Genomic DNA, 230,686 nt, shown 5'->3' with positions numbered 1-230,686 from the left:
ACCGGGATGGTTATAGCCATAATGGCGATAACATCAACATTAACGTCAATAATTTCAACCACATCACGGGGCAGAATTTGAATGGGCAAACCCTGCGCTGGCAGCATAACCCGGCGTACCGTAATCAGGTGCCCTACCCCAATAACAGCGTGGCAAATCAGTTTCACCCAACCAACGTATCGGGCGGCCTGAGCGCAACCCAGACGCCGGTAACCCGCGACAGCCAACGCCAGGCAGCGATGAATAAACTGGCGGAAGGCGGTATTAAAACGCCGTCTCAGCCGATCGCCGCTGTGCAAAAAGATGCGCAGCGTCAGGCGGCATCGAAACAGCTACAGCACATTGCCCAACGCGATAACTACCGTGGTTACGACACGCCGCGCACGTCCACACAGCGTGAAGCATCAAAAGCGCAAATACAGCAGCGGCTCAATAGTCGTACGCCAGAACAGCGCCAGCAACGGCAGGAAGCGGTGCAGCAACGGCGTAGCGCTACCACACCGGAACAGCGCCAGCAACGTCAGGAAAACGTCCGTCAGCATGTGAATACACGACATGACAATGTTTTTAGCGGCAACGAAAGTCGCGGGCCCTCCTGGCAGCAACAGGCGCAGCGCGGGCAGCAAAGCCGTAACATTGTGCGTAGCAGCAACCACGAAGCCCTTCGTGAACGGGCTGCTGAACACCGTGAATTTCACCGTCGATAAGAGAGCACATCATGAAAAAGATCTTTCTCAGCTCGCTGCTGTTCTCGCTTCCCCTGGTGAGTTTTGCCCAGCAGCAGTTTGCTCATCCCCTCGACGCCGCAACAGCTTTTGCCGATGCGGTCACCACGCGCAATGAACCACAGCTTACCGCGCTGTTGGGCGATGACTGGCGGCAATTTTTACCGCCGGATGGCGCAGACCCAGAAGCCGTCGCCCGTTTTGAACGTGACTGGAAAATCAGCCATCGCATCGATCAACAAGGCGATACGGCGCATATCAATGTCGGTGCCGATAACTGGCAGCTCCCCTTGCCGATCGTCAAAACCGAGGCAGGCTGGCATTTTGATATGCAGGCGGCGCAGGATGAAATCATTACCCGCACCATCGGGCGCAACGAACTTTCGGCGATTGGTGCAATGCACGCCTACGTTGATGCGCAGGAAGATTACCATCTGAGAAAACAGCGTTACGCCAGCAAGCTTATCAGTAGCGCCGGTCAGCAGGACGGACTTTACTGGCCGATACAGCCCGACGAAGCGCCGAGCCCGCTGGGGCCAGCGTTCAGCCCGGTGATGCCGGGAGAAGGTTATCACGGCTACCGTTTTCGCATTATCGACAGTAATCAATCCGACGGCTTTGCCCTGATAGCCTGGCCGGTGGAGTATGGCGAAACTGGAGTAATGAGCTTTATTGTCAGCCAGGACGATCGGGTCTATCAGGCAGACTTCGGTGAGGAAACGGCGAAGAACGTAGCGGCAATAACCCGTTTTGACACGCAGGCACCGTGGCAACCGGAAGAGTAACAGGTGTAAAAAAAGCGGCTGATTAGCCGCTTTTTATTTGCCGGATGACGGCTGACGCCTTATTCGGCCTCCCTAATCGTAGGCCGGATAAGCGAGGCGCCATCAGGCGTCGTCGCGCAGAAACTTACTTCTTCTTCGCTTTCGGGTTTGGCAGGTCGGTGATGCTACCTTCGTACACTTCTGCGGCCAGGCCAACAGATTCGTGCAGCGTCGGGTGAGCATGGATGGTCAGCGCGATATCTTCCGCGTCACAACCCATCTCGATAGCCAGGCCGATTTCGCCCAGCAGCTCGCCGCCGTTGGTGCCGACAATCGCGCCACCGATAACACGGTGAGATTCTTTGTCGAAAATCAGTTTGGTCATACCGTCTGCGCAGTCAGAAGCGATAGCACGGCCAGAAGCTGCCCACGGGAAGGTGGCGGTTTCGTAGCTGATGCCTTTCTCTTTCGCTTCTTTCTCAGTCAGGCCAACCCATGCCACTTCTGGTTCAGTGTAGGCAATGGATGGGATAACTTTCGGGTCGAAGTAGTGTTTCTTACCTGCGATAACTTCAGCGGCAACGTGGCCTTCATGAACACCTTTGTGCGCCAGCATCGGCTGACCGACGATATCGCCGATAGCAAAGATGTGCGGCACGTTAGTGCGCAGCTGTTTGTCAACGCGGATGAAGCCACGGTCGTCCACTTCCACGCCTGCTTTGCCTGCGTCGAGGTTTTTACCGTTCGGTACACGGCCGATTGCCACCAGCACGGCATCGTAACGCTGTGCTTCAGAAGGTGCTTTTTTGCCTTCCATGGAAACGTAAATACCGTCTTCTTTCGCTTCAACGGCAGTTACTTTGGTTTCCAGCATCAGGTTGAATTTCTTGCTGATGCGTTTAGTGAAGACTTTCACCACGTCTTTGTCGGCAGCCGGGATAACCTGGTCGAACATTTCAACCACGTCAATCTCTGAACCCAGCGCGTGGTACACGGTACCCATTTCCAGACCGATGATACCGCCGCCCATAACCAGCAGACGTTTCGGTACTTCTTTCAGTTCCAGCGCATCGGTGGAATCCCACACGCGCGGATCTTCATGAGGAATAAACGGCAGTTCAATTGGACGGGAACCCGCCGCGATGATTGCATTGTCGAAGTTGATGACGGTTTTGCCGTTTTCGCCTTCCACTTCCAGGGTGTTCGCCCCGGTAAATTTACCCAGACCGTTAACCACTTTCACTTTACGGCCTTTGGCCATACCGGCCAGACCGCCAGTTAGTTGGGTGATAACTTTTTCTTTCCAGGTACGAATCTTGTCGATATCGGTTTTCGGCTCGCCGAAGACGATACCGTGTTCAGCCAGTGCTTTGGCTTCTTCGATAACTTTTGCTACGTGCAGCAGTGCTTTAGAAGGGATGCAGCCGACGTTCAGACAAACACCGCCGAGGGTGCTGTAACGTTCTACGATGACGGTCTCCAGACCTAAATCCGCGCAACGGAAAGCAGCAGAGTAGCCTGCCGGGCCCGCCCCAAGTACCACGACCTGAGTTTTAATTTCAGTACTCATCATGACCTCTTAATTATTTCCGGCGGTCCTGGGTACTCTTGTCGCCCATATCCACCGGGACGTTCTATCCGCGTTTATATTACAAAATTGTTAACAATTTTGAAACAACAAACGGCAAACGATTTTGTCCTTTGTTGCTAATAACCCCAAAACGACAACGAGATTATCAGAAAAAAGCCGGCCGTCAGGCCGGCTTTTTCGATTACATCACCAGGCGACGAATGTCAGACAGTGTGTTGTTGATGATGGTGATAAAGCGCGCACCATCAGCACCGTCGATCACGCGGTGGTCGAAGGAGAGAGAGATAGGCATCATCAGACGCGGTACAAACTCTTTCCCGTTCCAGACCGGCTCCATTGCCGATTTGGAGACACCAAGGATAGCCACTTCCGGCGCGTTAACAATCGGTGCGAAGTGGGTCGTCCCCAGGCCGCCGATGCTGGAGATAGTGAAGCAACCGCCCTGCATTTCGCCAGCCGTCAGCTTACCATCACGCGCTTTTTTGGAGATGGTGGTCAATTCGCGAGACAGCTCGGTGATGCTCTTCTTGTTCACGTCTTTAAAGACCGGAACCACCAGGCCGTTCGGGGTATCAACCGCCACACCAATGTTGATGTATTTCTTCAGCGTCAGTTTCTGGCCATCTTCGGACAGAGAGCTGTTGAAGCGAGGCATCTGTTCCAGAGCCGCGGCAACCGCTTTCATGATGAACACAACCGGGGTGAATTTCACATCCAGTTTGCGCTTCTCAGCTTCAGCGTTCTGCTGTTTACGGAACGCTTCCAGATCGGTGATATCGGTTTTGTCGAAGTGCGTAACGTGCGGGATCATCACCCAGTTACGGCTCAGGTTAGCACCAGAGATTTTCTGGATACGGCCCAGTTCAACTTCTTCGATTTCACCAAACTTGCTGAAGTCCACTTTCGGCCAAGGCAGCATGCCCGGGATACCGCCGCCAGTGGCAGCAGCCGGTGCAGATTCAGCACGTTTCACCGCGTCTTTCACGTAAGCCTGAACGTCTTCGCGCAGGATACGGCCTTTACGACCCGTACCTTTCACTTTCGCCAGGTTCACGCCGAATTCGCGTGCCAGGCGACGAATCACCGGCGTTGCGTGGACGTAAGCGTCATTTTCTGCGAAGTCAGACTTGCCTTCAGCTTTCGCCGCCGGAGCCGGAGCGGCCGCAGGTGCCGGAGCAGCAGCCTGAGCCGGTGCAGCAGCCGGAGCCGCGGCAGGCGCAGCGCCTTCCACTTCGAAGACCATAATCAGGGAGCCGGTTTTCACTTTATCGCCGGTGCTGATTTTGATCTCTTTTACGGTGCCCGCGAACGGAGCCGGCACTTCCATAGAGGCTTTGTCGCCTTCTACGGTGATCAGAGACTGTTCAGCTTCGATTTTGTCGCCAACTTTAACCATCACTTCGGTAACTTCAACTTCGTCGCCACCGATATCTGGTACGTTAACATCTTTCGCGCCGGATGCAGCCGGAGCAGCCGCCGCCGGTGCAGCTTCCGCTTTCGCCGGAGCCGCAGCGCCTGCTTCACCCGCCACTTCGAAGACCATGATCAGCGAGCCAGTAGACACTTTATCGCCGGTGTTGATTTTGATCTCTTTAACCACGCCCGCGAACGGAGCCGGAACTTCCATAGAGGCTTTGTCGCCTTCTACGGTGATCAGAGACTGTTCAGCCGCGATGGTGTCGCCCACTTTAACCATGATCTCAGTGACTTCAACTTCGTCGCCGCCGATATCCGGTACGTGAACGTCTTTCGCCGCTGCCGCAGCAGGTGCTGCTGCCGGAGCCGCTTCTTTCTTCTCTTCTGCCTTGGCAGGTGCAGCGTCAGCTGCACCATCGGCGGAATCGAAAATCATGATCAGTTTACCGGTCTCGGTTTTGTCGCCGACAGAGACTTTAATCTCTTTAACCACGCCAGCCTGCGGAGACGGAACTTCCATAGAGGCTTTATCGCCTTCTACGGTGATCAGCGACTGTTCAGCTTCAACTTTGTCGCCCACTTTGACCAGGATCTCGGTGATTTCAACTTCATCAGACCCGATATCCGGTACTTTGATTTCGATAGCCATTATTCTTTTACCTCTTACGCCAGACGCGGGTTAACTTTTTCTGCATCGATGTTGAATTTGGTAATTGCGTCAGCAACCACTTTCTTATCGATTTCGCCACGTTTAGCCAGTTCGCCCAGCGCCGCTACAACCACATAGGAAGCATCAACTTCGAAGTGGTGACGCAGGTTTTCACGGCTGTCGGAACGACCGAAGCCATCAGTACCCAGTACACGGTAGTCATCAGCCGGTACATAAGTACGAACCTGCTCGGCGAACAGTTTCATATAGTCGGTGGAAGCCACAGCCGGAGCATCGTTCATCACCTGAGCGATGTACGGAACGCGCGGGGTTTCCATCGGGTGCAGCATGTTCCAGCGCTCACAATCCTGACCATCACGCGCCAGTTCAGTGAAGGACGTTACGCTATAAACGTCAGAACCTACGCCGTAATCTTTCGCCAGGATCTGTGCTGCTTCACGAACGTGACGCAGGATAGAACCGGAGCCCAGCAGCTGAACTTTACCTTTGCTACCTTCAACGGTTTCGAGTTTGTAGATACCCTTACGGATACCTTCCTCAGCACCTTCCGGCATTGCCGGCATGTGGTAGTTTTCGTTCAGCGTGGTGATGTAGTAGTAAACGTTCTCTTGTTTCTCACCGTACATACGTTCCAGACCATCATGCATGATGACCGCAACTTCGTACGCGTAAGACGGATCGTAAGAGATACAGTTCGGGATAGTCAGAGACTGAATATGGCTGTGACCATCTTCGTGCTGCAGACCTTCACCGTTCAGGGTCGTACGACCAGAAGTACCACCGATCAGGAAGCCGCGAGCCTGCTGGTCGCCTGCCTGCCAGCACAGGTCACCGATACGCTGGAACCCGAACATGGAGTAGTAAATATAGAACGGGATCATCGGCAGGTTGTTGGTGCTGTAAGAGGTCGCAGCAGCCAGCCAGGATGCGCCAGCACCCAGTTCGTTGATACCTTCCTGCAGGATCTGACCTTTCTCGTCTTCTTTGTAGTAAGCAACCTGCTCACGGTCCTGCGGGGTGTACTGCTGGCCGTTCGGGCTGTAAATACCAATCTGACGGAACAGACCTTCCATACCGAAAGTACGCGCTTCATCAGCAATGATTGGAACCAGACGATCTTTAATCGACTTGTTCTTCAGCATCACGTTCAGGGCACGAACGAAAGCGATAGTGGTAGAGATCTCTTTGTTCTGCTCTTCCAGCAGCGGCGCGAAATCTTCCAGAGTCGGCAGTTCCAGCTTCTCAGAGAAGTGGGTCTGACGGCTCGGCAGGTAACCGTGCAGTTTCTGACGCTGTGCATGCAGATAAGTATGCTCTGGAGAACCTTCCGGGAAGGTCAGGTAAGAGAGGTTTTCAACCTGCTCGTCGGTCACCGGCACATTGAAACGGTCGCGAATGTAACGCACGCCGTCCATGTTCATTTTCTTAACCTGGTGAGCGATGTTTTTACCTTCAGCGGTATCACCCATGCCGTAACCTTTAATGGTATGGGCCAGGATAACCGTTGCTTTGCCTTTAGTTTCCTGCGCTTTTTTCAGTGCAGCGTAGACTTTCTTCGGATCGTGACCACCACGGTTCAGTGCCCAGATCTGCTCATCAGTCCAGTCTGCAACCAGGGCTGCGGTTTCCGGATATTTACCGAAGAAGTGCTCACGCACGTAAGCGCCATCTTTGGATTTGAAGGTCTGATAATCGCCGTCGACGGTTTCTTCCATCAACTGGATCAGTTTACCGCTGGTGTCTTTACGCAGCAGCTCATCCCAACGGCTACCCCAGATAACCTTGATAACGTTCCAGCCAGCACCACCGAAGATGCCTTCCAGTTCGTTGATGATCTTGCCGTTACCGGTGACCGGGCCATCCAGACGTTGCAGGTTACAGTTGATCACGAAGACCAGGTTATCCAGTTTTTCACGGGTGGCGATAGTGATCGCACCTTTGGATTCCGGTTCGTCCATCTCGCCATCGCCGAGGAACGCGTAAACGGTTTGTTTAGAGGTATCTTTCAGGCCACGGTGTTCCAGATATTTCAGGAATTTAGCCTGGTAGATCGCACCGATTGGGCCCAGACCCATTGATACGGTCGGGAACTGCCAGAATTCCGGCATCAGTTTCGGGTGCGGGTAAGAGGACAAGCCCTTACCGTGAACTTCCTGACGGAAGTTGTTCATTTGTTCTTCGGTCAGGCGACCTTCAAGGAACGCACGTGCGTAAACGCCCGGAGAGATGTGGCCCTGGAAGTAAACCAGATCGCCGCCATCCTGCTCGTTGCGTGCACGGAAGAAGTGGTTAAAGCACACTTCGTAGAAGGTTGCGGAAGACTGGAAGGATGCCATGTGGCCACCCAGTTCCAGATCTTTTTTGGATGCGCGCAGAACGGTCATGATCGCGTTCCAGCGGATAGCAGAGCGAATACGACGTTCCAGATCCAGATCGCCCGGGTATTCCGGTTCGTCTTCAACGGCAATAGTGTTTACATAACCGCTAGCACCTGCACCAGCAGCTACCTGAACGCCGCCTTTACGGGCTTCAGACAGCACCTGGTCGATCAGATACTGAGCGCGCTCAACACCTTCTTCACGGATAACCGATTCGATCGCCTGTAACCAGTCGCGAGTTTCGATCGGATCCACGTCATTTGGGAAACGTTCTGACATGGGGTTTTCCTTATCTATCTAGTACGTTGATTTATCTGGAACCTGTCCCATTGTGCTTTCACGGGAAAACACAATAAGACAGGTTCTGTGTTTAGTTGCCGTGCGCCTGATGGCGCTTTTCTCATCTTCTGGTAAAACCGCTGCCAGAAAAAACTCAATCCTTGCGCTGTTGCAGGCGACGTAACGAGCGTTCACGGCGGCTCTGTTCACGACTCCTGTCCAGCAAAATCTCTTCAATAAAGGCCAGGTGACGGTGCGACGCTTCACGCGCCTGCTCCGGCTCACCGGCGACAATCGCCTCGAAAATTCGGGTGCGATGATTGCTGACCTGCGGAAGCATCTCCCGACGGGCATACAGCAACTCGAAGTTCTGCCGAACGTTTTGTGCCAACATCGGCTCCATACACCTTAGCAAATGGAGCAGCACCACATTGTGGGCGGCTTCGGTCACGGCGATTTGATACTGGACGACGGCGCTCGACTCCGCGTCGAGGTCGCCCGATTGTTGAGCCCGTTCGATGGCCTGATGTAATTCACGAATACGTTCGCGATCTTCATCAGTGCTGCGCAGTGCCGCGTAATAGGCCGCGATACCTTCAAGCGCGTGACGGGTTTCAAGCAGATCAAACTGGGATTCAGGGTGGTCGGACAGAAGCTCAACCAGCGGATCGCTGAAGCTCTGCCATAGGCTGCTTTGTACAAAAGTCCCGCCGCCCTGGCGACGAAGCAGTAACCCTTTCGCTTCGAGACGTTGAATCGCCTCACGCAGCGAGGGACGGGATACGTCGAACTGTTTCGCCAGTTCGCGTTCAGGTGGAAGTTTTTCGCCGGGGCGTAACGTCCCCTCAAGAATCAAAAACTCCAACTGCTGCTCAATCACATCAGAAAGTTTTGGTTGGCGGATTTTGCTGTAGGCCATAGTTCCCTGTACCTGCCATTAGCCCGGAGTCAATTGGTCTTACCAATTTCAAGTTCGTAGCGGTAAAGTAACAAAGTATTCACCTTCTGTCCATACAGGTTTTGATTGAAATCAGTAAACCACGCACTTTTTAACAACATTACAGAAATGATGTTTCAGAATTGTAACCTTGCACAAAAAATGTCTTTACCACGTTGGAAGTACAATTAACGAAAAATATACGAAAACTACGCAAACTGAAGCGTTTCACTTCACCAACCATTGAATATTTATGCATTTATTGTTGATTAAACGTACATGCTTACCCACTTCTGGGGCAGGCTGCTACACTTACAACTGGTTTCTTTTTATTCAATCCGTCATCAACCATTCATAAAGCAGGTGCATTTCTGCGCGCTTACCACTATTCTTCCCAGGACGAAAGAGTTCCTCTCATTTTTATTAGTTCTCTTTCGTAAACATAAAAATACAGGAAACGGAATCCCTTGATTACACACGTACAAATAACAACCACACACGAGGTTTCATGATGGAAGGTCAACAGCACAGCGACCAGCTGAAGCGCGGCCTCAAAAACCGCCATATCCAGCTGATTGCGCTGGGTGGAGCTATCGGTACCGGCCTGTTTCTCGGCAGTGCCTCCGTTATCCAGTCAGCCGGTCCGGGCATTATTCTGGGTTATGCCATTGCAGGCTTTATAGCCTTCCTGATCATGCGCCAGTTGGGTGAAATGGTCGTCGAAGAGCCGGTAGCCGGGTCATTCAGCCACTTCGCTTATAAATACTGGGGCAGCTTCGCCGGCTTCGCGTCAGGCTGGAACTACTGGGTACTGTACGTACTGGTTGCCATGGCGGAACTCACCGCGGTCGGTAAATACATCCAGTTCTGGTATCCGGAAATCCCGACCTGGGCTTCCGCTGCGGCCTTCTTTATTCTGATCAACGCCATCAACCTCACCAATGTAAAAGTGTTTGGTGAAATGGAGTTCTGGTTCGCCATCATTAAAGTGGTTGCCGTTGTCGGGATGATCCTGTTCGGCGGCTGGTTGCTTTTCAGCGGTAACGCGGGCCCTCAGGCGACGGTTCGCAACCTGTGGGAACAGGGCGGATTCCTGCCGCACGGCATGCAAGGCCTGGTAATGATGATGGCTATCATCATGTTCTCCTTCGGTGGGCTTGAGCTGGTGGGTATCACCGCCGCAGAAGCCGATAACCCGGAGCAAAGCATTCCAAAAGCCACCAACCAGGTGATTTACCGTATTCTGATTTTCTATGTGGGTTCACTGGCGGTTCTGCTTTCTCTGCTGCCGTGGACGCGCGTCACCGCTGATGTCAGCCCGTTTGTTCTGATCTTCCACGAACTGGGCGATACCCTGGTGGCTAACGCACTGAACGTTGTGGTTCTGACTGCCGCGCTTTCCGTTTACAACAGTTGCGTCTACTGCAACAGCCGTATGCTGTTCGGCCTGGCCCAGCAGGGAAATGCGCCAAAAGCGCTGCTCTCCGTTGATAAACGCGGCGTACCGGTCAATACCATTCTGGTTTCCGCCGTGGTGACCGCGCTGTGTGTGCTGATCAACTACCTGGCACCGGAATCCGCGTTCGGCCTGCTGATGGCGCTGGTGGTCTCCGCGCTGGTAATCAACTGGGCGATGATTAGCCTTGCACACATGAAATTCCGCAAAGCGAAACAGCAACAGGGCGTTACACCGCGCTTCCCGGCGCTGTTCTACCCGCTTGGCAACTGGGTTTGCCTGCTGTTCATGGTCGCAGTGCTGGTTATCATGCTGATGACGCCGGGCATGGCGATTTCCGTATACCTGATCCCGGTATGGATCTGCATTCTGGGCGTCGGCTTTATGGTGAAACAGAAGGGTGCGAAAACGGCCGTGAAGGCACATTAATCACTTCTCAGGCCCCTTCCCTGTGGAAGGGGCCGACTCTGTTACCCGCTTCACACTTTCCTCTGCTCAGCTATTTAGTCCATATCCTCGCCGTTATACTGCAACGCATTTCGCGGGCCACCAGCCAATAATTCTCTCCATACCGTCAGAGGGAGTTTCGGCAATGAATAACAATAAGTTATCAATCAAAGAGAAAATTGGTTATGGCATGGGAGATGCCGGATGTAACATCATCTTCGGCGCTATCATGCTGTTCGTTAACTATTTTTATACTGATATTTTTGGACTCGCCCCGGCGCTGGTCGGCGTTCTGCTGCTTTCCGTTCGCGTCATTGATGCCGTCACCGATCCCATTATGGGGGCGCTCGCCGACCGTACCCGCAGTAAATATGGGCGATTTCGTCCATGGTTACTGTGGATGGCGTTCCCCTACGCATTATTCAGCGTACTGATGTTTACCACGCCGGAATGGACTTATAGCAGCAAAGTTATCTATGCCTTTGTGACCTACTTCCTGCTGTCGATTACCTATACCGCCATCAATATTCCTTACTGCTCGTTGGGTAGCGTCATCACCAATGACCCAAAAGAGCGCGTTGCCTGCCAGTCCTATCGCTTCGTGCTGGTCGGTATCGCCACGTTGCTGCTGTCATTGACCCTGCTTCCAATGGTGGACTGGTTTGGCGGTGGTGATAAAGCTAAAGGCTACCAGATGGCGATGACCGTACTGGCGTTTATCGGCATGTGTATGTTCCTGTTCTGCTTTGCCACGGTGCGCGAGCGCGTTAAACCCGCTGTGCAGACCAACGATGAGCTGAAACAAGACCTGAAAGATGTGTGGAAAAATGACCAGTGGGTGCGCATCCTGCTGCTGACACTGTGTAACGTTTGCCCGGGCTTTATCCGTATGGCGGCGACCATGTATTACGTCACCTGGGTGATGGGCCAGAGCACGCATTTCGCCACGCTGTTTATCAGCCTCGGCGTCGTCGGGATGATGTTCGGCAGTATGCTGGCGAAGGTGCTCACCGACCGCTGGTGTAAGCTCAAGGTCTTCTTCTGGACCAACATTGCGCTGGCTATCTTCTCAATCGCCTTCTACTTCTTCGACCCGCACGCGACGGTCATGATCGTGGTGCTCTACTTCCTGCTCAATATCCTGCACCAGATCCCTTCCCCGCTGCACTGGTCGCTGATGGCGGACGTCGATGACTACGGCGAGTGGAAAACCGGTAAACGTATTACCGGGATCAGCTTCTCCGGTAACCTCTTCTTCCTTAAGGTCGGGCTGGCGATTGCAGGCGCAATGGTGGGCTTCCTGCTCTCCTGGTATGGCTACGATGCAGGCGCGAAGCAGCAAAGCGAAACTACGCTCAACGGTATCATGCTGTTGTTTACCGTCATTCCAGGCGTCGGGTATCTGATTACCGCCGGAATTGTGCGGATGCTGAAAGTTGACCGTGAACTGATGAAACAGATTCAGTCCGATCTGGAAAAACGTCGCGAAAACTATCGTGAACTGAATGAATACCAGGCAGAAAAAATCACCGAGCACGTAAGGAAAGCATAATGAATCACTGGCCCAATCCTTTTATTGAACAACGCGCCGATCCCTTCATTTTGCAGCATCAGGGAGCGTATTACTTTATCGCCTCGGTGCCGGAGTACGACCGGCTGGAAATCCGCCGCGCCGCCAGCCTTGACGGGCTGCGCAGTGCCGAACCGGTTGTTGTCTGGCGTAAACCCGAAAGCGGCCCGATGTGCGAGCTTATCTGGGCGCCGGAACTGCATAAGATTGGCGGTCAATGGGTGATTTACTTCGCCGCCGCACCTACGCAGGCGCTGGACTCTCTGGGCATGTTCCAGCACCGGATGTATGCGCTGACCTGCGATGATGCGGATCCACTCAGCGGAGAATGGGTTGAGCGGGGCCAGGTAAAAACCCCGTTCGATACCTTCAGCCTGGACGCTACCACATTCCATCATCAGGGAAAACAGTGGTATCTGTGGGCGCAAAAATCGCCGGAGATTGCCGGAAACTCCAACATCTATCTGGCTGAACTGGAAAACCCGTGGACGATAAAAGGTGAACCGGTGATGCTCAGTAAACCAGAGTTCGAGTGGGAGTGTCGGGGTTTTCTGGTCAACGAAGGGCCCGCGGTGCTGGTGCATGGCGATAAGCTCTTTGTCAGCTACTCAGCCAGCGCTACGGATGAAAACTACTGCATGGGTCTGCTGTGGATTGATTTTAACGCCGATATGACGACGCCGGAAAACTGGCATAAATCACCGCAGCCGGTGTTCACCACCAGTTATGAAAACCGCCAGTACGGGCCCGGGCATAATAGCTTTACCCAAACGCCTGATGGCGAGGATGTGTTGGTGTATCACGCGAGGAATTACACGGAGATTGAAGGCGACCCGTTATATGATCCGAATCGCCATACGCGGTTGAAACTGGTGCGCTGGCAGGAAGATGGCATGCCGGATTTCGGCGTGCCGCCTGCGGATACGATCTAAGCCGTTGCCCGGGAGCGCTCGCGCATACCGGGCAGACAAATCCCCCCGTAGGCCGGATAAGCGTCAGCGCATCCGGCACTACCCGCACCACTCCATGAATCCTTACACCAGCGTCCCATAAATGGTCAGCAGCGCCATAATCACCACCACCACAAACGAGGTTTTCTTCGCCATTGATACCGCCGCTTTTGGCGTCTCAACGCGGTCAACGTGCGGCTCACGCGCCAGCGAATACTGTGCCAGTTGCGTCAGCACCTGGTATTGCGAAGTATGGCGATCGCCCAGCGAAGCAAACCACGCAGGCAGCGCCTTCTCACCATGACCAAGCAGCGCGTAAACCACGCCCACCAGCCGCACCGGGATCCAGTCCACAATATGCAAAATGGCATCGATACCTGACTGCAAACGATGATGTGGCGTCTGATAACGCGCAAGCCAGGACTGCCACGCGCGCAGGAACGAATAGCCCATCAGCAGCACCGGCCCCCACGGGCCGCCAACAACAAACCAGAACAGCGGGGCAAGGTAGAAGCGGTAGTTAATCCACATCAGCGCATTTTGCAGCTCGCGCAGAAACTCGCGCTCATCGCATCCCGATGGCACGCCGTGGATCATCGTCAACTCGCAGGCCATCGCATCACGCGCGTGGCTATCATTGAGCGATGCCGCCTTCAGGTATGCGTGATAGTGCAGCCGCACGCGCCCTGCGCCAATGCACAGCAGGCCGAGTAAAATCCAGAACACCAGCAGCGGGACGTTAAACAGCAGCCCGTCGAGCGCGCGCTGAATTAAAAACACCACCACCATCGCTACCGCCGTCATCAGCAGTGTGGCAGCAAAGGAAAAGCGTTTGATGCGGCGGAACAACACTTCCAGCCGATGGTCGAGCTGCCAGTGCTCGCCGAGCTTGAATAAACGCTCGGCAATCAGTACCAGCAACGTGGTAAACAGCGTCATGTCATCTCCTTATCTGACGAAGGGGCGACCAGTGCGCGAAAACGAGCCCAGTCAAACGCCGGGCCCGGATCGGTTTTGCGCACGGGTGCGATATCACAGTGTCCTGCCATATTATCGGCGATAGCCGGATAAATCGTTATCAGCGCCTGGGTTAACGCCGCCAGTTGCTGATACTGCACATCGGTGTAGGCCAGCGTATCGGTGCCTTCCAGCTCAATGCCAATCGAAAAATCATTACAGCGCTCGCGGCCCTGGTATTCGGACACCCCCGCATGCCAGGCGCGCTTATCGAAAGGAACATACTGCACAATTTCCCCGTCACGGCGAATCAGACAATGGGCAGAAACGCGCAGATGGGAAATCTCGGCGAAAAAAGGATGGGCGTCAGGGTCGAGCGTGCCGGTAAACAGCGCATCTATCCATGGGCCGCCAAATTCGCCAGGGGGTAAACTGATATTGTGAACAACCAGCAATGACGGGGTTTCATCGTCCGGGCGGCAGTCAAAGTGTGGCGACGGTACATGACGCGCGCCCACCAGCCATCCCTCATCTAACAACATGCTGGATCTCCTTATGTGTGGTGCTGATTCTCGGTTCAGAGTAGCATGTTTAAACCTTTCGAATCGTTACCAATTTGGAGTTTTATCATGCCGCCTCGCCGCTACAACCCAGACCACCGACGTGACGCGCTTCTGGAACGTATCAATCTCGACATTCCCAACGCCGTGGCACAGGCGCTCCGTGAAGATCTGGGCGGAGAAGTGGATGCCAATAACGACATTACCGCACAACTTCTGCCAGCAGAAACGCGCTCTCACGCGGTAGTGATCACCCGTGAAGACGGCGTCTTCTGCGGAAAGCGCTGGGTTGAAGAGGTATTTATTCAACTGGCGGGCGACGATGTCACGCTGACGTGGCACGTAGACGATGGCGACCTGCTGAAAGCCAACCAGCCGCTGTTTGAAATCGATGGCCCTTCCCGCGTCCTGCTGACCGGTGAACGCACCGCGCTCAATTTCGTGCAAACCCTCTCGGGCGTTGCCAGTGAAGTGCGTCGCTATGTCGATTTACTGGAAGGCACTAAAACGCAATTACTCGATACCCGCAAAACGCTGCCAGGCCTCCGTACCGCGCTAAAATACGCCGTGCTGTGCGGCGGCGGCGCGAATCACCGTCTGGGTCTTTCCGATGCGTTCCTGATTAAAGAAAACCATATCATCGCTTCTGGCTCCGTGCGTCAGGCGGTGGAAAAAGCCTTCTGGCTGCACCCGGATGTGCCGGTGGAAGTGGAAGTGGAAAACCTGGAAGAGCTGGAAGACGCGCTGAAAGCCGGCGCCGATATCATCATGCTCGATAACTTTGACACCGAACTGATGCGTCAGGCTGTCGCCATCACTAATGGCCGGGCTCGACTGGAAGTCTCCGGCAACGTAACCTTTGACACCATTCGCGAATTCGCCGAAACCGGCGTGGATTATATCTCCGTTGGCGCACTGACCAAGCACGTCCGCGCGTTAGACCTCTCCATGCGTTTCCGTTAGTTCCCACAATCCGGCCTGCTCTCTGTGCAGGCCGGACAAGCACATCCCCTCCAGTCATTTTCCGCCCCCCCTTCCATTTTTCATGTCGTCTTCTGCAACGCATGAAAACGCTCTGGAACGCGCTTTCCTGAAATGATTTTTGCCCCTCGCACCCGCTTCACGGCTCTGACACACTCCCGCCATCTCAACCAGGAGTGCATTATGGAAAAGCAAAAAGGATTTACCCTTATCGAGCTGATGGTGGTGATCGGCATCATCGCCATCTTAAGCGCCATCGGGATCCCGGCGTACCAAAACTACCTGCGCAAAGCCGCGCTCACCGACATGTTGCAAACCTTCGTCCCCTATCGCACGGCCATTGAACTGTGCGCCCTCGACCATGGCGGGCTGAACAGTTGCGATGGCGGCAGTAACGGCATTCCCTCGCCCACCACCACGCGTTATGTCTCTGGCATGAGTATCGCCAAAGGCGTGGTTGTTCTCACCGGCCAGGAGAGCCTGAACGGCCTGTCGGTCACCATGACGCCGGGCTGGGATAACGCCAACGGCGTGACCGGCTGGACGCGCGTTTGCAACATTCAGAGCGACAGCGCCCTTCAGAAGGCCTGCGAAGATGTTTTCCGCTTCGATGCGCAGTAAACCGGAGGCGACGATGAAACAGGATCAGCTTCTCGCGCTGTGTAAAAAACATCACGCCCAGTTAATTAGCAACGATCAGAGCGTGTTAAGTATTGCCGTTGTCGGTGCGCCATCGGATGAACTGATGGATGCCCTGCGTTTTGCGACACAAAAACGCGTCGATATCGAGTGCTGGAGTCAGGAGAGGATGGATAAGCACTTACAGCTTACAGCAACCGCCAGCCAGCCGCCAATGATGATTCTCGCAGCGCGGTCGATCTGCTGAACCGCACGCTGGAACAGGCATTGCTGCAGCGCGCATCAGATATCCATTTTGAACCGGGTGAACATCACCTGCGTCTCAGGTTACGCGTTGATGGCGTGCTGCATGTGTTTTCTACGCTACCGCTTTCGCTGGCGGCAACGCTCACTGCACGCCTGAAAGTGTTAGGCAATCTTGATATAGCCGAACGTCGCATACCCCAGGACGGGCAATTTACCGTGGAGCTCGCCGGTCAGTCCGTCTCTTTTCGTATCGCCACGCTGCCGTGTCGTTACGGTGAAAAGGTGGTACTGCGCCTGCTGCACAATGTTGAACAGGCGCTGGATATCCATCAGCTCGGTATGAGCGGCGATCAACTGGCACTGTTTGCTGATGCGCTCAATCAACCCCAGGGGCTTCTCCTGGTGACCGGGCCGACGGGCAGCGGTAAAACTGTGACACTGTATAGTGCCCTGCAACAACGTAATCGCAGCGACATCAATATTTGCAGCGTGGAAGACCCCGTTGAAATCCCCATCGAAGGGCTGAATCAAACGCAAATTAATCCTCGCGCCGGTCTGACCTTTCAGAGCGTACTGCGCGCCCTGTTACGCCAGGATCCGGATATTGTGATGGTGGGCGAGATTCGCGACGGTGAAACGGCAGAAATTGCCATCAAAGCCGCGCAAACCGGGCACCTGGTGCTTTCTACCTTGCACACCAATTCCACCGTTGAAACGCTGGTGCGCCTGGAACAAATGGGCGTGGCGCGCTGGATGATCTCATCAGCGCTCCAGCTTGTGGTAGCCCAACGGTTGGTACGTAAGCTGTGCCCGCACTGCCGGGAGAAAAACGGTGTAGAAGCACCGCTACCCCGCGCGCTCTGGCCCCGCGCATTGCCGCACTGGCAGGCGGCTGGTTGCCAGCATTGTTATCACGGTTATCTGGGGCGTGCGGCGATCTTCGAGATCCTACCGCTTAACAACGATCTGCGCCACGCCATTGCCGCAGGTCGCGGAACCGAAGAACTGGTGCAGAAAGCGCGTTTGGCGGGCATGACAACGCTGTTTGAGAACGGTTGTATGGCCGTAGAGCGCGGGCTTACAACCCAGGAAGAGTTACTGCGCGTGATGGGGCTTCCGCATGGTGGCTAATCAATTCTGGCGCTGGCGCGGCCTGTCGCATCACGGTGAAGAAAGGAATGGAACGCTGTGGGCACCTAATCGCCCGGAGGCACTGGTTTTATTGCAGAAGCAGGGTATTACCACGCTGGCGCTACGCCGCTCTACCCTCAGGACGTCGTACTGGCGCACAAACTGGCGCTGCGAAATTATCGAGCAGCTGGCGACACTGCTGCAAGCCGGGCTCACGCTCTCGGATGGGCTGGAAATGCTGGCTCGTCAGCATCCTGTACCACAGTGGCAGGCCTTGCTCGGCACGCTCTCTCAACGGTTGGCGGAAGGGGTTTCGCTTTCCGACGGATTGCGGCAGTGGCCGGAAGCTTTTCCCCCGCTCTATCTGGCGATGATCCGCACCGGGGAGGTAACGGGCAAGCTGGATATCTGCTGTCGCGCACTGGCGCAGCAGCAAAAAGCGCAACAGGCTATTACGCAGAAGGTGAAAAAAGCGCTGCGCTATCCGTGCATCATATTGCTGCTGGCCATCGCTGTGGTAGTGGCGATGTTGGGATTTGTACTGCCGGAATTTACGGCGATTTATCGCACCTTTAATACGCCGCTGCCCATGCTCACGCAAGTCGTTATGAACATGGCGGATGCCGTTAAACTGCACTACGGGTGGATTGCGCTGTTCCTGACGCTGCCTTTTCTTCCCGGCAGAATACTGAAAACCAATCCCCGCTGGCAGCGGTTTCAGGCGCAGGTCGCGCTTTCTCTGCCGGTGATGGGCAATCTGGTGCGCGGGCAGATGCTGAGCCACATTTTTACCGTACTTTCACTGACGCAAAGTGCGGGCATCGCCTTCTTACAGGGGCTGGATACCGTCGGGGAAACGGTCACTCAACCGCTCTGGCGGGACGTCATTAGCAGACTTCATCATGACATATCGCAGGGAAGCCCCATCTGGCAGGCGATGGAAAACGTTCATGTTTTCACGCCACTGTGTATTCAACTGGTAAGAACCGGGGAAGCGTCCGGCGCGCTGGATCAGATGCTGAAAAATCTGGCGGACTATCACAGTGAGAAAACGCATCAACTAGCGGAAGATCTGACATCACTGCTGGAACCCATGCTACTGGTGGTGACCGGCGCCATTATTGGCACGCTGGTGGTGGCGATGTATCTGCCGATATTTCATTTGGGAGAGGCAATTAGCGGCGCGGGATAAGCGCTGGCGCGGGATAAGCGCTGGCGCGGGAAGCGCCAGCGCAAAGCATTACAGGCTGTTGAACACGCGGTTCTCTTGTTCCTGCACGCGGATAAAGGTCGTGCGTTTGGTCAGCTCTTTCAGGCGAGAAGCCCCAACGTAGGTGCACGCTGAACGCAGGCCGCCAAGAATATCGCGCGCGGTATTATCTACCGGGCCACGCAGAGGCAACTTAACGGTTTTCCCTTCCGCAGCGCGATACTGCGCAACGCCGCCAACGTGACGTTTCATTGCAGATTCAGAGCTCATGCCGTAGAAGAGCATGAATTTTTCACCATTCTCTTCTACCACGGTGCCGCCGCTCTCATCGTGGCCTGCCAGCATACCGCCGAGCATCACGAAGTCAGCGCCGCCGCCAAACGCTTTCGCCACGTCGCCCGGAACCGTACAACCGCCATCGCTGACGATTTGACCGCCAAGGCCATGCGCTGCATCTGCGCACTCAATGACTGCGGAAAGCTGCGGATAACCGACGCCGGTTTTTACACGCGTGGTGCAAACAGAACCCGGGCCAATGCCCACTTTGACGATATCCGCACCGGACAGAATCAGCTCTTCGCACATCTCGCCGGTGACCACGTTACCCGCGCAAATAGTTTTGGTTGGCCAGGCCTGACGCGCTTTCGCAACGAACTGAACGAAGTGCTCGGAGTAGCCGTTTGCGACATCGATGCACACGAAATTCAGCATCGGGTGCAGCGCCAGAATCTGTTTGGTTTTTTCGAAATCGGCGTCAGACGTGCCGGTGGACACCATCACATGTTTCAGCACATCTTCGGATTCGTTCTGAGCGAAAACTTTCCAGTCTTCCACGCTGTAATGCTTATGTACTGCGGTCAGAATATCGAAAGACGCCAGCGCTTTTGCCATTGCAAAGGTACCCACGGAATCCATATTCGCGGCAATAACCGGCACACCTGACCAGCGTTGACCAGAATGTTTAAAGGTGAATTCGCGTTCCAGTTCAACATCGGAACGGCTTTTAAGAGTAGAGCGTTTAGGGCGGATAAGAACGTCTTTGAAACCTAACTTCAGATCTTCTTCGATACGCATGTGCGGATTCCTGGGGTTAATGGCATTAATTATAAGAGCACAACTCCAGTAACGTTATCATACGCACTAATCAGGGCTTCGCAAGACTGCGATTTTCACTTTTTTTACGCTACAATCCTATAAATTTACCATCAGTTCGGTGAACATGAGCGCACACCAAAAGGCGCTGAAGTGTTTTGTTTTTAACCAATTGATTTTTCAAATCAATTCTCATCAGGATTCACAGGAATGGCGTATACCGTAGCGTTAACCGGTGGCATTGGCAGTGGCAAAAGTACCGTCGCTGATGCATTTTCTCACCTGGGAATTAACGTTATTGATGCCGATATCCTCGCCCGTCAGGTTGTCGAACCCGGAACCCCGGCGTTAGATGCCATTGTGGAGCACTTTGGCCCTCAAACCCTGACACCGGATGGCGCACTTAATCGCCGCGTCTTACGCGAGCGAATCTTCGCTAACCCTGATGAAAAAGCCTGGCTTAACGCCCTGCTTCACCCGCTTATTCAGCGAGAAACCCAGCAGCAAATGGCGCAGGCCACCTCCCCGTACGTATTGTGGGTGGTTCCCCTGCTGGTGGAAAACAATCTCGCTTCCCGCGCCGATCGCGTGCTGGTGGTGGATGTTACACGCGATACGCAAATTCTTCGTACCATGCAGCGCGACCAGGTGTCGCGGGAGCATGCTGAGCATATACTTGCCGCCCAGGCGACGCGCGAACAGCGGCTTGCGGTGGCTGATGACGTCATTGATAACAACGGCACACCAGAAGCCATCGCTTCGGATGTTGCCCGCCTTCACGCACGCTATCTTGAGCTCGCGGCACAGGCTGTATCACAGGAAAAACCTTAATGCACACCCACATCCTTTTTGAGCACCCCCTGAACGAAAAAATGCGTACCTGGCTGCGTATTGAATTTCTTAACCAGCAGCTTCGTACTCAACTCCCCATCACGGATCACGCCAGCGCATTACATTTTTTTCGTAATTTAGGGGACTTGTTGGATGTGTTTGAACGCGGTGACGTTCGCACAGAGATGCTTAAAGAGCTGGAACGCCAGCAACGTAAATTGCAGGCCTGGAGTGAAGTGCCGGGCGTTGACCAGAACCGCATTGATGCAGTGCGTCAGCAATTGAAAAACAGCGGCAGCATCCTGATGGCCGCCCCGCGTATCGGCCAATTCCTGCGTGAAGATCGCCTCATTGCCCTTGTGCGTCAGCGTTTAAGCATTCCTGGCGGCTGTTGCAGTTTCGATCTGCCGACGCTACACATGTGGCTCCATGCGCCACAGCAGCAGCGCGACGCACAGGTAGAACTCTGGCTTAACAGCCTTGAACCGCTGAATCAGGCGCTGGATCTGATCCTCGATCTGATTCGTAATTCCGCACCTTTTCGCAAGCAGACCAGCCTTAATGGCTTCTACCAGGATAACGGTGAAGATGCCGATCTGCTGCGCTTACAGTTGGATCTCTCCTCACAGCTTTATCCGCAAATTTCCGGGCATAAGAGCCGCTTTGCCATCCGCTTTGTGCCGCTGGATAGCGAGAATGGCGTTATTCCTGAACGTCTGGATTTCGAACTGGCTTGTTGCTAAGGAGACACTATGTCTGAAGAAACTATCGTTAACTGCCCCACCTGCCAGAAATCTGTAGTCTGGGGTGAGCAGAGCCCGTACCGTCCGTTTTGCTCTAAGCGCTGCCAGCTGATTGATTTAGGAGAATGGGCGGCAGAAGAGAAACGCATTCCAAGCGCAGGTGATTTATCCGATAGCGACGACTGGAGTGAAAACCCGCAGTAACTCTGCGCGCATAACTGTAGGTCGGATAAGGCGAAGCCGTATCCGACAATTAACATTCACAATGTCAGATGCGCTGCGCTTATCAGGCCTGCGGGGTTTGTACTAATTTTTCGATAACCGGTGCATTCGCCGGGGGGAATTCATCGGCAATCAGCGCATTCTGCGCGATCCATCGTCCCGGTTGCCCCTCTTTTCCCCACGGCTCACCCTGCCAGTTTTCCACCAGCCAGAACCACAATGTAATATGGCGATCGGGGAACGCGTACTCCAGCTTATCAAACAGCTGCGGTTCGCTGGCGGTAATGCCAACTTCTTCCTCAAGCTCGCGGATCATCGCCTCTTCGGCTGTTTCACCCGCTTCAATTTTACCACCCGGAAATTCCCATTTATTTGCCATGTGAGCATCAGCGGCGCGTTGGGTAATGTAAATCTCTCCCGCGTCGTTGCGAATAATGCCGACGGCGATTTGCAGTATTTTCATATTGTCTCATCCAAAAAAAAGGCGCAGATCTCTGCGCCTTTTACTTTTTTATCAGACCTTAGCTCAGACGGCCATGGCACTGTTTGTATTTTTTACCGGAACCGCACGGGCACGGATCGTTACGGCCAATTTTACGCTCGCCCGTTTGCGCTGCCAGTTCCTGTGCAGCCACAGTGTTTTCGTCCTGGTGGCTAAGCTGCTGCATCTGTGCCAGGCGCTCGGCCTCTTCACGACGCTGCTGTTCCATCTCTTCCACTTCTTCCGGCATGCGAACCTGTACTTTGCTGAGCGTGCTGATCACTTCATATTTCAAAGATTCCAGCATCGCCGCGAACATGGAGAAGGATTCGCGTTTGTACTCCTGCTTTGGATCTTTCTGCGCATAACCACGCAGGTGAATACCCTGACGCAGGTAGTCCATCGCCGCCAGGTGCTCTTTCCACAGGGAGTCGAGGGTTTGCAGCATCACGCCTTTTTCGAAGTGACGCATCATTTCAGCACCAACCACTTCTTCTTTACGCTGATAAACTTCAATAGCGTTCTGCAGAATACGCTCACGCAGCGTTTCTTCGTGCAGTTCCGGCTCTTTATCCAGCCATTCAGAGATCGGCAGGTCGAGGTCAAAGTCATTTTTCAGACGTTCCTGCAGCCCAGGCACGTCCCACATCTCTTCCAGCGACTGCGGCGGAATATGCGCGTCGATGGTTGCTTTAAACACGTCTTCGCGGATGCTGTTGATGGTTTCACTAACATCGCTCACATCCAACAGTTCATTACGCTGGGTGTAGATGGCGCGACGCTGGTCGTTGGCGACGTCATCGTATTCCAGCAGCTGTTTACGAATATCGAAGTTGCGGCTTTCCACTTTACGCTGTGCGTTGGCAATCGCTTTGGTCACCCATGGGTGCTCAATGGCTTCGCCTTCTTTCATACCCAGTTTACGCATCATGCCGGACACACGGTCGGAGGCAAAAATACGCATCAGCGCATCTTCCATCGACAGGTAGAAGCGAGAGGAACCGGCGTCGCCCTGACGGCCCGAACGACCACGCAACTGGTTATCGATACGGCGAGATTCATGACGCTCGGTACCAATAATGTGCAGACCACCTGCCGCCAGCACCGCGTCGTGGCGTACCTGCCAGTCAGCTTTAATCTGCGCAATTTGCTCTTCGGTTGGGTTTTCCAGCGCGGCAACTTCAGCCTGCCAGCTACCGCCGAGCATAATATCGGTACCACGACCCGCCATGTTGGTGGCGATAGTCACTGCCGCCGGATAACCTGCCTGAGCAACAATCGCCGCTTCGTTGGCGTGGAATTTGGCGTTCAGAACGTTATGTTTGATGCCCGCCTTCACCAGCTCGTTAGACACCACTTCGGATTTCTCGATGGAGATTGTCCCGACCAGGACGGGCTGACCATTAGCCGTACGCTCTTTAATGTCTGCAATGATCGCCTGAATTTTTTCCGCTTCGGTCATGTAGACCAGGTCCGGCATGTCTTTACGAATCATCGGACGGTTGGTCGGCACCACCACGGTATCCAGCTTGTAGATTGAGCTGAATTCGAAGGCTTCCGTATCGGCGGTACCGGTCATACCGGCCAGTTTTTCATACAGACGGAAGTAGTTCTGGAAGGTGATGGAGGCCAGCGTCTGGTTCTCGTTCTGGATCTCCACGCCTTCTTTGGCTTCCACAGCCTGATGCAGGCCATCAGACCAACGACGTCCCTGCATAGTACGGCCAGTGTGTTCATCGACGATGATGACTTCGCCATCTTTGACGATGTAGTCAACGTCACGGGTGAACAGCACATGCGCGCGCAGCGCGGCAGTCACGTGGTGCATCAGCATGATGTTGCCCGGAGAGTACAGCGACTCGCCTTCGTCCATGATACCTTCTTTCACCAGCAGTTCTTCAATCAGTACCAGGCCGCGCTCGGTCAGGTTGACCTGACGCGCTTTCTCATCGACAGAGAAGTGGCCTTCGCCCTGGAAGGTGTCGGAGTCTTCTTTGTCCTGACGTACCAGATGCGGGATAATTTTGTTCATTTTCTTATACATTTCCGAGCTGTCTTCAGCCGGGCCGGAAATGATAAGCGGGGTACGCGCTTCATCGATCAGGATGGAGTCGACCTCATCCACCAGCGCATAGTGCAGTTTACGCTGTACGCGCTCTTCAGGGCTGAACGCCATGTTGTCGCGCAGGTAGTCAAACCCGTATTCGTTGTTAGTACCGTAAGTAATATCTGCCGCATACGCTTCACGTTTTGCGGGCGCAGGCAGGCCAGACATGTTGATCCCCACGGTCATGCCGAGGAATTCGAACAGCGGACGGTTGTTTTCGGCGTCACGTTGCGCCAGATAGTCGTTGACGGTTACTACGTGAACCCCTTTACCGGTCAGCGCATTCAGATACGCCGGCAGGGTCGCGGTAAGAGTTTTACCTTCACCGGTACGCATTTCTGCGATGCAACGATCGTTAAGCACCATACCACCCAGCAGCTGTACGTCGAAGTGACGCATGCCGAAGACGCGTTTACTGGCTTCACGGACAACGGCAAATGCTTCCGGAAGCAGGCTTTCCAGGCTGGCACCTTTTTCCAGGCGTGCGCGGAATTCCGCGGTTTTGCCTTTCAGCTCGTCATCGGAGAGTTTTTCCATCTCCGGTTCCATCGCGTTAATTGCAGTGACCGCTTTGCGCATACGGCGCAGGGTACGATCGTTACGACTACCAAATACTTTCGTTAATAAATTGATTAGCATAATAAAATCTCAAACGCCCCGCCTTGCGGAGTCAGGAAAATAAAAGAAAGACGACTATTTTCAGACGAGGCGTTGCGGCCCAGCGCGGATGCCCTGAACCTGGCTTACCCATGCGGGGATGCTAAAAGCAGCGGGCGCGACTGACGGCGCAGCAGCGGCCTGACGCACAATGGCCGGCGGCTTGCTTTCAACCGTGAGTAACGCATTAAGGGTGTCCAGCAAAGCAAGATGCTGGGCGGCCTGCAATGGCGTGGTGGACGTGGCTTCGGCAACGGGCAGCGCTTGAGGCGCCATGGCAAACGAGAGATGGCGAATGACCGTGCGAATGGCATGCTGATGCCAGTAATCAACGCTAAACGATGGGCGACGGTTCGCTTCCAGCAGGGCTAACTGCGTGAAATTGACTTTCGTGGCAGGGTTATGATTGCTGGTGGTCTCGCGGGCAGGCGAAGCAGGCTCGGCGTTATTTGCGAGCGCAGGCAGGCCGAAACTGGCAGCAACCATCCCCAACAGGAGATGCGGCCAGAAATAGCGTCTACCTAACTGTCGCCAACGCGTCAGTAACCCACTCACGTAATGTCTACCCCAGAGATTATTATTTTCCGCGCACAGAATTGCACAAAATCATTCAAGTTGCATCAAGGCGACAAGCGAGTGAATCCCGTGGAGCGTACATAAGTACGTGACATGGGTGAACAAGCGCAGTCAACGCGGAGGCCGCATGAATGATGCCGTGCATATTACCATTAATGCCTGATTACAGCAGCATCAATGACGATAAGAGCAGCGGAAAAGTGCGCAAGAAAACAGCGATCGCACAAGAAAGGGAAATGAAAAGGCAGAAATAAAAAACGACTGGTTCCCTGACCGGAGAGAGTGCCAGGTTGCCAGTCGAATTTATGAAATGGTCAGGCTTATGCCAGAACCATTGTCGGTGCTTTGAACGCCAGCGGCAATTCAGCGTCGTCTTCGAAGGTCACATATTCCCAGGCTTCCTGTTTGGCCAGGACTGCCTGCAGAAGTTTATTATTCAGCGCATGACCGGATTTAAACGCGGTAAATGCACCAATAATGTTGTGACCACACATGAACAAGTCACCGATCGCATCCAGCATTTTGTGACGAACGAATTCGTCCTCAAAACGCAGACCGTCTTCGTTCAGTACGCGATAATCGTCAACAACGATGGCACAATCGAAGCTGCCGCCCAGGCACAGGCCACGGGACTGCAGATATTCGATATCACGCATGAAACCGAAGGTACGTGCACGACTAATCTGGCGCATAAAGGCGTCGGCAGAGAAGTTCATTGCATAGCGCTGGGTACTGGCATCAATCGCCGGATGGTTAAAGTCGATGGTAAAATCCAACGAAAAACCATTGTAAGGTTTGAATTCAGCCCATTTGTCGCCATCTTCGACACGTACAGTCTCTTTGATGCGAACAAATTTCTTCGCACAGTTCAATTCATCGATGCCGGCATCCAGCAGCAGATAAACGAACGGTGCAGCACTGCCGTCCATAATTGGGATTTCTGGCGCATCGACTTCAACAATGATGTTGTCGATACCCAGCCCCGCCAATGCGGCGTTGAGGTGCTCAACGGTAGAAATCCGCACGTCATGCTCATTCACCAGACAAGTACAGAGCATTGTATCACGCACAGATTTGGCATCGGCCGGAAAATCTACCGGTGGATTCAAGTCGGTGCGACGATAGATGACCCCGGTATTGGCCGGCGCAGGGCGTAACGTCAGTGTGACTTTCTTGCCGGTGTGTAAACCGACGCCAGTCGCCTGAACGATACGTTTAAGTGTCCTTTGTTTGATCATCGTATAATCTCGCCAAATTAACTATCCAACCGAAGTGTACTATACATTCGGACGGCCAGTTTAGCACAAAGAGCGGGGATTCCCAACTTTGAGCTAATTCTTAATCAGCCTGCTTACGTAAAAACGCCGGAATATCCAGGTAATCCGGTTCTTTCGTGGTCTGCGGCGTATTGTCGTTAACCACTTTCGCGGCTGGTTTCTGCTCCTGCGTCAGCGGGGTCATACCGTGCTGCTGGTAGCGATCCATAACCGGCTGCTGAGTCTGCTTGTTGGTCACCAGGGTAATTTCCGGACGTTTGTCCATACCAATACCGGTTGCAACAACAGTCACGCGCAGTTCGTCGTTCATATCCGGGTCAAGGGAAGTACCGATAACCACGGTCGCATTATCCGAGGCAAATGCACGGATAGTGTTACCGACAGTCTCGAACTCATCCAGACGCAGATCGAAGCCAGCAGTGATGTTGACCAGCACGCCGCGCGCGCCAGACAGGTCGATATCTTCCAGAAGCGGGGAAGAGATCGCCATTTCAGCCGCTTCTTCAGCACGATCTTCACCGCTTGCCAGACCAGAGCCCATCATTGCATAGCCCATTTCTGACATTACGGTACGTACGTCAGCGAAGTCGACGTTCATCAGGCCCGGACGGGTAATCAGCTCGGCGATACCCTGCACTGCGCCTTTCAGTACGTCGTTTGCCGCGCCGAAAGCGTCAAGCAGAGAAATACCGCGACCCAGCACTTTCAGCAGCTTGTCGTTCGGGATGGTGATCAGGGAGTCCACGTGTTTGGACAGTTCAGTGATACCCTGCTCCGCGAAGGCCATACGCTTCTTGCCTTCAAAATTGAAAGGCTTGGTCACGACAGCAACAGTCAGGATACCCAAATCTTTAGCCACTTCAGCCACAACCGGCGCGGCGCCCGTACCGGTGCCGCCGCCCATACCTGCGGCAATAAAGACCATGTCCGCGCCATCTAATGCGGCGCGCAGTGCTTCACGGTCTTCATCAGCAGCGTTACGGCCCACTTCCGGGTTTGCACCCGCACCCAGACCTTTGGTAATACCGCTACCAATCTGGATAGTCTGGCCAACCGCAGTTTTACGTAACGCCTGAGCGTCGGTATTCACTGCGAAGAATTCAACACCTTCGATGCGCTCACGCACCATGTGCTCTACGGCATTACCGCCGCCGCCACCGACGCCGATGACTTTAATCACCGCGTCGTTGGTCAGTTCCATAGGTTCAAACATAGTCTCTCTCCGTTTTATACACTTTCTCAATCAGACCGCTCTACCACAGCCAGAAGGAAATCGTGTATGTGCCTGTCGCCTGAAAGCGCTAATTTTCTGCGCTCTCTTAAAAAAATTAAAACTCTTTTCGCAGCCAGCTGTTCAATCGCTTAATCCATGAACCAACTGATGCGGTTACGCGCTTGTCTACTTCTGCTTCACCACTCAAGTGGGACTCTTTCCCGTAGTGCAGCAGGCCCACTGCCGTTGAGTAATACGGCTCTTGGGCGTAATCCGTCAACCCCGTGATGTTCAGCGGTGCGCCGATACGTACCTGCGTATGGAACACGCGCTGCGCGCAGGCCGCCAGGCCTTCAATTTGCGCTGCGCCACCGGTGAGTACAATCCCCGCCGCGAGGTGATGTTTGACACCCTGCTGGCGAAGCTGTTCCTGTAACTGCAAAATTTCTTCGTTGACCAGATTGAGCAGCTCGGTGTAGCGCGGCTCAATCACCTCTGCCAACGTCTGGCGCTGCAGGCTGCGCGGAGGACGCCCCCCCACGCTCGGCACTTCAACGCTCTCATCTTTGCCCACAATGGAGCCCAGTGCACAACCGTGGCGCACTTTAATCGCTTCGGCATCGCTCGGCGGCGTACCGAAGGCGTAAGCGATATCGCTGGTGACCACGTTCCCGGCGTAGGGGATCACTTTGGTGTGGCGCAGCGCCCCGCCAGTATATACGGCGATGTCCATTGTACCACCACCGATATCCACCACGCAGACGCCCAGCTCACGTTCATCTTCCGTCAGAACCGAATAACTGGCTGCCAGCCCGGCAAATATCAACTGGTCAACTTTCAGGCCACAACGCTCTACGGCTTTGACGATGTTTTTCGCCATGTCGTTGTGGCAGGTAATCAGATGTACCTTGGCCTGCATACGCACGCCAGACAAGCCAACCGGATTTTTGATCCCTTCCTGGTAATCAATCGCGTATTCCTGCGGAATAACGTGCAAAACGCGGTGCTCATCGCGGACGCGAACGGATTTCGCCGTATGCACCACATTTTCGACATCTTCCTGCGTCACTTCTTCTTCTGAGATAGGCACCATGCCAATCTCATTTTGACAGCTTATGTGCTTGCCGGAAAGCGCCAGATATACAGAGGAGATCTGGCAATCCGCCATCAATTCTGCCTGGTCGATAGCGCGCTGAACGCATTTCACTACCGACTCGAGGTCATTTACCCCGCCTTTGTCCATACCTCGCGATGGGCAACTGCCCACGCCGATGATATTGACCATGCCGTCGGGCAGAACTTCCCCTACTAAAGCGGCGACCTTCGCGGTGCCAATCTCCAGTCCAACTACCAGTTTTCTGTCCGTCGCCTTGATCATTGTTGTTCTGCCTGTGCCTGATTCTGTTGTTGACTGGTTTCTTCGACAGGGGCAGGCTCCCAACCTACTGACGCCCCTGAGTCATAGCGCAAATCAACGTAGCTAATCCGATTACCTTCTGTTTGCGCCTGCTGCTGAAGAACCGGATACAGTTCTAAAAAGCGCTCAAGCCGCTTCATGGTGTCGCCCCGTCCCAGATTGAGCTTAATACCATCGCCCAACGTCAACTGCCAGGAACGGCGCGCCGTCATTGCCGCCACTTTTAATGTGAACTTCCCTTTCGCCAGCACGGCTCCCATGTCGCGGTATCCCTGCAAGACTTCGCTTTCGCTGCCTTCAGGGCCATACAGCATGGGCAAACTCTGCTTGTTGGCGCGATCGGCGGGTACGCTGAAGGAGTTGCCTTCGGCATCCACCATATGCTGATCATTCCAACGTGCAATCGGCACATATTCAACCAGATGAATCTTCAATTCGTCTGGCCACTGCTTTCTTACGCTCGCCTGCTTAATCCACGGCAGACGTTCAATTTGCCCCTGAACGATGTTCACGTCCTGGGTCATAAAGGTTCCTGGCGACCCGAGCGCCAGAATAGACTGGCGGATGTCGTCGTTACGCGTGTAGTGCCGCTCGCCGGTGACCACCAGTTTCGAGATAGGCAACCGTTGTGCATCTTCCATCCAGCCCAGCACGACCCAGCCGCTAATCAACACGGTCAACAACACCGTCAGCAGGAAGATAATTCCTGCAAGACGCGTTCCATTATTGCGCCGCGAAGAATTGTACTCTTCTTCTTCACGGTTCCGCGTATTCAGCGCAGCCTGCGACATATCACCCCGCCAGGTCCAGAATTCGTACTACCAGTTGCGAGAAGCTCATTCCCACCTGACGCGCCGCCATCGGCACCAGACTATGGCTGGTCATCCCCGGCGAGGTATTTGCCTCAAGGAGATAAAGCTGCCCGTCACTGTCCTGCATTACGTCAATTCGCCCCCAGCCATGGCAGCCAAGAACAGTCCATGCTTTTGACACCAAAGACTGCATTGCCGCTTCCTGAGCGTTATCTTCACAACCAGGACAGAAATACTTCGTCTCATCAGAGAGATACTTCGCATCATAATCATAGAAGGTTCCGGCAGGTTGGATGCGAATTGACGGTAAAATTTCTTCTCCGAGCACCGCAACGGTGAATTCGGGGCCACTGAGCCATTTCTCCACCAGAACTTCTTCATCATGTTGAAACGCCAGCGTTAACGCCTGGGTCAAATCACCACTCTCGTTAACTTTTGACATCCCAACGCTTGAGCCTTCACGGCTCGGCTTAACGATGAGCGGCAATCCAAGCGCTGTAAGTTGCTGTTTTACCTGGTCATTAAGCCCTAATTCAAATTCTTTTCGCGTGATCGCCACCCATGGCGCGACCGGTAAACCCGCGCCCTGCCACAGCAGTTTGCTGCGCAGTTTGTCCATAGAAATGGCCGATGCCATCACGCCGCTGCCGGTATAGGGTAGCTTTAACAGTTCCAGTAAACCCTGTAGCGTGCCATCTTCCCCGCCTCGGCCATGAAGTGCAATAAACGCTTTCTGAAAACCCATGTTTTTCAGCTGGGTAACATCAACCTCTTTCGGGTCGACAGGATGCGCATCGACACCCGCCTCACGCAGGCCAGCCAGCACGGCAGCCCCGGAGTTCAGCGAAACCTCACGCTCTGCGGAGGTGCCGCCCAGAAGGACAGCGATTTTATCAGCCATGACGCTCTTCCTCCTGTGTTTGCGGCTTGAGTTTGATTTCAGCTAAGTTACGCGCGATTTTGCCGATATTTCCAGCGCCCTGAATCAGCACTAAGTCGTTACCCGTCAACACCGGTGCCAGCATTTCAGCGACCTGAGCCGGGTCGGAGACCAGAATCGGATCAACTTTACCGCGACCGCGAATCGTACGGCACAGGGAGCGGCTGTCCGCGCCCGGAATGGGTGCTTCGCCAGCCGGATACACATCCAGCATCAGCAGCGCATCAACCTGCGTCAGCACGTTGGCAAAATCATCGTACAGGTCGCGCGTACGGGTATAACGGTGCGGCTGGAATACCATCACCAGATTTTTATCCGGCCAGCCCGCGCGCGCGGCTTTAATGGTGGCATCCACTTCCGTCGGGTGATGGCCGTAGTCATCTACCAGCATCGCAGTACCCGCTTTGCCGTTCACCTCGTCCAGCGGATATTCGCCGAGGAAATCGAAGCGGCGGCCTGTGCCCTGGAAACTTTCCAGCGCGCGCAGAATGGCATCGTCATCAATGCCCTCTTCTGTAGCAACCGCAACGGCGGCGGCGGCGTTCAGCGCATTGTGGCGACCCGGCGCATTCAGCGTGACGTGCAGGTTTTCTTTATCCTGACGCACCAGCGTGAAGTGCCCTTGCGGCCCCACCTGCTGATAATCCTCAACGCGCACATCTGCATCATCGCTAAAACCGTAAGTGGTGGTTTGACGGCCTACACGCGGCAGCAGCTCGCGGATCACCGGATCATCCACACACATCACTGCACGGCCGTAAAACGGCAGGTTGTGCAGGAAGTTGATAAACGTCTGCTTCAAATTCTCGAAGTCGCCCTGGTAAGTATCCATGTGGTCGGCTTCAATGTTGGTGACAATCGCCACCATCGGTTGCAGATGCAGGAACGACGCATCGCTCTCATCCGCTTCCGCAATCAGGTAACGGCTGTGGCCCAGACGTGCATGCACGCCTGCGGCTTTTACCAGACCGCCGTTCACGAAAGTCGGGTCCAGCCCGGCTTCCGCATAAATACTGGAGACCATCGCGGTGGTGGTCGTTTTACCGTGTGTCCCGGCAATGGCGATACCGTGACGAAAACGCATCAGTTCGGCCAGCATTTCAGCGCGGCGAATCACCGGAATACGCGCTTCATGGGCAGCAACAATTTCCGGGTTATCAGCAGAAATTGCCGTGGAGACCACGACCACGCTCGCATCGCGGACGTTTTCCGGGCGGTGGTTAAAGTAGATTGTGGCGCCCAGCTGCGACAACTGCTGCGTGACCGGGTTCGGCGCCAAATCGGAACCGCTGATCTGATAACCTTCGTTGGCCAGAACTTCGGCGATACCGCCCATACCGGCACCGCCGATACCCACAAAGTGAATGTGCCGGACGCGACGCATCTCGGGCACTATGGAACGCAGTTTCGCCAGTTGTTGTGTATTCATTCTCTCAACGCCATCGACTTCTAAAATTCGTGCAGCGCAACGCGCGCCGCGAGGGTTAAGCCTGAGCTGCCAGGCTTACTGCTTTTGCTACTCGCTCGGTTGCATCCGGGATAGCCGCCGCGCGTGCGCGTTCTGCCATTTCCAGCAGCGTTTTGCGGTCCCATCGTTCAAGCGTGGTGGCAACCGCTTCAGCGGTAAACTGCGGTTGCTCATAAATCTTCGCCGCACCGGCTTGTTCAAGCGGCAGCGCATTCCAGTACTGCTGTCTGTCTTTATGCTGGAACGGCACAAAGATAGCTGGCAGGCCTGCCGCCGCGATTTCGCTGACGGTCAGCGCGCCGGAACGGCACACCACCACATCAGCCCAGGCATATGCAGCAGCCATATCATCGATAAACTCGGTAACTTTATGCTGCGGCTCACCCGCTTCTTCATATGCCTGCTCGACGGTTTGCTGCGCGCCTTTACCGCTCTGATGCCAGATGGTTATGGTTTCGCCCAGCTTCGACGCCACCTGTGGCATGGTCTGATTCAGGATGCGCGCGCCCTGAGAGCCGCCAACCACCAGAACACGTACCGGGCCTTCGCGCCCCGCCAGACGCTGCTCCGGCAGCGGCAGCGCCAGCACATCGACGCGAACCGGGTTTCCCACCACTTCCGCATCAGGAAATGCGCCGGGAAACGCCTGCATCACGGTTTTCGCGATCTTCGCCAGCCATTTGTTGGTCAGGCCAGCAATGCCATTCTGTTCATGCAGCACGACGGGAATCCCCAGCGACCACGCCGCCAGACCACCAGGGCCAGAAACATAGCCCCCCATGCCCAACACGACATCTGGCTTAAAGCGCTTCATGATGGCGCGCGCCTGACGCCAGGCATTAAAGATGCGCAGCGGCGCGAGCAGTAACGCTTTTACACCTTTGCCACGCAAGCCAGAAATACGAATAAAGTCGATTTCGATACCGTGTTTCGGCACGAGATCCGCTTCCATACGATCAGCGGTACCCAGCCAGCGTACTTGCCAGCCCTGGTCCATCAAATGGTGCGCAACCGCCAGCCCGGGGAACACATGCCCGCCGGTACCGCCTGCCATCACCATTAACCGCTTCGTTTCACCGCTCATCTGGAACCTCGGGTAAACGCCTGGGCTTTTTCCAGACGTGTTTCATAATCTATACGTAACAAGAACATAATTGCCGTCGACATAATCAGCAGACTGGAACCGCCATAACTGATAAGCGGCAGTGTCAGACCTTTAGTCGGCAGCATACCGGCTGCCGCGCCGACGTTAACCAGCGCCTGGAAGCTAAACCACACGCCAATGGCGCAGGCCAGAAAACCGGCGAATCGCTGATTGAGTTCCAGCGCTTTACGCCCAATGGACATCGCGCGGAAAGCGACGAAGAATACCATTAAAAGCGCCAGTACCACACCGATATAACCGAGTTCCTCGCCGATAATGGCGAAGATGAAGTCGGTATGCGCTTCCGGCAGATACTCCAGTTTTTGCACCGAGTTACCCAGCCCTTGTCCCCACATTTCACCGCGACCAAAAGCCATCAGCGATTGGGTAAGCTGGTAACCACTACCAAACGGATCTTCCCACGGGTTCCAGAACGAGGTCACACGACGAATACGGTATGGCTCGGCGAGGATCAGCAGAACCACTGCCGAAATCCCCATCCCAATAATGGCGATGAACTGCCACAGCTTCGCGCCAGCCAGGAACAGCATCGCAAGGGTTGTGACGAACAGTACAACGACCGTACCGAGATCCGGCTGTGCCAGCAGTAAAATCGCCAGCACGAAAATGACACCCATCGGCTTTAAAAAGCCGCGCAGATTGTTACGTACTTCGTCGGCTTTACGCACCAGGTAGTTGGCGATGTAGCAGAACAGCGACAACTTGGTGAACTCCGCCGGCTGAATACGCAGCGGGCCGAAGGCAATCCAGCGCGATGCCCCGTTAACCGAGCTACCGACGACCAGAACAATCAACAGCATGACGATAGACGCAATCAGCATCGAGGTGCTGTAGCGCTGCCAGAACTCCATCGGCAGGCGTAACGTGATCATGGCCAGCGCAAACGCCAGAACGATGTAGAGACCATCACGTTTGGCGAACAGGAAAGGATCGTTCGCCAGACGCTGACCAACCGGCATGGATGCCGAGGTCACCATAATGAAACCGATCGCCGCCAGGCCGAAGGTTAGCCACAGCAGGGTGCGATCGTACATCACCAGACTGTCGTTATCCTGTGCCCGGGAGCCCATCACCCAGCCTTTCAGCGCGGCAAATACCCACGCCAGGATGAACAATCCTGGCAGGCGAGGCATTTTCAGGCGCGGGAGGGATAAACGCATCAACCTAACTCCTTCGCCAGTCGTGCAAACACGTCGCCGCGTTGCTCAAAGCTTTTAAACTGATCGAGGCTGGCGCAAGCCGGTGACAGCAGCACCATATCCCCCGCTTTCAGTTGCGGCGCAATGGCGCGCATGGCCTGTTCCATCGTCTCCGTTTCGGTGGCGATCTCCGGGCGCAATGCGGCAAGCTCGCTACCGTCGCGGCCAAAGCAGTAAAGACGAATATTATCCCCGGTCAGGTAGCGAGCCAGCGGGCTGAAATCAGCGGATTTCCCGTCGCCCCCCAGCAGCAGCCAGAGCGTGCCGTCAACGTGTAAGCCGTTAAGCGCGGCTTCCGTACTGCCGACATTGGTCGCTTTTGAGTCGTTGATCCAGCGAACGCCATTGTGATTCAGCACCACCTGGAAACGATGTGCCAGCCCAGCGAAGGTGGTCAACGCCTTCAGGCTACTGGCTCGCGGCAGGCCGACGGCATCCGCCAGCGCCAGCGCCGCCAGCGCATTACTGTAATTATGCTGGCCGGTGAGGGTCATCTCTTTGACGTTGAGAACTTTTTCACCTTTTACACGCAGCCAGGTTTCACCCTGCTGGCGATTCAGGTGGTAATCCCCGACATCAACGCCAAAGCTCACGCAGCGCTCATCCGCGCCGCGAATCGGCATGGTCAACGCATCATCAGCGTTCACCACGCAGATTTTGGCATTTTCATAGACGCGCAGTTTGGCAGCACGGTATTGCTGCAGGCCAAACGGATAGCGGTCCATATGATCTTCAGTGACGTTAAGAATGGTTGCCGCCGCAGCCTGCAGGCTGGACGTGGTTTCCAGTTGGAAGCTTGAAAGCTCCAGAACATAAAGTTCACGCGCCGGGTCAAGCAGCATCAGTGCGGGCAAACCAATATTGCCGCCAACACCGACGTTTACGCCCGCCGCTTTCGCCATTTCGCCGACCAGCGTGGTAACGGTACTTTTGCCGTTTGAACCGGTAATGGCCACAATCGGCGCTTGCGCTTCACGGCAGAAGAGTTCGATATCACCTACTATCTCGACGCCAGCGTCAGCCGCTGCGCTCAAAGACGGGTGCGCCAGCGCGATGCCGGGGCTGGCGACAATCAAATCCGCAGCCAGTAACCAGTCATCATTCAGACTACCAACGTAACGCTCAACCTCTTCCGGCAGTTTATCCAGCCCAGGGGGAGTGGCTCGCGTATCCATCACGCGCGGCGTTACGCCACGCGCCATGAAGAAATCGACGCAGGAGAGCCCGGTCAAACCAAGACCGATAATGACAACATTTTTACCCTGGTAATCTGCCATGATTAACGCACCTTCAGCGTAGCCAGGCCAATCAGGACCAGCATCAGCGAAATAATCCAGAAACGCACAATAACGCGCGGTTCCGGCCAACCTTTCAGTTCATAGTGGTGATGAATCGGTGCCATACGGAAGATGCGCTGACCGCGCAGCTTGAAGGAACCGACCTGCAAAATTACCGACAGCGTTTCAACCACAAACACGCCGCCCATAATCACCAGCAGGAATTCCTGACGCAACAGCACGGCGATAATGCCCAGCGCGCCGCCCAGCGCCAGCGAACCGACGTCGCCCATAAAGACCTGCGCCGGATAGGTGTTAAACCACAGGAAGCCCAACCCCGCCCCGACAATCGCAGTGCAGACGATAACCAGCTCCCCCGCATGCCGCAGATAAGGAATATGCAGATAGTTAGCGAAGTTCATGTTACCGGTCGCCCAGGCCACCAGCGCGAAACCACCGGCAACAAAGACGGTTGGCATAATCGCTAAGCCATCCAGACCATCCGTCAGGTTAACCGCGTTACCGGTGCCAACCACGACGAAATAGGCCAGCAAAATGTAGAACAGCCCCAACTGAGGCATCACATCTTTAAAGAACGGCACCACCAGTTGGGTGGCGGGAGTATCTTTGCCGGCCAGATACAGCGCGAACGCTACGCCCAGCGCAATCACCGACATCCAGAAATATTTCCAGCGCGCAATCAGGCCTTTAGTGTCTTTACGGACAACTTTGCGATAGTCATCGACAAAACCAATAATGCCGTAGCCCACCAGCACCACCAGCACACACCAGACGTACGGGTTGGACGGATAAGCCCACAGCAGCACGGAAACCACAATCGCGGTGAGGATCATGATCCCACCCATTGTCGGCGTGCCGCGTTTACTGAAGTGCGATTCCGGGCCGTCGTTACGCACGACCTGGCCGAAGGAGAGTTTCTGCAAATGGGCGATCATGCGCGGGCCCATCCACAATGAGATGAACAGCGCGGTCAGCAGGCTGACAATGGCGCGAAACGTCAGATAGGAAAAGACGTTAAAGCCGGAATAATATTTGACCAAATGTTCGGCCAGCCAAACTAACATGTCCCGTTCTCCTGTAATGCGCGTACTACCTCTTCCATGGCGGCACTACGTGATCCTTTCACCAGAATGGTGAGGGTTTGCTGTTCATTAATGAGCGTTTTAAGACGCGCAACGACTGCTGCTTTGTCGGTGAAATGCTCGCCGACGCTGCTGGCAGAACTGATTGCCTGACTTAATTGACCAACGCTTAAGACTTTATCGATGCCCGCCGTTTTCGCGGCTTCGCCAACCTGTATGTGGCACGCTTCACTTTCCGCACCCAGTTCGGCCATATCGCCAACCACCAGCACGCGATAACCCGGCATCTCTTCGAGCACCTGCACCGCGGCGGTCATCGAACCGACGTTGGCGTTGTAGGAGTCGTCGAGCAGCAGTTGGGTGTCACTCAGGTGAATGGGGAACAGACGCCCCGGAACGGAAGTCAGCTTCGCCAGCCCGGCTTTCACCGCGTTTAAGTCTGCACCTACCGCCATCGCCAGTGCCGTGGCGGCCAGCGCGTTGGCGATGTTGTGGCGACCCGGCAGCGGCAGCAGTACGTCGACATCACCGGTAGGCGTTTGCAGCGTAAATTCTGTGCCATGGCTGGTGACGTGGATATTGGTGGCCGTGAAATCGCTGTTCGCCGCATTCGGCGAAAAGCGCCACACTTTGCGCGAGCCAATAATCGACTGCCAGTTCAGCCAGTCGTTGTTGTCGGCATTCAGAATCGCGATGCCGTTAACCGGCAGGCCGGTGAAAATCTCACCCTTGGCTTTCGCCACACCTGCCAGCGAACCGAATCCTTCTAAATGTGCTGCCGCGAGGTTGTTCACCAGCGCCGCTTCCGGGCGAGTCAGGCTCACCGTCCAGGCGATTTCACCCTGATGGTTGGCTCCCAGTTCAATCACCGCGTATTCATGTTCTTTCGTCAGGCGCAGCAATGTCATCGGCACACCGATGTCATTATTGAGGTTGCCCGCGGTATACAGCGTGTTGCCGCACTGGCTGAGAATGGCGGCGGTCATCTCTTTTACCGACGTTTTGCCGGAGGAGCCGGTCAGCGCGACAACGCGCGTTGGTACCTGCTGGCGAACCCATGCCGCCAGTTCACCAAACGCCAGACGGGTATCTTTCACCACCAGTTGCGGCAGGTCGATATCCAGTTTACGGCTGACTAACAGCGCGCCCGCCCCACCCTCTTTCGCTTTTTCAACGAAATCGTGGGCATCGAAACGCTCGCCCTTCAGCGCCACAAACAGGCAGCCTGGTGTTAATTTACGCGTATCGGTGGTGACATCGTCGATACGCAGGTCAGAACCGTTCAGTTCGCCGTGCAGGATGCCTGCCAGTTCGCTAAGCGTTACGCTAATCATGCGATCACTCCCAGCAGACGCGCTGCGGTTACACGGTCGGAATAGTCGAGACGTTGAGTGCCGACAATTTGATAATCTTCATGGCCTTTACCGGCCAGCAACACCAGATCATCAGGCTTCGCCTGCATGATGGCGTTAGTGACCGCTTGCGCACGTCCTTCCACCACTTTGGCGTGGCCGGCATCAAGCATGCCCGCCAGAATGTCGTTGATGATGGCTCGCGGCTCTTCGGTACGCGGATTGTCATCGGTAACGACCGCGATATCCGCAAACTGCTCGGCAATCGCGCCCATCAGCGGACGCTTGCCTTTATCACGATCGCCACCGCAGCCAAAGACGCACCAAAGCTTGCCAGCGCAGTGCAGACGCGCCGCTTCGAGCGCTTTTTCCAGTGCATCCGGCGTGTGAGCGTAATCAACGACGACTGTCGGTTTACCCGGCGCGCTAAACACTTCCATACGCCCGCAAACCGGTTGCAGGCTGGACGCGGTTTTCAGCAGATCCGCCAGCGGATAACCCAGTGCCAGCAGTGTAGCCAGCGCCAGTAACAGGTTGCTGACGTTGAATGCGCCCATCAGACGGCTTTCGATTTCACCGTTACCCCAACTTGAGCTGAAACGGATGGTTGCGCCGCTGTCGTGATAGTTCACCTCGGTCGCTTTTAACCAGCGCCCGTGGCAATTCGGGTTGATGTGGTCTTCCATCGACACCGCAACCGCGTCCGGCAGTTTTGCCAGCCAGCGACGGCCCACTTCGTCGTCGGCGTTAACAATCGCCTGACCGCAGTGGTGCGTGGAGTAGAGCAGCCATTTCGCCGCTTCGTAATGTTCCATATCACCGTGATAATCAAGGTGATCGCGGCTCAGGTTGGTAAATACAGAAGCCGCAAATTTCAACGCCGCCACGCGGTGCTGAACCAGACCGTGGGAAGAGACTTCCATTGCCGCAAGCGTCGCGCCCTGGTCTGCCAGGCCGGAGAGTACATGCTGAACATCAACCGCTGAACCGGTGGTATTTTCTGTTGGGATCACTTTACCCAGCAGGCCGTTACCGACCGTGCCCATCACCGCACTGGTTTCGCCCAGCAATTGCCCCCACTGCGCCAGCAGTTGGGTGGTGGTGGTTTTACCGTTGGTTCCGGTCACGCCCACAAGGCGCAAACGGTCAGAGGGTTCATGGTAAAAGCGCCCGGCCAGAGCCGATAAACGCTCCGTTAACTGGCTGAGGTAGATAACCGGGACGCCGTGCATTTCACGGATTTCGCCATCGGTCGCTTCATCTTTTGCCTCGGCTATAATGGCAGCTACACCTTGCGCAATTGCCTGCGGGATATAACGACGCCCGTCCGCCTGATGACCAACCACCGCTACGAAGAGATCGCCCGATGCAGCCACACGGCTGTCGAGTGTCATCTCTCGCAGTGCTCGCTCCGGCGCATTTGGCACCCATGGAGCGAGAAGGTCGCGCAAATTACGATCTGCCACCTGTTCCCTCGCCTTGATTAATCACAAATTCACTTTTTTCGCCCGTTGCCAGCGCATCCGGCTCGATGTTCATGGTGCGCAGAACGCCGCCCATGATGGCACCGAAGACCGGCGCGGAAACGGCGCCGCCGTAGTATTTACCTGCCTGCGGGTCGTTGATGACCACCACCAGCGCGAAACGCGGCTGGCTGGCTGGCGCAACGCCCGCGGTGTAAGCAATATATTTGTTGATGTAACGCCCGTCTGGCCCCACTTTTTTCGCCGTACCGGTTTTGATGGCGATGCGATAGCCTTTGATCGCTGCTTTCACGCCGCCGCCGCCAGGCAGCGCCACGCTTTCCATCATGTGAACCACGGTACGTACAATGGATTCCGGGAAGATACGTTCGCCAGGAACCGGGGGGTCAACTTTGGTTATCGACAGCGGACGGTAAATCCCGTAGCTGCCTATCGTTGCGTAGACTCGCGCTAACTGTAACGGCGTTACCATTAGCCCATAGCCGAAAGAGAAGGTGGCCCTCTCTATGTCAGACCACCGTTGTTTTTGAGGATATAAGCCACTGCGTTCTCCGACCAACCCCAAATTGGTCGCTTTTCCCAATCCAAAACGTGAGTAAGTCTCTACTAACGCTGAGGACGGCATCGCTAACGCCAGCTTGGAAACACCGACGTTACTCGACTTCTGTAGTACCCCGGTCAGGGTCAATTCGCTGTAGCGCGCCACGTCTTTAATTTCGTGGCCGTTAATCCGGTAAGGAATGGTATTCAGCACGGTGTTTTCGCGCACCACGCCACGCTGTAAGGCGGTCATCACCACCATCGGTTTAACCGTTGACCCCGGTTCAAACACGTCGGTAATGGCGCGGTTACGCATGGTGTCTTTAGCCGTGCCGGAGAAGTTGTTCGGGTTATAGGATGGGCTGTTCGCCATCGCCAGCACTTCGCCCGTGTTTACATCCACCAGCACTGCACTGCCCGATTCCGCTTTGTTAAACGCCACGGCGTTGTTCAGTTCGCGGTACACCAGCGCCTGTAAGCGTTCATCGATACTCAACGCAAGGTTGTGCGCCGCCTGGCTATCCGTTGAGGAGATATCCTCGATAACGCGCCCGTAGCGGTCTTTACGCACGATACGTTCGCCCGGTTGCCCGGTCAGCCATTTATCAAAGCTCTTTTCGACGCCTTCGATCCCCTGGCTATCGACGTTAGTGAAGCCAATGAGATGAGAGGTAACTTCGCCTGACGGATAGTAACGGCGCGACTCTTCGCGCAGATGAATGCCCGGCAGTTTGAGTTTTTTGATGTAGTCCGCCATGTCAGGGTTAACCTGGCGAGCAAGGTAGATAAAGCGCCCTTTCGGGTTAGCATTGATACGGCTCGCCAGTTGATCCAGCGGCAGATTCAGCGCGGTGGAGAGCGCATTCCAGCGATCGCCCACGCTCACGCCACCCGCATCATGCACTTCTTTCGGGTCGGCCCAAATCGCTTTTACCGGTACGCTCACCGCCAGCGGACGGCCAGAACGATCGGTGATCATGCCGCGAGAAGTTGACACTTCCTGAACGCGCAGGGAGCGCATATCGCCCTGGCGCACCAGCATATCCGGGTTGATTATCTGCAACCAGGCAACACGTCCCAGCAGGAAGCCGAGAGCCACCAGAATACAGCCGCACAGCAACGCAAAACGCCAACTGATAAAGTTGGCCTGTTCTTCCTGACGTTTTGGTTTAAGCGTCTTTCCCGCTGCTTTCATGCGTTGCGATAATCCTTATTTCTGTACAACTATGTTTTCTTTTGACGGATCAACATGTTGCATTTGCAACTTTTCCGTGGCGATACGCTCAACCCGGCTATGATCGCCGAGGGCGTTCTCTTCTAAAATCAGGTTGCGCCATTCGATATCCAGCGCATCACGTTCCAGCACCAGCTGCTCACGCTGCGCGGTTAACAAACGGGTATGGTGCGCCGTCGTCACCACGGTGACAGCCGTAACAATGATGCAAATGAACAGGCAGAGTGGCAGCTTCCCAAACCGCAAAAGATCGTCTCCGATAACGCCAGGCAAGGCATGGCGCTCGTTACTTCCAATCGATCCCTTAACTTTGCTTAGGGCTTCTGTCACTCTGCTGATCATGCGTTCGTCCTTTCTGCGATACGCAGTACTGAACTACGGGCACGTGGATTTTCAGCCACTTCTTCTTCGCCCGGCATCAACTTGCCTAATGCTCGCAAATGACGGCCACCCAGTTTCCTGAGTTGCTCTTCGGTCATCGGTAACCCTGCCGGAACCTGCGGACCGCGGCTTTGTTCGCGCATAAAGCGCTTCACAATACGGTCTTCCAGCGAGTGGAAACTGATAATCGACAGCCGCCCACCCGGGGCCAGCACGTCGAGCGAGCCTTTTAGCGCCTGCTCTATCTCCTCCAGTTCACTGTTTACCCAGATGCGCACCGCCTGGAAGGTACGGGTCGCGGGATGTTTAAATTTGTCTTTCACCGGCATCGCCGCCGCCACTACTTCCGCCAGTTCTTTGGTGCGGGTCATGGGTTCAATGCGGTTACGTTCAACGATGGCGCGAGCAATACGCTTGCCGAAACGTTCTTCGCCGTAGGTTTTAATCACCCAGGCGATATCCGCTTCGTCCGCTGTTTGCAGCCACTCGGCGGCAGACTGGCCACGCGTTGGATCCATGCGCATATCCAGCGGCCCGTCGCGCATGAAAGAGAAGCCGCGCTCAGCATCGTCAAGCTGCGGTGATGAGACACCAAGATCGAGCAGAATACCGTCGATCTTGCCTGTAAGTTCGCGCTCACTAACATAATCAGCCAACGCGGAGAAAGGCCCATGAATGATGGAGAAGCGAGGATCATCAATGGTGTTTGCGACGGCAATAGCCTGCGGGTCGCGATCGATAGCCAGCAGTCGCCCCTGCTCGCCAAGCTGCGAGAGGATAAGACGCGAATGGCCACCGCGACCAAAAGTACCATCAATGTAGATACCATCCGGACGAATATTCAGGCCGTTGACGGCGTCGTCCAGCAGTACCGTTTTATGTTTAAAAGTTTCCATCATTTTATAAGGACAAATCCTGCAACCGTTCCGAAAGCGCGTCTGAAGCGGTTTGCTCAGCGTCGATATCTTCCCTGACCCGTTGATACCAGGTCGTTTCATCCCACAGTTCAAACTTATTGAACTGCCCGACCAGCATCACTTCTTTTGTCAATCCGGCATGTTGCCGTAAAACCGGTGCGATCAAGAGCCGCCCCGCGTTATCCATTTGGCATTCGCTGGCATGCCCTAACAACAACCGCTGTACGCGGCGCTCTGCGGGATTCATGCTCGACAAACGCGAGAGTTTTTGCTCGATGATTTCCCATTCGGGCAGGGGGTAAAGCAACAGGCATGGGTGATGGATGTCAATGGTGCACACCATTTGACCGGTAGCGTTCTCAATCAGCGTATCCCGATACCGGGTAGGGACGGCTAAACGCCCTTTGCTGTCGAGATTAACTAACGTTGCCCCCCGGAACATGCCAGCTTCACCCCTTCTCGCCACTTTAACCCACAAATTCCCACCTGAAGGAGTTTACGGAGCAGAGGAAAAGCTTGTCAAGCCAGCATCTATGCCAACGGAGCTTAAAAACCCACTGTTTGCGGCCATTAATAGCCCCGATTAAATTCCGTACTACTGTCGAGGCAAATTAACGTCATGAATATGTGTAAGAAAAAAACTCAACAGATTCGTAACATTTTAAGGTCACTAAATATCGTCAATAGAATATATAAAGTGTCAGTTTGCGACGCGGACGGCATTTTAGGACATTCTGATGCCCGTTAACAGTCCTTGTTATGTCCGTTATCGGTATTTAAAAGGCTTGTGTGGCGCGGCGCGGAGCACGGTCTGAAGAAGTGGCTGTTATTTCAGCATTCACTGATGTGAATGTAACAAAATAATTCATAATCGAGTTAATTTTACTTTCTATTTACTTAATCGACGGCGTATCAAACGGATAATGCGGTAAATGAAATAAGAACCTTAAAAAAATGAGGATTATTCTGAATAATATAAGGCAGCTAATGATCTGGCGATAAAGACATATTAAGGCTCTATCGCCAGCAGGATTAACGACGGCTCAGGCTACCCCGACGGTAGAGGTTACGACGGATACGGCTCAGACCTGGCTTCGGTTTACGCGGTTCATCAAGGCTTGCCAGAACAATCTCCAGCACGCGTTCGGCGACATCGCGATGACGCTGCGCCACAGCAAGCACCGGGCATTGCAGGAAATCGAGCAGTTCATTATCGCCAAAGGTCGCAATCGCCAGTTCCGAAGGCAGCTTCCCTTCGCGACGCAGCGTCACATCCATCACGCCCTGCAACAAGGCAAATGACGTTGTGAACAGCGCATCCGGCATGGGATGGGTTTCCAGCCACTTTTCAAACAGCGCCGCCGCGGCTTCGCGTTCATAACTATTGGCATAAAGATAGTGCACTTCGCGAGGGTCATCTTTCCACGCGGTACGGAAGCCCTGCTCACGCAGGAAGCTGACAGAGAGTTCCGGTAATGCGCCTAAATAGAGAACCGTTTCTGCCGGGAATTTGCGCAGCTCTTCCGCCAGCATTTCAGCATCGTCCTGATCGGCTCCGACAACGCTGGTGAAATGTTCGCGATCCAGCGCGCGATCCAGTGCGACGATGGGGAATGAGTCATTCGCCCAACGCTGATAGAAAGGATGTTCCGGCGGCAGAGAAGTGGAAACGATAATGGCATCGACCTGACGTTGCAGCAGATGCTCAATACAGCGCATCTCGTTGTCGGGCTGGTCTTCAGAGCAGGCGATCAACAACTGATACCCGCGCTGGCGCGCCTGGCGTTCAAGATAGTTCGCAATGCGGGTGTAGCTGGTGTTTTCCAGGTCGGGAATAACCAGCCCGATGGAACGCGTGCGTCCCGCACGTAATCCGGCAGCGACGGCGTTAGGATGGTAGTTATGCTCGCGCACGACTGCCATCACTTTTTCGACTGTTTTATCACTGACGCGATACTGCTTGGCCTTTCCGTTAATCACATAGCTGGCGGTGGTTCGTGACACACCGGCAAGCCGGGCGATTTCATCCAGTTTCACAATTGCCCCTTGCTTAACTTGTACAATCCATAACCATTGTTAAATTATGGAATAAAATTTATAACATCTAACCGCAGAATCCTGGCAGCGGCAATAGCTTTTGTTCGCAGTTACTGCCCGTTTCGCAAAAAAAAGCCCAACACGACGCTGGGCTACGTAAAACGGATGAGTTCTGCACTAACGCATGATCTTATCGCCGCGCGACAGCCCCACGACACCGGAACGCGCCACTTCAACGATTCTGGCGACATCGCGCAGCGACGCGAGGAAGGCATCCAGCTTGTCGCTGGTGCCCGCCAGTTGAACGGTATAAATAGAGGGCGTGACGTCAATAATCTGCCCGCGGAAGATTTCCGTATTGCGTTTCACTTCGTCGCGCCCGTATCCGCTGGCCTGCACTTTAACCAGCATAATTTCACGCTCAACGTACGCGCCCTGGCCGATTTCATTCACCCGTAACACATCCACAAGCTTGTGCAGTTGCTTTTCAATCTGCTCAATGGCTTTGTCATCGCCGACCGTTTGAATGGTCATGCGTGAAAGCGTTGGATCATCGGTTGGCGCAACGGTCAGGCTCTCAATGTTGTAGCCACGCTGAGAGAAAAGGCCAATCACGCGCGACAACGCGCCCGATTCGTTTTCCAGTAATACAGATAATATCCGGCGCATAATCAGGTTCTCTCCGTTTTACTCAACCACATCTCGTCCATTCCGCCACCGCGAATATGCATCGGATAGACATGCTCACTGCCATCAACCGCCACATCGACAAACACCAGACGGTTACTGCGCACCTGCTCCAGCGCCTGCGCGAGTTTGCTTTCCAGCTCATCAGGCGTCGTAATGCGGATCCCCACGTGCCCATAGGCTTCCGCCAGACGCACGAAATCCGGCAACGATTGCATATAGGATTGTGAGTGGCGACCGGAATAGATCATGTCCTGCCACTGCTTCACCATGCCGAGGTAACCGTTATTCAGGTTCAGCACCAGCACCGGCAAGTTGTACTGCAAGGCGGTGGAGAGTTCCTGAATATTCATCTGAATACTGCCATCACCGGTCACGCAGATGACCGTTTCGTCCGGCAGCGCCATTTTCACTCCCAGCGCGGCGGGCAGGCCAAAGCCCATCGTGCCGAGACCGCCGGAGTTGATCCAACGGCGCGGTTTGGCAAAGGGATAATAGAGTGCGGCGAACATCTGATGCTGCCCCACGTCAGAGGTGACGTAAGCCTCACCTTCTGTCAAACGCCAGATCGTTTCGATGACCGCCTGTGGTTTGATTTGATCGCTGTTTTTGTCGTAGCTCAGGCAGTGACGCGCGCGCCACTGTTCGATCTGTTGCCACCAGTCGCGGATCTCATCCAGCGGCTGCTGCGCATCTTCTTGATCCAACAGTTCCAGCATCTGCTCCAGCACCAGCCGCGCATCGCCAACGATCGGAATATCCGCTGCGACGGTTTTCGAGATCGACGTCGGATCGATATCAATGTGCAGCACGGTGGCATCCGGGCAGTACTTCGCCAGATTGTTGGTGGTGCGATCGTCAAAGCGCACGCCAACGGCGAAGATGACATCGGAGTTGTGCATCGTCATGTTGGCTTCGTACGTGCCGTGCATGCCCAGCATCCCCAGCGCCTGCTGATGCGTGGCGGGAAATGCGCCGAGCCCCATCAGCGATGACGCCACCGGCAGATTCAGTTTTTCAATAAGCGTGCGTAACTGTTCATGACACCCGGCGTTGACCGCCCCGCCGCCAACGTAAACCACCGGTTTTTTGGCCGCGACCAGCGTTTGCAGCGCGCGCTTGATTTGCCCTTTATGCCCGGTGGTCGTCGGGTTATAGGAGCGCATGCTGACCGAATCAGGATAGTGATATGGCAGCTTATTCGCCGGGTTGAGAATATCTTTTGGCAGATCCACGACGACCGGGCCAGGGCGGCCGCTGGCTGCCAGCCAGAAGGCTTTTTTCAGCACACCCGGAATATCTTCCGTCTGCTTCACCAGGAAGCTGTGTTTCACCACCGGGCGGGAGATCCCCACCATGTCGCACTCCTGAAAAGCGTCATAGCCAATCAGCGAGGTCGCCACCTGACCGGAAAGCACCACCAGCGGGATAGAGTCCATATATGCGGTGGCAATACCGGTAATCGCGTTGGTTGCGCCTGGCCCGGATGTCACCAGCACCACACCCACTTCGCCGGTCGCGCGCGCAAGACCATCCGCCATATGTACCGCCGCCTGCTCATGGCGCACCAGCACATGATCGATTCCGCCAACAGTATGTAGCGCATCGTAGATATCGAGGACCGCGCCCCCAGGATAGCCAAAGACCTGCTTCACGCCCTGATCGATTAACGACCGGACGACCATCTCGGCGCCAGACAACATCTCCATGGTTTGCCTCCAGGCTGATATTTTGATGATGGCAGAACTCATTTCCGCGCAATCATGCCGCACGGTCAGCCAACTGACCGCGCAGACTTATGTCATTACCCTAATCCAACAACATAACCGCTCATCATCAGGCAGGCAATCGGCGTAACTACGGAGTCTTAAAGGGGAAAAAGCAGAAAAGAGAGCAAATAACAATAAAGGCGGTGGAATCATTCAACGATAAGAAAAGCGTTTGGCAGATACTCGGAGGAATACGCGTTTCGTAGCAAAACCTCCATTTTTTTACGCTCGCAGACAAATCGCCGCGAATAACAACAGAATAAAATTCTTTATTTTATATCCAATACAAAACAAACCGGATGCTTTCGCATCCGGTGATTGTTCATGATTACTGATGACGACAAACATTAATCAGTAACTCTTCCATCCACTGATGACCGCGGTCTCTGCCAGCAGCCTCATGCCAGGAAAGGAAGCACGTACGGCTATTTACCTTCATTGGCAGCGGCAGAACCTGCAGCGCCAGTTTCTCGGAAAACTCTTCAGCCAGCCAGCGCGGTGCAATGGCGACAAGATGTGTTTGCGACACCACATTTAATACGCTGATCAACGCCATCCCCTGATAGGCAATACGGCTTTGTTTATCCGGCGTGTCATACCACGGCTGGCTAAAGGACGCGTAGCGATCCAGCGCTACCACGGCATGCTCTTCCTGGTAAACCAGATTTTCAGTCAACGGCCCATTAATGCGCGGATGTTTTTTACTGACCACCAGCACCATCTCATCATTAAATAACGGTACACAGGCAAATTCCGGGCGACGGAACTCTTCATATCCCAGAACGAATTCAATTTCCTGGTAGCGTAGCTGATGTTCGGTATTCTGGTTTAAGGATGACTTAAATACTAAATGAATATTCGGCGCTATTTCTGCAACGCGGTTAAAAATAATCGACGTTAAATAATTATCCAGTGGGCTACATACGCAAAGATTAAAGACGCGTTCGCTGCTAACAGGTTCAAAACCCGATCCTGGCAGTTCGTTTTGCACCAGTTGTAAGGCCTGGCGAACAGAACCGAAAAGCTGGAATGCACGAGCGGTCGGTTGAATACCACGACCATAGCGCACAAATAGCTCATCATTAAACATTACCTTCAAACGCGCCACTGCGTTACTGACTGCGGGCTGCGACATTCCCAGCATATGCGCGGCACGAGTAATGTTTTGTTCCTGCATGACGGCGTCAAACACGGTCAGCAAATTGAGGTCAACCATTCTAAGTTGAGGTTTGCTGCTTTCATGAAGATTACCGCTATGCTGTTCCGGTTTCATTACTACACTTTCTGACTCCACTGTCATGCTAAACTCCCTTTGCAAAATCGCAGAAATATATTATGACAATATGATTTACCATGCATATAAGATCCAAAAAAGAGAAATTGATAAAATTAGGAATTCATAAAGGCCAGAGAGGCACCGATTGCTCCGGTCAATAATGGCATTCACATCAAAGAAACTAATTGCAAATAGTTTACCCATAGATTTGGTAAATAAACAACAGCACGAATAATTAACGATACTTTAAGTTTTATTAAACTGTTATATTTCGCATTGAAAATCATTAACGTTTTCTTAGCAATTTCCCTTCTGATACATTCACAATAAAAATGTTTAAGAACAAGAAATGCCATTGAATCAGAGCGATAAGTTAGCCCCCTGACGGTGACAATATCGTAAGCAATTAGCAGCAAATATTTTTATTTGCGACAAAATATAAAAATGATTACCCGTCCAAAAAAGGATCCTCTGGAATTTGTGACATTCGTCAGCACAATAAGCTAATTTAACCCCCAACCAAAAAGGTCATTGGCAGAGGCTTTTAACCACCGGGTATTGACATCAATCATCATATCCAGTACCACTAAAAGCATATCGAATTCATCTGGAGCATGACGACAATGATCCGCACTACTCGTTTCAACGGTCTACTACTACTAAACGCCTCTTTTGTGCGCGGTAGACTGCTGGACGACGTTAAGCGTTAAGTCATCATCCAGTAAGCATCAGAACCCGCGCCGTTGCGCGGGTTTTTTTTCGCTCGTAGCAAGGCGCCCCAAGTGAACTAAGGACCTCAAACATGAGCCAACAAGTCATTATCTTCGATACCACCTTACGTGACGGCGAACAGGCGTTACAGGCAAGCCTGAGTGTAAAAGAAAAACTGCAGATTGCCTTCGCCCTTGAGCGTATGGGCGTCGACGTGATGGAAGTCGGGTTTCCGGTCTCTTCACCGGGCGACTTCGAATCGGTACAGACCATCGCGCGTAGCATCAAAAACAGCCGCGTCTGCGCATTAGCCCGCTGTGTTGAGCACGACATTGACGTGGCAGCCGAATCCCTGAAAGTGGCGGAAGCATTCCGTATTCATACCTTTATCGCCACCTCGCCAATGCACATCGCCACCAAGCTGCGCAGCACGCTGGATGAGGTGATTGAACGCGCGGTCTATATGGTTAAACGTGCGCGTAACTACACCGACGACGTCGAGTTCTCTTGTGAAGATGCGGGCCGTACCCCGATTGACCAGTTAGCGTGCGTAGTCGAAGCGGCAATTAACGCTGGGGCCACCACCATCAATATCCCGGACACCGTGGGCTACACCATGCCGTTCGAGTTCGGCAACATTATTACCGGCCTGTATGAGCGTGTACCGAACATTGATAAAGCGATTATCTCCGTTCACACCCATGACGATTTAGGTCTGGCCGTTGGCAACGCTATCGCCGCAGTCCACGCCGGCGCGCGTCAGGTCGAAGGCGCGATGAACGGTATCGGCGAACGTGCCGGTAACTGCTCGCTGGAAGAGGTCATCATGGCGATTAAGGTGCGCAAAGACATCATGAATCTGCACACCAACATCAACCACCACGAAATCTGGCGTACCAGCCAGACCGTCAGCCAGATCTGCAATATGCCGATTCCGGCGAACAAAGCGATCATCGGCAGCGGCGCCTTCGCCCACTCCTCCGGTATTCACCAGGACGGCGTGCTGAAAAACCGCGAAAACTACGAAATCATGACCCCGGAATCCATCGGCCTGAATCAGGTGCAACTGAATCTGACCTCACGCTCAGGACGTGCGGCAGTGAAACACCGCATGGACGAGATGGGCTACAAAGAGTCCGACTACAGCATGGATCAGCTGTACGACGCCTTCCTGAAGCTGGCAGACAAAAAAGGCCAGGTCTTTGATTACGACCTGGAAGCGCTGGCGTTCATCAACAAGCAGCAGGAAGAGCCAGAACATTTCCGCCTGGACTACTTCAGCGTGCAGTCAGGCTCCAGCGATATCGCCACCGCCTCGGTCAAGCTGGCGTGCGGTGATGAAGTGAAAGCCGAAGCCGCCAACGGCAACGGCCCGGTCGACGCCATTTACCACGCGATTAACCGTATCACGCAATACGACATCGAACTGGTGAAATACGGCTTGAGCGCCAAAGGCCACGGCAAAGATGCGCTGGGCCAGGTGGATATCGTCGTCACCCACAATGGTCGTCGCTTCCACGGTGTCGGCCTGGCGACGGATATCGTTGAGTCCTCCGCGAAAGCAATGGTTCACGTGCTGAATAACATCTGGCGCGCCGCTGAAGTCGAAAAAGAGTTACAACGCAAAGCTCAGAATAAAGAGAACAAAAAGGAAACCGTGTAATGTCGAAGAATTACCATATTGCTGTGTTACCAGGTGACGGTATTGGCCCGGAAGTGATGACACAGGCTTTGAAAGTACTGGAAGCGATTCGTCAGCGTTTCGATATGCGCATCACCACCAGCCACTACGACGTGGGCGGTATCGCGATTGATAATCACGGTACACCGCTGCCGAAAGCCACCGTGGAAGGTTGCGAGCAGGCTGACGCCGTGCTGTTTGGCTCCGTAGGCGGCCCGAAATGGGAACACCTGCCGCCAAACGATCAACCTGAGCGCGGGGCACTGTTGCCGCTGCGTAAGCATTTCAAACTGTTCAGCAACCTGCGTCCGGCAAAACTGTATCAGGGGCTGGAAGAGTTTTGCCCGCTGCGCGCCGATATTGCCGCCAACGGTTTCGACATTCTGTGCGTGCGTGAACTGACCGGCGGTATCTACTTCGGTCAGCCGAAAGGCCGCGAAGGCAGCGGTCAGTATGAAAAAGCGTTTGATACCGAGGTGTATCACCGTTTCGAAATCGAGCGTATCGCGCGCATCGCGTTTGAATCAGCGCGTAAACGCCGTCACAAAGTGACTTCAATTGATAAGTCCAACGTGTTGCAGTCCTCCATTCTGTGGCGTGAGATCGTTACCGAAATTGGCCGTGAATATGCGGATGTGGAACTGAACCACATGTATATCGACAACGCCACCATGCAGATGATTAAAGATCCGTCGCAGTTTGACGTGGTGCTGTGCTCCAACCTGTTCGGCGACATTCTCTCTGACGAATGCGCGATGATCACCGGCTCAATGGGCATGCTGCCGTCCGCCAGCCTGAATGAGCAAGGTTTTGGCCTGTATGAACCTGCGGGCGGTTCTGCGCCGGATATCGCCGGGAAAAATATCGCCAACCCGATTGCCCAGATCCTGTCGCTGGCGCTGCTGCTGCGCTACAGCCTGGATGCTAACGACGCGGCGGATGCCATTGAAAACGCGATTAACCGCGCGCTGGAAGAAGGTATCCGTACCGGCGATTTAGCACGCGGCGGCGCGGCAGTCAGTACTGATGAAATGGGCGATATCGTGGCCCGCTATATCGCTGAAGGGGTGTAATCATGGCAAAGACGCTGTATGAAAAATTGTTCGATGCCCATGTGGTTTATGAAGCGCCCAGCGAAACACCACTGCTGTACATCGACCGTCATCTGGTGCACGAAGTGACGTCTCCTCAGGCGTTTGACGGCCTGCGTGCGCACAATCGCCCGGTGCGTCAGCCGGGTAAAACCTTCGCCACTATGGATCATAACGTTTCGACGCAAACCAAAGATATCAATGCCTCCGGCGAGATGGCCCGCATCCAGATGCAGGAGCTGATTAAAAACTGTAAAGCGTTCGGCGTTGAGCTGTACGACCTGAATCATCCCTATCAGGGCATCGTGCACGTGATGGGGCCGGAACAGGGGATCACCCTGCCGGGCATGACCATCGTCTGTGGCGACTCCCACACGGCCACCCACGGCGCGTTTGGCGCGCTGGCGTTTGGTATTGGCACCTCCGAAGTGGAACACGTGCTGGCGACGCAAACCCTGAAACAGGGCCGCGCCAAAACCATGAAGATTGAAGTGAAAGGCACCGCCGCACCGGGCATCACCGCAAAAGATATCGTGCTGGCGATTATCGGCAAAACCGGCAGCGCCGGTGGTACCGGATATGTGGTTGAATTCTGTGGTGACGCCATCCGTGCGCTGAGCATGGAAGGCCGTATGACCCTGTGTAATATGGCGATTGAAATGGGCGCTAAAGCGGGTCTGGTCGCCCCGGATGAGACCACCTTCAACTACGTGAAAGATCGCCTGCACGCGCCGAAAGAGAAAGATTTCGACGATGCTGTCGCGTACTGGAAAACCCTGCATACGGATGAAGGTGCGAAATTTGACGCCACCGTCACCTTGCAGGCAGAAGAGATCGCTCCGCAGGTCACCTGGGGCACCAACCCTGGTCAGGTGATCTCGGTAAATGACAATATCCCTGATCCGGCGTCGTTTGCCGATCCGGTTGAACGCGCATCAGCGGAAAAAGCGCTGGCCTATATGGGTCTGAAATCTGGCGTGCCGCTGACGGAAGTGGCGATCGATAAAGTGTTTATTGGTTCCTGTACCAACTCGCGTATTGAAGATTTGCGTGCGGCGGCAGAAATTGCCAAAGGGCGTAAAGTCGCACCCGGCGTACAGGCACTGGTGGTGCCAGGCTCCGGCCCGGTGAAAGCGCAGGCGGAAGCGGAAGGTCTGGATAAGATCTTTATCGAAGCAGGCTTTGAGTGGCGCTTACCGGGCTGCTCCATGTGTCTGGCGATGAACAACGACCGCCTGAATCCGGGCGAGCGCTGCGCATCCACCAGCAACCGTAACTTTGAAGGCCGTCAGGGCCGTGGTGGCCGCACGCATCTGGTCAGCCCGGCAATGGCAGCGGCAGCCGCCGTTAGCGGTCACTTCGCCGATATTCGCAGTCTGAAATAAGGAAACCATCATGGCAGAGAAATTTACCCAACATACCGGGCTGGTGGTTCCGCTGGACGCGGCGAACGTCGATACTGACGCCATCATTCCGAAGCAGTTTTTGCAGAAAGTGACGCGCACCGGCTTTGGCGCGCATCTGTTCAACGACTGGCGCTTCCTGGACGATAAAGGCGAGCAGCCAAACCCGGAATTCGTGCTGAACTTCCCGGTTTATAAAGGCGCGTCTATCCTGCTGGCGCGGGAAAACTTTGGCTGTGGCTCCTCGCGCGAGCATGCACCGTGGGCGTTAACCGATTATGGCTTTAAAGTGGTCATTGCCCCAAGCTTCGCTGATATCTTCTACGGCAACAGCTTTAACAACCAGCTGCTGCCAGTGACGCTTAGCGATGCGGAAGTTGATGAACTGTTCGCGCTGGTACAGGCGAATCCGGGCATCACCTTTGAGGTGGATCTGGAAGCGCAGGTGGTGAAAGCGGGCGACAAATCTTACAGCTTTAAGATTGATGACTTCCGCCGCCACTGCATGCTGAATGGTCTGGACAGCATCGGCCTGACGCTGCAACACGAAGACGCTATTTCGGCGTATGAGAATAAGCAGCCGGCGTTTATGCGCTAGTGCTGCTACGCCTTATCCGGCCTACAAAGGATTCACGTCCGTAGGCCGGATAAGCGCAGCGCATCCGGCAACCAAAGAGCGCAACGCCTTTAAACGTCCTTCACCCGGCTGGTCATAAACAGCGTGACCAGTGAAATTCCGGCAATCACCCAATACACCATCGCATGACCAAAACTCTGTGCAATGGCCCCCTGGATAACCCCGGCCAGAATCACGCCCGTGGAAATACTGTTGGTAAAGAGCGTCGTTGCCGAGCCCGCACGCCCCGGCATCAGATCCTGGAACCACAGCATGCCAATCCCGGCGACAATCCCGATAAACACCGCGTTGAACAGTTGCAAAATCAGCAGTGCCGTTTCGCTGTGGAACAGTATCAACCCGACATAAAACAGCACGCCAAAGGCCACCGATGTCACCATCATACGACGCTTGCCAAAGCGTTTGACGTAATACCCCGCGAGGATCATCGCCGGAATTTCCAGCCCGGCGGCCGTGCCCATCAGGATCCCCGCCAGCTTGTCCGGCAGACCGAGATCGCTACTGATCCACAGCGGCATATCGATGATATACATGGTATTACAGGTCCACATCAGCGTAGACGCGATAAACAGCATCCGTACGTTAGGATCGTTCCAGCCGCTCACCTGGGTGATTTCAACGTCCGCCGCCTGTTCAATACGCGCCACCGAGGGCAGCATCAGCGCAATCATCGCCAGGCTGATGGCAAAAATCCCGGCGGCAATGGCGAACATCATCGTAAAGCCATAATTCAGCGCCAGCATAAACGCCAGCGGCGGGCCAATGACCCATGCCAGCGAAAGCTGCGCACGCATCACCGAGCTGAACATGACCACTTCCCGCGCTGAACTGTCGGCATATTCACGCGCCAGCGCAAACAGCTGCGGCATCGCGGCGTTAGCGATTGAAGCCAGCAATACACCGCAGGTGATCAGCGTTAAATAGTGGCGATTAAAAGCAAACAGCAGCGCGTTCCCCACCGCCATCAGGCAGCAGAACATAATAAGCTTGCGACGATCGCCCTGGCTGTCGGAGCGTTTCGCCAGCCACAGGCTAACCAGAATCCCGGCGATGGCGTTGACTGTGTAAAACAGCCCCACCCAAAATGGCTGAGCGCCGACTTCCCGGCTAAGAAACAGGCTCAGCGTCGGCGCCTGAAGCGCCCCCGCGACACCCATCATAAACGCCACCAGCATAAAGGCCGCGTAGACACCGTTGAGACGTCGTCCCATCGTCATAATCCAGAGCATGAGAAATCCTTTAGCGCGCGAGAAATAAAAAAAGCCAGCAGATAATACCTGCTGGCAAATACTCAGTCACACATGATTTGGCGATTTAGTGTTCAGAGGTCGAGCGCGTAACCTCCCACTGCATCAGATCATCAAGCATTATGAATCGCATCCCTGCCATCTGGCGGGCCAGCCAGGAAACATGACGTGTTGCGTAAAAATAGTGTTGATAAAACTGACCTGTGGTTGACCTCTTCATATTCACCTCCCCGCTTCATCGAGATTGATTATTGGCTTAATATAGGGATTAATAAATTGCTGAGTTTTTATCAGGAGTTCCTCTTTTATGCCTTCTGGTCGACTGCAACAACAATTCATCCGTCTGTGGCAATGCTGCGACGGCAAAGCGCAGGAAACGACGCTAAACGAACTGGCGGAGCTACTGAGTTGCTCGCGTCGCCATATGCGAACCCTGTTAAACACCATGGAAGCGCGCGGCTGGCTGACCTGGGAAGCCGAGGCCGGGCGGGGTAAACGTTCGCGTTTAACCTTCCTTTATACTGGTCTGGCGCTTCAGCAGCAGCGGGCGGAAGACCTGCTGGAGCAGGATCGTATCGACCAACTGGTGCAACTGGTTGGCGACAAGTCAACGGTGCGACAGATGCTGGTTTCCCACCTGGGCCGCAGCTTCCGGCAGGGGCGGCACATTCTGCGTGTGCTCTACTATCGCCCGATGCAAAATTTGTTGCCCGGCACGGCGTTGCGCCGCTCTGAAACCCATATCGCGCGACAAATTTTCAGTGCCCTGACCCGCATAAATGAGGAAAACGGGGAACTGGAAGCCGATATTGCGCACCACTGGAAGGAAATTTCCCCCGTGCACTGGCGCTTTTATTTGCGTCCCGGCATTCATTTCCATCATGGGCGCGAACTGGAAATGGAAGACATCATCCATTCGCTGGAACGCATTAACGGACAGCCGCTCTATTCTCATATCACTCAAATAGTGTCACCCACCGCATGGACGCTGGATATCCATCTCTCCCACGCAGACCGCTGGCTGCCGTGGCTGCTCGGCCATACTCCGGCAATGATCCTGCCGCACGAGTGGTCATCCATGCCGCATTTCTCCCGCCAGCCCGTGGGCACCGGCCCTTACGCGGTGGTGCGCAATAACCAGAATCAGCTAAAAATCCACGCCTTCGAAGACTATTTCGGTTTTCGCGCATTAATAGATGAAGTGAATGTTTGGGTATTACCTGACGTTGCGGAAGATCTCAGTTGCGGCCTGACGTTACAGGGCACGACCCAGAGCGAAGAAGCCGTCGAAAGCCGCCTTGAAGAGGGCTGCTACTATCTGCTGTTTGACGCCCGCTCATCGCGCGGAGCCAATCAACACGTGCGTCAGTGGTTAAGCCACGTGCTGGCCCCGGCGAATCTGCTCTATCACGCCAGCGAACAGTACCAACAGTACTGGTTCCCGGCCTACGGCCTGCTGCCGCGCTGGCACCACGCACACAGTAAAACCCACGAAAAACCCGCCGGGCTGGAGCGCATCACCATCGGTTTCTATCGCGACCACGTCGAACATAAAGTCATTGCCCGCATCATGGCGCAGTTGCTGGCTGAACATCAGGTCACACTTGAAGTTAACGAAGTGGACTATGAACAGTGGCATAGCGGCGAAATGGTCAGCGATGTGTGGCTGAACAGCGCTAACTTTACCCTGCCGCTCGATTTTTCGCTGTTTGCGCATCTCTGCGAAGTGCCGCTGCTTCAGCGCTGCATCGCGCGCGACTGGCAGGCAGATATTCGACAGTGGCATGCAGGCGAACTGGATCTCCCCACCTGGTGCAAGCAGTTGCTGGAGCAGCAGGCGATTGTGCCGCTTATCCACCACTGGTTGCGCATTCAGGGGCAACGCAGTATGCGCGGCGTGCGCATGAACACCCTGGGCTGGTTCGACTTTAAATCCGCGTGGTTCGCCCCGCCGGATCCATAGCGCTTTTGATTTATTCACGTAATCATTACAATAGCGAGCTACTCAACGGGGTGCATAAAAACAGACACTAAATCATGTGAGTGGCATCAAGGCGGCAAGCGAGTGAATCCCCAGGAGCATAGATAACTATGTGACTGGGGTGAAGGAGCGCAGCCAACGCCGAGGCCACTCGCAGGATGACGTGTCTGAGCTGAGATTAAACCCGTCGAACCTGATCCGGATAACGCCGGCGGAGGGATTTGAGGCCAACTCAAAATCCTTTGCCACCTGCTTACTGAGGTGCAAAGTGTTAAAAAAATGTCTGCCGCTGCTGGCGCTTCTCGCCATGCCAGCTTTCGCCAAACCGGTGCTCACGGTTTACACCTATGACTCCTTCGCCGCCGACTGGGGCCCTGGCCCGGTGGTGAAAAAAGCCTTTGAAGCCGACTGTGACTGCGAGCTGAAATTCGTGGCACTGGAAGATGGCGTCTCGCTGCTTAACCGCCTGCGCATGGAAGGGAAAAAGAGCAAAGCCGACGTGGTGCTGGGGCTCGATAACAATCTGCTGCAAGCCGCCAGCCAGACAAACCTGTTCGCCAAAAGTGGCGTTCCGGCAAGCGCCGTCACCGTGCCCGGCGGCTGGGAAGATGACACCTTTGTTCCCTTCGACTACGGCTATTTCGCCTTCGTTTACGATAAAAACAAACTGAAGAACCCGCCGAAAAGCCTGAAAGAGCTGGTTGAAAGCGACCAGAAATGGCGCGTGATATACCAGGACCCACGCACCAGCACCCCGGGCCTTGGCCTGCTGTTGTGGATGCAAAAAGTGTATGGCGATAAAACAGCCGAAGCCTGGCAAAAACTGGCGGCGAAAACCGTCACCGTCACCAAAGGGTGGAGCGAAGCCTATGGTTTGTTCCTGAAAGGCGAAAGTGACCTGGTGCTGAGCTACACCACCTCTCCGGCGTATCACATTATCGAAGAGAAAAAAGATAACTACGCCGCGGCTGCATTCGCCGAGGGGCATTATTTGCAGGTAGAAGTGGCGGCGCGCACCGCCGCCAGCAAACAGCCTGAATTAGCCGAGAAGTTCCTGAAATTTATGGTCTCTCCGGCATTCCAGCAGGCTATCCCAACGGGCAACTGGATGTATCCGGTGGCTGACGTGACGCTGCCCGCAGGCTTTGAGTCGCTCGCTAAACCAGAAACGGCTCTGGAATTTACCCCGCAGGAGGTCGCCGCGCAGCGTCAGAACTGGATCGCGACATGGCAACGCGCCGTCAGCCGCTAATTCCCGGCTGGATTTGGCCAGGCGTGACGGCGGCGACGCTTATCGTCGCCGTGGCGCTGGCCGCCTTTCTCGCTCTCTGGTTAAGCGCACCGGATGCCAGCTGGCGCACGTTGCTGGCGGACAGTTATCTCTGGCATGTCGTGCGTTTCTCCTTCTGGCAGGCGTTTCTTTCTGCGCTACTGTCGGTTGTGCCCGGGATTTTCCTCGCCCGCGCGCTCTATCGCCGTCGCTTCCCAGGCCGCGAAACCTTGCTGCGCCTGTGCGCCATGACGCTGATTTTGCCCGTTCTGGTCGCGGTATTCGGCATTCTTAGCGTTTACGGGCGTCAGGGCTGGCTGGCGCAGCTTTTTGCATCACTCGGGCTGGAGTGGCATTTCTCGCCTTATGGATTGCAGGGCATACTGCTGGCGCATGTGTTCTTCAATATGCCGATGGCGACCCGCCTGCTGCTTCAGGCGCTTGAGCAAATCCCCGGTGAACAACGTCAGCTTGCCGCCCAGCTTGGGATGCGCGGTTTTAACTTCTTCCGTTTCGTTGAATGGCCGTGGCTGCGCCGGCAAATTCTGCCCATCAGCGCGCTCATTTTTATGCTCTGCTTCGCAAGCTTCGCCACCGTGCTTTCACTGGGCGGCGGGCCGAAAGCCACCACCATTGAACTCGCCATCTATCAGGCGCTCAATTTTGATTACGATCCGGCGCGAGCCGCGATGCTGGCGCTAATCCAGATGGCATGCTGCCTGACGCTGGTGCTGGTTAGCCAGCGCCTGAGCAAGGCGATTGCCGTCGGTACTACGCAAATGCAGGGCTGGCGCGACCCGGACGATCGTCTGCACAGCCGCCTTAGCGATGGCCTGCTGATTACGCTGGCCCTGTTATTGATGCTGCCGCCGCTGCTGGCGGTACTGGTCGATGGCGTCAACCCGGCGATGCTCAACGCCCTGTTACAACCACCGCTCTGGCAGGCCCTGTGGACTTCGCTGCGCATCGCCCTCGCCGCTGGCGTACTCAGCGTAGTGCTGACCATGATGCTGCTGTGGAGCAGCCGCGAACTGCGTGCGCGTAACGCGCCGCTTGCCGGGCAGACGCTCGAACTGAGCGGCATGTTGATTCTTGCCATGCCGGGGATTGTGCTGGCGACCGGCTTTTTCCTGCTGCTGAATAACACTATTGGGCTGCCCGATTCCGCCGACGGCATCGTGATTTTCGCCAATGCGCTGATGGCCATCCCCTACGCGCTAAAAGTGCTGGAAACGCCGATGCGCGATATCACCGCACGTTATACACCGCTGTGTGAGTCGCTGGGGCTGACCGGATTGAATCGCCTGAAGGTGGTGGAACTGCGCGCGCTAAAACGCCCTTTGGCTCAGGCGCTGGCTTTCGCCTGCGTCCTGTCGATTGGCGATTTCGGCGTGGTGGCGCTGTTTGGCAATGACGATTTCCGCACGCTACCGTTTTATCTTTATCAGCAAATTGGCTCTTATCGCAGCCAGGATGGCGCGGTGACCGCCCTGCTGCTGTTGCTGCTCTGTTTCCTGCTTTTTACCGTGATTGAAAAACTACCGGGGCGCCATGCTAAAACTCAATGATGTGACCTGGCTTTATCAGCATTTGCCGATGCGCTTTAGTCTCTCCGTGGCGCAGGGCGAGCTCATCGCCATACTGGGGCCAAGCGGGGCGGGGAAAAGTACGCTGCTGAATCTGGTTGCCGGTTTTCTGACACCTGCCAGCGGTGAAATTGTGATTAACGGCGAGATGCATTCCCACACGCCGCCCGCGCGTCGCCCGGTATCGATGTTATTTCAGGAAAATAACCTGTTCAGCCACCTGAGCGTGCAGCAAAACATCGGGCTGGGGATGTCGCCCTCGCTGAAACTGAACGATGCGCAAAAGCAGAAATTGCAGGCTATCGCTCAGCAGATGGGGCTTGAGTCGATGCTGGCGCGCCTGCCTGGTGAACTCTCTGGCGGCCAGCGTCAGCGTGTCGCACTGGCGCGTTGTCTGGTGCGTGAGCAGCCGATTTTGCTGCTGGATGAACCTTTTTCCGCGCTCGACCCGGCGCTGCGCCAGGAGATGCTGCAACGGGTGAAAACGGTATGCGAACGCGAGCAAATCACGCTGCTAATGGTGTCGCACAGTGTGGAAGATGCGGCGCGAATTGCCCCGCGTGCGATTGTGGTTGCCGACGGGCGCATTGCCTGGGATGGCGAGACCGCAGAGTTATTAAGCGGTCATGCCAGCGCATCGCATTTACTCGGCATCGCTGCGCCATCCGGCAAACTGCGCTAAAGGCCAACCACCTTACGCAAAATATCGATGTAAACGGGCATCAACGGATGACGTATAGCCGCCACCAGCGCCACGACGCCCACCCCGAGCATCAGCGGGGCTACCCACAATAAACGCTGGCGCGGCAGGTAAACGGTCAGACGATCTTTTGCTGCTTTACCACTGCGCCATAGGCGCCAGCACAACCACGCGGCAATCCACAGTAGCAGCGCCGTACCAAGCAGCAGCCACTTAAAGCCGCCGCTCTGCATATCCGCAGGAATATCAATCGCGGCCCCCGCCAGAATTCCTGGCAGGAAGTAAATTGGCGGCCAGAGCAGGCAACCAATAATATTCGGCGGAATAAACTTCGATACCGGCAGGTCAAGCATCCCGGCAACCATCGGTACAACCGGGCGCGTTGGCCCGACAAAGCGCCCGACCAGAATGGTGAACATGCTGTGCTGATGCAATGCGTGCTCGGTTTTATCGAGCAACGCCTTGTTCTTTTTCATAAACGACCAGCGATGCAGCGGCTTCTTAAAGCGCCAGCCGAGCCAGAAGGAGATCCAGTCCCCCAGCAAACAACCGACGATACCGACCAGCCACGCCTGCCAGAAATTAACCTCGCCGCTGCCAATCAGTGCGCCCAGGCCCGCCATCATCACCGTTCCCGGTAAAATCAGACCGACCAGCGCTAATGATTCCAGAAAAGCCACCAGCCCCACCGCAATCAGCGAGTAAGTGGTTGACTGGGTAATAAAATGTTCCAGCAGTTCTTGCATAGTGTGCCCGGTTTGAAAACGAATCGGGGATTCTCAGGATCCCGCCCGCATTCGTCAAGCCATCAATTGTCTGAATAGTTTACTGGCAATGACGCTTTCCGACACACCGCCTTTCCTTTTCTTTACTTTTTATTCACAACCCGCACGGAATTCACTCGGGCTGGCGCCAGTGCATTTCTTAAAGACGCGAGAAAAATAGAGCTGATCTTCAAAACCAACGTTGCGCCCCACGGTAGCAATCGGCATACGCGTAGTGCTGAGCAGTAACTTCGCCTGGCTGATGCGTTGATCTTCGCGCCAGCTCAGTACGCTCACACCAAGCTGCTGACGGAACAGATGTGACAGGCGCGACGGCGACAAACACACATGCTGGGCGACGCTCGCGATATCAAAATGGCTATCGGCCAGGTGATCGCTAATGTACTGGCAGGCATCGCGTACCCGGTTATCCATCGGCGGATGCAGCGATTCATTAATGGCCTCCATCCGTCGCAGCAGAAGCTGTTCCAGCAGGTTGATCGCCAGCAATTCTGAATAGCGTCCGACGCCCTGCCCGGCATCAATAATTTGCCCAAACAGCGCGGAGATTGATGCCTGATGCGTTTCATCCGGACGGAAAAAACCGGTTTGCGCAAATATGGTCGGCCAGTTCAGCCATTCATGCCAGTAAGCGCGGGGGCGGAAATAAACCCACTGGTGATACCATTCACTGGCGTCAGGATGACGACCGTAGTGATGAATTTCACCTGGCGGAAAGAGCAGCATATCGCCTTCGCGACAAATAAACTGTTGCCCCTGATTTTCAATCACCCCTTCCCCTTTCACCGTCAGGTTAAGGATAAATCCCTTCATGCCCAGCGGCCGGTCGATAAAGAAATCGAGATAGCCGCCGGCATCAATCGGCGTCAGCCCGGCGACCAGGTGCGCGTTAAAGGAGTAACCCGGCAGCAGGGGATCGTTTTGCAATTCAGGCATTTTTAGTTCGCCCTCCGCATGTTGTGAAGAAACCAATTATCCATATTCATGTTTTCACCCCTCCCGGCGACCTGTGCAAACCATCACCGCTCACGATAAACATTTAACCCCGCGACAAGCCGCGATTTTGATAACAATTCCGCGAACCGTACGGTTTCTGGCGTGTAACAGAAGTGTCTATAAAGACGGCAGAAAAGTCCACATTGAATATTTGCACAGCGTCACACTTTGGGATGTGACAGCAAAATTATCCATAAGATTAGCGGTTCCTGCCTGACGATTTTTCCGGGCGATCGCTAGTGTTAACCCATCCTGTTTTATTACGATGGAGTGACACGATGGCAATCGCAATTGGCCTCGATTTTGGCAGCGACTCAGTGCGAGCCCTGGCAGTGGAGTGCGCGAATGGCGAAGAGATCGCCACCAGCGTTGAATGGTATCCGCGCTGGCAGGAGGGCCGCTTCTGCGACGCCCCGAATAACCGTTTTCGCCACCACCCGCGCGACTACATGGAGTCGATGGAAGCCGCGCTGAAAAGCGTGCTGGCACAGCTCACCGACGCCCAACGGGCCGACGTGGTCGGAATTGGCGTTGACAGCACCGGTTCAACCCCTGCGCCAATTGACGCCGACGGCAACGTACTGGCGCTGCGCGACGAATTCGCCGAAAACCCGAACGCCATGTTCGTGCTGTGGAAAGACCACACCGCCGTGGAAGAAGCCGAAGCCATCACTCGCCTGTGTCATCAGCCGGGCAAAGAAGACTACTCGCGCTACATTGGCGGCATCTACTCCAGCGAATGGTTCTGGGCGAAAATCCTGCACGTCACTCGCGAAGACCGCGCAGTCGCGCAGGCTGCCGCGTCGTGGATTGAGCTGTGCGACTGGGTTCCGGGGCTGCTTTCCGGCACTACGCGCCCGCAGGATATTCGCCGTGGCCGCTGTAGCGCCGGGCATAAATCCCTGTGGCATGAGAGCTGGGGCGGCCTGCCACCGGCATCATTCTTTGATGAACTCGACCCCATCCTCAACCAGCATCTTCCCTGCCCGCTCTTTACCGATACCCTGACCGCCGACGTTCCGGTGGGTACGCTGACCGCTGAATGGGCACAGCGTCTGGGGCTGTCTGAAAAAGTGGTGATTTCCGGTGGCGCATTTGACTGCCATATGGGCGCTGTCGGCGCGGGCGCACAGCCTAACGCGCTGGTAAAAGTTATCGGTACCTCCACCTGCGACATTCTTGTCGCAGAGAAAGAGAGCGTGGGCGATCGCACAGTGAAAGGCATTTGCGGTCAGGTTGACGGCAGCGTGGTGCCTGATTTTATTGGCATGGAAGCGGGCCAGTCGGCGTTTGGCGATATCTATGCGTGGTTTGGCCGTGTACTGGGCTGGCCGCTGGAGCAACTTGCCGCTCAGCATCCTGAACTGAAAACCCAGATTAAAGAGAGCCAGAAACAGTTGCTGCCTGCGCTGACCGAAGCCTGGGCCAACAATCCGTCTCTCGATCATTTACCCGTCGTGCTGGACTGGTTTAACGGTCGCCGTACGCCAAACGCTAACCAGCGTCTGAAGGGGGTGATCACCGACCTGAACCTGGCCACCGACGCACCGGCGCTGTTTGGCGGGCTAATTGCCGCCACCGCCTTTGGCGCGCGCGCCATTATGGAGTGCTTCACCCGCCAGGGTATCCCGGTAAATAACGTGATGGCGCTGGGCGGCATCGCGCGTAAAAACCGCGTCATCATGCAGGCCTGCTGCGACGTCCTCAACCGTCCGTTGCAGATTGTCGCTTCTGACCAGTGCTGCGCGCTGGGCGCCGCCATCTTCGCCGCCGTCGCCGCAGGTGTTTACCGCGATATCCCTGCCGCTCAGGCGTTGATGGCCAGCCGTGTCGAAAGCACCCTCCAGCCACGCCCACAGCAGGCGCAGCGCTTTGAAGAGCTTTATCAGCGCTACCAGCAATGGGCGCTGAGCGCCGAACAACACTATCTCCCTGTCGCTGCGCCATCGGCTACCGCGCCGTCCGCCACAGCAGCGCTGACTCATTAAGGATACGACGATGACCATTTTTAATAATTATGAAGTCTGGTTTGTGATTGGCAGCCAGCACCTTTACGGGCCGGAAGCACTGCGCCAGGTAACACAGCACGCGGAACAGGTGGTTAATGCCCTGAATGCGGAAGCGAAACTGCTGTGCAAACTGGTGCTGAAACCGCTGGGTACGCGCCCAGATGAGATCACCGCGATTTGCCGTGATGCCAACTACGACGACAAATGTGCGGGCATGGTGGTGTGGCTGCACACCTTCTCGCCGGCGAAAATGTGGATCAACGGCCTGACTATCCTCAATAAACCGCTGCTGCAATTTCATACCCAGTTCAATGCCTCCCTGCCGTGGGACAGCATCGATATGGACTTTATGAACCTGAACCAGACCGCGCACGGCGGCCGCGAATTCGGCTTTATCGGCGCGCGTATGCGTCAGCAGCACAGCGTGGTAACCGGTCACTGGCAGGATAAAAACGCGCACGAACGTATCGGTTCGTGGATGCGTCAGGCGGTTTCTAAGCAAGATACCCGTCACCTGAAAGTGTGCCGCTTTGGCGACAACATGCGTGAAGTGGCCGTCACCGACGGCGATAAAGTAGCGGCACAAATTAAGTTTGGTTTCTCCGTCAATACCTGGGCGGTGGGCGACCTGGTGCAGGTGGTCAACGCGGTGAGCGATGGCGATATCAACGCACTGGTCGACGAATACGAAAGCAGCTACCGCCTGACACCTGCCGCGCAAATCAACGGCGACAAACGCCAGAATGTGCTGGACGCCGCGCGTATTGAGCTTGGGATGAAGCGCTTCCTCGAAGAGGGAGGGTTCCATGCTTTCACAACCACATTTGAAGATCTCCACGGCCTGAAACAGCTTCCGGGCCTGGCGGTACAACGTCTGATGCAGCAGGGCTATGGCTTTGCGGGCGAAGGCGACTGGAAAACCGCCGCTCTGCTTCGCATCATGAAGGTGATGTCAACCGGTCTGCAGGGCGGCACCTCCTTTATGGAGGATTACACCTACCACTTCGACAACGGCAACGACCTGGTGCTCGGCTCGCACATGCTGGAAGTGTGCCCGTCGATCGCCGTGGAAGAGAAACCGATCCTCGATGTGCAGCCGCTGGGTATCGGTGGCAAAGCCGATCCGGCTCGTTTGATCTTCAACACCCAAACCGGCCCGGCGATTGTCGCAAGCCTGGTGGATCTGGGCGATCGTTTCCGTCTGCTGGTCAACACCATCGAAACGGTAGCAACCCCGCACGATCTGCCGAAATTGCCGGTCGCTAACGCCCTGTGGAAAGCGCAGCCGGATCTGCAAACTGCTTCCGAAGCGTGGATCATCGGCGGCGGCGCGCACCATACCGTGTTCAGCCACGCCCTGACGCTGGACGATATGCGCCAGTTCGCTGAGCTGCACGGTATCGAGATTACGGTTATCGACAACGACACCCGCCTGCCCGCGTTTAAAGACGCGCTGCGCTGGAACGAGGTTTATTACGGATTACGTCGTTAACACTCTCACCCCGGCCCTCTCCCCACACCCGCACAGTCTGTCCCCTCTCCCTCAAGGAGAGGGTTAGGGTGAGGGTAAAAGGCACTATCAGGAGCCAACATGTTAGAAGATCTCAAACGCCAGGTGCTCGACGCTAACCTGGCGCTGCCAAAACATAACCTGGTCACCCTCACCTGGGGCAACGTCAGCGCCGTCGATCGGGAGAAAGGTGTTTTTGTGATTAAACCTTCCGGCGTCGATTACAGCGTAATGACCGCCGACGATATGGTGGTGGTCAGCATCGCCACCGGCGAGGTGGTGGAAGGCAACAAAAAACCGTCTTCCGACACCCCAACGCATCGCCTGCTCTACCAGGCATTTCCCACCATCGGCGGCATTGTGCACACCCACTCCCGTCACGCCACCATCTGGGCGCAGGCGGGGCAAGCCATACCTGCGACCGGCACCACTCACGCAGACTATTTCTATGGCACCATTCCCTGCACACGCAAAATGACCGATGCGGAAATCAATGGCGAGTACGAATGGGAAACCGGTAACGTGATTGTCGAAACCTTTGAAAAACAGGGCATCGACGCCGCGCAAATGCCGGGCGTGCTGGTACATTCCCACGGCCCGTTCGCGTGGGGGAAAAACGCGGAAGACGCAGTACATAACGCCATCGTGCTGGAAGAAGTGGCCTATATGGGGATCTTCTGCCGCCAGCTTGCCCCGCAATTGCCGGACATGCAGCAAACGCTGCTGGATAAGCACTATCTGCGTAAGCATGGCGCGAAGGCGTATTACGGGCAATAACAAGAAGAGGGTCTGGAAACAGACCTTCTTTTATTTTTACTCTGCTTAAAACCGCTCTTTAACTTTATTTAAAGGCACGCTATTTTATCCATCCTTAAAAATAAGCATTCATTCATATTAAGAATGAATCAGGATAAATAACGTGCCCCCTGAAATTAAATATTCTCTGAATAAAAAATTAATCTTTCGTATTGTGCTAGAAGACAACTTTTTTATTGTGGCAACCATCCCTGTCAGCCTGCTGATTCTACTGATTTTTTCAATGTTTATCGGCGTACCGTTTCTCTCCATGGCCTTAGGCGCGCTTGGCGTGACGTTGGTGGCAGAGTTGCTGTTAGCCCTGGCAATATTTCTTTATTCTCACTGGATAAAATCAAGAACGCCGTCACAGATTGTGCTCAATGCAGATGCCATCACCCTTGATAATAAAACCTGGCAGTGGGCAAGCATTGAAAGCATAAAACTCACACCTAATATTTACCCGATGAATAAAAAATACCATCTGGCGATCACGGACCACGCAGGGAAGAAAACCACCTGGTTTCTGGGATATGGGCACGGTACAAAGTGGGTGATTTTTTCCGAATACCAGTCGCTGTGTGAGCAGGTGGCGTTTTTCTGCGAAAGCGAGCCGGGCAAATTTCAGTCCTATTGAAAACGCACCTGTACAAAAAACCAGTTAAAAGCAATAAAACCAGGTTATAATCAGCGCTTATTCATCAGGTGAGAAACACGTGTGGCGCAGGCGCAAGCTGGCTTTATCTTAACCCGCCACTGGCGGGACACTCCCCAGGGGACAGAAGTCACCTTCTGGCTGGCGACGGATGCCGGCCCGCTCGCCGTGACGCTGCCACCGCAGGAGTCGGTCGCCTTTATTCCGGAAGCGCAACGCGCGCAGGCGGAGCGCCTGTTACAGGGTGAGCGCGATGCCCGCCTTGCTCCTCTGACCTTAAAAGATTTTCACCGCCAGCCGGTATTCGGCCTCTACTGCCGCTCTCATCGCCAGTTGATGCGCCTCGATAAACTGCTGCGCGAAAACGGCATCACCGTTTATGAAGCCGACATTCGCCCGCCGGAACGCTATCTCATGGAACGCTTTATCACCGCACCGGTGTGGTTCGATGGCGACGCGCGCGGTCATGGTCTGGTGAATGCACGGCTAAAACCTCATGACACCTATCGCCCGACGCTGAAGTGGGCCTCTATCGATATCGAAACGACCCGCCACGGCGAGCTGTATTGCATCGGCATTGAAGGTTGCGGTCAGCGCGTGGTCTACATGCTCGGCCCGGCCAACGGTGAAGCCTCGGAAATAGATTTTGAACTGGAGTATGTCGCCAGCCGCCCGCAACTTTTAGAAAAACTCAATGCCTGGTTCGCTCAGCACGACCCGGATGTGATCATCGGCTGGAACGTGGTGCAGTTCGATTTACGCGTGCTGCAAAAACACGCCGAGCGCTACCGTATTCCGCTGATGCTGGGCCGTGGCAATAGCGAGCTGGAGTGGCGCGAACACGGGTTTAAGAATGGCATATTCTTCGCTCAAGCCAACGGGCGATTGATTCTCGATGGCATTGAAGCACTGAAGTCTGCGTTCTGGAACTTTTCTTCATTTTCACTGGAAGCGGTAGCGCAGGAGCTGTTAGGTGAAGGTAAGGCGATTGATAATCCGTGGGATCGTATGGACGAAATTGACCGCCGTTTCGCCGAAGATAAGCCCGCACTGGCAAAATATAACCTCAAAGACTGCGAACTGGTGACACAAATCTTCCACAAAACGGAGATCATGCCGTTCCTGCTGGAACGCGCTACCGTCAACGGTCTGGCGGTCGACCGCCACGGTGGTTCTGTCGCCGCCTTCTGCCACCTCTATTTTCCGCGTATGCATCGTCTGGGATACGTCGCGCCCAATTTAGGCGAAGTACCGCCACAGGCGAGCCCCGGCGGCTACGTGATGGACTCGCGCCCCGGTTTGTACGATTCGGTGCTGGTGCTCGATTATAAAAGCCTGTATCCGTCGATTATCCGTTCATTTTTGATTGACCCGGTTGGGCTGGTTGAAGGTATGAATCAGCCGGATACAAAACACAGCACCGAAGGTTTTCTCGGTGCCTGGTTCTCGCGTGAAAAACACTGCTTGCCGGGGATCGTCGGCCAAATCTGGCACGCTCGCGATGACGCCAAACAGCATAAAAACAAACCGCTCTCGCAGGCGCTGAAGATCATCATGAACGCGTTTTACGGCGTGCTCGGCACCAGCGCCTGTCGCTTTTTCGATCCGCGCCTGGCGTCGTCGATCACCATGCGCGGGCACGCGATCATGCGCCAGACCAAAGCGCTAATTGAATCCAAAGGTTACGACGTGATCTACGGCGATACGGACTCGACCTTTGTGTGGCTTAAAAAAGCACATGATGAAAACGCCGCGGCGAAAATTGGCCGCGATCTCGTTGAGTTTGTAAACCAGTGGTGGGCCGATGAGCTCCAAAAATCGGGCTTAACCAGCGCGCTGGAGCTGGAGTTTGAAACTCACTTTTGTCGCTTCCTGATGCCAACCATTCGCGGCGCCGACACGGGCAGTAAAAAACGCTACGCAGGTATGATTCAGGCAGGCAATGAACAAAGAATGCTTTATAAGGGCCTTGAAACAGTGCGCACCGACTGGACGCCGCTGGCACAACAGTTCCAGCAGGAGCTCTATCTGCGTATCTTCCGCAACGAGCCTTACCGCGACTACATTCTTGAAACCATCGATAACCTGATGTCGGGCAAACTCGACAGTAAACTGGTCTATCGCAAGCGCCTGCGCCGTCCGCTGGCTGACTATCAGCGCAACGTGCCGCCGCATGTGCGCGCCGCGCGTCTGGCGGACGAACACAACGCGCGTTTGGGCCGCCCGCTGCAGTATCAGCAGCGCGGCAGCATCAAATATGTCTGGACCACCAGCGGCCCGGAACCGCTGGATTATCAACAGTCGCCGCTCGATTACGAGCACTATCTGACGAAACAATTAGCGCCTGTCGCCGAAGGAATTCTCCCCTTTGTCGACGACGATTTTGCTACAATAGTGACGGGGCAACTGGGGCTATTTTGACAGGTGACTAACGCCGCGCCATCCAGTACCATAGCGCCCTTTCCATTCCTGGACCTCATTCATTCGCCGCCTCTCCTTCAGGCGGTGGATGGGTATTGCCTGCAATTTACAAAGAGATAGAGCCGAACACTTATGCCTTTTACACTTGGTCAACGCTGGATCAGCGATACAGAAAGCGAACTGGGACTTGGTACTGTAGTTGCAATGGATGCACGCACCGTCACCCTGCTCTTTCCGGCGACCGGAGAGAACCGTCTGTATGCTCGTAGCGACTCCCCCGTGACCCGCGTGATGTTCAATCCTGGCGACACGATCACAAGCCATGATGGCTGGCAGTTGCACGTTGATGAAGTTATTGAAGAAAAAGGCCTGCTGGCCTACGTCGGCACCCGTCTGGATACCGAAGAAGCCAATGTGGTGCTGCGTGAAGTACTGCTCGACAGCAAACTGGTTTTCAGTAAACCACAAGACCGCCTGTTTGCCGGGCAAATCGACCGTATGGATCGCTTTGCCCTGCGCTACCGTGCGCGTAAATATCAGAGCGAGCAGTACCGCATGCCTTACAGCGGCCTGCGTGGGCAGCGTACCAGCCTGATCCCTCACCAGCTCAACATCGCCCACGATGTGGGCCGTCGCCACGCACCGCGCGTGCTGTTGGCCGATGAAGTGGGTTTGGGGAAAACCATCGAAGCCGGGATGATCCTGCATCAACAGTTGCTTTCAGGCGCCGCTCAGCGCGTGCTGATCATCGTGCCGGAAACCCTCCAGCACCAGTGGCTGGTTGAGATGCTGCGCCGCTTCAACCTGCGCTTTGCGCTGTTTGACGATGAGCGCTATGCCGAAGCGCAGCACGACGCCTATAACCCGTTTGAAACCGAACAACTGGTCATTTGCTCGCTGGACTTCGTGCGCCGCAACAAGCAACGCCTGGAGCACCTGTGCGACGCCGAGTGGGACATCATGGTGGTCGATGAAGCGCATCACCTGGTGTGGAGCGAAGACGCGCCAAGCCGTGAATATCAGTGCATTGAACAACTGGCGGAACGCGTGCCGGGCGTTCTGCTGCTGACCGCAACGCCGGAACAGCTGGGGATGGAGAGCCACTTTGCCCGACTGCGCCTGCTCGACCCGAACCGCTTCCACGATTTTGAGCAGTTTGTCGAAGAACAGAAAAACTATCGCCCGGTGGCCGACGCGGTCGCGCTACTGCTGGCGGGCAACAAACTCAGCAACGACGAGTTGAACACGCTGGGCGAACTGATTGGCGAGCAGGATATCGAAGCCCTGCTGCAAACGGCGAACAGCGACCGCGACGGTGCAGAAGCCGCGCGCCAGGAACTGATCAGCATGCTGATGGATCGCCACGGCACCAGCCGCGTGCTGTTCCGTAACACCCGTAACGGCGTGAAGGGCTTCCCAAAACGCGAGCTGCACACCATTAAACTGCCGTTGCCGACACAGTATCAAACCGCGATTAAAGTCTCCGGCATTATGGGCGCGCGCAAAAGTGCGGAAGAACGCGCTCGCGATATGCTTTATCCGGAGCAGATTTATCAGGAATTTGAAGGGGATACTGGCACCTGGTGGAACTTCGATCCGCGTGTGGAATGGCTGATGGGTTACCTGACCAGCCACCGCTCACAGAAGGTGCTGGTAATTTGCGCCAAAGCCGCCACCGCGCTGCAACTGGAACAGGTTCTGCGCGAGCGCGAAGGCATTCGCGCCGCCGTGTTCCACGAAGGGATGTCGATTATCGAACGCGATCGCGCAGCGGCCTGGTTTGCTGAAGAAGACAGCGGCGCGCAGGTGCTGCTGTGCTCTGAAATCGGTTCAGAAGGCCGTAACTTTCAGTTTGCCAGCAATCTGGTGATGTTCGACCTGCCGTTCAACCCGGATCTGCTGGAGCAGCGTATTGGTCGTCTGGACCGTATTGGTCAGGCGCACGATATTCAGATCCACGTGCCATATCTGGAACGCACCGCGCAGTCCGTGCTGGTGCGCTGGTTCCATGAAGGTCTGGACGCGTTCGAGCATACCTGCCCGACGGGCCGCACCATCTATGACAGCGTGCACGATCAGTTGATCAACTACTTAGCCGCGCCGGAAAACACTGACGGCTTTGACGAGCTGATTAAAACCTGTCGCGAACAGCATGACGCGCTGAAAGCGCAGCTGGAACAGGGCCGCGACCGTCTGCTGGAAATCCATTCTAACGGCGGCGAGAAAGCGCAGGCGCTGGCCGAGAGCATTGAAGAGCAGGATGACGATACCAATCTGATCGCCTTTGCCATGAACCTGTTTGATATCGTGGGCATCAACCAGGACGATCGCGGGGAAAACCTGATTGTCCTGACCCCATCCGACCACATGCTGGTACCGGATTTCCCGGGCCTGCCGGAAGATGGCTGCACCGTCACCTTCGAGCGTGACATTGCACTTTCTCGTGAAGACGCGCAGTTCCTCACCTGGGAGCACCCGATTATCCACAACGGCCTGGATCTGATCCTCTCCGGCGATACGGGCAGCAGCACCATTTCCCTGCTGAAAAACAAAGCGTTGCCGGTTGGAACGCTGCTGGTTGAACTGATTTACGTCGTGGAAGCCAATGCGCCGAAAGAACTGCAGCTCAATCGCTTCCTGCCGCCAACGCCGGTGCGCATGCTGCTGGATAAAAACGGCAACAATCTGGCGGCTCAGGTCGAGTTTGAAACCTTTAACCGTCAGCTTAGCGCGGTAAACCGCCACACGGGCAGCAAGCTGGTCAATGCCGTACAGCAGGACGTTCACGCGATTCTGCAACTGGGCGAAGGCCAGATTGCCAAAGCCGCGCAGGCGCTGATTGATTCGGCGCGCAGTGAAGCAGATGAAAAACTGAGTGCCGAACTATCGCGTCTTGAAGCCCTGAAAGCGGTCAACCCGAACATTCGTGATGACGAGCTTTCCGCTATCGAAAGCAACCGCCAGCAGGTGATGGAAAGCCTGTCACAGGCTGCCTGGCGTCTGGATGCGCTGCGCCTGATCGTCGTGACGCACCAGTAACAGGAGCCCGCTATGGGAATGGAAAACTACAATCCGCCGCAGGATCCGTGGCTGGTTATTCTCTATCAGGACGAGCACATTATGGTGGTCAACAAGCCGAGCGGCTTGTTGTCCGTGCCGGGTCGTCAGGAAGAGCATAAAGACAGCGTGATGCTGCGTGTGCAGCGCGACTATCCGCAGGCCGAATCCGTCCATCGACTGGATATGGCAACCAGCGGCGTCATTGTGGTGGCCCTGACCAAAGCGGCTGAGCGTGAGCTTAAACGTCAGTTCCGCGAACGCGAGCCGAAAAAGCAGTACGTGGCGCGCGTTTGGGGACATCCGAAGCCGGAAGAGGGTCTGGTGGATTTACCGCTGATTTGCGACTGGCCGAATCGGCCTAAGCAGAAGGTGTGTTATGAAACCGGCAAAGCGGCGCAGACCGAGTATGAAGTGCTGGAGTACGCGGACGACAATACCGCTCGCGTGTTGCTAAAGCCGATTACCGGGCGCTCGCACCAGTTGCGCGTGCATATGCTGGCGTTAGGGCATCCCATTCTGGGCGACCGCTTTTACGCAACACCCGAAGCACTGGCGATGGCTCCGCGTCTGTTGCTACATGCGCAGACGCTGACGATTACGCATCCGGCGTTTGGCAACAGTATGACGTTTAAAGCGCCGGTGGATTTTTGAGGCCTCTGCGGGCTGAGGCCCTCTCCCACAGGGAGAGGGAGAAAACCGCACCGTCTGTTCCCTCTCCCTGTGGGAGAGGGTTAGGGTGAGGGGCTCCCACCACACAATCTTACTTAAACCCTTTCTGTTCCTTAATCAGCTCGTACGCACTCTGAATTTCCTGCGCTTTTTGCTTCGCCATCTCCATCATTTCCGGCGGTAAACCTTTCGCCACCAGTTTATCCGGATGATGTTCGCTCATCAGCTTGCGGTACGCACGTTTAATGGTCGTCGCATCGTCAGTGCTTTTCACGCCGAGCACATTGCAGGCATCTTCCAGCGTCGGGCCGCGCTGCGCCTGTTGCCAGCCGCCTGCGCCCTGAGATTGCTGCTGATAACCGCCGCCAAACTGCGCCCCGCCCTGCATCATGCGCAGGAACTGATCGAACTGCGCGCGTGAAATCCCGAGTTCTTCGGCAATCACATACAGCACATCACGTTCATTCGGATGCAATGAACCGTCGGCAAATGCCGCCTGAATCTGAATTTCAAGAAACATCCTAATCAGATCGAAACGACCAAAGCAGACGCTACGGAACTGACGCATTTTTTCGCGCAGCGGGTAGTTATCTGATTTGCCCACACGAAACGCTTGCTGCGCTGCGGTACGCGATGCACCGTGCAGATTCATTCTGTCCATCAACAGGCTGGCGATATGAATATCCGCCTCCGTAACACGCCCTTTCGATTTGGTCAGGTGGCCCATGACTTCAAAGGTGGTGGAAAAGAAGAGGGACTGACGCTCCTGTTGATTCGCAAACCAGTTCATCCGGCGGCTACGCGCCTTATCAAACATGTGTCCCACGAGTAAACCGAGGACGACGCCCCAGAACCCGCCACCCATCATTAAGGCGATGGCCACACCAATCACTTTACCCCAATACTGCATATACTCCCCAAATCGTCATGCCAGCGGCTAAAATATGCATTATCATACCCGTCATTCAATGCCGTGCCTAACACCTCTGGCCGGGACGGGCAGGATAAGTACTAGCGTCAAGCCGTTGAGTACGTTAGTCTCTGACCGTTTGCAAGCCGCAATGCTATAGATGACGGAACAACAAATACAACGTATGAAAAAACGTATTCCCACCCTCCTGGCGACGATGATTGCCAGTGCCTTGTACAGCCAGCAGGGCATGGCTGCCGATCTCGCTTCGCAATGTATGCTAGGCGTGCCGAGCTACGACCGTCCATTAGTGAAAGGCGAGACCAACGATCTGCCTGTCACCATTAACGCCGATCACGCAAAAGGGAATTACCCTGATAACGCGGTGTTTACGGGCAATGTCGATATCAACCAGGGAAATAGCCGCTTGCAGGCAGATGAAGTTCAGCTTCATCAAAAACAGCCTGAAGGCCAGACTGCGCCCGTGCGCACGGTTGATGCCCTCGGTAATGTACACTATGACGATAACCAGGTGATCCTGAAAGGTCCGAAAGCCTGGTCGAATCTCAATACCAAAGATACCAACGTCTGGGAAGGTGATTACCAGATGGTGGGTCGCCAGGGCCGCGGAACAGCGGATCTGATGAAACAGCGCGGCGAAAACCGTTATACCATTCTCGAAAACGGTACCTTCACGTCATGTCTGCCGGGTTCTAATACCTGGAGCGTTGTTGGTTCTGAAGTTATTCAGGACCGTGAAGAAGAAGTTGCGGAAATCTGGAACGCCCGTTTTAAAGTGGGCCCGGTTCCGATTTTTTATAGCCCTTATTTACAGTTACCGATCGGCGATAAGCGTCGTTCCGGCTTCCTGATCCCCAATGCACGGTACAGCACCAAGAACTACTTTGAGTTCTACTTGCCGTACTACTGGAACATCGCGCCGAACATGGATGCGACCATCACGCCGCACTATATGCACCGACGTGGCGGTATCATGTGGGAAAACGAGTTCCGCTATCTGACCAAGGCGGGCGCGGGTTTGATGGAATTCGACTATCTGCCGTCGGATAAAGTCTACAGCGATGAGCACCCGGATGACGATAACAGCCGTCGCTGGATGTTCTACTGGCGTCATGCCGGCGTGCTGGATCAGGTGTGGCGCTTTAACGTCGACTACACCAAAGTCAGCGACCCGAACTATTTCAACGACTTTGATTCCAAGTACGGCTCCAGTACCGACGGCTACGCGACGCAAAAATTCAGCGTTGGCTATGCGGTGCAGAACTTCGACGCCACCGTGTCGACGAAACAGTTCCAGGTCTTCGACCGAAACAGCAGTAACTCTTACTCTGCCGAGCCGCAGCTGGATGTAAACTTCTATCAAAACGATGTGGGGCCGTTCGATACGCATATCTACGGTCAGGCGGTGAATTTTGTAAACACCAATAGCAACAATCCTGAAGCGACGCGTCTGCACCTTGAGCCGACGATAAACCTGCCGCTGTCTAACGGTTGGGGTAGCCTGAATACCGAAGCGAAGCTGTTAGCTACCCATTATCAACAAAAGAATGTTGAAAACACCCGGTACGATGACTCGGTTAACCGTGTGATGCCGCAGTTTAAAGTCGACGGCAAAATGGTGTTTGAGCGCGATATGGACTGGTCTGCGGGTTATACCCAGACGCTGGAACCGCGCGCACAGTACCTCTACGTGCCATATCGCGATCAAAGCAACATCTACAACTACGACTCATCGCTGCTGCAATCCGACTACAGCGGGCTGTTCCGTGACCGTACCTACGGCGGCCTTGACCGCATTGCGTCAGCCAACCAGGTGACGACCGGTCTCACATCTCGCGTTTATGATGAGTCTGCGGTTGAACGTTTTAACGTTTCTATTGGTCAAATCTACTATTTCACCGAGTCTCGTACCGGTGATGATGATGAAACGACCTGGCAAAATGATAACAACACCGGTTCACTGGTGTGGGCGGGAGACACCTATTTACGTCTGACCGACCGTTGGGGCCTGCGTGGCGGCATCCAGTACGATAAACGTCTGGATAACATCTCCACCAGCAGTACTACCCTTGAGTATCGCCGTGACCAGGATCGTTTAGTCCAGCTGAGCTACCGTTATGCCAGCCCGGAATATATCCAGGCGACATTACCGCCTAACTACTCGACGTCAGAGCAGTTTAAGAACGGGATTTCTCAGGTGGGCGGTATAGCCAGTTGGCCGATCGCCGATCGCTGGTCTGTTGTTGGCGCGTACTACTTCGACACCAACAGCCACAAACCGGCCGATCAAATGCTGGGTGTGCAGTATAACTCCTGCTGCTATGCCATCCGTGTTGGCTACGAACGTAAGCTGAACGGCTGGGATAACGAAGGGGCGAAAGATCACGCCGTATACGATAACGTAATCGGCTTTAATATTGAGCTTCGTGGATTGAGTTCGAACTATGGTCTGGGTACCCAGCAAATGCTGCGTTCGAATATTCTGCCGTACCAGAACTCGCTGTAACGACACTGACAGAAACTTAAGCCGCCGAGCGGTTTGTTAATTGAAATGGAAAAAGTATGAAGAACTGGAAAACGCTGCTTCTTGGTATCGCGTTAGTCGCGAATACCAGTTTCGCCGCCCCGCAGGTTGTCGATAAAGTAGCAGCCGTCGTAAACAATGGTGTCGTACTTGAGAGCGACGTCAACGGTCTGATGCAATCCGTCAAACTCAACGCCGGCCAGGCAGGACAACAACTGCCGGACGACGCGACTCTGCGCCACCAGATTCTGGAACGTCTGATCATGGATCAGATCATGTTGCAGATGGGTCAGAAAATGGGCATCAAAATTTCTGACGATCAGTTGGATCAAGCTATCGCCAATATCGCAAAGCAGAACAACATGACAACGGATCAGATGCGCAGCCGTCTGGCTTACGATGGGCTGAACTACAGCACCTATCGTGATCAGATCCGCAAAGAGATGATCATCTCTGAAGTGCGTAACAACGAAGTGCGTCGTCGCGTTTCCGTCCTGCCGCAGGAAGTGGACGCGCTGGCAAGCCAGATTGGCGACCAGAACGATGCCAGCACTGAACTGAATCTGAGTCACATCCTGATCCCGCTGCCGGAAAACCCCTCTTCTGACCAGGTGAACGAAGCACAAAGCCAGGCGGAATCCATCGTTGAGCAGGCGCGCGGCGGTGCGGATTTTGGCAAACTCGCTATCTCCTACTCTGCTGACCAGCAGGCGCTGAAAGGCGGCCAAATGGGTTGGGGGCGTATTCAGGAGCTGCCGGGCATCTTTGCTCAGGCGCTGACTACCGCCAAAAAAGGCGATATCGTTGGCCCGATTCGTTCCGGCGTTGGCTTCCATATCCTGAAAATCAACGATATGCGCGGCGGCTCTCAAAGCATCTCCGTGACCGAAGTGCACTCTCGCCACATTCTGCTGAAACCGTCGCCCATCATGACCGACGAACAGGCACGCGTGAAGCTTGAGCAGGTTGCCGCCGATATTCGTAGCGGTAAAACTACCTTCGATAAAGCGGCAAAAGAGCTGTCTCAGGATCCCGGTTCTGCCAACCAGGGCGGCGATTTAGGTTGGGCAACGCCGGATATGTACGATCCTGCATTCCGCGATGCGCTGATGAAACTGAATAAAGGCCAGATGAGCGCTCCGGTTCACTCCTCTTTCGGCTGGCACTTAATCGAATTGCTGGACACCCGTAAGGTTGACCGCACCGATGCCGCGCAGAAAGACAAAGCCTACCGCATGCTGATGAACCGTAAGTTCTCTGAAGAAGCGGCAACCTGGATGCAGGAACAGCGCGCCAGCGCCTATGTCAAAATTCTGAGCAACTAATGACGACAACCCATCGTGTGGTGATCACGCCCGGCGAACCCGCCGGGATTGGTCCGGATCTGGTTATCCAGCTCGCCCAGCGCGATTGGCCCGTTGAACTGGTGGTGTGCGCCGATGGCGCACTCCTCAGTGAGCGAGCCACGCTTCTCGGCCTTCCGCTTTCTCTTCTGCCTTACTCCCCTAACGAATCCGCCCAACCGCAACGCGCCGGTACGCTCACCCTGTTCTCTGTGCCGCTACGCGCGCCAGTGACGCCTGGCGAGCTTAACGTGCAGAATGGTCACTATGTGGTGGATACGCTGGCACGCGCCTGTGACGGCTGCCTGAGTGGTGAATTTGCCGCTTTGATTACCGGGCCGGTACATAAGGGCATCATTAACGACGCGGGCGTGCCTTTTACCGGGCATACGGAGTTCTTTGAAGAGCGCTCGCACGCGGCGAAAGTGGTGATGATGCTGGCGACGGAAGAACTGCGTGTGGCGCTGGCGACAACACACCTGCCATTAAAGGACGTGAGCGATGCAATCACGGTCGACTTGCTCGACGAAGTGATCACCATTTTGCATCACGACCTGCAAACCAAATTTGGCATCGCCCATCCGCATATTCTGGTGTGCGGCCTCAACCCGCATGCGGGAGAAGGCGGTCATATGGGGACGGAAGAGATAGACACCATTATCCCGGTGCTGAATACGCTGCGCGCGAAAGGCATGAATCTGAGCGGGCCGCTGCCTGCCGATACCCTTTTCCAGCCCAAGTATCTTGATAATGCCGACGCGGTGCTCGCAATGTACCACGATCAGGGCCTACCCGTGCTAAAATACCAGGGCTTTGGCCGTGGCGTGAATATCACCCTCGGTTTACCCTTTATTCGAACCTCTGTTGACCACGGCACAGCCCTTGAACTGGCAGGCCACGGAAAAGCAGAGGTCGGCAGTTTTATTACGGCGCTTAATCTCGCCATCAAAATGATTGTTAACTCTAAATGAATAATCGAGTCCACCAGGGCCACTTAGCCCGTAAACGCTTCGGGCAAAACTTCCTTAACGATCAGTTCGTTATCGACAGCATCGTTTCGGCGATCAATCCGCAAAAAGGCCAGGCGATGGTTGAAATCGGCCCGGGTCTTGCCGCATTGACTGAGCCGGTTGGCGAACGCCTTGACGAACTGACCGTCATCGAACTTGACCGTGACCTTGCCGCACGTCTGAAAACCCACCCGTTCCTGGGGCCAAAGCTGACCATTTATCAGCAGGATGCCATGACCATGAATTTCGGTGAGCTTTCACAAACACTGGGTCAGCCACTGCGCGTCTTCGGCAACCTGCCGTATAACATCTCGACGCCGCTGATGTTCCATCTGTTTAGCTATACTAATGCGATCGCCGACATGCACTTCATGTTGCAAAAAGAGGTGGTTAACCGTCTGGTTGCAGGCCCGAACAGCAAGGCGTATGGTCGTTTAACGGTGATGGCGCAGTATTACTGCCAGGTTATCCCGGTACTCGAAGTGCCGCCGAGCGCCTTTACGCCACCGCCTAAAGTCGATTCCGCCGTCGTGCGTCTGGTGCCGCACAGCACCATGCCGTATCCGGTGAAAGACGTTCGCGTGCTGAGCCGCATCACCACAGAGGCGTTTAACCAGCGTCGTAAAACGATCCGCAACAGTCTCGGCAACCTGTTCAGCGTTGAAGTTCTGACAGAACTGGGCGTCGATCCGACCATGCGGGCAGAAAATATCTCTGTTGCGCAGTACTGCAAGATGGCCAACTATCTGGCAGAGAACGCGCCGCCGAAGGAGAGCTAGACCATGATTGATTCGCCTCGAGTTTGCGTCCAGGTTCAAAGTGTTTACATTGAATCGCAGTCTCGACCGGAAGAAGAGCGTTATGTCTTCGCTTACACGGTAACCATCCGCAACCTCGGGCGAACTCAGGTTCAGCTACTGAGTCGTTACTGGCTTATTACCAACGGTCATGGCCGTGAAACCGAAGTACAAGGCGAGGGCGTCGTTGGCGTCCAGCCGCATATCGCCCCCGGTGACGAATATCAGTACACCAGCGGCGCGGTACTGGAAACCCCGCTTGGCACCATGCAGGGCCACTATGAAATGGTCGATATCGACGGTAATCCGTTCTCTATCGACATTCCCGTATTCCGTCTCTTTGTCCCGACACTAATCCATTAAAAACACATGGCTACATACATTATTGGCGACATTCATGGTTGCTTTGATGAGTTGATCGCATTGCTCGATCAGGTGGAGTTTACTCCAGGGACAGACACGCTGTGGCTGACCGGCGATCTGGTCGCGCGCGGCCCCGGCTCTCTGGACGTGCTGCGCTATGTCAAATCGATGGGCGATAACGTACGTATTGTTCTCGGCAACCATGACCTGCATCTGCTGGCGGTGTTTGCGGGGATCAGCCGCAATAAGCCCAAAGACCGTCTTAACGCGCTGCTGGAAGCGCCGGACGCTGACGACCTGCTCAACTGGCTACGTCGTCAGCCATTGATGCAGGTGGATGAAGAGAAAAAACTGGTGATGGCCCACGCCGGGATCACGCCGCAATGGGACATGGAAACTGCAAAACAGTGCGCTCGCGACGTTGAAGCGGTGCTGTCGAGCGACTCCTATCCCTTCTTCCTCGATGCGATGTATGGCGATATGCCGAATAACTGGTCGCCGCAGTTAACCGGCCTGGCGCGTCTGCGTTTTATCACCAATGCCTTCACCCGGATGCGTTACTGTTTCCCGAACGGGCAACTCGATATGTATACCAAAGAAGCGCCGGAAAACGCCCCTGCCCCCCTGAAACCGTGGTTTGCGATTCCGGGCCCGGTAACGGATGAGTACAGTGTGGTGTTTGGCCACTGGGCGTCTCTGGAAGGTCGCGGTACGCCGGAAGGGGTGTACGCGCTGGATACGGGCTGCTGCTGGGGTGGCGATTTAACCTGCCTGCGCTGGGAAGATAAGCAGTACTTTACTCAGGCGTCGAATCGACATATCGATCCCGGAATGGGCGAGGCAGTGGCGTCCTGACCCTCTCCCACAAGGAGAGGGAAACGTCTCTGCTCAATATTGAACCCGGCACCGATTTTCTCCCTCTCCCTGTGGGAGAGGGCCGGGGTGAGGGCCCCTATCGACGCTCTAAAATCTCAAAGCAGTAACTATGCGAATTCTGCTCGTCCGCGTCGTGGAATTCGCTGAACACAGATTCCCACTGGTCCGGATCGTAATCCGGGAAGTGCGTATCGCCTTCCACTTCCGCATCAATATGCGTCAGATACAGCTTGTGCGCTTTCGGCAGGAACTGCTCGTAAATACGACCGCCGCCAATCACCATAATTTCTTCGACATCGCCGCAGGCGGCAATGGCTTCATCCACCGATTTCACCCACTGGACGCGATCGTCAGTGCCCGGCTGGCTGCTGATAACGATGTTTTTACGGCCCGGCAGCGGGCGACCGATCGATTCCCAGGTCAGGCGACCCATCACGACAGGTTTGTTAAGCGTGTTGCGTTTAAACCACGCCAGATCGGCGGGGAGATTCCAGGGCATGGCGTTTTCCATGCCGATGACGCGATCTACCGCTAGCGCAGCAATCAGACTGATCATTGAGTGTTTCCCGGATACAAAAAAATTGTCGCCACTATACGGAAAGCATAATCTTTCGTCGACTGGGCGCAGAGTAAAGAATACGAAAATTTTCAGAATTGCTGGCGAGCCCACGGGAGTGAAGTGGACCGCCAGCATTACAGGTAAGTAGAAACAGCGAGTTAGCCGTAAACCCTGCGTAACATCACATTTTGGACTATCAGGCGGACGGCTTCACTTCAGGCTCATCCGCGGGGTTGCCGCTGTGTTTGCCCTCTTCCGTTCCCTGCCAGCCGTGACGCTGAATAACCGACAGATGATTGCGATCTTCATTGATGATTTCCGTCAGCATCGCGCTGGTGCGTTTGAACACCGCCGCACGCGTCGACGCATCGCTCTCAGCCATTTCCACCATCTCTTCCACCATACGCGTGTTAAAGCGGCGGAACAGATCAGCGCGTTCACGCGCCTCATAAGCGCCCAACCCCAGCGACTCCAGCGCCATGCGGCCCGATTTCAACGCGCCTTCGAAGGTTTCACGTTCCGGCGATTCCACCCCGGACTGACGCAGTTGAATGTAATGCTCGACGTCGCGTGCGCGGGCGATAATCGTCAGGTTCGGGAAGTGCTCTTTCACCAGTTCAGTCAGCTGTAAGCTGGTTTGCGGATCGTCGATAGCGTTAATCAGGACTTCCGCTTTCGCGGCCCCGGCGGATTCCAGCATATCGACGCGCGTCGCATCGCCGTAAAAGACCTTCATGTCGAATTTACGCAGGGTATCAACGTGATCAGGGTCGTGATCGAGGATCACCATTTTCACGCCGCTGGAGAGCAGCAGACGACCGGTAATCTGACCATAACGACCAAAGCCCGCAATAATCACGCGCGGCTGCTCTTCATCAATCTGATCCGCTTCACGCTGCTCACCGCCGCTTTTACGTGCTTCCATACGGGTCAGCAGTACCAGCAGAATCGGCGTCGCCGCCATCGACAAGGCAACCGCCAGCGTCAGAGCTTTCGCCCAGTCAGCATCCAGCACGTTCGCCATCTGCGCCGCACCAAAGACCACGAACGCGAATTCACTCCCCTGCCCCAGCAGCACCGCAAACCAGGCACGCTGCGAGCGCGGCACCTGCAAGGGTTTAGCGATAAGCCACAACATTACCGATTTGATAATCAGGAAGCCAAACAACAGCGTAATGATGCGCAGCGGATGATCGATAAGCGTACCAAAGTCGATAGACATGCCGACGCCAATGAAGAACAGCCCCAGCAGCAAGCCTTTGAACGGTTCAATATCGCTTTCCAGCGCGTGTCGATACTCGGAACTCGCCAGCAGTACACCCGCCAGAAACGCGCCCATCGCCATCGACAAACCGACTTCTTCCAGCAGTAAACCGAAGCCGAAGACCAGGAACAGCGCCACGGCGCTGAACACTTCCCGCAGGCCGGAACGCGCCACAAAACGCAGTACGGGCCGCGTGACGTAGCGTCCCAGCAGGACAACCAGAACCAGTGCCCCTGCAACCTTAAGCGCAGAAAACGCAAATGCGCCCAACGTGGTGGATGCGCCGCTGGTTGCCAGCAGCGGGATCATCGCCACCAGCGGGATAGCCGCGATATCCTGGAACAGCAGCACCGCAAACGCGCTACGCCCGACCTGGGAGACGGTCAGGTTACGCTCGTTCATCGCCTGCATGGCAATCGCCGTTGATGAGAGCGCCAGCGTCATGCCGATCAGTTCCGCCACCTGCCAGCGCAGGCCAAGGAACATACAGAACAGGCCAATCAACGCGCCGCACACCACCATTTGCAGCAGGCCGCCGCCGAAGACCGAGGCGCGAAGTTTCCACAACCGTTTCGGGTCGAGTTCAAGGCCGATGACAAACAGCATCAGCACCACGCCGATTTCCGCAAAGTGCAGAATAGATTCGGCATCCGTCACCAGGCGGAATCCCCATGGGCCGATAATACAACCGGCAATCAGGTAGCCCAGCACCGAGCCCAGGCCGAGACGAACCGCAATCGGCACAATCAGCGCCGCGGAGCCCAGATAAATCAGCGCCTGAATCAGAGTATGGTTATCCACGATTATCCTCCTGCCAGGCCAGCAAACGCTGTTTGTAGTGACGCGCCTTCGCCTGCAGCGTTTCTTCGTCACAGATAAAGGTGCTATGAAGCGTAAACGGCGGCAACCATTTCAGGCCACAGTAAATCGCCGTCGCTTCCAGCGGCTGCGCCAGCACATCGAACCCAGGGTGGGAGCCAATCTCAAAATGGCTTTCCGCCCCACCCGTGGTGACCGCCCAGAGCATACTTTTGCCGTGCAGCGCGGTTCCGCCATGACCATATGCCCAGCCGTGCGACAGCACTTTGTCCATCCACAGCTTAAGGAGTGGCGGCATGCTGTACCACTGCATGGGGTGTTGAAGGATGATGAGGTCGGCGCGACTCAGTGCATCCTGCTCCGCGGCGATATCGATATTGAAATCTGGATAGAGGCTGTAGAGCGAGCGAATCTCTACGTCGTCCAGCGTCCTTACCTGATCAAGCATCCGCTTATTCGCATGCGAGTGCTGCGGATAAGGATGCGCATAAATAATGAGAATCATGTTTAGCCTGTTATCACTGCATTATTGTTATGTAACAGCAACAGTGTAGACCGCCAGGAGCCTGGCTAACAGAACAATTAGGGGGGAGTTGTGCGGTGGGCACGTGGGTGGCCGCAGCCACCCATCGTCAAATCAAAATCAGTTGTTGAGCTCGTTCATGGATTTAACCTGGTCACGGTTAATCTGCTCAGTTTTGCCGGTTTCAGCATTTTCATAGGAGACCAGTCCGGTGTCATCATCCACCTGCGGCTTGCCGTCAGTTACGATCGTGCGGCCATCGGTAGTTTTCACAGACTGATTCGATGAACAGCCCGCGACGGTGAACAGTGCTGCGGCAGTTAAAATAGAGGTGATTACGATACGTTTTTGCATGATGTTCTCCCTGTTCTCAGACGTCTTATGTCAATTAATTGTTAACTATAGACTAACGTGCTGAAGTACATAACAGAACCAGAACACTCCTAAGGTCTCTTTCAGGAAACAGACTTCCCGCGAATCGTCATGTTCGCCGTCTGCGTCAGCGACATTCCCCGCGTTTCAGGTGCGAACATCACGGAAATGGTCAGCCCAACGAAGGAAATTCCCGCGCCAATCAGCATCACATTATTAATCCCGTAGCGGGCAATAAATACCGGCAGCGCCCAGGTCGAGATAATCGTCCCCACGCGACTCAGCGACATAATCACCCCCACGGCAGACGCGCGAATGTCCGTTGGGAAAAGCTCATTAGGATAGAGCCATTGCAAAATACCCGGCCCGCCGGAGAAAAACGCGTACACCGCAAACGCGAACACCACCAGCCCAATCCCCAGATTAGACACCACGCCGAGTAAGGCCAGCGCCAGCGTCATCATTAAAAAACTGCCGATAAGCAGCATTCGCCGCCCGACGCTGTTAAGCCAGAACATCGCCGGCACGCAGCCCAGCATAAAGAAGAGACTAATTACCACGTTGCCGAGTGCGGCACTTCTGCCCTGCTCCCAGCCTAACAGGCCAACGATTTGCGGCCCGAAGGTGTAGATAGCGAACATGGGGATCACCTGGCACGTCCAGATGGCGGCGACAAACAGTACAAACGGGAAGTGACGGCGATTGAAGAGTTGCAGGAAGCGCGTCTCTTTCGGCGGTTCATCATCGAATGTCACGGGTTCGCCAAACAGTTTGATCATCATCTGCTGGCACTCTTCCACCCTTCCCTTGCGCAGCAGCCAACGCGGCGATTCCGGCAGGTCAAAACGGCCAATCAGAATGATCAGGCAAGGGATAAACGCGCTGCCAAGCATCCAGCGCCAGCCGCCTTCGACCTCATACAAACAGTATCCCACCAGGTTGGCGCAGGTCGCGCCGACATACCACATCGCGGCGATAAAACCGATGGAGAACGCACGCTGACGGGTGTTGGAAAACTCGGTGATCATGGAGGTAGCGATGGGGTAATCCGCGCCAATCACAATGCCAATCAGTACGCGCATTACCAGCAACTCAACGGGCGAGGAGACAAACATGGTGGCAACCGATATCAACCCAATAGCGATGATATCGATCAGGAACATTTTACGCCGTCCGACCTTATCGGAAATGTAGCCAAACAGCGTGGTACCGACGAATAACCCTGCCAGCGTCGCCGCGCCCAGCAAGCCAATCCATTCTGCGTCCAGTTTCAGGAATGGCGTGAGCTGCTCGAGCGCAACGCCGATTATCACCAGCACGTACCCATCAAGAAACGGCCCGCCGCTTCCCCACAGCATAATTCTGCGGTGAATAGAGGAGAATTTGATGTCATCAAAGTTTCTGGGCTGCGGCATGGTGGTGTCCTGTGGGTTACCTTGCCGGATGGCGGCTACGCCTTATCCGGCCTGGAAAAATACGTGATTTTCATACATCCGGCACAAACCTCACCCATAGCGAAATTCCACGCCAAATGTGCCGCGCGGGTATTCCCATTTTTCCAGCGCCGTATCCAGGCCAAGAATGCGGCAGGTTCCACACTCCAGACACCCGGCGTAATCAAACCGCACGCTGCCGTCATCCTGCTTTTTATACAGCCCGGCGGGGCAGGCTTTTACCAGCACGTCCAGCGCCGCTTTATCGGGGTCTGCTTTCAAAATGATGTGCGGGTTCTCTTCATCAACATTGAATTTATTGACGCCCAGTTTGACGTCGACGTTCACAGGGGAAGTCATAGTACGGTCACTCCTTTAATGCCGTCCTTCATCAGATTGATAAAGCCCACTTTCTTCGCATGCTGAAGGATTTTCTTGCGCATCGGTACCGGCGCGCTGCCATCAATGGTGAACAGATCGCGTGCCACACCCACCACCATTTCCGGGTAACGGGTAAACATACGTGGGTTATCAAGGAACGCGGGCAGGCGCTGATACATGCGCATGTCGCGCATCGGGCCGTTGTCCAGATGCTGGCGATAAGAAGCCAGGCCATTGCGGCTGAAGTCATTATTGTGTTTCGCGGATAACACCGCTTTCGCCGCCGCTTCCCCCGCCGCCACCGCCAGATCCATGCCACGAATGGTAAAGCCAAGGTTCATGCACATCCCGGCAGCATCACCGGCAATTAATACGCCGTCACCGATCAGTTCCGGCTGCATATTCATGCCCGCTTCCGGTACCACGTGCGCTGAATACTCCACCATTTTTCCGCCCGCGATCAGCGGTGCGACCGCCGGGTGCTGTTTAAAATCTTCCAGCATCTGCGGTACCGATTTCTTTGCATCTTTCAGATGGTGCAAGCCACAGACCAGACCCAGCGAAAGCGTGTCTTCATTGGTATAGAGGAACCCGCCGCCCATCAGGCCATCGGTCGGCGATCCGGCAAACAGACAGGCCGCGCCTTCATTGCCCTGAAGCTGGAAGCGATCTTCAATCACCGATTTCGGCAGTTCGATCAGTTCTTTCACCCCGACGGCCACGTTGGCGGCATCCACGCGCTTCGCCATACCGAGTTTTTCCGCCAGCAGCGAATTCACGCCATCGGCAAGGATCACCACGTTCGCTTCGAGAATATCGCCATCAGCTTCCACACCCACCACTTTACCGTCGCGCTGCACAACGTTATCGACGCGGATCCCGGTGATCAGCTGCGCGCCCGCCTCTTCCGCCTGCGCCATCAGCCAGGCATCAAATTTACTGCGCAGTACCGAATAAGAGACCTGCAACGCACTCGCCTCGTCGGCATTGAGATAGTCCATGGTCATCGCCCCTTTTTCGGTCATAAAGGCGAGTTTTTCATGGGTGATGCGCCGTTCAACGGGCGCAGTTTTAGCAAAGCCGGGAATGATGCGCTCCAGACTGTGGGCATAAATACGCCCACCGGTGACATTTTTCGCGCCCGCAGCGTTACCGCGTTCGATAACCAGCACATCCGCGCCTTCACGGGCCAGCACCAGCGCCGCCACCGAACCCGCAAGCCCGGCGCCGACGATAATGGCATCAAAGATATCTTCAGACATAACCACTCCAGAAGTCAGAAGACAGGGCGCGAAACGCCCTGTACAAAGGCGCTAGCGCGCTAACGCGCGGGTTAGCTCAGGCAGGATCTTCATCAGATCGCCCACGATGCCGTAGTCGGCATACTGGAAGATCGGCGCGTTTTTATCTTTGTTGATCGCACAGATCGTCTGCGCGCCGTTCGCGCCAACCATATGCTGGATCTGCCCGGAAATACCGACCGCCAGATAAAGCTCCGGTTTCAGCATCAGGTTGGAGATGCCGACATAGCGCTCGTGCTCCATCCATTTTTCGTTTTCTGCCACCGGGCGAGAACAGGCAAGCTCAGCGCCTATCGCCTGACACAGCGCCTCGGCAAGCGGGATATTCTCTTTGCTACCGATACCGCGACCCACGCTGACCACCAGACGCGCTTTGTCCAGGTCGACGTTGCTGCTCTGACGCGGCTTCGTCGCCGTGCGGGTAATGGCCACCGCAGGCGCTTGCCATTCGACTTTTTGCGCCTCGCCGCTAAGAGACGGATTCGGCTGTACGGCATCAAACGTTCCGCTACTGAGCGTCATCACCGCAAACGGCGAGCGGATGGTCTCTTCGCCAATGGCCAGGCCGCCATACACCATGTGTTTAACCGCAACGCCACCCTCTTGCGCCACCACCGCGCTGGCATCGTTAGAGACCGCCGCCGACAAGCGGAAACCGAGTTTCGCCGCCAGCAACTTGCCACGACGGCTGTTTGGCAACAGCACGAGACCATTGGCGCCCTGCTGGCGGATGGTGTCGGCCATCACGCCCGCATAATCTTCCATCATGCGATCGTCCGGCTTGCCACACAGTTGCCATACCTGATTCGCACCCAACTGGAACGCCAGCGCGCTGTCCGCGTCGCTGAGGGTGAACGTATGGATTTTTTCGCCTAATACCTGTGCACCACTCATCAGTTCCGGCAGGCGAGAAGGGGTATCGCTGAATACCCAGACACTGGAAAACTTGCTCATAACATCCCCTATTAGTTAATGATTTTGCGCAGATGATCGACAAAGTTGGCGATCTGCTCTTCGCCATCGCCTTCAATGATGATGCGCTGACGTTCACGCTGTTTCGGTGCGGCAACCTGCTGCGAAGAGGTGCTTTCCTGCGCGGTGAAGCCAATATCCGCCGGCGACCACACCTGAACCGGTTTTTTCGCCGCGCCCAGAATGGCTTTCATTGAAGGAATCTGTGGGGTATTGATATCGGTTGAGACGGCCACGACCGCCGGCAGCGGGATAGCCAGCGTTTCGGTTTCATCTTCCAGCTCGCGCTCAACGGTGAGCGTGTTGTCGGTCAGTGACAGGATCTTGCTTACACCGTTCACTGCCGGGATACCCAGGGTTTCGCCCACCAGCAGGCTCACCTGCTGCGCATAAAGGTCAGAAGATCCGTCACCGCACAGCATCAGATCAAAGCCGGACTTCTGTGCCGCGGCGGCCAGCGCGGCGGCGGTGTGTTGCGGCAGCGCGTGTTCGAATTGATCGTCAATCACCACAACCAGTTCATCCGGCCCGCGTGAGAGCACATCTTTGCGGCCTTTGACGTTACTCAGCGCTTTGCCGCCCACGCTCATGGCAATCACCTGAGCGTCTGTGGCTTGTTGTTTTAACTGGCAAGCGGCTTCGATGGCGTTGAGATCGTACTGGCTAATCTTCGCATCCGCTTTGCTGAAATCTAATGAACCATCAGCGTTATTGATCGCAATATCCTGTTCATCAGGCACGCACTTGTAGCAAGTAATTATCTTCATTGCATCTCCAGAAATCATGAAGGGATCATCGTCCATATCGGCGGTGGTAAATATAGATATCACGCACTTTAATTCAGAAATAAAACAATAATCACCAATATTGAAAATGTCACACGCTGAAAAATACAACTTTCAATAATGTTATCTATCTCAACAATATTGAACGGTAAGTCTTTATTGATAAAAATTTCAATAGTGTTTAATGGATCACCAATATTGAAAGTTAACACCCTAAAATCGTCAGGAACACACAATCAAGACATTGAAAATTAACAACTAAATACAGAACAGGTGACAAAAAAGCCCATCCAACAAAGCGTGACACTCATCACAGAACGCACGAATTTGAATACCCATTATGAATTACTTTCTAACGCCACTTTGAGGTTAAATAGTTATTAATAAATTATTAACAATAATAGACAAAAAATGGAACAACCGGGAACGCTAAATAATTTTAGTCTTCACAGTGGAATTCACTCATGAAAAATGAAAAGAGAAAGTCAGGAATAGAGCCGAAGGTTTTTTTCCCGCCGTTAATTATTGTTGGAATACTTTGTTGGCTAACCGTTCGCGATCTTGACGCGGCCAACGTCGTTATTAATGCCGTATTTAGCTATGTCACCAATGTCTGGGGTTGGGCATTTGAATGGTATATGGTGGTGATGCTGTTTGGTTGGTTCTGGCTGGTGTTTGGCCCGTACGCCAAAAAGAAACTCGGTAACGAACCGCCGGAATTCAGCACCGCGAGCTGGATCTTTATGATGTTCGCCTCCTGTACGTCAGCTGCCGTGCTTTTCTGGGGCTCCATCGAAATCTACTACTACATCTCCACGCCGCCGTTCGCACTTGCGCCTAACTCGACCGGGGCGAAAGAGATTGGCCTGGCGTATAGCTTGTTCCACTGGGGCCCGCTGCCGTGGGCAACATACAGCTTCCTCTCCGTGGCGTTTGCTTACTTCTTCTTTGTTCGCAAGATGGACGTGATTCGTCCCAGCTCCACGCTGGTGCCGCTGGTTGGCGAAAAACACGCGAAAGGTCTGTTCGGTACCGTCGTCGATAACTTCTACCTGGTAGCGTTAATCTTCGCGATGGGTACCAGTCTGGGTCTGGCGACACCGCTGGTCACCGAGTGTATGCAGTGGCTGTTTGGCATTCCGCATACGCTGCAACTCGACGCCATCATCATCACCTGCTGGATTATCCTGAACGCCATTTGCGTCGCCTGCGGCCTGCAAAAAGGGGTCAGAATCGCCAGTGACGTGCGTAGCTACTTAAGCTTTCTGATGCTGGGCTGGGTGTTTATCGTTAGCGGTGCCAGCTTCATCATGAACTACTTCACCGACTCCGTCGGGATGCTGCTGATGTATCTGCCGCGCATGCTGTTCTATACCGATGCGATCGGTAAAGGCGGCTTCCCGCAGGGCTGGACAGTGTTCTACTGGGCGTGGTGGGTGATTTACGCCATCCAGATGAGTATCTTCCTCGCGCGTATTTCCCGTGGTCGCACTGTACGCGAACTCTGCTTCGGTATGGTACTGGGCCTGACCGCATCGACCTGGATTTTGTGGACCGTCCTTGGCAGCAACACCCTGCTGCTGATGGATAAAAACATCCTCAACATTCCGCAACTGATTGAGCAGCACGGCGTGGCGCGCGCCATCATCGAAACCTGGGCCGCGTTACCGCTCAGCACCGCCACCATGTGGGGATTCTTCATCCTCTGCTTTATTGCCACCGTCACGCTGATCAATGCCTGTTCCTACACCCTGGCGATGTCCACCTGTCGCGAAGTGCGCGATGGCGAAGAGCCACCGCTGCTGGTGCGTATCGGCTGGTCAATCCTGGTTGGCATTATCGGTATTGTCCTGCTGGCGCTCGGCGGCCTCAAACCGATACAAACGGCGATTATCGCCGGCGGCTGCCCGCTGTTCTTCGTCAACATCATGGTGACGCTCTCCTTTATCAAAGACGCGAAGCAACACTGGAAAGACTAATTAAACCCAACACGATTAAGAGGTTAGAAGATGGATTTCAATTTGAATGATGAGCAGGAATTGTTTGTCGCCGGTATTCGTGAACTGATGGCCAGTGAAAACTGGGAAGCCTATTTCGCCGAGTGCGATCGCGACAGCGTCTACCCGGAACGTTTTGTCAAAGCGCTGGCCGATATGGGTATCGACAGCCTGCTGCTGCCGGAAGAACACGGTGGACTGGACGCTGGGTTCGTCACCGTCGCGGCGGTATGGATGGAACTGGGCCGCCTCGGCGCGCCAACCTACGTGCTCTATCAATTGCCGGGCGGCTTCAACACCTTCCTGCGCGAAGGCACCCAGGAGCAGATCGACAAGATCATGGCCTTCCAGGGCACCGGGAAACAGATGTGGAACTCGGCGATTACCGAACCGGGCGCGGGCTCTGACGTCGGCAGCCTGAAAACCACCTACACCCGCAAAAACGGCAAGGTCTACCTCAACGGCAGCAAATGTTTTATCACCAGTAGCGCGTATACCCCGTACGTGGTGGTGATGGCGCGCGATGGGGCGTCGCCGGACAAAGCGATTTACACCGAATGGTGTGTCGACATGAGCAAACCGGGTATCAAGATCAACAAGCTGGAAAAACTCGGCCTGCGTATGGATAGCTGCTGCGAGCTGACCTTCGACGACGTTGAGCTGGAAGAAAAAGACATGTTTGGCCGCGAAGGCAACGGCTTCAATCGTGTGAAAGAGGAGTTTGACCACGAACGCTTCCTGGTGGCGCTGACCAACTACGGCACCGCGATGTGCGCCTTTGAAGACGCCGCTCGTTACGCTAACCAGCGCGTGCAGTTTGGCGAAACCATTGGCCGCTTCCAGTTGATTCAGGAGAAGTTCGCGCACATGGCGATCAAACTTAACTCCATGAAAAACATGTTGTTTGAAGCAGCCTGGAAAGCGGATAACGGCACGATCACCTCTGGTGATGCTGCGATGTGCAAATACTTCTGCGCCAACGCCGCGTTTGAGGTCGTCGATACGGCTATGCAGGTGCTGGGCGGCGTAGGTATCGCGGGTAATCACCGCATCACCCGTTTCTGGCGTGACCTGCGCGTAGACCGCGTTTCCGGCGGCTCTGATGAAATGCAGATCCTGACGCTGGGCCGTGCCGTGCTGAAACAATATCGTTGATAAGGCACGTTTCGTAGGCCGGATACGGTGTTTACACCGCATCCGGCAATCGTGCACCGATGCCTGATGCGCTTCGCTTATCAGGCCTACAAAATCTGTCAGGAGCTATGTTATGAACCACCTACCTATGCCGACATTCGGGCCTCTGGCCGGATTACGGGTTGTCTTCTCGGGGATCGAAATTGCCGGGCCGTTCGCCGGGCAGATGTTTGCCGAATGGGGTGCAGAAGTTATCTGGATTGAAAACGTCGCCTGGGCCGACACCATTCGCGTGCAACCGAACTACCCGCAGCTTTCACGCCGCAACCTGCGCGCGCTGTCGCTCAATATTTTCAAAGACGAAGGCCGCGAAGCGTTTCTGAAATTAATGGAAACCACCGATATCTTTATCGAAGCCAGCAAAGGCCCGGCCTTTGCCCGTCGCGGCATCACCGACGAAGTTCTGTGGCAGCACAACCCTAAACTGGTTATCGCCCACCTCTCCGGCTTCGGCCAGTACGGAACAGAGGAGTACACCAACCTTCCGGCCTATAACACCATCGCCCAGGCCTTTAGCGGCTACCTGATTCAGAACGGCGATGTTGACCAGCCCATGCCCGCGTTCCCCTACACCGCAGACTATTTCTCGGGGTTGACCGCCACCACCTCCGCCCTCGCGGCGCTGCATAAAGTGCGCGAAACGGGCAAAGGCGAAAGCATCGATATCGCAATGTACGAAGTCATGCTGCGTATGGGTCAGTACTTCATGATGGACTATTTCAACGGTGGTGAAATCTGCCCGCGCATGACCAAAGGGAAAGACCCCTATTACGCCGGCTGCGGGCTTTACAAATGCGCCGATGGCTACATCGTAATGGAGTTAGTAGGCATCACTCAAATCAATGAATGTTTTAAAGATATTGGTCTCGCGCACATTCTGGGTACGCCAGAAGTACCAGAAGGCACACAGTTGATCCATCGCATTGAGTGTCCCTATGGTCCACTGGTAGAAGAGAAGCTTGATGAATGGTTGGCGGCGCACACCATCGCCGAGGTCCAGGCTCGCTTTGCCGAACTGCATATTGCCTGCGCCAAAGTGCTGACCATCCCTGAACTGGAAGGCAACCCACAGTACGTCGCTCGAGAATCCATCACCGAATGGCAAACCATGGACGGTCGCACCTGCAAAGGCCCGAACGTAATGCCCAAATTTAAAAACAACCCAGGGAAAATCTGGCGTGGAATGCCGTCGCACGGCATGGACACCGCCGCCATTCTGAAAAATATCGGCTACAGCGAGAGCGATATTCAGGCGCTGGTCGGCAAAGGGCTGGCCAAAGTTGAGGATTAACAGGATGCGTTAGCCGGGCCCCCGGCTAACCACCAGGACTATTTTGTGGGTGAATGCGCAATGGATATGGTTGGCGGGCAACACGTGCGGCAGATGTGGGATTGTCTGGCGGAAGTTTACGGTGAGAAAACGGCGCTGATAGTGGAATCCTGCGCGGGCGATGTGCAGCAATTCAGTTATGCAGCGCTCAATGCGGAAATCACGCGCACGGCAAACCTGTTTCACGCCCTGGGCGTGCGTAAAGGCGACAAGGTTGCCCTGCATCTCGATAACTGCCCGGAGTTTATTTTCTGCTGGTTTGGGCTGGCCAAAATCGGCGCGATTATGGTGCCGATTAACGCTCGGCTGTTACAGGAAGAGAGCGCATGGATTCTGCATCACTGTCAGGCACGCCTGCTGGTGACCTCCACGCGTTTTTACCCGATGTACCGCCAGATTCGCGCGGCGCATTCCACCCAACTGGAAACGATCTGCCTGATAGATGGTGAAGACGAAGAGTTTGATTTTCAGCGCCTTAAGGCAGAGCAGCCAGCCACACTACGCTATGCGCCGCCGTTAAGCCCCGAAGATACCGCCGAAATTCTGTTTACCTCGGGCACCACGTCGCGCCCTAAAGGTGTGGTGATCACCCACTACAACCTGCGTTTTGCGGGTTATTACTCCTCTTGGCAGTGTGCGTTACGCGCAGATGATGTTTATCTGACGGTGATGCCCGCGTTCCACATCGACTGCCAGTGTACCGCGGCGATGGCGGCCTTTTCCGCCGGGGCGACGTTTGTGCTGATTGAAAAATACAGCGCCCGCGCCTTCTGGAGACAGGTTCGTCACTACGGCGCTACGGTCACGGAATGCATTCCAATGATGATCCGCACGCTGATGGTACAGCCGCCTGCGCCGACCGACCGTCAGCATCGGCTACGTGAAGTGATGTATTACCTGAATCTATCGGTCACGGAGAAAGACGCGTTTATCGAGCGGTTTGGCGTACGGCTGCTCACCTCATATGGCATGACGGAAACCATCGTCGGCATTATTGGCGACAGGCCCGGTGACAAACGTCGCTGGCCGTCGATTGGCCGCCCCGGTTTCTGCTACCAGGCGGAAATTCGCGATGACCAGAACCGGCCATTGCCGCCGGGCGAAATCGGTGAAATTTGCATAAAAGGCGAGCCGGGGAAGACGCTCTTTAAAGAGTACTATCTGCGCCCGGATGCTACCGCCAGCACATTGCAGGCGGATGGCTGGCTACATACCGGCGATTCCGGCTACTACGACGAGGAAGGCTTTTTCTATTTTATTGACCGCCGCTGCAACATGATTAAACGCGGGGGTGAAAACGTCTCCTGCGTCGAGCTGGAAAATATTATCGCTGCGCATCCCAAAATTCAGGACATCGTGGTGATTGGTATTAAAGACGATATTCGCGACGAAGCCATAAAAGCCTTTGTCGTACTCAATGAAGGTGAAACCTTAAGTCAGGAAGAGTTTTTCCGCTTCTGCGAAACGCATATGGCGAAATTTAAAGTGCCGTCTTATATGGAGATCAGAACCGACCTGCCCCGTAACTGCTCAGGGAAAATAATTAAGAAGAACCTGAAGTAACGACGCTGGCGGCAGTCATGCCGCTGAATATTCTCTGAAAACAAAAACGCACCTGTTTTTGTGGGGCCGCTATTGCCCGCAGAAAACAGAAAAAGGAGTGGAACATGAGTGATTCATTACATCTGACCCGTAACGGCGCGATTCTGGAAATAACCCTGGATCGCCCAAAAGCCAATGCCATCGATGCGAAAACCAGTTTCGAAATGGGCGAAGTTTTCCTTAATTTTCGCGATGACCCGACACTGCGCGTCGCCATTATTACCGGCGCAGGCGAGAAATTTTTCTCTGCGGGATGGGATCTGAAAGCCGCCGCTGAGGGGGAAGCGCCAGACGCCGATTTCGGCCCAGGCGGGTTCGCCGGGTTAACCGAAATTTTTGACCTTGATAAACCGGTTATTGCCGCCGTGAACGGCTACGCCTTTGGCGGTGGCTTCGAACTGGCGCTGGCCGCTGATTTTATCCTGTGTGCGGAAAACGCCAGTTTTGCCCTTCCGGAAGCCAAACTCGGTATCGTTCCGGACAGCGGCGGCGTGTTGCGTCTGCCGAAATATCTGCCTCCGGCAATCCTCAACGAAATGGTCATGACCGGGCGTCGCATGACGGCGGAAGAAGCTCAACGTTGGGGCATCGTGAACCGCGTGGTAGCGCAACCGGAACTGATGGCAAGCGCCCGCGAACTGGCTCAGCAACTGGTGCAAAGCGCCCCGCTGGCACTGGCGGCGTTGAAAGAGATTTACCGCACCACCAGCGAAATGCCCGTTGAAGAGGGTTACCGTTTCATGCGTAGCGGTGCGTTAAAACATTACCCGGCGGTGCTGCATTCCGAAGATGCTATTGAAGGGCCATTAGCGTTCGCCGAAAAACGCGAACCGGTGTGGAAGGGGCGTTAATCCGGCAATACCCTCGCAGGCCGGATAAGGCGTTCACGCCGCCATCCGGCAATTCCCGGCACAGGAGTCACCATGAGCATATACGCCTTTGAAGGCCTGATCCCCGTCGTTCACCCGCAGGCTTACGTCCACCCCAGCGCGGTACTGATTGGCGATGTCATTATCGGCGCGGGCGTCTACGTCGGCCCGCACGCCGCGCTGCGCGGCGATTACGGGCGGTTAATTCTTGAGGCCGGATCAAACCTCCAGGATGGCTGCATCATGCATGGCTATTGCGACACGGATACCATCGTGCGCGAAAACGGCCATATCGGCCACGGCGCGATTCTTCACGGCTGCGTGATTGGCCGCGATGCTTTAGTCGGTATGAACAGCGTCATCATGGACGGCGCAGTGATTGGCGATGAGAGCATTGTCGCCGCCATGAGCTTTGTGAAAGCGGGTTATATCGGTACGCCCCGGCAAATGCTGGTCGGCTCTCCGGCACGCTTTTTGCGAGAAGTCACTGACGAAGAGATGCAGTGGAAACGCCTCAACACGCAGGAATATCAGGATCTGGCGGCGCGCTGCATAGCAGGATTACGCTTAACCGAACCGTTAACCGAAAAGCAAGAAAATCGACCGCGCCTGAAAGGCACGACGGAGGTACAACCGAAACGCTGATGTTGCCGGATGGCACAGAACCATCCGGCGATGCGGTCTTATCGACGCATACTCTTAGACAACATCATTTGCCATTTTTGCTCACGATTAAGCCCGGCTGGCGGTACCGCAGATATATGCGGCGTTTTCCTCACGCCAGCCATTTTTTCCCGCACATGATGATTGACTCGGTCATAAAGCTGAGAATCAATAGCCACCACTTTTACCAACCGCTGGCACTGACACCCTCGCCCCTCCAGCTTATTGGGGATCATTTTGACTTCACAGCTAATTTCTCCCACCTCAGAGAGAATATAGGAAAGTGTATTAATCGCTTTGCTGTGTTCAATATCGAAATGAATGGAGATCTCTCTTGCGGTTACCCAACGATCTTCTGCCATGATCCATTCGGCAATTAACAAGTAGAGTGGCTTACCAACACATTGTTCACTCATATTCACACCATTTTTACGAATTAAAAATCTGTTATGGCCTGCTAACATTAAGCCACACTAAAACCAGGGTTATGTGAAATGGTATGCGACTTAAATGTTGAGGGATGTGATCTAAATCGTGGTTGTTACATTGAAAAGAGATTAAGGCACCAGGAATGATCTGAAGGCGAAAAAAAACGGTTCCTTTTCAGGAACCGTTTAAACCGTCACGAGAAATGCGCTTACTTCGTAATTTGCGCGTGCATTTCCTGCACCGAAATCACTTTCTCTTTCGCATCCGCATTCAGCGCCATGGAGGTTGCAAAACCGCCGTTCAGGGTGGTGTCGTAATGTACCTTGTACTGCAACGCGCTGCGGCGAATCAACTTGGAGTCTTCAATCGCCTGACGACCCGCAGTAGTGTTGATGATGTAGGTGTATTCGCCATTCTTGATACGGTCCTGAATGTGCGGACGACCTTCATGCACCTTGTTCACCAGACGTGGGTTGATCCCCGCTTCGCCCAGCACAATCGCCGTGCCGTGCGTCGCGTCCAGCTCAAAACCATGCTTCAGCAGTTTCGCCGCCAGGTCGACAACACGTTCTTTGTCGCCTTCGCGCACGGAGAGCAGTGCGCGGCCCTGTTTCTTCATGGTGGAGTTACTGCCCAGTTGCGCTTTCGCAAAAGCTTCTGCGAACGTGCGGCCCACGCCCATCACTTCCCCGGTAGAGCGCATCTCTGGCCCTAACAGCGGGTCAACGCCCGGGAATTTGTTGAACGGCAGCACCACTTCTTTCACGGAGTAGTACGGCGGGATGATTTCTTTGGTTACGCCCTGTTCGGCCAGCGTTTTGCCTGCCATTACGCGTGCCGCCACTTTCGCCAGCGGAACACCGGTCGCTTTGGAGACGAACGGTACAGTACGCGCTGCACGCGGGTTAACTTCAATCAGGTAGACTTCGTTGTCTTTCACCGCAAACTGGACGTTCATCAGACCGCGAACCTGCAGTTCAAAGGCCAGTTTCTGCACCTGCTGGCGCATCACATCCTGAATTTCCTGGCTCAGCGTGTACGCTGGCAGAGAACAGGCGGAGTCACCAGAGTGCACGCCCGCCTGCTCGATGTGCTCCATGATGCCGCCAATCAGCACCATTTCGCCGTCGCAGATGGCGTCCACATCCACTTCTACCGCATCGTCCAGGAAGCGGTCGAGCAGTACCGGCGCGTCGTTAGATACGCTGACAGCGGTCTGGAAGTAGCGCTTCAGGTCGGCTTCGTCGTAAACGATTTCCATTGCGCGCCCACCGAGAACGTAGGACGGGCGCACCACCAGCGGGTAACCAATCTCTTTCGCTTTCTCCACCGCCATTTCGATCGCGGTAACGGTGGCGTTTGCCGGTTGTTTCAGTTTCAGACGGTCAACCGCATGCTGGAAGCGTTCACGGTCTTCCGCACGGTCGATAGCATCCGGGCTGGTACCGATAACCGGTACACCAGCCGCTTCAAGCGCGCGCGCCAGTTTCAGCGGGGTCTGACCGCCGTACTGCACGATAACGCCCTTCGGCTTCTCGATACGCACGATTTCCAGCACGTCTTCCAGGGTTACCGGCTCGAAGTAGAGACGGTCGGAAGTGTCGTAGTCGGTAGAAACAGTTTCCGGGTTACAGTTAACCATGATGGTCTCGTAACCGTCTTCACGCAGCGCCAGCGAGGCGTGTACGCAGCAGTAGTCGAATTCGATACCCTGACCGATACGGTTCGGGCCGCCGCCGAGAACCATGATTTTGTCACGGGTGGACGGGTTGGATTCGCACTCTTCTTCATAGGTGGAATACATGTATGCGGTGTCGGTGGCAAATTCTGCCGCGCAGGTATCCACACGCTTGTAGACCGGGTGCAGATTGTACTGGTCACGCAGCTTGCGGATTTCCGCTTCGCGCACGCCCGCCAGTTTAGCCAGACGCGCGTCGGCAAAGCCTTTGCGTTTCAGCTGACGCAGGAAGTCCGCGTCGAGGCCGTTGATGCCGACTTCCGCCACTTTTTCTTCCAGGCGCACCAGCTCTTCAATTTGCACCAGGAACCAGCGGTCGATGTTGGTCAGATTGAAGACACCGTCTACAGACAGGCCCGCACGGAACGCATCGGCGATATACCAGATACGCTCTGCGCCAGCGTCTTTCAGCTCGCGGCGAATTTTGGTCAGCGCTTCCGGATCATCGAGGCTGACTTTCGGGTCAAAACCTGTTGCGCCCACTTCCAGGCCGCGCAAGGCTTTTTGCAGCGATTCCTGCTGCGTGCGACCAATCGCCATGACTTCACCAACCGATTTCATCTGAGTGGTCAGACGGTCGTTAGCACCGGCGAATTTCTCAAAGTTGAAGCGAGGAATTTTGGTGACCACGTAGTCGATGGACGGTTCGAAGGAAGCCGGAGTACGGCCACCGGTGATGTCGTTCATCAGCTCGTCGAGGGTATAACCTACCGCCAGTTTCGCCGCCACTTTAGCAATCGGGAAACCCGTGGCTTTTGAAGCCAGCGCGGAGGAGCGAGACACACGCGGGTTCATTTCGATAACTATCAGACGACCGTTTTTCGGGTTCACCGCAAACTGAACGTTGGAGCCGCCAGTTTCCACGCCGATTTCACGCAGTACCGCCATCGAGGCGTTACGCATGATTTGGTATTCTTTATCGGTCAGCGTCTGGGCTGGTGCTACGGTGATGGAGTCACCGGTGTGGATACCCATCGCATCAAAGTTTTCGATGGAGCAGACGATGATGCAGTTGTCGTTTTTATCACGCACCACTTCCATCTCGTACTCTTTCCAGCCGATCAGCGATTCATCAATCAGCAGCTCGTTAGTCGGGGAGAGATCCAGACCGCGTTCGCAGATTTCTTCGAACTCTTCGCGGTTATAAGCGATGCCGCCACCGGTGCCACCCATCGTGAAGCTAGGGCGAATAATGCACGGGAAGCCAACGTCAGCGGCAACCGCCAGCGCTTCTTCCATGGTGTGCGCGATACCTGAACGTGCGGTATCAAGGCCGATTTTCTTCATCGCCACGTCGAAACGGCGGCGGTCTTCTGCTTTATCAATCGCATCGGCGGTCGCACCAATCATGGTAACGCCGAACTCTTCCAGCACGCCCTGACGCTCCAGTTCCAGCGCGCAGTTCAGCGCCGTCTGGCCGCCCATGGTCGGCAGCACCGCATCCGGGCGCTCCTTTTCAATAATCTTGCGCACCACTTCCCAGTGAATCGGCTCGATGTAGGTCGCATCCGCCATTTCCGGGTCGGTCATGATAGTTGCCGGGTTGGAGTTCACCAGAATGACGCGGTAACCCTCTTCACGCAGCGCTTTACAGGCTTGCGCGCCAGAGTAGTCAAACTCACACGCCTGGCCGATAACAATCGGGCCCGCACCCAGAATCAGGATACTTTTTATGTCTGTACGTTTTGGCATGGCTCTTATAACTCCTGATTATTTCGCGGACTGACGGTATTGCTCGATAAGCTCGATAAAGTGGTCGAACAGCGGTGCAGCATCGTGCGGGCCTGGGCTCGCTTCCGGGTGTCCCTGGAAACTGAACGCGGGCTTATCGGTACGATGAATCCCCTGCAGGGTGCCGTCGAACAGGGATTTATGCGTCACGCGCAGATTTTCAGGCAGCGTCGCTTCATCCACCGCAAAACCGTGGTTCTGTGCGGTGATCATCACCACATTCTTATCGATATCTTTCACCGGATGGTTGCCGCCGTGGTGGCCGAACTTCATCTTGATGGTCTTCGCACCGCTCGCCAGCGCCAGTAACTGATGGCCGAGGCAGATGCCGAATACCGGAATGTCGGTTTCGAGGAATTTCTGAATCGCGGTAATCGCGTAATCGCACGGAGCCGGGTCGCCCGGGCCGTTAGAAAGGAACACGCCGTCCGGGTTCATCTTCAGCACCTCTTCCGCAGAAGTTTGCGCCGGCACGATGGTCAGGCGGCAGCCACGGTCAACCAGCATGCGCAGAATATTGCGTTTCGCGCCAAAATCGTAGGCAACGACGTGGAATGGCAGATCTTCTTCTTTTTTCGCTTCCGGCAATTCTTCTGCCAGCGTCCAGCTCCCCTGCGTCCAGCTGTAGGATTCGCGGGTGGTAACTTCTTTCGCCAGGTCCATTCCGTTCAGGCCCGGGAACGCACGCGCTTTTTCCAGCGCCAGCGCCGCATCGAGGTTATCCCCAGCGATGATGCAACCGTTCTGCGCACCCTTCTCGCGCAGCAGACGCGTCAGCTTACGGGTATCGATATCGGCAATCGCCACGATGTTATGACGTTTCAGGTAGGAAGAGAGGTCTTCAGTATTGCGGTAGTTGCTGGCAATCAGCGGCAGGTCGCGGATAACCAGACCCTGCGCATGAACCTGAGAAGACTCTTCGTCAGCAGCATTGGTGCCGACATTGCCGATATGAGGATAAGTAAGAGTAACGATTTGGCGGGAATAGGAAGGATCAGTGAGGATTTCTTGATAACCGGTCATTGAAGTATTGAAAACGACTTCCCCAACCGCCGAACCTGTTGCCCCTATGGCCCGACCGTGAAACTGGGTTCCGTCTTCCAGAACCAATAGCGCTGACTTAATCAAAACACCCTCCAGAGAATATTCACTCACTTTATTTGCATATTAATTCACAACAGTGACATAAATCAATGCAAATCTGCTTACCTTTGAATTTCTGGCAAACGGCGGCATTCTAGAGAGAGCCCAGACAAAAGTCTACCTTAAAGGGCATTTTTTATTATTATTTTGCGCCACTGGCATTAACTGGCGCTTTTAACAGGCAAAAAGATCACCTAACTCACATCAGAAAACGCTTGCGGGGCTGAAAGAATGTTAAAAACAGGTCAGGGTAGGGAAAAAGTAGACCAGATGGTCAAAATTTACATTTAAATAACCATTACCGCAGAGATAAGTGATTATTTTTAGCCATTCACCATTTAATTCACATGAGATGGATAAAATAAAGGGCGATAAAATATCGCCCTATGCAATCAATAACTTACTGACTGCAATACCACATCACGATGGGTAATAAATACTATAATTCATTAAGATTAAGCACATCACGCATATCAAAAAGACCACTTTGCTTCGATTTAAGCCACAAAGCCGAACGCACCGCCCCGTTAGCAAAGGTCATGCGGCTGGATGCTTTATGTGTAATCTCAACGCGCTCGCCAATATCGGCGAACATCGCCGTATGTTCGCCGACGATATCGCCCGCACGCACGGTCGCAAAACCGATCGTGCCAGGCACACGTTCGCCCGTATAGCCTTCGCGGCTGTATACGGCACACTCTTTCAGATCTTTATCCAGCGCTGAGGCAATTGCCTCACCCATTGCCAGCGCCGTGCCTGATGGCGCGTCCACTTTATGGCGATGGTGCGCTTCAATGATTTCGATGTCGGTATAGTCGCCCATCACTTTGGCGGCTTTCTCCAGCAGCTTCAGCATGACGTTCACGCCAACGCTGAAGTTAGCGGCAAAGACAATCGCAATATCCTGAGAGGCATCGCGAATCGCCTGCTTGCCGGCATCATCAAAACCGGTGGTTCCGATTACCATGCCTTTCCCGTGTTCACGGCAGAACGCCAAATGCGTCAGCGTGCCTTCCGGGCGGGTAAAATCGATAAAGACATCAAAATCATCTTTAACCGCGTCCAGGCTGCTCTGAACGGTCACACCGGTTTTCCCCGCACCCGCCAGCTCACCCGCATCACTACCCAGCAGGCTGGAACCTTCGCGCTCCAGCGCCGCGCCCAACTGAACGCCGTCCATTGCCATCGCCGCCTGAATTAACTGGCGCCCCATACGTCCCCCGGCCCCGGCAATGGCGACACGGATTTGTGCTTCATGCATAGCTATTCTCTTTTGTTAATTTTGCGTAAACCGTTCTCAGAGTAACCAGCCCGCCCGGAGGCCGCCAGCCGAAAACGCCCATAATTAGAATTAAATGATAAACAGAGGGGAATATCAGTAAAAGCCATGATTCATCGGGAAGGACGAATCATGGGTAAAGCTGAAAGGTTAAAGCGTAAACCTGACACTTTTCCACCGTTCAAATGGAAAGTGTCTAAATTATCTTCGTTTCCCAACAGAATTATTCATAGCATAAGAAGACGATTAAGGTGCCAGCCGCACCACCTCCGCTACCCACTCACGGAACCCTTCCACATCCAGCCCCAGCGCAACCTGCACATTCGCAGGTTGCCCAAGTCGTCCCTCAATATCCACCACAGTGGTTCCGGCTGTGTAGGTTCCCTGAGTCTCGACGGCGACAAAACAGGGTTTCAGAGTGAACAGTTTCGGCCGTACCAGCCAGGCGATAGCACAGAGATCGTGCATGCGCAGGCCGCTTTGCATACTGCCGCTGCGGTAGTGGCTGAAGAGCGAATGCAGCATTTTTCCGGTTTTGTTGAGCGCCGGAAGGGTTGCCAGATATTCCGGCGTTAGCACCGCCTGGTTAGTCACATCCAGACCGCACATCACAATTTCCAGCCCACTCTGGAAAACTTGCGCAGCGGCTTCCGGGTCGATGGCGATATTAAATTCGGCGTTTGGCGTGAAGTTACCGCGCCCCGCCGAGCCGCCCATAATCACCAGGCGACGGATATTGAATTTGCACTCCGGGAATTGAGAAAGCAGCAGCGCGATATTGGTGAGTGGGCCGATGGCAACCAGTGTGACAGGTTCCGGTGAGTGCATCAGCGCATCACGAATGGCGATAAAAGCGGGTTTCTCCAGCGGTTGACGCTGATGTTCGGTAAAGTCGTAACCTTCCATACCGGACTGCCCGTGCACATAGGCCGCATCGCGTAGCGGGCGCACCAGCGGCGTTGCCGCCCCCTGAGCCAGCGGAACGTTCGCCTCCCAGAAATGAAGCAACTGAAGGGCATTACGCGTGGTTTTTTCGACGGAAACGTTGCCCGCCACGGTCGTCATTAGCTGGAGATCCAGTTCTGGGGCAAACAAAGCAGCCGCAATGGCGGCGGCATCGTCGATGCCGGGGTCGGTATCGAGAATAATCGGCAGGCGCATATTTCCTCCATAAAAAAATGCCAGACATTAAGTCTGGCATCTTGTCATATTTATGAAGGGAATAACTTACTCGACTTCACGAACATCCACACGCAGTTCCCGCGGCACTTCGAAAACAATGTTCTCTTCGCGCCCTTCCAGCGGGATGGCTTCGCCGCCGCCGAGGGTTTGCAGGCGCGCAATCACATTCTGCACCAGGATATCCGGCGCAGACGCGCCAGCGGTCACGCCGACACAGGCGGCGCCTTTCACCCACTCTTCCTGAATATCCGTCGCATCATCAATAAGGTAGGCTGCTTTGCCCATCCGCTGCGCCAGTTCCGCCAGGCGGTTGGAGTTGGAGGAGTTTTTCGACCCCACGACCAGCACCACGTCAGCCTGTTCCGCCAGCGAGCGTACGGCTTCCTGACGGTTAGTGGTAGCGTAGCAGATATCATCTTTGCGCGGGCCAACGATTTTCGGGAAGCGTTTACGCAGCGCGTCGATAACGTCAGAGGTATCGTCGACAGAGAGCGTCGTCTGGGTCATAAACGACAGTTTGGCGTCGTTTTTAACCTCCAGTGTCCAGACATCTTCCGGCGATTCGACCAGGTACATTCCCCCTTCCGGGTTGCTGTACTGGCCCATCGTGCCTTCGACTTCCGGATGACCGGCGTGGCCAATCAGAATCGACTCTTCACCACGACGGCTGGCGCGAGCCACTTCCATATGCACTTTAGTCACCAGCGGGCAGGTCGCGTCGAAAACGGTCAGATCACGACTTTTCGCTTCGTTGCGCACAGCCTGAGAAACGCCGTGAGCGGAGAAAATCAGAATCGCGCCGTCGGGTACTTCGCTGATCTGTTCGATGAAAATCGCCCCGCGCTCGCGCAGGCTGTCGACCACATAACGGTTGTGTACCACTTCATGACGCACGTAGATTGGCGCGCCATAAATCGCCAGCGCGTTTTCAACAATGCTGATAGCGCGGTCTACACCCGCGCAAAAACCGCGCGGATTAGCCAACAGGATCTGCATTTCAGGCCTCCAGTACCGGATCGATCTCCAGTACTTCAATATCAAAATGAACGGTATGGTCGGCCAGCGGATGGTTGAAATCAACGGTGATAGAGTCGCCGTTGATTTCGCGGATCACGCCTGGCATCTCGCTGCCATCCATAGCGGTAAAGAGCATGATTGCACCGATTTCAGGTTCGCCCGCATCCATAAACTCACGGCGGGAGAAGTACTGAATCAGGTCTGGCGACGAGACGCCAAACGCGGCATCCGGCTCCAGAGAAAATTCTTTTTTGTCACCCGCTTTCAGGCCCAGCAGATGTTGTTCCAGCCCTTCAGAGAGCGAGCCATCGCCCAGGCGGAACAGCGCCGGTTTGCCGTTGTTGCGGGTCGATTCGGCGGTAGAACCGTCATCGAGTTTCAGTGAGAAATGCACCAGAACGGCGCTGTTGCTCTGTACAGATTCAGACATGCAGGTTTGCTCTTTAAAATGGCGCCGCCTGTCTGCCCGGTAGCGCTACGCTTACCGGGCCTACAAGGTTCGCAATATATTGTAGGCCGGATAAGCGCCAGCGCCATCCGGCATTTTTTTATGCGGCTTTTTTCTCTTTGGAAGGTAAGAAACCTTCCAGCACGATCAACGCTGCACCGACGCAGATTGCGCTATCGGCCAGGTTGAAGGTGGCAAAGTGCCAGTCGCCGACGTAGAAGTCGATCATATCGACCACGAAGCCGTGCCACAGGCGGTCAAACAGGTTACCCAGCGCGCCGCCAATAATCAGCGCATAGGCGATGTTATTGAGCTTCTGGGTCGCCTTTGAGCGGTACATCAGCACCGTCAGCGCCACGCAGATACCGATAGCGATACCAGCAAAGAACCAACGCTGCCAGCCACCGCTGTCAGCGAGGAAGCTAAATGCCGCGCCATAGTTACGCGCATAATGCAGATTAAGCGACGGGAACAGCGGTACCGTATCCCCCAGAGCAAAGTTCTGGAGGATCAGGAATTTGCTGCCCAGATCGATAATCAGCACGACTACCACCAGCCACAGCCAGCGTAGCCCTGTTGAACACATCGATTTACTCATCAGGCAAACTTACGTTTTTCGCCATCACCGGCGATGTTGCTGACACAGCGTCCACAGATATCTGCGTGTTCCGCCACCTTGCCGACGTCCTGGGTGTAATGCCAGCAGCGCGGGCATTTCTCACCTTCGGCTTTGCTCAGGGACACTTTCAGCCCTTTGAGCAATTCGCTCTGCTGAGCATCAGCAGGTGCTGCGTTATATTCCGCAACGTTCGCACCGGAGGTCAACAGGACAAATCGCAGTTCTTCGCCCAGCGCAGTCAGTTTCGCCGCCAGTTCAGGTTCCGCGTACAGGGTCACTGCCGCTTCCAGAGAACCGCCGACTTTCTTATCCGCACGTGCCTGTTCAATGACTTTGTTCACTTCGCCACGCACCTGCAGCAGCACGTCCCAGAAGCCGTCGTTCATGGCTTCGGTTTCGCCCAGGCCAAACAGGCCTTCATACCATTCACCGGTGAACACGTATTTCTCGCGATCGCCCGGCAGGTAGCCCCAGATTTCATCTGCGGTGAAGGACATGATCGGTGCCATCCAGCGCACCAGCGCTTCGGCGATGTGATACAGCGCAGTCTGGCAGCTACGACGCGCCACGCTGTCTGCTTTCGCGGTGTACTGGCGGTCTTTGATGATGTCGAGATAGAACGAGCCCATTTCAACGGAGCAGAAACGCATCAGACGCTGTACCACTTCGTGGAAGTCGTAGGATTCGTACGCTTTCAGGATGTCTTCCTGCGCTTCTTTCGCGCAGCCTACTGCCCAGCGATCCAGTACCACCATCTCTTCCGGTTTCACCATGTCTTTCGCCGGATCGAAACCATTCAGGTTCGCCAGCAGGAAGCGCGCGGTGTTGCGGATACGACGATAGCTATCGGCAGCACGTTTCAGGATTTCGTCAGAAACGGCCATTTCGCCGGTGTAGTCAGTCGATGCCACCCACAGACGCAGGATATCCGCGCCCAGCTTGTTCATCACGTCCTGCGGAGAAACGGTGTTACCGATGGATTTAGACATCTTACGCCCCTGACCATCGACGGTGAAGCCGTGGGTCAGTACCTGACGGTAAGGCGCTTTGCCTTTCATCGCCGTGGAGATCATCAGGGAAGACATGAACCAGCCGCGATGCTGGTCAGAACCTTCCAGATACATATCCGGCGTATGGCCGCCAAATTCCGGACGCGCGTCAACCACGGAGTAGCTGGTTGACCCGGAGTCAAACCACACGTCCAGGGTATCCGGCACTTTCACGTAGTTATCTGCGTCATCGCCGAGGATGTCACGCGGGTCGAGATCCCACCACGCCTGAATACCGTCTTTCTCAACGTATTTCGCCACTTCTTCGATAAGTTCAGTGGTACGCGGGTGCAGCTCTTCCGTGTCTTTATGCACGAACAGCGACATCGGTACGCCCCAGGTACGCTGACGGGAGATACACCAGTCAGGGCGATTCGCAACCATCGATTCGATGCGCGCTTTACCCCAGGCCGGGATCCAACCGCTCAGATTTTCTTTCGCCAGACCATCCTGCTCGATGCGGTCGATCTCTTTGAGCGACTGAATACGCAGGCCTTTCTGATCCATGCTGATGAACCACTGCGGGGTCGCACGGAAGATGATCGGCGTTTTGTGACGCCAGCAGCAAGGGTAGCTGTGCTGCATTTTTTCAACGTGCAGCAGTGCGCCTTTCTCTTGCAGCAGTTCAACGATTTTATCGTTCGCTTTAAAGACGTTAACACCATCCAGACCTGGGTACGTACCCGCCAGGTAGGCGCCATCCGGGCCAACCGGGTTAGCGATTTCCAGACCATATTTCTGGCTGATGGTGTAGTCGTCCGGGCCGTGACCACCGGCGGTATGCACCGCACCGGTACCCGCGTCCAGTGTAACGTGGTCACCCAGAATCGCCGGTACGTCGAAGCCCATGAACGGATGCTGGAAGCGCATCAGTTCAAGCTCAGCGCCGTTTACGGTGCCCAGCACGGTGTAATCCGCCGCGCCAATACGTTTCATCACGCCATCAAGCAGATCTTTCGCCACAATGACGGCCTGACCTTCAACCTGCACCAGCGCATAGTCGAACTCTTTAGAAAGCGAGATTGCGCGGTTCGCTGGCAGCGTCCACGGGGTGGTGGTCCAGATAACCAGTGAAACCGGGCCATTGACGTTGGCAACACCGAATTTTGCTTTTACCGCATCCGCATCAACCGCGTGGAACGCCACGTCGATGGATGGAGAGGTTTTGTCATAGTATTCCACTTCCGCTTCAGCCAGCGCGGAACGACAGTCGACGCACCAGTGAACCGGTTTCGCGCCTTTCAGCATGTGGCCGTTGTGGATGATTTTACCGAGCGCACGAATAATGTTGGCTTCGGTTTTGAAATCCATGGTCAGGTACGGATGCTGCCAGTCGCCCAGCACGCCCAAACGGATAAAGTCTTTACGTTGACCATCCACCTGGCCTGCAGCGTATTCACGGCATTTCGCGCGGAACTCAGCGGCGGTGAACTTCTCGCCCGGTTTACCGAACTCTTGTTCGACTTTCAGTTCAATTGGCAGGCCATGGCAGTCCCAGCCCGGTACGTACGGAGAGTCGTAACCCGCCAGACCTTTGGACTTAATAATAATGTCTTTGAGAATCTTGTTTACAGAGTGACCAATATGAATGCTGCCATTCGCATAAGGAGGGCCATCATGCAGAATGAAGGTTTTTTTGCCCTTTTTCGCGGCACGAATGATGCCGTACAGGTCATCTTCGGTCCAACGCGCCAGCATTCCCGGTTCGCGCTTGGCGAGATCGCCGCGCATCGGGAACCCTGTTTCCGGCAAATTCAGGGTAGATTTATAGTCACTCATTAGATTCTCGATTCCGTATTTAAACGTATTCAGGCATTAAGCCGGTTTTGAAAGCCCAAAAAATTCGCGGGCCGTTAATTCGTCACGCGCGATTTGCGCTTTTAGCTCATCCAGCGATGCAAATCGCTGCTCATTGCGTATTTTTTTACGCAGGATAACGTCTATATGGCGACCGTAGAGGTCCATTACAACGTCCAACAGATGCACTTCCAGTTGCTGACGCACGCCCGCAACCGTTGGGCGGGTACCGATATTGGCGACACCTGTATAAGATTTGTCGCCAAGCCCCGTCACTTCTACCGCATAGACCCCTTTAACCGGGGAGACCTGACGGCGCAGCGGTAAATTCGCCGTCGGGAAACCAATGGTGCGCCCCAACTCATCGCCGTGCACCACGCGCCCGGAGATAGTAAAAGGATGCCCCAATAAATTTTCAGCCAGTTCGAGCTGGTCATCCGCCAGCGCCTGGCGCACGGCGGTGCTGCTGATACGTACGCCACCTTCACAGAAGGTTTGTGTACTGGTGACATCAAAGCCGAACTCAGCGCCCGCCTTCTGTAATAACAAGAAATCACCCTGCCGACCAGCGCCAAAGCGGAAATCATCACCCACAGCTAAAAACTGGACACCTAAACGCTTCACCAACAGGTCGCGGATAAAGTCCTGTGCGCTCAGCGCGGCAAAGCGACGATCAAAACGCAGACAGACGACATAATCGACGCCGCTCTCGGCCAGATAGCGCAGCTTTTCACGCAGACGCGTCAGACGTGCGGGGGACTTATCGCCCGCAAACAGCTCCAGCGGCTGCGGTTCGAAAATCATCACCACGACAGGCAGATTACGCGCACGCCCTTCGGCACGCAGACCCTGTAGCAACGCCTGGTGGCCACGATGCACACCGTCGAAATTTCCAATGGTCAGCACACACCCGTGTGGGGCCTGACTGAGATTATGTATGCCGCGTATCAGCTTCATGTCTGGCTCAAAAGAGTGAAAATCGCCAAAGTATACCTTGTACAGCAGTCGACGTTAACCGGCGATTGCACCTTGTACAGGGAAAGAGACAATGATTTCATCAGCATCACGATAAAAGGCAAGAAAATCTGTGCCGGTCGTGCGAATTTTATGCCGGAAAGGCTGTATTCATCGACCACAAGCTGGTAGAATCCTGCGCCATCAATACGTAATGAAGCGTTGATACATTAACGGCGCTTATTTGCACAAATCCATTGACAAAAGAAGGCTAAACGGGCATATTCCTCGGCCTTTGAATTGTCCATATAGAACACATTTGGGAGTTGGACCTTGGCTAATATCAAATCAGCTAAGAAGCGCGCCGTTCAGTCTGAAAAGGCTCGCAAGCACAACGCAAGCCGTCGCTCTATGATGCGTACTTTCATCAAGAAAGTATACGCAGCAATCGAAGCTGGCGACAAAGCTGCTGCAGTTAAAGCATTTAACGAAATGCAACCGATCGTGGACCGTCAGGCTGCTAAAGGTCTGATCCACAAAAACAAAGCTGCGCGTCATAAAGCAAACCTGACCGCTCAGATCAACAAACTGGCTTAATCGCCCGCTTGTTATCGCTTTGTTGAAAAAACCCGCCTCGTGCGGGTTTTTTTACGTCTGTGTTTTATTGTGCAAGCGCAAACAGCGCGGAATAGTCCCGGTTACAAATACGTTGCACCGCCGGATGCTGAATCATTCGCTCAGCAAATATGGCATGGTACTCCTCCATTACGCTTTCCATCCTGCCAATCTCAATAATGCTCTCATCAGCAAAGAAATCGTGCCCGTAAAGCGTCGGTGCCACGAAAATCGCGTTGTGCGCTGAGCCAAACGCTTTCATTAATGCGGCATCGTCAAACTCACCGAGAATTTCAACTTTCAGGCCCTGAGTGTTGAACCAGTTCAACAGTTTGCGCCCGAGCATTGAGCGGCGGCCTGGTATTAACAAACGACGCTCTTCCAGGCAGGCAGGAAACGGTTTCTCCGGCGGCGGGTTCATGCACCAGAAACTGACGCCACATTCGCCAATCTTCACCGAAAACAGCCCTTCCTGCTGGGTGGAGTCGATTGGACAATCGGAAATAATCATATCCAGCTTGTGCTGGCTGAGCTGTTCCAGCAGCATCTCATGCGTCGATTCAAAGCAACGCAGGTGAATTTGTTCATCTTCCACAACGGCCGCGTCCAGCACCCCACTCACCAGCCGTTTAGACAACGCATCCGCCACGCCCACATCGAACAGCAGGTTTGACTCTTTGCGGTAGTTGATGATATCGAGCATCTCCTGGCTCAGGGTGAACATCTTGTCGGCGTAGCGAAACACCAGTTCCCCCAGTTCACTGGGCTCAATGCCGCGCCCTTTGCGTTTGAAAAGCTTGCCCTGTAAACGTTCTTCGAGCGCTTTGATCTGCCCGGTGATAGTCTGCGGTGTCAGATACAGCGCCTCTGCCGCGCCGACGACCGAGCCCTCTTTATAGACGTGCCAGAAGTAATAGAGATGGTTGTAGTTAATGTGCGACACCTGTGGTTTCCTCCCTGAATTCGTCATCATATCGGATGGCGCTGACCCGAATCCGACCTACACGCTTCGGTAGGCCGGATTAGCGTAGCCGCCATCCGGCATATCATTCACACTAATTATGCCTGCTCAGGTTTGAGATGCATACGCAACAAACTGTATCCCACCACCGCCGACAGCAGTGACCCCAGCAGAATGCCCAGTTTCGCCCAGATAATCAGCTCTGGATCGACCGCGCCAAACGCCAGGCTGGCAATAAAGATAGACATGGTAAAACCAATACCGCACAGCAAACCGACTGCCATAATTTGCGAGAAATTCGCCCCTTCCGGCAGACGCGCCAGCTTAAATTTCAGGGCCAGCCAGCAGAAGAGTGAAATCCCCAGCGGCTTACCGATAAACAGACCCGCAATGATGCCCAGCGGCAACAGCGAGGTCAGTCCTTCCAGCGTCACGCCCTGGAGAGATACGCCCGCATTAGCAAAGGCGAACAGTGGCAGAATCATAAACGCCACCCAGGGGTGAAGCACATGTTCCAGCTGTTTAGCCGGTGATTTACCGTTTTCCGTTTTCAGCGGAATAAAGAAGCCGACAATCACCCCGGCAAGCGTGGCGTGCACGCCCGATTTCAGCACAGCCGTCCACAGGATCACGCCCACCAGAATATAGAGCCCGGTGCGGCGCACACCACTGACGTTGAGAATCGCCAGCACCGCAATGGCAGCCGCCGCAACCGCCAGGGACAACAGCGACAAATCATGGGTATAAAACAGCGCAATAATGACGATCGCGCCCAGATCATCAATAATCGCCAGCGCCATCAGGAAGATTTTTAACGACGCTGGCACGCGGCTACCGAGTAGCGCGAGCACACCTAAGGCAAACGCAATATCCGTCGCCGCCGGAATAGCCCAACCGCTGCTGGCGATTGGATCCTGGAAGTTGAACGCCAGATAGACCAGCGCTGGCACCACCATGCCACCCAGTGCAGCCACCACCGGGAATATCGCCTGCCGACGCGTCGCCAGCGCGCCTTCAACCATCTCGCGCTTGACCTCAAGGCCAATCAGCAGGAAGAAGACCGCCATCAACGCATCGTTGATCCACAGCAGCATGTTTTTATTGATTTCAAGCGCGCCCACTTTCAACTGGACCGGCGTATCCAGGAAAGCATGGTAGAGACCGCTAATCGCGCCCATGTTAGCCAGAAGCATGGCGAGACTCGCCGCAATAATCAGGATAATCCCGCCAGAAGCATCACTGTGAAAGAAACGCTGTAAATGTTTCACTTTTACTCTCTCTTTTACTGCTTATTCATCGATTAAACTAGGGTATCGCGAAAGAAAGATCGGCAAAATCAGTTTATAACTGGATTATAACTCAGTTTTTACGAAATAATTTTTGCGGGTGCGCCAGCTTATTCAGTTGGCCGAAAGAAAAAAAACCCCATGCAGGCACGGGGTTTCAGGTTTTACTGCTTAAGCAGAACGTTAGCGCGTCAGATCATCAAAGAACTTTTTCACACCATCGAAGAAGCTTTTAGAGCGCGGGCTGTTTTTCTCACCCGTCGGGCCACCAAAACTTTCCTGCAACTCTTTCAGCAACTGTTTCTGCTTGTCGTTCAGGCCAACCGGCGTCTCCACCACCACGCGGCAGAGCAGGTCGCCCTGCGCGCCACCTCGGACGGATTTCACCCCTTTCCCACGCATGCGGAACAGCTTGCCAGTCTGAGTTTCACCAGGCACTTTCAGGTTTACGCGACCGTCGAGCGTCGGCACTTCGATTTCGCCGCCCAGGGCCGCCATGGCGAAGTTAATCGGCACTTCACAATACAGGTTGTTACCTTCACGCTCGAAGATAGCATGCTGTTTTACCTGTACCTGAACGTACAGATCGCCTGCCGGTGCGCCGTGCTCGCCTGCTTCACCCTCGCCGGAAAGACGAATACGGTCGCCGGTGTCCACTCCCGCCGGGATTTTAACCGACAAGGTTTTGGTTTTCTCAACGCGACCATGACCATGGCATTTATTGCACGGATCTTTGATAAGCGTACCGCGCCCCTGACAGTGAGGACAGGTCTGCTGTACGGCGAAGAAGCCCTGACGCATCTGCACCTGGCCTGCACCATGACAGGTTGGGCAAGTTTGCGGCTGGGTACCGGCTTTAGCACCGCTGCCGTGGCAGACATCGCACTCTTCCAGTGTCGGGATGCGGATCTCTTTGGTGACACCACGGACCGCTTCTTCAAGAGTCAATTCCATGTTGTAGCGTAGGTCGGCACCGCGTGAAGCACGCTGACGGCCACGACCGCCGCCGAAGATATCGCCAAATACGTCACCAAAGATATCACTGAAATCAGCGCCGCCGCCAAAGCCGCCGCCACCGCCCATACCACCTTGTTCAAAAGCAGCATGACCGTACTGGTCGTAGGCCGCGCGCTTCTGCGCGTCGGTCAGGATTTCGTAAGCCTCTTTAATTTCTTTAAATTTGGCTTCGGCCTCTTTATCACCCTGGTTGCGGTCTGGGTGATATTTCATGGCCAGGCGCTTGTACGCCTTTTTGATTTCACGCTCTTCCGCTGTTTTGGAAACGCCCAAAATCTCATAATAGTCTTGCTTTGCCATTGTTTTTTATCTGCCCCTAACATGCATGAACGGGCGGAGAGGAAACCCTCTTCGCCCGTGTCAGTAATTACCCAATCAAAGGGCGATTATTTTTTATCTTTTACTTCTTCGAACTCTGCGTCGACAACGTCGTCATCTTTAGCATTGTTCGCGGAAGCGTCAGCACCTGCTGCACCAGCCTGCTGCTGAGCGTGCTGTTGCTGTGCGATTTCCATCAGTTTCTGAGAAACCTGCGCCAGCGCCTGCATTTTCGCTTCGATATCGGCTTTGTCTTCGCCTTTCAGCGACGTTTCCAGCGCGGTCAGTGCAGACTCGATAGCGGTTTTGTCATCAGCCGGCAGCTGTTCGCCTGCTTCTTCAACCTGCTTACGGGTGCTGTGCAGCAGATGGTCGCCCTGGTTACGCGTCTGAACCAGTTCTTCGAACTTACGGTCAGATTCGGCGTTCGCTTCAGCTTCCTGAACCATTTTCTGAATCTCTTCTTCGTTCAAGCCGGAAGAAGCCTTAATGGTAATTTTCTGCTCTTTACCGCTGTTTTTGTCTTTCGCGGAAACGTGCAGGATACCGTCAGCATCGATATCGAAGGTCACTTCGATCTGCGGCATGCCGCGCGGTGCCGGGTTAATACCATCCAGGTTAAACTGACCCAGAGATTTGTTATCAGACGCACGTTTACGTTCACCCTGCAACACATGGATGGTTACCGCAGACTGGTTGTCTTCAGCGGTAGAGAACACCTGGCTGTGTTTCGTCGGGATAGTGGTGTTTTTGTTGATCAGCGCCGTCATTACGCCGCCCATGGTTTCGATACCCAGAGAAAGCGGGGTAACGTCCAGCAGCAGTACGTCTTTCACTTCACCGGTCAGTACACCACCCTGAACCGCAGCACCAATTGCTACTGCTTCATCCGGGTTCACGTCTTTACGCGGCTCTTTACCAAAGAATTCAGCGACTTTTTTCTGAACCATTGGCATACGTGTCTGACCACCCACGAGGATAACGTCGTTGATATCAGATACGGACAGGCCAGCGTCCTGCAGTGCGACTTTCAGCGGGTCGATAGAACGGTTAACCAGATCTTCAACCAGACTTTCCAGTTTCGCACGCGTCACTTTAATGTTCATGTGTTTCGGACCGGTCGCGTCTGCAGTGATGTACGGCAGGTTCACGTCGGTCTGCTGAGCGGAAGAAAGCTCGATTTTCGCTTTTTCTGCCGCTTCTTTCAGGCGCTGCATGGCCAGCGGGTCGTTACGCAGGTCAATGCCCTGATCTTTCTTAAACTCGTCAACGAGGTAGTTGATCAGACGGGTATCGAAGTCTTCACCACCCAGGTGGGTATCACCGTTGGTTGCCAGAACTTCGAAGGTTTTTTCGCCGTCAACTTCGTCGATTTCGATAATAGAGATATCGAAGGTACCACCACCCAGGTCGTACACCGCGATAGTACGGTTGCCGACTTCTTTATCCAGGCCGTAAGCCAGTGCGGCAGCGGTCGGTTCGTTGATGATACGTTTGACTTCCAGACCTGCGATACGGCCAGCATCTTTGGTCGCCTGACGCTGAGCATCGTTGAAGTATGCAGGTACGGTGATAACCGCTTCCGTTACCGGTTCGCCCAGGTAATCTTCAGCCGTTTTCTTCATTTTTTTCAGCACTTCAGCAGAGATCTGCGGCGGTGCAGTTTTGGTGCCTTTCACATCCAGCCATGCGTCGCCATTGTCTGCGGCAACGATTTTGTACGGCATGATAGAAACGTCACGCTGAACTTCTTCGTCCTGGAAGCGGCGGCCAATCAGGCGTTTAATCGCAAACAGGGTGTTTTGCGGGTTTGTCACTGCCTGACGTTTAGCCGGCTGACCAACCAGAGTTTCACCATCCTGGGTATAAGCAATGATAGAAGGTGTGGTGCGATCGCCCTCGGCGTTCTCCAGCACACGTGCAGTAGTGCCATCCATAATCGCTACACAAGAGTTGGTAGTACCCAGGTCGATACCAATAATTTTACCCATCTAAACGTCTCCACTAAAAATTCGGTCAACATGTGGTTGTGAATCTGTAATAAGGGCGAAACGTGCCGTTTCAACTACCCTGAATCGTTTTTTTTCAGACTCACCACTGCGGTTGACTACAAGATGGGGTCGTAACCGCATCCATCAAGGGGGAAAGATAAAAATTTTTTTGTATTGCTAAACACCGGGCAGAGAAAAACGCGATAGACCGAAAGCAAAGTTTTCGACAATTCATTTGTAGAATGAATAAATCAAACAAGATACATTCACTAACTGATTGATAATAAAAACGAAACCGGCACTAAAAGCGCAACACCGGCTGAGTGAAATCATTATCCTCCGGGGCATAACCCCCTTTTCATGCCAAGGATAATCATGACGCCATTCACTCATGCCTCCGCCAGCCTGTTGTTGAGCCTGCTGCTGGTCAACGTGGCCCATGCCAACGATCACAAACTGCTGGGCGTGGTGGCACTTCCCCGTAACGAAACCAACGATCTGACGCTTAAATTGCCCGTGTGCCGGGTTGTGAAACGTATCCAGATTACCGTCGACCACGGTGATGCGCAGCTTAGCGGTGCCTCGGTCTACTTTAAAGCGGCCAGAAGCGCCAGCCAGAGCTTATCGGTGCCATCAGAACTGAAGGAAGGTATTACCACGGAGTGGATCAACATAAACAGCGACAATGACAACAAACGCTGCGTGTCAAAAATCACCTTCTCCGGCCATACGGTGAACTCCTCCGATATGGCGACGCTGAAAATTATCGGCGATGACTAACTTCGCCTGTCATCCACATACTAAATAGTCAGTAATTTATGAACGTCCCCTATCTTAACGATGACGACCTGCAGTTTCTTCAGCACTGTAGTGAGGAGCAACTGGAAAGTTTCGCCCGGCTGCTCACCCACAATGAAAAAGGTAAACGCCGTTTATCCAGCAGCCTGTTACATAACGAACTCTTTATGGCGATGGACGGTCATCCGGCACGACACCGGCAAAACTGGCAGTTGATCGCCGGTGAACTTCAGCATTTTGGCGGAGACAGTATCGCCAATAAATTTCGCGGGCACGGGAAGCTGTATCGCGCAATCCTTATCGACGTCGCAAAGCGGTTGAGTTTGAAAGCGGACAAAACGATGTCCACATGGGAAATAGAGCATGAACTGCTGGCACATTTTATTCGCCGTTGCTGGAAAAAAATGACCGATGCGCAGAAGGGTCGTTTTCTGGAAGCCGTTGAATGCCGGGTTCATGAGCTTGAAACGGTATTACCCCAGCTTATCCACTCCCCGAAGCTGGCACACGGGGTTTCACACCTGCTCGGGGATCAACTCGGCCATATTTTGCGCACCCACGCCGCTGTCAGCGTGATTGGTCATGGCATGATGCGCGGTGCGGGGCTTGGCGGCCCGGTTGGCGCGGCCGTCAACGGTGTGAAAGCCATGAGCGGCAGCGCTTATCGGGTGACGATCCCCGCCGTATTGCGTATCGCCTGTCTGCGGCGAGTCGTCGAAAACGCGCGTTTAAACGCGCATCAATGATAAAAGGGGGAAATATTTCATTTTCCCCTGATCAGATCATAGACAGCCACACTTCGCCTGATTATTATGCCGCGCCCCGCTGCCTGTATTGTTGCGCGGGAAAATTATTTCACCATTTAATGATGATTTTTTTTGAGGAATTATGGGCAACACTAAGTTGGCTAATCCGGCTCCGCTGGGTCTGATGGGTTTCGGCATGACCACTATTTTGCTGAACCTGCACAATATTGGGCTTTTCCCGATGGATGGCATCATCCTGGCGATGGGCATTTTTTACGGCGGTATCGCGCAAATTTTTGCTGGCCTGCTGGAATTTAAGAAAGGCAATACCTTCGGTTTAACCGCATTTACCTCTTACGGTTCTTTCTGGCTGACGCTGGTTGCGATTCTGCTGCTGCCGAAAATGGGCCTGGCTGACGCGGCTAACGCCCATTTCCTGGGTGTGTACCTGGGCCTGTGGGGCGTCTTCACACTGTTCATGTTCTTCGGTACGCTCAAAGGCGCGCGCGCGTTGCAGTTCGTCTTCCTGAGCCTGACCGTGCTGTTTGCCCTGCTGGCAATCGGCCACCTGGTGGATAACGAAAGCATCGTCCATGTTGCAGGCTGGATTGGCCTGGTCTGCGGTGCCAGCGCTATCTATCTGGCGATGGGTGAAGTGCTGAACGAACAGTTTGGCCGCACCGTACTGCCGATTGGTGAATCTCACTAATTGTTGTTGCTCCTGCCCGCGGGCAGGAGCAATATCGGGCGTTAGTGCGCCAGCGTTTCCAGTTTATCTTCCGATAATCCAGTCAACTGTAAAACCTGTAACCGATCGAGACCGCTCGCGATCATTGCTTGAGCGATTCTAAAGGTGGCTTCTTCGCGGCCTTTTTCCAGACCTTGCTCAATCCCTTGTTCAAGCCCCTGCACCAGACCTTCCTGCCTCAGTTCCTCAGCCAATGTCATGATAACCTCTCCCTGTTGCGATACGCCTTTCGCCAGCTCGCGAATAAATGCGTTTTTATCTTCGGTGAAACCGACCTGTAGAATATACGTCAGCGCCGTTCTCAGCTGACTGTCCGAAGTGTATCCCGCCTGCAAAAGCTTGACCAGCGATGCCGTCAAGGCCATCAGATCGCGCTGGCGGATATGCTTTTGCAGGAACTCAAGAATCGCGATGCGCCGATGGGTGAGGATAGCGTCATCCGGGACGTCGGTAATATCAACTAACGGAAAGGGAGCCGTATAGACCCGTTTTGCCAGCTCAGCATCGGAAAATGCATCAAACCAGCACATTGAGTAGGGGTAGGGCCGCGTCGCACCGTGGTAAAAAAGAATGGGGACAACCACCGGCAACGTTTCATGTCCCGCTTCAATATGCCGCTGCATCGCCGCCAGCGAGTAACGCATCAGTCGTTGGGTCATCTGTTTATCCGGTTTACTTTGATGCTCAATCAGCGCGTAGAGGTAACCTTGTTGCTGGTTCATCTGCACCGACCACAGCACATCGGAATAGCGGGCGCGCAAATCGTCTTCAATGAAGTTACCGGACTCCAACTGAAGTGTGCTTAAGTCACACATCGTGCGTAAATCTCGCGGAAGATGTATATCCAAAAAATCGCGCGCCGCATCGGGCTGCGTCATCACCTGGCGAAAAAACGCATCGTGCGGCCCAGTGGAGACTTTCCCTGTCATCGTGTTCTCCTGTTAAGCTGATTCGCGGCGCAGTATCCACCCGCCGCGCGCACTTGTCAGGAATGCGTATCTAATCTGGAAGCCTGCTCGTAATTCCCCTCTTCCTGCGCCCGTTGACCATCCTGGCGCAGCGCGATACCCAGCACCAACCCCAGTAACGACAATGCCAGTACGTACCATGCCGGAGCCAGCGGCGAGACAGTCATCAGCAACGTCACCACCACAGGCGTCAGGCCACCAAAAATGGCGTACGAAACGTTATAAGAAAAGGAGATCCCGCTAAAACGCACCGCCGGGGGAAACGCGCGCACCATGACGTAAGGTACCGCGCCGACCACGCCGACGCACAAGCCGACCAGCCCATAAAGCACAAACAGATGCTGCGCGCTGAGCCCGGCAAAATGGTAGAAAACCCAACTGGAGAGCCCCAGCAGCAGGCTGCCAGGGATAAAGGTACGGCTGGCTCCCCATTTATCCACCGCCAGCCCGGCAAGCAGGCAACCTATGCAAAGCATTACCGTCGCCAGACTGTTAGCCTGAAGCGTCAGCGCAGGCGCGAAGCCATAGTGCTTTTGCAGCCAGACCGGCGACATCAGGATCACGACCACTATTCCAGCGGAGAGCAGCCAGGTCAGCAGCATTGAGATCACCACCGCCTTTCGGTGACGAACCACCACGGCCTTCACGGGCAACTCCTGTGCCAGAGCCTTGCGCTGCTGCATTTCGAGAAAAATAGGCGTTTCCTGCAACCAGCGCCGCAGGTACATGGCCACGAGGCCAAATGCACCGCCCAGCAGGAACGGAATTCGCCAGCCACCTTCATGAATCGTTTGCGCTGTCATGCTGGTGTTAATTAACGTTGCCACCACGGAACCCAGCAGAATGCCAACCGTTAGCCCTGCCGTCAGCGTTCCGCAGGCGATACCAATTCGGCGAGCAGGCACGTGTTCTGCGACAAACACCCATGCCCCCGGGACTTCGCCACCAATAGCCGCGCCCTGGAGAATGCGCATTAATAGCAGAAGCAGCGGGGCCACAAGTCCGGCGCTGGCATAGGTTGGCAGCAGGCCGATCGCCAGCGTCGGCACGGCCATCAGCAGAATACTCAGGGTAAACATCTTCTTACGCCCGACGATATCGCCGAAGTGCGCCATCACAATGCCACCTAACGGGCGCGCCAGATAACCCGCCGCGAAGATGCCAAAGGTTTGCACCTGGCGTAGCCATTCTGGGATATCCGCCGGAAAGAAAAGCTCGCCAATGACGGCCGCGAAGAAGACGAAAATGATGAAATCGTAAAACTCAAGCGCCCCACCAAGGGCAGCGAGCGTCAGGGTTTTGTAATCCTGTCGATTGAGAGGTCGTGCATAGTGTGACATGAAACCTTCGCCCCTTCCGGCATATGTAAACTAAAAGTTAATATACCGTAAGGAATTTTCCACTCCAGCGGGGCGGAAGGTTATCTCAGGAATGCGTTACTTTCAGGCGTTCGTTTCGCGGCGCGCGCTTTTCGGGCGAAAAGCTGCTACCACCTGACTGTCGGTTTCAATATACGGCCCTTCCAGCAACTGCACGCAGTAGGGCACGCTGGCAAAAATACCGTTGACTAATACCTTACCTTCCGTGTCTTTAACGCCTTCCAGCGTTTCTTCAATCGCTTTCGGCTGACCCGGCAGATTAAGGATTAACGCCTGTTTGCGGATCACCCCAACCTGGCGGGAGAGGATCGCGGTCGGCACGAAGTGCAGGCTCACCTGGCGCATCTGTTCACCAAAGCCCGGCATCACACGGTCGGCAATTGCCAGCGTGGCATCCGGCGTCACATCACGACGCGCCGGGCCCGTCCCCCCCGTCGTCAACACCAGGTGACAACTCATTTCATCCACCAGCTCGCACAGGGTTTGTTCGATGATCGGCTGCTCATCGGGGATAAGGCGCGTCTGGAGTTCAAAAGGGGTGGTCAGCGCTTTGCTCAGCCACGCTTCGAGCGCCGGGATACCTTTATCCTGATAAACGCCGCTGGAGGCGCGGTCAGAGATGGATACCAGGCCGATACGTAAAGTGTTCATAGTCATTCCGTTCAAACATGTACTGTTAAGCGAAATGATACACGGGAATAACGGGCGATCGCATGACACAGATAAAAAAATAACCCGCCTTCACAACGAAGCGCGGGTTATTTGTGCGGAACCTAAGACTGAATTACAGCAGGTCGCCGATCATTTTTTCCAGTTTTTCCTGGTCGATTGCAAACTTACGGATACCTTCCGCCAGTTTATCAACGGCCATCGGATCCTGGTTGTGCTGCCACAGGAACTCAGACTCGGTGATACGCGCCGGACGCGCTTTCACTTCGCCGGTGTAAGCCAGTTTACGCTCGATAGCGCCTTCGCTTTCAGACAGCTCTTTCAGCAGTGCCGGAGCGATAGTCAGGCGGTCACAGCCAGCCAGTTCCAGGATTTCGCCGATATTACGGAAGCTTGCGCCCATCACGACCGTTTCATAGCCGTGCTGTTTGTAATATTCGTAGATTTCGCTTACGGAAACCACGCCCGGATCTTCTGCCGGTGCATACTCTTTCTTGTCGGTATTGGATTTATACCAGTCAAGGATGCGTCCCACGAACGGAGAGATCAGATAAACGCCTGCTTCAGCACACGCGCGCGCCTGTGCGAAGGAGAACAGCAGCGTCAGGTTACAGTTGATACCGTCTTTTTCCAGCTGCTCAGCGGCACGAATGCCCTGCCAGGTGGACGCCAGTTTGATCAGGATACGGTCATTGCTGATACCCGCATCGTTGTACAGTTTGATCAGGCGTTTCGCTTTAGCGATAGACGCGTCGGTGTCATAAGAAAGGCGCGCATCCACTTCGGTGGAGATACGGCCAGGGACCAGTTTCAGAATTTCCAGGCCAATGTTTACGGCCAGCTTATCGGTGGCATCGACAACCTGCTGCGCACGATCGCTGCTCTGGCTACGCGCCCAGGCAATCGCTTCGTCGATCAGTTTACGATACTCAGGGATCTGAGCGGCGCCCAGAATCAGAGAAGGGTTAGTCGTCGCATCCTGAGGCTGATACAGCTTCATCGCCGCGATGTCTCCGGTGTCAGCCACTACGGTTGTGTACTGACGTAGAGATGTCAATTTGTCCGTCATGATAGTGTTTCTCTTTAAACAGCTGTTAGGGGGATGTAACCGGTCTTCTTCGATGATATCACGCCCCACTTTGAGCGCAACTGCCGGAGCCCCAAGAGGGCAGAGTATGATAAACTGATTCATTCAACATTCAGGGCTGGCAACGGTTTGCCCTTTAATTGGTAACGCTTACACGGGCTGAATCGAATCGTGCTTTTCGCGGTTATTTTGCACATCGAGCCCCTGTTTCGGCATAAACAAGAGGACGTTTAATGCCTGATTTCCTATCTTTTATCGGCGAAATCCTTTGGGGTTCCGTGATGATTTACCTGCTCCTCGGATGCGGAGTCTGGTTTACCTGGCGTACCGGTTACGTCCAGTTTCGCTATATACGCAAATTTTGGCGCAGCCTGCTTGGGAGTCTGACGCCCCAGGCAGGCGGGCTCACCTCTTTCCAGGTACTGTGCGTCAGCCTTGCCGCACGAGTGGGTAGCGGAAATCTTGCCGGTGTTGCGATTGCCATCACCGTCGGCGGCCCGGGCGCTGTATTCTGGATGTGGGTATCGGCCTTCGTCGGGATGGCGAGCAGCTTTGCGGAGTCGTCGCTGGCACAGCTTTATAAAGAGAAAGATACCAACGGCCATTTTCGCGGTGGCCCCGCATGGTATATGGCGCGCGGTCTGGGAATGCGCTGGATGGGCGTCGTGTTTTCCGTTTTCCTGCTGCTCGCCTATGGCCTGATTTTCAACACGGTACAGGCAAACTCGATGGCGCGCGCCCTGGAGTTTGCCTTTGATACGCCGAAACTGCTCAGTGGCATCGTTGGTGGGCTGGTCATATTAGTGTTAATTACCCGCAGTTTGCGGCAACTCGCACGCGTCATGCAATGGCTCGCCCCGGTCATGGCGCTCCTCTGGGTTTGTGCCAGTCTGCTTATTAGTCTTTGGCATATCGTTGAAATCCCGGCCATTATTGAAATGATCATTCGCAGCGCGTTTGGCTGGCAGGAAGCGGGAGCCGGGGCGGTCGGTTACACGGTGAGTCAGGCGTTAACCAACGGTTTTCAACGTGGCATGTTTTCCAACGAAGCCGGGATGGGCTCCACCCCTAATATTGCTGCCGCGGCAGCCTCCTGGCCTCCTCATCCGGCTGCACAAGGTATTGTGCAAATGATTGGCGTATTCATCGATACCATTATTATCTGCACCGCCAGCGCAATGGTGGTTCTGCTGTCAGGGCATGATACTGAGATTGTCACACATAGCGGAATTCATCTGATTCAGCAGTCGATGAACGTGCTGGTAGGAAGCTGGGGCGCTGGCTTTGTCGCGTTCATTATGACGCTGTTCGCATTAACCTCAATCACCGCCAACTACCTGTATGCAAAAAATAATTTAGCCTTTTTGAACCTGCATAATCGTGTAAGTATCTGGATTCTGCGTATGATTACCCTGGCAATGGTATTGGTGGGCAGTTTGCTCAGCCTGCCGGTGGTATGGCAACTCGCGGATATCATTATGGCGCTAATGGCAATCACTAACCTGACCGCCCTGTTACTGCTCTCACCGGTGGTACGCATCATCGCCCGCGACTACCTGCGCCAGCGTAAACTGGGCGTTCGCCCGGTGTTTAATGCCCGTTATTATCCCGATATCGAACAGCAACTGGCCCCTGGCGCGTGGGATGAACCGCCGCGTGAATAGCGCGGCAATCACAGCAATCGATCCGCTCACCCGCTTTTTTTGTTAAAGTTGAGTGAAATTTTTAGTAAGGACTGGATATGCTGATTCTGATCTCCCCCGCGAAGACGCTCGATTATCAAAGCGAGCTGGCGACCACTCGCTACACCCAGCCCGAGCTGCTGGATCACTCTCAACAGCTGATTCGCGAAGCGCGGAAACTTTCCGCGCCGCAAATCAAAAAGTTGATGGGCATTAGTGACAAGCTGGCGGATCTCAACGCGACCCGCTTCCACGACTGGCAGCCTGATTTCACCCCGGACAACGCCCGTCAGGCGATTCTGGCCTTTAAGGGCGACGTCTACACAGGCTTGCAGGCGGAAACGTTTAGCGAGGCGGATTTCGACTTTGCCCAGCAGCATCTGCGCATGCTTTCGGGCCTGTACGGCGTTTTGCGCCCGCTGGACTTAATGCAGCCTTACCGCCTTGAAATGGGTATCCGTCTGGAAAACGCACGCGGCAAAGATCTCTACCAGTTCTGGGGCGACATCATCACGGAGAAACTGAACGCGGCGCTGGCAGCACAAGGCGATGACATCGTCGTGAACCTGGCATCCGATGAGTATTTCAAATCCGTTAAACCGAAGGCGCTGAAGGGCCGCATCATCAAGCCGGTCTTCCTCGATGAGAAAAACGGCAAGTTCAAAGTCATTAGCTTCTATGCCAAGAAAGCGCGCGGGTTGATGAGTCGCTTTATTATTGAGAATCGCCTGACGAAGCCAGAACAGCTGTCGACGTTTAATAGCGAAGGGTATTTCTTTGACGAGACGTCATCCGCTCCGGATGAGCTGGTGTTCAAACGTCACGAGCAGGCATAAACAAAACGGCGCGGTAAATACCGCGCCGTAACAATGTTAACGATGCCCGTTCCCCTGACCAGGGCGATAATCATTTTTACCACCGTGATTACCGGGGCCGCCATGTTTATCGTAATGTTTGTTCTTATCACGATTATCATGATGCGGCTTTGGTGGCTTATGCGCATGCCAGCGATTATCGCGCCACTCATAGTGGTTATTCCAGTAATCGCGGTCGCGCCAGTGGGCGCCATCCCAGTAATTACCGTTATTATCACGGTCGCCAATCTGGAGCTTCACGGAAGGCACCAGGGTGATTTCTGCTGCATGAACCATCGCCGGAGCCGCCAGCATCATAGAGAGTGCAAGGATCACAGGTTTCAACTTCGACATAGGTAATTCCTCATTCATCATTCGCCTTTTGGGCCATGCGATAAGAATAACCTTATAGGACGACGGTTGTTATTCTCCGCAATCCTATTCTGCGATCGCCCGCATCTATTGGTAATTTCTGCGTTTTTCCTGCTTTTTCCTTCCACATTCTCTCCATAATTGCCCGCTTCACGGGCAATCAGGAGAGGACACCTGCAGATTACGCCTTGCTCATCATCAACTGGCGCAGCGCGGCGAAATCCGCCGGCAGATTGTGGGAGAGCAGCGGCAGGTCGGCGCGGTCTGCCAGCGCTTTCGGCAGCGGCAGCGTTTCCTGCAGAATCTCTTCCACACTCTCTTTAAACTTCGCCGGATGCGCCGTGCCGAGGAACAGACCATATTCGCCTGGGTTGAGCTGATCGCGCAGCGCGCGGTAAGCCACCGCCGCGTGAGGTTCAGACAGATACCCCAGGTCGCGCAGTTCGCGCATGGTGGCTTTGGTGGTTTCATCATCCACTGCGGCGTAACCCAGCTCGTTCAGACGCCAGATTTTACGGCGGAACAACTCTTCCACACGTGGCCAGTTGTTCGGCTGGCTGACGTCCATGGCGTTAGACAGCGTCGCCTGCGTCGCTTTCGGCGCCCACTCGCCCTGTTGCAGGAAGCGCGGTACGGTGTCATTGACGTTAGTGGCGGCGATAAAGCGTTTCACCGGCAGGCCAAGGGATTTCGCCAGCAGGCCTGCGGTCAGGTCACCGAAGTTACCGCTTGGCACCGAGACCACCAGTTGGTTACGGGCTTCCTGCGGCAGTTGCGCCACGGCTTCAAAGTAGTAGCAAATCTGCGCCAGCAGGCGGCTGATGTTGATCGAGTTAGCCGAGTTAAGCCCCAGCGCCGCTTTCAGTTCTTCGTCATCAAATGCCTGTTTCACCAGCGCCTGGCAGGCATCAAAATCGCCGTCGATTGCGACTGTTTCAATGTTGCCACCCAAGGTACAGAACAGTTTTTCCTGCAACGGGCTGATTTTGCCACGCGGGTAAAGGATAACCACGCGTACGTTCGGCAGGCCATAAAACGCGTGAGCCACCGCCGCGCCGGTATCACCAGACGTCGCCGTCAGGATGGTGACCGGTTTGTCGCCGCTGATATGGGTCAGCATCTGCGCCATAAAGCGACCGCCAAAGTCTTTGAATGCCAGGGTCGGGCCATGGAACAGCTCCAGACAACCAACATCTTCCTGCACCTGGCTTACGGGTGCCGGGAAAGCAAAAGCGGCGCGAACGCGCTCTTCCAGCAGCTCCTGAGGGATTTCATCGCCGATGAACGCGGAGAGGATTTTCGCGCTGCGCGGCACGAAGTCCATTTCCAGCATCTCATCCACCTCGGTGAGGTTGAACTCCGGCAGGTCGTGCGGGAAAAACAGCCCCTGATTCTTGCCCAGGCCCTGGGTGATGGCCTGCGCGAAGCTGACCTGCTCGTTGTGATCTTTTAAGTTATAGAGTTTCATCGGTTATCCCACTACTCGTGCGCCCGCCGTGTCCAGCCGGCAAATATGAACGAAGCCTTCCTGATTTTGCAGATAATGTTTGCCCAGCCAGTCGGCCACGCGCTGCGCCGTGTCCGGCTTATCACACAGGGCGAACAAGGTCGGCCCGGAACCGGAAATACCGCAAGCGAGTGCACCAATTTCCGCCACCGCCTGACGTGCCTGGCTAAAGCCTGGCAGCAGCTTAGTGCGATACGGTTCGGCAATCACATCTTTCATCAATTTCGCCGCCAGCAAAGGCTGACGGGAATAACAGGCATGAATAAAGCCGGCCAGATGGCGGCCATGCGCAATACAGTCCTGACGGCGATACTGGGCTGGCAAAATCGCCCGCGCTTCCGCCGTCGACACTTTGATGCCGGGATACGCCAGCACCCACAACCATTCATCAAACCCCGGAACCTGCTGGCTGATGATGCCGTTCTCTTCAATCATCAACTGCATGCCGCCCAGATAGCACGGCGCAACGTTGTCGTAGTGCACGCTGCCGGAGATGCGCCCTTCCATCTCGCCCATCAGAGCCAGCATGCGGGTTTCGTCCAGCGGCTTGCCGCAAAATTCATTCAGCGCTACCAGCGCTGCCACTACGGAACAGGCGCTGGAACCCAGCCCGGAGCCAATCGGCATGTTTTTTTCGAGCGTCATCGCCACCGGAACGGTTTTCCCGATTTCCTGGCAGTAACGTTCCCAGCACTGATAAACAATATTCTCTTTTGGCTCAGTCGGTAATTTATCGGCAAAGCGTCCGACATTACGCAGGCTGAAGCTTTCCGCCGCGTCTACCGACACGTTATCACCCAACAGGCTTCCATCGACAGGCGTCACCGCCGCGCCTAATACATCGAACCCGACGCTCATGTTGGCACTGGAAGCCGGGGCATATACTTTGACCATCTTAAACTCCTAACTTCCATGACAGGGTACGTAACAGGTCAGCGAACACCCCGGCGGCCGTGACGTCGTTCCCCGCACCGTAGCCGCGTAGCACCAGCGGCAGCGGTTGATAATAGTGGCTGTAAAACGCCAGCGCGTTCTCGCCGTTTTTGACTTTATAGAGCGGATCGTTGCCATCAACAGCGTCAATCTTCACGCGACACACGCCGTCTTCATCGATGTTACCGACGTAGCGCAGCACTTTGCCTTCATCACGCGCTTTCGCCACGCGGGCGGAAAACACGTCGTCGAGCTGCGGCAGGCGGGCCATAAAGCTTTCGGTGTCGCCTGAAGCATCAAAGCTTTCTGGCAGCACCGACTCCACCACCATATCACTCAATTCAAGGCTACGTCCGGTTTCGCGGGCTAAAATAAGTAGTTTACGCGCCACGTCCATCCCTGAGAGGTCATCGCGCGGGTCCGGTTCGGTATAACCCATTTCACGCGCCACTTTCGTCGCTTCAGAGAAACTCATGCCTTCGTCCAGCTTGCCGAAGATAAACGACAGGGAGCCGGAAAGAATGCCTGAGAAGCGTTGCAGCTCATCACCCGCATTAAGCAGGTTTTGCAGGTTTTCAATCACCGGCAGGCCCGCGCCGACGTTAGTGTCATAGAGGAATTTGCGGCGCGATTTCTCCGCCGCGTGACGCAACTGGTGATAGTAATCCATCGACGAGGTGTTCGCCTTTTTGTTCGGCGTGACCACGTGGAAGCCTTCGCGCAGGAAGTCAGCATACTGATCGGCAACAGCCTGGCTGGAGGTACAGTCAACAATCACCGGGTTAAGCAAGTGGTACTCTTTCACCAGGCGAATCAGGCGGCCAAGGTTAAACGGCTCTTTTGCTTCCGCCAGTTCCGCTTGCCAGTTTTCAAGATTCAGGCCGTGCACACTGGTGAGCAGCGCTTTTGAATTCGCCACGCCGCACACACGCAGGTCGATATGTTTATTTTTCAGCCACGCCTGCTGGCGCTTGATCTGTTCCAGCAGCGCCCCGCCGACGCCGCCGACGCCCACCACAAACACTTCAATCACCTGATCGGTGTTGAACAGCATCTGGTGCGTAACGCGAACGCCGGTTGTCGCGTCATCGTTGCTGACCACCACAGAAATAGAGCGCTCAGACGAGCCCTGAGCAATCGCCACAATGTTGATATTGGCACGCGCCAGCGCGGCAAAGAACTTCGCCGAGATCCCACGCAGGGTGCGCATTCCATCACCAACCACGGAGATAATCGCCAGCCGTTCCATGATCGCCAGCGGCTCCAGTAGCCCTTCTTTCAGTTCCAGGTAGAATTCATCTTCCATCGCTTTCTTCGCCCGCGCACAGTCGCTTTGCGGCACACAGAAACTGATGCTGTATTCGGAGGAGGATTGGGTGATAAGAACCACGGAGATGCCCGCACGCGACATGGTCGCGAACACGCGCGCCGCCATGCCCACCATGCCCTTCATACCCGGGCCGGAGACGCTGAACATCGCCATGTTATTGAGGTTAGAGATCCCTTTCACCGGCAAATCATCTTCGCTACTGCTGCCACCAATGAGTGTACCTGGCGCTTGTGGGTTTCCGGTGTTTTTAATCAGACAAGGGATCTGGAATTGAGCGATGGGGGCAATGGTACGGGGGTGAAGGACTTTCGCGCCGAAGTAGGAGAGCTCCATGGCCTCCTGATACGACATACTCTTCAGCAGGCGAGCGTCGGGTACCTGTCTCGGGTCGCAGGTATACACGCCGTCGACATCAGTCCAGATCTCACAACAGTCGGCACGCAGACAGGCAGCGAGTACGGCAGCCGAATAATCGGAGCCATTACGCCCCAGTACAACCAGTTCCCCCTTCTCATTACCTGCGGTGAACCCGGCCATCAGGATCATGTGGTCAGATGGGATTTGACTTGCCGCAATGCGACGAGTGGATTCGGCGATATCCACGGTAGATTCAAGGTAATGGCCGGTCGCCAGCAGCTTTTCGACCGGATCGATAACCGTCACGTTGTGGCCGCGAGCACGCAGCAGCCCCGCCATGATGGCGATAGAGAGTTTCTCGCCCCGGCAAATGAGCCCGGCGTTAACGCCATCCGGGCACTGACCCAGCAGGCTGATACCATGCAGAATATGTTTGATTTGGGCAAATTCGCTGTCGACCGTTTGTTTCAGTTCAGCCAGCGGGAATCCTGGCTGGGCCGCAGCAAGCCCCTGAAGAAGTTCGGAAAAAATGCGTTCGGCATCGTCGATATTGGAGAGGGCATCCACCCCGCCGATGGTTTTCTCAATCATCGCCACCAGGTGGTTAGTGATTTTCGCCGGGGCAGAGAGCACGGTCGCAACCTGCCCCTGTCTGGCATTACTCTCCAGGATATCGGCAACACGCAGAAAACGCTCTGCATTTGCCACTGATGTACCGCCGAACTTCAAGACTCGCATGGTTGTTACCTCGTTACCTTTGGTCGAAAAAAAAGCCCGCACTGTTTAGGTGCGGGCTTTTTTCTGTGTTTCCTGTACGCGTCAGCCCGCACCGTTACCTGTGGTAATAGTGGTGGTTGTCATGGTGATAATCATGCTGATGCGAATCATGGATGTTGTGTGCTCTGTTATTTTTACGCTGTCTGTGCGCTGTATCTATATTGGTTAAAGTATCTGACCGCTTAAGTCAACGAATTTTTAAGTTCGTCACGTTTCGCAACCACTTCACATCCCGCCATTGAGGCGGGAATTTCTAACTTTATAGCCCAACACTTCCGCAACAATATAGACCGTCACGCTAAAAAACAAAAAACTAACAGGATTTTACTCTGTGAGTTTTTTTTCAATATCGTGCAGCAAACGATGCAACATTGCCGTATCGCGCTGTTCAAGTAAGCCGATCCGCTGCTGCAGCCAGTCAGCCAGTTTTACATCATCGGCGACCTCAAGTTGAGACAGCAGCGCGGTGATTCTCGCACGTAATGCCTGCAGCTGGTTTTCCCCCCCGGTGACGACCGGTTGCGGCGCATGCTGCAACAGAGAAGAGAGCTGATAACAGTACACCATCACCGCCTGGCCGAGGTTGAGCGATGGGTAATCGGCTACCATCGGCACGCCAGTCAACACGTCAGCCAGCGCCAGTTCATCGTTGGTCAGCCCGGAATCTTCGCGGCCAAACACCAGCGCGGCGTGTCCCATCCACTGCGCTTTTTCCGCAAGCATCGGCAAAAGTTCCTGCGGCGTGGCGTAGTAATGGAACTTTGCCCGGCTACGCGCGGTCGTAGCGACAGTAAAATCAACATCATGCAGCGCATCGGCAAGAGTGGAGTAGCAGGTGATATTATCAATGATATCGCCAGATCCATGTGCGACCCAGCGGGTTGCGGGCTCAAGGTGGGCCTCGCTATCCACGATGCGCAGGTCGCTAAACCCCATGGTTTTCATGGCTCTTGCGGCGGCGCCGATATTTTCAGCTCTTGCTGGTGAAACCAGCACTATCGATAAGCGCATTTAAAGTTCTCTTTCTGACGGGTGATGCGGCAAAAATGTGATGTAGTTCAACATATTGCGCAGCGCGAATTTACATAATTGCAACAAAAATCACTGAAATGATGTTTCATAACATATAAAAGATACTAAACTATTCATGATGGAAACTATGTATTTTAATGTTAACAGAGCTTATATATCCTCATGTTTATAAATACTATTTTCGTGCCTTTTAGATCATCATCATTGGATTCAACGCCTTTATCAGTTAATCTACGCAACTAATTGAGTTGTGGAAAAAATGTGATAAGCGTTAGCATTTAGCAGCGATGATTTCACCAAACTGTTAACGTGCTACAATTGAACTTGATATATGTCAACGAAGCGTAGGTTTATTGGCTGTCTGGCCCCTCTTAGCCTGTTATGTTGCTGTTAAAATGGTTAGGATGACAACCGTTTTTGACACTGTCGGGTCCAGAGGGAAAGTACCCACGACCAAGCTAATGATGTTGTTGACGTTGATGGAAAGTGCATCAAGAACGCAATTACGTACTTTAGTCATGTTACGCCGGTGATGTTAATTTACGACATGCATCAGGCAGGTCAGGGACTTTTGTACTTCCTGTTTCGATTTAGTTGGCAATTTAGGTAGCAAACATGCAGACCCCGCACATTCTTATCGTTGAAGACGAGTTGGTAACACGCAACACGTTAAAAAGTATTTTCGAAGCAGAAGGCTACGATGTTTTCGAAGCGACCGATGGCGCGGAAATGCATCAGATCCTCTCTGAAAATGATATCAACCTGGTGATCATGGATATCAACCTGCCAGGGAAAAACGGCCTTCTGCTGGCACGCGAACTGCGCGAGCAAGCAAACGTAGCGCTGATGTTCCTGACCGGGCGCGACAATGAAGTCGACAAAATCCTCGGCCTGGAAATCGGTGCTGACGATTACATCACTAAACCGTTCAACCCGCGTGAACTGACCATCCGTGCACGTAACCTGCTTTCTCGTACCATGAACCTGGGTACCGTTAGCGAGGAACGTCGCAGCGTGGAAAGCTACAAGTTCAACGGTTGGGAACTGGACATCAACAGCCGTTCTCTGGTGAGCCCTAACGGCGAGCAGTATAAGCTGCCGCGTAGCGAATTCCGCGCGATGCTGCACTTCTGCGAAAACCCTGGCAAAATTCAGTCTCGTGCTGAACTGCTGAAGAAAATGACCGGTCGCGAGCTGAAGCCGCATGACCGTACCGTTGACGTGACCATTCGTCGTATTCGTAAGCATTTCGAATCTACGCCGGACACGCCGGAAATCATTGCCACCATTCATGGTGAAGGTTACCGCTTCTGCGGCGAACTGCAGGAATAATTAAAAACGGCGCGTTAAGCGCCGTTTTCGTTTTTGTGGGTTATCCAGAAGCAGCCTGGTGATGCTTCGCTTACCGGGCCTGCAAAGGCTTATTTCCAGATTCGCAGCTCATCACTCTCCCGCAGCCCTGCCGCTTTTGGCGACCCCAGCGCGTACCAGTCCAGATTGCGCGTCAGGAACATCACGCCGCACAATGCCATCAGCAGTACGCCCGTTCCCAGCAGCAACGAAATTTCCTCTGAACGCAACAGCGCCCACATCACACCATCAAGAACCAGCAACGCCAGCGTAAATAACAGGCTGCTACGCCAGCTTTTCAACACCGCCTGCAAATAGACACCGTTCATTAACGCACCAACCAGGCTCGCGGCTACCCATGCCGTGGTAAAGCCGATGTGCTCCGACAACGCCAGCAGCAAAAAGTAGAACATCACCAGCGACAGTCCTACCAGCAGATACTGTATTGGATGCATGCGCCGCCCGGTAAGCATTTCAAAGACGAAGAAGGCCGTAAAGGTCAGGGCAATCAGCAAAAGCGCATATTTGGTGGCACGATCGGTCAGTTGATAGTGATCGGCGGGCGTTGCGACGGCAACGTTAAACGAAGGGAGATCCGGTGAGGCAAATTTGTCGGCATCGGCGAACTGCTCCCCCAGATTATTGGCAAACCAGCTGCTTTGCCAACGCGCCTGAAAACCGGTGGGGCTGACTTCCCGTTTCACGGGCAGGAAATCGCCGATAAAGTTCGGATGCGGCCAGTTGCTATTAAGCACCAGTTCGCTGTTCCGCCCAAGAGGAACGACAGAAAAATTGCCCGTGCCACTCAGAACCAGCGAGAAGTCGAGGTTAAATTTCTTCGGTGTGAACGGGAAATCCGGCAACTTAACATGCAGCCCCTGCGGCTCCCCGGCAATTCCGGTGCCGGGCTCAACCTGCAACGGCGTTCCGTCCAGGCCTGGTGCATTCACCACGCCAATGCCACGCGTATCACCTACAGCCATCACCATAAACGGTTTCCCTAATGTAATATTGGCGTGATTGAGACTCTCCAGCCGCGAAGTATCAAACTCGGCCTTAATGTTGACGTCCGTTTTCCACACCTGCCCTTCATATATGCCCACTTTACGCGGTTCGACGTTCTGATTGCCCTCAACCATTAACGACTCCGGCAGCCAGAAATGAATAAACGTGCGCTTTTGTGAGACTTCGTGGTTATTTTCCAGCGTGGTATACATTTCCGTCACCGGAATCGCGATCAGCGGCCCGACCAACTTCTGCGGGCCGCTGGTGCTCCGGCTAATCGCCTCTTCCACTTCGCCACGGTAATCGGCACGCTCAACAATCAATCCCCTGATAACCATCAGCGGGATTAACAGCAACAGCATCGTGCCAATGAGGGTAACAATTTTTACAACCAGCGGTGATTTTGATTTCGACATAACCTTCTCCTTTGCTATGGCAGCAGAGTAAGTGGGCTATGTGCGGTGAATTTGAAGTTATGTGAAGTGCCGGTGAAGTGTGAGCGTAGCTTCCACACCGCCCTGCTCGCGGTTATGTAATCGGGCGTCGCCGTGATGCAGGCGCGCGACTTCGCTGACAAATGCCAGCCCCAGGCCGCTGCTTTTGTGACCACTGGCGCGCGGCAGCGAATAAAAACGCTCGAAGATGCGCGACAGAGCAAAATCAGGAATACCGCTGCCACTGTCGATAACGCTCAGCACCACGCTATCGCCCTGCGCATCGACGCTAAGGGTGATACTCCCCTGCTCCGGCGTAAAATCGATAGCGTTATCCAGCAGATTGCCCATCGCCTGCATCAGCAGGGCTTCATCCGCCGCCACGCTCAGGGTAGTCGGTTCGACATGCAGCGCAATTTGTTTCGCCGCCAACGTGACGCTACGTGATTCCTGTAGCTGGTTGAATAACGTCGCTACAGACACCGGCATGAGCGTAATCTCCTGGCGATTCTCCAGCCGAGCCTGGCGCAACAACGTTTCCACCAGCACCTGCATGCGTGCATTCTGCTGAAGAATATTGTCTGTAAAGCGCGCCACAACCTCCGGCGGCGGCCCTTCGCGTAAGATCTCCGCCGCACCGCGAATCGCCGCCAACGGGCTTTTAAGCTCGTGCGTGAGGGCATAAACGTACTGCTCGATATAATTTTTGCCTTCCAGCTTCAGGCGCATACTTTCCAGCGCCTGTGCCAGCTTACGCAGCTCACTGCTGCCCAGTTCCGGTAACGGAACCGGTTGTTCATGCGTGACCGAGTCGGCATAGTGCACCAGCTTACCGATAGAGCGGTTGATCCACAGAATCACGCCGCCGCCAATCAGCAGCGCAATGCCCAGCAGCGCGCCTGCCGCCCACAGCATGCGACGCTCGCTACGCTTAATCACCGGCGCGATGGCGGCGTTAGGTTTGCCAACGCTGAGTACGCCGATGATCTTACCCTTATCAACAATCGGCGCGGCGACGTACATCACCGTACTTTCAGGATCGCGGGGATCCTGCGCAGTGCTGCGCGCGCCGTATTCCCCACGCAGCGTGAGCCAAACGTCATTCCAGCGAGAGTAGTCCTGCCCGACGGCAATGTTGGCCGAGTCAAAGACCACTCGCCCTTGCGCATCGGTCATGTAGACGTGATACTCATTGCGAACTTTATGGATACCGCTGATATTGGCGCGGAACGGCTGCGTGCTCAGTTGACGAAAAGCCTGCGCCAGTTTGCCCTGCGCCGGGTTACCCGCCAGCATGTCGTCACGCGCCAGCGCCGCCAGCAGCGTGGCGGTGTCAATCAGCGTCCCTTCCGTTGCGCGCCTCACGCCGGGTTTGATCTCCTGCACGAAGATCGACAACACAAACCAGCCCGCCACCGCCACAATCAAAAAGTAGCCCAGCAGTACGCGCATGCCGATGCGCATCAGGCTTTCACCAGACTGTAGCCGAGACCACGATGGGTATTGATAGGCTGCCGTGATGGGTCAATCACGCGCAGTTTAGCGCGCAGGGTTTTGATATGCGTATCCACGGTGCGATCGAAGCTTTCCGCCGCATCGCCCCAGACGATATCCATCAGTTGCTGGCGCGAATACACGCGCCCCGGCGACAGAATCAGCGTCTTCAGCAGCAGAAACTCATAGCGCGTAAGCATTAACGGCTGGCCGCACCAGCTCACCTGCGCGGCGGGTTCATCGAGCAGGAAATCTCCGACACGCACCTGCGCAGGCGGTGCAGAAAACTTTTGCAGACGACGCAGGATCGTGCGCACGCGGGCGCAGACTTCACGCGGCGAAAACGGCTTGGCCACGTAGTCATCCGCGCCGATTTCCAGCCCCAGCAGTTTGTCCACTTCATCGCTGCGGGCAGTAAGAAACAGCACCGGCAACGCCGCGTGTCGCGCCAGCAACTGGCGGCACAATTCAAAACCGCTGATATCCGGCAGGCCAACATCAAGAATAGCCAGATCAGGCAAGGAGTGCCGCGCCTCTTCCAGCGCAGGCAGGCCGCGCTCAAACGCCCTGACGATAAATCCCTCCTGCTGGAGCATGTAGATAAGCGTATCCGCGATGCTTATCTCATCTTCCACCAGCCATATCAGCGGTTGTTGCATACACGTTCCTTGTTATTTGCCCCACGGCATAATCGGCACCGCGCTAATGGCATTTTTTGGCGAACCATCGACCACTTTATCGGAATAAGTGAGATACACCAGCGCATTACGCTTGCTGTCGTAGAAACGGACAACCTGCAGCTTTTTAAAGACTAAAGAAGTCCGTTTCTGGAATACCACTTCACCCTGCGATTTCCCGTTTTTGATCTTATCGGAGAGTTCGATCGGGCCCACCTGCTGGCAGGAAATCGCGGCATCAGAGGTATCTTCCGCCAGCCCCAATCCCCCCTTAATGCCCCCGGTTTTTGCCCGACTGATGTAGCAGGTGACGTTGGTGATATCGGGATCGTCAAAGGCTTCAACCACGATTTTGTGGTCCGGGCCAAACATTTTGAAAACGGTATCGACCGAGCCAATTTGTTCCGCATGTGCGCTAAAACCGCAGACACTCAGTACCAGGCCCGCCACTAACTTCTTGTATTTCATATTGTTACCATTCCTGACGATTCGATTGAGTGATTATTCAACATTTCAGATATAACGTATTGAAAGATCACACCTTTACAAATAATACGCCGCAACCCAATGTAAAAGCGCATGAATGCACAAAAAAAACACTGAATGCTAAAACATCAAAAAATGCTATTATCCGCTACCTTAGTATCAGGCACCTATAATTTTAAGGACGAGGACATTATATGGATCAGGCTGGGATTATTCGCGATCTCCTTGTATGGCTTGAAGGTCATCTGGATCAACCCCTGTCGCTTGATAATGTTGCGGCAAAAGCGGGCTATTCCAAGTGGCATTTGCAGCGGATGTTCAAAGATGTCACCGGTCATGCCATTGGCGCTTACATCCGTGCGCGGCGTCTGTCGAAATCTGCTGTCGCGCTACGCCTGACCGCTCGCCCTATTTTAGACATTGCGCTGCAGTATCGCTTCGATTCGCAGCAAACCTTTACCCGCGCGTTTAAAAAACAGTTTGCCCTGACGCCCGCACTTTATCGCCGCTCGCCGGACTGGAGCTCTTTCGGCATGCGTCCACCGCTGCGCCTGGGGGAATTCACCATGCCGCCGTATGAGTTTGTGACGCTGCCAGCCACTCCGCTGGTTGGGGTGACGCAAAGCTATACCTGCAAACTGGAAGAGATTTCCGAGTTCCGTCAGCAAATGCGCGTGCAGTTCTGGCAGGAGTTTCTGGGCAATTCGCCGTCGATCCCGCCAACGCTTTACGGCCTGCATGAGCCGCGTCCGAGCCTGGAAAAAGACGATGAGCAGGAAGTGTTTTACACCACGGCGGTTACGCCAGATATGGCTAACGGCCACCTGAACAATTCGCATCCGGTGACGCTGGAAGGCGGCGAGTATGTGATGTTCACGTATGAAGGTTTGGGAACCGGGCTACAGGAATTTATCCTTACGCTTTATGGCACCTGCATGCCCATGCTCAACCTGACGCGTCGTAAGGGGCTGGATATTGAGCGCTTCTTCCCGCAGGATGAAGCGCGGGACCAGGAGCCGCCAATTCAGTTGCGCTGCGAATACCTGATCCCAATTCGTCGTTAACGCTGCAGTTCGTCTAACGCAGGGGCGTCCAGATGTGAGACGTCGCCTGCGGTTTCCACCACCCATCCCGACGCCAGCCAGGCGCTCTGCTGATGGTCAATACGCGAAATCGAGCAGTTACGCAGGCGCAAACGGCGCTCCGCATACGCGGGCAGGCCGAGAATGGTGCTCACCAGACAACCCAGTGCGATACCGTGGCTGACCAGCAGCGGGCGGCTTCCCGGCGGCAGTTCCAGACAGCTTTGCAGCGCGCTGTGCATACGCTCGCTCAGCTCCTGCATCGACTCTCCTTCCGGGATACGGCCATTCGGCGTACCGTTGACCAGTTGACGACGCCACGCCTCTTCTTCCGCCGTTAACGTGTCGATATGGCGCTGTTCCAGCACGCCCATATTCAGCTCACGCAGACGCGGGTCAGCGATCACTTCGCATCCGCAGGCATCGGCGATGATCTCCGCAGTACGACGGGTACGCCCCAGATCGCTGGTGATGATATGGGTGATCCCCAGAGAGCGAACGCGATCGCCCACTTGCTTTGCCTGATCCTCACCTTTCTGGGTGAGCGGACTATCAGACTGGCCCTGAATACGCCGTTCGGCGTTCCACTGCGTTTCGCCATGGCGAACAAGGTATACCTGTAACATGTCTTTCTTCCGTATACTGCGGTGATGTTAAATCTTATGAGTTGTTCTGATTATGCACAATGTTGTCACAGCTACCACCAATCCTGCCAAAATTCAGGCAATTCTTGCTGCATTTGAGCTGATCTACGGTGAAGGATCCTGCCATATTGACGCTATCTCCGTCGACACTGGCGTGCCTGAACAGCCGATTGGCAGTGAAGAAACGCGTGCTGGCGCACGAAATCGCGTCGAGAATGCGCGCGCCCTGCGTCCGAACGCGGATTTTTGGGTGGCGATTGAAGCGGGTATTGATGAAGGCAGTACCTTCAGTTGGGTGGTCATTGAAAATACAGAGCTTCGCGGTGAAGCGCGTTCCGCCACCTTACCCCTGCCGGAAGTGATTCTGGAAAAAGTACGTGAAGGGGAAGAACTCGGCCCGGTGATGTCGCACTACACCGGGATCGATAAAATTGGCCGCAAAGAAGGCGCTATCGGCGTGTTCACCAAAGGTACCCTGACGCGCAGCAGCGTTTATCATCAGGCGGTGGTGTTAGCGTTAAGCCCGTTCCATAACGCGATTTACGGGCAACGCACGTAAGTTTGCCCGAGGATACGGATCAAGTAGGCCTGATAAGCGCAGCGCCATCAGGCGTTGTTCACCGTTTTCGGCAACGTCTGCTCCAGCCATTGACGCAGTTCGGCCGGAGCGGATTTCAGGCTGTTCGAACCGCGAGTGATGGTGGCGATGCCCGCGCCTAACTCCGACTTCAGCTCACGCTGGCTCATCTCACCGCGCAGCAGTTCTTCAATAATACGCACGCGCGTGCCCAGCGCTTCGCGCTCGTCCGGCGTCATGATCAGGTCGAGTAAAGGCAGTGCGTGCTCATCGGTATAGGCCAGACGAAGCAGTTCAACAAAGCGAAGCCACTCCTGATGCCGCTGTTCCGCGACGGAGGCTGAATAAGGTGATTGTTGGGTCATAGTATGCCGCCATGTTATGGCGGATGGCACAGGGCCATCCGCTGTATGTACTCTTCAACGAGTACAGCATAACATAGTCACTGCGGATCAGTAACGACGTTGCCACTCGCTGTCGCTAAAGATCGCCTCTTTTTCACCCATAAAGTGACGATAGTACGCGTCATAAGCCAGCACGTTCTTCACATAACCGCGCGTTTCCGAGAACGGAATGCTCTCAACAAACGCAACCGGATCGATTCGCCCGGCGCTGTTGCCAAGCCAGGTGCGCACGCGCCCCGGGCCAGCGTTGTACGCAGCGGAAGAGAAGATGCGGTTGTTACCAAACTGCTGGTAAACGTATTGCAGATAGCTGGTACCGATATTGATGTTGGTTTCCGGATCCAGCAGCTGATTCTGGTTGCTGTAGCCCGGGATATTAAACATCTGCACCGTGTGCGTCGCCGTACCCGGCATGATTTGCATCAGGCCGCTCGCCCCTACCGGCGATTTCACTTTCGGGTTCCAGGCGCTTTCCTGGCGTGCAATCGCCATCGCATAGCTTTGCGGAATGTCTTTACCGGCGGTGTAACGCACAAAGAGATCGTTATAGGCTGGCGGGAAGCGCTCTTGCAAATTATCCCACAGCTTGCCCGCGATGGTCGCCTGCACGCTGAGATCCCACCAGCGCTGATCAAACGCGTAGCGCGCCAGCTGGGCCTGCTCGTTCTTCGTGCGGCTGCTGACCAGGTTCGCCCACTCGCTGCGCGCGGTGTTATCCATATCCCAGTACATCAGTTCACGCACGCGCGCCATTTCCGGGCCGTTCACCAGCAACGGCGAAACCGTGCCCTGTGGGCCTTCAATGCGCAGGGTATAATCCTCACCCAGACGCTGTGCCGCCACCATCGGGTAGAAACCACGCTGAGTCATTAAGGATTTTAAGATCTCTTTCGCTTCGTCATCGCGCCCGCGCTCCATCAACAGGTCGGCCTGCCAGTAACGCCACTCGTCTTTCTCTTTGGCATCCATCGGCAGACGCGCCAGCCACGTATTCAGCCCACGGCGATCGCCCGTACCCAGCGCCATACGCACCCGACGCTCAATCAGCGACGTTGACTGGGAACGCATAATGGCGTCGTCGCGCCATTTTTCCTGCTCGGAGGTAACGTCAGTGCCCATCAAACGCCAGGCGACGATATCACGCAGTTCCTGGGTTTGATCGTCATTAAGCTGCTGAGCCTGCACCAGCGATGGGATCATCAGTCGCGCGTTTTCCGCATCCTGACGCGCAACGCTGGTAAACGCCACCGCCGCCACCGAGCGGGTAAAATCGGTTGCGCCCGTGGTGCGCGCGAAGGTCAGCACGTTGTTGGGATTGTTCGCAAGGTCGGTCACCGCCTGCGAAATGGTTTGATAATCTGCCGGCATCTGCGAGGCCAGCGCTTTGACCAACGAGGTATTACCCGCGTTCATCGCCAGTCGAATACGTTCGAGATACGCGAGCGGATCCTGCGTGCCGGACGAACGCCAGGCGCTGAACAGTTTGTCGCAGGCGTTGGGCTGGCTTTTACCCGTCAGCCAGAGCGCTTTCGCACCGTCCCAGGCCTGCTGGGTTTCGCCAACATTATATTTGGCGTAGTAATAGTTACACTGCGCTTCGGTGGTGCCGGGTTTATCCGGGCTGAAGGCCAGCAGGCCGCGCCAGTCTTCGCGTCGCGCCAGTTCATTCACAAAGCGGTTTTTGAGCGTACGCGCAGGCGGCAGCGTCGGGTTATCACGCACAAAATTGGTGACGGTAACGGCGGGTGTGTTCATCAAATCGCCGGCGATCTGGCGATATTCCAGGTAAGGATAAAGCGGGTATTCCCGCAACGTTGGCATCAACTGGCCCACGACGTCCATCTGTCGGTTATCCCAGGCCTGCTTAATCTGCGAATAGCGACTGCGCTGTTCGTCCAGTGAATCCGCGTGAGCCAGGTTGTTAAGTGACAACAGGCAAACACTGGCCGCTAACACGCGCCACGCCATCGGTTTGGCTTTTTTCACACGATCTTCCTCTAATCAATCACATATTGCAGCTTCATGCCGCGTATAAGATATCTATTTCATGCTAACCACACATGAGGCAACGCGCCACGTTCTGGACACATTTTTACGCTTTTATCGCGTTTACCGCCTCGCTGGGATTAACGAACGAAAAAGGCTACACTTCGGCTTTGTATACTTACCATCAAAATAAAAGAGGCGAAGTCCAACGTGGCTCAATTCGTTTATACCATGCATCGTGTCGGCAAAGTGGTTCCGCCGAAACGTCATATTCTGAAAAACATCTCACTGAGCTTCTTCCCTGGCGCAAAAATCGGTGTCCTGGGCCTGAATGGCGCCGGTAAATCGACCCTGCTGCGCATCATGGCGGGTATCGATACCGATATCGAAGGTGAAGCTCGCCCGCAGCCAGGCCTGAAGATTGGTTACCTGCCGCAGGAACCTCAGTTAAACCCGGAACATACCGTTCGTGAATCCGTTGAAGAAGCGGTTGCTGAAGTGGTTAATGCGCTGAAAGGCCTGGACGAAGTCTACGCCAAATATGCCGAACCGGATGCCGACTTCGATAAGCTCGCCGCTCAGCAGGGCAAGTTTGAAGAAATCATTCAGGCGCACGATGGCCATAACCTGAACGTCCAACTGGAACGCGCCGCTGATGCGCTGCGTCTGCCGGACTGGGATGCCAAAATCGCCAACCTGTCCGGTGGTGAACGTCGCCGCGTCGCGCTGTGCCGTCTGCTGCTGGAAAAACCAGACATGCTGCTGCTCGACGAACCGACTAACCACCTGGATGCCGAATCCGTCGCGTGGCTGGAACGCTTCCTGCACGACTTCGAAGGCACCGTTGTGGCGATTACCCACGACCGTTACTTCCTCGATAACGTTGCCGGTTGGATTCTGGAACTTGACCGCGGCGAAGGTATTCCATGGGAAGGTAACTACTCCTCCTGGCTGGAGCAGAAAGATCAGCGTCTGGCGCAGGAAGCCTCTCAGGAAGCGGCGCGTCGTAAGTCTATCGAGAAAGAGCTGGAGTGGGTACGTCAGGGCGCGAAAGGCCGTCAGTCTAAAGGCAAAGCGCGTCTGGCCCGTTTCGAAGAGCTTAACAACGTTGAGTACCAGAAACGTAACGAAACCAACGAACTGTTTATTCCGCCAGGCGCACGTCTGGGGGATAAAGTGGTGGAAGTCAGCAATCTGCGTAAATCCTACGGCGATCGCGTACTGATTGACGACCTGACCTTCTCCGTACCGAAAGGCGCGATTGTCGGTATCATCGGCCCGAACGGCGCGGGTAAATCCACCCTGTTCCGTATGATGTCAGGCCAGGAACAACCTGACAGCGGTACGATCACTCTTGGTGATACCGTCAAACTGGCGTCGGTAGATCAGTTCCGTGACGCAATGGATAACAGCAAAACCGTGTGGGAAGAAGTTTCCGGCGGGCTGGATATCATGAAGATCGGCAACACCGAGATGCCAAGCCGCGCGTACGTTGGTCGTTTTAACTTTAAAGGCGTTGACCAGGGGAAACGTGTGGGCGAGCTGTCCGGCGGTGAGCGCGGTCGTCTGCACCTGGCAAAACTGTTGCAGGTAGGCGGCAACGTCCTGCTGCTCGATGAACCGACCAACGACCTGGATATCGAAACCCTGCGCGCGCTGGAAAACGCCCTGCTGGAATTCCCGGGCTGCGCGATGGTTATCTCGCACGACCGTTGGTTCCTTGACCGTATCGCGACGCACATTCTGGATTACCAGGATGAGGGTAAAGTGGAATTCTTCGAAGGTAACTTTACCGAATACGAAGAGTATAAGAAACGCACGCTGGGCGCTGATGCGCTGGAGCCGAAGCGTATCAAGTACAAACGTATTGCGAAGTAAATCATCCATGCCGGGCTTATGCCCGGCATTCTTTTAAGCTTATCCCGCTTCACCCATCAGTTGCTTCACCAACTCCACGCAGCGCAGGAAGCGTGCATCGTAGTCTGCCTCTTCCACATGCACGAACTCAATGTTGTTCTCTTTGAGCATCGATACCAGCAGCGACTGAAACTCTTTGCGATCAACAGAGCTGCCGAGGCTGCGCAATCCATCGTTGATCCACGGCGTGTTGTTCTCCAGCAAGATGACGAGGTCGAAACGGTATTCGTCGATCATCGCCTGCACAAAGGGGTGCTCACGGCCTTCATATTTTTTGCAGAACGCCTGGGTGCTGACAAAATCGGTATCGATAAACGTCACTTTATTGGCGTATTTCACTGCAAAATCAATGTACTGTGCATGACCGAGCGCAATTTTGTCGTAATCGGAATATTGCAGCGCCATCTCATCACCGCCCAGATGCGAGAAGACATAATCTCGGCCATACTCCCAGGCGCTGGAGGTATTAAAGATGTTGGCGAGCTTGTTTACCAGCGTTGATTTACCGCTCGATTCGCCGCCAAGAATCGCCACCGTGCGCACAAAGAACGGCTTCACTTCGGTCGGGATGTATTCCCAGTAGCGGAACGGGTTCTCACGAATCTGCCCGCCGCTGATGTTCATGAAGGTTCGCTTCGGATCGACAAGCACGGTTTTGATGCCGAGATGTTCAATGTACTGCGGCGCGTCCAGCTCTTCGGAGGTGTAGATAACGTCCGGTTGAATGCCCTTCTCTTCCATAAAGGCTTTCATGCCGCGGCTCCAGACATCCCAGCCGTGCGGGTATGGTTCCATGCCTTCTTCATTGAAGGCGTGGATGCGAATATTTTTCTGGTATTTAAAGGTTTGCAGCAACCAGCGCAGGCGATCCGGGACGGTAGGCTGTTGCGACATCGCGCTTTGCTCAAACAACGTGCGGTCGCGCACATCATCGTAACCCATGATGATATGGAGCTCGTCCACCTGGCTACAGGCGCGCTGAATCAGGTAAATGTGGCCGGTATGCAGTGGGTAAAACTTGCCGAAGACCACGCCAACGGTCTTTTGCAGACGCGGAAATTCCAGGCCTAAAAAGCGATGCAATGCTTCGAGTTTCTGCGCGCTTGGGCTTTTGATTTTGGCGTTCAATAACTGACTAAGATAGCCCTTGGTCATGCCGCTGGCGTCAGCTACTTGCTGTAGCGTGCAACCTTTCTGACGGATCGCGGTTTTAAGATAGTCAAACGATGACACAAGAGCCTCCTGCTGATGGGTATAAACGATGGTAAAACAATTGTATGCCGCATCCGGCATCATTGCTGAACTGCGCCTGATGCGCTGCGCTTATCAGGCCTACGAATTTGGCAACGGCGCTGAACTGCGCCTGATGCGCTGCGCTTATCAGGCCTACAATCTGGTAGGCCGGATAAGGCGTTTACGCCGCATCCGGCATCGGCGCGGGGTTAATTATAAATCGTCAAAGACGTTTAGCGCATCCGCGAGTTTTTTCACACCGAACACCTGCATGCCTTCGGGCGGTTTTTTGGGCACGTTCGCGGCTGGCACAATCGCGCGGCGGAAGCCATGTTTGGCGGCCTCGGAAATACGCTCCTGGCCGCTCGGTACCGGGCGAATTTCCCCGGCAAGCCCAACTTCACCAAACACCACGAGATCCTGCGGCAGCGGCCTGTCACGCAGGCTGGAGACCATCGCCAACAGCAGCGCCAGGTCGGCACTGGTTTCAGTGACCTTCACGCCGCCGACCACGTTAACGAACACGTCCTGATCCGCCATCTGCAAACCACCGTGACGATGCAGCACCGCCAGCAGAATCGCCAGACGGTTCTGCTCCAGCCCGACCGCAACGCGACGCGGGTTTGCCATCATAGAGTGATCCACCAGCGCCTGAATCTCAACCAGCAGCGGACGCGTACCCTCCCACACCACCATCACTGAACTGCCGGAGGTCACTTCATCGCCACGGCTCAGGAAAATAGCTGACGGGTTGCTGACTTCACGCAGCCCCTGCTCGGTCATCGCGAACACGCCCAGTTCATTCACCGCACCAAAACGGTTTTTATGACTGCGTAGGGTGCGAAAGCGCGAATCAGCATCGCCGTCCAGCAGCACCGAGCAGTCGATACAGTGTTCCAGCACCTTCGGGCCCGCCAGTGAACCATCTTTGGTCACGTGGCCGACCATCACAATCGCCACACCGCGCGTTTTGGCAAAGCGCGTCAAATAAGCAGCCGTTTCGCGCACCTGCGCCACGCTGCCCGGCGAAGACTGAATATCCGCCATGTGCATCACCTGGATGGAGTCGATAACCATCAGCTTCGGCTGCTCTTCCTCGGCGATCATACAAATCTGTTCGATGCTGGTTTCCGAGAGCATATTGAGATTTGCTGTCGGCAGGCCAAGACGATGCGCGCGCATCGCCACCTGCTGCAAAGATTCTTCCCCGGTGACGTACAGGGTTTTCATCTGCTCGGCAAGCTTGCACAACGTTTGCAGCAGCAGTGTCGATTTCCCCGCCCCCGGGTTACCGCCGATAAGAATCGCACTGCCCGGCACGACGCCACCGCCCAGTACGCGGTCAAACTCTTTAAAACCGGTCGAGAAGCGCGGCAACTCTTCCAGACTAATATCCGACAGTTTCTGCACTTTCGACACGCCAGCGCTGCCCGCATAACCGCTCAGACGTTCATTACGCGCCACGGTAGGCGAAGCAGCAACGCGCACTTCGGTGATGGTGTTCCAGGCATGGCAGGCGCTGCACTGCCCCTGCCAGCGCGGGTAATCCGCACCACATTCATTACAAACAAATGCGCGTTTTGGAGCTTTCGCCACGTTTTACCTCTTATTCCTGATTCAGGCTGCCCGTCAGAATGCACAGCACCCCAATCAGATCAGCGTGACGGATGATGACTTCCGTCTGTTCATTAACTTTCGGCTTGGCGTGATAGGCAATGCCCAGCCCCGCCGCTTTGATCATCGGTAGATCGTTCGCGCCATCGCCAATGGCGACGGTCTGCTCTTTCGGGATGTCATACTGCTCAGCAAGGCGCTGTAGTGTATTGGCTTTATATTTCGCATCAACAATATTGCCCACCACTTCCCCCGTCAGCACGCCATCCATAATGCCCAGTTCGTTGGCAACCGCGGCGGTCAGGCGCAGCTTATCGCGCAGATACTCCGCGAAGAAGGTAAAACCGCCGGAGGCAATCGCCACTTTCCAGCCCAGCGATTCCAGCTTCAGCACCAGTTGGGTTAAGCCCGGCATTAACGGCAGGTCGTCGCGCACCTGACGCAGAATATTGGCATCTGCGCCCTTCAGCGTGGCAACACGCTGGCGCAGGCTGGCGGCGAAGTCGAGTTCACCACGCATCGCGCGTTCGGTCACTTCCGAAACCAGCTCGCCCGTCCCCGCCAGTTTGGCGATTTCATCAATGCACTCGATCTGGATGGCTGTTGAGTCCATATCCATGACCAGTAATCCTGGCGTACGCAGGTGTGGGATTTTCCCCAGCGGTGCCACATCCAGCCCGGCGTCGTGCGCCAGTTTGGTCGCGCGCGGCGTTAATGACCCGGCCAGACGAATAACCTGATAATCTTCCACACACCAGGCTGCAACAATCACCATTGCCGCGCCCAGTTTGCGCTGATAAGAGGTTAACTGGCGTTTATCCAGCCCACGGCCGTAGAGCAACCAGCCGCTGCGCCCGGCGTGATAATCCAGTGGCATCACTTCATCGCCACTTAAAGAAAGCGGCAACCCAGGCCACAAGGAGACATCTTCAGGCAGGTCGCACCAGGTCAAACTGTTCGGCATTACAGCTCCACTCCACTTCATTAAGGCCAGGAAAATAACGCATGAGGCTACCTTGTAACCAGCGCTTCTGGCAACATTAAGCTGCAAATTTTCAAAGGTGGAATATGGTACGCGCAAAACTGAAATTCAGACTGCATCGCGCCGTGATTGTCCTGATATGCCTCGCACTTCTGGTGGCATTGATGCAAGGGGCATCATGGTTCAGTCAACAACACCAGCAGCAGCGTAATCCGCAGCTTGAAGAACTGGCCCGCACGCTTGCCCGTCAGGTGGCGCTAAACCTGGCACCACTGGTACGCAGCGAGACGCCGGATGAGAAAAAAGTCCGCCAGTTGCTCACGCAACTCACCGCTGAAAGCCGCATCCTCGACGCCGGGGTGTATGATGAAAAAGGCGACATGATCGCCCGCGCCGGCGAGAGCGTCGAACTGCGCGACCGTCTGGCGCTGGATGGCAAAAAAGCGGGCGGCTATTTCAATCAGCAAATCGTCGAACCCATTCAGGGCAAAAATGGCCCACTGGGGTATTTACGTCTGACGCTGGACACCCATACGCTACCAACCGAAGCCAAACAGGTTGATAACACGACCAATATTCTGCGCCTGATGCTATTACTGTCGCTTGCCATTGGCGTGGTGCTGACGCGCACTCTGCTGCAAGGCAAACGCACCCGCTGGCAACAATCGCCCTTCCTTCTCACCGCCAATAAACCGGTACAGGAAGAGGAAGAAGAGAAAAAAGAGTAGAAAGGAAACTCAATATGGCCACTTTACGCCTGCTCCTCTCAGACTCATACGACCCCTGGTTTAACCTGGCGGTTGAAGAGTGTATTTTCCGTCAGATGCCCGCCACACAGCGCGTGTTGTTCCTCTGGCGTAACGCCGATACCGTGGTCATAGGCCGTGCGCAAAACCCGTGGAAAGAGTGTAATACCCGGCGCATGGAAGAGGACAACGTGCGCCTGGCGCGTCGCAGTAGCGGCGGCGGCGCCGTGTTCCATGACCTCGGCAATACCTGTTTTACGTTTATGGCGGGTAAGCCGGAGTACGATAAATCCGTCTCAACCCGCATTGTGCTGGACGCCTTGAATTCGCTGGGTGCGGTGGCGGAAGCCTCCGGACGTAACGACCTCATTGTGAAAACGCCCCAGGGCGATCGCAAGGTGTCAGGTTCGGCCTACCGTGAGACCAAAGATCGCGGCTTCCACCACGGTACGCTACTGCTCAACGCCGATCTCAGTCGTCTGGCGAACTACCTCAACCCGGATAAGAAGAAACTTCAGGCGAAGGGAATTACCTCCGTACGCGGGCGGGTGGCGAATCTGGTGGAGCTGTTACCGGGCATCACGCATGAGCAGATTTGCACGGCGGTGACGGAAGCGTTTTTCGCCCATTATGGCGAACGTGTAGAGGCGGAGATTATCTCGCCGGATAAAACGCCAGACCTGCCCAACTTCGCCGAAACGTTCGCGCGCCAGAGCAGTTGGGAGTGGAATTTCGGCCAGGCCCCGGCGTTTACCCATCTGCTGGACGAACGCTTCACCTGGGGCGGCGTAGAGCTGCATTTCGACGTTGAGAAGGGGCATATCACCCGGACGCAGGTCTTTACCGACAGTTTGAATCCTGCGCCGCTGGAAGCGCTGGCCGCGCGTTTGCAGGGATGTTTGTACCGGGCGGATGTGTTGCAACAGGAGTGTGAGGCGCTATTGGGCGATTTCCCGGAGCAGGAGAAAGAGCTACGGGAATTATCCGCGTGGATTGCGGGGGCGGTGCGATAATTTCCCCTCACCCCGGCCCTCTCCCTCAGGGAGAGGGAGAAAACTGCATGCACGATCGATCCCCTCTCCCTTGAGGGAGAGGGTGAGGGGTAACGAACTTACTCCTGGTCGCCCAGCAGTACAGATTCCAGTGCGATTTTAATCATGTCGTTGAACGTGGTTTGACGTTCAGCGGCAGTGGTCTGCTCGTGAGTGCGGATATGGTCAGACACGGTGCAGATGGTCAGCGCTTTCGCGCCAAATTCCGCTGCCACGCCGTAAATCCCCGCCGCTTCCATCTCAACGCCCAGAATGCCGTATTTTTCCATCACGTCGAACATTTGCGGGTCTGGCGTGTAGAACAGGTCTGCGGAGAAGATGTTACCCACACGCGCATCGACGCCCAGCGCTTTCGCTGCGTCAACTGCGTTACGCACCATACCGAAGTCAGCAATCGCCGCAAAGTCATGATCTTTGAAGCGCAGACGGTTTACTTTAGAGTCAGTGCACGCGCCCATGCCGATAACCACGTCGCGCAGTTTTACGTCCGGGCGCACCGCGCCGCAGGAACCCACGCGAATGATTTTCTTCACGCCGAAATCGGTGATCAGCTCTTTGGTGTAGATGGAGCAGGACGGGATACCCATGCCGTGACCCATTACAGAGATTTTGCGGCCCTTGTAGGTACCGGTGAAGCCCAGCATGCCGCGAACGTTGTTCACTTCACGCACGTCTTCGAGGAAAGTTTCAGCAATGTGCTTCGCACGCAGCGGGTCGCCTGGCATCAAAACTACGTCAGCGAAATCGCCCATTTCTGCGTTAATGTGTGGGGTAGCCATCGTTTTATCCTTATCAATTTGTTTTCACCCTCTCCCTGTGGGAGAGGGCCGGGGTGAGGGCATCAGGCCGCACCTTTATCAGAACATGGCTTTGCCATATTCCATATCGGAAGTACCGAAGTATTTCGCCAGCGTCTGGCCGATATCCGCGAAGGTTTCGCGGTGGCCGAGCGAGCCCGGTTTCACTTTCGGGCCATAAACCAGTACCGGGATGTGCTCACGAGTATGGTCAGTGCCCTGCCAGCTTGGGTCACAGCCGTGGTCAGCGGTCAGGATCAGAATGTCATCTTCTCCCACCAGCTCCATCAGCTCCGGCAGCCTGCGGTCGAACAGTTCAAGACCCGCAGCGTAACCGGCGATATCGCGACGGTGTCCCCAGGAGGAGTCGAAATCAACGAAGTTGGTGAAGACAATGGTCTTATCACCCGCTTCTTTCATCTCTTTAATGGTCGCGTCAAACAGCGCGTCCAGCCCGGTGGCTTTCACTTTTTTAGTGATACCGCAGTTTGCGTAGATATCCGCGATTTTACCCACGGAAACCACGTGTCCGTCTTTCTCATCAACCAGTTTCTGCAACACGGTCGGCGCTGGCGGTTCGACAGCCAGGTCGTGACGGTTCCCGGTACGCTGGAAGTTTCCCGCTTTATCGCCGATAAACGGACGCGCAATCACGCGGCCAATGTTGTAGCCGCCTTCGGTCAACTCTTCACGGGCGATTTCGCACAGCTCGTAAAGTTTATCCAGACCAAAAGTCTCTTCGTGGCAGGCTATCTGGAATACGGAGTCGGCAGAAGTATAGAAAATCGGCTTACCGGTTTTCATATGCTCTTCGCCCAGTTGATCCAGAATCACGGTACCGGAAGAGTGGCAGTTACCCAGGTAACCCGGCAGGTTCGCGCGTTTTACCAGTTTATCCAGTAATTCCTGTGGGAAACTGTTTTCGTGGTCGCTGAAGTAGCCCCAGTCGAACAGAACCGGCACGCCAGCGATTTCCCAGTGACCGGAAGGGGTGTCTTTACCGGAAGAGAGTTCATGCGCCCACGCGTACGCGCCAACGACTTCGGCATTGCCGTCCATACCCGCGGCGATTTTACCGGTAGAACCCTCGTGCGCTTTCACCAGACCCAGACGGGTCAGGTTAGGCAGGTTCAGTGGGCCTTTACGGCCATTATCAGCCTCACCTTTGGCGCAGGCTTCCGCGATATGGCCCATAGTGTCTGCGCCGACGTCGCCAAAGCGGTCGGCATCTTCAGTTGCGCCGATACCAAAGGAGTCCAGCACCATAATAAATGCACGTTTCATCTTGTTCTCCATACATCTTGCGCTGCAAAAAAGCGATCAGATCAGTATATCGCTATTCAGTGATTCGACGATAGACTGTCGGTGTAATTTCTGGCGCTTTGTCGTCAAGGCGAATGGCCGCTTTGACGGCTTTCGCCGCTTCCTGCCAGCTATTTTCATCTTTCGCGTGAATGACTGCCAGCGGACGCTGCCCGTCAACGCTGTCACCCAGACGAATCATGTCGGTCAGGCCGACGCTGTAATCAAGTGTATCGGAAGCCTGACGGCGTCCGCCGCCCATCGCCACCACCGCCATGCCGAGCGCGCGAGTGTCCATCGCGCCGACAAAGCCTTCGGTATCAGCATATACCGCTTTGCTGAGCATCGCGGTCGGCAGGTATTTCGCATAGTTTTCGACAAAATCGGTCGGGCCTTTTTGTGCCGCGACCATACGGCCAAATACCTCTGCCGCTTTGCCGTTATCCAGCACCGCCTGCAATTTGGCGCGCGCTTCTGCATCGTCTTTGGCAAGCTTGCCGGAAATCAGCATTTCCACGCACAGCGCCATGGTGACGTCGAACAGGCGCGGATTGCGGTATTCGCCGGTCAGGAACTGCACCGCTTCGCGTACTTCGACAGCGTTACCCGCGCTGGAAGCCAGCACCTGGTTCATGTCCGTCAGCAGCGCGGTCGTGCGCACGCCTGCGCCGTTGGCCACGCCAACAATCGCTTCGGCCAGCGCCTGAGAAAGTTCGTAGGTCGGCATAAATGCGCCGCTACCCACTTTCACATCCATTACCAACGCATCGATACCTTCAGCCAGTTTTTTGGCAAGGATAGACGCGGTGATGAGCGGGATGGAATCCACCGTCGCGGTAATGTCGCGGGTGGCGTAAAAACGTTTATCCGCCGGTGCGAGCGAGCTGGTCTGCCCAATAATCGCCACACCCACGTCTTTAATAATTTCACGGAAACGGTCATCGCTCGGGAAGATATCAAACCCGGGGATCGCTTCCAGTTTGTCCAGCGTACCGCCGGTGTGGCCCAGGCCGCGCCCGGAGATCATCGGGATATAGCCGCCACATGCGGCAACCATCGGCCCCAGCATCAGCGAAGTGACATCGCCCACGCCGCCGGTAGAGTGTTTATCGACAATCGGCCCGTTAAGGTTAAGGCTTTTCCAGTCCAGAACGGTTCCTGAATCACGCATGGCCATGGTCAGTGAGACACGCTCTTCAATCGCCATATCATGGAAGAAAATGGTCATCGCCAGAGCGGCAATTTGCCCTTCTGAAATGGTGTTGTCGCGAATGCCATTGATAAAGAAGCGAATCTCTTCGTCGCTTAATGCGTGACCATCGCGTTTTTTACGAATGATTTCTTGTGCGAGAAACAAGGTAACCTCCCTGAGGAAAAGAGTTTGAAGGCGGTTTTTGCCGGATACGGCTACGCCTTATCCGGCCTACGGAGAGTTATGTCTCGTAGGCCTGATAAGCGCAGCGCATCGGGCGCAAAGCATCTTACTTAGTAGCTGCTTGCGCTTTTACCGTCGCCGTGGCCGAGTGCTTTCAGCAGGCTCGCCAGCAGGCTGGATGCGCCGAAACGGTAGTGGCGGGAATCCGCCCAGTCTGCACCAAACAGTTCGTCGGCAATCGCCAGGAACTGCTGTGCGTCTTCTGCGCTGCGTACGCCGCCCGCCGGTTTGAAGCCCACCGTTTTGGACACGCCCATATCACGGATCACTTCCATCATGATGCGCGCGCTTTCCGGGGTGGCGTTCACCGGCACTTTACCGGTAGAGGTTTTGATGAAATCCGCACCCGCTTTGATGGAGATTTCAGAGGCTTTACGAATCAGTGCCTCTTCTTTCAGTTCACCGGTTTCGATGATCACTTTCAGCAGCACGTTCGCCGCTGCACAGGCGTCTTTACAGGCTTTCACCAGGTCGAAGCCGACCTGCTCGTTACCGGCAATCAGTGCGCGGTACGGGAAGACCACGTCAACTTCGTCAGCACCGTAGGCGATTGCTGCGCGGGTTTCCGCCAGCGCGATATCAATATCGTCGTTACCGTGCGGGAAGTTAGTGACGGTGGCGATGCGAATATCCGGCGTTCCCTGCTCGTTCAGAGTTTTGCGCGCAATCGGGATAAAACGCGGGTAGATGCAGACCGCTGCGGTGTTACCGACCGGGGTTTTCGCCTGATGACACAGCGCAATCACTTTCGCGTCGGTGTCGTCTTCATTCAGGGTGGTCAGATCCATCAGTTTCAATGCACGCAGGCTGCTTGCCGTTAAATCAGTCATTTTGTTCTCCGACGTAGAATTTTACCTTGCGGGTATGTGACTATTGTAACACCGACCCGCACTCACACTTCGACACTCATCACAGTTAATGAAAAACACCATTAGGTTTGCATAACCATAATGAGACATTAATCAAATTTCTCATCCTCTCAGCGCAAGAAAACACGCGGATCGCCGTATGGGATCAAAAGATCGCGACGCGCTTTTTCCTACACTTCGCCCATCTCTCGCCTGAGGAACACACCATGACAACATCTACCCCTTCATCGGTGCTGCAACAGTGCCAGCAAATTGTCACCAGCCCTGTGTTAAGCCCGGAACAGAAACGTCATTTTCTGGCGCTGGAAGCAGAAAACGCATTGCCTTATCCGACGCTGCCGCCCGCTGCGCAAGCCGCACTGACGGAGGGCGTGATCTGCGATATGTTCGAAGGCCATGCCCCCTACAAACCGCGTTACGTACTGCCTGACTACGCGCGATTTCTGGTAAACGGTTCAGAATGGCTGGAGCTGGAAGGCGCTGAGGATCTGGATGATGCGCTCTCTTTGCTCACCATTCTGTATCACCATGTGCCTTCCGTGACCGCCATGCCGGTATTCCTCGGGCATCTCGATGCGCTATTGATGCCGTATGTTAGAATTCTAACACAAGAAGAAATCGATAGCCGAATAAAACGTTTCTGGCGCTACCTCGATCGCACGCTTCCTGACGCCTTCACACATGTGAATATTGGCCCTGCCGATACGCCAATCACACGCGCTATTCTGCGTGCAGATGCAGAATTAAAGCAGGTCGCACCGAATCTCACCTTTATCTACGACCCTGACATTACCTCAGACGATCTGCTGCTGGAAGTCAGCAAAAATATCTGTGAGTGCAGTAAACCCCACATCGCCAACGGCCCGATAAATGATAATATTTTCACAAAAGGCCAGTATGGTATTGTGAGCTGTTATAACAGCCTGCCGATGGCGGGCGGCGGCAGTACGCTGGTGCGCCTCAATTTGCAGGAAGTCGCCAGACGCAGTCACTCCACGGACGATTTTTTCACCCACATGTTGCCGTACTACTGTCAGCAGCAAATTGACATCATCGACGCTCGCTGCGCCTTCCTTTATGAGCAATCGCACTTCTTTGATCATAGCTTCCTGGTGGCAGAAGGCCTGATCGATCCCGATCGTTTTGTACCGATGTTTGGCATCTATTCTCTGGCGGAAGCGGTCAACATTCTGTGCGAGAAAGAGGGGCTTAGCGCCCGCTACGGTAAAGATCCGCAGGCCAACGCGTTGGGCTACCGTATTAGTGAACAACTCGCAGCTTTTGTGGCGAACACACCTGTGCGTTACGGCTGGCAGCAGCGCGCGCTGCTGCATGCGCAATCGGGGATCAGCGCCGATATCGGCACCACGCCGGGCGCGCGTCTTCCTTACGGCGATGAACCCGATCCGGTCAGTCATCTGCTGGCGGTTGCGCCGCATCACGCACATTATCCGGCGGGCATCAGCGATATTTTGACGCTCGATGAAACGGTAAAACGCAATCCGCAGGCGGTGATGCAGCTTTGTCTCGGCGCGTTCAAGGTCGGCATGCGCGAGTTCAGTGCTAACGTCAGCGGCAACGATCTGGTGCGCGTGACGGGCTACATGGTGCGTTTGTCGGATCTGGAAAAGTACCGTGCCGACGGTTCGCGCACCAATACCACCTGGCTGGGCGAAGAAGCCGCGCGCAATACCCGCATTCTGGAACGCCAACCGCGAGTGGTCAGCCATGAACAGCAGATGCGCTTTAGTCAGTAAAATCATCCCCTTCTCGTGCGTGGATGGGCCGGGGAGCCGCCTGGCCCTGTTCCTGCAGGGGTGTAATTTACGCTGCAAAAACTGTCATAACCCCTGGACGATGGGCCGTTGTAACGATTGTGGCGAATGCGTGCTGCACTGCCCGCACGATGCGCTTTCCATACAGGGTGGACGCGTTTACTGGCAGGAGGACGCCTGTCAGCAGTGCGACACCTGTCTGCAGATGTGCCCGCAGCAGGCAACGCCAATGGCGCAGCTCTGGAGCATGGAACACATTCTTCAGCAGATTACCCGTGCCGCGCCGTTTATCGAAGGCATTACCGTCAGCGGCGGCGAGGCCACCACGCAGTTACCTTTCGTCTGCGCGTTGTTTGAACAGATTCGCCAGACGCCTGCTCTGCGGCATCTCTCCTGTCTGGTCGACAGCAACGGCGAGCTTTCCACGGCTGGCTGGGAGAAACTCCACGCGGTTTGCGACGGCGTGATGGTGGATTTAAAAGCCTGGGGGGAGAAAACGCATCTGTCGCTGACCGGGCGAAGCAATCAGCGCATTAAAGCAAGCATCCGCTGGCTGGCTGAACGTGGCTTACTGGCGGAATTACGATTGCTGGTTATTCCGGAACAGAGTGACTATCTCAAGGAAATAGAAGCACTCAGCGAATTCATTCGCGAACTGGGGGAGATACCGGTGCGGCTGAATGCATTTCACGCCCATGGCGTGTACGGTGAGGCGAAAACGTGGCGTAGTGCCGGGCCAGACGATATTGAGAAGTTGGCGCAGGCGCTGCGGGCCAGAGGGATAACACGTATTATCCCTCCGGCACTATACTTATAGGGCGAGGAATACCCCTGCGATGGTGGCGCTCATCAGGTTGGAGAGCGTCCCTGCCGCCACCGCGCGCAGGCCAAGCTGGGCGATATCCTGACGGCGGTTGGGCGCCATACCGCCCAGTCCGCCGATCAGAATGGCAATCGACGACAGGTTAGCAAAGCCGCACAAAGCAAAGGAGATAATCGCTTTGGTATGGCTTGAGATGACCTGTAAACCTGCCGCCGTAACCTCGGCATCCGGCTTCAGATATTCGCCAAAGTTCATGTAAGCCACAAATTCGTTGATGATGAGCTTCTGGCCGATAAACGACCCCGCTACCGTCGCTTCGCTCCACGGCACGCCAATAACCCACGCCAGCGGCGAGAAGACCCAGCCAAGAATCATTTGCAGCGAGAGTTCCGGATGGTTAAACCAACCGCCAATCCCGGAAAGCATACCGTTCAACAGGGCAATCAGGGCGATAAACGCCAGCAGCATTGCGCCCACGTTCAATGCCAGTTGCATACCCGATGCAGCTCCGGACGCTGCGGCATCCAGCACGTTCGCCGGGGCATCCGGGTTATCCGTTTCGGCTTCCAGGTTCGGCGAGTCGTGCGGTTTTTCCGTCTCCGGCACAATGATTTTCGCAAACAGCAGTCCACCCGGCGCCGCCATGAACGACGCGGCGATCAGATACTCCAGCGGCACGCCCATCTGCGCATAACCTGCCAGTACTGAACCCGCCACCGACGCCAGTCCGCCACACATTACCGCGAACAGTTCAGAGCGGGTCATGGTCGCGATATAGGGACGTACCACCAGCGGCGCTTCCGTTTGCCCAACGAAAATATTCGCCGTCGCGGAGAGTGATTCCGTCCGCGAGGTTTTCAGCACCGCACGCAACGCGCCGCCCAGAATACGGATCACAAACTGCATAATGCCGAGGTAGTAAAGCACGGCAATCAGCGACGAGAAGAAGACGATAACCGGCAGCACCCGCAGCGCGAAAACAAAACCGCCACCGCCGAAGACTTCAAACATTTTATCGGATACCAGCCCACCGAACAGGAAGCCGATACCTTCGTTACCGTAAGCGATGACGTTCGCCACGCCTTCAGACATCGCCAGCAGCACCTTGCGGCCAGCGGGAACATAGAGGATAAGCGCGCCAATACCCACCTGAATCAGCCAGGCACCCAGTACGGTTCGGAGATTTATCGCTCGACGGTTGTTGGAGAGAAGTAAGGCAATGGCCAGCAGCACCACCATGCCGATGAGTCCCATGAGGATTTGCATACAGAGTCCCTGTGTATTGAAACGTTGAAAAAAAGAGCGACTTAACGCGCCACGATTATAACGTTCCGTCACTATCCTTCTCGCGCGACATCACATATTTTACGCAAGACTCAGCGAGCAAAAGTTAATTATGAGACCCCAATCACATCACTTATTCATAAATGAGAAGAATAGCTGGTGACTGTTGAGCCATAATGTTTCGGCAATATCTTCAGGAGATTCATCACGTAGCGCACAAAGTTCAGTAAAGACCTGCGCCACGCGCTCCGGGCGGTTGGGCTGGCCCTGATAGCCGTTTAACGGCATATCCGGCGCATCGGTTTCCAGTAGGAGTGCGCTGAGGGGAAGTTGAGCCATCACCGCGCGTGTTTTGCTGGCTCGCGGATAAGTGATCGTTCCGCCGACGCCAATCTTGTATCCCAGCTCAACAAATCGCTGCGCCTGCTGCAGGCTACCGGAAAAGCCATGCACCACGCCGGTTCGTGGCAGCGCATGGCGTTTCAGATGCATCGCCAGTTTGTCGTGGGTGCGACGGGAATGAAGAATAACCGGTAAATCATATTGCTTCGCCAGCTGAAGCTGCGCGTCCAGTAATCGCTGCTGGCGGTCAAATTGCGGATCGTCACGATAGAGGTCGAGACCTATCTCGCCAACGGCAATCAGTTTTTCCGGCATTGCGGCCAGCGCCGTCTCCAGTGCCGCCAGGCTGGCGTCATCATGCTGCTCAATAACAATAGGATGCAGACCCAGCGCGGCATAAAGCGGTGCATGTTGGGAAGCCAGCGACAGCACCTTATCAAAACGCGACGCCTCGGTCGCTGGAACGATAATTTTTTCGACGCCCGCCTGCGCGGCCTGCGCCAGGCTTGCCGTTTCATCATCGGTGAACGGCGGGAAATCAAAGTGACAATGGGTGTCGATAAAACGGAAGGTCATGCGGTTTTCTCCGGCAACGTGCGGCGTTTCAGTGTAACCCATTTGGTTTACGGTTTTGTAGGCCGGATAAGGCGGTACGCCGCACCTGACAACGGCGCATAAACGACAAAAGCCAGTCCGAAGACTGGCTTTGTAAATTGTCTGTATCAGACGCTACGGACGTCTGCGGCCCATAAACAGGCTGACCAGGAACAGGATGATACCGACGATAAACACGATTTTCGCCGCACCTGCTGCGGTACCTGCTAACCCACCAAAGCCCAGTGCAGCGGCAATTAACGCGATAACCAGAAAGATAATGCCCCAACGAAACATACGATTCTCCTTTACCATAGTTAATGTCACCGCTTCTCAACGCACTCAGGCGACACCAGCGATATTAAAAAATTAAAAGTGCATCAATATTTTCCTGAACGTTCCTTACGGCGTTTTCAGGTCGTTTTCTACGCTTTTCACGCCGTCAATGGCTTTGGCGATACTTTCAGCGCGTTCCACCTGCGCTTTGGAGTCAACCGTACCGGTCAGCGTCACAACGCCATCGGTGGTTTCAACTTTAACTTTGCGTGACGGTACGATGTCATCAGCCAGCAGTTTGGCCTTCACTTCACTGGTCGTAGCCGCATCACCCGCGTAACCCTTCATGCTGTCGGCTTTACCTTCACGGATGGTCAATTTGTTTTCGACACTGCTCACGCCCTCAACCCCTTTCGCCAGGGAAGTCGCCTGATCGGATTGAGACTGGTTGTCGACTGTACCGCTTAAGATCACCACTTTATTTTCAGTTTTCACCGAAATATCGGTACTTTTAATCGCATCATGATCGACCAGCGCCGCTTTCACTTTCGCCGTGATAGCGCTGTCATCCATAAAGTTGCCGACTTTATTCATCGAACTGTCAACTTTCTGTCCTGCTTCAGAGGCCGCATTGCTTTCAGCCATTGCAGAACCGCTCATCACCGCAGAGCCCAGAATGACGGCCAGCAACGTTTTTCCCATTTTCATCTTAGTCATCATTATTTCTCCTTGTATTGCCCGGTTTTTGAGCACCCGACACAGTGGCCGTTATGCTGCTGAGGACGACATCCGTCCCGTTTGAGGTTATTAATACCGCGATGAGTATATTTGATGGGTTAATGCGCTAAGATTCATAAATAACAAAGTGCATTAAACCAGCAACTCGCTCATCACTCTGTTAAATATAGAACACTCTCGGCAGCTTGCAGGTGCAATTGACTAAAAAACCAGCAAAACGGATGAGATGGGGGTGCAATTAAGAACTTTCCGCAGCGGAAAAAAGAGAGGCTAAAAATGCGGAAGCACGGCGCTGGCCGTGCTTCCGGGGGGATTAATGCTCGCGAGTTTTACGGAACTCGACATCAGGGTAACGTTCCTGTGTCAGGTTCAGGTTAACCATGGTTGGTGCGATATAGGTCAGGTTATCGCCGCCATCCAGCGCCAGTTGAACTTCGTTCTTCCGTTTAAATTCTTCGAATTTCTTGACGTCTTTGCCTTCCACCCAGCGGGCGGTCGCGACGTTTACCGATTCGTAAATCGCTTCAACGTTGTATTCGCTTTTCAAACGCGCCACAACCACGTCGAACTGCAGTACGCCGACCGCCCCCACGATCAAGTCGTTGTTGGCAATCGGACGGAACACCTGCACCGCCCCCTCTTCGGAAAGCTGTACCAGCCCTTTAAGCAGCTGTTTCTGCTTCAGCGGATCGCGCAGGCGAATACGACGGAACAGTTCCGGCGCGAAGTTCGGAATGCCGGTGAACTTCATCATTTCACCCTGGGTAAAGGTGTCGCCGATCTGGATCGTACCGTGATTATGCAGACCGATGATGTCGCCCGGATAGGCTTCCTCTACGTGAGAACGGTCGCCCGCCATAAAGGTCAGCGCGTCGGAAATGACCACGTCTTTACCAATACGCACCTGGCGCAGCTTCATACCCTTCTCATATTTACCAGAAACGACGCGCATAAACGCCACGCGGTCACGGTGTTTCGGGTCCATGTTGGCCTGAATCTTGAAGACGAAGCCAGAGAATTTCTCTTCCGCAGCAACCACTTCACGAGTGTCAGTTTTACGCGGCATCGGCGCTGGCGCCCACTCCACCAGGCCATCCAGCATGTGATCCACACCGAAGTTACCCAACGCTGTCCCGAAGAATACCGGCGTGATTTCACCGGCCAGGAACAGATCCTTATCGAACTCGTTCGAGGCACCCTGCACCAGTTCCAGCTCATCGCGCAACTGCTGCGCCAGATCTTCACCAACAGCGGCGTCAAGTTCCGGGTTATTCAATCCCTTAACGATGCGCACGTCCTGAATGGTGTGACCTTTACCGGTCTGATAAAGATAGGTTTCATCTTTATAGAGATGGTAAACACCTTTGAACAGCTTGCCGCAGCCGATAGGCCAGGTAATTGGCGCACAGCCAATTTTGAGCTCGTTTTCCACTTCATCCAGCAGTTCCATAGGATCGCGGATGTCACGGTCGAGTTTGTTCATAAAAGTGAGGATCGGCGTATCGCGCAGACGGGTCACTTCCATCAACTTACGGGTACGATCTTCTACACCTTTCGCGGCATCGATGACCATCAAACAACAGTCGACGGCCGTCAGGGTACGGTAGGTATCTTCCGAGAAGTCTTCGTGCCCCGGGGTGTCCAGCAGGTTTACCAGGCAATCGTGATACGGGAACTGCATCACGGACGTGGTGATTGAGATACCACGCTGTTTTTCCATCTCCATCCAGTCAGATTTCGCGTGCTGGCTGGAGCCACGGCCTTTTACCGTACCCGCAGTCTGGATCGCCTGTCCGAACAGGAGAACCTTTTCGGTAATTGTTGTTTTACCGGCATCCGGGTGGGAAATAATGGCAAAAGTGCGGCGCTTCGCCACCTCTTGCAAATAAGGAGACAACGTCATAATGGGATCTTCTTTCCAGGCGCAGCAAAGCGCTGCGCACGTTAAATACGAAAAATTGCGGCTATTTTACCCATCAAAGGGGGACAGGCAATCACTGTTTACACAGGAGTAACTCCAGTTCGCTTAATGACGAAACGGTATAGTCGGGTTTAATACCTTCCGGCAGCGGCTGCTGATGCGCATTCAGCCAGCAGGTCGACCAGCCTGCGTTCATGCCGCCGAGAATATCCGACGCGGCGGTATCACCGACCATTAATATGCGTGAAGGATCCGGGTTCCCGGCTAACTCTCGCGCGTGATCAAAAATGCGACGGTCAGGTTTAGCGACGCCAACCTCTTCAGAAATAATCAGTAAATCAAAGTGATCGCGAAAACCGGTGCGCTCAAGGCGAATCTGCTGCAACGACGTAAAGCCATTGGTGATGATCCCCATTTTTACCTTGCCTTCCAGCGAGCTGATAAGCGATGCCGCGCCCGGCAACGGTGCACAGATTTCAGCCATCGCATTCATAAACGCATCGTTCAACTCTTCCGGCGGCACGTTTAGCTGCTCACCCCAGCCAACAAAGCGCTGACGCTGAAGCTGTAACGAGGTGATCGCCCCATTCTGGTAATCCACCCACAACGGCTTATTCACGGCCTGGTAGTCCTGAAAATCTTCGGCGGTAAAGGTCACGCTATAGTCGAGAAACATCCGCTGTAAGCCGCTGAAAGAATCAAACGTAAACAACGTTTCATCGGCGTCAAAGAAAATCCAGTCCCACTTCATCGTATCACCTTGTTTTACTTACATGCTTAAGGGTAATGCCATCACTATCGCATCTTCATGCCCGTCAACTGTCGGGTAGTAATTGCGGCGAATCGTCGCTTCGTTAAAACCTAAGCTTTCATAGAGCGCAATGGCAGGCGCGTTAGAGGCACGGACTTCCAGCCATAGCGTCGCGACGCCCCGCTTTTCGACTTCATCAATGACGTGTTCAAGTAACTCACGCCCCAGCCCGCGACGTTGATAAGCGGGATCGACGGCAATATTAAATAGCGTCGCTTCGTCCAGCACCACCTGAGTGATAGCGAAAGCAGCCAGCTCATCGCCAACGGTTAACTTCAGATTCAGATAACGTTCACCCTGGTTACTGGCAAAGGTTTTTTCACTCCACGGAAAAGCGTGGGCGCGTTTCTCAATCTGCCAGGCTGCGGGGAGATCGGTCGTGCTGAGGGTAGAAATCGTGTTCATGTGCGCAAATTTGTTGCCAAAGCGCGGCGCGTGCTGGCGCGCTGGCTTTTAATTCGTTAAAGGCAGGCGTTGAGACCTGAGCCCCTTCCAGCGAGACGGGCTCATCATTGCCAAGACGCCAGCAGTTGCAGCGTTTTCCCTGCGGTAGCATTGCCACTTTTTCAGGCGTAAGTTGCAGGACGCGGTCTGGCGTAAGCTGCAACGCGCGTAGTACATCGATAATCAGCGGTTCCGTCAGCAACGGCAGATCATCAGCAACCATCACAAGTTGGATGTGCTCAGGCAGCGAAATCGCGATCTCTCCCTGCAGCGCCGCCGGGCGCCTAAGTGACCACTGGGTGATGCCCAACTGTTGTAATTGCCAGTCTCGCCGGGAAGTCATGTAAAACGCTCCTGTCTATCAAGGGCGCAAATATAGCAAACTCAGCGAAAGTGCGCCAATTACGCGCTCGCGCGTAAACAACAGTGTATAATCGCCGCCACGTTTAACGAAGGAGCTTTTCATGTCTGCTTTTACCCCGGCAAGTGAAGTCTTGCTGCGCCACAGTGATGATTTCGAACAAAGCCGTATTCTGTTTGCCGGAGATTTGCAGGATGACCTGCCTGCCCGCCTCGACACGGCATTCAGCCGCGCGCATACCCAGCAATTCCACCACTGGCAGGCGCTGGCCCCGCAGATGGGCGAGAACGTGCGCTACAGCCTGGTGGCCGAGGCGTCAGATGTCGCTGACTGCGACACGTTTATCTATTACTGGCCGAAGAACAAGCCGGAAGCCCAGTTCCAGCTGATGAATATTCTGTCGCTGCTGCCGATTGGGACTGATATTTTTGTGGTTGGGGAAAACCGCAGCGGCGTGCGCAGCGCCGAACAAATGCTGGCGGATTACGCGCCGCTGAATAAGGTCGACAGCGCCCGTCGCTGCGGCCTGTATCATGGTCGTCTGGAAAAACAGACCACCTTTGATGTGGAAAAACAGTGGGGCGAATATCAGCTCGACGGACTGACCATCAAAACGCTGCCGGGCGTATTTAGCCGTGATGGGCTGGACGTGGGTAGCCAACTGTTGCTCTCCACCCTGACGCCGCATACCAAAGGTAAAGTGCTGGATGTCGGTTGCGGCGCGGGCGTGTTAGCCGCGACGCTTGCCAGCCATTCCCCCAAAGTACGTTTATCTCTGTGCGACGTCAGCGCACCTGCGGTCGAAGCCAGCCGCGCAACGCTTGCGGCCAATGGCTTTGAGGGCGATGTGTTTGCCAGCAACGTCTTCTCTGAAGTGAAAGGCCGCTTCGATATGATTATCTCCAACCCGCCGTTCCACGATGGCCTGCAAACCAGCCTTGATGCCGCGCAAACGCTGATTCGTAGCGCCGTGCGTCATCTGAACAGTGGTGGTGAACTGCGCATTGTGGCGAACGCCTTCCTGCCGTATCCGGCGATCCTCGACGACACCTTTGGTTTCCACGAAGTTATCGCGCAGACCGGCCGCTTCAAGGTGTATCGCGCCATCATGACCCGCCAGGCGAAGAAAGCCTAAGCTGACCCTTTGCCGGATGCGGCGTACCAATCCCGTAGGCCTGATAAGCGCAGCGCATCAGGCGCAGTTCGGCACCTTTGCCGGATGCGGCGTACCGCCTTATCCGGCCTACCAATTCCGTAGGCCTGATAAGCGAAGCGCATCAGGCGCAGTTTGGCACCTTTGCCGGATGCGGCGTACCGCCTTATCCGGCCTACCAATCCCGTAGGCCTGATAAGCGAAGCGCATCAGGCGCAGTTTGGCACCTTTGCCGGATGCGGCGTACCGCCTTATCCGGCCTACCAATCCCGTAGGCCAGGTAAGCGAAGCGCATCAGGCGCAGTTTGGCACCTTTGCCGGATGCGGCGTTCCGCCCTATCCGGCCTACCGAGCCCGTGCGCCTGATAAGCGCAGCGCATCAGGCGCAGCATAATCGCCGTTTTTTGCAGCAATCGCGCGACATCCAATAATTAACTATTGACGTCAAGCTGAAAATCTCTAGAATGCGCCTCCGTGGTAACGATACTTTTTAGGGTATCGATGGTATGCGAAGGTGGCGGAATTGGTAGACGCGCTAGCTTCAGGTGTTAGTGTCCTTACGGACGTGGGGGTTCAAGTCCCCCCCCTCGCACCATAAACCACGTTATATCGCTCGCACTGTGCGAAGGTGGCGGAATTGGTAGACGCGCTAGCTTCAGGTGTTAGTGTTCTTACGGACGTGGGGGTTCAAGTCCCCCCCCTCGCACCACGAGGGCGATATAAACAACGAGATATCTGTGCGAAGGTGGCGGAATTGGTAGACGCGCTAGCTTCAGGTGTTAGTGTCCTTACGGACGTGGGGGTTCAAGTCCCCCCCCTCGCACCAGTCCTCGTTCCCATCCTGCAGTTCCTTCTTCTTTATTCCCTTATTTAACGTTCATCACAATCAGCATCAAACCGCTTATCAGTGCTACGCACGACGGCAGCAAGACGTAATGACGCCATTGTCGATGCCAGATCATCACGCAGGTCAGCAGCATGCCGACGGTGATAATTCCGCGCCACGCGTCCATCGAAAGGCCTGGCAGACCAAGAGCAAAGGTCGCCATCCCCGAGATCAGCACGCCCCACCCACTGCCTAACGTTCTCATCAACATGGTTTCATCTCTTAAATCGATAATGATAACCAATATCATATGATAATTTTTATCATTTGAGAACCTCGCGAAATGATAAGTTTCGCTTACGAATAATGACACGACGGTTGTAAGGTGATAAATTGTGCGACCGTAAACTTCCCCCTCTTAATTCCTGGGGTTTGCGTGCACTTCTTGCATGTTTTATTTTGTTTTGTTCACAGCTGGCGACCTTTCTTTAATTACCAGAAGATTAATAACGATCTCTTATGACAGTACAATCCTGGCGGTCTCTGCACAGCAAAAAGTATCAGCTCACGCTGAGGCTTTTCCTTTTTCTTAATCTGGTGTCATCGCTATTTTCGCTATTGAATCCTATCTATAAAGTTCATGCGTTTACGATTCCCCTCTCGTTAATTTTGGGCATTAGTAGCGCGCTGTTACTCTGGCACTGGCTGAATGCAGAGCGAAAGATCTTTCTTCCTGTTATTTCAGTTATTTTCGGCTGTTTATGGGCCTGGCACATCGTGATAAAAATGCCCGGCACGTATCCGACCGAAATGACATTTTTAACGGTTGTCCTGCTTAATGTTTTGTTCATCGGCACCATCGCCTTTTCGAATAATATTGTCGCGTTTCTGCTGCACTCGCTGCCGGTATTTATTATCTGCCTGTTTTTCAGCGACCACGAACAGTGGTTGAGAATGGCATTCTGCCTGGCCTTGCCGATCGTCGGCATCAGTATCCAGCATTTGATTGAAAAGCGTAACGATGCCTTTGCCCAGAGCCTGATGCACAAGCTGCTGGCAGAGCGGGAAACGCTGAATGATTTAAGTATGCTTGACCCCTTAACCGGGCTGTATAACCGCCGGGGCTTCCAGCACCGCTTCGCCACGTTGATGTCGTTGGCGCCGGAAGGTCATCATGTCCTGCTTCTGGATATCGACCATTTCAAGGCCTATAACGATCACTATGGTCATATGATGGGCGATCAGGCGCTGATTCAGGTTTCCGCTGCGGTGCGTGATGCCGTGCGCTCACGCGATATCGTGACTCGCTTCGGCGGCGAAGAGTTCGTTGTCCTGCTGGCAAACAGCAATGCCGATAGCGCTCAACGCGCGGCAGAGCGCATCCGCCAGAAAGTGTACGATCTGAAAATTCCGCACATCCTGAACGCCAGCGTGGCGACCAATGTCACTATCAGTATTGGCATTGCCCCACTTGAAGGCGAAGAAATTGATAAGGCACTGGAAAATGCGGATAAAGCCCTCTACGAAGCCAAGCGACTGGGCCGCAACCATATACTGACCAGCGACGCCATTCCCCAGCACTAACCTCACACCCCGAGCGTAAGAAACATAAAATTCCTTGCGCTCGGTTTTATCTATAGCTAGGATTGGCAATCATTATCATTTAGATTTGTATCCAGCGAATTCTATGGCTTACCGTTCCGCACCGATTGCTGAGGATATTATCTGGCGAGCGCCGCTTCCAACTCGTGAGCGAACGCTGGCTGAATCCGTGCGCGACAAAATCGCCGAACAGCGCCCGCATATGCTGGAATGCTTTAAACTCGATGAGCCTCACTCCGCACAAGCCAAAACCCTGGCGGAGTGGATGCGGCCCACCGAGCTCAGTTCGCTGCTGGCGCTCTATTCCGATCATATCTATCGTAACCAGCCGACCATGACGCGGGAGAATAAGCCGCTGATCTCGTTGTGGGCGCAATGGTATATCGGCCTGATGGTGCCGCCGCTGATGCTGGCGTTGCTGACAGAAGATGCCGCGCTTGACCTCTCGCCGGAGCATTTCCACGTCGAATTCCATGAAACAGGACGTGCAGCCTGTTTCTGGGTCGATGTACAGGAAGATACGCGCGCCAGCCAGTCTTCAGGCTCGCATCGTATGGAAACACTGATTAAACAGGCGTTGATCCCGGTTGTTGAAGCTCTGGAAGCCACGGGCGACATTAACGGAAAACTTATCTGGAGCAACACCGGCTATCTGATTAACTGGTATCTGGGTGAGATGAAAACCGTGCTGGGTGAAGAACAGGTCAACAACCTGCGCCAACAATTATTCTTTGCGAAAACCCTTTCCTGCGGCCAGGATAACCCGCTGTGGCGCACCGTCGTGCCACGTGAGGGCTTGCTGGTTCGCCGTACCTGCTGTCAGCGTTACCGCCTGCCGGATGTGCAGCAATGCGGTGACTGCACGCTGAAATAATCGAACGCGAAATGCCTGATAGCGCTTCGCTTATCAGGCCAGCGAAATATGTAAGATAACCGGTAGGCCGGGTTAGCGTAGCGCCACCCGGCAACAATCCCGACTCAGTCGTTACGCAACCTGCTGGCTCTCTTCCGCCGCACGCTGCGCTTCTTCCGCTTCCTGCGCCAACAGCTGTTTCTCATACACCTTGAAGAAGGGGTAGTAGATGATGGCGGACACACACGCCAGCAGTACGACCAGAATCGCCGCGCGGAAATCCCAGCCTAACGCCCATGCGCCGCCAATCGGTGCCGGAGCCGTCCACGGAACAACCGAGATAACGCGGCCAATGAGATCCAGCTTCATGGCTGCCCACGCCAGCACGGCGTTTACCATCGGCGCCAGTAGAAACGGAATAAAGAACACCGGGTTCATCACGATTGGCGTACCGAAAATCACCGGTTCGTTGATGTTAAACAGGCTTGGCACCACGCTCAGACGACCTATCGAACGCAAATGTGCTGAACGGCTACGCAGGTAGCAGAACACCAGCCCCATAGTCGCCCCTGAGCCGCCAATAACGATGAAGAAAGTCCAGAACGCTTCCATAAAGATGTGCGGTAATGGCGCGCCCTGCGCCAGCGCGGTTTGGTTCAGACCAAGGTTGGTCAGCCAGAACATCTGCAGCATCCCGGAGACAATCGCCGCCCCATGAATACCTGCAAACCACAGCAGATGACCAATCAACACCGCTAACAGAATCGCTGGCAGGGAGTCAGCCGCCGAAACCAGCGGTTTAAACAGCGACATAATCGCCTGCGGGATCAGCATGCCAAACTGGCCCTGGATCAGCAGGCTGAGCGGGTAAAGCGTCAGTACCACCACCAGCACCGGAATGAGCAGATCAAAGGAGTTTTTGATCATCGGCGGAACCTGATCCGGCAAACGAATACCGATGTTGTGCGCTTTCAAAAAACGCATCAGCTCAACGCAGTAAATCGCCACCAGAATGGCGGTGAAAATCCCGGTTCCGCCGAGGCTATCCACCGGCAGCGTGCCATTGGTTTTCGGCGCAGCAACCAGCAGGAACGCCATAATAGACAACATGGCGCACATAAATGGATCAAGCTGGTGGGATTTTTCGTAATGTTTGCCAAGATTATAAGAAATTGCCGCACAGATATAGATGGACATAATGCCCATGGTCATATCGAACGGCGTCAGAATGCGACCTTCAAATTCTTTTGCTAAATCTAACCACGCGCGGGCAAAGCCCCAGGTGGTATCGGGCGAAAATGGCGGATAAGCGAAGACAAGTAAAAATGAGCCAACAATCATAAACGGCATGGCAGAGATAAAGCCGTCACGAATTGCCATTACGTGACGTTGCGAGGAAATACGCCCGGCAATGGGGCTGACGTAGTTTTCCACGAACCGGAAAATTAAATTAAACGCAGTGTGACCAGCAGACATAGCAGCCCTCCTGACAGGCTTGAGACGTAAGCACAGCAACAACGATTTTGCCGCTATACAAACGCGTGTTACGCGACACGTCGTACAGGGCTCTTATTATTGGGTACAGCGTAAGTGACACTCACAGTTTTAATCCCCTCTCTGCAGAACTGCAACCGGTTACTGTAACCGGTTGCAGTGATTGTGAAGGAGATCCAGAAAACGCGGTTTTATCCGATTCCCTCACGGCAAATATTTACAGCATCCAGGGCTTATGACAGATTGAACGCCACAATTTTTCAGGAGAGTCTAATGAGCCTGCAATCTGTGCGGCAATTCTTCGCCGAACACGCCCCCGATATTGAGATTATTGAATCAGGGCAAAGCACCGCTACCGTCGCCCTTGCCGCCGCTGCCCATCAGGTGGAAGCCGGCCAGATAGCCAAAACGCTGTCGCTGAAGGTCAAAGAGCAGGTTATTTTGATCGTGGCAAAAGGTGATGCCCGCCTGGATAACAAAAAGTTGAAAACAACCTTTGGTGCCAAAGCTCGCATGCTGAGTAGCGATGAAGTGGTAACGTTGACTGGCCACCCGGTTGGTGGCGTCTGCCCGTTTGGCCTGGAAAACCCGCTCGCCGTTTATTGTGATGTCTCATTGCAGCAGTATGCGGAAGTACTGCCCGCCGCTGGGTCCACGCACAGCGCCGTACGGATATCCCCCGAACGCATTGCGCAACTGACCGGCGCCACCTGGGTCGATGTGTGTTTGTAAGCCTCAGATACCGGAGCTGACGCATCCGCTCCGGCTTTCAGCTATACAAAATAGGAAAGGTCGCCGGATAAGCCTTCGCGATCGGGCAATGACATCAATAAGTCCGCCGCGCTAAGTAACCCGATATCAGAATTGACGCCCAGCTTCGCCATCGCATTAAATTTATGCGCGCGAATCGTTTTAATATTCCGCTCAAGCCGTTCAGCGATATCCGTTAAGGAATAACCGCAGGTCATATAGCGTAAAATGGCCCGTTCAGTCGGGCTTAAAAAGCGGTGATGCACGGTGATATCGCTTTCATCCTGCGCGAGCTGCTGCGTCCCGCCGCTGCGCAAAATTTCAAGGATAGTGTTTTTCAGCCTGGTGAGCGATTCCGCTTTGCTTACCACGCCGTTCAGTAGCGTTGGCGAAAGCTGCTTAATCAGTTCCACTTCTTGCCGATCGCCGGCCAGAATGATACGGATAATTTCTGATCTGCTGTTCGCTATTTCATCCTGAATCAGCAGGCTTTCAAGGCGTAATTCACGCGTACCTGACAGACAACAGATTACCGCAAAATAGTCGTCGCTTAGCATGGATTCTCTAAGCGCATCAACCGACCGGAAAAAATGAAATACATAGGGGCTTCGGGAAGACGCGGCGAGCAAATGACGCAGGCCGACTTCCGCCATCACGCAGGGTTCGACTATAGCGACATGCTGCTTTCCGTGATGTTTTTCCATTCTGCCGGTTCTCCATATGCTGAGAAGAGATTGAGTTCCTTCATTCCCTGAGTGCTGTTGATCCACGCGTACATTTCAGCATTGCTGCGTAACGATAAACGGCGCATAGCGCTGTTCTTCTGTGCGCTGATTGTTTTATTGCTCTTTTTCAACAGCGTGGCGATTTGGTTAATTCCCCAGCCCTTCGCCAGCAGACGTAAAACTTTACGTTCCGACAGCGTCAGCATCACCATTTTTTCATTTTCCTCATGAATTGCATCGTAATCTGGCACCAACAGGGTTTGACTGATGCGCTCGGCGGAAGCGCCTCCCTGGCGAATCGCCATGACGACACGTTCAACAGGCTCAGAGTCAGATAACAGAGTGCTTTCCGGACGCATCAAAAATTCAATGGCAAGGGAATAATGAGGGCGACTGACGAGAAAAACCCAGTGAATATCACGGTATTGCGACAGTAGAGAGTAGAATTGTTCGCACACGTTGCGCGGCTGATGAATATCGCCAGAGAGATCGACCAACACCAGGTCAGCCCGACGAAGCTGGAGCAGCGTAAGCTCCTCCAGAGAGTGACAAACGTTCAGCTCATAATTGGGGAAATGCGTGGTCATTATCGCACTCAACCCGGACTGCATCACCGGTATTTTACTGATAATGACGCCGAACTTACAGTATCCTTGTAACATAAAACCTCCGCATCCAATCGACGATTCTTTTTACGCTCACCGGTAAAGGTGTGCTGTTAAAAAAAAGAACCTGTTCATCCTTGTTCCTTAATTACCTTTTCTTGCCCTGATAAATGAGATCAAATTGATATATTTAAATAAGGGGGCGTCACGGCAAAAGGTTAACCGATATAATATGTCACATTGTTTATAAAATGGTAATCCAAATGCAATTAGAAAAAATGAATCTGCGCGTAAGTTATAATTAAAACATTTGTTAATTATATAACTCATTTATGTAGTATTATATTTTTGAATTGATTAAAAGCACTAATGCGCCCCTCACCTTTAATTGATAAAAGTAAGGGGCGGAAAATTATAATGACTCGACCGCCTCATAGGGCAGACCGACATAGTTCTCTGCAATCGTGGTCAGGCCAGCGCGTGAACCCAGATAATATTGACGATCCGCTTCCTGCATCTTTTTATCGAATTCACTCTTATCCTGAAAATCGTGTAGCAGATGGGTCATAAACCAGCTAAACCGCTCCCCCTTCCAGACACGATTAAGCGCCAACTGCGAGTAGCGATCCAGCAGGTCGGCCCGTCCGTGTTGATAATACTGGCACAGGATCCGCCACAGATAATTGACGTCCGACGCCGCCAGATTTAATCCTTTCGCCCCCGTCGGCGGAACGATATGCGCCGCATCGCCCACCAGGAACAGGCGGCCATACTGCATCGGTTCCACCACATAACTGCGCAGCGGCGCGATACTCTTCTCAAGTGAGTGACCAGTCACTAACTTCTGACTAAGATCCTCAGGCAGACGACATTTCAGCTCCTGCCAGAAGCGTTCATCAGACCACAGCTCGACTTTCTCCGTTAGCGGTACCTGTAAATAGTAACGGCTACGAGTTAGTGAGCGCTGACTACAAAGAACGAACCCGCGTTCGTGATGGGCGTATATCAGCTCCGGATTCACCGGCGGCGTATCGGCCAGCATCCCTAACCAGCCGAACGGCCAGACGCTTTCGTATTCCCGCAAAATCTCACGCGGAATGGTTTGCCGCGAAACGCCGTGAAAGCCATCGCATCCGGCGACGAAATCGCATGACACGCGGCAGATTTCACCGCCTTTGTTAAAGGTGACTGTTGGGCTGTCACTTTTGATGTCATCGATATGTACATCGCTCACACCATAAATAGCCGGCGCGCCACTGGACTGCCGGGCCTCCATCAGGTCACGCGTCACTTCGGTTTGTCCGTAAACCATCACGCTCTTGCCGCCGGTCAGCTCACTCAGCGGTACCGGAATGCGTTTGCCGTTAAACAAAAACTCCACCCCGTGATGCACCAGCCCTTCCGCATCCATCCGTTTTGCCACTCCCGCTTCGCGCAGCAGGCCAACTGTGCCACTTTCCAGAATACCGGCCCGGATCCGCCCCAGCACGTAGTCCGGCGTCTGTCTCTCCAGAATCAGGGTCTGAATGCCCGCGTTATGCAGCAACTGCCCCAACAGCAGCCCGGAAGGCCCCGCGCCAATAATCACTACCTGTGTCTTCATAGGGTCGCCTCACGTCGGATAAGTTAATAATTTGTTTGTTTTATGTTTGCATAAAGTTTATTCATGCATTTTTGATAAGGGGGCGTGGGAAAAGAAGGGAAAAACCTGTTCAAAGGCTGCACTTTTCGACAATTTTCAGAAAGTGTGGCGAGCATCAAGTTATGACCCACGCCAAAACACCGACGCCTTTTTGCACATTATTTGATCCGACACGGACTCCCACCCGCGACGCTTCGGGTAAAAGTAACTCATCAGGCAGTTGTACCGAGGATACAGGATGACCACGGAAATTGATCACCACACCCAGCGAGGCATTACGCGGCTCTGTATTCAGTGCGGCCTTTTTCTGCTTCAGCACGGCGCGGAAAGCGCGCTGGTTGATGAGCTGGCTTCACGCTTAGGGCGCGCGCTGGGAATGGACAGCGTCGAAATCGCCATTTCACCGAATGCCATTGTTTTATCAACCATCAAAGATGGGCAATGCATTACATCGACACGCAAAAACGCCGATCGCGGCATCAATATGCATATGGTGACGGAGATCCAACACATCGTTATCATGGCAGAGCATAAACTGCTGGATGCGCGGGATGTCGCCAAACGCTTCGCGCAAATCAAGCCCCTGCGCTACCCACGCTGGCTCGTGGTGACAATGGTAGGCCTTTCCTGCGCCTGTTTCTGTAAACTCAATAACGGCGGCTGGGATGGTGCATTCGTCACGCTCTGCGCCAGTACTATCGCGATGTATATTCGCCAGGTTCTCACCCACCGCGCAATGCACCCGCAAATCAATTTCTGTATTACCGCTTTCGCCGCGACCACTGTCTCTGGCCTGCTGTTGCGCATGCCTGCTTTCAGCCAAACCTCAACCGTGGCAATGGCAGCCAGCGTCCTGCTGCTGGTGCCGGGTTTTCCGCTCATTAACGCCGTCGCCGACATGTTTAAAGGTCACATCAACACCGGGCTGGCGCGGTGGGCGATCGCCAGCCTGCTGACGCTTGCCACCTGCGTGGGCGTGGTGATGGCCATGACCTTATGGGGGCTGCGCGGATGGGTGTAATCGATTTTATGCTGGCGCTGGTTCAGGACATCCTTCTCTCGTCCATTCCGGCAGTAGGTTTTGCGATGGTTTTCAACGTGCCGCACCGGGCGTTGCCGTGGTGTGGGCTGTTGGGCGCGATCGGCCATAGCTCGCGCTTTGTGATGATGACCGCCGGGTTTAACATTGAGTGGGCAACGTTCCTCGCCGCGATTCTGGTCGGTAGCATTGGCATTCGCTGGTCACGCTGGTACCTCGCGCATCCGAAGATCTTTACCGTCGCCGCCGTCATCCCCATGTTCCCCGGTATATCAGCCTATACAGCTATGATTTCCGCGGTAAAAATCAGCCACTTAGGTTATACCGAAGAGATGATGATTGCGCTCATCAGCAACTTTCTTAAGGCATCATCGATTGTTGGCGCGCTCTCTATCGGCCTGTCTATCCCTGGCCTGTGGCTGTATCGCAAACGCCCGCGGGTCTAATTCTCAGCACAACGGCAGCGCGGGATTAAGGCTGCCGTCCCTTTCATGCTCTGTGCTACTATATGCCCATTAACCTGCGGCTATTTCGCAGCCTTCCTGTGTTTTTCTGTATTGAGATAGTGTTATGTCTTCTCGTATTTTGACGCCGAACGTGATTGGTATTGACGCCTTTGTCGCCGATCCTGCTACCATTCTTGCTAAAACAGAAGGTGGTGCACTGGCCGTATTTGCTAACAATGCGCCCGCGTTCTACGCCATCACGCCGGAACGGCTGGCACAATTGTTAGCGTTGGAAGAAAAACTCGCCCGTCCGGGTAGCGATGTGGCGCTGGATACGCAGTTCTTTGAAGAGCCTGCGCCCGCCCCTATCGCCGTGCCGATGGGTAAATTTGCCATGTATGCAGGCTGGCAACCGGATGCCGAATTTTTGCGGCTTTCCGCACTCTGGGGTATTGCCCTTAGTGAGCCAGTCACGCCAGAAGAACTGGCTTCATTTGTCGCTTACTGGCAAGCAGAAGGCAAAGTGTTCCATCATGTGCAGTGGCAGCAAAAACTGGCGCGAAGCGTGCAAATGGGCCGCGCGAGCAATAACGGTCAGCCGAAGCGCGACCTGAACAGCGTATCCGAACCCGATAATCATATTCCCCCTGGTTTCAGAGGATGAGCATGAAAAACGTTGGCGATTTAATGCAACGCCTGCAAAAGATGATGCCGGCGAACGTCAAGCCCGCCTTCACGACCGGTGAAGAGCTGCTGGCCTGGCAAAAAGAGCAGGGAAAAATCCGCGCCGCCGCGCTGGAGCGGGAAAACCGCGCCATGAAAATGCAGCGCACGTTTAACCGTTCGGGCATTCGCCCACTGCACCAGAACTGTTCGTTCGATAATTATCGCGTGGAAAACGAAGGCCAGATGAACGCGCTGTCAAAAGCGCGTCAGTACGTGGAAGAGTTCGATGGCAACATCGCCAGTTTTATCTTTTCCGGCAAGCCTGGCACCGGGAAAAACCACCTGGCGGCGGCCATCTGCAATGAACTACTCCTTCGCGGGAAATCGGTGCTGATCATCACCGTTGCCGACATTATGTCGGCCATGAAAGATACTTTCAGCAATCGGGAAACCAGCGAAGAGCAACTGCTAAACGATCTCAGCCAGGTCGACCTGCTGGTGATCGACGAAATCGGCGTGCAAACGGAGTCGCGCTACGAGAAGGTGATCATTAATCAGATTGTCGATCGTCGTTCATCTTCTAAACGCCCTACCGGGATGCTCACCAACAGCAATATGGATGAGATGAATAAGCTACTCGGAGAGCGCGTAATGGATCGTATGCGTCTCGGCAACAGTCTGTGGGTGATCTTCAACTGGGACAGCTATCGCAGCCGGGTCACCGGTAAAGAGTATTGAGATAAATCTTAGTGCCGACAGGGAGTATACTGGCGGCCTAATACATTCATTGCATGAATAGAGTGCTTCTCATGAAAACGACCAAATCCCTGTTTTGCGGCGCTATCCTCGCAGGCGCCTTCTTCGCCACTGCGGCCAACGCCAGTTCCCTGACCGACACCCTGAGCAGCGCAGCCAGCCAGTTGGGCGGCCAGAGCAGCAGCCAGCAGAGCGGCACATCGCTCTCCTCATTAACCAGCCTGCTCAATGGCGGCTCGCAGTCTCTCAGCGCCAGCACTATGAATAACGCCGCGGGCATTATGGGTTACTGTGCAAAAGAGAAAATCACCTCTGTTGCCAACGTCGATAACATTAAATCTCAGGTGCTGGATAAACTGGGGCTGGACACTGCCGCTGAGCAGAAAAAAGACACCAGCTACATGGACGGCATCCAGGGTCTGCTGAATGCAAAAGATGGGCAGCAGCTGAATCTTGAAAGCCTGGGTAATAGCGAGCTGGGTAAAAAAGTGAAAGCCAAAGCCTGCGATCTGGTGCTGAAACAGGGTGTGAATTTCCTCTCCTGATCCCACTGAGCGCGCGGATAAACGCCCATTCGCTTCTCCGCGCGCTGCGACATCTCTCTTACCCCTCATGCACAAAAGTTCCCTTCTTCGGCGATAAAGTCGGCTATTTATAAACCAATTCTGAACAACAGCACACTTTGATGACGCTAGAATTGCAGCTATACGACCGCATGATTACATTATGCTGTTCAATAAATGTCTGGCCAGAAAACTGGCGCTGTTGAGGATACGTAGTGTCAGAGTTGCTCTCCCTTGCTCTTTTTCTTGCCTCCGTGGCGATTTATGCCCTGAAGGCAGGCCGCAATACGTGGTGGTTCGCCGCTACGCTGATTGTTTTGGGATTTTTTGTCGTACTCAACATTACGCTCTATGCCAGCGACTATTTCACCGGCGACGGCATCAACGACGCCGTACTTTACACACTCACCAACAGCCTGACCGGCGCGGGCGTCAGCAAATATATCCTGCCAGGCATCGGCCTGGTGTTAGGGCTGGTGGCCATATTCGGCACGCTCGGCTGGCTGCTGCGTCGCCGCCGCCATCACCCACACCATTTTGGTTACAGCCTGCTGGCGCTGGTGCTGGCGGTGGGTTCCGTTGATGCCAGCCCGGCGTTTCGCCAGATTAGCGAACTGGTAAAATCTCAATCACGCGACGGCGATCCTGATTTCTCTATTTATTACAAAGAGCCCGCCAAAAGTATTCCGCAGCCAAAGCTTAACCTCGTCTACATCTACGGTGAAAGCCTTGAGCGCACCTATTTTGATAACCAGGCGTTCCCGGATCTCGCACCGGAGCTTGGCGCGCTGAAAGACGACAGTATCGATTTCAGCCACACCATGCAGTTACCGGGCACCGACTACACCATTGCCGGAATGGTCGCGTCACAATGCGGTATTCCGCTGTTCGCCCCGTTTGAAGGCAACGCGTCCGCGTCGCTCTCCAGTTTCTTCCCGCAAAATATCTGCCTCGGCGATATCCTGAAGAACTCCGGCTATGAAAACTATTTTGTCCAGGGCGCGAACCTGCGCTTCGCCGGGAAAGATGTCTTCCTGAAGTCGCATGGCTTTGACAACCTCTACGGCTCCGAAGAGCTGAAGGCCACCGTTGACGACCCGAACTACCGCAACGACTGGGGCTTCTACGATGACACGGTGCTGGACGAAGCATGGAAAAAATTCGAAACGCTCTCTAAAGAGGGTAAGCGTTTCTCTCTGTTTACTCTGACCGTCGACACGCACCATCCGGATGGTTTTATCTCGCGCAGTTGCTCGCGTAAACGCTATGAAATTGGCGGCAAGGCGAATCAGTCCTTCAGCGCCGTCAGCTGTAGCCAGCAGAATATTGCGGAATTCATTAACCGAATCAAAGCCTCGCCGTACTTTAAAAACACGGTGATCGTGGTCTCCTCCGATCATCTGGCGATGAAAAACACCGCCTGGGATTACCTCAATAAGCAGGATCGCAATAACCTGTTCTTCATCCTGCGCGGCGACAAGCCTCAGCAGGAAGTGATGGCGCAAAAGCGTAACACCATGGATAACGGTGCAACGGTGCTCGATATTCTGGGCGGTGATAACTTCATCGGCCTTGGGCGCAGCAGCCTCTCGGGCGAATCGCTGTCGACCATTTTCCTCAATATGAAAGAGAAAGTGCTGGCGTGGAAACCCGACATCATCCGTCTGTGGAATTTCCCGAAAGAGATGAAAGAGTTCACCATCGATACGCAGAAAAACATGATTGCGTTCTCCGGCAGCCATTTCCGTCTGCCGCTACTGCTGCGCGTGTCGGAAAAACGCGTCGAACCGCTGCCAGAAAGCGAGTACTCCGCACCGCTGCGTTATCAGTTAGCCGATTTCGCTCCGCGCGATAACTTCGTCTGGATTGACCGCTGCTACAAGATGGGCCAGCTTTGGGCACCGGAATTCGCGCTCTCCACCGACTGGTGCGTCTCTCAGGGGCAGCTCGGTGGCGAACAAAAAGTCCAGCATGTCGATAAAGCGCAGTGGAAAGGCAAAACGGCATTCAAAGATACCGTGATCGACATGACGCGCTATAACGGCAACGTCGACACTCTAAAAGTGGTGGATAACGATATTCGCTATAAAGCCGACAGCTTCATTTTCAACGTCGCTGGCGCGCCGGAAGAGGTGAAGCAGTTTAGTGGCATTTCACGTCCGGAAAGCTGGGGACGCTGGTCTAATGCCCAGTTGGGCAACCAGGTGAAGATTGAGTATCAGCACCCTCTGCCGAAGAAATTTGACCTGGTGATCACCGCAAAAGCCTTTGGGCAGAATGCCGATAAACCAATCCCGGTGCGCGTCGGTAATAGCGAGCAAACGCTGACGCTGGGACACGACGTGACCACGACGACGCTGCACTTCGATAACCCGACGCAGGCCAGCACGCTGGTGATTGTTCCACCAGCGCCTGAGTCTACGAACGAAGGGAATATCCTCGGCCATTCCCCACGTCAGTTAGGGATTGGGATGGTAGAGATTAAGGTGGTTGAAGCGCAGGGGTAATCCCCTCACCCCGGCCCTCTCCCTTAGGGAGAGGGTGAAAACCGCATCTACCTGACCATTGGCACAATCGGTTCCCCCACCCCGCCCTCTCCCACAGGGAGAGGGAGAAAACCGCACGCACCTCACCACTGGTACAATCGGTTCCCTCATCCCGCTCTCTCCCACAGGGAGAGGGTGAAAAATGCAGGGAATTCAGCAACGTGCTCGATCGGTTCCCTCTCCCTGTGGGAGAGGGTTAGGGTGAGGGCCTTAAAACGTCTCCCAATTCTCCCCGGCATCCGTCGCCGCAGCCTTACGTTGCACTGGCTTCATCGCCACAACGCGCTCTTCCGGTTTCTCCTGAAGTGCTTTTTCCTGCTGGATATGGAACACGGCTACCGCCTGAGTCAGTCTGCTGGCCTGTTCTTCCAGCGCGGCAGCCGCAGCGGCGGATTCTTCCACCAGCGAGGCGTTCTGCTGGGTGACACGATCCATCTCCGACACCGCCAGCCCGACCTGGTCGATGCCCCGGCTCTGCTCATCAGACGCAGACGCAATCTCGCCCATAATATCGGTCACGCGGGTCACCGCATTCACAATCTCATCCATTGTTTCACCGGCGCTTTCCACCAGCGTCGAACCTAAATCAACACGGCTAACCGAGTCTTCAATCAGGCTCTTAATTTCGCGGGCTGCCTGCGCGCTACGCTGGGCCAGATTACGCACTTCCCCCGCGACTACCGCAAAACCACGTCCCTGCTCGCCTGCACGCGCCGCTTCTACCGCGGCGTTCAGCGCAAGAATGTTGGTCTGGAAAGCAATGCCGTCAATTACGCTGATAATATCGGCAATCTTCTGCGAACTGGCGGTGATATCACGCATGGTTTGCACCACGTTATCCACCACTTTCCCGCCCTTCTGCGCCGTTTCCGACGCGCTCAGTGCGAGGTTGCTCGCCTGACGTGCGTTCTCGGCGTTCTGCTTAACGGTCGCAGTCAGCTCTTCCATGCTGGCAGCGGTTTCTTCTAGCGAAGCGGCCTGCTGTTCAGTACGGGAAGAGAGATCGTTATTGCCCATCGCAATCTCGCTCGCGCCGCTATAAATCGCGTCCGCGCCGTTACGCACTTCACCGACGGTACGCACCAGTTCACCCTGCATATGACGCAACGTACTGGCCAGTTGCCCCATTTCGTTGCGCCCTTCCACATCAATAGGACGAACAAGATCGCCTCCGGCAATATGGCGAATACTTTCAATCAGACTTTGCAGCGGCAGGATCAGGGTTTTACGGATGCCAAACCAGACAATCGCGATCGCCAGCAGTACGGCAACCATGACGCCGGCTAAGATCCACATCGCCTGATCGTATGAACGATTGTTATCGGCGACAGCCAGATCGTATAAACGATCGTTCTGTTGCAGATAATCAACATAAGCCTGCTCGAATCTATCCTGATAGCCCTGGGTAGGCTGATCGAAGAAGTCGTTGATTTTCCCCGCGCCCAGCAGCTGAATCAGCTCCGCCAGCGCACCGTGGTAGATGTCATAGTTGCGTTTGATTTCCAGCGCTGCCGACTCGCTCTGACGCGGGTCACGCGGCATCGCTTCGTACTCGGCCCAACGCTTTTCCGCATCGCTCAGCGATTTCTGCGCGACCTGCATCAATTCCGCCACCGTAGCGCCACTGCCGATATTGTTTTGATCCATCATGTAGCGGATCCCGGCGCGGTTCAGGGTGTTACGGGTTTGCAGCAAAGCCACCCAGCTGCCGTTGAGGCCAGACTGCTGCTGGCGAACGGTTTGTAGAACGGTAAAGTTTTCCTTGTCGTTTTTGAGCGCGTTGAAGAACAGCCCGCCCGATGTGAGTTGTAAGAGTCCAAATAACACCAAAACCAGCACTAAGCTGGTCACGATCTTGATACGTTTTAACATGCTTTCTCTTCCTCCTGGCGAATTACGGTTTTCGGCCTGGAAAGAGAAAACTTTAAGAAAAGGTGCAACCCTGAATTGCCGGATGCGGCTACGCCTTATCCGGCCTACGGTTTGGCGCTATGTTTGACCCGCGCGTAGGCCTGATAAGCGAAGCGCATCAGGCGCTTAACGCACGGATATCATCGTAAAGCGACTGTGTGATAGCTACGCCCTGCTTTTCACTCTTCAGGCGTGACTGATAACGACGCTCGCCCGGTAATCGCGCGCCCTGCGCCTGCATGCCGCTAAATAATGTTTCTGCCCGCGCCAGATGCGCACTGGTATCCTCGCCGAGGAAGCGCGTCGGGTCGAGCGCCAGAATCAATTCGCCGCCGTACGGCAGACCACCTGCGCCGTTATCCCACGCCAGAGACTCTGCGCTGGTCATATCGCCAATCAACGGCCCGGCGAGCAACTCAACCATGGCCGCCAGCGCTGAACCTTTGTGCCCGCCAAAGGTGAGCATCGCCCCATCCAGCACCGCCTGCGGGTCGGTAGTGGCATTGCCGTCGCTGTCGATGCCCCAGCCTTCAGGGATCGCTTTCCCGGCACGATGATGCAGTTGAATTTCCCCACGCGCCGCCGCGCTGGTCGCCATATCAAAAATAAACGGATGCTTATCGCCCCGCGGCCAGCCAAAGGCTATCGGGTTGGTACCAAAAAGTGGCTGAGTGCCACCCGCCGGTGCAACCCAGGCGTGGCTCGGCGTCGTCGCCAGCGCCACCAGCCCGGCGTCGGTCAGCGGTTCTACGTCGGCAAACAACGCGGAGAAGTGGACGCAGCGGTTGATCGCCAGCGCCGCAATGCCACATTGCCGCGTTTTCTCGATCAACAGCGGCAGCGCTTGCTCAAATGCCAGCAGCGAATACGCACCATGCGCATCCGCTTTCACAATCGCCGGGGCCTGAGACACCACCGTGGGCAGCGCATCGGCGGACACTTTTCCTTTGCGCAACGTGTCGACAATACCGAGCAAACGCCACAGACCGTGTGATGCACAACCATCACGCTCACCGGCGGTGACGTTTTTCGCAATCACCGCCGCATGTTGTTCACTGAATCCATTACTGCTAAGCGCGTGATACGCCAGCGCGTAAGCCTCATCGACAGAGAGGTTTACTGTTTCCATGAAACGCTCCTTTATGATTTTCATCTCCGATAACGTTGATCAGAGACGGCAGGGTTAGTTAACCGTATCTTAATTTTCAATTAACAACAATGGCACAAGCACACACGCCAAACAGATGAAAAACATATACAACACTTATAAATTAGAGCAAATCACCATATAAACACCAAATGTATTTATAAATATCTTTAAACGCCCCCTGCAAGGTAGGCTTTTTCTCATTCTTCTCCGAGCCAGCGATAATGCCATCGCGGCCAGAACGGGTGTGAAATTGACGATGACCGCATTAACTCTTGCAGAACCCCGCTATCAGGTTCGGGTTCTGAGTAACAATTATTTCTTCTGGGTAGGTGTGAAAAACCTGATGCATCAACAGGGAAAACCGGCCGCCGATATTAAGTGGATTAAAGAGGCCAGCGACAGCCAGCAGCGTTTGCTGTGCCAGGAAATCTACGCCACTCCAATTGTCCAAAAGTGGCTGGTCTTTACGGAAAGCGAGCAGATTGACACCCTGAGCGTGATGTTACCGGATGACAGGGTGAACATTCTTTCCGATCGGATGGAAATGAGTGAGTTAAAAGAACAGTTGAAAAACCCGACTTTTAGCCGCCGCCGCCGCGATAAACAGCTCACCCGCTCTGAAGCGCGCGTCTGTTCCCTGATTCGCCAGGGCTTCACGCTGGTGCGCATTGCACAAATTCTCAATAAATCGCCGAAAACAATTTATACCCACAAGCGCAATGCGATGGATAAATTCCACTGCGATACCCTGGTCGAATTCAACCGCAAAATGAACCTGATGGAACGCCAGGCTCTCTACAACTAATGCGGACGCGGTGATCATTGCTGGGATCAATGTTATAGGTAACGTAACGACCTATAATTTCAGCTAATATAAAGGCACTTTGCTTTTGGCTTTCTTGATTCCGGATGCTCTTACCGCATATGAAATATCTGCTCGCTGATGCGCTCATCTATGACAATGAAGAGGGTTCGCTCTCCCTGAAGGGAGAGGAGAACGACGAGCGACAGGTGCTGACCAGTACCGCGAATCATATCTTCAGTTTATTAATCGCCCATCATGGTATGGTGGTCGATCGCGAAAAATTTCTGCAAGACGTGTGGGACGAGCGGGGTCTGACGGGTTCTAATAACTCGCTAAATCAATACATTAGCATCTTGCGTAAATTGCTGGACGGTATGATGCCCGGCACCTCGTTTATCATCACCGTACCGAAAACAGGTTTTATGCTGAATGCCGAGATAAGTGTGCACCCCCTCAGCCGTGAAAGCGCGCCCGCGCTTCCCGTGCCGATGCGTGCGCCTCGCTCCCGCCCCAAATTAGCCATTTGGTTGTGCATCGCGACGATGGTGGTTGCGGCCATTTGCGGCAGTTATCTCTCGCAAAAACAGTCACCGCTAGTGACTGCCCGCTATTTACTGACCCAGATTGACGGCTGCCCGGTGTATACCTTCACGCCCATTGCGGATGTTTTTCAAAAACAGGCCGTGGCGCTCACTCGCCAAATCAAAGAAAACAGCGGCTTATCGTGCCTGGAAAACTCCGTATTCTATGTGCATATTCAGAACACGCTGTTTTATGGGGATAAGGGCCGACTGGTGCTTTCTCAGTGTTCGCGCTCAAGCCAAAGTACCAGCACCTGTAGCACCAATTACTTTTATGAGTGGTGACCGATGAAGTCCCGTACCCTTCAGATAATAGCCTTTCTTCTCATTAACATCGCGCTGGTCGCCGCAACGTTATGGTGGCTAAATAAGCCCAAACCGCTGGCCTTTAACTGCCTCGGGCAACTCAACTTCAAGGAAAGCCGCGACAATAATCCCTTCAATTTCGACGGCCAGGTGGTCATGCATTTCAACCCGGACGGCAGCGGCTATTTCATCATGACCGGCAACCTGATGGCGAAGGCGAAAATGCATACCGTCTCGCGACAGGAGAATTTCAGTTGGCGTAATCTGCACGATAGCCTGTATGAAATTCACATTCAGAACATCGAACGATTTAGCCACGATCGCGTGCCGGATAAAATTTTCGAAGCGTACACTGCCGGTATTCTTCTCGGTCAGAAGCGCTTACTCAGCATTCAGCGAACGCCGGAACACGCCATCATTATCGGTAATTTCTACTCGCCGCTTTTACTCTGCGCGAGCTAGTTTTTATCGTCCCTATTTTCGCTCTGGCGCAAACTTCCCAGTGCGATAAACTCCCCCAGCAGCGCGGTAAGCTGCTGCATTTTCTCTGGCGTAAACTCATTTTCAATCAGCCGATAAGCTTCTTCCACCTGCGTTTGCGCGCGTGCGTAAAGCGCCTGCCCCTCTTTGGTCAATGACACGAATAACTTGCGCTGATCGTTAACCGGCTTTAAGCGCAGCACCAGACCATCGCGTTCCATACGCGTCAAAATACCGGTCAGGCTTGGGCGCAAAATGCAGGCGCGAAATGCCAGATCGTGAAAATCCATCGACGGGTTCTCGGCCAGAATGCGCACGATACGCCACTGCTGCTCGGTCAAATTATGCTGCTTCACAATGGGACGAAAGTAGCTCATCGCCGCTTCGCGTGCCTGCAACAGTGCGATAGTCAAAGATTCGTGCATCATTCTTCCCCACGGTACTCAAAAAATCATTAATAACGAAACAATTAGCAAACGCGGCGTTTTTCGGCAACCGGTTTCTTTGTTTTCTCGCCTGCGAAAAATCACAAAAACAACTTAATGAATTGATTTTAATGAATTTAATAAAATTAACTGTAAATTTATTGTTAATGACATCACAAATATTTCACTTATTTTTGCCAAACGACGCGATCAGGAATAAAAGAGATCATTAACATATTAATGAAAATAAAACTCACCGAACCAGCCCTGAGGAGAGGTTAATGAAAGGTACCGTCTTCGCCGTCGCCCTGAACCACCGCAGCCAGATTGACGCCTGGCACAACGCGTTCCAGCAAGCGCCCTATAAAACACCGCCCAAAACCGCCGTCTGGTTTATCAAACCGCGTAACACCGTGATTAGCGTGGGAGAACCCATTCCTTTCCCGCAGGGCGAAACGGTACAAAGCGGCGCAACCGTGGCGCTGATTGTCGGCAAAACAGCAACCAAAGTGCGCGAAGAAGACGCCGCAGAGTACATCGCAGGCTATGCGTTGGCGAACGACGTCAGCCTGCCGGAAGAGAGCTTCTACCGTCCGGCGATCAAAGCCAAATGCCGCGATGGCTTCTGCCCGATAGGCGAAACGGTGGCGCTGAAAGATGTCGATAACCTGACAATTATTACCGAAATCAACGGGCGCGAAGCGGATCACTGGAATACCGCCGACTTACAACGCAACGCCGCGCAGTTGCTGAGCGCCCTGAGCGAATTCGCCACGCTGAACCCTGGCGACGCCATCCTGCTTGGCACGCCACATAATCGTGTGGCGATTCAACCCGGCGACCAGGTGCGCATTCTGGCGGAAGGTTTCCCGGCGCTGGAAAACCCGGTAGTCAACGAACGTGAAGTGACCACACGCAAAACCTTCCCAACGCTACCGCATCCACACGGCACGCTGTTTGCCCTTGGCCTGAACTACGCCGATCACGCCAGCGAACTGGAATTTAAGCCACCGGAAGAGCCGCTGGTATTCCTGAAAGCGCCAAATACTCTCACGGGCGACAACCAGACATCCGTGCGCCCGAACAACATCGAGTACATGCACTACGAAGCGGAACTGGTGGTGGTGATCGGCAAGCAGGCGCGCAACGTCAGCGAAGCCGATGCCATGGATTATGTCGCGGGCTACACGGTGTGTAACGACTACGCCATCCGCGACTACCTGGAAAACTACTATCGCCCGAACCTGCGGGTGAAAAGCCGTGACGGACTGACGCCGATGCTGTCGACCATCGTGCCGAAAGACGCCATTCCCGATCCGCATAATCTGACCCTGCGCACCTACGTCAACGGCGAGTTACGCCAGCAAGGCACAACTGCCGATCTGATCTTCAGCGTACCCTTCCTGATCGCTTACCTGAGCGAATTTATGACCCTCAACCCTGGCGACATGATCGCCACCGGCACACCGAAAGGCTTGTCCGACGTAGTGCCCGGCGATGAGGTGGTGGTGGAAGTGGAAGGCGTGGGGCGTCTTGTGAACCGAATTGTCAGTGAGGAGACTGCAAAATGAAAAAGATAAACCATTGGATCAACGGCAAAAACGTTGCAGGCAGCGACTACTTCCAGACCACCAACCCGGCAACCGGTGAGGTGCTGGCAGATGTTGCCTCCGGCGGTGAAGCGGAGGTAAACCAGGCGGTAGCGGCGGCGAAAGAGGCGTTTCCGAAATGGGCCAATCTGCCGATGAAAGAGCGCGCGCGCCTGATGCGCCGTTTGGGCGATCTTATCGATCAAAACGTGCCGGAGATCGCCGCGATGGAAACCGCGGACACCGGTCTGCCTATTCATCAAACCAAAAACGTGCTGATCCCGCGCGCATCCCACAATTTCGAATTTTTCGCCGAAGTGTGCCAACAGATGAACGGCAAGACCTACCCGGTCGATGACAAGATGCTCAACTACACGCTGGTGCAGCCGGTAGGCGTTTGTGCGCTGGTTTCACCGTGGAACGTGCCGTTTATGACCGCCACCTGGAAGGTTGCACCGTGTCTGGCGCTGGGCAATACCGCGGTGCTGAAGATGTCTGAACTCTCTCCGCTGACTGCCGATCGTCTGGGTGAACTGGCGCTGGAAGCCGGTATTCCGGCCGGCGTGCTGAACGTGGTGCAGGGTTACGGCGCCACCGCAGGCGATGCGCTGGTGCGTCATCATGACGTGCGTGCCGTGTCGTTCACCGGCGGCACCGCCACCGGGCGCAACATCATGAAAAACGCCGGGCTGAAAAAATACTCTATGGAGCTGGGCGGTAAATCGCCGGTGCTGATTTTTGAAGATGCCGATATTGAACGCGCGCTGGACGCCGCCCTGTTCACCATCTTCTCAATCAACGGCGAACGCTGCACCGCCGGTTCGCGCATCTTTATTCAACAGAGCATCTACCCGGAATTCGTAAAACGTTTTGCCGAACGCGCGAATCGTCTGCGCGTGGGCGATCCGACCGATCCGAATACCCAGGTTGGGGCGCTTATCAGCCAGCAGCACTGGGAAAAAGTCTCCGGCTATATCCGCCTCGGCATTGAAGAAGGCGCCACCCTGCTGGCGGGTGGCCCGGATAAACCGTCCGACCTGCCTGCGCATCTGAAAGGCGGCAACTTCCTGCGCCCAACGGTGCTGGCGGATGTCGATAACCGCATGCGCGTCGCCCAGGAAGAGATTTTTGGGCCTGTCGCCTGCCTGCTGCCGTTTAAAGATGAAGCCGAAGGCTTACGCCTGGCGAATGACGTGGAGTATGGCCTCGCATCGTACATCTGGACGCAGGATGTCAGCAAAGTGCTGCGCCTGGCACGCGGTATCGAAGCGGGCATGGTATTCGTCAACACCCAGAACGTCCGCGACCTGCGCCAGCCGTTTGGTGGCGTGAAAGCCTCCGGAACCGGGCGCGAAGGCGGAGAGTACAGCTTTGAGGTGTTCGCGGAAATGAAGAACGTCTGCATTTCCATGGGCGACCATCCAATTCCGAAATGGGGAGTCTGATATGGGCAAGCTCGCATTAGCAGCAAAAATCACGCACGTACCGTCGATGTATCTCTCTGAACTGCCAGGGAAAAACCACGGCTGCCGCCAGGGAGCGATCGACGGTCATAAAGAGATCAGCAAGCGCTGCCGGGAAATGGGCGTCGATACCATTATCGTTTTCGATACCCACTGGCTGGTGAACAGCGCTTATCACATCAACTGTGCGGATCATTTCGAAGGCGTCTACACCAGTAACGAGCTGCCGCACTTTATCCGCGACATGACCTACAACTACGAAGGCAACCCGGCACTGGGGCAACTTATCGCCGATGAAGCACTGAAACTCGGCGTGCGGGCGAAAGCGCACAACATCCCCAGCCTGAAACTGGAGTACGGCACGCTGGTGCCGATGCGCTACATGAATGAAGACAAGCACTTCAAAGTGGTCTCCATTTCCGCTTTCTGCACGGTTCATGACTTTGCCGACAGCCGCAAGCTGGGCGAAGCGATTCTGAAAGCAATCGAACAGTACGACGGCACCGTAGCGGTACTTGCCAGCGGTTCGTTGTCGCACCGCTTTATTGACGACCAGCGCGCCGAGGAAGGCATGAACAGCTACACCCGCGAGTTCGACCGCCAGATGGACGAGCGCGTAGTAAAGCTGTGGCGCGAAGGACAGTTCAAAGAGTTTTGCAGCATGCTGCCGGAGTACGCCAACTACTGCTACGGCGAAGGCAACATGCACGACACGGTGATGCTGCTGGGGATGCTCGGCTGGGATAAATACGACGGCAAAGTCGAATTTATCACCGAACTGTTCCCAAGCTCCGGCACCGGCCAGGTTAATGCTGTTTTCCCGCTTCCCGCGTAAGGACGTTTTATGCCGCACTTTATCGTTGAATGCAGTGACAACATCCGCGAAGAGGCCGACCTGCCGGGGCTGTTTGCCAAAGTGAATCCGGCGCTGGCCGCCACGGGCATCTTCCCGCTGGCAGGCATTCGCAGCCGCGTGCACTGGGTCGATACCTGGCAGATGGCCGACGGGCAGCGCGATTACGCCTTCGTACATATGACGTTGAAAATCGGTGCGGGGCGCAGCCTGGAAAGCCGTCAGGAAGTCGGCGAAATGCTGTTTGAACTGATTAAAACGCACTTTGCCGCCCTGATGGAGAGCCGCCTGCTGGCACTGTCGTTTGAGATTGAAGAGCTTCATCCGGTACTGAATTTTAAACAAAACAACGTGCACGCGTTGTTTAAGTAAGGTGCAGGTTGCCCTCCGGCAAAAGACAGCACCGAACCGTAGGCCGGATAAGGGCACAGCCGCATCCGGCAATGCCACAGGATATCGCCATGTTCGACAAACAAACTCACACCCTGATCGCCCAGCGTCTGGAGCAGGCAGAAAAACAGCGTGAACAGATCCGCGCGATCTCCCTCGACTACCCGGAGATCACCATCGAAGATGCCTACGCCGTACAGCGCGAATGGGTTCGCCTGAAGATCGCCGAAGGTCGCACACTCAAAGGTCACAAAATTGGCCTGACCTCAAAAGCGATGCAGGCCAGCTCGCAGATAAGCGAGCCGGACTACGGCGCACTGCTGGATGACATGTTCTTCCACGATGGCAGCGATATCCCGACCGATCGCTTTATCGTGCCACGCATCGAAGTGGAGCTGGCTTTTGTGCTGGCAAAACCGCTGCGCGGGCCGAACTGTACCCTGTTCGACGTCTACAACGCGACGGACTATGTGATCCCGGCGCTGGAGCTGATCGACGCCCGTTGTCACAACATCGATCCGGAAACTCAGCGCCCGCGCAAAGTGTTCGACACCATTTCCGATAACGCCGCCAATGCCGGGGTGATCCTCGGCGGTCGTCCCATTAAGCCCGATGAGTTGGATCTGCGTTGGATCTCCGCTTTGCTGTACCGCAATGGCGTGATTGAAGAAACCGGCGTCGCCGCTGGCGTGCTGAATCATCCGGCAAACGGCGTGGCCTGGCTTGCGAACAAACTCGCACCGTATGACGTGCAACTGGAAGCCGGGCAAATCATTCTCGGCGGATCGTTCACCCGCCCGGTTCCGGCGCGCAAGGGCGACACCTTCCACGTTGACTACGGCAACATGGGTTCCATTAGCTGCCGTTTTGTTTAAGGAGAGAACCATGGAAAACACCTTTAAAGCGGCGCTGAAAGCGGGTCGTCCACAAATCGGTTTATGGCTGGGGTTGAGCAGCAGCTACAGCGCCGAACTGCTGGCAGGGGCGGGATTCGACTGGTTGTTGATTGACGGTGAGCATGCGCCGAATAACGTGCAAACCGTGCTCACCCAGCTACAGGCGATTGCGCCCTATCCCAGCCTGCCGGTGGTGCGTCCGTCGTGGAATGATCCGGTGCAGATCAAACAGTTGTTGGATGTTGGCACGCAAACGTTGCTGGTGCCGATGGTGCAAAACGCTGATGAAGCCCGTGAAGCGGTTCGTGCCACGCGTTACCCGCCAGCCGGGATTCGCGGCGTAGGAAGCGCGCTGGCACGCGCCTCGCGCTGGAACCGTATTCCGGATTATCTGCAAAAAGCCAACGATGAGATGTGCGTGCTGGTGCAGATCGAAACCCGTGAAGCGATGAAAAACCTGCCGCAGATCCTGGATGTAGAAGGGGTGGATGGCGTGTTTATCGGCCCGGCGGATCTGAGCGCGGATATGGGTTATGCCGGTAATCCTCAGCATCCGGAAGTGCAAGCCGCGATTGAGCAGGCGATCGTACAGATCCGCGAAGCGGGTAAAGCCCCGGGGATCTTAATCGCCAATGAGCCACTGGCGAAACACTATCTGGAATTAGGCGCGCTGTTTGTCGCCGTCGGCGTCGACACCACCCTGCTCGCCCGCGCCGCCGAAGCGCTCGCCGCCCGGTTTGGCGCGCAGGCCACAGCCATTAAGCCCGGCGTGTATTGACGCCGGATGCGCTGCGCTTATCCGGCCTACAACTACACCAGATCGTAGGCCGGATAAGGCAACGCCGCATCCGGCAAACAGCAACACCAAACCGTAGGCCGGATAAGGCAACGCCGCATCCGGCAAACAGCAACACCAAACCGTAGGCCGGATAAGGCAACGCCGCATCCGGCAAGAACCGTTGTCGTACCCTACAAAAATCCCCTTAGAGGAATAGCCATGAGCGACACATCATCTGCACTGCCAAACCCCGCGGACGCGCATAAATCGCTGACGGCAGGCCAGCAGGCGGTCATCAACAAACTCTTTCGCCGCCTGATCGTTTTTCTGTTTGTGCTGTTTATTTTCTCGTTTCTCGACCGCATCAACATCGGTTTTGCCGGGCTAACGATGGGGCGCGATCTCGGCCTGAGCGCCACCATGTTCGGCCTCGCCACGACGCTGTTTTACGCCGCCTACGTAATTTTCGGCATTCCGAGCAACATCATGCTGGGGATTGTCGGTGCGCGCCGTTGGATCGCCACCATTATGGTGCTGTGGGGCATCGCCTCCACTGCGACGATGTTCGCCACCGGCCCCACCAGCCTTTATGTGCTGCGTATTCTGGTCGGCATTACCGAAGCCGGCTTTCTGCCGGGCATTCTGCTTTATCTCACTTACTGGTTCCCGGCCTATTTCCGCGCCCGCGCGAACGCGTTGTTTATGGTGGCAATGCCGGTAACAACCGCGCTCGGTTCCATCGTCTCCGGTTATATTCTGGCCCTGGACGGTGTGATGGCGCTGAAAGGCTGGCAGTGGCTGTTCCTGCTGGAAGGCTTCCCCTCACTGCTGTTGGGTATCATGGTGTGGTTCTATCTTGATGATTCCCCGGACAAAGCCAAATGGCTAACCGCTGATGATAAGAAAAACCTTCAGCAGATGATGGATAACGATCGCCTGACCCTGGTTCAGCCGGAAGGGGCAATCAGCCACCACGCAGCACAGCAGCGCAGCCTGTGGCGCGAGATTTTCACGCCGATTGTGTTGATGTACACCCTCGCCTACTTCTGCTTGACCAACACCTTAAGCGCCATCAGCATCTGGACGCCGCAGATCCTGCAAAGCTTTAACCAGGCCAGTAGCAACATCACTATCGGCCTGCTCGCCGCCGTACCGCAGATTTGTACCATTCTTGGGATGATCTACTGGAGCCGGCATTCTGACAAACACCAGGAACGTAAACATCATACCGCCCTGCCGTATCTGTTCGCCGCCGCGGGCTGGCTGCTGGCGTCCGCTACCGATCACAGTCTGATCCAACTTTTGGGGATCGTGATGGCCTCAACCGGATCGTTCAGCGCCATGGCCATTTTCTGGACTACCCCGGATCAATCAATCAGCCTGCGTGCCAGAGCGGTCGGTATCGCGGTGATCAACGCCACCGGCAATATTGGATCGGCGCTCAGTCCGTTTATGATCGGCTGGCTGAAAGATGTGACCGGCAGCTTTAACAGCGGCCTGTGGTTTGTGGCAACGTTGCTGGTTATCGGGGCAGCCATCATCTGGGCTATTCCGATGAAATCCTCTCGCCCGCGCGCCACGCCGTAAGGAGCAGGCATGTGTGAGAACCCGATTTACAACATCGACATCAGCACCGAATACGATGAAAGTCTGGGTACGGATGATGTGCATTATCAGTCCTTTGCACGGATGGCGGCCTTTTTTGGCCGCGATATGCAGGCCCATCGCCACGAACACTATTTCCAGATGCATTTCCTGCTCACCGGGCAGATCGAGCTTCAGCTTGACGATCATCGCTACTCAGTAGAAGCGCCGCTGTTTGTGCTGACGCCACCGTCAGTGCCGCACGCGTTTATCACCGAATCGGACGCTGACGGGCATGTGTTAACAGTGCATGAGGATTTAATCTGGCCGCTGCTGGAGGTGCTTTATCCCGGCACGCGGGAAACCTTCGGTCTGCCGGGGATCTGCTTATCACTGGCGGATAAACCGGATGAACTGGCGGCGCTGGAACATTACTGGCGGCTCATTGAGCGAGAGTCAGTTGAGCAACTGCCGGGACGGGAACATACGCTGACGCTGCTTGCCCAGGCGGTGTTTACCCTGCTGCTGCGTAACGCAAGGCTCGATGACCACGCCGCCAGCGGTATGCGCGGCGAGCTAAAACTGTTCCAGCGCTTTAACCTGATGATAGACAGCCACTTCCACCAGCACTGGACGGTGCCGGATTACGCCAGCGAGCTGCACATCACCGAATCCCGGCTCACCGATATCTGCCGCCGTTTCGCCAACCGCCCGCCGAAACGGCTGATCTTCGACAGGCAGCTGCGTGAGGCGAAGCGATTACTGCTGTTCTCTGACAGCGCAGTGAATAACATCGCCTGGCAACTGGGGTTTAAAGATCCGGCGTACTTTGCCCGTTTTTTCAACAGATTAGTTGGGTGCTCGCCAAGCGTTTACCGGGCAAGGAAAGTGCCGGTATCGTAAGTTTACCCCCTCACCCCGGCCCTCTCCCGCAGGGAGAGGGAGAAAAGCGCACTCACATTCACATTGGGCACAATCGCTCCCCTCTCCCTGCGGGAGAGGGTTAGGGTGAGGGCCCGATCACAAAACCCTCACCTCCCCGAAAAGTACCCGTCATTGACCCAAAAGTCTCTTCACGAATACCGGTCTAACCGCTTCAATTAAACAACAAAAACAAAACACAAATTTAACATTAAAGCCAGTAACGCCCATTGGCGTTGGCTTTCCATCCGATTACAAAAAGAGAGTCTGACTATGAAACCTGAAGATTTCCGCGCCAGTACCCAGCGTCCGTTTACCGGTGAAGAGTACCTGAAAAGTTTGCAGGATGGCCGTGAAATATACATCTACGGCGAGCGTGTGAAAGATGTCACCACTCATCCGGCATTCCGTAACGCGGCGGCATCCGTCGCGCAACTCTACGATGCGCTGCACAAACCGGAAATGCAGGATTCCCTGTGCTGGAACACCGACACCGGCAGCGGCGGCTACACCCACAAATTCTTCCGCGTGGCGAAAAGCCCGGACGATCTGCGCCAGCAGCGCGACGCCATCGCTGAGTGGTCACGCCTGAGCTACGGCTGGATGGGCCGCACACCGGATTACAAAGCCGCTTTCGGCTGCGCGCTGGGCGCCAACCCGGGCTTCTACGGCCAGTTCGAGCAGAACGCCCGCAACTGGTACACCCGCATTCAGGAAACCGGCCTGTACTTCAACCACGCTATCGTTAACCCGCCGATCGATCGCCATTTACCGACCGATCAAGTGAAAGACGTTTACATCAAGCTGGAAAAAGAGACCGATGCCGGGATCGTAGTCAGCGGTGCAAAAGTGGTTGCCACCAACTCCGCGCTGACCCACTACAACATGATCGGCTTCGGTTCGGCACAGGTGATGGGCGAAAACCCGGACTTCGCGCTGATGTTCGTCGCGCCGATGGATGCCGATGGCGTGAAGCTGATTTCCCGCGCCTCTTATGAAATGGTCGCGGGCGCAACCGGCTCCCCGTACGACTACCCGCTCTCCAGCCGCTTCGATGAGAACGATGCGATCCTGGTCATGGATAACGTGCTGATCCCGTGGGAAAACGTGCTGATCTACCGTGATTTCGATCGCTGCCGTCGCTGGACGATGGAAGGCGGCTTCGCCCGTATGTATCCGTTGCAGGCCTGTGTGCGCCTGGCGGTGAAGCTCGACTTTATTACCGCACTGCTGAAAAAATCCCTCGAATGTACCGGCACGCTGGAGTTCCGCGGCGTGCAGGCGGATCTCGGTGAAGTGGTGGCCTGGCGCAACACCTTCTGGGCGCTGAGTGATTCGATGTGTTCGGAAGCAACACCGTGGGTCAACGGCGCGTATCTGCCGGATCACGCAGCCCTGCAAACCTACCGCGTCATGGCTCCGATGGCCTACGCGAAGATCAAAAACATCATTGAGCGTAACGTCACCAGCGGGCTGATCTACCTGCCATCGAGCGCGCGCGATCTGAATAACCCGCAGATCGACCAGTATCTGGCGAAATACGTGCGCGGCTCAAACGGTATGGATCACGTCCAGCGCATCAAGATCCTCAAACTGATGTGGGATGCGATCGGCAGCGAGTTCGGCGGGCGTCATGAGCTGTATGAGATCAACTATTCCGGCAGCCAGGATGAGATCCGCCTGCAATGTCTGCGTCAGGCGCAGACCTCCGGCAACATGGACAAAATGATGGCGATGGTCGACCGCTGCCTTTCCGAGTACGACCAACACGGCTGGACCGTGCCGCACCTGCACAACAACGCTGATATCAACATGTTAGACAAGCTGCTGAAGTAATGCAGCGGGAGACCACCATGCAAGTAGATGAACAACGTTTACGCTTTCGCGATGCTATGTCCAGCCTGTCGGCGGCGGTGAATATTGTCACCACCGAAGGCGAGGCGGGCCGCTGCGGGATCACTGCCACCGCGGTGTGCTCGGTAACCGATACGCCGCCGTCGGTGATGGTGTGTATCAACGCCAACAGCGCCATGAACCCGGTATTTCAGGGCAACGGTAAGTTGTGTATTAACGTGCTTAACCACGAGCAGGAGCTGATGGCGCGCCACTTCGCCGGGATGACAGGGATGGCGATGGAAGAGCGCTTTACCCTCTCCTGCTGGCAAAAAGGGCCGCTGGCGCAACCGGTGCTGAAGGGTGCGCTGGCAAGCCTGGAGGGCGAGATAAGCCAGGTGCAGACCATCGGTACGCATCTGGTGTATCTGGTCGAGATTAAGAACATCATTCTCAGCGAGGAAGGACACGGGCTGATTTACTTTAAGCGCCGTTTTCATCCGGTGATGATGGAGGTGGAGGTGGCGGTGTAAAACCGACACCCTCACCCTAACCCTCTCCCTGAGGGAGAGGGAACCGACCGCACCCTGGTTTGAGTCCTGCGCTGTTTTCTCCCTCTCCCTCAGGGAGAGGGCGGGGTGAGGGTGGTGGTGTAAAATTTACACTGTGATCTCAATCACATATTCCCCACCCGCTCACTTCTTACCCAACCGCTCACCTCCACACACAACCGCTTAACGCCCCATACAACCACTCACGACTTTACCCAACTTTACGCGCGTAAATCTCTGGCAAGATGCTCATCAGCATAGCAGTCATACCTCCTCACTCATTAAACACAAAACCCATACAGCTTCGGCTCATTATTAATCTTAAAAAACCAGGTTTTACTATGGATACCAAAAAGTTATTCAAGCACATACCCTGGGTGATTCTTGGAATCATCGGCGCGTTTTGCCTGTCCGTTGTGGCATTACGTCGGGGGGAACACGTTAGCGCCCTGTGGATCGTGGTCGCGGCGGTTTCTGTTTATCTGGTGGCGTATCGCTACTACAGCCTCTACATCGCCCAGAAGGTGATGAAACTCGACCCAACGCGTGCGACGCCGGCGGTCATTAACAATGATGGCCTGAACTACGTGCCGACCAACCGCTACGTGCTGTTCGGCCACCACTTCGCGGCTATCGCCGGTGCGGGCCCGCTGGTTGGGCCGGTGCTGGCCGCCCAGATGGGTTACCTGCCGGGTACCCTGTGGCTGCTGGCAGGCGTGGTGCTTGCCGGTGCCGTGCAGGACTTTATGGTGCTGTTTATCTCCACGCGCCGTAACGGTTCTTCGCTGGGTGAGATGGTCAAAGAAGAGATGGGCCGCGTGCCGGGCTCTATCGCCCTGTTCGGCTGCTTCCTGATTATGATCATCATCCTGGCGGTGCTGGCGCTGATCGTGGTGAAAGCCCTGGCCGAAAGCCCGTGGGGTGTGTTCACCGTTTGCTCGACCGTGCCGATTGCGCTGTTTATGGGTATCTACATGCGCTTTATTCGCCCGGGCCGCGTGGGTGAAGTCTCCGTTATCGGTATTGTGTTACTGGTTGCCTCTATCTGGTTCGGTGGCGTCATCGCCCACGACCCGTACTGGGGCCCGGCGCTGACCTTTAAAGACACCACCATCACCTTCACGCTGATCGGTTATGCCTTTATCTCCGCTCTGCTGCCGGTTTGGTTGATTCTGGCACCGCGCGACTACCTCGCCACCTTCCTGAAAATCGGCGTTATCGTTGGCCTGGCAATCGGCATCGTGATCCTCAACCCGGATCTGAAAATGCCAGCCGTGACCCAGTATATCGACGGTACCGGCCCGCTGTGGAAAGGTGCGCTGTTCCCGTTCCTGTTTATCACTATCGCTTGTGGTGCAGTGTCTGGCTTCCATGCGCTGATCTCCTCCGGCACCACGCCGAAGCTGCTGGCCTGTGAAACCGACGCGCGTTTCATCGGCTATGGCGCAATGCTGATGGAGTCCTTCGTGGCGATTATGGCGCTGGTTGCAGCATCCATCATCGAACCGGGTCTCTACTTTGCAATGAACACCCCGCCTGCGGGCCTTGGCATCACCATGCCGAACCTGCACGAAATGGGCGGTGAAAACGCGGCCATGATTGCGGCGCAGCTGAAAGAAGTGACCATTCACGCAGCGGCAACGGTCAGTTCCTGGGGCTTCGTGATTTCGCCGGAAGAGATCCTGCAAACCGCGAAAGACATCGGTGAACCGTCTGTTCTGAACCGTGCCGGTGGCGCACCAACTCTGGCAGTCGGTATCGCACACGTGTTCCACAAAGTGCTGCCGTGGGCGGACATGGGCTTCTGGTACCACTTCGGTATTCTGTTTGAAGCGCTGTTCATCCTCACCGCGCTGGACGCCGGTACCCGTGCGGGCCGCTTCATGCTGCAGGACTTGCTGGGCAACTTCATTCCGTTCCTGAAGAAAACCGATTCTCTGGTAGCAGGTGTTGTGGCGACCGCAGGTTGCGTAGGCCTGTGGGGCTACCTGCTGTATCAGGGCGTTGTCGACCCGCTGGGCGGCGTGAAGAGCCTGTGGCCGCTGTTCGGTATCTCTAACCAGATGCTGGCCGCTGTGGCGCTGGTTCTCGGCACCGTTATCCTCGTGAAGATGAAACGCAGCAAATATGTCTGGGTTACCATCATCCCGGCATTCTGGCTGCTGGTCTGCACCACCTGGGCGCTGGGTCTGAAACTGTTCAGCACCAACCCGCAGATGGAAGGCTTCTTCTACATGGCGAGCCAGTACAAAGCGAAAATTGCAGCAGGTGGTGAACTGACGGCGCAGCAAATCGCCAACATGAACCACATCGTTATCAACAACTACACCAACGCAGGCCTGAGTATTCTGTTCCTGGTGGTGGTGTACAGCATCATCTTCTACGGTTTCAAAACCTGGATGCAGGTGCGTAATAACGAAGAACGCTCCGACAAGGAAACACCTTATGTTCCTGTACCGGAAGGCGGCGTGAAGACTTCTTCACACCATTAATTTGCCAAACCCTCCCTCTCCCTTTGGGAGAGGGCCGGGGTGAGGGAAAACGCGCCCCCCGGCCCGTCAGAGATGACTCGCCGGGCTTTATTCATACACACAAATCTTTCAAGTTGCATCACAAAACGCGGTTAGCGTTTTGAACAGCGCTTGCGCTGGCCCCGAAGGGGCGAGGCTGTAAGCCGAGTCACGCGGCAAGGGAGTGAATCCCCAGTCACGTACATAAGTACGTGACTGGGGTGAACGAGCGCAGCCAACGCAGAGGCAGCTTGAAGGATGACGTGTATATCTGGATGGCACAATGTTTGGTAACTTAGGTCAGGCGAAAAAATACCTCGGTCAGGCGGCGAAGATGCTGATTGGCATCCCGGACTACGACAACTACGTCGAACACATGAAAGCCACGCATCCGGACAAGCCGTACATGACCTACGAAGAGTTCTTCCGCGAGCGGCAACAGGCGCGCTACGGTGGAGACGGAAAAGGCGGCATGCGCTGCTGTTAGAAGGAGAGAACATGACCCCGATTGCAGTTACCCTACTTACCGGTTTTCTTGGCGCGGGCAAAACCACCCTGCTGCGTCATATCCTCAACGAACAGCATGGCTTCAAAATCGCCGTCATTGAAAACGAGTTCGGCGAAGTTTCTGTTGATACCCAGCTAATTGGCGACCGCGCCACACAAATCAAGACGCTCACCAACGGCTGTATCTGCTGCTCCCGCGCTAACGAACTGGAAGACGCCCTGCTCGACCTGCTCGACAGCCGCGATCGCGGCGAGATTGAATTCGACCGCCTGGTGATCGAGTGCACCGGCATGGCCGACCCTGGCCCAATTATTCAGACCTTTTTCTCTCATGACGACCTGTGCGAGCGCTACCTGCTGGACGGCGTAATTGCGCTGGTGGATGCGGTTCACGCCGACGAGCAGATGAACCAGTTCACTATCGCCCAGTCACAGATTGGCTACGCCGACCGCATCCTGCTGACCAAAACCGACGTCGCAGGCGACACCGAGAAGCTGCGCGAACGTCTGGCGCGCATCAACGCCCGCGCGCCGATTTACACCGTCGTTCACGGTGATATCAATCTCGATCAACTCTTCAACACCAGCGGGTTTATGCTGGAAGAGAACGTGCTGGCGAGCAAGCCGCGCTTCCACTTTATGGCGGATAAGCAGAATGATGTGTCGTCGATTGTGGTGGAACTGGATTACCCGGTCGATATCAGCGAAGTGTCGCGCGTGATGGAAAACCTGCTGTTGCAATTCGCCGATAAACTGCTTCGCTACAAAGGGATGCTGTGGATCGACGGCGAACCGAACCGCCTGCTGTTCCAGGGCGTACAACGCCTCTACAGCGCCGACTGGGACAGGCCGTGGGGCGATGAAACGCCGCGCAGTCAGTTGGTGTTTATTGGGATTCAGTTGCCGGAAGAAGAGATTCGGGCGGCGTTTGCGGGGTTGCGGAAGTAAGACGTTGTAGGCCGGATAAGGCGCAGCCGCATCCGGCGCTGCGCCATTCATCAACGACTTATGGCGAGTAATATTCCTCAACCGCCACCTGTATCCCGGAGTGTGATATAAAAACCCAAAACTGTCCGGACGATCCTATGACCACCGCACGCGACATTCAGCAAACATTTACTCGCCATCCAGGGCTGGAGCTACGCAGTACCTGGCAAAGCACGCAGCCCTATAAACGCCATAGCCACGGCCAGCTCTCCATTGGTGCCATTCTGGCAGGGCAAACACGCTGCCTTTGCCACGGCCAGGAGTATCTGCTGAACCCCGGCGACATCATCGTTATTCCCGCAGGCGCACCCCATAGCTGTAACCCGGTGCAGGGGCAGGCGCGCAGCTACCATATGCTCTATCTGGAGTCTACGCTGCCTCTCGCACAGCAGCATATTCGTAGCCCGTCGCTGTTCGGGCTTTATCTTGCCGTAGTTGAAACGATGTCCACCGCGTCGGTGAATGCGCTGTTAGGCGCCCTCACGCTACGTGTAGGCGCAGGCGATATGTTGCGCCCGACCAGCCAGCAGGTTCAGCAGGCGCTGCTCTCCGACCCGGTGTTTCCGCCCTCTCTTGACGAGCTCGCGCAACGATTCTCGCTGCGTAAAGAGACCTTGATTCGCACCTTCAAACAGGACACGGGGTTGACTCCCGGCAGCTTTCTCAACGTCTCGCGAGTGGAATACGCCAAAGCGCGGCTGCGTGCCGGAGACGATATCGCCGATGTCGCTTACCAGAGCGGTTTTGCCGACCAGAGCCATTTCCACAAAACCTTTGTCAACTACACGGCAGCCACGCCACGGCAGTACGCGCTTGGGCGATCAATATCCGACAATAATTAGCGCGTCAGCAGGCATAAGCTGACCTCCGTATTTTTACTGAGGTCGCTATGGAACAGGTCACTACGTTATTTCCTCCGGCGTTTCCCGCGCTGGCGCTGGCGCATTTTATGGCGCTACTCAGCCCCGGGCCGGACTTCTTTTTACTGGTGGGCTATGCCGTGCGCTATCGGCTGCGCGGTAGCGTCGGGCTATGCCTGGGCATTGCGGCAGGTAACGGGCTGTATATTCTGCTGGTCGTTATCGGCTCTGGCCTGCTTCGCGAGGTGCCGCTGCTGTTCACCGTCATCGAGCTGCTGGGAGCCGCCTATCTGCTGTGGGTGGGCCGTCAACTATTGCGAAGCCGCGCCGGACAAGTGGCGTGGGAGCATACTGAATCAGCGCGCCCTTCGCTGCCACGCCAGCTGCTTCTTGGCCTGGGCTCCTCGTTGCTGAATCCGAAAAATGCGCTGTTTTATCTGGCGCTGATGACTGCACTCCTGGGCCCGGGCGTCACTTTAGCGCAGCAAGCTACCTGTGGAGTGTGGATGACCAGCGTGGTTCTGCTGTGGGACTTACTGCTGATCATGCTTATCGCCCTGCCACAGGTTCAACGCCGATTAGGCAGCCTGATTTGGAAAATTGAGCGTGCGGCAGGCGGCATCCTGATAGGTTTTGGCGGCTGGATAGTGTGGCAGTTTGTTGTGACCTGAAGGGCAAGCGGTGCGGGTAAGATACGAAAGCTGGCGTAAGCGTGTCGGATGCGCTTTGCTTATCCGACCTACAACACCATTGCACCCGTAGGCCGGATAAGGCGCAGCCGCATCCGGCGCTGCGCCATTGACCTGCAACTTATTTCTTCACCACCACCAGCTTCTGGTTCACAAACTCTTTAATCCCCAGATCCGACAGCTCGCGCCCGAACCCGGAGCGCTTCACGCCGCCAAATGGCAGTTCTGCGGCGGTGTCGGTCAGCCAGTTGATATAGACCATCCCGGTTTCAATCCGCGAGGCCATGCGTTTGGCGCGTTCAATATCCTCACTGAATACCGCGCCGCCGAGGCCGTAGTGGGAGTCATTGGCAAGTTTCACCGCCGCGTCGTCATCCTTCACCACATAAATCTGCGCCACCGGGCCGAAGAACTCTTCGAAATAGGCCGGGTTGTCGCGGGTGATGTGGGTCAGAATCGTCGGCTCGAAGAAGTTGCCTTTGCTCTCCAGCGGCTTGCCGCCAAAGTGCAGCTTCGCGCCGTTTTTCACTGCGTTATCAACCTGTTTGGTCAGCGTTTCCAGTGCGTCTTTCGACGACAGTGGGCCAAGCTGGGTTGAGGCATCCATCTGATCGCCGACCTTCACTTTGCTGAACGCGTCGGTGAATGCGCTAAGGAATTTGTCGGCAATTTTCTCATGCAGAATAAAGCGTTTCGCCGCGGTGCAGACCTGCCCGGCATTGTTAAGCCGCGCCTGTACGCCAATTTTCACCGCTTTGTTGAGGTCGGCGTCATCCAGCACCACGAACACATCGTTCCCGCCCAGTTCGAGGGTCGATTTTTTGACGTGCTTCGCGGCCTGCGCAGCGACCACGCTACCCGCTTTTTCTGAACCGGTTAGCGCCGCGCCCTGAACGCGGGGATCGGCGATGATGTTCGCCACCTGATCGGAAGAAATAAACAGATTGGTCCATGCGCCGTCCGGCGCGCCCGCTTCACGCACCAGATGCGCAAAGGTCTCGGCACAGTGCGGCACGATACTCGCATGTTTTGCCAGCACCGGGTTACCGGCGGCCAGGTTTGGAGCCAGTACGCGCATTAACTGGTAGTACGGGAAGTTCCACGGCTCAACCGCCATGATCACGCCAATCGGATGGTGCTCCACCCATGCATCGCCAAACTCGGTTTTATACGGAACGGGTGCAAGGAACTGCTTCGCGTTGTCCGCATAATAGCGGGCGATCTGCGCGCACAGTTTCACTTCGCCACGGCTCTGTTCGATAAGCTTGCCCATCTCCTGACTGGCGATTTTGGCCAGTTCCTCGACACGACTGTCGATAAGATCGGCCAGCTTATGCAAAACGGGCAGACGCTGACTGATGTCACCCTTCGCCCACTCAGAGTGATAAAGCGCATCGGCTTTTTGCAGCGCGGCCTCAATATCCTTGTCGCTGTGTGGGGGGTACTCTTTAATCAGTTGGTTATTAGCAGGATTTACTGTCTGATAGGCCATATCTCGCTCCTGGTTAAGTGATGAAAGCAGTCAAAAATGCCATTCAAAGTATTAAGGGTAGTTGAGATATCTGGGTCAGGAGGAGAAACGGAGTGTTCTGAGGAAATAGGGCGTGATTTTAAGAAAAAAGAAGGATGCCGAACAGAGATTCCCCCCATTCGGCATAATCGTAATTAGTGTGCGGCGGCCTGCAAATCTTCTGCTGACAAGCCGGTGATTTTCATCACCGCGTGGCGATCAAACCCATTCGCCAGCATAGAACGGGCAATTCTTAACGCTTCATCGCGACGTCCCTCTTGTCGACCTTCCTGGCGGCCTATCTGTAAACCCTCAACTTTTCCCTCTTCATGTAACTTCTCAGCAAGCGTCATCAGCTCCTCCTTATGCTTTGGCGAGCGTTCCGCCATTTCGCGAAAAAACGCGCTGGCGCGAGCCGCTCCGCCGTACTGGAAAATATAGTTAAACAGCGTTTTCACCTGGGTGTCGCTAGTGTATCCCAATGCCAAAAGTGCAACCAGTTGCTCCACCAGCACAGTGAGATCCCGCTGGCGAATATGCTTCTGGATAAGCTCCAGTAGCGCAATACGGCGGTGCTGCATAATCTTGTCATCGTCGGTAACGGTGATATCAACCAGCGGAAAATCAGTGGTATAGAGCGCCTTCGCCACATCGGGATGGGGGAAGAGATCGAGCCAGCACATGGGGTACGGATACGGACTTTTTTCGCCATGATAAAAGAGCATCGGCACTACCAGCGGTAGCGTTTTATGCCCCGCTTCAAGGTGCCGCTGTATTGCGGAAACCGTGTAACGCAATAAGCGAAATGCCATCAATTCATCAGGGGAACTTTGATGTTCGATGACGACATAAATGTATCCCTGCCCATCCTGGGTTTGTACTGACCACAGCACATCGGAGTAGCACTTATGTAAATCCTCTTCGATGAAGCTTTCGGATTCCAGTTTGAGCGTATTCAGGTCGCATAGATTGCGCAACGGCGCGGGCAGATGAATGTCGAGAAAATCCTGCGCCGTATCAGGCTGATGAAGAAACTGTTTGAACACCGCATCATGGGGCGTCGTACTGCTATTTTTTGCCATGGCTGTCCCTTGCCTGTTGTGAAAGTGTCGGGACTCTAACGCAGGTCTGAAGCGGCTTCACCTGGCAATGTCAGTCTCTACGTAACACCTCGCAAAAAGTTTTTCATCGCCTGCAACGACGACATTTACCCGGAAGGCGTCTCGTAAATTCACAAGCCACTTCAGCCGCTAACATGACGTTCTTGCCGTCAGGCTATATGCTTACCTCTATGGAAAAACAGACTGAACTCAAACGCGCCAAGCTGCTGGCGCTGTCGCTGCTGCTGATTGCCGCAGCCATTTTTATCACAACGCTGATGCTGCCGCCTTCGCCGTGGGTCAGCGCGTTAAAGGCTATCTCCGAAGCGGCGATGGTCGGCGCGCTGGCAGACTGGTTTGCAGTGGTGGCGCTGTTTCGTCGCGTGCCGCTGCCGTTTATTTCGCAGCATACGGCGATTATCCCGCGTAATAAGGACAGAATCGGCGACAACCTCGGTCAGTTCGTGCAGGAAAAATTTCTCGACACGCCATCGCTGGTGGCCCTTATCCGCCGTCATGAACCGGCATTGCTCATCGGCAACTGGTTCAGCCAACCGGAGAACGCGGCGCGCGTGGGGCAAAACCTGGTGAAGGTGATGAGCGGTTTTATCGAACTCACCGATGATTCACGGGTACAGGGGCTGCTGAAACGCGCGGTGCATAAGGCGATTGATAAGGTCGATCTTACCCAGACCAGCGCGGTGATCCTTGAGAGCATGACCAAAGATAATCGCCATCAGAAGCTGCTTGATTCTCTGGTGGCGCAGTTGATTGCGCTGCTGCGTAAGGAGAGCACGCGCGATGTGATAGCACAGATGATCGTACACTGGATGGAGCAGGAGCATCCGATCAAAGCGCGGATCCTGCCAACAGAGTGGCTGGGCGATCAGGGGGCGGATCTGGTTGCCGATGCGGTGGACTCGGTGCTCGACGATATTACCGAGAATCGCCATCATCAGATCCGCCAGGCGTTTGATCGGGTGATTTTCCGCTTTATTGAGAACCTGAAAACGTCACCGGAGATGGAAGCCAAAGCGGAGAACATTAAAAGCTATCTGAAAAACGATGAGGCGTTTAACCGCTATCTGGGGCAGATTTGGGCCGATTATCGTCAGTGGATTAAGGACGATATGACCTCTGACGATTCACGGGTGAAAACGCGGATCGCCGAAGCGGGGCAATGGTTTGGCGAGACGTTAATTCACGACGCCGCACTTCGTGAGTCGCTCAACAACCATCTGGAACAGGCGGCGATGCGCGTGGCACCGGAGTTCTCCGCGTTCCTCACCCGCCATATTAGCGACACGGTAAAGAGCTGGGATGCGCGCGATATGTCACGGCAGATCGAGCTCAACATCGGGAAAGATCTGCAGTTTATTCGTATCAACGGGACGCTGGTCGGTGGGACGATCGGGCTGGTATTGTGGCTGTTGTCGCAGATACCTGCGCTCATTTAGGCGGCGATGTCGGATGCGGCTAGCGCCTTATCCGACCTACAGATTGCCTCCGTGTAGGCCGGATAAGGCGCAGCCGCATCCGGCAAAACCCAGGCACAATTAGGCCAGCCACTCCCCCTGCTGCAACTCCAGCAACAGCAGCATCATCAGCGCCTGCGCGTACGGCACCGGGGCCATTGCAATATCACAGTAGTATTGCAGATCCGGCCCCACCATCGTTCCTTTCGAGGCTTCCAGTACGATCCCGCGTTCATCAATGCGATCGCGCAATGCGTCCCATGCCCGCAGCGCCGAATCGGCAACGCCAGCGTCCAGAATCCCCATCCGCACGCCGCGTAACATGCCGTAGGCGATCCCCGCCGTGGCGGACGATTCTTGCGGCGAGAGCGGATCGTCCACCAGCGTGTGCCACATGCCGTTTTCAGCCTGCATCTGGCACAGGGTTTTCGCCTGCCGCGCCACGACCTGCGAAAGATAACGCTTCACGCTGGCGTCCAGGCTGTCGCCGAGCAGAGCGATAAATTCCGGGATCGCCACAGTGATCCACGCATTCCCCCGCGCCCAGAACGCGCCCGAGAAGTGATGCTGACCGACGAACGTCCAGCCGTGATACCACAGGCCGCTGGCCGGTTCGCTGAGATAGCGGGTATGCAGCAGAAACTGATACGACGCTTCGTCGATCAAGTCTTTTCGTTTAAGAACCACACCCGCCGAGCCGAGGAACAGGCAGGTCATAAACAGCGTGTCATCCCACAGATGCCCGGTGTTTGGCTGCTCTTTGACGACGTGCTGAAAACCGCCCTCCTCCGTTTTTGGCAGCGTTTGCAGCAGCGAATCCGCCCAGTCGTTGACGACCTTCAGCAAATCTGCGCGGCCCGTGTGTCCGGCGACCAGCGAGAGCGCGATCATCGGCGCGGTGGTGTTGATTTGTACTGCGGGCAGCCCTTTCGCCAGTTGTCCTTCATACCAGGCGAGAATCGACTGCTGCAACCCGGCATCCTTCTGCGATAACGCATACTGCCAGAAGCCGTACAGGCCAACGCCCACCTCCCATTCCCACTCTTCAAAGTGGATGGCAAACCCGTCGCCACTGCTCACTTCGCCAATATTTTTCAGGCGACAGAAGCCCTGCACGACCTGTTCCAGAATTTGATGTAATTCAGCGTGGCGCATCATGCGGCTCCTGCCTGTGAGGACGTTAGAGAAAGATTGCTGGTGAGCAGACGCTGTGCGCGTGCGCGAAGCCCGGCGTCGTCCGCCAGTTGCGACAGTGCGCGCAGGCTGGGATAAGCGCCATCCTGCGGGGCGACGTTTACCGACCAGTACGCCAGGCGCTGCGCGGCGATCGCCTGCTGTTCGCGCCCGAGTCGGCCAGAAGCGGTGAAGCGTTCATCCCGGAACATCTGCCCGGCGAGATACTGCGCGGTGTGAAAGCTTAAGGCGTTGTTTGCACTGGTAAACCACATGACGTCGTTACCCAGTTCGTCAAACCAGTAGCGATAACCTAATATCGCTGAGCGCACGCGACGCCACAGCACCGGCGCAAAAATGTCACCGTGATAGTCATGCCAGACCCACAACAGTGAAATAAGCGCGGAACTTGAGCCCTCTTCCCGGGCGCTGACCCGCTGTAACAGGCGTACCAGCAGCGCTTGCGCCTGCTCGCCTGCGTTCCCCTGCCTGAGCATTGCCAGCAACGCGTCGCCTTCGTCTTCGGTCGGTTCGGCGGTAGCGCGTTGGTACACAGGGAGCGCGTCATCCTGTTCATCAAGGCGCGCGTCGATCGGCTTCTTGCCCTGATAAATCATGCGCAGCACAAACTGCGTTTCACGCTCGCAGAGTTCTTCAAGATGAATAAGTAGCGAGTTCTCGCCCTGCTGGAGCGGCAAGTTAACCTGGCAAATTTGCAGCCTGTTGCGGGTAAAAGGTGTAAAGCGGGCGGATTCTGCGCCGTTAACCCAAATACGCACACCGCCGCACGTCGCCAGTTGAAATGCGTACTCACCTGATTGATCGGCATGAAGGTTGACGTACAGCCAGCGCTGGCTGTGTGTGGCGACCGGTTTAAACAGCGAGAAGTGAACCGTTCCGCTTTCGTCCGCCTGTACGGTATAGCTGGCAGGCAACGCGCGGGTAAGCGGCACGGCGCGTTGGGCGGTGGTCTCGCAAAATACGCGACGGCAGAATGAGGTCTGTTCCGGCACGGCATCTTCCATCACCACATACCCTGTTGACGCATCAAGGGTTTCCCCCGTGTAAAATTCAGCAAATCGCTCATTAAGCGGCGCTGAAACTGCAAAACGCATGACTGCGTCACCCGCTGCCAGCCTCATGTTCTCTCCTCACTCACTACGCTTGTGTTAGCGCCGTATCATCAGGATTCAGGGCCGTTGGAGCTATGTGAGTGAACGCGAGGTTTTATGGATCTGCCCGGAGATTCACAATCCCGCGATGAGCAGGGAAAGCAATGAGACTTTCATCACATTTTGCTGTTTGCCGTAGGGGGTGAAAACGGCGTGGATCGCATTTATTCCGCGATCCGTCGCTTTTCGATGTGATTTAAATCACGCTTTTAGCTGAGTCAGCTGATGATGCAGGCTGTCTGCCAGTGCCCGCACGCGCGATGCGTCAAAGATAACGTGCAGGCCTGGCGATGCGTCGGGATGCTTCGCGCAAAAGGTGTCCATTTCGACGGCGCAGCGGTAAAGCTCCTGAATATTCACCTGGCAAATCTCGCGCATGCTCCAGTTATTCTCCACCACCGTGGCGTAATGCAGGGTGAAAAAGGCCTTTTGCGCATGCATAAACAGCTGGCAATACAGGGCAAAACCCTGCCACTCCTCCTGCCAGCGGCGAGCCAGTGCGTGTGGGAACGCCGCGCGCTGCGCAAACGCAATCGCCTCGGTTTGCAGCGTTTGCGCCTCCTGCCAGGCTTCATCTTTTTCTTTGGCAATCAACGACAAATTACGCCCGGCAGTCGCGACATCATGGGGGGTGAAGGCAATATCCCGCTCAGAGCCCGGCAGCCAGTGGTTACGGTTGAGCTGGCCGTAAAGGCTCCAGACGCCCTGACCGTAGCTTTCCGGCACCTGGCTGTGGCGATGGAAAACGTGGTCGCGTACATAAATGGCGTGATAGAGAACCTGCCCGGCTTGCTCTAACAGCGTTTGAAATTCAGTGAACGTCTCATCATCTGGACGCCAACCGTAAGATTCATCCAGCCAATGCATCATCAGCGAGGTGCGGGTCACGGCCTTTTCCGGGTGCGCCAGCAACTGACTACAGGCGACGAGGTTGCACTCACTCAACGTGCCCATAATCCAGTGGTTATCCACGCCTTCCCAACTGGCTTTGCACACCGCGCCGCGAATCGCCGGATTCCCCCGACACCACAACAAACGCCCCTGCAACTCGTCGATGCGCGGAAACGGGAAAATCCCCCAACCCACTTCTTCACCGACCAGATCGAGATCGACCCACACATCGCGGTTTTGTACCGATTGCAGCGCCGGGTTATTGGGAAAGTTGGGCCAGAATCGTTCCGGGGTGATTTTAATCGAGACGGAAACGGCTTCCGGTAACGTGCTGATGGCTTCCAGAACGTTGCTGATATCGTGATTGCCCGCCGGAAACGCACGCAGCACCAGATGCTTATCTTCGCGCATCACCGCCCGCGCCATTGCGCTGAAGCACTGGCTATAAAGCGATAAACTGCGCGGATCGATATGCGGTGAAGGATCGTCGTGCCCGGTCAGTTCCCAGTTAGGGCGCGAAATTGGCAGCAAGCCATCGGTGTTAGAGAGCGCCACCAGCAGGCCGCTGATGTGCGGAATGCGCTGACACAGTAGCGTCATTTTGTCTGCCAGATAGCGACACCAGAACTCCGCGTCGAAATGCACACCACCTTTTTTATTCAGCAGTTCAGGGTGCGCCGCCAACAGGTCAACGGGGAAGCTAAGCTCTTTAGCCTGCAGATAAAATTTCAGGCCATGCTGCTGGCAGAAACCGGCAAGGCGGTTGAGGTAAACACAGCGGGCGCGCTGATGGCTGGAGAGGCCATCGTTGTATTGATGCGGCGTGTAGCCTTTTGGCGAGACCAGCTTATCGAACAAATTAGCCTGGCCGACAATCACCGTATTGAAGTGGTGATTGATGGCCCACTTCACTAATTCACAGGCTTTATCCCAGTTCCAGAACTCCTGATTATTGAGTTCCAGCGCGCGCGTTTGCCACATCGTCCTTCTCCATCCATTACGGGGGGAGCTATTCTAAGCACAAACGCGCGGCAACGTCTGAGACAGGAAGTGCGCTACTTCACAATAAAACGCGTTGCCTGGAAGCAGTTCAAAATACGGTGCACCAGAAATACCATGGTGAGCGTCCCTAATAACGAAACGGTTACAGACGTCACACGGTACATATCACTGAAGACCAGATCCTGGTCCGGCTGAAGGTTCTGGCCGAACATAATGCCGATGGTGGTGATGCTGGCAAAACCGACGCCAGCCCCCACTTTTTCCATCACGTGCATCCGCGCGCTGAATGCCAGGCCCAGCCCGATCAGCGGCATCATCAGAATCATGTGGCTGCTGTGATCGTACAAAATCAGCTGTACCACCAGAATGTACAGACACGAAAGCACCACGCCGACCACGCGCCACAGGGAACTGACCACCGAACCGCGATAGTGCATCGGGAAGAGAATTAAGATCCCCGCCATCAGCGCCGACAATGAATCTTGTAAATCGCTTATCTGAAAGACGATAAACAGCATCGTTGCCACCGTACCCGACAGCAGCGATTCATGGCGCACGCGCGCGGCGTCTTTTTCAATCAGCGGCGGCGGCTTACGCGGTTCAACATCGGGAATGAGATAGTGGAACAGGGCGCTCAGCGCCACCGCCATCACGCTGGCCTCCATATTGGAGAACAGCAGCGTGTGCCAGTTGGTGGTCGGGTAGCTCATAAAATTGAGCATTACGCTTTGGCACACCACGCCCATCGAGCCGAACAGGAACAGCGGCCCCTTACTCATGAAACGGAAACGCATCACATACATACCGAAAACGACGATGGTCATGATCAGCGGCCATTCAATCAAATAGCCGACGATAATCACCATTTCGATGCAGTTCAGCACCGCACTGAGCAAAAACTGTCGGGCGATATGGCCGTTAAAGACCGGAACCAGCGATACCAGCAGAATGGGGAAGACGACAAAAAACACCCCGTACTGCGTATCGAAAAATGTCGAGATACTCAGCGCCGTCATGCCGGTGAACACGGTGCGCAACGTCTGGCGAAAATCATTCGCCGTGTAGACGATATTGCCGTGCGGCGTGAAGACCTGAGCGAGTGTTTTAATAGACATAGTGCAACAGGCTCACAAGATGGATTTGCGCCCCGGAGAAAAAGCGGGCGAACGGTCCATCGCTGTTATAGAGCTGAACGGTGGCGCGAGCCCCGGTCGGCAATGTTTGCTCAAGCGTTTCGTCGAGCGCCACGTGGATGCGCATACGCTGGGCGTCACGCACCCAACGCGTGGAGGTATCGGGCTGGGAAAGCTGGCCGTTTACCGCTTCCTGGCCAGCTAAAATCCCGGCGTCGCTGCTGGTCACTTTTGCGCTAAACACTTTACCCGGCAAGGCATCAAACACGACCGCCGCATCGGTGCCGGTTTTGGTGTGACGCAGGCTTTTTTCGCGGAAATCGGCGACGATGTCCGTATGATCGTTCACGACCGCCATGACCGCCGTACCGGCGTTGGCAAACAGGCCAGGACTTAATTGCAGATTACTGACTGTACCATCCTCTTCGGCGCGGATTTTTGTCCAGCCAAGATTAAGCTGCGCCTCTTCCAGCGCATTCTGGTATTTCTGGATGGTGACGTTGCGATGATTATCGCGCTCACCGCGCTGAATTTGCAGGTTATGAATAGACGCGTTAAGTGCGCTCACTGACTGCTCGCTGGTTTGCCAGGTGGTACGCACCTTATCGAGATCCGACTGCGAAACGTTCTGCATCGTGCTTAAACGCTGATAACGATCGTAGGTCACGCGATCGTTGCGGGCGGTGAGCTGCGCGGTTTTCAGATTCGCCTGCGCGGCGGCAATCTGCGCATCCAGCTGCTGGTTGCTCAGTTTCGCCTGTTCCAGTGCTATCTGCGCGGCTTCCACCTTATTTATAAACGGCGTCGGGTCGAGTTCATACAGCAGATCGCCCTTCTTCACCTGGCTATTATTGTGCACATAGACCTTTGCAACATAGCCTGAAACGCGTGGTGAAACGGGCGTCACTACACGCATCACCGTGGAATCCGGGGTGAGCGGGATCCAGATATCGGCGATGATAAAATAGACAAACATAAGCAGGAAAGAGGCAATACTGACCCTTACCCAGCGGGCAAATTTCTGTTCTGGCGTCATCATGGTGTTATTCAGTTTTATTATTTTCTTCGCGGAGCATCCGCAAATTGCAGGCAATGTGATTCAGGGTTTCGCTGAACAGAGCGATCTGTTCCGGCGGGATGTTTTCGGAGACGCGGGTCTGGAGATCTTCAATCACTCGCGTCAGCCGTTGCAGCACCGCCCGACCTTCCGGCGTGAGCGTCAGCAGACGAATGCGCTTGTCATAGGGCGACACCGTGCGCAGCAGATAACCTTGCTGTTCCAGCAGCGTCAGTGTGCGCATCAGCGGTGGCAGCTCAATGCCCTGCACTTCCGCCAGTTCGCTGACTGACACATTGTCGCCCAGTTGCTGAAGCTGCATCAGCACCGTCCAGCTTGATTGCGTTAACCCGGTATCGGTGATCGCCCGATCGATGATGCCCCGCCACTGGCGAACAACCATCGCCATCCGCATCCCCATCGGCCTGCGGGCAAACAATTCATCTTCAGTCATGGCGAACTCCTCAGTGATTACATTGAGGAAGATAATACTTATCATGGTAAGTATCAAGAAACAGTGGAATCGATAGCATTGAATGTGAAAAACAGTGGGGGATAGTTGGCGGGATAGTGCGGGGTTTTTCCCCTCACCCTGACCCTCTCCCCCTGGGGAGAGGGGATGGATTGTGCGTGTCTTACAGAACTGAGCAGGTTTTCTCCCTCTCCCTGCGGGAGAGGGCCGGGGTGAGGGGGTGATCCCCTCACCGATAATCATCCCTGTTCAACCCGACATCCTTCAGCTGCGCATCGGTCATCCTGTCGAGCACACGGCGCGTGCGCTCGCGGTCGTACCATTTACGTAGCGCCTGCCACAGCCATACCAACCCGATAAACGGCCTTTTTGAACGGTTTTCGTAAAATTCCATATCGCACCTCCACGCGTTGCCAGAGGCTTTATCTTCGCCAAAAAACACCCTCGCAATACAGATTCAAAAATTACTTTTCTTTAACATACAGATGGTCTAAAACGGGATCTGCACGGCGATTTCCATCCCTATCTGTACTGGTCTTGCGATCTGTATGGTGATACTGAGGAATACAGCATGACGCGTTATCAACATCTGGCTAATCTTCTGGCGGAACGTATTGAGCAGGAGCTGTATCGCGCGGGCGAAAAGCTTCCCTCGGTGCGCACGCTGAGTCAGGAGCACGGCGTCAGCATCAGCACCGTTCAGCAGGCGTACCAGACGCTGGAAACGCTGCGGCTAATCACGCCGCAGCCGCGCTCGGGCTATTTCGTGGCAACGCGGAAAGCGCAACCGCCGGTGCCGGCAATGAGCCGCCCGGTGCAGCGTCCGGTGGAGGTTACCCAGTGGGATCAGGTGCTGGAGATGCTGGAGGCGCGTCGCGATAAAGAGATTATTCTCTTTGGCGGCGGGTCGCCGGACGTCACCCAGCCCAGCCTGAAACCGCTGTGGCGCGAGATGAGCCGTGTGGTACAGCACCATCCGACAGAAATTCTGAGCTACGATGAACTGGCCGGGCGACGTGAGTTACGCGAACAGGTGGCGCGCCTGATGCTGGATGGCGGGTCAACCGTGACCGCCGACGATATCGTTATTACCAGCGGCTGCCATAGCGGGCTGTCGATTGCCCTGCTGGCAGTGTGCAAACCGGGCGATATCGTCGCCGTGGAATCTCCCACCTTTTACGGCACCATGCAGTTGCTGCGGGGTTTTGGCATTAAAGCGATTGAAATCCCGACCGATCCCGAAAGCGGTATCAGCATCGAAGCGCTGGAGCTGGCGCTGGAACAGTGGCCGATCAAGGGCGTGATTCTGGTACCCAACTGCAACAACCCGCTCGGGTTTATCATGCCGGAAGCGCGTAAACGCGCGGTGCTGGCACTGGCGCAGCGCCACGATATTGTGATTTTTGAGGATGATATCTACGGCGAGCTGGCAATGGAGTATCCGCGCCCGCGCACTATCCATTCGTTCGATATTGATGGCCGCGTACTGATGTGCAGCTCGTTTACCAAAACCGTGGCGCCGGGTCTGCGGGTCGGCTGGATTGTACCGGGCCGCTATCGTGACCGCGTGATGCATATGAAGTACGCATCGAGTGGCACCACGCCACCCGCCACGCAGCTTGCGGTAGCAACCTTTGTGCGCGAAGGGCACTATCACCGCCACGTTCGACGGATGCGGCAAATTTATCAGAGCAATATGGAAACCTATACCTGCTGGCTGCGCCAGTATTTTCCCTGCGGGATTTGCGTTACCCGCCCACTCGGCGGCTATATGCTGTGGGTCGAGCTACCGGAAGTGGTGGATATGGTCTGCGTCGCCAAACAGTTGTGTCGCCTGAAGATTCAGGTGGCGCCGGGTTCGCTGTTTTCCGCGTCAGGAAAATACCGCAACTGCCTGCGCATCAACTGTGCCCTGCCCGCCACCGAGAAGCATCGGCTGGTGATGGAACAGCTTGGAGAGGCCGTACACCGGGCGATGGATCAGGACGCGAACGCGTAATCAATCTCCTGGAGTTCACAGTCGATAATCCCGACACGCGCAAGCGTGGCATTTGCCCCCACGGCGGTAAACGGCACGTGGTAAGCGTCATTTTCAATTGTCACTTTGCCAAAGCTTAAGTTGGGCGTCAGCGTACCCAGCATTTTCTTTTCAATCTGCCAGTAAGGGAAACGGCTCTTCAGGTAATCTTCCTCCACCAGATTTTTTGCCTGCCGGGTCAGGCTACGACGGCATTCCGTCGCCGATTCGCTCTCCTGAATGGGAAGCAGGAGAAATAACCCCCCCACCGAGAGGGTCAGCAGAATCGGAACCCGGAGAGTATTACGCAGTGCTTTTCTCATCAGCTTGTTCCTGAAACGCGGGAAATAACCATCTAATCATGCTGGTTATGATAAGGCGCTTTTTCTCAAGTTCGTCGCCGCTTATGTATTGTTGAGTAAGGTTATCCATTAGCGCTCAGCAAGTTGGTGGAGCGGCTACGAACAGCATCGGAGAGGTACAATATATTGACCTTCCTGATAGATAGTGACAGGATGAAGCCATGAACCGTACCGTCGTCTCCACCTCACGTCATACCCGTTGGTGGCTGCCTTTCTAAAGGCGGCACGGATCCTCTCATCCCATTTTTATAGCCGCCGAAAGGCGGCTATATCATTTCAGGGGCGTCTTTCGGCTAATTAAGCCAAAGGAGCTTCACATGAACCAATCCACCATTCTCACTGGCGACCGCCCAACCGGCCCGCTGCATTTAGGTCATTACGTCGGTTCGCTACGCCAGCGCGTTGCATTGCAGCACGACCATCAACAATTTGTGTTGATTGCCGACCTTCAGGGGTTAACGGATAACGGCAGTAACCCGCAGAAAATCCACGATAATATTCCGGAAGTGCTGGCCGACTACCTGGCCGCAGGTATCGACCCCCACCTCACGACAATTTGCCTGCAATCCGCCCTCCCCGCACTGGCGGAACTTACCGTGCTGTATATGAACATCGTGACCGTCGCGCGCGTTGAGCGCAATCCAACGGTCAAAAATGAGATTGCTCAGAAAGGATTCGCCCGGTCGTTGCCGGTCGGATTTATGGTCTATCCCATCAGCCAGGCGGCGGACATTACCGCCTTCAAGGCCGGGCTGGTGCCGGTAGGCGATGATCAACTCCCGATGATTGAGCAGACCAATGAGATCGTCCACAAGATGAATAGCCTGCTGAGCACACCAGTGCTGCGCCATTGCCAGGCGATGCTCAGCCAGACCAGCCGCCTGCCGGGCATCGACGGTAACGCCAAGATGTCGAAGTCGCTGGGGAATACGTTAACGCTTTCAGCCAGCGAGGAAGAAATTCACCGCGCCGTTTGCGCAATGTACACCGACCCGAACCACCTCCGGGTAAGCGATCCAGGCTGTGTGGAGGGGAATGTGGTCTTTACTTATTTGGATGCGTTTCATCCTGACCCGGCGAAAGTGACGGTGATGAAAGCGCACTACCAACAGGGCGGGCTGGGCGATCGCGCTTGCAAGCACGAACTCGAAATCTGTTTGCAGGAGTTGATTGCGCCAATGCGCGAGCGGCGGAACACGTTTATTCAGGATAAAGGCGCATTAATGGCGATACTGCGTGAAGGGAGTGAGCGGGCGCGGGCGGTGACGCAGACGACGCTTGATGAGGTGAAGCGTGGGCTGGGGCTGCTGAACTGAATGCGCCAGGGAAGGCGGTACTCCACATCGTCTTCTCTTTTACAAATATAAATAAAAGCTAACTTTAATTAGTAAAATCCGAAAATGAATAAGCGCTTCATTTTTATACTTTGCCACGTAGCAAAAAGATGAGAACATGAATTAAATAAATTACACAACTAAACTAGTTATATAGCTAATCATTTTCTCTGACGTTTTTTGAGGGCATCTTATTGTTATGGAAGTAATTCGCAGAAGTATAATGCGGGGTCTTTTGACCTTTATGTTTGTTCTCTTCAGTAGCCCCATCAATGCCTCTGCGGATAAAGAAAGCCGGGGAGTGTTAAGTAATACGTGTGATGTATCTAGTGGATTATTTTCCAAAACACGGGTCGCAGAATCTGATAAATCTCTCAATTTATCAAAAGTTTTTGCCCAATCTTCGACATACTCAATCACCTACAGTACCAACTGGTCTGGGAAAATGTCGTGTACCTACGGAATTGGCCTCGACAATGTATTCTTTTTTACGGGGTTTAATAACAGCCCGGTATATCTGCATTTTACATCCGGTGATGGCCAGGAAGAGTACTGGATTAAAACCACCGCATCGATTACTGGTGACACAAAACAAAAAGTTAACGGTATTGCAGGAAAGCATTCTATCGCAAGCTATCAAACGCAATACACTTTGAATTTTGAATTGCTAGCCAGTGCGCCTTCTGGCGTCAGCAATATGACTAAAAGTACAACCAGCGGCGTTCTTTCGGTGATTCCAGCAGTCATGAGTGGTCACGGTGATGGCAGCAATACATACGACTGCAATATATGGGGCAATAAGTGCTCGACTTATGGTGAGAATGTCTGGGATTACATGATTAATGATACGGAATCATGGTCAACCAGCCGTTATATCGCCTATGAAAAGCTCAGCATACAGTTTGCACCTAACCAGACAACTTGCAATCTGACCCATGACATGACCGTTAAATTACCTGCTGCATCGCTGGATCGTTTGGCTCGTAATGGTGAAGATACCGGTACAACATTCCGTTTACCCATTGAGTGTTCCGATGCGTTAGCAGGCACCACATCGACACGTCATATCAGTGCCTGGCTATCGAGCCATGATCTCCTGAATGATGCAACATCCGGAACCGTTCTTATCAACGATGATTCGACAGCTGGCGGCGTGGGTATATCATTAAAAAGTCTAACCACCGGGCAAGATATTGTCATCAGTTCGGGGTCTTCAGCAAATAATGCAACCACGTTGCTGGAACTAAAGGCGGGCGATGATATTGAAAAAGTAAACTATATTTCTCTGAATGCTTATTATAAAGTGTACAATGCTGCCGCATTATCAGCAGGTGATATTATTGCGACAGCACAGATTATGTTTGGATATGATTAAAAGCAGTATTACTTATAATTTATCGTCACAATTCTGGCATGAGCAATCTTCCCTTTATATTGCACCAGAGTATTTTTAATTGTACTGATAATTTCAGTGCCAGACTCACTACGACAGGTTCGCTCTGCCCCCTGATGAACCGCATAGTGCAAACAGACATTACGTGCAGAAATGGAGTTATCGACTACACTACCTGAAAATTTAATTTCATGCGCTGAAGAAATGGCACTCACAAAAAATAATATGGCACTTAACAGTCGTGTTCTATTAATCATTGTGATACTCCTGGACTTTGTTGACCGAAGAGCATCATAATTATTACAGCAGGAAAGACAATAAAATCATTGACAAAATATAAAATATATTTGCAAAGTTTCCAAAAGCGCTTTTTTATAGTACCCGTAAAGATTTTATTATCTGTATATTAAACTAAATTCAACATACAGATAACATGCTCCTTTCACTTCAGAGAATAGCGAAGAGAGTATTAATCATAACCTAACATCAATTGGGCCGTCGCCACGACGGGCCCTGTTGTAAGTTGCGCAGAATCATAGACTTTATAATACGCATACAAACTGACATTAAAAGCAGATTCAACGGAGTCGTCTTTCTTTACGCTGAAGATTTCGCTAGCACTTTGTTTCGAACTATCACTGGAAAAGATAATATCGCTGCCTGCAGAGGATGAGCGTACAGAAATCCCAACACCGCCAGCTTCGGAGTCTTCATTAACCAGCACGGTTCCTGTCGTCGCATCGTTAAGGATATCGGAGCTGGATAACCATCCACTGATATCACGAGTTGAAAAGTTATCGCCAAGCGCATCTTTACAACTAATAGGCAAACGGAAATTGATTCCTGGCGCTTCGCCATTGCTCTGTAGCGTATCCAGGGTGGCTGGAGGTAATTTAATGGTCAAATCATGGGTGAGGTTACACGTGGTTTGTTGGGGCTCAAAATTAATTGATATTTTTTCATAACCCAGATAACGAGAAGAAGACCATGATGTAGTGTCATTCATCATATAATCCCATACATTATCCGCATAGCTTTGGCTTTGACACCACAGGACACTGGTGCAATAAGTAGTACTTGCTGCGCTGTCGCTGACAATAGCCGGAAAAATATTAATTGAACCAGAAGTACTGGTTTTCGTATAATCAGTAACACCGGCCGGTTTCTCACTTAAATATTCAAAAGTTAACGTATATTGCGTTTGATAACTGCTCAGGCTGTGTATTCCGGCAATACCACTTACGGTAGTTTTGGTCGTCCCGGTTATTTCATCCGTAACTTTAATCCAATAATCCTCCGTACCATCAACACTCGTATAGTTTAAATAAACAGGTTTACTGCCAAAAGCAGAAAAAAAGTAGACAGAATCAAGACCAAGCCCAAGTGTACAGGTTATTGAACCTGACCAACTGGTGGTGTAACTCACGGTATAGACAGTCGAGGCAGTAAAGGCCGTGGAAAGATTTATCGACTTATCAGAGTGTTTAACACTCCCTAAAAGGATACCGCAGGATGCTGATGCAAGCTGGGAGCTAAGCAGACTCACGAAGAAGAATACTGCCGTAAAACGCAAAAAATGTTTAAGCATAATAAAACTATAAGTGTTATTAACTTATCCTCATAATATTAAAAATACCCGTAGACTTTAGATACCTACAGGCTTACACAGATAAAAAGCGGGCTCACCGCATTACTAAACAAGAGATAGTTTTCATTTCTACTCATATTAATTGAGACATTTTGCGTTAGCGGCAACATTCTCTTTAATCTGTCATAGATTTTATCAGAAATATCATCATGGACAGATTTCTCAACTGAGACAGGTGAAAAGATATACTCTTCGCCTCCTTTGTATTGATATTTAAAAGTAACAAGACGAGAGATGGAATACTCGCCATCATTATCATTCATACTCCCCGATATATAGTACCTCCCTGTTTTATTATCATTAAAGAAAAAAGAGATATCTCCCTTAAAGTTAAACCCATCATTACCAGCAACACCGTGATAATCCATAAAAGCCCGACAAGTTGCACTAAAATAGTCCGAGCCGGGCAAACGCATTACCATTAAAACAGCTAACACAACTATACTTATTGCCAGCAATAGAATGGATATCAAGCGCATAGTCATTATCACTCCTGCCGTTGATAATAATTATATCGGTAGTTATTTTCACAATATGTTAACTCATCGCCGTCCGATCTCCCTGCGCACAGCGCGACGAAGACTCGCCCCGCATGTCCAAAGAAAATACTTGGCTGAACTTTAACAAATATAATTATATTGTCTGACGCGCATTGTTTATCAATATCTGAATGAATATCGTAAATTATATTTTTCATCACGGATTGATAGGATATATATTTTCCACTATCTGAGTAGACCCTGCATTTATTTATTGAAAATAACTGTACTGATTCAGGCATTCGTTTCTCAGCCAATAATTTATGGAATTCAAATAAACATGCTATTACAGTGATAATTAGCAACATCCATAGTACAATATTTATCATATTGCAACGGTAATATCGCAACTTATTTCTCGATGATAATACGCCTTCTATTGAGTCTGGAATCAGCGAAGGAGGCAATATTTCACTTTGCCCCTCGACATCACATACATTTTGTTCTTGTGAAAAAACCTCACCAACAGTAACGGCCCTGGAGAATATAAACCCTTTTTTAGGTTCAGAGACGATGCACTCTTTAGGAACACCGAGCTCAAATAATGCCTTTCTTAAAATACTGATGTACTGATTAAGTGATGAGTTAGAACCATGATGACCCCGCGTCTCCCATACCTCACTTAAGAGATAATCTCGCTCGACCAGCTCGCCATGATTGGCCAGCAAGATAGAAAGGATCTGAGCAGCGGTTTTGGTAAGTTTTTTCTCTATCAGCACGGTATCGCCGTCTCTGCACACAATCCAGTCAGATTCGGTATCAAATATGATTTTTTCAGCGATACGATATTTCATAGTGTCAAATTACGCACGTAAATAAATAAAATTGTCATAAATAACATAGTAAATCATTTAGGTTTTATCTGCCCGACACAGTCAAAAATAATTTCAATGTTACGCTTGACAATATTTACAATCAACTTGTCCAGTTTTAGCTGTTCTGCCTCCACCTCTAGAATATCCATCGCTTGCGTCAACGGCATTCCTTTACGGTACGGGCGATCTTCCGTTAAGGCAGTAAACACATCCGCCACCGCGATTATACGCGACTCGGCATCCAACTCATCGCCATGAATCCCGAACGGATATCCTGAACCATCCAGCCTTTCATGATGATTTGCCGCCCACGGAGTAATCTCTCCCAACGATTTGATATGACTTAACATTTCCAGCGTTTTATAACTGTGTTTTTTCATCAATCCGCGCTCTTTACGCGTCAGTTGTCCTTCTTTATTCAGCACTTCAGAAGGAATATAAACCTTGCCAATATCATGCAAATAGCCGGCTATGCCAATCTTTTGTTGCTGCTCTTCCGAGAAAGACATCAGACCGGCAATTTTTTCTGCAACACGACTGACGCTGGTGCTATGCGTCACGGTAAAACTACTGTGAATATCCACAATACGCGCCAGAATCAAACAGATATCTTTAAGATCTTCCAGCGTAACATAAGAGTCTCGCAAAGGACTGATCCGCTGTAAAACCTTATGCATATTACTTGATTCAAGCCGCAGCCAGAAAACATCATCCTGGGCGAGACGTTTCATCGCATCCACAATTTCCTGGCGGAATTCTGAATGCACTGCAAAAAAATCATCAACCAACATCTCTGAATAGGAAATATAGTCTTTATCCTGGTCTCGAAGATAGAGCTCAAAGATATCAGAAAAATAAACGATATCACTGACAAGTGTGCAATCATTTTTTTGAACGTATAGGGTATTACTGATACGATTCAACATCGCAATTTCTTGCTGTACTTCTAATCCATTAAGATAATGGCCATCAAGAACATCAGCAGCAATTAAGCGATCTTGATGTGTATTCTTCAGTAAAAGACCAAGGTCGTGCATACTTGCAGAAATAAAAACATCCTTTACCTGATTCTCAGATAGCTTCAGGTTACATGCAATATAAAATGCAATGAATGAACTCTGACGTAAATGTAAAGCCAGATCACTAAAAAGCGGCTCGATAACCACATTGATAAGATTCAAACAATCTTGTACAGAAGTTTTCATTAAACAGTTCTATTAAAAAGTAGTATTAAAAGCAACAGGCCTTGTTTTGTATCTGGCGATGATAAGGCAATGACAATTCCCGGTCCTTCCTTTCCGTATTAATAAGAGTTATAACCCCCAGATAGAACAAAAAGTTTAAGGCTAACCACAACTCCATATTACTACGATAGCCCAACTTTGACATTGCAGCCCGCTTATAACGCGAAATTGTTTTCACATCACTGACGTGATTTCTTGCCATTTGCCGATAGTCATGTTGCGAGATATAATCAGCAATCGTCCTACGCTCATCTTGTGTTAATGTCAGCAAGTGACTCATATCATATAAAGACAATGTTTGTTCACGATCTTTATAATAATCAAGGATAGCGTTTTTTAGCGACTGAATACCGTTATCTAAACTTATTATTTTCTTAGTCACTTTCCCAAAATACTGTCTACAAAGTGAATAATAAGGTTCAGAGCAAATAATTAATTCATAATCCTCAAGACGGCGTTCCCTGCCTGCGAGGATATCCTGAATGCGTTTTTTCTCTGAGAGCACTAATATCTGCTCTCCGTGTTTCTGCCCAGCCACACTTTCAGGCTCCAGTTCATCAAGGATGCTCTGAATAGCCAGCGAAAGAAAGGCATTATCTGAATCAATAAAGTATCTCTGTGACATAATTCCGCTAACTTAACTCATTGCTTAACAATATCACGCGATGGTGATTATCGACACGGATTAACGCGCGTCTCCGACGGAGCTTCCACCGTGCAGAACTGTTTATGCTTTTTACTACTAATATTCACTTTCAGTATTTCTGGCAATGTATCCGCCTTCAGATACACCTGACTGCCTTGTGAAACATATCCCAGCAAATTACCGCCCTGATCCGTCACTGCTGCACCAAAAGGTAATGCTTCATTTCCCGGTCGCATAATATTAAGGGTAAAGGTTTTACGCGTATCTGTTTTATACTTCAGATACGTAATACTGCCCTCGTAAGGCGCTATATATTCGATATTGCCTAATAAGTCTACACTACTATCCTGCGTGCCATCGGGATCCAGACGATAATGATTTTGACGATATGCCACCGCACTGGTTGATAATGCCTGTCCTTTTGCATTGGTTCTGACTGCCGTATTCCCGTTGACCACCGCATTGCTGAGCCCCGGGGCATCGATAATAACGAAGTTACGCCCCGTGGTACCCGATGCAAGAATCCCTGATGGCCACACTAGAATATTACCGCTAGCCCCCAGGCTAAGTTGACGGTAGTCCGTCGCCTCGGTCATACCAGCACTCAGACTACTATAACTATTATCCCAGGAAGCATAGATATCCGCTGAACGAGATCTGGCATCGTTGTCGTTGGTTAACACCATGCTATAGCTTACATCTTTCATTTCACCACTCAGGCTGATGTCAGACGAAGCATATTTTCCTTTCTCAACAGTCGTACGCGAAGAAATTGTTGTGCGCGTATCGAAGATACTCATTGGTACGGTCAGCGAGAAATAAATGCTCTCGTCTGCGCTTTTGTTCTTTCTCAGATGACTTACTTCATCGCCATCGTAATCTGTATCGTAATAGCTCTGGGTGTACTCCGTTCGGCGTAAGGAGAGGCTATAAGTAATGTCTTTATAGTTATTGCTGTACGTCAGGTTGTACTGACGGTTGCTGCGCTGGTTGTTCCAGTAATCACGCCAGTAACCAGTAAGTGTTAACTTGCCAAAATCACCCGGCAACGTTTGAGAGACCGAGGCGCTAAAAGCCTGTTTACTGTTACGCGTGGTACTGGTGTAGCCATATTGGTCAAGATTTTCCTTTGTCGCGATGTAGTCACTAAAAGAAGCGTAGTCCTGGGTACGATAATAATATGAGGCTAGCGTAACGTTAGTCCGGGTCTCAAAGTACTTACTCCAGGAAACGGAGTATTTCTCCCCACTCTGGTTATCCATACCGGGCAGTTGGTAGCGTGCTTGCTCCATTGTTCCTGAGAATGATCCAACATAAGGTAGTGAAACCGTACTCCCCGCTAACCACGATTTATAATCATTATTGAGCGTTAAGCCTGCGAAAACAGACGTATAATTGTTCACCCCATAGGTATAGCTATATTGCACAAATTTCGAATTATCATTCGAATCGCGCATGTTCACTTCACCCATACTAAAACGATAGTCGCTGGTGCCAGGGCGCAACATGCCAGGCATTGATGAAAATGGCACAATAAACGTTTCAACCTGACCACCGCTATTTTTCACCTCCACATGCAGTTCATTACGTGAACCGGTAGGCATTAGATCGCGAATAGCAAATGGGCCGGGTGGCACGGCAATCTGATAGATGACGTTTCCGTCCTGTAGCACGCGGACCACAGCAGAACTGCTGGCGACACCTGTCACAACCGGCATATATACACGTTGACTATCCGGCAACATCTGTTGGCTTTTATTTACTGTCAGACCGCGAAAACGAACGCTGTCAAAATATTCTGAAGACGTATAGGCATCGCCAAATCGCACAATAGCGCTAATAGCGGCAAAAGGTCGCTCAATATAGCGCGTTGAATTACGCCATTTACCTGCTTCTCCCGAACTTGAGCGACTGTAGCTGGAGTTATCAATAAAATGCCAGCCCAAAAGATTCAGCCCGCTATTCAGCGACAAATAGACGTTATCCGAATCGGTGTAACCCGTCGTTTTACCGCGGAAATTGTAATAACTCAGGTTGTAATTGGTATAAACACCATTGATGCCGGTATCCCATTTTTCCGGTGATACCCAGTTTCTTTCGGTGCGCGTCACATAGGCCTGCGGCACTTCAAGATTAACGCGCATTTCACCCGGCTTGAGTGAATGAGATCCGCCGTGCAGTAATTTATCTACATTGATGTACGTACCCTGTTCACTTGTCAAAACCGACGCTAGATCACGGATATCTAACATTCGTGCATCAGAAGTTTTGATCTTCAGCGTACCTTCGTTGTCATTTTCGACAAGAAATGCAAACTTCCCTTTCCAGTCATCATTGATATAGACATCAAAATCATATTCTCCTGGTGTCATAATAACAGCTTTATTGTTCCAGTCCATATTTGCTGAATTACCGACCAATAAACTATTGTTAAAATCTTCAGCAAAAGTGCAGCCTACGTACAGTGCTGCCCATATGGAATTAACTAATAATCCTCGACGGAGAATTTTTTTACATTTCATGCTCTATGACCCAGGAAATCTGGTAAAGGGTTCAATTCATCACGACATAACGCTTTGAACCGTAATCATCAATCCATGCCGCGCGGTAGCTTCCCGCGGGCTTAATATTGCCGGCAACCTGGGTGCAACTGAAAGGTGCAATAAAGGCCGCATTGCTTAGCAAATTCTTCTCAGTAGTCTTTTTCTTAAGATCGCCACCGTGCCAGTTAATTATTTCCGTAATCGTAATGTAGTAAGGTGAATCATTTTTCAGGCAGGTACTGCCGGATTGTTGGCTCACGCTGACTTTTTTCAGCGTATCGTTACCCGGTTCAGATAATCCCTCTGGGCGATACAGCAATTTGATGCGACTGCGTAATGCTACCTGCAGATAGTTCTCACCCTCTTTCGCGCCTTCCGGCACCGGTGGAACATCCAGAACATTGAGCCAGTACACGCTCTCTTTATCGTTTGGCAGCGCGCTGCTATTGATAACCGAAAGCTTCAGGGCTTGCCCCTCATTCGCCGCCATTTTGACTACCGGTGGTGTCAGGCTAAAAGGCGTTTTAATCGTTTCTGGCGCCGCCGACGGGTTTCCGGTATCGATCCACGACTGAACCAGATGCGTAGTTTTACTGCGGTTAACAAGCTGCACATTGACATATTTCGATTGTGCCGGATAAATCACGCGCGTCGCATTAATAACGACGCTTGCATTACCCGCAAAGGACACAGCCAGTGCGGATAATAAAAACATTAACTTTTTCATGATGCCTTTCTTGCAAAAAAACGGGGCTGCAACAGCCCCGGTTGCTAATTCTTACTCGTAACTAAAGGTATAAGTTGCAGCAGTCACAACACTACCCGTAGAGGTTGTAGCGCCGCCGTAGTTATAGTAGTTAGCGTAATAAGTGATATCAGAAGTGCTGGTGCTACCGGAAACATCCGCCGCGGTTAAGCCGGTATCCAGTGCCTCGTTAAAATTAACCTGAGTAGAACCATCTTTTGTTAATGCAATACCCACGCCTTCAGCAGTACCGCTATAGTTGGTCAGATATTTTTCATCATCAGAAACATTGCTGCTGGTGAAACTAACTTTCAAAGTATCCGTGTCAGCTGCATAACCCGTACAACCAGAAACCGCCATCGTGAATTCTTTAGCACCCGCAGTTACAACACCTACAGCAGTACCCAGATCGGTAGTAGTAATCGGAGTAAGGTTTACGGTAAAGTCAGAACCATTATTGGTAGTGACGTTACATGTCGTATCAGTAACGGTACCGTTAAAAGTAATAGTACCACCTGCAACACCTTCATCAGTTGCAGCAAATACGCTACCGGATAAAACCATAATAGAGGCTGCCACCAGACTTTTCTTGAACATACTTATTCCTGCCATTCATTTGTTTGAGATTCACCTAATACAGCACATCCCTACACGTGCCTTATCAGATGCAATTACCGTTTTTCCAACGTACGGATGATTGCTTAATCACTCGGAGTGGATAGGCATTATGTGAACACAGAAAAATTTAAGAAAAAATTAAAAGAATTTAAAATATTATGCTTATAAAAAACTCCTTTTATTCACGACATTATAGATTTATATTTTGTTTTTTATGAAAAACAAAGAATATAACACTACAAAAAGCATTTTTAGCCGAAGTGACTTCTTTGAATTATTAAGGTGTTTTTAATGACAATCACTTCATATGACATTATCCCATCCATTTTAGTATGAATTTTGAAATCAAAATTATACATGCTAGAAAAATTACATTAACCAAATAGCAACATGCATCTTCTATCACTTGAAATGTTACAAATTACGGCAGTACCACGAGCAGTTATTTACGTCTGATGTTTGTGCAAGTAATCATGCGCTTTTAGGAAAAATCATTTAGGACTTCGCGATATACTTGCCTTCTCAATCTTTATACGAATCACCTGCAAAAAAAATAAAAGTTGGAGTAAGGACGTTATAAAATGGCCAGTACATCTCAATGTGTCACATGCGAAAAATGTTGTTTTGGGAAGATGTGCAAGGATTATCTCTTTGATAATTGTGTAGCTTTATTTACCCAAAGCCTGCAAAGAAAAAATGAGTTAAAAAAAGGTGAGTATCTTTACCGTTCCGGAGACACCATGACGCACTTGATGGCGTTACGAGCTGGTACAGTAAAAATCTACGATCCTCACGGAAACATAGTGAATGTCAAAACACCGGGCCAGGTGATTGGTACTGAAGATTTGTATACGCCTGCTTATCACTATCACGCTGTTGCAGCAACCGATATCCAACTTTGTCTGCTAGAATGTAATCGACTTTATGATCTCAGCCAGATAACCGAAAATTTCATCAACTACGTGACCGAAATGCTTTCCTTCGAGATTGCTGAACAGCAGAAAATGATTTCCGTTTTAGTCAGTCAGGATGCTCAAACGAAGGTGAGAGAATATCTGAAGTTAATTTCGCAGCGTTACGCGTGGTATGGTTTTTCAGCCAATCATATATCGCTACCGATAACATTTAAAGAGATGGCAACACTACTGGGTGTCTCGATATCCAGCCTGAACCGTGCGTTTTCGGAGCTAAAATTGAGTGAAGAGATTACGGTGGATAAGAAAAATATTCAGATAAAGAACCTGAATGCTTAAAATATGAGTTTCAAAGTTACACAACGCTAAACAGCATAACGGATATGCGGATACATGCTCTTGATCATGCCTGGTTTACGCGCATCATTGTAAGTAATGCCTGAAGCCCAGTTCTTCATCCACAAATTTCTGACAATCGAAACTGCCAAATATGGCGATGACATCACGTTAAACAAACCGCTGCTGCTTTATGCCCTCTCACAGAACAAAAAGGGCATGGTTGCTGATTTGATTATGCCAGTGAGGTGAAGCCGAACCTTCGAGGACTGTTGAAGCGCTCTGAGCCGAAACGTATCGGCTATGCCATCGATATGCCGTTCTGGCGTTTGCGTCACGATAGTTTTTTAGATGCTCAGGAATGCAAAGCGGTACTCTTCACAGGGTTCCCGTGAACCGAAAAAGTCAAAGCTTATAGCGTTTGAGGTTTCTGATGGGTTCGATAACCCCAGCTACACATTTCTGAAACAATATCCTCTTTTTTCGATACGCTGGCCTCTGGTGTCGCCCGCACATTTATTCCTGCGAAGCATCAACAGGTGTTAATGATAGAGCTGGATTTAGCGCGAATAAAATGCCTGAATCTTCCAGCAAATTTACGATTATTCAGCGCGATCTCGCGCTTTAAGAAAAAGATGCCTCTCAGGAAGCCACAACACGTCAACGGCTGATTAATGCCCTCCTGGGGCCAAGGCCAGTTCCGTTCAGGGTGTCTGAATCTCTACCCCGCTTCTTCGGTCACTCACTTCGCATTTCAACCTTCACTGCACGCAAGACATATTAAAACGTGGACTGGCTGTGGCGACATCTACGGAGAGACAGGATCCGTTTGATGGGATCATGTTGGCTGCGCATATTGATGTGTTGTTTGATGGGGGCTCTTTTGTCAACCAGGATGATGTTATTGTCAGCAATCGGCTGGATTATGAAACGTATAAGGCGCTTAATTTGCCGGGGAGGATAAGTCCGTATCCGGATAAATCACTGGAGTATCTGGAGCGGCATGGGAGTATGGTTTTTGAGGATTATGGGGCGAAGGCCGGACTCGAATTTCACACCTAATAGACTGATACCAATATTGTTTATAAACAGGAATAAATAGTTATACCCGCACTTGTACCCACAAGTTAAAATCCGTACAAAAAATAGACATTGCAAGTGGGTATAAAGCCATACCAGTAGAACACTGATATGGCTGTTGAAGCAAGACTCAGGCAGGCAGGAACGTTTTCTTCAGAGATATCAATTCTCATCCACTCAGAAAAAAGTCAGATTTGGCTACGAAATGAACGCTAACCCTCGCTTTGCTATGCTAGTTCCCATGGCAAATCTCTGCGTCTATTTACTGGTTTTAGAGTACCTTCGTTTCTCAATTGTTGAGCGGCCCAACGAATGTCATATTGCCACGTATACAACATATCGCCGGAATCCCTAAGCTCAGCCTCGTAGCTGTCCCATACATACTTTGAGACTTCACGTGGCCAAGCGCTACCACCCCGTTCCTGAAGACACTCGATGATCCATTTTTTCATACTTTCCCTAGTTACCATCATACCTCCTAACTTTCGCCCATTTATCGATACATCCAAATATTAACATCGACATCCTTTGGCACAAGACGGGCTGTATCGAAGAACTTGTTGTCTCAATGAGCGAGGATCGGCCCCTCATGAGTTCAATTTGTTCCCGCAATCGGAAGAGTAATAGCAGTTTAACATTGCCTTAAAAATGAAATGTGATAAATTTCTGTATGCAACATTAATCTAAAAGGAAATTACGGTGAGTCTACTTGAATTGATTGAATCAAAGAGGGCACATATCGCCAGAAATTCTTCAGAAAATGGAATATTAGGGGAACGCAGCCTACTTGACTCGCAAGCTTTATGGATAAAAAGACCTAAAGGGAAAGACATGAAAAATCTGCTAGCTGCGCTGAAGCAATTTGAAGATATTGAAATAAAGGCATCAAGCTTTGATTTTATTTCTATCCCTGAAAATGTAAGTGTTGACTTTAGTGACGTTAGCTCCTTGGCTGGAATATTAAAATCATTAACATTTATTGAACTTAAAACCTGCAATCAAAAAAGGGTCACCACTCCTGACTTCAGGAATTTCTTCTTTGCCATTACTGAGAACGAAATAATAGCATCAGAACTTCTCGGCGATAGGCACATAGTTGTACTACACAACAAAATAACGGGAGATAAACTGGTGACAACAATACCAGAAATTATAAATAGGGCCAATTCTAAGAACTGGCAGCTG

Annotated in this window: 205 protein-coding genes, 3 tRNA genes, 2 pseudogenes, 1 riboswitch and 1 other annotated feature (1 of these 212 cut by a window edge); of the genes and pseudogenes, 92 read left to right on the top strand and 118 right to left on the bottom strand. The window is 54.0% G+C overall.

The window, feature by feature from the left end; genetic code table 11:
• On the top strand, positions 1–707 hold the 3' end of the coding sequence (locus DBY68_RS09015) for a DUF3300 domain-containing protein (protein WP_108475568.1). It extends 910 nt beyond the left edge of the window; only the last 707 of its 1,617 coding nucleotides appear in the window; its start codon lies off the left edge, out of view; the stop codon is at positions 705–707.
• Between the two features lie 11 nt (positions 708–718).
• Positions 719–1,510: a DUF2950 family protein gene (locus DBY68_RS09010; RefSeq protein WP_108475567.1), complete on the top strand. Its 792-nt coding sequence runs from the start codon at positions 719–721 to the stop codon at positions 1,508–1,510.
• Between the two features lie 124 nt (positions 1,511–1,634).
• Here the strand turns inward: DBY68_RS09010 and lpdA are convergent, their stop codons facing one another.
• The 4 genes from lpdA to pdhR form a co-directional block, all read right to left on the bottom strand.
• Positions 1,635–3,059, bottom strand: coding sequence for a dihydrolipoyl dehydrogenase (lpdA, locus tag DBY68_RS09005; protein WP_108475566.1), 1,425 nt, complete (start codon positions 3,057–3,059; stop codon positions 1,635–1,637).
• A 202-nt stretch (positions 3,060–3,261) separates the two neighbouring features.
• Positions 3,262–5,145 carry a pyruvate dehydrogenase complex dihydrolipoyllysine-residue acetyltransferase gene (gene aceF, locus DBY68_RS09000; RefSeq protein WP_108475565.1) on the bottom strand — a complete coding sequence of 628 codons (1,884 nt, stop codon included), beginning with the start codon at positions 5,143–5,145 and terminating at the stop codon, positions 3,262–3,264.
• A 14-nt stretch (positions 5,146–5,159) separates the two neighbouring features.
• Positions 5,160–7,823 (bottom strand): pyruvate dehydrogenase (acetyl-transferring), homodimeric type, encoded by a 2,664-nt coding sequence (gene aceE / locus DBY68_RS08995; RefSeq protein WP_108475564.1) that lies wholly within the window; start codon positions 7,821–7,823, stop codon positions 5,160–5,162.
• Positions 7,824–7,977: 154 nt separating this feature from the next.
• Positions 7,978–8,742, bottom strand: coding sequence for a pyruvate dehydrogenase complex transcriptional repressor PdhR (pdhR, locus tag DBY68_RS08990; protein WP_015965898.1), 765 nt, complete (start codon positions 8,740–8,742; stop codon positions 7,978–7,980).
• Positions 8,743–9,268: 526 nt separating this feature from the next.
• Between pdhR and aroP the strand changes: the two genes are divergently transcribed.
• The 3 genes from aroP to DBY68_RS08970 all read left to right on the top strand — a co-directional run bounded on the left by aroP (position 9,269) and on the right by DBY68_RS08970 (position 13,165).
• The gene (aroP, locus tag DBY68_RS08980) at positions 9,269–10,645 is read left to right on the top strand and encodes an aromatic amino acid transporter AroP (protein ID WP_108475562.1); all 1,377 of its coding nucleotides are present in this window, start codon (positions 9,269–9,271) and stop codon (positions 10,643–10,645) included.
• Between the two features lie 163 nt (positions 10,646–10,808).
• Complete coding sequence (locus tag DBY68_RS08975) at positions 10,809–12,215, top strand: MFS transporter (RefSeq protein WP_108475561.1); 1,407 nt, start codon at positions 10,809–10,811, stop codon at positions 12,213–12,215.
• Positions 12,215–13,165, top strand: coding sequence for a family 43 glycosylhydrolase (locus DBY68_RS08970; protein ID WP_108475560.1), 951 nt, complete (start codon positions 12,215–12,217; stop codon positions 13,163–13,165). Before DBY68_RS08975 ends, DBY68_RS08970 begins: the two co-directional genes overlap by 1 nt.
• Positions 13,166–13,267: 102 nt before the next feature.
• Here DBY68_RS08970 and ampE read toward each other — a convergent pair whose 3' ends face one another.
• Both ampE and ampD read right to left on the bottom strand, forming a co-directional pair.
• Complete coding sequence (gene ampE / locus DBY68_RS08965; RefSeq protein WP_108475559.1) at positions 13,268–14,122, bottom strand: beta-lactamase regulator AmpE; 855 nt, start codon at positions 14,120–14,122, stop codon at positions 13,268–13,270.
• Positions 14,119–14,682, bottom strand: coding sequence for a 1,6-anhydro-N-acetylmuramyl-L-alanine amidase AmpD (gene ampD, locus DBY68_RS08960; protein ID WP_108475558.1), 564 nt, complete (start codon positions 14,680–14,682; stop codon positions 14,119–14,121). The genes ampE and ampD overlap by 4 nt, the downstream gene beginning before the upstream one ends.
• An 87-nt stretch (positions 14,683–14,769) precedes the next feature.
• On the opposite strand from ampD, the gene nadC reads away from it, so the two are divergent.
• The 4 genes and pseudogenes from nadC (at position 14,770) to hofC (ending at position 18,889) form a co-directional block, all read left to right on the top strand.
• Positions 14,770–15,663: a carboxylating nicotinate-nucleotide diphosphorylase gene (nadC, locus tag DBY68_RS08955; RefSeq protein WP_108475557.1), complete on the top strand. Its 894-nt coding sequence runs from the start codon at positions 14,770–14,772 to the stop codon at positions 15,661–15,663.
• A 201-nt stretch (positions 15,664–15,864) separates the two neighbouring features.
• Positions 15,865–16,302 (top strand): prepilin peptidase-dependent pilin, encoded by a 438-nt coding sequence (gene ppdD, locus DBY68_RS08950; protein ID WP_108475556.1) that lies wholly within the window; start codon positions 15,865–15,867, stop codon positions 16,300–16,302.
• A 13-nt stretch (positions 16,303–16,315) separates the two neighbouring features.
• A pseudogene (gspE, locus tag DBY68_RS08945) lies at positions 16,316–17,697 on the top strand (type II secretion system protein GspE).
• Positions 17,687–18,889, top strand: coding sequence for a protein transport protein HofC (gene hofC / locus DBY68_RS08940; protein WP_108475555.1), 1,203 nt, complete (start codon positions 17,687–17,689; stop codon positions 18,887–18,889). Before gspE ends, hofC begins: the two are co-directional and overlap by 11 nt.
• Before the next feature lie 48 nt (positions 18,890–18,937).
• Here the strand turns inward: hofC and DBY68_RS08935 are convergent, their stop codons facing one another.
• Entirely contained in the window at positions 18,938–19,981 is a 1,044-nt protein-coding gene (locus tag DBY68_RS08935) for a GMP reductase (RefSeq protein ID WP_108475554.1), read from the bottom strand.
• A gap of 228 nt (positions 19,982–20,209) precedes the next feature.
• Here DBY68_RS08935 and coaE point away from each other — a divergent pair, with 228 nt between their 5' ends.
• From coaE to yacG, 3 genes are read left to right on the top strand one after another with little or no spacing between them, the layout of a single operon-like run.
• Complete coding sequence (gene coaE, locus DBY68_RS08930) at positions 20,210–20,830, top strand: dephospho-CoA kinase (RefSeq protein ID WP_108475553.1); 621 nt, start codon at positions 20,210–20,212, stop codon at positions 20,828–20,830.
• The gene (zapD, locus tag DBY68_RS08925; RefSeq protein WP_108475552.1) at positions 20,830–21,573 is read left to right on the top strand and encodes a cell division protein ZapD; all 744 of its coding nucleotides are present in this window, start codon (positions 20,830–20,832) and stop codon (positions 21,571–21,573) included. The genes coaE and zapD overlap by 1 nt, the downstream gene beginning before the upstream one ends.
• Positions 21,574–21,582: 9 nt before the next feature.
• Complete coding sequence (gene yacG, locus DBY68_RS08920; RefSeq protein WP_108475551.1) at positions 21,583–21,777, top strand: DNA gyrase inhibitor YacG; 195 nt, start codon at positions 21,583–21,585, stop codon at positions 21,775–21,777.
• A gap of 82 nt (positions 21,778–21,859) precedes the next feature.
• Here yacG and mutT read toward each other — a convergent pair whose 3' ends face one another.
• The 23 genes from mutT to leuO form a co-directional block, all read right to left on the bottom strand.
• On the bottom strand, positions 21,860–22,258 hold the full coding sequence (mutT, locus tag DBY68_RS08915) for an 8-oxo-dGTP diphosphatase MutT (RefSeq protein WP_108475550.1): 399 nt from the start codon (positions 22,256–22,258) through the stop codon (positions 21,860–21,862).
• A 58-nt stretch (positions 22,259–22,316) separates the two neighbouring features.
• Positions 22,317–25,022 carry a preprotein translocase subunit SecA gene (gene secA / locus DBY68_RS08910; protein WP_108475549.1) on the bottom strand — a complete coding sequence of 902 codons (2,706 nt, stop codon included), beginning with the start codon at positions 25,020–25,022 and terminating at the stop codon, positions 22,317–22,319.
• A 60-nt stretch (positions 25,023–25,082) separates the two neighbouring features.
• Positions 25,083–25,595, bottom strand: coding sequence for a secA translation cis-regulator SecM (secM, locus tag DBY68_RS08905; RefSeq protein ID WP_108475548.1), 513 nt, complete (start codon positions 25,593–25,595; stop codon positions 25,083–25,085).
• Positions 25,596–25,936: 341 nt separating this feature from the next.
• The gene (gene lpxC / locus DBY68_RS08900) at positions 25,937–26,854 is read right to left on the bottom strand and encodes a UDP-3-O-acyl-N-acetylglucosamine deacetylase (RefSeq protein ID WP_108475547.1); all 918 of its coding nucleotides are present in this window, start codon (positions 26,852–26,854) and stop codon (positions 25,937–25,939) included.
• Positions 26,855–26,954: 100 nt separating this feature from the next.
• Positions 26,955–28,106, bottom strand: coding sequence for a cell division protein FtsZ (gene ftsZ / locus DBY68_RS08895; protein ID WP_015965916.1), 1,152 nt, complete (start codon positions 28,104–28,106; stop codon positions 26,955–26,957).
• A gap of 115 nt (positions 28,107–28,221) precedes the next feature.
• Positions 28,222–29,484, bottom strand: coding sequence for a cell division protein FtsA (gene ftsA, locus DBY68_RS08890; protein WP_015965917.1), 1,263 nt, complete (start codon positions 29,482–29,484; stop codon positions 28,222–28,224).
• Positions 29,481–30,314, bottom strand: coding sequence for a cell division protein FtsQ (gene ftsQ / locus DBY68_RS08885; protein WP_108475546.1), 834 nt, complete (start codon positions 30,312–30,314; stop codon positions 29,481–29,483). The genes ftsA and ftsQ overlap by 4 nt, the downstream gene beginning before the upstream one ends.
• A gap of 1 nt (position 30,315) precedes the next feature.
• Positions 30,316–31,236 carry a D-alanine--D-alanine ligase gene (locus DBY68_RS08880; protein WP_108475545.1) on the bottom strand — a complete coding sequence of 307 codons (921 nt, stop codon included), beginning with the start codon at positions 31,234–31,236 and terminating at the stop codon, positions 30,316–30,318.
• On the bottom strand, positions 31,229–32,704 hold the full coding sequence (gene murC, locus DBY68_RS08875) for a UDP-N-acetylmuramate--L-alanine ligase (protein WP_108475544.1): 1,476 nt from the start codon (positions 32,702–32,704) through the stop codon (positions 31,229–31,231). Before murC ends, DBY68_RS08880 begins: the two co-directional genes overlap by 8 nt.
• A 55-nt stretch (positions 32,705–32,759) precedes the next feature.
• Positions 32,760–33,827 carry an undecaprenyldiphospho-muramoylpentapeptide beta-N-acetylglucosaminyltransferase gene (gene murG / locus DBY68_RS08870; RefSeq protein WP_108475543.1) on the bottom strand — a complete coding sequence of 356 codons (1,068 nt, stop codon included), beginning with the start codon at positions 33,825–33,827 and terminating at the stop codon, positions 32,760–32,762.
• Positions 33,824–35,068 carry a cell division protein FtsW gene (ftsW, locus tag DBY68_RS08865; protein ID WP_108475542.1) on the bottom strand — a complete coding sequence of 415 codons (1,245 nt, stop codon included), beginning with the start codon at positions 35,066–35,068 and terminating at the stop codon, positions 33,824–33,826. Before ftsW ends, murG begins: the two co-directional genes overlap by 4 nt.
• Positions 35,068–36,384, bottom strand: a complete 1,317-nt coding sequence (murD, locus tag DBY68_RS08860; RefSeq protein ID WP_108475541.1) for a UDP-N-acetylmuramoyl-L-alanine--D-glutamate ligase — start codon at positions 36,382–36,384, stop codon at positions 35,068–35,070. The genes ftsW and murD overlap by 1 nt, the downstream gene beginning before the upstream one ends.
• 2 nt (positions 36,385–36,386) lie before the next feature.
• On the bottom strand, positions 36,387–37,469 hold the full coding sequence (gene mraY / locus DBY68_RS08855; protein WP_015965924.1) for a phospho-N-acetylmuramoyl-pentapeptide-transferase: 1,083 nt from the start codon (positions 37,467–37,469) through the stop codon (positions 36,387–36,389).
• Positions 37,463–38,821, bottom strand: a complete 1,359-nt coding sequence (gene murF / locus DBY68_RS08850) for a UDP-N-acetylmuramoyl-tripeptide--D-alanyl-D-alanine ligase (RefSeq protein ID WP_108475540.1) — start codon at positions 38,819–38,821, stop codon at positions 37,463–37,465. Before murF ends, mraY begins: the two co-directional genes overlap by 7 nt.
• A complete protein-coding gene (murE, locus tag DBY68_RS08845) occupies positions 38,818–40,305 on the bottom strand; it encodes a UDP-N-acetylmuramoyl-L-alanyl-D-glutamate--2,6-diaminopimelate ligase (protein ID WP_108475539.1) in 1,488 nt (495 codons plus the stop codon). The genes murF and murE overlap by 4 nt, the downstream gene beginning before the upstream one ends.
• Positions 40,292–42,058: a peptidoglycan glycosyltransferase FtsI gene (gene ftsI / locus DBY68_RS08840; protein ID WP_108475538.1), complete on the bottom strand. Its 1,767-nt coding sequence runs from the start codon at positions 42,056–42,058 to the stop codon at positions 40,292–40,294. The genes murE and ftsI overlap by 14 nt, the downstream gene beginning before the upstream one ends.
• 15 nt (positions 42,059–42,073) lie before the next feature.
• Positions 42,074–42,439, bottom strand: coding sequence for a cell division protein FtsL (gene ftsL, locus DBY68_RS08835; protein WP_015965928.1), 366 nt, complete (start codon positions 42,437–42,439; stop codon positions 42,074–42,076).
• Positions 42,436–43,377, bottom strand: a complete 942-nt coding sequence (gene rsmH, locus DBY68_RS08830; RefSeq protein ID WP_108475537.1) for a 16S rRNA (cytosine(1402)-N(4))-methyltransferase RsmH — start codon at positions 43,375–43,377, stop codon at positions 42,436–42,438. Before rsmH ends, ftsL begins: the two co-directional genes overlap by 4 nt.
• A 1-nt stretch (position 43,378) precedes the next feature.
• On the bottom strand, positions 43,379–43,837 hold the full coding sequence (mraZ, locus tag DBY68_RS08825; protein ID WP_041686318.1) for a division/cell wall cluster transcriptional repressor MraZ: 459 nt from the start codon (positions 43,835–43,837) through the stop codon (positions 43,379–43,381).
• A gap of 590 nt (positions 43,838–44,427) precedes the next feature.
• Positions 44,428–45,432 (bottom strand): catabolite repressor/activator, encoded by a 1,005-nt coding sequence (gene cra / locus DBY68_RS08820; RefSeq protein WP_108475536.1) that lies wholly within the window; start codon positions 45,430–45,432, stop codon positions 44,428–44,430.
• A gap of 177 nt (positions 45,433–45,609) precedes the next feature.
• Positions 45,610–46,101 carry an acetolactate synthase small subunit gene (ilvN, locus tag DBY68_RS08815; RefSeq protein ID WP_015965932.1) on the bottom strand — a complete coding sequence of 164 codons (492 nt, stop codon included), beginning with the start codon at positions 46,099–46,101 and terminating at the stop codon, positions 45,610–45,612.
• A gap of 2 nt (positions 46,102–46,103) precedes the next feature.
• Positions 46,104–47,828 (bottom strand): acetolactate synthase 3 large subunit, encoded by a 1,725-nt coding sequence (ilvI, locus tag DBY68_RS08810; RefSeq protein ID WP_108475535.1) that lies wholly within the window; start codon positions 47,826–47,828, stop codon positions 46,104–46,106.
• A 388-nt stretch (positions 47,829–48,216) separates the two neighbouring features.
• Positions 48,217–49,188 (bottom strand): transcriptional regulator LeuO, encoded by a 972-nt coding sequence (gene leuO, locus DBY68_RS08805; protein WP_108475534.1) that lies wholly within the window; start codon positions 49,186–49,188, stop codon positions 48,217–48,219.
• 778 nt (positions 49,189–49,966) lie between these two features.
• Here leuO and leuA point away from each other — a divergent pair.
• From leuA to leuD, 4 genes are read left to right on the top strand one after another with little or no spacing between them, the layout of a single operon-like run.
• Positions 49,967–51,538, top strand: a complete 1,572-nt coding sequence (gene leuA, locus DBY68_RS08795; RefSeq protein ID WP_108475532.1) for a 2-isopropylmalate synthase — start codon at positions 49,967–49,969, stop codon at positions 51,536–51,538.
• Positions 51,538–52,629 (top strand): 3-isopropylmalate dehydrogenase, encoded by a 1,092-nt coding sequence (leuB, locus tag DBY68_RS08790; protein ID WP_015965936.1) that lies wholly within the window; start codon positions 51,538–51,540, stop codon positions 52,627–52,629. Before leuA ends, leuB begins: the two co-directional genes overlap by 1 nt.
• Positions 52,630–52,631: 2 nt before the next feature.
• Positions 52,632–54,032, top strand: coding sequence for a 3-isopropylmalate dehydratase large subunit (gene leuC, locus DBY68_RS08785; RefSeq protein ID WP_108475531.1), 1,401 nt, complete (start codon positions 52,632–52,634; stop codon positions 54,030–54,032).
• Positions 54,033–54,042: 10 nt separating this feature from the next.
• Positions 54,043–54,648, top strand: coding sequence for a 3-isopropylmalate dehydratase small subunit (gene leuD, locus DBY68_RS08780; RefSeq protein ID WP_108475530.1), 606 nt, complete (start codon positions 54,043–54,045; stop codon positions 54,646–54,648).
• An 89-nt stretch (positions 54,649–54,737) separates the two neighbouring features.
• Here the strand turns inward: leuD and DBY68_RS08775 are convergent, their stop codons facing one another.
• Together DBY68_RS08775 and sgrT are read right to left on the bottom strand one after the other, a co-directional pair.
• On the bottom strand, positions 54,738–55,916 hold the full coding sequence (locus DBY68_RS08775) for a sugar efflux transporter (RefSeq protein ID WP_108475529.1): 1,179 nt from the start codon (positions 55,914–55,916) through the stop codon (positions 54,738–54,740).
• Positions 55,917–56,001: 85 nt separating this feature from the next.
• Positions 56,002–56,154, bottom strand: coding sequence for a glucose uptake inhibitor SgrT (gene sgrT, locus DBY68_RS08770; RefSeq protein ID WP_108475528.1), 153 nt, complete (start codon positions 56,152–56,154; stop codon positions 56,002–56,004).
• A gap of 87 nt (positions 56,155–56,241) precedes the next feature.
• On the opposite strand from sgrT, the gene sgrR reads away from it, so the two are divergent.
• The 4 genes from sgrR (at position 56,242) to thiQ (ending at position 61,453) form a co-directional block, all read left to right on the top strand.
• Positions 56,242–57,897, top strand: a complete 1,656-nt coding sequence (gene sgrR, locus DBY68_RS08765; RefSeq protein WP_108475527.1) for an HTH-type transcriptional regulator SgrR — start codon at positions 56,242–56,244, stop codon at positions 57,895–57,897.
• A 36-nt stretch (positions 57,898–57,933) separates the two neighbouring features.
• A riboswitch (TPP riboswitch) is annotated at positions 57,934–58,153 on the top strand.
• A gap of 30 nt (positions 58,154–58,183) precedes the next feature.
• Positions 58,184–59,167 carry a thiamine ABC transporter substrate binding subunit gene (gene thiB / locus DBY68_RS08760; RefSeq protein ID WP_108475587.1) on the top strand — a complete coding sequence of 328 codons (984 nt, stop codon included), beginning with the start codon at positions 58,184–58,186 and terminating at the stop codon, positions 59,165–59,167.
• Complete coding sequence (thiP, locus tag DBY68_RS08755; protein ID WP_108475526.1) at positions 59,143–60,753, top strand: thiamine/thiamine pyrophosphate ABC transporter permease ThiP; 1,611 nt, start codon at positions 59,143–59,145, stop codon at positions 60,751–60,753. The genes thiB and thiP overlap by 25 nt, the downstream gene beginning before the upstream one ends.
• Positions 60,737–61,453 (top strand): thiamine ABC transporter ATP-binding protein ThiQ, encoded by a 717-nt coding sequence (thiQ, locus tag DBY68_RS08750; RefSeq protein ID WP_108475525.1) that lies wholly within the window; start codon positions 60,737–60,739, stop codon positions 61,451–61,453. Before thiP ends, thiQ begins: the two co-directional genes overlap by 17 nt.
• Here the strand turns inward: thiQ and DBY68_RS08745 are convergent.
• Both DBY68_RS08745 and araC read right to left on the bottom strand, forming a co-directional pair.
• Positions 61,450–62,217, bottom strand: coding sequence for a DedA family protein (locus tag DBY68_RS08745; RefSeq protein ID WP_108475524.1), 768 nt, complete (start codon positions 62,215–62,217; stop codon positions 61,450–61,452). The two genes, thiQ and DBY68_RS08745, sit on opposite strands and share 4 nt — an antisense overlap.
• Positions 62,218–62,346: 129 nt before the next feature.
• Positions 62,347–63,192, bottom strand: coding sequence for an arabinose operon transcriptional regulator AraC (gene araC / locus DBY68_RS08740; protein WP_108475523.1), 846 nt, complete (start codon positions 63,190–63,192; stop codon positions 62,347–62,349).
• Between the two features lie 338 nt (positions 63,193–63,530).
• On the opposite strand from araC, the gene araB reads away from it, so the two are divergent.
• From araB to rluA, 7 genes are all read left to right on the top strand, one after another.
• Positions 63,531–65,240 (top strand): ribulokinase, encoded by a 1,710-nt coding sequence (gene araB, locus DBY68_RS08730; RefSeq protein ID WP_108475521.1) that lies wholly within the window; start codon positions 63,531–63,533, stop codon positions 65,238–65,240.
• 10 nt (positions 65,241–65,250) lie between these two features.
• Positions 65,251–66,753 (top strand): L-arabinose isomerase, encoded by a 1,503-nt coding sequence (gene araA / locus DBY68_RS08725; RefSeq protein ID WP_108475520.1) that lies wholly within the window; start codon positions 65,251–65,253, stop codon positions 66,751–66,753.
• A 99-nt stretch (positions 66,754–66,852) separates the two neighbouring features.
• Positions 66,853–67,548, top strand: coding sequence for an L-ribulose-5-phosphate 4-epimerase (gene araD / locus DBY68_RS08720; RefSeq protein WP_108475519.1), 696 nt, complete (start codon positions 66,853–66,855; stop codon positions 67,546–67,548).
• A gap of 217 nt (positions 67,549–67,765) precedes the next feature.
• Positions 67,766–68,203, top strand: coding sequence for a hypothetical protein (locus DBY68_RS08715; protein WP_146745445.1), 438 nt, complete (start codon positions 67,766–67,768; stop codon positions 68,201–68,203).
• A gap of 81 nt (positions 68,204–68,284) precedes the next feature.
• Positions 68,285–70,642 carry a DNA polymerase II gene (gene polB / locus DBY68_RS08710; RefSeq protein WP_108475517.1) on the top strand — a complete coding sequence of 786 codons (2,358 nt, stop codon included), beginning with the start codon at positions 68,285–68,287 and terminating at the stop codon, positions 70,640–70,642.
• Between the two features lie 132 nt (positions 70,643–70,774).
• Positions 70,775–73,681 (top strand): RNA polymerase-associated protein RapA, encoded by a 2,907-nt coding sequence (rapA, locus tag DBY68_RS08705; RefSeq protein ID WP_108475516.1) that lies wholly within the window; start codon positions 70,775–70,777, stop codon positions 73,679–73,681.
• 12 nt (positions 73,682–73,693) lie between these two features.
• Positions 73,694–74,353 carry a bifunctional tRNA pseudouridine(32) synthase/23S rRNA pseudouridine(746) synthase RluA gene (rluA, locus tag DBY68_RS08700; protein ID WP_108475515.1) on the top strand — a complete coding sequence of 220 codons (660 nt, stop codon included), beginning with the start codon at positions 73,694–73,696 and terminating at the stop codon, positions 74,351–74,353.
• A gap of 109 nt (positions 74,354–74,462) precedes the next feature.
• Here rluA and djlA read toward each other — a convergent pair whose 3' ends face one another.
• Positions 74,463–75,281: a co-chaperone DjlA gene (gene djlA, locus DBY68_RS08695; RefSeq protein ID WP_108475514.1), complete on the bottom strand. Its 819-nt coding sequence runs from the start codon at positions 75,279–75,281 to the stop codon at positions 74,463–74,465.
• Positions 75,282–75,465: 184 nt separating this feature from the next.
• Between djlA and lptD the strand changes: the two genes are divergently transcribed.
• Genes lptD through apaH form a run of 6 tightly spaced genes read left to right on the top strand, consistent with a single transcriptional unit; the run spans position 75,466 to position 82,194 of the window.
• Positions 75,466–77,808 (top strand): LPS assembly protein LptD, encoded by a 2,343-nt coding sequence (gene lptD / locus DBY68_RS08690; protein WP_108475513.1) that lies wholly within the window; start codon positions 75,466–75,468, stop codon positions 77,806–77,808.
• A 56-nt stretch (positions 77,809–77,864) separates the two neighbouring features.
• Positions 77,865–79,151 (top strand): peptidylprolyl isomerase SurA, encoded by a 1,287-nt coding sequence (gene surA, locus DBY68_RS08685; protein ID WP_108475512.1) that lies wholly within the window; start codon positions 77,865–77,867, stop codon positions 79,149–79,151.
• The gene (pdxA, locus tag DBY68_RS08680; RefSeq protein WP_108475511.1) at positions 79,151–80,140 is read left to right on the top strand and encodes a 4-hydroxythreonine-4-phosphate dehydrogenase PdxA; all 990 of its coding nucleotides are present in this window, start codon (positions 79,151–79,153) and stop codon (positions 80,138–80,140) included. The genes surA and pdxA overlap by 1 nt, the downstream gene beginning before the upstream one ends.
• The gene (rsmA, locus tag DBY68_RS08675) at positions 80,137–80,958 is read left to right on the top strand and encodes a 16S rRNA (adenine(1518)-N(6)/adenine(1519)-N(6))-dimethyltransferase RsmA (protein WP_108475510.1); all 822 of its coding nucleotides are present in this window, start codon (positions 80,137–80,139) and stop codon (positions 80,956–80,958) included. The genes pdxA and rsmA overlap by 4 nt, the downstream gene beginning before the upstream one ends.
• A 3-nt stretch (positions 80,959–80,961) precedes the next feature.
• Entirely contained in the window at positions 80,962–81,339 is a 378-nt protein-coding gene (apaG, locus tag DBY68_RS08670) for a Co2+/Mg2+ efflux protein ApaG (protein WP_108475509.1), read from the top strand.
• A gap of 6 nt (positions 81,340–81,345) precedes the next feature.
• Positions 81,346–82,194, top strand: a complete 849-nt coding sequence (gene apaH, locus DBY68_RS08665; RefSeq protein ID WP_108475508.1) for a bis(5'-nucleosyl)-tetraphosphatase (symmetrical) ApaH — start codon at positions 81,346–81,348, stop codon at positions 82,192–82,194.
• Between the two features lie 97 nt (positions 82,195–82,291).
• Here apaH and folA read toward each other — a convergent pair whose 3' ends face one another.
• The 9 genes from folA to DBY68_RS08620 form a co-directional block, all read right to left on the bottom strand.
• Positions 82,292–82,771, bottom strand: coding sequence for a type 3 dihydrofolate reductase (gene folA / locus DBY68_RS08660; RefSeq protein ID WP_108475507.1), 480 nt, complete (start codon positions 82,769–82,771; stop codon positions 82,292–82,294).
• 199 nt (positions 82,772–82,970) lie between these two features.
• Positions 82,971–84,839 (bottom strand): glutathione-regulated potassium-efflux system protein KefC, encoded by a 1,869-nt coding sequence (kefC, locus tag DBY68_RS08655; RefSeq protein WP_108475506.1) that lies wholly within the window; start codon positions 84,837–84,839, stop codon positions 82,971–82,973.
• Positions 84,832–85,362: a glutathione-regulated potassium-efflux system oxidoreductase KefF gene (gene kefF / locus DBY68_RS08650; RefSeq protein ID WP_108475505.1), complete on the bottom strand. Its 531-nt coding sequence runs from the start codon at positions 85,360–85,362 to the stop codon at positions 84,832–84,834. Before kefF ends, kefC begins: the two co-directional genes overlap by 8 nt.
• A gap of 138 nt (positions 85,363–85,500) precedes the next feature.
• Positions 85,501–85,734, bottom strand: a complete 234-nt coding sequence (locus DBY68_RS08645) for a YgdI/YgdR family lipoprotein (RefSeq protein ID WP_015965963.1) — start codon at positions 85,732–85,734, stop codon at positions 85,501–85,503.
• 101 nt (positions 85,735–85,835) lie between these two features.
• Positions 85,836–87,167: an MFS transporter gene (locus DBY68_RS08640; RefSeq protein ID WP_108475504.1), complete on the bottom strand. Its 1,332-nt coding sequence runs from the start codon at positions 87,165–87,167 to the stop codon at positions 85,836–85,838.
• Positions 87,168–87,257: 90 nt separating this feature from the next.
• Positions 87,258–87,545 carry a ferredoxin-like protein FixX gene (fixX, locus tag DBY68_RS08635; protein WP_108475503.1) on the bottom strand — a complete coding sequence of 96 codons (288 nt, stop codon included), beginning with the start codon at positions 87,543–87,545 and terminating at the stop codon, positions 87,258–87,260.
• Positions 87,542–88,828 carry an FAD-dependent oxidoreductase FixC gene (fixC, locus tag DBY68_RS08630; RefSeq protein WP_108475502.1) on the bottom strand — a complete coding sequence of 429 codons (1,287 nt, stop codon included), beginning with the start codon at positions 88,826–88,828 and terminating at the stop codon, positions 87,542–87,544. The genes fixX and fixC overlap by 4 nt, the downstream gene beginning before the upstream one ends.
• Positions 88,829–88,879: 51 nt before the next feature.
• On the bottom strand, positions 88,880–89,821 hold the full coding sequence (locus tag DBY68_RS08625) for an electron transfer flavoprotein subunit alpha/FixB family protein (protein WP_108475501.1): 942 nt from the start codon (positions 89,819–89,821) through the stop codon (positions 88,880–88,882).
• An 11-nt stretch (positions 89,822–89,832) separates the two neighbouring features.
• A complete protein-coding gene (locus DBY68_RS08620) occupies positions 89,833–90,606 on the bottom strand; it encodes an electron transfer flavoprotein FixA (RefSeq protein ID WP_108475500.1) in 774 nt (257 codons plus the stop codon).
• Positions 90,607–91,088: 482 nt separating this feature from the next.
• Here DBY68_RS08620 and caiT point away from each other — a divergent pair, with 482 nt between their 5' ends.
• From caiT to caiE, 6 genes are all read left to right on the top strand, one after another.
• The gene (gene caiT, locus DBY68_RS08610; protein WP_108475498.1) at positions 91,089–92,603 is read left to right on the top strand and encodes an L-carnitine/gamma-butyrobetaine antiporter; all 1,515 of its coding nucleotides are present in this window, start codon (positions 91,089–91,091) and stop codon (positions 92,601–92,603) included.
• A gap of 30 nt (positions 92,604–92,633) precedes the next feature.
• Positions 92,634–93,776, top strand: coding sequence for a crotonobetainyl-CoA dehydrogenase (gene caiA / locus DBY68_RS08605; RefSeq protein ID WP_015965970.1), 1,143 nt, complete (start codon positions 92,634–92,636; stop codon positions 93,774–93,776).
• 112 nt (positions 93,777–93,888) lie between these two features.
• Positions 93,889–95,106, top strand: coding sequence for an L-carnitine CoA-transferase (caiB, locus tag DBY68_RS08600; RefSeq protein WP_108475497.1), 1,218 nt, complete (start codon positions 93,889–93,891; stop codon positions 95,104–95,106).
• A 60-nt stretch (positions 95,107–95,166) separates the two neighbouring features.
• Positions 95,167–96,708: a crotonobetaine/carnitine-CoA ligase gene (gene caiC / locus DBY68_RS08595; RefSeq protein ID WP_108475586.1), complete on the top strand. Its 1,542-nt coding sequence runs from the start codon at positions 95,167–95,169 to the stop codon at positions 96,706–96,708.
• A gap of 104 nt (positions 96,709–96,812) precedes the next feature.
• Entirely contained in the window at positions 96,813–97,598 is a 786-nt protein-coding gene (caiD, locus tag DBY68_RS08590; RefSeq protein ID WP_108475496.1) for a crotonobetainyl-CoA hydratase, read from the top strand.
• 72 nt (positions 97,599–97,670) lie between these two features.
• A complete protein-coding gene (gene caiE, locus DBY68_RS08585; protein WP_108475495.1) occupies positions 97,671–98,261 on the top strand; it encodes a carnitine operon protein CaiE in 591 nt (196 codons plus the stop codon).
• Positions 98,262–98,299: 38 nt separating this feature from the next.
• Here the strand turns inward: caiE and caiF are convergent, their stop codons facing one another.
• The 11 genes and pseudogenes from caiF to DBY68_RS23250 form a co-directional block, all read right to left on the bottom strand.
• Positions 98,300–98,695 carry a carnitine metabolism transcriptional regulator CaiF gene (caiF, locus tag DBY68_RS08580; RefSeq protein ID WP_108475494.1) on the bottom strand — a complete coding sequence of 132 codons (396 nt, stop codon included), beginning with the start codon at positions 98,693–98,695 and terminating at the stop codon, positions 98,300–98,302.
• 221 nt (positions 98,696–98,916) lie between these two features.
• Complete coding sequence (carB, locus tag DBY68_RS08575; RefSeq protein ID WP_108475493.1) at positions 98,917–102,138, bottom strand: carbamoyl-phosphate synthase large subunit; 3,222 nt, start codon at positions 102,136–102,138, stop codon at positions 98,917–98,919.
• A gap of 18 nt (positions 102,139–102,156) precedes the next feature.
• Positions 102,157–103,305, bottom strand: a complete 1,149-nt coding sequence (gene carA, locus DBY68_RS08570; RefSeq protein ID WP_108475492.1) for a glutamine-hydrolyzing carbamoyl-phosphate synthase small subunit — start codon at positions 103,303–103,305, stop codon at positions 102,157–102,159.
• Between the two features lie 454 nt (positions 103,306–103,759).
• A complete protein-coding gene (gene dapB, locus DBY68_RS08565; protein WP_108475491.1) occupies positions 103,760–104,581 on the bottom strand; it encodes a 4-hydroxy-tetrahydrodipicolinate reductase in 822 nt (273 codons plus the stop codon).
• A gap of 264 nt (positions 104,582–104,845) precedes the next feature.
• Positions 104,846–105,760 (bottom strand): ribonucleoside hydrolase RihC, encoded by a 915-nt coding sequence (gene rihC / locus DBY68_RS08560; protein ID WP_108475490.1) that lies wholly within the window; start codon positions 105,758–105,760, stop codon positions 104,846–104,848.
• Positions 105,761–105,826: 66 nt separating this feature from the next.
• The gene (gene ispH, locus DBY68_RS08555) at positions 105,827–106,777 is read right to left on the bottom strand and encodes a 4-hydroxy-3-methylbut-2-enyl diphosphate reductase (RefSeq protein WP_108475489.1); all 951 of its coding nucleotides are present in this window, start codon (positions 106,775–106,777) and stop codon (positions 105,827–105,829) included.
• Position 106,778: 1 nt separating this feature from the next.
• Complete coding sequence (gene fkpB, locus DBY68_RS08550) at positions 106,779–107,228, bottom strand: FKBP-type peptidyl-prolyl cis-trans isomerase (protein WP_108475488.1); 450 nt, start codon at positions 107,226–107,228, stop codon at positions 106,779–106,781.
• Positions 107,229–107,346: 118 nt separating this feature from the next.
• Positions 107,347–107,844 carry a signal peptidase II gene (gene lspA, locus DBY68_RS08545; RefSeq protein WP_041686323.1) on the bottom strand — a complete coding sequence of 166 codons (498 nt, stop codon included), beginning with the start codon at positions 107,842–107,844 and terminating at the stop codon, positions 107,347–107,349.
• Positions 107,844–110,693, bottom strand: coding sequence for an isoleucine--tRNA ligase (gene ileS / locus DBY68_RS08540; protein ID WP_108475487.1), 2,850 nt, complete (start codon positions 110,691–110,693; stop codon positions 107,844–107,846). Before ileS ends, lspA begins: the two co-directional genes overlap by 1 nt.
• A gap of 36 nt (positions 110,694–110,729) precedes the next feature.
• Positions 110,730–111,668 (bottom strand): bifunctional riboflavin kinase/FAD synthetase, encoded by a 939-nt coding sequence (ribF, locus tag DBY68_RS08535; protein ID WP_108475486.1) that lies wholly within the window; start codon positions 111,666–111,668, stop codon positions 110,730–110,732.
• Between the two features lie 7 nt (positions 111,669–111,675).
• Positions 111,676–111,892: pseudogene (locus tag DBY68_RS23250) on the bottom strand (DUF2575 domain-containing protein).
• 106 nt (positions 111,893–111,998) lie between these two features.
• On the opposite strand from DBY68_RS23250, the gene rpsT reads away from it, so the two are divergent.
• Complete coding sequence (gene rpsT / locus DBY68_RS08525) at positions 111,999–112,262, top strand: 30S ribosomal protein S20 (protein ID WP_041686324.1); 264 nt, start codon at positions 111,999–112,001, stop codon at positions 112,260–112,262.
• Positions 112,263–112,326: 64 nt separating this feature from the next.
• Here rpsT and nhaR read toward each other — a convergent pair whose 3' ends face one another.
• From nhaR to dnaK, 4 genes are all read right to left on the bottom strand, one after another.
• Positions 112,327–113,223 carry a transcriptional activator NhaR gene (gene nhaR, locus DBY68_RS08520; protein WP_108475485.1) on the bottom strand — a complete coding sequence of 299 codons (897 nt, stop codon included), beginning with the start codon at positions 113,221–113,223 and terminating at the stop codon, positions 112,327–112,329.
• A gap of 116 nt (positions 113,224–113,339) precedes the next feature.
• Complete coding sequence (gene nhaA, locus DBY68_RS08515; protein ID WP_108475484.1) at positions 113,340–114,509, bottom strand: Na+/H+ antiporter NhaA; 1,170 nt, start codon at positions 114,507–114,509, stop codon at positions 113,340–113,342.
• 201 nt (positions 114,510–114,710) lie between these two features.
• Positions 114,711–115,844 (bottom strand): molecular chaperone DnaJ, encoded by a 1,134-nt coding sequence (dnaJ, locus tag DBY68_RS08510; protein ID WP_015965988.1) that lies wholly within the window; start codon positions 115,842–115,844, stop codon positions 114,711–114,713.
• A gap of 86 nt (positions 115,845–115,930) precedes the next feature.
• Entirely contained in the window at positions 115,931–117,853 is a 1,923-nt protein-coding gene (gene dnaK, locus DBY68_RS08505; RefSeq protein WP_108475483.1) for a molecular chaperone DnaK, read from the bottom strand.
• Between the two features lie 372 nt (positions 117,854–118,225).
• Here dnaK and DBY68_RS08500 point away from each other — a divergent pair, with 372 nt between their 5' ends.
• From DBY68_RS08500 to satP, 3 genes are all read left to right on the top strand, one after another.
• Entirely contained in the window at positions 118,226–118,633 is a 408-nt protein-coding gene (locus DBY68_RS08500; RefSeq protein ID WP_108475585.1) for a DUF2541 family protein, read from the top strand.
• Between the two features lie 38 nt (positions 118,634–118,671).
• Positions 118,672–119,397, top strand: a complete 726-nt coding sequence (msyB, locus tag DBY68_RS08495; protein WP_108475482.1) for an acidic protein MsyB — start codon at positions 118,672–118,674, stop codon at positions 119,395–119,397.
• 142 nt (positions 119,398–119,539) lie between these two features.
• The gene (gene satP / locus DBY68_RS08490) at positions 119,540–120,106 is read left to right on the top strand and encodes an acetate uptake transporter (protein ID WP_108475481.1); all 567 of its coding nucleotides are present in this window, start codon (positions 119,540–119,542) and stop codon (positions 120,104–120,106) included.
• Positions 120,107–120,147: 41 nt separating this feature from the next.
• Here the strand turns inward: satP and DBY68_RS08485 are convergent, their stop codons facing one another.
• The 4 genes from DBY68_RS08485 to tal form a co-directional block, all read right to left on the bottom strand.
• On the bottom strand, positions 120,148–121,074 hold the full coding sequence (locus DBY68_RS08485) for an Rpn family recombination-promoting nuclease/putative transposase (RefSeq protein WP_108475480.1): 927 nt from the start codon (positions 121,072–121,074) through the stop codon (positions 120,148–120,150).
• Positions 121,075–121,130: 56 nt separating this feature from the next.
• Positions 121,131–122,453, bottom strand: a complete 1,323-nt coding sequence (locus DBY68_RS08480) for an MFS transporter (RefSeq protein ID WP_108475479.1) — start codon at positions 122,451–122,453, stop codon at positions 121,131–121,133.
• Positions 122,454–122,555: 102 nt separating this feature from the next.
• Positions 122,556–123,143, bottom strand: coding sequence for a molybdopterin adenylyltransferase (gene mog / locus DBY68_RS08475; protein WP_108475478.1), 588 nt, complete (start codon positions 123,141–123,143; stop codon positions 122,556–122,558).
• Between the two features lie 133 nt (positions 123,144–123,276).
• Complete coding sequence (gene tal, locus DBY68_RS08470) at positions 123,277–124,230, bottom strand: transaldolase (protein ID WP_108475477.1); 954 nt, start codon at positions 124,228–124,230, stop codon at positions 123,277–123,279.
• A 251-nt stretch (positions 124,231–124,481) separates the two neighbouring features.
• Between tal and DBY68_RS08465 the strand changes: the two genes are divergently transcribed.
• Both DBY68_RS08465 and yaaA read left to right on the top strand, forming a co-directional pair.
• Positions 124,482–125,912 (top strand): sodium:alanine symporter family protein, encoded by a 1,431-nt coding sequence (locus tag DBY68_RS08465; RefSeq protein ID WP_108475476.1) that lies wholly within the window; start codon positions 124,482–124,484, stop codon positions 125,910–125,912.
• 77 nt (positions 125,913–125,989) lie between these two features.
• Positions 125,990–126,766, top strand: coding sequence for a peroxide stress protein YaaA (yaaA, locus tag DBY68_RS08460; protein WP_108475475.1), 777 nt, complete (start codon positions 125,990–125,992; stop codon positions 126,764–126,766).
• 36 nt (positions 126,767–126,802) lie between these two features.
• Here the strand turns inward: yaaA and DBY68_RS08455 are convergent, their stop codons facing one another.
• The 6 genes from DBY68_RS08455 to yjjY form a co-directional block, all read right to left on the bottom strand.
• Complete coding sequence (locus tag DBY68_RS08455; RefSeq protein ID WP_108475474.1) at positions 126,803–127,138, bottom strand: DUF2502 domain-containing protein; 336 nt, start codon at positions 127,136–127,138, stop codon at positions 126,803–126,805.
• A 199-nt stretch (positions 127,139–127,337) separates the two neighbouring features.
• Positions 127,338–128,624, bottom strand: a complete 1,287-nt coding sequence (gene thrC, locus DBY68_RS08450) for a threonine synthase (protein ID WP_108475473.1) — start codon at positions 128,622–128,624, stop codon at positions 127,338–127,340.
• 3 nt (positions 128,625–128,627) lie between these two features.
• A complete protein-coding gene (gene thrB / locus DBY68_RS08445) occupies positions 128,628–129,557 on the bottom strand; it encodes a homoserine kinase (protein WP_015966001.1) in 930 nt (309 codons plus the stop codon).
• Position 129,558: 1 nt separating this feature from the next.
• Positions 129,559–132,021, bottom strand: a complete 2,463-nt coding sequence (gene thrA / locus DBY68_RS08440) for a bifunctional aspartate kinase/homoserine dehydrogenase I (protein WP_108475472.1) — start codon at positions 132,019–132,021, stop codon at positions 129,559–129,561.
• Positions 132,022–132,046: 25 nt separating this feature from the next.
• Positions 132,047–132,164: a sequence feature (Thr leader region), on the bottom strand.
• A gap of 220 nt (positions 132,165–132,384) precedes the next feature.
• The gene (locus tag DBY68_RS08430; RefSeq protein ID WP_108475471.1) at positions 132,385–133,071 is read right to left on the bottom strand and encodes a tRNA/rRNA methyltransferase; all 687 of its coding nucleotides are present in this window, start codon (positions 133,069–133,071) and stop codon (positions 132,385–132,387) included.
• 400 nt (positions 133,072–133,471) lie between these two features.
• Complete coding sequence (gene yjjY / locus DBY68_RS08420) at positions 133,472–133,612, bottom strand: protein YjjY (protein WP_001622273.1); 141 nt, start codon at positions 133,610–133,612, stop codon at positions 133,472–133,474.
• A gap of 95 nt (positions 133,613–133,707) precedes the next feature.
• Here yjjY and arcA point away from each other — a divergent pair, with 95 nt between their 5' ends.
• Entirely contained in the window at positions 133,708–134,424 is a 717-nt protein-coding gene (gene arcA, locus DBY68_RS08415; protein WP_015966004.1) for a two-component system response regulator ArcA, read from the top strand.
• 89 nt (positions 134,425–134,513) lie between these two features.
• Here the strand turns inward: arcA and creD are convergent, their stop codons facing one another.
• From creD to creA, 4 genes are read right to left on the bottom strand one after another with little or no spacing between them, the layout of a single operon-like run.
• Positions 134,514–135,863, bottom strand: a complete 1,350-nt coding sequence (creD, locus tag DBY68_RS08410; protein WP_108475470.1) for a cell envelope integrity protein CreD — start codon at positions 135,861–135,863, stop codon at positions 134,514–134,516.
• 57 nt (positions 135,864–135,920) lie between these two features.
• Positions 135,921–137,345 carry a two-component system sensor histidine kinase CreC gene (gene creC, locus DBY68_RS08405; RefSeq protein ID WP_108475469.1) on the bottom strand — a complete coding sequence of 475 codons (1,425 nt, stop codon included), beginning with the start codon at positions 137,343–137,345 and terminating at the stop codon, positions 135,921–135,923.
• On the bottom strand, positions 137,345–138,034 hold the full coding sequence (gene creB, locus DBY68_RS08400) for a two-component system response regulator CreB (protein WP_108475468.1): 690 nt from the start codon (positions 138,032–138,034) through the stop codon (positions 137,345–137,347). The genes creC and creB overlap by 1 nt, the downstream gene beginning before the upstream one ends.
• Positions 138,035–138,046: 12 nt before the next feature.
• Positions 138,047–138,520: a protein CreA gene (creA, locus tag DBY68_RS08395; protein ID WP_015966008.1), complete on the bottom strand. Its 474-nt coding sequence runs from the start codon at positions 138,518–138,520 to the stop codon at positions 138,047–138,049.
• 212 nt (positions 138,521–138,732) lie between these two features.
• Between creA and robA the strand changes: the two genes are divergently transcribed.
• The gene (robA, locus tag DBY68_RS08390) at positions 138,733–139,602 is read left to right on the top strand and encodes an MDR efflux pump AcrAB transcriptional activator RobA (RefSeq protein WP_108475467.1); all 870 of its coding nucleotides are present in this window, start codon (positions 138,733–138,735) and stop codon (positions 139,600–139,602) included.
• On the opposite strand, the gene gpmB is transcribed toward robA, so the two are convergent.
• Entirely contained in the window at positions 139,599–140,246 is a 648-nt protein-coding gene (gene gpmB, locus DBY68_RS08385) for a 2,3-diphosphoglycerate-dependent phosphoglycerate mutase GpmB (RefSeq protein WP_108475466.1), read from the bottom strand. The two genes, robA and gpmB, sit on opposite strands and share 4 nt — an antisense overlap.
• A 52-nt stretch (positions 140,247–140,298) precedes the next feature.
• Between gpmB and yjjX the strand changes: the two genes are divergently transcribed.
• Positions 140,299–140,823: an inosine/xanthosine triphosphatase gene (gene yjjX / locus DBY68_RS08380; RefSeq protein ID WP_108475465.1), complete on the top strand. Its 525-nt coding sequence runs from the start codon at positions 140,299–140,301 to the stop codon at positions 140,821–140,823.
• Between the two features lie 47 nt (positions 140,824–140,870).
• Here the strand turns inward: yjjX and trpR are convergent, their stop codons facing one another.
• Entirely contained in the window at positions 140,871–141,206 is a 336-nt protein-coding gene (trpR, locus tag DBY68_RS08375) for a trp operon repressor (protein ID WP_108475464.1), read from the bottom strand.
• A gap of 87 nt (positions 141,207–141,293) precedes the next feature.
• Positions 141,294–143,231, bottom strand: coding sequence for a murein transglycosylase (gene sltY / locus DBY68_RS08370; protein WP_108475463.1), 1,938 nt, complete (start codon positions 143,229–143,231; stop codon positions 141,294–141,296).
• 210 nt (positions 143,232–143,441) lie between these two features.
• On the opposite strand from sltY, the gene ettA reads away from it, so the two are divergent.
• Entirely contained in the window at positions 143,442–145,109 is a 1,668-nt protein-coding gene (gene ettA / locus DBY68_RS08360) for an energy-dependent translational throttle protein EttA (RefSeq protein ID WP_108475462.1), read from the top strand.
• Between the two features lie 39 nt (positions 145,110–145,148).
• Here ettA and nadR read toward each other — a convergent pair whose 3' ends face one another.
• The 3 genes from nadR to serB all read right to left on the bottom strand — a co-directional run bounded on the left by nadR (position 145,149) and on the right by serB (position 148,959).
• Positions 145,149–146,381 (bottom strand): multifunctional transcriptional regulator/nicotinamide-nucleotide adenylyltransferase/ribosylnicotinamide kinase NadR, encoded by a 1,233-nt coding sequence (nadR, locus tag DBY68_RS08355; RefSeq protein WP_108475582.1) that lies wholly within the window; start codon positions 146,379–146,381, stop codon positions 145,149–145,151.
• 213 nt (positions 146,382–146,594) lie between these two features.
• The gene (gene radA / locus DBY68_RS08350) at positions 146,595–147,977 is read right to left on the bottom strand and encodes a DNA repair protein RadA (protein WP_108475461.1); all 1,383 of its coding nucleotides are present in this window, start codon (positions 147,975–147,977) and stop codon (positions 146,595–146,597) included.
• A 10-nt stretch (positions 147,978–147,987) separates the two neighbouring features.
• Positions 147,988–148,959 carry a phosphoserine phosphatase gene (serB, locus tag DBY68_RS08345; RefSeq protein WP_108475460.1) on the bottom strand — a complete coding sequence of 324 codons (972 nt, stop codon included), beginning with the start codon at positions 148,957–148,959 and terminating at the stop codon, positions 147,988–147,990.
• Between the two features lie 104 nt (positions 148,960–149,063).
• Here serB and DBY68_RS08340 point away from each other — a divergent pair, with 104 nt between their 5' ends.
• Positions 149,064–149,705: a YtjB family periplasmic protein gene (locus DBY68_RS08340; RefSeq protein ID WP_015966018.1), complete on the top strand. Its 642-nt coding sequence runs from the start codon at positions 149,064–149,066 to the stop codon at positions 149,703–149,705.
• Between the two features lie 14 nt (positions 149,706–149,719).
• Positions 149,720–150,736, top strand: coding sequence for a lipoate--protein ligase LplA (gene lplA / locus DBY68_RS08335; protein WP_108475459.1), 1,017 nt, complete (start codon positions 149,720–149,722; stop codon positions 150,734–150,736).
• A 98-nt stretch (positions 150,737–150,834) separates the two neighbouring features.
• On the opposite strand, the gene deoD is transcribed toward lplA, so the two are convergent.
• The 4 genes from deoD to deoC form a co-directional block, all read right to left on the bottom strand.
• Positions 150,835–151,554 carry a purine-nucleoside phosphorylase gene (deoD, locus tag DBY68_RS08330; RefSeq protein ID WP_108475458.1) on the bottom strand — a complete coding sequence of 240 codons (720 nt, stop codon included), beginning with the start codon at positions 151,552–151,554 and terminating at the stop codon, positions 150,835–150,837.
• Positions 151,555–151,632: 78 nt separating this feature from the next.
• The gene (gene deoB / locus DBY68_RS08325; RefSeq protein WP_108475457.1) at positions 151,633–152,856 is read right to left on the bottom strand and encodes a phosphopentomutase; all 1,224 of its coding nucleotides are present in this window, start codon (positions 152,854–152,856) and stop codon (positions 151,633–151,635) included.
• 52 nt (positions 152,857–152,908) lie between these two features.
• Positions 152,909–154,231 (bottom strand): thymidine phosphorylase, encoded by a 1,323-nt coding sequence (gene deoA / locus DBY68_RS08320; protein ID WP_108475456.1) that lies wholly within the window; start codon positions 154,229–154,231, stop codon positions 152,909–152,911.
• Positions 154,232–154,359: 128 nt separating this feature from the next.
• Positions 154,360–155,139 (bottom strand): deoxyribose-phosphate aldolase, encoded by a 780-nt coding sequence (gene deoC / locus DBY68_RS08315; RefSeq protein ID WP_015966024.1) that lies wholly within the window; start codon positions 155,137–155,139, stop codon positions 154,360–154,362.
• Between the two features lie 245 nt (positions 155,140–155,384).
• Between deoC and DBY68_RS08310 the strand changes: the two genes are divergently transcribed.
• Together DBY68_RS08310 and DBY68_RS08305 are read left to right on the top strand one after the other, a co-directional pair.
• The gene (locus DBY68_RS08310; RefSeq protein WP_108475455.1) at positions 155,385–156,935 is read left to right on the top strand and encodes a YjjI family glycine radical enzyme; all 1,551 of its coding nucleotides are present in this window, start codon (positions 155,385–155,387) and stop codon (positions 156,933–156,935) included.
• Positions 156,907–157,770 carry a YjjW family glycine radical enzyme activase gene (locus DBY68_RS08305; RefSeq protein WP_108475454.1) on the top strand — a complete coding sequence of 288 codons (864 nt, stop codon included), beginning with the start codon at positions 156,907–156,909 and terminating at the stop codon, positions 157,768–157,770. Before DBY68_RS08310 ends, DBY68_RS08305 begins: the two co-directional genes overlap by 29 nt.
• On the opposite strand, the gene DBY68_RS08300 is transcribed toward DBY68_RS08305, so the two are convergent.
• From DBY68_RS08300 to DBY68_RS08265, 8 genes are all read right to left on the bottom strand, one after another.
• The gene (locus DBY68_RS08300; protein ID WP_108475453.1) at positions 157,765–159,042 is read right to left on the bottom strand and encodes a NupC/NupG family nucleoside CNT transporter; all 1,278 of its coding nucleotides are present in this window, start codon (positions 159,040–159,042) and stop codon (positions 157,765–157,767) included. The two genes, DBY68_RS08305 and DBY68_RS08300, sit on opposite strands and share 6 nt — an antisense overlap.
• A gap of 147 nt (positions 159,043–159,189) precedes the next feature.
• Complete coding sequence (locus tag DBY68_RS08295; protein WP_108475452.1) at positions 159,190–159,978, bottom strand: TatD family hydrolase; 789 nt, start codon at positions 159,976–159,978, stop codon at positions 159,190–159,192.
• Positions 159,979–160,131: 153 nt separating this feature from the next.
• Positions 160,132–160,293 carry a DUF1328 family protein gene (locus DBY68_RS08290; RefSeq protein WP_007373037.1) on the bottom strand — a complete coding sequence of 54 codons (162 nt, stop codon included), beginning with the start codon at positions 160,291–160,293 and terminating at the stop codon, positions 160,132–160,134.
• 105 nt (positions 160,294–160,398) lie between these two features.
• A complete protein-coding gene (gene osmY / locus DBY68_RS08285) occupies positions 160,399–160,995 on the bottom strand; it encodes a molecular chaperone OsmY (protein WP_108475581.1) in 597 nt (198 codons plus the stop codon).
• 328 nt (positions 160,996–161,323) lie between these two features.
• The gene (prfC, locus tag DBY68_RS08280) at positions 161,324–162,913 is read right to left on the bottom strand and encodes a peptide chain release factor 3 (protein ID WP_108475451.1); all 1,590 of its coding nucleotides are present in this window, start codon (positions 162,911–162,913) and stop codon (positions 161,324–161,326) included.
• 91 nt (positions 162,914–163,004) lie between these two features.
• On the bottom strand, positions 163,005–163,682 hold the full coding sequence (gene yjjG, locus DBY68_RS08275) for a pyrimidine 5'-nucleotidase (RefSeq protein ID WP_108475450.1): 678 nt from the start codon (positions 163,680–163,682) through the stop codon (positions 163,005–163,007).
• Between the two features lie 18 nt (positions 163,683–163,700).
• Positions 163,701–164,147 carry a ribosomal protein S18-alanine N-acetyltransferase gene (gene rimI, locus DBY68_RS08270; protein WP_108475449.1) on the bottom strand — a complete coding sequence of 149 codons (447 nt, stop codon included), beginning with the start codon at positions 164,145–164,147 and terminating at the stop codon, positions 163,701–163,703.
• Positions 164,092–164,529 carry a DNA polymerase III subunit psi gene (locus DBY68_RS08265; protein ID WP_108475448.1) on the bottom strand — a complete coding sequence of 146 codons (438 nt, stop codon included), beginning with the start codon at positions 164,527–164,529 and terminating at the stop codon, positions 164,092–164,094. The genes rimI and DBY68_RS08265 overlap by 56 nt, the downstream gene beginning before the upstream one ends.
• Positions 164,530–164,650: 121 nt before the next feature.
• On the opposite strand from DBY68_RS08265, the gene rsmC reads away from it, so the two are divergent.
• The 5 genes from rsmC to DBY68_RS08245 all read left to right on the top strand — a co-directional run bounded on the left by rsmC (position 164,651) and on the right by DBY68_RS08245 (position 166,526).
• The gene (rsmC, locus tag DBY68_RS08260; RefSeq protein WP_108475447.1) at positions 164,651–165,682 is read left to right on the top strand and encodes a 16S rRNA (guanine(1207)-N(2))-methyltransferase RsmC; all 1,032 of its coding nucleotides are present in this window, start codon (positions 164,651–164,653) and stop codon (positions 165,680–165,682) included.
• Positions 165,683–165,920: 238 nt separating this feature from the next.
• Complete coding sequence (locus DBY68_RS22895) at positions 165,921–166,094, top strand: hypothetical protein (RefSeq protein ID WP_158529109.1); 174 nt, start codon at positions 165,921–165,923, stop codon at positions 166,092–166,094.
• Between the two features lie 114 nt (positions 166,095–166,208).
• Positions 166,209–166,295: transfer RNA gene (locus DBY68_RS08255), tRNA-Leu, on the top strand.
• 27 nt (positions 166,296–166,322) lie between these two features.
• Positions 166,323–166,409: transfer RNA gene (locus DBY68_RS08250), tRNA-Leu, on the top strand.
• Between the two features lie 30 nt (positions 166,410–166,439).
• Positions 166,440–166,526: transfer RNA gene (locus DBY68_RS08245), tRNA-Leu, on the top strand.
• A gap of 40 nt (positions 166,527–166,566) precedes the next feature.
• Here DBY68_RS08245 and DBY68_RS08240 read toward each other — a convergent pair.
• Positions 166,567–166,836 carry a DUF1435 domain-containing protein gene (locus DBY68_RS08240; RefSeq protein WP_108475446.1) on the bottom strand — a complete coding sequence of 90 codons (270 nt, stop codon included), beginning with the start codon at positions 166,834–166,836 and terminating at the stop codon, positions 166,567–166,569.
• 209 nt (positions 166,837–167,045) lie between these two features.
• Here DBY68_RS08240 and DBY68_RS08235 point away from each other — a divergent pair, with 209 nt between their 5' ends.
• Both DBY68_RS08235 and fhuF read left to right on the top strand, forming a co-directional pair.
• Complete coding sequence (locus DBY68_RS08235; RefSeq protein WP_108475445.1) at positions 167,046–168,110, top strand: GGDEF domain-containing protein; 1,065 nt, start codon at positions 167,046–167,048, stop codon at positions 168,108–168,110.
• A gap of 103 nt (positions 168,111–168,213) precedes the next feature.
• A complete protein-coding gene (gene fhuF / locus DBY68_RS08230) occupies positions 168,214–169,002 on the top strand; it encodes a siderophore-iron reductase FhuF (RefSeq protein WP_108475444.1) in 789 nt (262 codons plus the stop codon).
• A gap of 111 nt (positions 169,003–169,113) precedes the next feature.
• On the opposite strand, the gene DBY68_RS08225 is transcribed toward fhuF, so the two are convergent.
• Complete coding sequence (locus DBY68_RS08225; protein WP_108475443.1) at positions 169,114–170,457, bottom strand: PTS sugar transporter subunit IIC; 1,344 nt, start codon at positions 170,455–170,457, stop codon at positions 169,114–169,116.
• A 291-nt stretch (positions 170,458–170,748) separates the two neighbouring features.
• On the opposite strand from DBY68_RS08225, the gene DBY68_RS08220 reads away from it, so the two are divergent.
• Entirely contained in the window at positions 170,749–171,207 is a 459-nt protein-coding gene (locus DBY68_RS08220; RefSeq protein WP_108475442.1) for a YbaK/EbsC family protein, read from the top strand.
• 41 nt (positions 171,208–171,248) lie between these two features.
• Here the strand turns inward: DBY68_RS08220 and bglJ are convergent, their stop codons facing one another.
• The 3 genes from bglJ to pobA form a co-directional block, all read right to left on the bottom strand.
• Positions 171,249–171,929, bottom strand: coding sequence for a DNA-binding transcriptional activator BglJ (bglJ, locus tag DBY68_RS08215; protein WP_108475441.1), 681 nt, complete (start codon positions 171,927–171,929; stop codon positions 171,249–171,251).
• Complete coding sequence (locus tag DBY68_RS08210) at positions 171,893–172,612, bottom strand: response regulator transcription factor (protein WP_108475440.1); 720 nt, start codon at positions 172,610–172,612, stop codon at positions 171,893–171,895. Before DBY68_RS08210 ends, bglJ begins: the two co-directional genes overlap by 37 nt.
• Positions 172,613–172,967: 355 nt before the next feature.
• Positions 172,968–174,158 (bottom strand): 4-hydroxybenzoate 3-monooxygenase, encoded by a 1,191-nt coding sequence (gene pobA / locus DBY68_RS08205; protein WP_108475439.1) that lies wholly within the window; start codon positions 174,156–174,158, stop codon positions 172,968–172,970.
• Positions 174,159–174,435: 277 nt separating this feature from the next.
• Between pobA and DBY68_RS08200 the strand changes: the two genes are divergently transcribed.
• The 6 genes from DBY68_RS08200 to opgB all read left to right on the top strand — a co-directional run bounded on the left by DBY68_RS08200 (position 174,436) and on the right by opgB (position 180,174).
• Positions 174,436–175,218 carry a threonine/serine exporter ThrE family protein gene (locus DBY68_RS08200; RefSeq protein ID WP_108475438.1) on the top strand — a complete coding sequence of 261 codons (783 nt, stop codon included), beginning with the start codon at positions 174,436–174,438 and terminating at the stop codon, positions 175,216–175,218.
• The gene (locus DBY68_RS08195; RefSeq protein WP_108475437.1) at positions 175,209–175,682 is read left to right on the top strand and encodes a threonine/serine exporter; all 474 of its coding nucleotides are present in this window, start codon (positions 175,209–175,211) and stop codon (positions 175,680–175,682) included. Before DBY68_RS08200 ends, DBY68_RS08195 begins: the two co-directional genes overlap by 10 nt.
• 124 nt (positions 175,683–175,806) lie before the next feature.
• Positions 175,807–176,346, top strand: coding sequence for a primosomal protein DnaT (gene dnaT, locus DBY68_RS08190; RefSeq protein WP_108475436.1), 540 nt, complete (start codon positions 175,807–175,809; stop codon positions 176,344–176,346).
• Between the two features lie 2 nt (positions 176,347–176,348).
• The gene (dnaC, locus tag DBY68_RS08185) at positions 176,349–177,086 is read left to right on the top strand and encodes a DNA replication protein DnaC (RefSeq protein ID WP_015966046.1); all 738 of its coding nucleotides are present in this window, start codon (positions 176,349–176,351) and stop codon (positions 177,084–177,086) included.
• Positions 177,087–177,157: 71 nt separating this feature from the next.
• A complete protein-coding gene (locus DBY68_RS08180) occupies positions 177,158–177,649 on the top strand; it encodes a DUF2501 domain-containing protein (RefSeq protein WP_108475435.1) in 492 nt (163 codons plus the stop codon).
• Positions 177,650–177,882: 233 nt separating this feature from the next.
• A complete protein-coding gene (gene opgB, locus DBY68_RS08175; protein WP_108475434.1) occupies positions 177,883–180,174 on the top strand; it encodes a phosphatidylglycerol--membrane-oligosaccharide glycerophosphotransferase in 2,292 nt (763 codons plus the stop codon).
• A gap of 249 nt (positions 180,175–180,423) precedes the next feature.
• Here opgB and tsr read toward each other — a convergent pair whose 3' ends face one another.
• Positions 180,424–182,085 carry a methyl-accepting chemotaxis protein gene (tsr, locus tag DBY68_RS08170; RefSeq protein WP_108475433.1) on the bottom strand — a complete coding sequence of 554 codons (1,662 nt, stop codon included), beginning with the start codon at positions 182,083–182,085 and terminating at the stop codon, positions 180,424–180,426.
• Positions 182,086–182,242: 157 nt separating this feature from the next.
• Positions 182,243–183,253, bottom strand: a complete 1,011-nt coding sequence (locus DBY68_RS08165) for an Ldh family oxidoreductase (RefSeq protein WP_108475432.1) — start codon at positions 183,251–183,253, stop codon at positions 182,243–182,245.
• Between the two features lie 277 nt (positions 183,254–183,530).
• Here DBY68_RS08165 and DBY68_RS08160 point away from each other — a divergent pair, with 277 nt between their 5' ends.
• From DBY68_RS08160 to DBY68_RS08150, 3 genes are all read left to right on the top strand, one after another.
• Positions 183,531–184,079 (top strand): helix-turn-helix transcriptional regulator, encoded by a 549-nt coding sequence (locus DBY68_RS08160; RefSeq protein WP_108475431.1) that lies wholly within the window; start codon positions 183,531–183,533, stop codon positions 184,077–184,079.
• 119 nt (positions 184,080–184,198) lie between these two features.
• Positions 184,199–184,945, top strand: a complete 747-nt coding sequence (locus tag DBY68_RS08155; RefSeq protein ID WP_108475580.1) for a winged helix-turn-helix domain-containing protein — start codon at positions 184,199–184,201, stop codon at positions 184,943–184,945.
• 3 nt (positions 184,946–184,948) lie between these two features.
• Positions 184,949–185,428 (top strand): FidL-like protein, encoded by a 480-nt coding sequence (locus tag DBY68_RS08150; protein ID WP_108475430.1) that lies wholly within the window; start codon positions 184,949–184,951, stop codon positions 185,426–185,428.
• On the opposite strand, the gene hpaR is transcribed toward DBY68_RS08150, so the two are convergent.
• The gene (gene hpaR / locus DBY68_RS08145; RefSeq protein WP_108475429.1) at positions 185,425–185,871 is read right to left on the bottom strand and encodes a homoprotocatechuate degradation operon regulator HpaR; all 447 of its coding nucleotides are present in this window, start codon (positions 185,869–185,871) and stop codon (positions 185,425–185,427) included. The genes DBY68_RS08150 and hpaR overlap by 4 nt on opposite strands.
• Positions 185,872–186,152: 281 nt before the next feature.
• Here hpaR and hpaG point away from each other — a divergent pair, with 281 nt between their 5' ends.
• The 15 genes from hpaG to DBY68_RS08070 all read left to right on the top strand — a co-directional run bounded on the left by hpaG (position 186,153) and on the right by DBY68_RS08070 (position 202,264).
• Positions 186,153–187,442 (top strand): 4-hydroxyphenylacetate degradation bifunctional isomerase/decarboxylase, encoded by a 1,290-nt coding sequence (gene hpaG / locus DBY68_RS08140; RefSeq protein ID WP_108475428.1) that lies wholly within the window; start codon positions 186,153–186,155, stop codon positions 187,440–187,442.
• The gene (gene hpaE, locus DBY68_RS08135; protein ID WP_108475427.1) at positions 187,439–188,905 is read left to right on the top strand and encodes a 5-carboxymethyl-2-hydroxymuconate semialdehyde dehydrogenase; all 1,467 of its coding nucleotides are present in this window, start codon (positions 187,439–187,441) and stop codon (positions 188,903–188,905) included. Before hpaG ends, hpaE begins: the two co-directional genes overlap by 4 nt.
• Position 188,906: 1 nt before the next feature.
• Positions 188,907–189,758 (top strand): 3,4-dihydroxyphenylacetate 2,3-dioxygenase, encoded by an 852-nt coding sequence (gene hpaD / locus DBY68_RS08130; protein WP_108475426.1) that lies wholly within the window; start codon positions 188,907–188,909, stop codon positions 189,756–189,758.
• A 9-nt stretch (positions 189,759–189,767) separates the two neighbouring features.
• Positions 189,768–190,148 (top strand): 5-carboxymethyl-2-hydroxymuconate Delta-isomerase, encoded by a 381-nt coding sequence (locus tag DBY68_RS08125; protein ID WP_108475425.1) that lies wholly within the window; start codon positions 189,768–189,770, stop codon positions 190,146–190,148.
• 89 nt (positions 190,149–190,237) lie between these two features.
• Positions 190,238–191,041, top strand: coding sequence for a 2-oxo-hept-4-ene-1,7-dioate hydratase (gene hpaH, locus DBY68_RS08120; RefSeq protein WP_108475424.1), 804 nt, complete (start codon positions 190,238–190,240; stop codon positions 191,039–191,041).
• Positions 191,042–191,051: 10 nt separating this feature from the next.
• Positions 191,052–191,840, top strand: coding sequence for a 4-hydroxy-2-oxoheptanedioate aldolase (gene hpaI, locus DBY68_RS08115; RefSeq protein WP_108475423.1), 789 nt, complete (start codon positions 191,052–191,054; stop codon positions 191,838–191,840).
• Positions 191,841–192,059: 219 nt separating this feature from the next.
• Positions 192,060–193,427 (top strand): 4-hydroxyphenylacetate permease, encoded by a 1,368-nt coding sequence (gene hpaX / locus DBY68_RS08110; RefSeq protein ID WP_108475422.1) that lies wholly within the window; start codon positions 192,060–192,062, stop codon positions 193,425–193,427.
• 9 nt (positions 193,428–193,436) lie between these two features.
• Complete coding sequence (gene hpaA / locus DBY68_RS08105) at positions 193,437–194,327, top strand: 4-hydroxyphenylacetate catabolism regulatory protein HpaA (RefSeq protein WP_108475421.1); 891 nt, start codon at positions 193,437–193,439, stop codon at positions 194,325–194,327.
• A 291-nt stretch (positions 194,328–194,618) separates the two neighbouring features.
• Positions 194,619–196,181 carry a 4-hydroxyphenylacetate 3-monooxygenase, oxygenase component gene (gene hpaB, locus DBY68_RS08100; RefSeq protein ID WP_108475420.1) on the top strand — a complete coding sequence of 521 codons (1,563 nt, stop codon included), beginning with the start codon at positions 194,619–194,621 and terminating at the stop codon, positions 196,179–196,181.
• A gap of 17 nt (positions 196,182–196,198) precedes the next feature.
• The gene (locus DBY68_RS08095) at positions 196,199–196,711 is read left to right on the top strand and encodes a 4-hydroxyphenylacetate 3-monooxygenase reductase subunit (RefSeq protein WP_108475419.1); all 513 of its coding nucleotides are present in this window, start codon (positions 196,199–196,201) and stop codon (positions 196,709–196,711) included.
• Positions 196,712–197,070: 359 nt separating this feature from the next.
• Positions 197,071–199,221 (top strand): carbon starvation CstA family protein, encoded by a 2,151-nt coding sequence (locus tag DBY68_RS08090; RefSeq protein WP_015966065.1) that lies wholly within the window; start codon positions 197,071–197,073, stop codon positions 199,219–199,221.
• Between the two features lie 301 nt (positions 199,222–199,522).
• On the top strand, positions 199,523–199,726 hold the full coding sequence (locus DBY68_RS08085) for a YbdD/YjiX family protein (RefSeq protein ID WP_015966066.1): 204 nt from the start codon (positions 199,523–199,525) through the stop codon (positions 199,724–199,726).
• Positions 199,727–199,737: 11 nt separating this feature from the next.
• Positions 199,738–200,694 (top strand): GTPase, encoded by a 957-nt coding sequence (gene yjiA, locus DBY68_RS08080; RefSeq protein ID WP_108475418.1) that lies wholly within the window; start codon positions 199,738–199,740, stop codon positions 200,692–200,694.
• 137 nt (positions 200,695–200,831) lie between these two features.
• Positions 200,832–201,575, top strand: a complete 744-nt coding sequence (locus tag DBY68_RS08075; RefSeq protein WP_108475417.1) for an AraC family transcriptional regulator — start codon at positions 200,832–200,834, stop codon at positions 201,573–201,575.
• Positions 201,576–201,622: 47 nt separating this feature from the next.
• Positions 201,623–202,264, top strand: coding sequence for a LysE family translocator (locus DBY68_RS08070; protein WP_108475416.1), 642 nt, complete (start codon positions 201,623–201,625; stop codon positions 202,262–202,264).
• Positions 202,265–202,403: 139 nt separating this feature from the next.
• Here DBY68_RS08070 and DBY68_RS08065 read toward each other — a convergent pair whose 3' ends face one another.
• Positions 202,404–203,774: an NAD-dependent succinate-semialdehyde dehydrogenase gene (locus DBY68_RS08065; protein ID WP_108475415.1), complete on the bottom strand. Its 1,371-nt coding sequence runs from the start codon at positions 203,772–203,774 to the stop codon at positions 202,404–202,406.
• Between the two features lie 173 nt (positions 203,775–203,947).
• Complete coding sequence (locus DBY68_RS08060; protein ID WP_108475414.1) at positions 203,948–204,874, bottom strand: Rpn family recombination-promoting nuclease/putative transposase; 927 nt, start codon at positions 204,872–204,874, stop codon at positions 203,948–203,950.
• Positions 204,875–205,071: 197 nt separating this feature from the next.
• Here DBY68_RS08060 and DBY68_RS08055 point away from each other — a divergent pair, with 197 nt between their 5' ends.
• A complete protein-coding gene (locus DBY68_RS08055; protein ID WP_199538658.1) occupies positions 205,072–206,349 on the top strand; it encodes a DUF445 domain-containing protein in 1,278 nt (425 codons plus the stop codon).
• Between the two features lie 99 nt (positions 206,350–206,448).
• Here DBY68_RS08055 and DBY68_RS08050 read toward each other — a convergent pair whose 3' ends face one another.
• The 7 genes from DBY68_RS08050 to DBY68_RS08020 form a co-directional block, all read right to left on the bottom strand.
• Positions 206,449–207,522: a glycoside hydrolase family 88 protein gene (locus DBY68_RS08050; RefSeq protein WP_108475412.1), complete on the bottom strand. Its 1,074-nt coding sequence runs from the start codon at positions 207,520–207,522 to the stop codon at positions 206,449–206,451.
• Complete coding sequence (locus tag DBY68_RS08045; RefSeq protein WP_108475411.1) at positions 207,522–208,682, bottom strand: hypothetical protein; 1,161 nt, start codon at positions 208,680–208,682, stop codon at positions 207,522–207,524. The genes DBY68_RS08050 and DBY68_RS08045 overlap by 1 nt, the downstream gene beginning before the upstream one ends.
• A gap of 231 nt (positions 208,683–208,913) precedes the next feature.
• Positions 208,914–210,584: a hypothetical protein gene (locus DBY68_RS08040; protein WP_108475410.1), complete on the bottom strand. Its 1,671-nt coding sequence runs from the start codon at positions 210,582–210,584 to the stop codon at positions 208,914–208,916.
• Positions 210,585–210,658: 74 nt separating this feature from the next.
• Positions 210,659–211,720, bottom strand: coding sequence for a DUF2955 domain-containing protein (locus tag DBY68_RS08035; RefSeq protein ID WP_015966082.1), 1,062 nt, complete (start codon positions 211,718–211,720; stop codon positions 210,659–210,661).
• Positions 211,710–212,777 (bottom strand): HlyD family secretion protein, encoded by a 1,068-nt coding sequence (locus DBY68_RS08030; RefSeq protein WP_108475409.1) that lies wholly within the window; start codon positions 212,775–212,777, stop codon positions 211,710–211,712. The genes DBY68_RS08035 and DBY68_RS08030 overlap by 11 nt, the downstream gene beginning before the upstream one ends.
• Positions 212,778–212,781: 4 nt before the next feature.
• A complete protein-coding gene (locus tag DBY68_RS08025) occupies positions 212,782–213,249 on the bottom strand; it encodes a MarR family transcriptional regulator (RefSeq protein ID WP_108475408.1) in 468 nt (155 codons plus the stop codon).
• Positions 213,250–213,496: 247 nt separating this feature from the next.
• A complete protein-coding gene (locus DBY68_RS08020) occupies positions 213,497–213,661 on the bottom strand; it encodes a DUF1127 domain-containing protein (RefSeq protein ID WP_108475407.1) in 165 nt (54 codons plus the stop codon).
• A 177-nt stretch (positions 213,662–213,838) separates the two neighbouring features.
• Here DBY68_RS08020 and DBY68_RS08015 point away from each other — a divergent pair, with 177 nt between their 5' ends.
• Positions 213,839–215,266: a PLP-dependent aminotransferase family protein gene (locus tag DBY68_RS08015; protein WP_108475406.1), complete on the top strand. Its 1,428-nt coding sequence runs from the start codon at positions 213,839–213,841 to the stop codon at positions 215,264–215,266.
• On the opposite strand, the gene DBY68_RS08010 is transcribed toward DBY68_RS08015, so the two are convergent.
• On the bottom strand, positions 215,248–215,607 hold the full coding sequence (locus DBY68_RS08010; protein WP_108475405.1) for a YebF family protein: 360 nt from the start codon (positions 215,605–215,607) through the stop codon (positions 215,248–215,250). The two genes, DBY68_RS08015 and DBY68_RS08010, sit on opposite strands and share 19 nt — an antisense overlap.
• Before the next feature lie 356 nt (positions 215,608–215,963).
• On the opposite strand from DBY68_RS08010, the gene trpS reads away from it, so the two are divergent.
• Positions 215,964–216,962 carry a tryptophan--tRNA ligase gene (gene trpS, locus DBY68_RS08005; protein WP_108475404.1) on the top strand — a complete coding sequence of 333 codons (999 nt, stop codon included), beginning with the start codon at positions 215,964–215,966 and terminating at the stop codon, positions 216,960–216,962.
• A 217-nt stretch (positions 216,963–217,179) separates the two neighbouring features.
• Entirely contained in the window at positions 217,180–218,355 is a 1,176-nt protein-coding gene (locus tag DBY68_RS08000; protein WP_108475403.1) for a fimbrial protein, read from the top strand.
• 8 nt (positions 218,356–218,363) lie between these two features.
• Here DBY68_RS08000 and DBY68_RS22750 read toward each other — a convergent pair whose 3' ends face one another.
• The 9 genes from DBY68_RS22750 to DBY68_RS07960 all read right to left on the bottom strand — a co-directional run bounded on the left by DBY68_RS22750 (position 218,364) and on the right by DBY68_RS07960 (position 227,150).
• Positions 218,364–218,630, bottom strand: a complete 267-nt coding sequence (locus DBY68_RS22750; RefSeq protein ID WP_146745443.1) for a hypothetical protein — start codon at positions 218,628–218,630, stop codon at positions 218,364–218,366.
• Between the two features lie 212 nt (positions 218,631–218,842).
• On the bottom strand, positions 218,843–219,961 hold the full coding sequence (locus tag DBY68_RS07995; protein ID WP_108475402.1) for a fimbrial protein: 1,119 nt from the start codon (positions 219,959–219,961) through the stop codon (positions 218,843–218,845).
• Between the two features lie 65 nt (positions 219,962–220,026).
• Complete coding sequence (locus DBY68_RS07990) at positions 220,027–220,506, bottom strand: FidL-like protein (protein WP_108475401.1); 480 nt, start codon at positions 220,504–220,506, stop codon at positions 220,027–220,029.
• A 2-nt stretch (positions 220,507–220,508) separates the two neighbouring features.
• Positions 220,509–221,354 (bottom strand): winged helix-turn-helix domain-containing protein, encoded by an 846-nt coding sequence (locus DBY68_RS07985; RefSeq protein ID WP_108475400.1) that lies wholly within the window; start codon positions 221,352–221,354, stop codon positions 220,509–220,511.
• 53 nt (positions 221,355–221,407) lie between these two features.
• Positions 221,408–222,580, bottom strand: a complete 1,173-nt coding sequence (locus DBY68_RS07980) for an HD domain-containing phosphohydrolase (protein ID WP_108475399.1) — start codon at positions 222,578–222,580, stop codon at positions 221,408–221,410.
• Positions 222,581–222,605: 25 nt separating this feature from the next.
• The gene (locus DBY68_RS07975) at positions 222,606–223,244 is read right to left on the bottom strand and encodes a hypothetical protein (protein WP_108475398.1); all 639 of its coding nucleotides are present in this window, start codon (positions 223,242–223,244) and stop codon (positions 222,606–222,608) included.
• A 47-nt stretch (positions 223,245–223,291) separates the two neighbouring features.
• Positions 223,292–225,787, bottom strand: a complete 2,496-nt coding sequence (locus DBY68_RS07970) for a fimbria/pilus outer membrane usher protein (protein WP_108475397.1) — start codon at positions 225,785–225,787, stop codon at positions 223,292–223,294.
• A 31-nt stretch (positions 225,788–225,818) separates the two neighbouring features.
• Complete coding sequence (locus DBY68_RS07965; protein ID WP_108475396.1) at positions 225,819–226,535, bottom strand: fimbria/pilus periplasmic chaperone; 717 nt, start codon at positions 226,533–226,535, stop codon at positions 225,819–225,821.
• 51 nt (positions 226,536–226,586) lie between these two features.
• A complete protein-coding gene (locus DBY68_RS07960) occupies positions 226,587–227,150 on the bottom strand; it encodes a fimbrial protein (RefSeq protein WP_108475395.1) in 564 nt (187 codons plus the stop codon).
• A gap of 602 nt (positions 227,151–227,752) precedes the next feature.
• Here DBY68_RS07960 and DBY68_RS07955 point away from each other — a divergent pair.
• The 3 genes from DBY68_RS07955 to DBY68_RS07940 all read left to right on the top strand — a co-directional run.
• Positions 227,753–228,424, top strand: a complete 672-nt coding sequence (locus DBY68_RS07955; protein ID WP_108475394.1) for a Crp/Fnr family transcriptional regulator — start codon at positions 227,753–227,755, stop codon at positions 228,422–228,424.
• Positions 228,425–229,219: 795 nt separating this feature from the next.
• The gene (locus DBY68_RS07950; RefSeq protein ID WP_146745442.1) at positions 229,220–229,483 is read left to right on the top strand and encodes a hypothetical protein; all 264 of its coding nucleotides are present in this window, start codon (positions 229,220–229,222) and stop codon (positions 229,481–229,483) included.
• A gap of 717 nt (positions 229,484–230,200) precedes the next feature.
• Positions 230,201–230,686, top strand: a 486-nt coding sequence (locus DBY68_RS07940) for a hypothetical protein (protein WP_146745441.1), incomplete at its 3' end; no start/stop codon positions are given.

It is taken from the genome of Pseudocitrobacter sp. RIT415 (genome assembly GCF_003057695.2).
GTDB classification, from domain to species: Bacteria; Pseudomonadota; Gammaproteobacteria; order Enterobacterales; family Enterobacteriaceae; genus Pseudocitrobacter; species Pseudocitrobacter faecalis.
This window is presented reverse-complemented; position numbering and strand designations above follow the sequence as displayed.

Excerpts from the sequence above, each read along its gene's own strand:
- DBY68_RS08050 (WP_108475412.1), bottom strand. The coding sequence starts at position 207,522 with ATGCGCCACGCTGAATTACATCAAATTCTGGAACAGGTCGTGCAGGGC.
- ftsW (WP_108475542.1), bottom strand. The coding sequence starts at position 35,068 with ATGCGTTTATCCCTCCCGCGCCTGAAAATGCCTCGCCTGCCAGGATTG.
- dnaT (WP_108475436.1), top strand. The coding sequence starts at position 175,807 with ATGTCTTCTCGTATTTTGACGCCGAACGTGATTGGTATTGACGCCTTT.
- aceF (WP_108475565.1), bottom strand. The coding sequence starts at position 5,145 with ATGGCTATCGAAATCAAAGTACCGGATATCGGGTCTGATGAAGTTGAA.
- DBY68_RS08620 (WP_108475500.1), bottom strand. The coding sequence starts at position 90,606 with ATGAAGATAATTACTTGCTACAAGTGCGTGCCTGATGAACAGGATATT.
- yjiA (WP_108475418.1), top strand. The coding sequence starts at position 199,738 with ATGACCCCGATTGCAGTTACCCTACTTACCGGTTTTCTTGGCGCGGGC.
- bglJ (WP_108475441.1), bottom strand. The coding sequence starts at position 171,929 with ATGGAAAAACATCACGGAAAGCAGCATGTCGCTATAGTCGAACCCTGC.
- DBY68_RS08060 (WP_108475414.1), bottom strand. The coding sequence starts at position 204,874 with ATGGCAAAAAATAGCAGTACGACGCCCCATGATGCGGTGTTCAAACAG.
- caiT (WP_108475498.1), top strand. The coding sequence starts at position 91,089 with ATGAAAAATGAAAAGAGAAAGTCAGGAATAGAGCCGAAGGTTTTTTTC.
- leuD (WP_108475530.1), top strand. The coding sequence starts at position 54,043 with ATGGCAGAGAAATTTACCCAACATACCGGGCTGGTGGTTCCGCTGGAC.
- murD (WP_108475541.1), bottom strand. The coding sequence starts at position 36,384 with ATGGCAGATTACCAGGGTAAAAATGTTGTCATTATCGGTCTTGGTTTG.
- sgrR (WP_108475527.1), top strand. The coding sequence starts at position 56,242 with ATGCCTTCTGGTCGACTGCAACAACAATTCATCCGTCTGTGGCAATGC.
- lplA (WP_108475459.1), top strand. The coding sequence starts at position 149,720 with ATGGCCACTTTACGCCTGCTCCTCTCAGACTCATACGACCCCTGGTTT.
- DBY68_RS08235 (WP_108475445.1), top strand. The coding sequence starts at position 167,046 with ATGACAGTACAATCCTGGCGGTCTCTGCACAGCAAAAAGTATCAGCTC.
- DBY68_RS08160 (WP_108475431.1), top strand. The coding sequence starts at position 183,531 with ATGACCGCATTAACTCTTGCAGAACCCCGCTATCAGGTTCGGGTTCTG.
- dnaJ (WP_015965988.1), bottom strand. The coding sequence starts at position 115,844 with ATGGCAAAGCAAGACTATTATGAGATTTTGGGCGTTTCCAAAACAGCG.
- mog (WP_108475478.1), bottom strand. The coding sequence starts at position 123,143 with ATGAACACTTTACGTATCGGCCTGGTATCCATCTCTGACCGCGCCTCC.
- lspA (WP_041686323.1), bottom strand. The coding sequence starts at position 107,844 with ATGAGTAAATCGATGTGTTCAACAGGGCTACGCTGGCTGTGGCTGGTG.
- mutT (WP_108475550.1), bottom strand. The coding sequence starts at position 22,258 with ATGAAAATACTGCAAATCGCCGTCGGCATTATTCGCAACGACGCGGGA.
- caiB (WP_108475497.1), top strand. The coding sequence starts at position 93,889 with ATGAACCACCTACCTATGCCGACATTCGGGCCTCTGGCCGGATTACGG.
- creD (WP_108475470.1), bottom strand. The coding sequence starts at position 135,863 with ATGTCGAAATCAAAATCACCGCTGGTTGTAAAAATTGTTACCCTCATT.
- thrA (WP_108475472.1), bottom strand. The coding sequence starts at position 132,021 with ATGCGAGTCTTGAAGTTCGGCGGTACATCAGTGGCAAATGCAGAGCGT.
- caiF (WP_108475494.1), bottom strand. The coding sequence starts at position 98,695 with ATGAGTGAACAATGTGTTGGTAAGCCACTCTACTTGTTAATTGCCGAA.
- DBY68_RS08225 (WP_108475443.1), bottom strand. The coding sequence starts at position 170,457 with ATGTCTGCTGGTCACACTGCGTTTAATTTAATTTTCCGGTTCGTGGAA.
- leuO (WP_108475534.1), bottom strand. The coding sequence starts at position 49,188 with ATGACAGTGGAGTCAGAAAGTGTAGTAATGAAACCGGAACAGCATAGC.
- DBY68_RS08290 (WP_007373037.1), bottom strand. The coding sequence starts at position 160,293 with ATGTTTCGTTGGGGCATTATCTTTCTGGTTATCGCGTTAATTGCCGCT.
- lpdA (WP_108475566.1), bottom strand. The coding sequence starts at position 3,059 with ATGAGTACTGAAATTAAAACTCAGGTCGTGGTACTTGGGGCGGGCCCG.
- mraZ (WP_041686318.1), bottom strand. The coding sequence starts at position 43,837 with ATGTTCCGGGGGGCAACGTTAGTTAATCTCGACAGCAAAGGGCGTTTA.
- ampE (WP_108475559.1), bottom strand. The coding sequence starts at position 14,122 with ATGACGCTGTTTACCACGTTGCTGGTACTGATTGCCGAGCGTTTATTC.
- DBY68_RS08035 (WP_015966082.1), bottom strand. The coding sequence starts at position 211,720 with ATGTCTATTAAAACACTCGCTCAGGTCTTCACGCCGCACGGCAATATC.
- robA (WP_108475467.1), top strand. The coding sequence starts at position 138,733 with ATGGATCAGGCTGGGATTATTCGCGATCTCCTTGTATGGCTTGAAGGT.
- DBY68_RS08640 (WP_108475504.1), bottom strand. The coding sequence starts at position 87,167 with ATGCCGCAGCCCAGAAACTTTGATGACATCAAATTCTCCTCTATTCAC.
- DBY68_RS08020 (WP_108475407.1), bottom strand. The coding sequence starts at position 213,661 with ATGGAATTTTACGAAAACCGTTCAAAAAGGCCGTTTATCGGGTTGGTA.
- caiA (WP_015965970.1), top strand. The coding sequence starts at position 92,634 with ATGGATTTCAATTTGAATGATGAGCAGGAATTGTTTGTCGCCGGTATT.
- pobA (WP_108475439.1), bottom strand. The coding sequence starts at position 174,158 with ATGAAGACACAGGTAGTGATTATTGGCGCGGGGCCTTCCGGGCTGCTG.
- dapB (WP_108475491.1), bottom strand. The coding sequence starts at position 104,581 with ATGCATGAAGCACAAATCCGTGTCGCCATTGCCGGGGCCGGGGGACGT.
- dnaC (WP_015966046.1), top strand. The coding sequence starts at position 176,349 with ATGAAAAACGTTGGCGATTTAATGCAACGCCTGCAAAAGATGATGCCG.
- DBY68_RS08220 (WP_108475442.1), top strand. The coding sequence starts at position 170,749 with ATGAGCCTGCAATCTGTGCGGCAATTCTTCGCCGAACACGCCCCCGAT.
- DBY68_RS08195 (WP_108475437.1), top strand. The coding sequence starts at position 175,209 with ATGGGTGTAATCGATTTTATGCTGGCGCTGGTTCAGGACATCCTTCTC.
- DBY68_RS07980 (WP_108475399.1), bottom strand. The coding sequence starts at position 222,580 with ATGAAAACTTCTGTACAAGATTGTTTGAATCTTATCAATGTGGTTATC.
- deoC (WP_015966024.1), bottom strand. The coding sequence starts at position 155,139 with ATGACTGATTTAACGGCAAGCAGCCTGCGTGCATTGAAACTGATGGAT.
- rsmA (WP_108475510.1), top strand. The coding sequence starts at position 80,137 with ATGAATAATCGAGTCCACCAGGGCCACTTAGCCCGTAAACGCTTCGGG.
- msyB (WP_108475482.1), top strand. The coding sequence starts at position 118,672 with ATGAACGTCCCCTATCTTAACGATGACGACCTGCAGTTTCTTCAGCAC.
- DBY68_RS07990 (WP_108475401.1), bottom strand. The coding sequence starts at position 220,506 with ATGACTATGCGCTTGATATCCATTCTATTGCTGGCAATAAGTATAGTT.
- hpaA (WP_108475421.1), top strand. The coding sequence starts at position 193,437 with ATGTGTGAGAACCCGATTTACAACATCGACATCAGCACCGAATACGAT.
- tsr (WP_108475433.1), bottom strand. The coding sequence starts at position 182,085 with ATGTTAAAACGTATCAAGATCGTGACCAGCTTAGTGCTGGTTTTGGTG.
- DBY68_RS08430 (WP_108475471.1), bottom strand. The coding sequence starts at position 133,071 with ATGCGCTTATCGATAGTGCTGGTTTCACCAGCAAGAGCTGAAAATATC.
- ispH (WP_108475489.1), bottom strand. The coding sequence starts at position 106,777 with ATGCAGATCCTGTTGGCTAATCCGCGCGGTTTTTGCGCGGGTGTAGAC.
- creC (WP_108475469.1), bottom strand. The coding sequence starts at position 137,345 with ATGCGCATCGGCATGCGCGTACTGCTGGGCTACTTTTTGATTGTGGCG.
- caiE (WP_108475495.1), top strand. The coding sequence starts at position 97,671 with ATGAGCATATACGCCTTTGAAGGCCTGATCCCCGTCGTTCACCCGCAG.
- DBY68_RS08970 (WP_108475560.1), top strand. The coding sequence starts at position 12,215 with ATGAATCACTGGCCCAATCCTTTTATTGAACAACGCGCCGATCCCTTC.
- rsmC (WP_108475447.1), top strand. The coding sequence starts at position 164,651 with ATGTCTGCTTTTACCCCGGCAAGTGAAGTCTTGCTGCGCCACAGTGAT.
- pdxA (WP_108475511.1), top strand. The coding sequence starts at position 79,151 with ATGACGACAACCCATCGTGTGGTGATCACGCCCGGCGAACCCGCCGGG.
- djlA (WP_108475514.1), bottom strand. The coding sequence starts at position 75,281 with ATGCAGTATTGGGGTAAAGTGATTGGTGTGGCCATCGCCTTAATGATG.
- DBY68_RS08485 (WP_108475480.1), bottom strand. The coding sequence starts at position 121,074 with ATGACAGGGAAAGTCTCCACTGGGCCGCACGATGCGTTTTTTCGCCAG.
- ppdD (WP_108475556.1), top strand. The coding sequence starts at position 15,865 with ATGGAAAAGCAAAAAGGATTTACCCTTATCGAGCTGATGGTGGTGATC.
- hpaE (WP_108475427.1), top strand. The coding sequence starts at position 187,439 with ATGAAAAAGATAAACCATTGGATCAACGGCAAAAACGTTGCAGGCAGC.
- DBY68_RS08300 (WP_108475453.1), bottom strand. The coding sequence starts at position 159,042 with ATGCAAATCCTCATGGGACTCATCGGCATGGTGGTGCTGCTGGCCATT.
- DBY68_RS08745 (WP_108475524.1), bottom strand. The coding sequence starts at position 62,217 with ATGCAAGAACTGCTGGAACATTTTATTACCCAGTCAACCACTTACTCG.
- satP (WP_108475481.1), top strand. The coding sequence starts at position 119,540 with ATGGGCAACACTAAGTTGGCTAATCCGGCTCCGCTGGGTCTGATGGGT.
- hpaR (WP_108475429.1), bottom strand. The coding sequence starts at position 185,871 with ATGCACGAATCTTTGACTATCGCACTGTTGCAGGCACGCGAAGCGGCG.
- DBY68_RS08095 (WP_108475419.1), top strand. The coding sequence starts at position 196,199 with ATGCAAGTAGATGAACAACGTTTACGCTTTCGCGATGCTATGTCCAGC.
- thrC (WP_108475473.1), bottom strand. The coding sequence starts at position 128,624 with ATGAAACTCTATAACTTAAAAGATCACAACGAGCAGGTCAGCTTCGCG.
- DBY68_RS08075 (WP_108475417.1), top strand. The coding sequence starts at position 200,832 with ATGACCACCGCACGCGACATTCAGCAAACATTTACTCGCCATCCAGGG.
- DBY68_RS08625 (WP_108475501.1), bottom strand. The coding sequence starts at position 89,821 with ATGAGCAAGTTTTCCAGTGTCTGGGTATTCAGCGATACCCCTTCTCGC.
- DBY68_RS08310 (WP_108475455.1), top strand. The coding sequence starts at position 155,385 with ATGACAACATCTACCCCTTCATCGGTGCTGCAACAGTGCCAGCAAATT.
- ftsL (WP_015965928.1), bottom strand. The coding sequence starts at position 42,439 with ATGATCAGCAGAGTGACAGAAGCCCTAAGCAAAGTTAAGGGATCGATT.
- arcA (WP_015966004.1), top strand. The coding sequence starts at position 133,708 with ATGCAGACCCCGCACATTCTTATCGTTGAAGACGAGTTGGTAACACGC.
- trpS (WP_108475404.1), top strand. The coding sequence starts at position 215,964 with ATGAACCAATCCACCATTCTCACTGGCGACCGCCCAACCGGCCCGCTG.
- DBY68_RS08240 (WP_108475446.1), bottom strand. The coding sequence starts at position 166,836 with ATGATATTGGTTATCATTATCGATTTAAGAGATGAAACCATGTTGATG.
- DBY68_RS08015 (WP_108475406.1), top strand. The coding sequence starts at position 213,839 with ATGACGCGTTATCAACATCTGGCTAATCTTCTGGCGGAACGTATTGAG.
- DBY68_RS08165 (WP_108475432.1), bottom strand. The coding sequence starts at position 183,253 with ATGGAAACAGTAAACCTCTCTGTCGATGAGGCTTACGCGCTGGCGTAT.
- DBY68_RS07960 (WP_108475395.1), bottom strand. The coding sequence starts at position 227,150 with ATGTTCAAGAAAAGTCTGGTGGCAGCCTCTATTATGGTTTTATCCGGT.
- DBY68_RS08935 (WP_108475554.1), bottom strand. The coding sequence starts at position 19,981 with ATGCGTATCGAAGAAGATCTGAAGTTAGGTTTCAAAGACGTTCTTATC.
- DBY68_RS09010 (WP_108475567.1), top strand. The coding sequence starts at position 719 with ATGAAAAAGATCTTTCTCAGCTCGCTGCTGTTCTCGCTTCCCCTGGTG.
- DBY68_RS22750 (WP_146745443.1), bottom strand. The coding sequence starts at position 218,630 with ATGATTAATAGAACACGACTGTTAAGTGCCATATTATTTTTTGTGAGT.
- ileS (WP_108475487.1), bottom strand. The coding sequence starts at position 110,693 with ATGAGTGACTATAAATCTACCCTGAATTTGCCGGAAACAGGGTTCCCG.
- rimI (WP_108475449.1), bottom strand. The coding sequence starts at position 164,147 with ATGAACACGATTTCTACCCTCAGCACGACCGATCTCCCCGCAGCCTGG.
- murC (WP_108475544.1), bottom strand. The coding sequence starts at position 32,704 with ATGAATACACAACAACTGGCGAAACTGCGTTCCATAGTGCCCGAGATG.
- leuA (WP_108475532.1), top strand. The coding sequence starts at position 49,967 with ATGAGCCAACAAGTCATTATCTTCGATACCACCTTACGTGACGGCGAA.
- apaG (WP_108475509.1), top strand. The coding sequence starts at position 80,962 with ATGATTGATTCGCCTCGAGTTTGCGTCCAGGTTCAAAGTGTTTACATT.
- DBY68_RS07985 (WP_108475400.1), bottom strand. The coding sequence starts at position 221,354 with ATGAAATATCGTATCGCTGAAAAAATCATATTTGATACCGAATCTGAC.
- DBY68_RS08010 (WP_108475405.1), bottom strand. The coding sequence starts at position 215,607 with ATGAGAAAAGCACTGCGTAATACTCTCCGGGTTCCGATTCTGCTGACC.
- DBY68_RS08265 (WP_108475448.1), bottom strand. The coding sequence starts at position 164,529 with ATGACTTCCCGGCGAGACTGGCAATTACAACAGTTGGGCATCACCCAG.
- DBY68_RS08295 (WP_108475452.1), bottom strand. The coding sequence starts at position 159,978 with ATGACCTTCCGTTTTATCGACACCCATTGTCACTTTGATTTCCCGCCG.
- ampD (WP_108475558.1), bottom strand. The coding sequence starts at position 14,682 with ATGTTGTTAGATGAGGGATGGCTGGTGGGCGCGCGTCATGTACCGTCG.
- DBY68_RS08465 (WP_108475476.1), top strand. The coding sequence starts at position 124,482 with ATGCCTGATTTCCTATCTTTTATCGGCGAAATCCTTTGGGGTTCCGTG.
- ilvI (WP_108475535.1), bottom strand. The coding sequence starts at position 47,828 with ATGGAGATGTTGTCTGGCGCCGAGATGGTCGTCCGGTCGTTAATCGAT.
- ftsA (WP_015965917.1), bottom strand. The coding sequence starts at position 29,484 with ATGATCAAGGCGACGGACAGAAAACTGGTAGTTGGACTGGAGATTGGC.
- coaE (WP_108475553.1), top strand. The coding sequence starts at position 20,210 with ATGGCGTATACCGTAGCGTTAACCGGTGGCATTGGCAGTGGCAAAAGT.
- hpaB (WP_108475420.1), top strand. The coding sequence starts at position 194,619 with ATGAAACCTGAAGATTTCCGCGCCAGTACCCAGCGTCCGTTTACCGGT.
- DBY68_RS08880 (WP_108475545.1), bottom strand. The coding sequence starts at position 31,236 with ATGGCTGATAAAATCGCTGTCCTTCTGGGCGGCACCTCCGCAGAGCGT.
- zapD (WP_108475552.1), top strand. The coding sequence starts at position 20,830 with ATGCACACCCACATCCTTTTTGAGCACCCCCTGAACGAAAAAATGCGT.
- yjjG (WP_108475450.1), bottom strand. The coding sequence starts at position 163,682 with ATGAAGTGGGACTGGATTTTCTTTGACGCCGATGAAACGTTGTTTACG.
- carB (WP_108475493.1), bottom strand. The coding sequence starts at position 102,138 with ATGCCAAAACGTACAGACATAAAAAGTATCCTGATTCTGGGTGCGGGC.
- DBY68_RS07955 (WP_108475394.1), top strand. The coding sequence starts at position 227,753 with ATGGCCAGTACATCTCAATGTGTCACATGCGAAAAATGTTGTTTTGGG.
- deoD (WP_108475458.1), bottom strand. The coding sequence starts at position 151,554 with ATGGCTACCCCACACATTAACGCAGAAATGGGCGATTTCGCTGACGTA.
- gpmB (WP_108475466.1), bottom strand. The coding sequence starts at position 140,246 with ATGTTACAGGTATACCTTGTTCGCCATGGCGAAACGCAGTGGAACGCC.
- leuC (WP_108475531.1), top strand. The coding sequence starts at position 52,632 with ATGGCAAAGACGCTGTATGAAAAATTGTTCGATGCCCATGTGGTTTAT.
- fixC (WP_108475502.1), bottom strand. The coding sequence starts at position 88,828 with ATGTCTGAAGATATCTTTGATGCCATTATCGTCGGCGCCGGGCTTGCG.
- DBY68_RS08150 (WP_108475430.1), top strand. The coding sequence starts at position 184,949 with ATGAAGTCCCGTACCCTTCAGATAATAGCCTTTCTTCTCATTAACATC.
- DBY68_RS08975 (WP_108475561.1), top strand. The coding sequence starts at position 10,809 with ATGAATAACAATAAGTTATCAATCAAAGAGAAAATTGGTTATGGCATG.
- hofC (WP_108475555.1), top strand. The coding sequence starts at position 17,687 with ATGGTGGCTAATCAATTCTGGCGCTGGCGCGGCCTGTCGCATCACGGT.
- DBY68_RS08480 (WP_108475479.1), bottom strand. The coding sequence starts at position 122,453 with ATGTCACACTATGCACGACCTCTCAATCGACAGGATTACAAAACCCTG.
- leuB (WP_015965936.1), top strand. The coding sequence starts at position 51,538 with ATGTCGAAGAATTACCATATTGCTGTGTTACCAGGTGACGGTATTGGC.
- DBY68_RS08085 (WP_015966066.1), top strand. The coding sequence starts at position 199,523 with ATGTTTGGTAACTTAGGTCAGGCGAAAAAATACCTCGGTCAGGCGGCG.
- aceE (WP_108475564.1), bottom strand. The coding sequence starts at position 7,823 with ATGTCAGAACGTTTCCCAAATGACGTGGATCCGATCGAAACTCGCGAC.
- DBY68_RS07975 (WP_108475398.1), bottom strand. The coding sequence starts at position 223,244 with ATGTCACAGAGATACTTTATTGATTCAGATAATGCCTTTCTTTCGCTG.
- mraY (WP_015965924.1), bottom strand. The coding sequence starts at position 37,469 with ATGTTAGTTTGGCTGGCCGAACATTTGGTCAAATATTATTCCGGCTTT.
- DBY68_RS08030 (WP_108475409.1), bottom strand. The coding sequence starts at position 212,777 with ATGATGACGCCAGAACAGAAATTTGCCCGCTGGGTAAGGGTCAGTATT.
- DBY68_RS08455 (WP_108475474.1), bottom strand. The coding sequence starts at position 127,138 with ATGTCGAAGTTGAAACCTGTGATCCTTGCACTCTCTATGATGCTGGCG.
- araA (WP_108475520.1), top strand. The coding sequence starts at position 65,251 with ATGACCATTTTTAATAATTATGAAGTCTGGTTTGTGATTGGCAGCCAG.
- yjjX (WP_108475465.1), top strand. The coding sequence starts at position 140,299 with ATGCACAATGTTGTCACAGCTACCACCAATCCTGCCAAAATTCAGGCA.
- DBY68_RS08055 (WP_199538658.1), top strand. The coding sequence starts at position 205,072 with ATGCTTACCTCTATGGAAAAACAGACTGAACTCAAACGCGCCAAGCTG.
- araC (WP_108475523.1), bottom strand. The coding sequence starts at position 63,192 with ATGCCTGAATTGCAAAACGATCCCCTGCTGCCGGGTTACTCCTTTAAC.
- lpxC (WP_108475547.1), bottom strand. The coding sequence starts at position 26,854 with ATGATCAAACAAAGGACACTTAAACGTATCGTTCAGGCGACTGGCGTC.
- creB (WP_108475468.1), bottom strand. The coding sequence starts at position 138,034 with ATGCAACAACCGCTGATATGGCTGGTGGAAGATGAGATAAGCATCGCG.
- DBY68_RS08180 (WP_108475435.1), top strand. The coding sequence starts at position 177,158 with ATGAAAACGACCAAATCCCTGTTTTGCGGCGCTATCCTCGCAGGCGCC.
- araB (WP_108475521.1), top strand. The coding sequence starts at position 63,531 with ATGGCAATCGCAATTGGCCTCGATTTTGGCAGCGACTCAGTGCGAGCC.
- sgrT (WP_108475528.1), bottom strand. The coding sequence starts at position 56,154 with ATGAAGAGGTCAACCACAGGTCAGTTTTATCAACACTATTTTTACGCA.
- murF (WP_108475540.1), bottom strand. The coding sequence starts at position 38,821 with ATGATTAGCGTAACGCTTAGCGAACTGGCAGGCATCCTGCACGGCGAA.
- DBY68_RS08125 (WP_108475425.1), top strand. The coding sequence starts at position 189,768 with ATGCCGCACTTTATCGTTGAATGCAGTGACAACATCCGCGAAGAGGCC.
- thiP (WP_108475526.1), top strand. The coding sequence starts at position 59,143 with ATGGCAACGCGCCGTCAGCCGCTAATTCCCGGCTGGATTTGGCCAGGC.
- DBY68_RS08090 (WP_015966065.1), top strand. The coding sequence starts at position 197,071 with ATGGATACCAAAAAGTTATTCAAGCACATACCCTGGGTGATTCTTGGA.
- DBY68_RS08045 (WP_108475411.1), bottom strand. The coding sequence starts at position 208,682 with ATGAGGCTGGCAGCGGGTGACGCAGTCATGCGTTTTGCAGTTTCAGCG.
- dnaK (WP_108475483.1), bottom strand. The coding sequence starts at position 117,853 with ATGGGTAAAATTATTGGTATCGACCTGGGTACTACCAACTCTTGTGTA.
- ftsI (WP_108475538.1), bottom strand. The coding sequence starts at position 42,058 with ATGAAAGCAGCGGGAAAGACGCTTAAACCAAAACGTCAGGAAGAACAG.
- yaaA (WP_108475475.1), top strand. The coding sequence starts at position 125,990 with ATGCTGATTCTGATCTCCCCCGCGAAGACGCTCGATTATCAAAGCGAG.
- fkpB (WP_108475488.1), bottom strand. The coding sequence starts at position 107,228 with ATGTCTGAATCTGTACAGAGCAACAGCGCCGTTCTGGTGCATTTCTCA.
- trpR (WP_108475464.1), bottom strand. The coding sequence starts at position 141,206 with ATGACCCAACAATCACCTTATTCAGCCTCCGTCGCGGAACAGCGGCAT.
- secA (WP_108475549.1), bottom strand. The coding sequence starts at position 25,022 with ATGCTAATCAATTTATTAACGAAAGTATTTGGTAGTCGTAACGATCGT.
- DBY68_RS08000 (WP_108475403.1), top strand. The coding sequence starts at position 217,180 with ATGGAAGTAATTCGCAGAAGTATAATGCGGGGTCTTTTGACCTTTATG.
- aroP (WP_108475562.1), top strand. The coding sequence starts at position 9,269 with ATGATGGAAGGTCAACAGCACAGCGACCAGCTGAAGCGCGGCCTCAAA.
- prfC (WP_108475451.1), bottom strand. The coding sequence starts at position 162,913 with ATGACGTTGTCTCCTTATTTGCAAGAGGTGGCGAAGCGCCGCACTTTT.
- caiC (WP_108475586.1), top strand. The coding sequence starts at position 95,167 with ATGGATATGGTTGGCGGGCAACACGTGCGGCAGATGTGGGATTGTCTG.
- DBY68_RS08070 (WP_108475416.1), top strand. The coding sequence starts at position 201,623 with ATGGAACAGGTCACTACGTTATTTCCTCCGGCGTTTCCCGCGCTGGCG.
- DBY68_RS08340 (WP_015966018.1), top strand. The coding sequence starts at position 149,064 with ATGGTACGCGCAAAACTGAAATTCAGACTGCATCGCGCCGTGATTGTC.
- surA (WP_108475512.1), top strand. The coding sequence starts at position 77,865 with ATGAAGAACTGGAAAACGCTGCTTCTTGGTATCGCGTTAGTCGCGAAT.
- DBY68_RS08775 (WP_108475529.1), bottom strand. The coding sequence starts at position 55,916 with ATGCTCTGGATTATGACGATGGGACGACGTCTCAACGGTGTCTACGCG.
- DBY68_RS07965 (WP_108475396.1), bottom strand. The coding sequence starts at position 226,535 with ATGAAAAAGTTAATGTTTTTATTATCCGCACTGGCTGTGTCCTTTGCG.
- fixX (WP_108475503.1), bottom strand. The coding sequence starts at position 87,545 with ATGACTTCCCCTGTGAACGTCGACGTCAAACTGGGCGTCAATAAATTC.
- thiQ (WP_108475525.1), top strand. The coding sequence starts at position 60,737 with ATGCTAAAACTCAATGATGTGACCTGGCTTTATCAGCATTTGCCGATG.
- rluA (WP_108475515.1), top strand. The coding sequence starts at position 73,694 with ATGGGAATGGAAAACTACAATCCGCCGCAGGATCCGTGGCTGGTTATT.
- nadC (WP_108475557.1), top strand. The coding sequence starts at position 14,770 with ATGCCGCCTCGCCGCTACAACCCAGACCACCGACGTGACGCGCTTCTG.
- DBY68_RS07995 (WP_108475402.1), bottom strand. The coding sequence starts at position 219,961 with ATGCTTAAACATTTTTTGCGTTTTACGGCAGTATTCTTCTTCGTGAGT.
- DBY68_RS08040 (WP_108475410.1), bottom strand. The coding sequence starts at position 210,584 with ATGTGGCAAACGCGCGCGCTGGAACTCAATAATCAGGAGTTCTGGAAC.
- yacG (WP_108475551.1), top strand. The coding sequence starts at position 21,583 with ATGTCTGAAGAAACTATCGTTAACTGCCCCACCTGCCAGAAATCTGTA.
- rsmH (WP_108475537.1), bottom strand. The coding sequence starts at position 43,377 with ATGATGGAAACTTTTAAACATAAAACGGTACTGCTGGACGACGCCGTC.
- ftsZ (WP_015965916.1), bottom strand. The coding sequence starts at position 28,106 with ATGTTTGAACCTATGGAACTGACCAACGACGCGGTGATTAAAGTCATC.
- araD (WP_108475519.1), top strand. The coding sequence starts at position 66,853 with ATGTTAGAAGATCTCAAACGCCAGGTGCTCGACGCTAACCTGGCGCTG.
- DBY68_RS08025 (WP_108475408.1), bottom strand. The coding sequence starts at position 213,249 with ATGACTGAAGATGAATTGTTTGCCCGCAGGCCGATGGGGATGCGGATG.
- ilvN (WP_015965932.1), bottom strand. The coding sequence starts at position 46,101 with ATGCGCCGGATATTATCTGTATTACTGGAAAACGAATCGGGCGCGTTG.
- rapA (WP_108475516.1), top strand. The coding sequence starts at position 70,775 with ATGCCTTTTACACTTGGTCAACGCTGGATCAGCGATACAGAAAGCGAA.
- lptD (WP_108475513.1), top strand. The coding sequence starts at position 75,466 with ATGAAAAAACGTATTCCCACCCTCCTGGCGACGATGATTGCCAGTGCC.
- yjjY (WP_001622273.1), bottom strand. The coding sequence starts at position 133,612 with ATGACTAAAGTACGTAATTGCGTTCTTGATGCACTTTCCATCAACGTC.
- hpaI (WP_108475423.1), top strand. The coding sequence starts at position 191,052 with ATGGAAAACACCTTTAAAGCGGCGCTGAAAGCGGGTCGTCCACAAATC.
- hpaG (WP_108475428.1), top strand. The coding sequence starts at position 186,153 with ATGAAAGGTACCGTCTTCGCCGTCGCCCTGAACCACCGCAGCCAGATT.
- thrB (WP_015966001.1), bottom strand. The coding sequence starts at position 129,557 with ATGGTCAAAGTATATGCCCCGGCTTCCAGTGCCAACATGAGCGTCGGG.
- deoB (WP_108475457.1), bottom strand. The coding sequence starts at position 152,856 with ATGAAACGTGCATTTATTATGGTGCTGGACTCCTTTGGTATCGGCGCA.
- hpaH (WP_108475424.1), top strand. The coding sequence starts at position 190,238 with ATGTTCGACAAACAAACTCACACCCTGATCGCCCAGCGTCTGGAGCAG.
- DBY68_RS08210 (WP_108475440.1), bottom strand. The coding sequence starts at position 172,612 with ATGTTACAAGGATACTGTAAGTTCGGCGTCATTATCAGTAAAATACCG.
- DBY68_RS08645 (WP_015965963.1), bottom strand. The coding sequence starts at position 85,734 with ATGCAAAAACGTATCGTAATCACCTCTATTTTAACTGCCGCAGCACTG.
- DBY68_RS08305 (WP_108475454.1), top strand. The coding sequence starts at position 156,907 with ATGAACAGCAGATGCGCTTTAGTCAGTAAAATCATCCCCTTCTCGTGC.
- DBY68_RS08155 (WP_108475580.1), top strand. The coding sequence starts at position 184,199 with ATGAAATATCTGCTCGCTGATGCGCTCATCTATGACAATGAAGAGGGT.
- apaH (WP_108475508.1), top strand. The coding sequence starts at position 81,346 with ATGGCTACATACATTATTGGCGACATTCATGGTTGCTTTGATGAGTTG.
- DBY68_RS08200 (WP_108475438.1), top strand. The coding sequence starts at position 174,436 with ATGACCACGGAAATTGATCACCACACCCAGCGAGGCATTACGCGGCTC.
- ftsQ (WP_108475546.1), bottom strand. The coding sequence starts at position 30,314 with ATGTCGCAGGCTGCGCTGAATACGCGGAACCGTGAAGAAGAAGAGTAC.
- creA (WP_015966008.1), bottom strand. The coding sequence starts at position 138,520 with ATGAAATACAAGAAGTTAGTGGCGGGCCTGGTACTGAGTGTCTGCGGT.
- pdhR (WP_015965898.1), bottom strand. The coding sequence starts at position 8,742 with ATGGCCTACAGCAAAATCCGCCAACCAAAACTTTCTGATGTGATTGAG.
- DBY68_RS07970 (WP_108475397.1), bottom strand. The coding sequence starts at position 225,787 with ATGAAATGTAAAAAAATTCTCCGTCGAGGATTATTAGTTAATTCCATA.
- DBY68_RS08065 (WP_108475415.1), bottom strand. The coding sequence starts at position 203,774 with ATGGCCTATCAGACAGTAAATCCTGCTAATAACCAACTGATTAAAGAG.
- caiD (WP_108475496.1), top strand. The coding sequence starts at position 96,813 with ATGAGTGATTCATTACATCTGACCCGTAACGGCGCGATTCTGGAAATA.
- tal (WP_108475477.1), bottom strand. The coding sequence starts at position 124,230 with ATGACGGACAAATTGACATCTCTACGTCAGTACACAACCGTAGTGGCT.
- hpaD (WP_108475426.1), top strand. The coding sequence starts at position 188,907 with ATGGGCAAGCTCGCATTAGCAGCAAAAATCACGCACGTACCGTCGATG.
- hpaX (WP_108475422.1), top strand. The coding sequence starts at position 192,060 with ATGAGCGACACATCATCTGCACTGCCAAACCCCGCGGACGCGCATAAA.
- serB (WP_108475460.1), bottom strand. The coding sequence starts at position 148,959 with ATGCCGAACAGTTTGACCTGGTGCGACCTGCCTGAAGATGTCTCCTTG.
- folA (WP_108475507.1), bottom strand. The coding sequence starts at position 82,771 with ATGATCAGTCTGATTGCTGCGCTAGCGGTAGATCGCGTCATCGGCATG.
- murG (WP_108475543.1), bottom strand. The coding sequence starts at position 33,827 with ATGAGCGGTGAAACGAAGCGGTTAATGGTGATGGCAGGCGGTACCGGC.
- ribF (WP_108475486.1), bottom strand. The coding sequence starts at position 111,668 with ATGAAGCTGATACGCGGCATACATAATCTCAGTCAGGCCCCACACGGG.
- rihC (WP_108475490.1), bottom strand. The coding sequence starts at position 105,760 with ATGCGCCTGCCGATTATTCTCGATACCGACCCCGGCATCGACGATGCC.
- kefF (WP_108475505.1), bottom strand. The coding sequence starts at position 85,362 with ATGATTCTCATTATTTATGCGCATCCTTATCCGCAGCACTCGCATGCG.
- fhuF (WP_108475444.1), top strand. The coding sequence starts at position 168,214 with ATGGCTTACCGTTCCGCACCGATTGCTGAGGATATTATCTGGCGAGCG.